Consider the following 230686-nt stretch of genomic DNA (forward strand, 5'->3'; position numbering starts at 1 on the left):
TTCTTTAGGTTACCTTTCACCAGTTCAATATGAAGAAAACTACTACAAAGAAGTTAGTTAATTCTCTTAATAGGTGTCTACTTTCTTGACAGAGGTCCACGTTTGTGCTTATTCAACGTCTTTCGATGCACTCCGGTAGTATAATTGGAGCAATAAGCACTCCTAGCATGCTTATACAAGCTAACCAGCTGTTTGCCAGATAGGTAAGTACTTTCTATTGTCATATTCACCAGTTAGAGGTCTCGCCATCAATAAGTACCAACCAACTAGGTTAATCAGTATTAGTACTTGTGTATGATCCTCGCAGCAATTTACAAATAGTGACTTGTCATGCTGACAAGCATTCATGTACAATACAGATGAATAGTTTCGATGGTCGTGAAGCACACAGACCGCCCTCTCCAACAGGAGATGGGCGGTTTTATTATTTTATGAACAGGGGGCATTACTATGTCATTTAACCAATTCTATGAGGAATTCATACAATTTCAACTACGGGAGAGATCTGGCGAAGCATTAAGACGTCTTCAGGAGGGGCATGGTCATGCGGAGAAAATGTTTCTTGAGGTGATTTGGTGGCCGGCAGTTGGTAAATTTGAGTTCCTACATGCCGAATACCCCATTTCAGACTTTAAAGATGGCGTTCGATATTTGGATTTTGCCTATATGCGTGGAACACATTTAGTCTGTATCGAAATTGATGGTTATAAAGCACATCATACGGATTTGAATCGTTGGCAGTTTGCAGACCAGTTAACGCGTCAAAACCATCTCGTACTTGATGGGTGGAAGATACTCCGATTCTCTTATGACGAAATCAAAGAAAAACCTCGTCGTTGTCAACAATTGATCCTCCAAATGATGGGTAGCTGGTTTGGAGAGGGAAATTCTGGCCCTGCCTTAACATTAGAAGAAAGAGAAATCCTCAGGATCGCTGCTCAATCCTACGCCCCCTTACTTCCCAAAACAGTCTCCGAACAGCTTCACATAAGTAGAAATCATGCAGGTAAACTCCTTCGCAGACTTGTTCAGTTAGAAAAATTAATGCCTTCTTCAGGTACCCACCGAATCCGTTCCTACAAACTTCCTCACAAAATTAATCATTCATAGGAAGGGCGGAAGATCATTTTGTATGGATGAGATACGTACTCTAGGCTTGCTTATTCTTGTTAATGCAGGTATTTTACACCCGTTAAGCCCTCCGTGTGTGCTTATTCCCTGACTTTCAAAGCATTTCGGATGGATACACGAGCGATAAGCACTCCGAGCTTGCTTGTGCAAGCAAATTAACTGTTCTACAGAAAGATAAGCACTTTCTATAGCCTTATCCACTGCGCAAAAAAAGCTAAGCACAACATGCGACTTAGCTTCTTCTAGCTATATTAACCATTTAACCCCCGTAAAAATTCGCCCGAGGGCCTTTCACATCCAGCTTTATTCGAAACAAACCACCTGCATGGGGTTGATTCACGCGATCCTCATCACTCACACCTACACTAGCCGTCGTGATATACAATTCATCCATTTGCTCTCCGCCAAACGTACATGAGCTTGTTCGCTCTACCGGTACAGGAATTGAGCCTATTTTCTCACCGGTCATGGGGTTATAACACCCTACCTGCCACCCCCCCCATTGCGCAATCCATAACATGCCATGGTTATCCACAGCCATCCCATCTGGAAAACCTTCATCCTCAGCTATGATAACAACAGTGCGCGGATTGGAGATTCGCCCTGACTCGCCATCATAGTTATAGGCTACCACTTTCTTCGTCGGCGAATCAATGTAATACATGGTCGTATTATCAGGACTCCAGCCAAGCCCATTGGATACCGCAATGCAGCCATCCTCAAGGGTACGAACGGTACCGTCGATATCCAGACAATAAAGTGAACCTGTTGCCACCGACTCATTTTGTGCCATCGTGCCGGCCCAGAACCTGCCTGCTTGATCACATTTGCCATCATTAAACCGATTGTTCGGCAAATGGCTCTCTGGATCCACAAGGAATGTTAACGCCTCGGTGTTCAAATCCAGCAGATGAAAGCCTCGCTCCAAAGCTAGAACCATGCCACCTTGCTGTCTTGGCACGGCGGCTCCAACCTTTTGATCCAATGCAATTGTCCGGTTACTTCCATCAGCGGGTTTATACAGATGTACGGCTTGTCCATTAATATCTACCCAGATTAATTGCCCTGTCGTGTGGTCCCAGACGGGACCTTCGCCAAGATTAGCTTGTATATCCCCAATGCGCTCAATTCCAGTATATTCGTGTGCCATTACCAAGCCTCCTTAGATATTCGTTCGTAATCGTCGTCATGCAATTATGACGCTGAAACGGGTCAAAAGTTGTGCCCTGATACGCTAACTTCAGTCTACCAGTTCCCTACTAGCGTGGTCATGAATATGATTGAAGTACCACATGTCTTGGGGAAGGGGAGCCTTTATGATTATCCGTAAAACTGTGCGCGTTACAAAGCCGAGAATCTCATCGACTAAGCCACGCCTGATTGCATCTATTCCCGTCAGCAGTCCGGCTGTACAGTTCGCCATCAATCCCTTAACGAATCGGTTATATGTTATTCAAGGTGACAACCACCTTAGTGTTCTGGATACCAAAACCAACAAAATCATAACCACAATTAAAATTGGTAAAATGCCTACTTACATGGCTATCAATACGCGTACGAATCGTATTTATGTATCCAATTTTTATGATGGTACCATTTCCGTTATCAACGGCCTTACGAACCGAGTTATTTCTACAATCAAGGTTGGAGAACGCAGCGATCATATCGCCCTCAACACACATACGAATCTGATATACGTCTCAACGATCTCCTTACGTTCACGGAACGCAAATCTCGTCGTTCTGGATGGAGCTACGAATAAAGTACACCGCAAAATTCCATTCAAGGGACGCCCTTCACAATTACTAGTCAATGCTTTGACAAATCGAATCTACGTAACCAATACAACTACAGATACATTAGCCGTAATCCGAGGAGATACCAATACCATCATAGCTACACGGAAAGTCGGAAGAAACCCTGTCATCACACCCGTTCTTGATAGGAAAACTAATCAGCTCTATGTCGCTAATAATTTAAGTCGATACAGCTCAGTCGTGAACTTGCGTACACTCAATGTTCGAAAGATTCAGCTCGGAAGAAGACAAAGAGAAATTACGTTGAACCCTCTTACGTGTCGGATTTATATCTCAAGTGCCCAAATTTCCGTGAATGGGCGGCTTTTTGTTGTAAATAGCAGAACGAACAAGGTCATCGGTTCGTTAACCGTACCAGCCTTTACGGATGTGCTTATTAATCCGCGAACAAACCACTTATTCGTTTCAGAATCAACAGAAACAGGTACAGTTCCACTAACCGTCTATCATGGCAGCAGCCTAAAGCCACTCGCAAAGCTCAAGGTTAGCGCAGGGTCTGGTTCCTTACTGCTTGATCCGCGAACGAATCGCATATATGTTGGCGGAGAAAAGACGATATCTGTCATTCAGGATTAGGGTTCGAAGAATCTGATTAAGCTGACTATCTAGCTACCTCAGGCGTGTGAACACAAAGACAACACCTCGTCAGGTTATATCCTGAGCGAGGTGTTGTTGTTCGATTTTATTCAAAGCAGCATCCAATTGCGCAATAAGTCCTGTTCCCATTTGTGACAAAACCCGGTAACCACTTCGCTGGAGCGCCTCTCCTGCTTTATTATTCTGTGCGACTCCATGCAGAAATCCATCTTCCGTTAGATACGACGTGAGTGCACTAAGCTCACTGCATCTGCACTCTTTTAAATGAGTACATAGATCTCGTTCCCCTCAATCTCAACCTCATATCCTCGCAATTGCACTCCGCCTTCGACCAAATGTTTGCCATCCGTTAGTCCAAACTCCCAACCATGCCATGGGCAGCGCAATATTTCCTGATCTCGTCCATACTCATACTCATAAACTAAGGAGGGCAGCCGCGTCCCGCACACGACACCCTCACAGACAGGAGCAGCCGCATGAGGACACATATTACGCCAGGCATAGTAACTCCCATTTACAAGGAATATACCAATTTCTATTCCTTTAACTTCGACAATCTTGCGTCCTTTTTCGGCAAGTTCTTGGACGCTGGCTGCTGCATATCTGGATTTCACTTTGCTCATTGTGAGGAATCCCCCTCACGAACAGGAACAGATGCAGCTATCGGTGTTGGAAAAGTCTCGTGTCCATATAACTCCAAGGCATTATCAACCAGAATCCGTTGTCTTAAGTCTTTGCGAATCGGTTGCAGCGCCATTTTGGGATTATCAAAATCCCAGTGCGGATAATCCGACGAGAACATAACCATATTATCCGCGCCTAGCATATCTAGTATTTGATTAATATGCTCTGGCTTGCTTGGCTCTTCAATGGGTTGCGTCGTTAGTCGAATATGCTCTTTAATGTATTCGGATGGTAGTCTTTTAAGCCAAGGCACTAAATCTCGAAGTCCTTTGAAATTCTTATCCATTCGCCACATGAGATGCGGAAGCCAAGCTAATCCACCTTCAATGGCAACAAATTTAAGCTTAGGAAACTTCTCGAATACTCCTTCACACACTAAGCTATTGACATGAGACATGTAATTGATTGGTAAAATATTGTGCCATTCCAAATAGGATGTGGGATAACCCGATGGCGTCGGAGCTCCTGCAATCCCTCTTCCCTCTGTACCTGGATGAACCGCAACAGGCAGTCCATTACGCTCAGCCGCTTCATAGATAGGGTGAAAAAAGCGCTGACCGAACAGCATGCGAGAGCCGCTGCACATAATAACCTGAATCATGTCCGGGTGCTTCGCCATACGATCAATTTCCTTCGCAGCCTCAATCGGATCCGCATGATTGATAAGGATGGAACCTTTATAGACTGGACTCGCCTTCAACCATGTTTCGACCAGCCAGTCATTGTAAGCACTTGCGAGAACATTGCCATAGTCTGGATTCGGATTCAATGAAATCCCGAGTATCCCAGACCCGGTCAATATCCCATAATCAATGCCATATTTATTAAAATGATGCTTCAACATATGTTGCGGATCACTGCCAGGGATTCCACCGCCATCAGGCACGGCATCCTTGCGCATCACACCTACGGGAGAATGCCAACCACCGCCATAGCCAGGTCCGGCTGAAAGCCAATAACTATGCCAAGCTTTGGGCAAATAGGGTAGCAGATCTCTCGAGTGAGCTATCGCATTATGGACATCTGTGTCAATGATATTCGGTTTATTCATCTTCAACATCTCCTCAGGTGTGAGCTTGTAATCGCTTATATATACAACTATAAGCCTCAGAACAGCTGACGTACATGAAGATATGTTGCGAAAAACTGGATTTTTGTTATGTCACGTTTCAAGGCGAAATGTACGGGTCATACTTGATATTATCTATGAAGTAAGGAGTGGGCCGTATTCTCATTAATATCCTAATCGGCTTTGTTATACCCTGGTTATTCGGGTTTGCCTGGTTTAAAAAAGCTCCGACCATTGCCATTCTCATCTTTCCTGTTTCTGCCATCATTTCATCGCTCATTAACGCAATTGGGTATCACGTAGATTTTTGGGATTTCACACCAAAAATTGAAGATGATGAAACGATTTCTGCGCTCCCCTTTGACATTGGACTCTATCCCTTCGCAGCCTGTGTAGGTATCTACTGGATTCATTTTAAGAAGAAGCACCCTCTAGTTGTCCTGATTTTACTTGCGATCATCTTGACTGGCCTTGAATCAATCGCATATGTAGTTGGTAAAGTTGAGTATAGACATGGTTGGACGATTGGATGGACTTTTGTCTCTTATCTCATCGCGGTTGCTGCTGTGTATGGATTCTATGCGCTCGCGAGAAATCACGGGGTAATCTTTTCAAGTACAAAGTAATGCTTCTTTACAATATGAAAGATCCAATCCCCAGCTCCGCTGAATGATATGCTTCTAAAATAATTGAAAGCGACTTTGTAACCTCCTCGCCAGAAACGCAAGGTTCTCGATCAATTTAGTGATGTTTTTCATCACTATGGCATGCTGGGGCCGGTGTTTGTATAAAAAGGAGCTAAACGCAACTTGCCGCTTAGCTCCTTTTTCATTCCCTATAACTTTTTTTTAGAATATCCGCTGTTTCCAACCCTGCAGCTTAGCTAGCGCTTCGACGTAATAATAATCGCCGTAGATGAGCGAAACGTTCACATTCGAATTAGCAGGTTTATTTCCTGTTCCTTCAAGTAGAATAGCTTGGTTTTCGGGCTTATCCCACGTACCGTAATTCACAGTAAGTGACAGCAGCATCCGTTCTGCTGCACGGAGATACATAGCACCTTCGATTGGCGGTAAGAAGGCTGCAAGATCAATTAACCCAGAAGCTGCGCAGGAAGCGGCCGATGTATCTCTCGGCTCGTTATCCAGCGATGCATCTGCACGGAAATCCCAGTGTGCCACGTAATCTTCAGGCAGACACGCCAAAAAGTAATTCGCCACGCGTTGAGCTGCTTTTAAGTACTGTGTGTCTTCTGTGAAACGATACACATTGACCAAACCGTGCAATGCCCACGCTGCGCCTCGGCTCCAAGCCGATTGCGGGCCGGCACCTTGACCGCCAAGCGATTCAATCAACTCGCCTGTCTTCGGATCAAAGCTCAAGATATGGTTCACAGAACCATCTTCCCGAATGAACTTCTGTACAACTGTATCGGCTTGTGCTCTTCCGATATGTTCAAAGCGCGGATCTCCTGTCATCTCTGCTGCCCAGAATAAAATGGACAGATTCATCGTGGAATCAACGATCGACCAACCTAACTTCTCTTGGTTCCACGCGCGGATGAAGTTTCCTGCGATGTTGAAGCGGCCTGCCAGGAAATTGGCTGCTTGCAGTCCACGACGCAAACCATCTTTATCACCTGTCAGCTTATGTTTGATAACCGCAGTCGGCAAATACTGGAAGCCAACGTCATGGTGGAAATTATTATCTATAATACTTTTTTGCTCAAACTTGCCGTCCCACTCCCAGGCTGCTTCCTTGTAGTGTTCTTTTCCTGTCATCTCATGCATAATCCAAAGAATGCCTGGCCAGAAGCCTGATGTCCACCAATCGACCCGCATATCATCATAAACGCCGTCTTCTTTGGCAACATGAGGCGATTTATCCCCAATTTGCTCGATCATCCGATCAACCTTCACTCGCAGTTCTTTCCATACTTCAGGTAGAATTTCCTCTAGCTTCTGCGCGTTTTGCCACTTTACTGCATTCATAAGCTCACCCATCGTATACGCCTCCTCGAAGTGGTTTTACTTCATAACATCTATGATTGCTGTTACCGTAGACATACCTTCACAGGCAGCGCTGACAACGGATGTATATTTCCGCTGAACATCTTTATTCTCCTGTGTTGAGGAAGCCAGTGATGATGCCGGGCCTCCTGCACTTACGAAATCCGTAACCGTCATGCCAGCAGGCAAGCCACCTGTAGGATCTACGTAAATTCCTGCACGACCACTTGCAAGCTGAACCTGTCTCGATCCACGAATCGTGCCGAGATTATCGAGCAGCTTCCCATCCCCAGTTAAACCAAACCGAACAAATCTAGCTGCATCGGGACAAAAGATTCCTTTTGCATCATACGCACCGACTTCTACGTAAACGCGTCCATCCGCTAATGCTTCCGTCGTGACTTGGATTTCTGTCGGCTCACCCCACACATCCGATTGATACGTGAATTGCAGCTCGTCGCTTACAACCTCACCATTACAGGTGGCTTCCGCACGCAGCTGATACTCACCCGCAGTCAACTCCGTTTCCCAGCGAAGACCCGCGCATGGGAAATCTTGCGAATCGCGCTGCTTCACGCCTAAGCTCACTCCATTCATAAAAAGCTCAACTTGTTCGGCGTTCGAGTACACTTTGATTAACTTCCGCTCTCCTTCGGCTCCCCAGCGAATTGGCATCGTATGACCATAAATACGAACCATCGGCTTGTCTGACCAGTAGGATTGGAACACATAGAAGGCTTCTTTCGGCGTGAGATCACGTTCGACGATCCCCTTCATATTCAAATACGGAATCGGTGAATCCGGCCGGACCGGTGTTGCAAAATCTTTGAAAGACCACTGCGCTGCACCCGTCAGCCAATCCATCTTCTCCTGGGATTTCAAGTACCAATCGATCATTTCGCAGAAATACGTTTCCGACCAATCGCCATCACGGGATACGCGAGGTTCACCACCCGTTAATAAGTAATCCCCATCTCGCTCATCCGTGACGCCATCAGTATTTTTCATAAAAGCAAAGCCCGTGAACGGTTTCTCCACATGCCGAGTTGGCAGATTGTCCGCTCCCCACTCCATATGGAAGAACGAGTCCACATTCTCAAATGCCGTCTGACAACTTGATTCATAGTCGGTATACACACCACGATACCAGCCTGCCCAAATGGAAGGCGAATACACATCGATAATATCCTTGCAAAATTCACATCGGCGAATCGCAGTTAATCGGCTTGGATCCAGCTCATGCGACAGATCATGCAACTTTTTCATGAAAGTGCGAATTTCTTGCTGATCGAAATGATCAAAATCGCACTCCCAATCGTTCTCATTGCCCAATCCCCATAAAATAACGGATGGATGATTGTAATGTTGAGTGATCATCGCTGTAAGCATATCGATGCATTGTTGACGATATTCGGGTCCACCAAGTCCACCGCGGCACCAAGGAATTTCCTCCCAGACGAGAATGCCCAGCTCATCACATAGATCCAGTACGATACGAGACTGCTGATAATGCCCAAGGCGAATGAAATTCGCGCCCATCTCCTTAATGAGAAGCATTTCTTCACGGATCATGTCTTCCGTCATCGCAGCCCCAACAGCGGCATGATCCTCATGTCGATGCGTACCGCGCAGCAAGAGACGCTCGCCGTTCAGCTTAAACGGACCTTGCTTCACAAATTCAAACGTTCGGAAGCCGAACTTTTCTTGACTTGTTGTTTCACCATCCGCACAGACGAGAACAACGGAGCAGTTGAATAAATATGGGTCTGCGACCGACCATAGATGTGGGTTCTGCACCTCAAAGTTCGCAATCTCCATCTCATCCTGCCAGACTGGTAAGGAAATCTCCGTTTGGCCAACAATTACTCCATCTTGCTGCTTCAACACAATCGCAAGCTTGATATTTTCCGAGAGCTGGTCAGGATTGTACAACTTAGCTCGTACTTTTACTTTCCCGCTTCGAGCTGATTGTGCAGACAAATCTTCCACAACAGTCTCCACATGCACCTGAGCCAAGGAAATCTGCGGCACATAAACAAGGTTCACATAGCGATACACACCGCCATACAGATTGAAATCACTCGCATCCGAAGGAATCGTCTCCAGTTCTCGGCTGTTATCACAAGCAATCGCGACGGGCACGTGCCCTGCATATCGTTCGATCTCCTTCGAACGCGCCATCGCTTCCGAAATATCCACCGTGAACTCGTCATATCCGCCAAGGTGGGAATCTACCTTTTCAGTATAGACGTACACATCCGTGCGTTGCCCTGCGCCTTCGAAATGCAGCAGCGTTCTCCCCTTCGGATAAGGGTTATGTACCTCCAATTTGTTCCGGTACCAGCCTTGTCCTTGATAATATTTATGATCAGGATCCATCACATCCGACCCGTTGTACGTGTGTGGAAGCGTGACCGATTCCCACGGGACATTATAATGATTTTGCAGCTTATCTGAACGCCACACCTCCCAAACACCGCCTAAGGAACCGCGATAATGCTCCCATTGCTCTGTTAAACGTTGTTTCAACATGTTACTTGTCTCCTCCTAGTTGCACTTTCACTTAACTCCATCCTATCAAAAAAAAGACCAAAAAAGTTTATGCCTCTTATGATAAAATGTTGTTAGAATACGATGAGGTGATCTCTTATGAAGCTGATGAATTACATGAACTTAAACGTGCACCCGGTGCAATTATCGTTTTTCAAAGATCGAACACACGCATTCGAAGAAGTATTTCATGCTCATCAGGGAATGGAGCTGCTTGTCGTGCATGAAGGCACTGGTATCGTCGTAATAGAACAACAAATTGTTGAGCTGATACCGGGCTCTATTTTTTGCTTTAGACCTTTTCAACTACATCGCATTCGGATTCACAATCTGCCAGAAGACAACTACATCCGCTCGCTATTCGTCCTTGAGCCCGCTGTCCTAGAGGCAGTGCTCTCTGCTTTTCCAACGCTACGCGAGTTCCTCATGAAGCTATGGAAGGATCCGCTTATGCCGCAGGCATTCCGAAGTGAAAGTCTTGCGGAGCTTGAAGTCTTGCTGCACAGCTACGTGCCTAGACTGGATGCTGCCAAAGAAAGAGGACCCGAACGACTGCTGGAAGAGCAGACACTCTTCCTCACGGCGTTCTTGCACCAGCTCCGTACGGATTCCGAGAAGCAATCAGATTCTGTACCTCATCTATCGGGTAGAAGCTCATCCACAGCCGAGCGAATGCTCGCGTGGATTGAAGCGCATTACATGGAGCCCTTTAAGCTTGATGAGCTCGCTGCGTCTGTTCACCTAACGCCCAATCATGTATCTGCTACCTTTCATCAATCCATTGGCAGCACCATTACCGAATATTTAACCGCACGTCGGATCCGGCAAGCCTGTTGGCTTCTGCGAACGACAGATTTGTCCGTGCAAGATATTGGTGAGGCAGTTGGATTGGGGAACTTCTCCTACTTCTGCCAACTGTTTAAGAAGCATGTAGGATTCACGCCCTATAAATTCAAAGGGATGAGTGCTTACACCAATTTCATTGAATGACATTCGTACAGTATCAAATTCTTGTTCAGATTCTTTCATTATATGCAGACTTTACCATGAACTCCGACTCTTGGCATGTGATAATGATAACAAGATATTCTTTTGATGGAGGTTATATCATGTCAAATTGGATCATTCGAAAATTACAGCAACCCGACGATTTTAAGGCTGTCGCACCGCTTCTTAATCTGATTTGGTCGGAACCCACAACAGCTGAATAGCTCAATAACGACGAGGACAAAATCCCTCCTGGTAAGCTGCATTACAATGAAGAAGGATTGTTGATGGGATGGGATCGTCCCAAATGGGTTGTTGAAGACGAGCTTGGACAAGTTGTCGGCTACGCAATCGCATGGCGAGCTCCATGGACGGAGCCTGGTGAACTAATCTATACACTGGTTGTTGACCCGAAAATACGTGGTAACGGCGTAGGAAATGCCTTGTATGATGCGGTTTATCAATGGGCTGTTCAGGTAAAAGCCTCGCGACTCGTTGGATATATGAAAGAGAGCGACGAGCGATCCTTAGCATTTGCTGAACGACGCAATCACGTGAAAGAGCGGCATTCCTTCGAATCCGTTCTGGAATTGGCAACGTTTGATGGCGGTACACTTGCTGCATCCATACAGGAAGCAGAACGGGCAGGCATCCAGTTCATTACACTAGCTGATGAGCCTGGGGAAGCAAGTGAGCGAAAACTGTACGAGTTATATAAGATTACACATCTGGATATTCCGGGCTATTCAGGTGATTTTCCTTGGTTTGAAGAATGGAAAAAATGGAGCATCGCGCAAAATGGTGTTCGTCCCGAATGGATCCATATCGCCAAAGATGGCGAGCGCTTTATTGGTGTTGTTACACTTCAGCAGAACGAACAAACACGTGCCATGTATCATGAATATACCGGCGTACTTCCCGAATATCGAGGTAGGCGGATTGCACTCGCCTTAAAGATGCTCGGTGTGCAAACCGCACAGGCTTGCGGTGTGCCATATTTGAAAACACATAATGATTCCATGAATGCTCCTATGCTGCGCATTAACCGCGATTTGATCGGCTTTCGCGCGGAGCCTGGAAGTTTTAGAATGGCATGCGAACTTCGTTGAGCGTTACACAACAGAATGAGAAAATACACTATTTTTTGTCTACTACCAAATTCAGTGACAAAAAGCCTCTTTTGTTCTATAGTAATCATTACATATGATTGCAGGTGAAGCACACCGCTCCCTCCCTACTCGGGGAAGGCGCGGTGTTTTTCGTCTTAGCTGAGGGGGAATGTTCTTGGACATATACAAGACATGGTTGGAAAAACAGAGGGAAAATCTTACCGGTGAGGCTCTCCGTCGATTACATGAAGGACATGCTCACAATGAGAAATTATTTGTACAAGATCTATGGTTACCTGCGGTCGGCAACTTAGATTTTTTGCATGCAGAGTACGAGGTCACAAATTTTCGGGACGGTTTCTTCTATTTAGATTTCGCTTATATCAGACCACCCTACTTGATTAATTGGGAAGTCGATGATTTCAGTTCGCATGCCAAACTTGTAACCCGTCGAAGCTTTGAGTATGAGCGGGAAAGACAAAACCAATTGATGCTAGACGGCTGGCACATATATCGTTTCCCTCTGGACGCTATCAAAGAGAAGCCTCGACGCTGTCAGCAACTTATCCTGCAAGTGTTAGGAAAACTATACGGTGGTGGTGTGATTACAGATCTGAAACTTTCCTTAAAGCAGCGGGAAACTCTTCGTTTCGCCAGACAGATACAGAGACCTTTCATGCCTCAGGAGATTTGTGATTTGCTTTTCATTAAAGGACAGCATGCTCGGACATTGCTTCACGAATTAGTCCAATCCGGTCTGCTAGTCCTGCATCAGGCTCCAGTCGCATTCGTACCTACTGTATAGACAACAAGGCCATACAGCGGCATCATATAACGTTATAGTATAGCGCTAATCGGCTCTAACAGGCTCCCCAATTAAAATTAACGTTACGCGATAACGCTAATAACTCCAGAATGTCTGATTTCCGCATAATACAACACTTTAGCGTTACACCAACACTTTATTTCCAACAAAAATAGAAAAAGCCCAAGATAAGGTGATACCATCACCTTATCTTAAGCCACAGGGCCGCCATTCGCGCGGCATGAAAAAAGCCTTGCGAGATTCGCAAAGCGGTTTATATTATTCAGGCTCCACACGATCTGGGAGTTGGGATACATAGCTATCGGATAATTGCAAAAGCCTTAATGCATGATTAAATTCATCTTCGGTTGCTGATTGATGTTCATTGGCATTGCCGGCAAGCGTAAAATAATTGCCATCCTCGAAACCTTTGCCTGACATGTAAAGTTCTTCATTATTTACAAATGAGCCTGTTGGCAAGTAATACCGTTGTGGCAATAAGTTATAGGCCGTTTGGTTAAGTAAATCTTGACCAAAGTGTATATAGTCTGTCAACGACACACCAAGAAGGTTGGCCACTGTAGGTAAAATATCAATTTGACCACCGAGCTGACTTTGCACTTTTGGTGTGGTGACGCCTTCCGATGCAATGATAAGAGGAATATTAATGAGTTCTTTTTCGCTGTATTCATGACCTAGTATTTCCGTCATCAAGTGTTTGTCATCCGCTTTTAAAGAAAATAAGGGAAGCCCGCGGTGATCACCGTAGATCACGACGACACTGTTCTCCCAAATCCCCCGTTTCTTCAAATCCTCAATAAACAACCCAAGTGCATAGTCCGCATAATTCTCTGCGCGAATATAGTCACCAACGAAGGTCCCTTCATACCGCTCAGGCAAGGTCATTTTATATTTCTCTTCCGGAATAGTAAAAGGGTTATGAGAGCTCATGGATATCACGTGCGCGTAAAAAGGTGTACCTTGATTTTGATATGATGCTAATTCTTCCGCTGTTTTCAGGTACAATACTTCATCGGAAGAGCCATAGAAGAAGGCATCCTCATCTTTGAAAAACTGTTTGTCATAATAGCGATCATAGCCAATGGCTTGATATAAATCATCCCGATTCCAGAAGCCAACTTCATTCGTATGGAAATTCATCGTCGTGTAGCCTTGTTTCTGGAGAAGCTTCGGAAGGCTCGGTAAATCTTTCTTCCCATAGACTTGTGTAGCCGCGCCATCCGGTGGTACGTAATACGAAGTGTTCACAATAAACTCGGCGTCCGATGTATTTCCTTGGCCAATTTGCTGATAAAATTTCGGGAAATAATAGCTGGATCCAGCCAACCGATTCATGTTGGGGGTAATTTCAGTCCCATCAATGTTCAAACCGATGAGGAAGTTCTGGAAGGACTCCATTTGAATGATAATCAAATTCTTACCACTCGCTGCGCCATGTAACGTTGGTTCTACGACAGTAACTTTATTCTTCAAATCGTCAATAGCTGACTGTGTAATTTGATCCGGACTAATGATTTCTTCTTTCTTAGGAGAAAGCAGGTTATACATCTCATAATTTAATATGCCCATTTTGGATGCTTTCACATTTTCATTGAAGGAACTACGGTTAGGAATCACACTAAGTGCACAAAGTAATACGGAGAAGCAAGCAACACTGGCTACGATTTTCATGCTAAGAGGCTTCCATTCTCTCGTTTTCGGCTTTAAAAATGCAAAGAAAGCAACAATCACGATGTCCAAGAAGAACAGCAGATACTGGGGCTCAATCACAGAGAATATACTTTTCTTGACTGCACCGACTTGCTTGGCTTGGGTTAAAACGTGATACGTAGCAATAACTCCAAAATGTTTATAATAAATAACAAGTGCAAAAAACAAAATGGTCATAATCAGGTCAATTGCGAGATACCAAGCGAGTTTATGCTTTTTAACAACATATTCAACCACGCAATAGGTAATTAAGATCGCGGGTATTTCTGTTAAAAGAATCCTTGCCGACGGACCTGTTTCAAATAATATCATCCAAGCTACATAAATTTTAATCACAATAAATAATGGAAATAAAAATAATCTATGCCTGAGCCGTTCCAACATACAGATAGCTCCTTTCATTTACATATCATAAAATAGAATGGAAGGAATGCCGAATCACATCTCCCCTGCTAATAATGCCTACTAACACGCCTCTTCTTAGAACGGGGAGTTTTTTTATTCGCTTTTTCCCCAAAATCGCTGCGATTTGCTCAATGTCTTCTTCTGCATCTACAGCAATCACCTTCTTCTGTGCTATTTTCATCACATTCAAAGGAAGCAAGTTGCGCACGCGATCTTGAAACTCATCATTATCGCCTTTGATCACAGCTGTGTAGAGATACGAACCAAATATATAATCATCATGCTTACCGATATATCGCATAATATCCCCATCACTGATGTAGGCCACAACTTCATTCCGATCATTAACAACAGGAAGTCCACTAATTCGGTGCATGAGGAACTTCTCAATAACCGCGCGAACGGTATCCCCTTCTTTTACTTTATACACCTGACTTACCATAATTTCTTTAGCCTTCAAATTGTGTCCTCTCCCGTCTACAGTTGCCTTCTATTCAAACAAGAAGTATGATGACACTATATACTTGCATTATACAACTATGTCGGATGAAGTCAATCCTTAAGAGACAGTCGATCACCCCTACTTTGGAAGATATTCAAATAATCCGGTGTATGTTACGATATAACCATAAATGAATGCAAACACCTAACAAAGAGGTCTATTATGATGACAAAAAATCCCGTTGAAACCATTGAAGTTGAATTAGGCATATTCATTCGCCGTTTTATCGCTGCAACTACAAATAAAAAAGTCGGCAATTTGGATCGTGCTGCTTATCTACTGCTACATCAAATTTCGACACATGGATCTGCTGGCGTGAAAGCTTTAGCAGAGGAATTCCAACTCGACATGTCGACAATCAGTAGACAAACAGCTGCTTTAGAACAAAAAGGCTACCTCTATCGCATCCCGGATCCGCAAGATGGCCGCGCCTACTCCATGCAACTCACGGATACCGGCACAGCGGAATTAGCTTTGAACAAGCAAGCACGCTTGGAGTATTTAACGAAGCATCTTCAAGATTGGACTGAAGAAGATCAACAAAGGTTCGGTGAGCTGCTGAATAAGTTTAATTGTACGTTTTAATCATCTCAGAGATACTATCCTCTTACGAGAATCCCATCACTTGGTTTCCATCTTTTTCTAACGATAAAAAACTTCCAGTTCAATTAACTGGAAGTTTTTTTCATTTAATTATCTCGTTACCAAAACATCATCAAAGATTGCCTTCGTATTCGCATACGTGCGAGCCCCGATTTTCCCGCTTGTAAAGGTTGTATCTACAGCACTAAATTGGAGTGCACCATCTTTGTACACCGAGATATTGCTGCCATTTAGGACAATTTTATACGTGTAGAACGTATCGGCAACAATACTTGGGCTTGTGTAGCCTAATGTCGTTTTGACCCCAGCAACTGATTTCACCAGTTCCATTTTCCTACTGCTGGCATGATCATTATTTTTCAAGTAGAGCATGTAGTAGTTATTGGCATCGGTATAGCGAACTAATAATCCCGCGTCTTTGTTCCCATTCGTATTGTTCGTTACGTTGACTTTCGCTTCCAATGTGTAGTCGGTCCAAGTAGACTCACCAGCAATGGAGTAGCTGTTTGAACCTCCGGCTTGCCCGCTGTATTGCGAGGATTGTACCGACCAGGTTCCGCTCGTAGGTGTCCAACCTGTCGCAAGACCATTATTGAAATCGCTGAGAAGCAACTGTTGCGTTACACTTGGACCCGACTGTACGGCGCTGCTTAACGCATTCGAGGTCGTATCTGTCGTGTGGAAATAATAGGAATGGTTCCCTACAGGCAATTTGGTTGTATATTTATAAGCTTTGCCATCGCTGTAGGTGACATCTGCAGGATCAACAGCTTCCATTTGGTGAACAATGCCATCTAGAATAAGTTCCATGGAGAATGGTTTCTCATTTTGCGCATCGGTGTACATTGTATTGAACGTGAAGTCTGTTGCTGCATCACCAGTAGCATGATCTACGCTGATTGCACTCAGTGTCGGAGCCGTTCCACTCGCTAGGTTCGTTGCTTTGATCTCATCCATAAACATTTCTCCATAACCAACACTCGTTTGGTTCAACCAGATGGATAATGTCGCTTTCTTTTTGTTCACGACAGGCGTTAAAGTATCTAGATTATAGACTAAGTCCGTCCATGTGGTCGGAACTGCAATATAGCCGCCAGTCAGGTTATAAGTGCGAGATCCATCATTTAATTCGATTTTCATCTTCAGGTTGGCATAACTCGGGTTCTTAACCTTGAAATTCAAATAACGATAACCAGACAAATCAACGATGTCGTGCCAAGGTTGGAATTTCGCATAGGAATTAACTGCCGTCGGTGTTTGTGAGAATTTACCAACTGTTAAACCATCCAATGTTGTCTTCACGAATGCCGCTGTTCCGCCATTTTGCGTATACCAGTTTACCCACTCGCCATTACCGCCCACAGACCCCCAAATGCCTCCGCCACCAAAATCATCATAGATCAGTGGTGTAGAAGGATCTGGCAAAGGTGCTGCCACCGTGTAATGCGTCGAGCTATAACTTTGTCTGCCTGTTGCATCTGTCCCACGAATGTCCACGCGTTTATTCGCATAGGCGACAGACGCACTTTCATCAACCGTAGCTGCATACACACTGCCCGAAACGGACATCGGCAGGAATGTACCTGAAGTACCTGTTGACGAATATTCAAGATTACTCAATCCTGTAGTAGGACCGCTAAATACGGTTACATTGCCTCGTACATAATCGCCGATTGTCGGTGATGTAATAGGGAGCGTCGCTGGTGTTGTACCGCCTGCAGAGCTTGCGGATGCATTCGCGCTTAATCCCATTATCGTGTACAAAAGACCAGCTTGAATACTGATACTGAATTCGTTATAACGCCATTGGTTCGTATCATCTTCATACAGTGAACGATCTTCGTACCATGGGCTGACGCTTGTTTTATCCTTCGTATCCTTCATATTCGGTCCACTGACCATGGCGCCTGGGAACACCACACCAGAACCTTGCTTGGAATTGGCGCCTTCATCGAATCGTGTATGTGGGTAGGTGACATAATCCGAACCGATCCCAGATACCCAGCTCATATTCCAAGGATTTTCCCCGAAAATCCAGTACATCCCCTTCTCGACCGCGCGAAGCGCCGCAGGATCTTGGAATAACTCGTAATAACGCATCATGTCGCCAAGATAAGAAGCATGCGGCTCATTCACACCGAAGTTCTTAAATTGGTTCAGCACGCTGTACGGTGTGTCATCCGTTGAAGATAGGAAATAATCAACTTGCTGTTTCAATAACGCCTGAATATGCGTTTTCGTTGTGGCATCAGCGACAGGATAGAACTCCGCGAGAGACATCGGTCTCATATCCCAATAGTTCGTAGAAGCTAAATCGGTAAAGACGAGTGTGTTGATATTCGCAGTTGCAGCATTTTTGTAGGCTACGTTGTTCGTCAACAGATACAGCTCTACATCCGCTAGAAGCTTGGAATTCGGAATGCCGCCACGAGTTGAGTAGGAACCAACTGGCCCGTTCGGATTTGCAACGACATAATTGTAAAATGTAACGGCAGCCGCTTCACAATTGTTGGCGAAGGTTGTGAGCGCTGTGACCTTCGCTGGCGCGATGTCACCTTTGGCGATTGCTGTGCGGATAGCCCTTGCTGTAGCCGCAAGTGTTCCCGCTGCTTTGGCGGAACCTCCAACGCCTAAGCCGGAGAGTTTGCGATCGTCGGCTGTGCCGTTTACGTTATCCGTCGTTTTACTCGGATGAACGAAGCTTGCGTTGTTCTTAAGATCATACATTTCTCCTCCAAGTTGATTCGCGAATTTGACCAAATACTCACTGCCAAATACCGCTTCATCAACAAGATCAGGAATACCATTGCTGTCATTATCGAACTTGGAGCTGGCTGCGTCAGCATGCCGTATATAGGCTAAAGCAATTTCGCTGCCTACCCATTGGTTGCCGCCATATTTGCCATAATCTCCTGCATCATACCAACTGCCCGTCAAATCATAGTGCGTCAATCCGTCAGCCGATTGCGCATCGTCCAAATGACCAGCTGCATGGTAAATATTAGCCGATGGTGCTACCGTGCTATATCCAGCAGGATAAGCATCGGAAGTTGCCACACTCGCGCGCAAGATGCGATAGAAAGCGGTCATTTCATCCTTGTAATTCGTCCAAATGTTCGGTTGAATGGCGAAAGGAAAAGATGAGATGTTATTGCTGACAACGGTATAATTCGTTCCACTAGTTGTGATGGATGAGAAATCGATTGAATATACGTGTTTATTCCAAAAGAAACCATCGTACGTCATATTGCCAGAAGCAACAACTGTTGCACCATTCTTCACGACATACGACGTATCCGTTAGAGCAAGCTGCGCTGTCACCTTGGCATTTTTAAACGCACCAGCGTTATATCCTGCTTGGCTGACCGTGACGTCGATAACTTGAGCCGTGTTCGTAACGACAGGTTGATTCTGGATCGTCGTTGATACTTGATTCGACGTCAAATCCGTCGTTCGGAAATAATACGTATGTGATCCCACGGGCAGCTTCGTGATGTAGTAATAATTTTTGCCATTGGAATAGGTGGTATCCGCATTATCCTCTTCCCTCATATCGTAGAGGGTGTCGTCGACAACAAGCTGCATAGCGAAAGGCTTCTCATTATCTGCATCCGTATATGTCGCTTTGAAAGTAAAGGATGTGTTCTGGTTATAACCACTCGTCGAGTTAGCCGTCATGCTGCCTGTTAACGTTGGTGCAGTGCCACTGTTGTCCGTAGATGCGAAAATATCATCAATCAGTGTCTCACCATATGTGCCTCCGGATTGACGGAGCCAAATTTCAAACCTAGCCGTTTTTTTGTTCAGCGCTGGTGTCAAAGCGTTCAAATCAAATTGACTCGTCGTCCATGTTGTCGGAATGGCAACCCATCCATTGGTCAAATTATAGTTGGTTGTTCCGTCTCCAACTACAACTCGAATGAGCGAATTCGCATACCCAGGATTTTTCATGGTAACGTTCAAATAGCGATAACCCGTCAAATCGACTGTCTCATTCATGGGCTGGAATTTCGCCCAGGAAGAGCTCGACGTTGGCGTTTGCGTGAATAACCCGACTTGACGCGAGTCTACGGTTGTTTTTGAAAATGTGCCTGTTCCACCAGCTTGGTTGAACCAATTCATCCAGTTCTGCTTGTAGAGACCACCGCCATTAAAATCGTCGTAAAGCAGCGGATTGTTTGGTCCTGGCAGCGGTGTTACAGCTGCTGAGGTTGTACTTGGTGAAATCAACAGGGTGTTTAACGCAAGGATCAAGCCTAAACACATGCACCAAAATCTCCTTGACCTTCCTTTCATTCGAGTGGTGCTTGACATTAACCATTCCTCCTATGCATGAATATTTTGGTAATCGCTTACATTTCAATTATACGAAAACTTGGATGATCGAACGATGATGTAATCTCTACATCTTGTGATCAATTCTGGGAGTTGGGCAAATTAAGCTACATCGACTATTTCTGTTACTTCTGCGGGTCCTGCTGCCCCAAAGAAAAAAGGAACCCCGCAAACGCGAGGCTCCTCCTTCTGACCTTCCATTACCTACATCTTTCTCCGGAACACTAGCCGTATCGTTCTTTTCTCTCCAGTCAGATTGAAGCGCAGAAAAGCTAATTCATCTTGAATCACTTTCATTTCCACATCGCTTGAGCAACTTTCGATTTCATAGTCGCTGAGCTCATCATCCCAATACGTTAGTCCGAACGGCATCGGCTTCCAATTCCCGATCTCGTAAACGAGCTCGATGCGTTCACTCGTCTTCTCGTACGTCGTTATGAATAACGGTGGAATCTTTTCCTCGAATTCGTCTTGCATATCCCACTGACCGACATAATTGCGGACAAGCCGCGGTTTACATTCCCCTTTGACGAATACCATCTGACACTGACTGTCATAGTAGAAGAACGTATCCGGCCAAGGCCCTGCAGCAACACCACCGAGCGTCATGGTGTAGTCGTTGACTTCTGGCCGAATCGGTTTATCTTTGGTTAACATATAGGACGGTGCAGTAATTGCGTTGCTTTCATGATAGCTAGCGAGCGCCTTCGGCAAGGTTGTGAGTGTTACGCCACACTGTGCCACGTAGGCAAAGAATCGGTCGAGCATCCCTTCGCATGCCTCAACATGGGAAGCCGGGAACACTTGAAAGCGATCACTGAACTCCATTTCATGTGCCTCTTGCTGTTGCAGAAAGAACACCTGCTCATTGTGATCCGTATTGGCCAAATATTCGTCAAACAGCATTTTCCAATACGTAATCTCTTCCCCCGTACATAAACCTGCACGCAACACATCATTAGGATCGGTCGAATAGATGACAGGACTTCCTGTATGGTAGGACAAATGCAGATCCCGTGCAGTCCATTCACAGGCAACGACTTTGCCTTTGCCAGGATGTGGAACCTTGTATCGATGGCTATCCACATACCAGGATCCCCAAGGGATCCCTTTATGTGTTATACCATCCCACCACACTTGCTCCCAGCAATAGCCCCACATGCCCTGAAAGTCCAGCTCCTCGAGCACTTCAATCACTTCATTGTAAATCTTTCCTCTGCCTGCAATCTTCGTTGTGGCCCAAGGAAAAGCTTCCTTCACAAGATTCCAATCGGCTTCCAGACGCCCTTTCAATGCATCCTTCGACATCCCCATATCTTCCATGAAGAAAGGACATTGCAGAATGATATCGTCGCCATAAGCCTCATGCCACTGCCGAATTTGCTCACCCAACACGGGTATTGAGCCTCGGTTGACGATCCATGTCACGGGTATCCCATGTGCATGGGCTAATCTTGCTGTTCGCTCCACACCTTCGACAGCAGTTCCATGTCCCCAAGGTGTATCATAGTGGGAGGCATAGCTAACGAAAGTGTAAATGAGGTTCTGGGGTTTCAACGGTAATCACCTCTTGCTCTTCCTATTTTTTGTTTTCTTTCCACCAAGCATCGATTTGCTTCTGAAGCTCTGCACTAACTTTCTCAAGTCCTGCTGTTTTCAACTTCGCATTACGTTCATCAAGCAATTTCGAAGGATTCGGCACTGCCCCCGTACTAGTCACTTTATATTCGTTCACGATTGTCGTTAACTGAGCAATCTCATTCTTCACATTCGTGTCATCGAAAACAAATCCAATTAACGGGAAGCGTTTTGCATCATTGTTGAATTTCTTCCAGCTGTCATACAGGTCGTCTGGTTGACCAGGTTTCATGTAGTTCAAGAATTGGTTACCAAGCACCCAGAATACTTGGCTATCATAACCGGAATCTTTAATCGGTTCGATACGGTTTGGACCTACTTTTTTGTAGTGTTTGCCTTCAATTCCATTGACAAGAAGGTTGATTACGTAAGGATCTGTATGAAGGTAGTTAAGAACCATCATCGCTCTCTCTGGGTTTTTCGAAGTTCTGGAAATGGAAAGCATGGAACCTGTTGCCAAATCCGTCGTTACAATTGGCTCCTCGATAACGCGGGAAACCCAGTCATACGCGCCGTTGTCGGCAATCTTCAACTCAATATCAGAACCTGGCTTCCACACTGTGGATTGCACCCAAATTTTACCTTGCTTACGAATTTCCCCAATATTTGTCGTTACCGTAGCTGCATCAGCATTGGTATACCCTTTTTCATAATATTTACGGTACGTTTCTGCATCGGATTTATTCAAATCAACAATATCTTGATCCAGCACAGTTTTAACCTTCATATCCGTTGACTTATAATCCAAGAAGAACATCGGCATTTTAGCAGGAGTTGGCCCGATCGGACGATAATTCGACTTGGATTCATACATCATGAAGCTCGCGCCGTTAGAAGTCCCGCCTGCAACATAGTTATTGATGATGTCCGGATTATCTTTTTTTATCTTTTCAAAATACGGCTCCAAGTCTTCTACCTTATTGATCTTGTCGATCGGAATTTGATACTTGTCAATGATATCCTTACGGAATGTCCAGGCTTTTCCCTGTGTGATTTCTTTATCCGTTGGAACCGCATACAACTTTCCTTTATAGCGTGGTGCTTCTAGATATAGCGGGTGAAGCATTTTTTTCGTTTCTGGCGCAAATTTATCGAGCAGTGTATCAAGCTCCAAGAAGGCACCCTTCGTCACATTCGCAGAGAAATCCAGCCATGAAGCTGTGAATACGAGATCCATTTTCTCACCCGTGTTCATCATCAACTCTGTTTTCTTCTTATAATCGGCTGAAGCAATTGGCTGGAGGGTAACTGTTGTGTTGATTTTTTCTTTCAAATATTTATTTAGTTCTTCCTGAACGAGCGCATCGTCCTTCATCGGTTTGGCTTGATAAAGGAGAGAAACATCATAAGGCTCCAATGTTGCTTTCGGACTAGCTGGAGCTGCTGAACTGGCGGCAGTCGATGCTGGACTTGCAGATGTACTTACTTTGCTATCACTGGAACACGCTGGCAGTACTGCGGTTAATCCTAGCGCTAGCGCCATAGGGGCTAGCATAACTGATTTTCTACGTTTCATTGTGGACCCTCCTGTAATGAATATTATAAGAAACGGCTGATGAAAGCGAGTAGCAATCCGCAGCCGGTATTACTGTGATTAACCCTTGACGGCACCGACGGTTAAACCTTTGACGAAATATTTTTGAAAGAACGGGTAGACAATCAGTATGGGTCCCATAGCAATAAAAGCTAAGGCCATTTGCAGTGACTCATTGGGCAAATTCTTAAGCAACTCTGGATTCTGAGCAGCTACCGTAAGATTCTCGCGGATATACTGAACATCTTTCAGCACGCGCAACATCAGGAATTGTATGGGATACATATGCTCCTTATTGATGAAGAGCAAAGCATTGAACCAATCGTTCCAATAATTAATCGTTGAGAATAAGGCCATCGTCGCCAGCACTGGCAACGATAAGGGAAGTACAATGCGTAAGAAGATACGCAGCTCACCTGCTCCATCAATTCGCGCAGATTCAATCAATGCGGGATGAATCGTTGACTGGAAAAATGTACGCATAATAATCACATTGAATGGAACGATTAATAGCGGTAGGATCAAGGCCATGTACGAATCTTTCAGATGAAGCGTCTGGGTATAGATCATATAACGACTCACAATTCCGCCGTTAAATAACATCGTGAAAAAAAGAAAGAAAGTAAACACGGTACGATAAGGATAATCCTTGCGAGATAAAGGATACGCGTATAATGCCATCAGTAAGACACTTAATAGGGTGCCTACAACGGTAATTCCAATAGAAACTTTGTAAGCATTTGCCATCGTCGTAAAATCCTTGAATACGGTCTGATAAGCGATCAACGAGTATTTCGAAGGGAAGAAGCTGTATCCTTCATTGATCAAAGAATCATTATGTGTGACGGATACAATGATGACGAGGATGACAGGTAGTACGCAGGCTAGCGATAATAAGATGAAAATGACATTAAGTATTGTCTCAGCCAGTGGGGAAATTCGGTTTTCCCTTCGATACGATTTGGAAAACATCAGGTTCACTTCCTATCCAATCAATTAGAATAAAGCTTGATCCGAATTTATTCGACGGACTGCTCCATTCGTCAGAAATACCATAATGAAGCCTAGAACCGACTGTACCATAGCTGCTGCTGAGGACATGCCGATATCATTCAGTTGCGTCAAAACACGGTACACATACGTATCTACTGTATCGGTGGCTGGATATAAGACGCCAGAGTCTAACGGCACTTGGTAAAATAGTCCAAAATCTGAATTGAACACATGTCCCATATTCAGAATTGTAATGATGATGATAATCGGCATAATCGAAGGTAGCGTGATATGCATCATCTGCTTCCACTTCGAGGCTCCGTCAATGACTGCTGCCTCATAATACTCAGTATCAATGCCGGCGATTGCTGCGATGTAGATGACGGCACCAATACCTACGCCTTTCCAAGCGCTAACCACGATGAGTATGAATGGCCAATATTCCTTCACCATGTACCAAGACACCGGTTCTTTACCCAGCCATTCCATCACAGTGGAATTAATGAAGCCATGTGTCGGGTGCAGGAACGCATAAACAAGATAACTAATGACGATCATGGATAAAAAATGGGGCATAATTAGGAAACTTTGATAGCTCTTGACCGCTATTCGGCTCCGGAGCTCATTGAGTGCCAAGGCAATAGCCACGGATAAAATCAAATTCACAATCATAAACGTCATGCTGTAACCTACCGTATTTCTTACAATCCTCCACAAAGATCCATTAATAAATAGAAATTTGAAATTATCGAAGCCAACCCAAGGACTCCCCCAAATACCATCGACATAGTTGATTTTCTTGAAGGCAATGAATAGCCCGAACATCGGTAAATAATTATTAAGCAATAGCACGAGGGCTGCAGGCAATAGCATCAATGTCAGCGTTCTGAATTGCCAGAAGCTCCGCCAAAACTTAACTCCCTTTGCGCGGTATCGTGTCTGCCCTGCCTCTCGTGCAGGTGCGGTTGTCTCTCTCACTGCGTCCACTCCTTTCTCTGTTAAATAAAGTATAGAATACGGAATACCTTATTTCGATGATGTATCCGCATAAGAACGTGATGAATACTCATCAAGTATTTGTATGGAAAAATCACTACTCTTTGTGAAAATACGACCGCGCCGCGACTCCTGACACACTCCCCAAAACCTTAGAATAGTCGGCATGCACCTATCCTTGCGCACAATATTTGTGCGCTAGCGAGCGACTGGTCACCGATTTGTTTTGCAATTTTTATTAAACAAAAAATCCGGCCCAGGGCCGGATCATTACTCACGTTATTCACTTGGATGAATCGGAATCACAATGGTGGCGATAAGCCCGCCGCCGTCCCGCAGACGGTAGCTTAACCCATAAGTATCGCCATAATGCAGCTGTATACGTTGGTGAACATTACGTATGCCATATCCCTTGTCGTCCATTTCCCCGCTGACAATCATGCGGAGCTTATCGAGATTCACTGGTATGAATCCATTGTCCTCAACTAGGATATGAATCTCATCTTCGACGCGTTTCAATCGAACCCACAGATGGCCTTCCCCATCCATACTCTGAATACCATGGAATATCGCGTTCTCCACTAGTGGTTGGATGATGACCTTGGGCATTTTGAACACTTCGAGGTCTTCATCAATGTCCCAGAACACTTCGAAGTTCCCTGGATAACGCTTCATTTGAAGGCGAATATAGGCACGAACATGCTCCAGTTCTTCGCTGATCGGAATCATGCTCTTCCCTTTGCTTAACCCGATGCGCAGCAGTTTCGATAAGTCTTTGACCATGCCGCCAACATCGTGATTGCCGCTTTCTAGCGCATACCAGTAGATCGAATCTAATGTATTGTAAAGCAGATGCGGCGTAATTTGAGAATGGAGTGTGTTCAACTCCTGTTCCTTCTGTTTGATTTTCATCCCATAGTTTTCTTCAATCGATTCATTCAGCCTGCCCGTCATACGAATAAACGCCGTGTACAAAACGCCGAACTCATCCGATCGTGAACGTGATGACGGATCTCCAAAGTCAAAAGGTCTGCCCAGCTCATACACGCGTGTGAATGTGACTAACCGAGCCAAAGGTTTAATGATATTTCGCAGCAAATACAAGACGAACAGCAAAACTAAAACTAAATAGATGGCCAGCATCACCATGATTAACTGTTGAAAGCTCGTTTGTTTTCCCATAATGGAATCCAACGGAATCTTATAGATTAATCGTGTATTGAAGTTAAATTCATAGGAAACGGCGTAGAGATATTTGGATTCCGAATAATAATAGCCATTTGATTTATTGCGAAGGTCATCTGGCAATTCCGACAGTTCCATGTCTGCCGAACCAGACTTCAACAGCAATTCGTCCCGGTCATCGAATAAGAAGACCCCTGCATGATCGGGCAGTTGGACCGAAACGAGATTTTTGGTCAATAAAACCTCAACTTTGGAAACAGCTAGAAAACCAATCAGTTCATCATATTTTTCCGGATTCAAAATACTTCGTGTAAACGTCACTGTTGGCTGCCCTGAACTCGACTTGGCTAGTCGAAGACTTCCAGCCCCTTTCTCTTCTTGGGTCTGTAAAGCCCATTCCGGGTAAGTACTGCTGCTATCCAGATAAATAAGCCCCTGCTTTTTATAAAGTGCATTGATTGGAAATGGTCGATTTCCTCTATTCGCCATATAGATGGCATATTCGGTGCCATCTGATGACCAGCGATCCAGAATCGTATCTGCTTCGCTTAAGGCATTTATTGTCTCAATATGAGTCCAGAAAGCAAATTGCTTGGGGTTGCTGAAAAAATGATTATCCAGAAATGTTACCGTCTTATCTCTGACTGAAGACAACGAATTCTCCACCGTGGCATGATTCTGCTTCACTAACTGAAGCATCGTCTTCCCGACCTCGTCCTTAATCGTAGCGGAGGTTCGAGAGAAGGAGATCCAACCGACTATCAGAAACGGCCCAATGATGAACAAACAGAATGCCACAATGACTTTATATTGGAGCTTCAGTTTAATTCCCCCTGATCTCTTTGCGATAATCTGCCGGAGAGATTCCGATGAAACGTTTGAACATTCGGCTGAAATGCTCCGGCGACTGATACCCCACTTGATACGAAATTTCATACCGCTTCAGATCGGTTACAGCAAGCAAACGCTTCGCTTCCTCAATCCGTACCTCGGAGACGAAGTCCCAGACATTTTTGTTTGTTTCCCTTTTGAACAAATAACTCACATAGGCTGCACTGAAATGCACTTCACCCGCTATATCCTGAATCTTCAGCTCATGATTGCCATAATGATTGTTAATGTAAGCCGTTATGCGCGATACGACCGTCTGATCCCTCTCGCTAATACAGGCACGGATCACATCAGAGAGCCCTTGAACATACTCATGTAGACAGGCTACTTTCCGGCTGATTTCCATACCTCTGAAGTATACATCCGGATCATACTGACGGAAGGAACTGCTTGATTCTTGTCCATTATCAAAAAGTAATCCATACAAACGATACACCAATAATCCGAAGCAACTATGAAACAAGCCATCTGAATGCGTCACGTTTGCTAGTATTTTCACCGCGGATTGCAGCTCCTGCGCAAGCCTTACTTCATCCACCGTTTTCATGTGGAGCACGATCTCTTCCACCATGGCTGCCCATTCCATCATCCTCATATTGCCTAGAGCCGACATATCTTCATAATAAAGCACGTTATTATCAGGGTGCAGCTTGCGCCATTCAATGGCCGCATTCGCCTCTTCCATCAGCTTCGGCAGCATCGACAAATCCGGGCTAAGTGTACTCATCCCGACGGTGACGTCTACGTTCAAATATTGCTTCAGATTAATAATGATCGTTTGACCGATCAGATTCAATTGCGAATTCATCGGCAACCGCGTGTCCACGTTATCGGATGCTTCCAATTGGATCACACAAACAAGCTGATTACCAAATCCATAAAAGGCTACGCCGCACCAATCCGATAGACTTTCTTCCAATATATTCACCGAGGCATATTTCAAAAGCTTTCGGTCCATTAATGTAATGTCTTGATTACTGAATCCACCCTTACTCAGGTTCAAATGAACGGCGGCGATACCATACCAATAGCCTTGCTCTTTGAGCGAGCTCCCGATTTCACGAAGAAGATCTTCATAATCTTTCTCCTGCAGATCGGTTTCCGTTACCAATTCGATGAGCGCTTCGTGCCTCTTTTTGAGCAAATGACCATCTTGGCTACGATCCGCCTCTGGACGTTGCAGTGTCAGTCTGCCCATTTCTTTCTTCTCTTGGAGGGCTTTGCCGACAACGCGCATGAGTTCATCCAACTCTACGGGCTTGATTAAATAATCCTTGGCACCTAATCGGAGCGCTCTCTTGGCAAAGTCAAACTTCTCATGGGCGGAAATAACAATGACTGGAAGATGAGGCTGTTCCAAAAGAATCGCTTCCATCAGTTCGATCCCATTCATCATCCCCATCTGTATATCCGTCAATACGAGATCATAAGTGTCCATGCGTAAGCAATCCAATGCCTCAAACCCATTCGAAGCGGTTTCCACATGATCGATTCCCAGCTCTGATCTCATCAAATAACTTTTAATCCCCGCACTAACTGTCGGTTCATCATCCACGACCAGAATTTTATACATCGCCGGTTCCCCCCTGTAAGACAACCTACTGCCAAATATCCTCTATGATACCATGTTAGCCTTCGGCTTTAGCCCTGTCTATGATAATTTCAGGGAAGAACGTGATCAATTCTAGGACGCTGACACTCGTATGAATCAGGAAATAAAAAGAGGAAGGGAATAGGTTCCCATCCTCTTAAGACTAATCCATTTAATTAATCGTCCACTGCTGATTATTGCCGCCATTCCACGTATATTGGATGTTCTGTCCACCATCCGCTGTGGAGCTGCCACTGATATCCATAAATTTACGGCTATTGCGATTCTCGATGGCATAATAACCATTTCCGAGATCGACCAGCAGCCATTCTTGATTCTTACCGCCATTGCTTGGATATTGAATGTTCGTTGCGCCATCCGCCGTGGATTGACCATTTATATCCATATATTTGCCGCTTTGTTTGTTTATAATACTGTAGTAACCATTCGCTTTCTTCACGAATTGCCATCTCTGGAACAGCGACGTCGTATCCGTAAACTGCTGAATCGGTGCTGCACTAAGTGTTTTATCCGTGCCGCTAACGGCCAATGACTTATTGCTATTCCGATTGAGTATCTTGTAATTCGTAGTTGAATTAATGCTGTAATTCGATCCCGAAATCGTGCCAGTCGCCGTATCAATTGTTAATTTGTCATAATACGTAAGGCTCATAGAAGTATTCGATGGGAAGGATATCGGCAGGAATACGTACCTCGAGTCATTCACAATGCCTCCCCATGCACCTGCCCATCTATCCCCAATATAGAGGTAGGATGTTGTAGAAGTGCCCTGAACAGGGACAATGTAAGCTGGCTGTGAATCAAATGACGTACCGTCTCCGACGTTGCTAAGCGCACTCCATGTCCCTGCGATGCTAGTTGCTGTCCCATATTTCATTTGATTCGGCGCCCAGCCGGTTGCTCCCGAGGTCACGAGGAAGTAGACGCCATTCCTTTTGAACATAGCTGCTGCTTCACGTTGAGAACCTACCCAAACCTTCTGAACTAAAGAGGCGATGGATCGGTAATCGGAAGAAAGCTTATAGATATGCGTATCTAAATTTTCCCTGGCAGATGAAATGAAATAGGCAGATCCATCATCATCCACGAACAAGGTATCGTCGCGAGACATGTACTGACCTTGTGGTTGGAAGCTGCCCTGCCAAGTGTAGTTGCCATCAATAGTAGAAGAGTACGCAACTGCCGCTCTTGCTTCGCTGTAATCTACGCCATTTTCTTTATGCATCCACATCACGAATTGACCAGTAGAGGCATTGTAAATGACTTTAGGCCGCTCAATATTCGCAGTCGCGAGTTCAGGTGCTGACGAATGTTTGAGCACATTATTGCGGAATTCCCAGGTTTTGAGATCTGTGGAGCGGTAACAAGCGACTAAGTTATCCCCGCTTCTATTTTCGCCGAACCAGTAGTAATACGATCCTACTTTAATAATACCTCCGCCATGCGCTTGCAAAAGATTTCCTGCACTATCCTTTATTTGAACGCCATTACTTGGAATGGTAACGCTTGCAGCTTCAGCCTTTTGTGTGGTCAAAAACAATGATAGGAAAAGTGCAACAATTAATCCTGCAATGAACAACTTACTTACGTATTTTTCATTTGAATGAACGTACACGGCTCTCATCCTTTCGTTCTAAACTGAGACAAGCGGTACTTCAATCCTACTGAGATATCCATCTTTCAGCTTTATGTTCACCCCCCATTCCTCATCCAACTGATGCTAATGGTAGAGGATTCATGGGCTATTTCATAGTGAATTATCACAAGTTCTATGAACAATTCGAACATTGGGATTCCCCACTTTCGCCACATTCCTGAACATTTTGTTTGTCCATCCCGTGAAAGTTACCTAGAACAAACAAAAGAGCCTCGCTGATTAGCGGGCTCTCCGAACATTTTAATGCGCACTCTCAACATCATCGACATGTTTCAAATGTTGGTGGTTCAGCCAAAGATAAATGACAGCCACAACAACACATGCGCCGCCGACGATAAACGGCATATGTGGGTTAAACCATTCAGCTAGCTTGCCTGCCAGGAATGGAGCGATGGCCCCTCCAATGAAACGCAAGAAACTGTAAGCCGCCGACGCTGTTGGACGTTCGACTGGTGCCGCGTTCATAACCGCGGTTGTGATTAAGGTATTATTATTTCCAAGGAAAGCGCCTGCGATGATGACAGCGACGATAATGACGGTTTTATCTGTCGTCCAGTTCGCCATGACAAACAAAGTAACAGCGAACAGAAGTAATTGAACACACATGGACGGTACTGTACCAAAGCGTTTCTGCAGCTTCGGCGCTGTAAAGACAGAAGTAAACGCAAGCATAAGTCCCCAACCTAAGAAAACGTAACCGAGTTGATGCTCATCCAATCCTAATTTCCCCAATACGAGTGCAGCGTATACAAGCAAGGTGAAGAATCCGAAGTTATATAGAAAAGCTGCGATTCCAAATGTACGAAGTGCTTTGAATTTTAAGGCGCGGAACGGATCGGCCAATGAAGCTTTCTTGGGACGAATTTGAGTTTGTGGTTTAGGCATAATAAAAAGAATCATAAAGAAGGCAATGACCATAAGTCCGGCTACGCCGATGAATGGACCTCTCCAAGAGATAGCACCAAGCTCTCCCCCTAACAGAGGGCCTACAGAGATCCCCAGACCAACGGCTACTTCGAACAAAATAATGGAACGTGCGACACCTGTTTTGGACAAAGATACGATCGCTGACAACGCCGTAGCAACGAATAGCGCGTTACCGAGTCCCCATCCCCCACGTAACCAAACAAGACTCCAAATACTATTTGACATACCACCTAAGGCAGAGAAAAGAGCAATGATGATGATGCCAGCGAGCAACGTTTTTTTGATGCCTAAACGGGACGAGACGACGCCTGTGATCAACATGGCTACAGCCATGACGGCATTATAACTTGTGAATAATAAGGTAACATCACTATGTGATGCATGTAGCTTCTTAGCAATAGCGGGTAAAATCGGGTCGACTAGACCGAGACCCATGAAAGCGATAATACTGGCGAAAACGACCGCCCATACCGCTTTCGGTTGACTAAACATACTGACTTTCTGCGCATTCTGATGCGGCTGTGCGGCCGTATTGGCCTTGCTCGTAGCTGTAGGTTGCATGTTTCAGAAGACTCCTTTTATGTTGACATTTTAGTGATACCATCGTTGATTCGTTTCTGAATGTGTTCAATTTCTTTGCGAAATTCAATCATTTTGTTGAGCTTCTGATCTACCATTTCTAGCTGTTGGTCGACCATGACCTTCATTTCTTTTAGTTGCTGCAGCTTTTGCTCAGCTTCACCAGTTTTCAAATAGACTTCTTTTTGCTCGCCCATTTTCTCTCGAATCGCAACGAAATCCAGAATCTCCATGAGTGAAAATCCAAGAACATCTCTGGCATTCACGATTTGACTCAACCTTTCGATATGCTTACGTGTGTATAAGCGCATGCCGCCTTCACTTCGTTCTGGCGGAAATAATAATCCGATTTCCTCGTAGTATCGAATCGTTCGCTTCGTCAATCCGCTCTCTTTGGCCACATCATCAATTTTGAATTTATCCATGTATACACTCCCATCCACATCGTTACCTATCGCGATGTGATTATCATAATCTTTTCAAACGTTAACGTCAACGTTAACTTTTAAAGATATATGCATCGCCTAATTATCAGGTTTAGTATGCACAACTAATCGCTTTCTATTCGATCAGGCATCAAGCTGCTGGAAATGGTTTCGAGGAGTTCACGACGAGCAAATGGATATCCGTTCAAAAAGAGTCTCGGGTACTCCCAATCTAATTGAACGTTTGGATTAGAACAAAAATAAGCATGTCTAATCAATGATATCTCATTGATCGAACATGCTTTTCTCCATGCCTATTTTCATGTTTGATACACTTCATTCACTGACATTGTAGATACATTACGATTTCCTACCTTATTCGCCATTCTTCCTTCTACGTTTTGAACGTCAGCCAACGCCTCTTCCGTTATCCTTTTGATGTCAACAAGTGAAGCCATCTCATCATTTACTATATCGGGGAGAATGTTAGTTAAGAAATATTCCACACAAAATAAATCAATGTTTTTGATTTTAATTAAAGCATTTCGATACATGGTAACGAATTCTTTTTCTGTATTTCCCTTTTGTATCTCAGCAAATGCCTCATACACTTGATCCATTTTATCTGCAACTTCCAAAATCAGTCCTTCTATTGAACCGTCTTTACCTTCTTGCAGTTGTTTATGGAAAGTCTCTTTAAACTCTGCGGGGATATGTTCCTCAATAAAGTTATAGACCATTCCTTCTTCTACTTGTTGTATCAAAAGTCGGAGTTCATGTGACGCATGTTTGACAGGCGTTTTAATATCTCCAATGAAGATTTCACCATAATCGTGGCTGCTGGTAATTTCATATAGCTTTTTCCAGTTAATTCTGGCGCCATTCTTCTCTTCGATGTCCGCAAGTGTTTTGGCATATTGAACAACTTTCCATGAATGAGCCGCTACACTATGTTCTTCAAATTTGAACTTCCCTGGACATCGTATGATTCTTTCTAGCTCATTTAAAGACCTAAAATAAGTATGAATGCCCATAGTTGTAATCTCCCTGTTTGTATAGTCGGTCCTTCTTTGTATTATACAAGCTACCTGTTAATTGGAGATTAAAACTACGTCGTACTATTGTTAACATATAAGCTGCCACCCGGTTATGAACACCGCAGAATCTCGAGCAACATACCCGACAATTGGCTAGGTGGATATGGCTTGACGAAATACATGTTTGCCCCAATTTCCTTCCCCTTCTCAGTTTCGTCCAGTGCGGAAGAAATGAAGATAGGCAAGTCATGCAAGGCTGGATCTTCCTTGATGAGATTGATAATCTGCCATCCGTCAATACTATTGTTTAGCATGATGTCAACGATAACCGCAACTGGCTTCTTCATTGGCATCTCTTTAACCGCTTGTTCGCCAGTCGTGTAGTTGATGACTCGAAAGCCTTTCTCAGTGAGTTCCTCAGTGAGAAGTTCCGTCAAGCTGACGTCATCCTCGATGAGTACGACGGTTTTACCTGTGAATTCATGTGCTGCAGCGGTTAGCAGCTCTTCCCCGTTGGTAATCTCAGGCATCGAAATCAAAGGAAAGCTAACGCGGAACGTACTTCCTTCTCCTAGTTTTGAGGTAACAGAAATTTCGCCGCCATGCGCCTCAACAATGCCCTTCACAATCGCAAGACCTAACCCCGTTCCACCAATGGCTCTACGATCTGAATTATCAATGCGATAAAACTTCGTAAACAGCTTTGGAATGGCTTCTTCCGGAATTCCCAATCCCTCATCGGTAATGTCAACAAGAGCTTGATTACCAACATGGTAAAGCTTCGCCGTAATCCGTCCGCCTTCTGGTGAATACTTGACTGCGTTGCTAACGAGGTTCATGAAAAGCTGCGTCAGATTATTCTGATCTCCTGAAATAACATACGGTATATTAGGGATATGAACGTTGAATTCATGCTTCGTGGAGCTTCCTTGCTGCAAAGTGAAGACGCCATTTAATACCTCAATGAGATCAACTGGATTCTTCTGGTGAGTCGATTTACCCGATTCCATCCGTTGGACATCCAGGAAATCATTAATTAATGCGGTCAGCCGAACAGTCTCTTGATGAATTGTTTTCAAATATTTCTGTTGCTTTTCTGGACTCATCTCTTTGGTCAGCAATCGTTCAGCAAAGCCCAATACACTGGAAAGCGGTGTACGCAGCTCATGACTTACTGTACTTACGAACTCCGACTTTAATTGGTCGACTTCAGCTTGTTTCGTCATATCACGATGGACAAAAACCGTTCCGATTCTCCCCGTTTCTCTATACAACGGCTCCGCATAAGCTTGAATGACCCTTCGCGTCGGAGAGGTGATCTCATACATGTAAGACCTTTCCTCCAGCGCTTCTTCGCTAATCTGTGAGATCATAAACGACTTTAAGTCACTGTTATCCTCAATTACATGCGAAGTTGAAGAGATAAACTGGGCTAACTGGATATTTGACATGGACTGCCCCACAGGAATACCAAATAATTCATTCATCGTTGAGTTAGCCTTTACGATGATCCCCTCGACATTGACGAACTGAACGCCTTCTTGAATGGTATCCATAATGTCTCTCGTAAGCGCTCTTTCGCTCATCAAGAGTTCTTCGTTTTCTTCCATTTTACGCAGTAATTCCTGAAGCTCTTCCTGCTGCATCTGTAGCTCTTCCTGCTGGGCAATTAACTCTTCATTCTGCGACAGGAGCTCTTCTTCCTTCACTTGAATCTTCTGCAGCATGGTGTGAAAGGACCGATTGAGAAGACCAATTTCATCGTTCCGCTTGGACATTTCCAGCTCAACCGACTGCCCTAATGACACTTTTTCTGCGTGATCTGCCAGTTTGCGCAGCGGTCTGCCCATGTTCCTGGCCGTGATCGATGTCAGGAAAGTAATGAATACCAAAATGCCAAATACATACGCAAAAAATACATAATTGAGATTGGATAAGGTCTTAAACAAGTTCCGCGCTTCTGTTTCCGATTGGGACGAGTTCAGCATCGAAATGTCATTAATTTTGCCTAACAAATCATAGATACTTGTCCCTACACTGCCGTTAGGTGTCGTTGCACCAGCTTTCACTATGGCCAATGGATCCTCGTTATGCGCTAGCTTTACGTATTTCGGAAATACATTTTCAAAATAATTTTTCTCAAATGACTTTAACGTTGTAAGTAGCTCTTTCTCCTGATCAGTTAAAGGAAGCTGCACAAATGTCTCTATTGCTTTCTCTAGATCCGGCTTTTCCTTCATAACGGCCTCATATTCAAACTCCTGGCGGAAGGCGTAAAAGGCCCTTGCATGCAAAAAGATTTGATTGTAGTGGAGATAGATAGAAGCCGTAGCCTTTTCTTTCTCTTTGAGCAGCGTGATGCGCTCTTGATAAGACTGTTGTACATGATGGCCAATGAATGAAACACCAATTGCCCCAACCATGACAAGCAATGCGAAAAACAATATCATTCTAACAAATCGACGGGATAGGCTCGACTTCACAAGATTAGGCATGGCAGATCTCCTTTACACGATCAATTCACCAAAATTCGACAAATTCCTACTTGACCAATTCGGTGACTGCCATGAAATTCCTCTAATTATAGTTCTACCTGATCCTTATATCGACTGGGCGGGATTCCCACAGCTTGGCAGAACACTCTGCTAAAGTACAAGGGATTGTCATAGCCGACAATGGAAGCGACTTCTTTCACATGTAAGGAAGTTTCTGAGAGCATCTTTTTAGCTTCATTGATACGAATATTGGTTACATATTTGCCTGGCGTCGTTCCCGTAACATCCTTGAATTTATGGATAAATCGATAAAGACTCAAGTTGCACGTCTTGGCAAGCTCCGAAACGACCAAGTTCTGACTATAATTTTCGTGCATGATTTCCATGATCCTATGGATGTCAGAATGGTGGTCATCTTTTCCTTGATTTTCAGTTCTTTGCAGCCTTCTACCTAGTAGCGCGAGCAAGGTGAGTAAATAGGCTGTCGTCACATGCTCATTGAAAGGCTTCTTCATATTCAGTTCGTGGATGATTTTTTTAAACAACTCCCCCACTTCATCTACAAGGCCAACGGTTTGAATAGAGGCGTCTAGTAGTCCATATTGTTGTAAATAGTCCTGCACACCATGCCCAGTAAAATGAATCCAGTACGCCTCTGTGCCATCTTTCGCGAAATACGTGTAATTTTGAGGCTCGTTGGGAGCATACACGACGATTTGGCCTTTATGCACTTCTTGTGACTGGTGATCCAAGCAAAAGGTTCCTTTCCCGCCCACCAAATAAATCAACTGATAATCAACACGACCTTGTTCGCGCTTCCGATTCAAATCAATGGTCATCAGCTTCTGATAACCGCAACAATTGACCGTCAGCAAGCAGTCATTCCGCTCAACGCCTTGTTCATACCAATCGTCTAGCGCATTGCCGGATATATTAATCATCACAATCACTCCAATAGCAATTTTGTGCATACTAATAGCAATATGTTTTATTCACTTACTCCATTTCTAATCTTATAATGAAAGCGCGACACCGTAAATCCTTGCAATTTTGTGAATGCTCAGATGAGAAGGGAGTAAGACGATGAATAGGAGCAGAATCATTGAAAATATCAATGTGAATTGGAAGTTTCTCAGAGGGGATGAATCCCAAGCCTGGTACAGAGGTTTTGAAGATTCAAGTTGGCGTGATGTGACGCTTCCTCATGATTGGTCCGTTGAAGAACCATTTTCACAAGAGCATTCCAGTGGTACAGGCTACTTGCCTGGCGGCATAGGTTGGTATCGTAAAAACTTAGTGCTTCCTCAGGAATTGGCAGGCAAACGCGTAAACATTACCTTCGAAGGGGTCTATAATAACGCCCAAGTATGGTGCAACAGCTATTATCTGGGGAAACGTCCCTACGGCTACAGCAGTTTTACCTATGACATCACTGATTTCATCTCCTTTGGGAAACAGGAAAATATCATTTCTGTCAAAGTGGACCACCAAGATATTGCTGACTCCAGATGGTTTACTGGGTCAGGCATTTATAGAGATGTTTATATCACGATCACAGATGCGATACATATCGATCACTATGGTGTATTTGTTACAACACCTGAAGTTTCGGAAGATCAAGCTACCGTTGCTGTTAACATACGATTATCCAACGAGTCACAAGCAGATGAGACCATTGAGCTTTCCAATACCTTAAGGGATGCGGGCGGAAGCCTGATCGAATCCGTAGGCGACGAGATTGTCGTTAAGACTGACTCCTGTATGGAAATAAATCAAACGCTCATCGTGACTTCCCCTCATCTATGGTCTCCTGACACCCCAGATTTGTACGTCTTATGTACGGAGATTAGGAAGAATGGTGAAGTCATCGACCACGTGAACACCACTGTGGGCATTCGGTGGTTTGAATTTGATGCCGATAAGGGCTTCTTCTTAAATGGCGTGAATATGAAAATAAAAGGTGTATGCGTTCATCATGATGCAGGAACACTCGGTGCTGCTGTTCCAGTCACCGTATGGGAGCGTAGATTGCAGGCTCTTCAAGAAATGGGCTGTAACGCCATTCGAATGAGTCATAATCCGCCTGCTCCTCTTTTGCTCGATTTATGCGACCGCATGGGATTTCTCGTCATTGATGAAGCGTTTGACGAATGGGAAGGCGTGAAGCACAAATGGTCCACAGGACACAACGTGTACCCGCCTAAGCATTTTGGCTACTATGAGGATTTCCCTCAGTGGGGAGAATTGGATATCAAAGAGATGGTTTTGCGGGATCGGAATCACCCCTCTATCATTTTATGGAGTATCGGAAATGAAGTAGATTATCCAAATGATCCCTATTGTCACCCGTATTTTCAAACCATGACCGGCAATAACGATGCCAACAAACCTGCCGCCGAGCGCGAATATGATCCGAATAAACCGCAAAGTGATAGACTGACTACGATCGCAAAAAAACTAGTGCGCTATGTGAAGGAATGCGATATGACTAGACCCGTTACTGCCGCTCTGGCCTTTCCCAAATTAGCGAATTTAATTGGCTATGCGGATACATTGGATGTGGTGGGCTACAATTACAAAGAGCATCTCTACGAGGAGGCGCGGCAGCAATATCCGAATCGGGTTACCTTTGGCAGTGAAAACAGCGCGAGCCTAGAGGCCTGGCTTGCCGTCAAAGACAACGACGCGATATGTGCGCAATTTATTTGGACAGGAATCGATTATATGGGCGAAGCCAAAGGCTGGCCTATTCGAGCTTCGCAAGCCGGATTCATGGATCTTGCCGGCTTTAAGAAAGCCAGCTATTACTTCCGTCAGAGCCTATGGAGCGCGGAACCGATGGCTTTTCTAGCCACGGCTAGTAAAGAAGATCCCGCTTATACAAGTATCAAAAGATGGCATGGCGGTGCGCCACACTGGAACTGGAAGCCTGGCGATCAGCTGGATGTCATCTGTTATACCAACTGCGAGGAGGCAGAGCTCTTCCTTAATGAACGGTCGCTAGGAACGAAGAAGCTGAATGATTCTTCGCTAGGCTACCTGACATGGGAAGTCGGCTTTGAGGAAGGGATTTTGAACGTCGTTGCCAGAAGCGCGGAGGGTATCGGATGTGCATGTACGTTGGAAACAGCCACACAACCGGACCAATTGATTTTACGGGTAGATATATCAGAATTGAGTGCTAATGGACAGGATATTGCTCATATTGAGATCGAGATCACAGACAGCCATGGTAAATATGTGTATCTCGCAGACGATCTCATACGACTATCCATCGATGGACCTGGTGAAATCATTGGCATAGAAAACGGCGATGTACAGGATTTAGAGCCGTATCGCTCAAAATTTAGGAAAGCCCATCACGGCAAGCTGCTTGCCTATGTTAGAGCTGGCATCACGTCCGGCCAGATCGTCGTGAAGGCTGAAGCACAAGGCTTGGTCTCTGGTACGGTCGTCATTGATGTGAAATAGTAGATGAAACCAACAAATTCACATAAGAATAACCCGTTAACATCCAATTGCGCGGATGTTAACGGGCTTTTACAGGTTGGGTCAACAAAATAGTTCAACCTTGGGTTTGACGCAGGCATTAACTGAAAAATATACAGCTATAGCCGACTCCACTTATGTACGCGTCCTTCTCCCACCTGGTCCCCACCAGTTCCATTTGCCAAGTATGACCATTAACGCAGGTACAAGCACCAACCTAATCACCGTCGCGTCAATAAAGATCGCAGCTGCAATGCCAATGCCAAGCTGCCTTACGCCAACAACATCTCCGAAAGCAAACGGTAACGTGACCGCAATCATGATCGCTGCCGCAGAGTTGATAATCTTACTTATGGACCCTAAGCCGGCTAGCACAGATCGCTGATTATCATGCGTCCGCTGGTACTCCTCATAGATGCGCGATACTAAGAAAACGCCGTAATCCATCGAAATCCCAAACGCCAGTCCAAAGATAAACACAGGAATCATAATGGCGATCCTACTCGGTTCTAAGCCGAAATGCCCCTCTTCAAATAGCCAAGCTAGAATCCCGAAAGACGCACCTAAGCTCAGGAGGTTCATGAGGATTGTTTTCAAGGGGATGAGAATGGAACGGAAAGCGATGAATAAGACCACATAGTTCGAAATGAGTATGAACAGGAGTACATAGATTAAATTGTTAAAAATATCATCGAAGATCTCCTGCTGATACTTCGCCTCACCACCTAGAAGGAATGGGAGCGTTCCTGATTCCCCCTTTATTCCCCAACGTCTCACCCAATCCATCACTTGCTGTGAGGAGGGTTCACCTTGTAATTGAACCTTTACGAACATCTCATTCTTATGAACAAAAGCTTCAAATACACGCTCGTAATGCACTCTCGTATTCGGATTTTGAGATAACACATAGAGCTGATCATGTGACATTCGTAATTTCGAATAAATCGAATCTACCCTTTCAACGAGTGGATCCCTCTCTAACTTTTGTACGAGTAAAGAAGCGTTCTTCCAATCACTTTGGGTTAATTGAGTTATTTTCCCAGTGGCAACTAGATAGACATCTGAACTTGTTTTCGTTCCAAAATGTGTTTGATATGCCTCGAATGCTGCGCGGGATTCATAGCCTTTCGGCAAAGAGGTCGCATCCGGTATGGATAATTTCATCTGTATCAGCGGCAGGAAACAACAAATGAGGATGCAAGCAGCAAGTAGGCTCATTTGGACAGGTCTACTCATCACAAATCGTGCCATGGCAAACCACAAATTGTTCGTACCTTTTGTCGTATAAAGCGGTCTACGTTCAGCTCGAATGGCTGGCCACCACAGGGTTAGAAGCGCCGGCACTAACGTTAGCGTCAGCATAACAGAGACAGCTAACACAGTCATTGCACCCAAGGCAATGGTCGAAAATATAGGTAGTGGAATGAACAATATTCCCATGAGGCCTAAAAAAACACTAAGTGCCGAGAATAAGACGGCTCTTCCAGCTGTTGTCATCGTAGTTAGGATGGCTTGTCCAACAGGGAGAACATGAATTTCCTCACGAAAACGACTCACCATCATCAAGGCAAAATCTATGCTCAGAGCCAGACCTACCATCGGAATAACATTCAGTACAAAGTTAGATAAATCAATTCTTGTTCCTATCCCATACATGATACCCATCGTGCTCGTAACGCCAAAAATGCCAACGATGATAGGAATCAGCGAGGAAGTCATCCCGCCAAATGCCAGCCAAAGAATCAAAAAAGCCGCCGGGATGCCTAAGCTTTCCGCTTTTCTCAAATCATGCTGACTCGCTCGGTTGACATCTTCTTGCACAACGGACTTCCCTGTCAACGAAACTTTCATCTCTCGATGCCCGGGTAATCGTGTCTGAATTTCACGCAATACAGGCTCCATATCATGTGGACTTTGCTCGAATCCAAGCAGCGCATAGGCGTAATTCCCTTGGATCATCCCTTCCTGTTCGAGCGGAGATATGATCTCTCTTAAGCCTTGCATGGTGTGCAAAGTTAACAAATCTTGCTGTAAATACCGCTCAAATAGCTGGGGCTCCAGTTTGTTATTTTTCTCAAATACAAGAATGACGGGATTCGCTGGAATGTGAAAATCAGTGGCGAGTGTTTGCTCGACCTTGGCAAAGGCGCCATCCGAAATCAACCCATGATCCTTCAGAACCGTAGGCAGCTTGAGGGCATACCATCCAAAATACAGGAAGAATAAGATCCAGAATAAGACAATGGTTTTGGGATATCGAAGGGATATCAGGGCTAGTTTATGCAAGATCATAACCCTCCCCTTAATTCTCAGTCTCTTTCAGTCTAGTCGCTTGCACGAATCGATCTGCCAATCCAGGTGTGAACTTTGCTGCAGCAAGCATCACGCTGGGCAAATATGGAACAGCTAACATCCCTTGCAACCGATGTCCCCACTTCAAGGGCCCTTTGAATTCCCGATGTATGGCCCCCGTATAGTCCCGTTCCCATTCAACTAAGCTGATCTGACCCTTCAGATATCGTGATGCGAATGGTGCACATAACATTACCGAGCGGAGCGCCATCGACATCCCGTCACCACAAAGCGGCGGCAGCATCATAGCAGCGTCTCCTAAACGTGGAAACATATCCCACGCAAGGGGCTTACGTGTTAACTGTACAGGTGCAACAGCCGCTTGTGTGCCAGCAACAGGTTGTGCAGAAGATAAGCGATCTGATAGCTTACTATGCCTAGCGCATGCCGCCTCGATCAACCCTAGAATGGATTTGTCCGTCTTCAGAAAAGCCTCTCGTTCCAATAGTGCTGCCACATTCACGAACCCATCTTCAATCGGGGATAGACCTAGGTAGCCGCCTTCAAAAAAATAGAGCTCGACAACCCCATCCATATTCAACCCTGTATAGTGGGATTTCACGCCTAAATGCGCCCCTTTGATGGATATGGCGTCGCGGGGTGTTTGGCTTTGCAGCCCAGAAACAGCCGTTGCGCCACAAGCAGCAATAACGGCACGTACCTGATATTCGTGAACCACACCGCGCTGCTTCGTAGTTATGAGGTATCCCTGCTCACCGGGTTTCACAGACATCACCGTTGTTTCCGTCTGCAGCTGAACTCCTGCGCGTAAAGCCGCTTGATGAAGCGTTGCGTCAAGCTGATAGCGGCTTATACCCCAAGCTATTCCTGGAAGAGCAATCTCCAATGGTTTTCCCCGACTTAGGATTAAGCTTGTCCGCTTGATCGCACTTGGCTTTAGGGCAGCTACTGCTTCACGTAGTCCAAGTTTTTTAAGCATCGCGAGAGATTCTGGGGATAGAAATTCCCCGCATACCTTATGCCTTGGGAATGTTTTACGATCGAACAGCACCGTATCCCAACCATGATCAGCTAGCGACTTGGCCATCACGCTGCCTGCGATTCCAGCACCGATAACGGCTGCATCATAGATGTGAGTCATCGTTCCCGCTCCCTTTTCACAATGACGACCGCATACCTGAACAAGGGTCTCCAAGAGACGATCATGTCGGAGAGGTCCAATGATTGGCGTAGCATCGTCCAATCCTTCGCACGAAAGCCTTTGGCTACCGATAAGGGACCATCATTCAGAATATAACGATTCTTAGAGATAACGCGAGCCGTAACCCACACAGCCCCCCAGGCAATCCAATGCCGATGAATATCATTAATGACAACACCTAATCGGGATGCATTCAGCATACAACCCACAACTTGCGGAAGCTCTGTATTCGTAAAATGATGCACAAATTGCGTGCCGGTTGTAATATCGACCCCATTTTCCGGTAGCTGAAATAAACTGCTCCGCATCACGCTTACACGTGGCTCTGTACGGAAGAACTCGCGCGCCTCTGCACACGCTTCCTCGGTAATATCGACTAGCGTAATACGCAGTTCTACGCCATTCTCATCGGCCCAGCGTAATAGATGGCGATTGACATCACCAGAACCAGATCCAACATCCAGAATCGTTAATGTCTTCGGTTTGCCAGCTTGCAGCCATAAGCGTTTAAAACCATACAATGTAGGCCCTGCAGCGCCAAAAATACGATTAAGCCGACGCAAATGTTGCAAAGCTTGCCGAAGCTCGGGGCCTCCCGACGAGAAGTCATCCATTAATTCATGCTGCATTGCCCGTTGTTTGAGCCCCTTAAACATACGTTTCATCTAACTTCGTTTCTTGTATGGCGGCTACACCTTGATAGGTGAATTGAATCATTTCACAGGTAAGTCCTGGCCCGAATGCAAGAGATAGCCCACTTGTCGGTCCCGCTCCGCGGTTCGCCAGTTCCTGCCTCATTTCATCTAGGACGAAAAGGATCGTAGCCGAGGACATATTGCCATAATTGCGCAATACTGTGCGGCTAGGTCGCGTTTCTTCAGCGGTTAATCCGTAAACCTCCTCCAACGCATCAATAATCCCTTTACCTCCTGGATGAATCGCCCAAAGCTCCGGTTTAGGTCCGCCATCAAGCAGATGCGCGACTTGTTCGGGAATCCAGGTCCCAATTAACTTAGGAATATTCGGAGACAAATACAGATCAAAACCGTGATTCCCTACTTCCCATTTCATTTCATCTGCGCAATCTTGCAGAAGAATCGAATGATCATTACCTAATTGAAAAATGGGATGCTGCTGCTCACTTGCGACACCGACTACACAGGACGAAGCCCCATCTCCGAAAAAGGAAGCGCCAAATAAAGCCTCACGATCACTTGAAGGCTGGATATGGAGGGTACACAATTCCACGCAGACGACTAGGATTTTGGCAAACGGGTTGCTGGAAGCGATTTGACGGGACAAACACACAGCCTTCAATCCGGCAGCGCAGCCCAGGAAATTGAAAGGGATCCGATTCACATTGGCAGCTAGTCCCAACTGCTGCGTCAATGCGGCATCTAGCCCTGGCAAGAACTGTCCTGTACAGCTTACAGTGATCAGATGCGTGATGTCAGACACGTCAACTTTGGCATCACTCAGGGCTTTCTCAGCCGCTTGTAAAGCTAAGGGAACTGACTCCCTTTTATAGGTAGCCATCCGATCGGAAGTCGATGGTGCTTCTTGATTCGATTGTGAAAAGTACCGACAATGCTCCGCTGTTTGAAGCAGATTCGGTTCGCAAGTATATCTCGTCTCTACGCCGCATTGTTTGAAAATTTTCTTTGCCCAACGGGCAGAGTTAGGGTTATATCGTAATGCTTCCGTTAATCGCCCAGAAGTATCTGCTTGGTCAAGACGGAATTCAGGCACAGCGGTGCCTATTCCCAGAATCGAAATTTCTTTCATGGTCTATGCTCATCCCCTTGGCTCATTCAATTCTTGGTTGGACATGCAGGTCACTTTACATATATGTATTCAAGAAATGTGGCTTATATGAGAGAAATTTCCATACAGAGGTAATGTGCATCAATAACAATGAGGTAGGCATGTGAGGTAGATCGAAATCAGTGAACTAACTCTAGTTCATTTGTCGCCGGCGCGCTCGAGTTAGTCTCTTTCGTAGACTATCAAGCCGCTCTTAATTTTCCCATGCAATAGTGCTGCCGCTTTTTCAGTAACCATGAATTTATGGTTTCTTGTTAAACCTTCCATATTTTTCAAAATTCGTCCAAAAGCCACTCTTTTAAGCTTCAGCCATCCGCACACATCAACCACTTGGAAAGGCTTATTACAAAGTAATCCAAACCTCAAAACTTCCCGTTTATAAACCGGTAGCTGAAGCAACCCAGAACCCTGTGCATTGCCGAATCGGCCAATCCATTCGTACAGGTTTCTTTGACAGAAACTCGTCTTTTTCTCAAGCTCATCTCGGCTATACGGGAAATATGTGTACCCAAGCATCGCGACACTTCGCGCCCGTGCCCTTTCGAATGAGAACCGGTCTCTTGTAATTTTCTCAGCGTGCATAACGAAGCTAACTTCCGCAGTTTGGGATGACATACGTCCCCATAAATCTTCACACCTGACAAACTTATCATTTCAAATTCAAGTTCCAAACCTTCAAACGTCCCCAATACAGGCAACAGTACCACCTCCAAAAGTTTCTTCGTTCCCGTCAAATCCCTGCCCAGCATGTCCAGTCTCTGACCTTGTGCTTGTCGTACTTGCTTATTCCAAAAGATCTCATATTCCTTCTCGAACACATCTGCCGCCTCCCTAGAAAAATAAAACGCCGCCAACTCCAACAAACAGGAGCTAGCGGCGTGTACTTCACGCTTAATATAATTGCTTCTTCACTACGGCAAACTCTATTGCACTTCGCAAAACAAACTTACTTGTACTCTTAATTATTAATATAACGCTCAAAGATAGCACCGAAATCCTTAACCTTCAACTCCGTATGCTTACCTTTCAACCAGTTGTAGGTGGACTCCGTAATCGCATCGAATTGAGTAACAGGAGAAGTCGTTTGTGTGGAGATACGACCAGTCGCTTCCTTCGCAACAGCTACGCTTTGCTTAGCGTATTCGAACAATTCGTCATTATGAGCTACTGTCTCGGAAATTTTAATCAAAGCTTTGTACAAATCTTTGATCTGTTCAATTTGCTTTTTATCCACATCAATGGAGAAGTTCGTGTTACCAATAATGAATTTGATCTCAACATCTAGATCGATCGTTCCTGCCGTTTCCATATACACTTGGGAAATCGCATGTGTATGGTAGCTGAAACGTTTCAGCACTCGCTTAGAGCTAATCGCACTATCTCCATCTAAATGGATGAGTGCAAGGTTCGTAAAGCAATATTCATCCTTCTTGGATTTAATAATGAAGTAAATTTTCTCGCCATCCTCATGCATCACATAATCATCAGAATCAACCTTATCAAAATCCGCTGGACTAATTACTTTACCAATATCACTTAAGCCTAATGCATCTGCTGCAAACTTCTTGAACACGGGAATCATCCTCTCACTGATTAAAATGTTTATAGACTAATCCCATTATACGTTATGGGTAGAATTTACATAAGTAGCAAATTGTTAGCCATTCTAACGTTTCTCTTTTTGACGGAAACGGCCAGGCGGAACCTTCTTCTCCAGTAAGAACGTACGAGTAAAATAATGAACGGAAGAAAACCCCGTCATTTCAGCAATTTCTTTAATCGGCAGGTCGCTGCTCAGCAGCAGATGGGCCGCTTGGCGAATACGTTCACTCCGAATGAAATTCGTGAAGCTCTCATGGATTCCCTCTGAAAATAGGCGCGACAGATGCCGCTCCGAAACGCTCAAATAGCTTGCAACATCTTTAAGCTGAAGTGCTTGCGAGAGATTATCACGGATATAAAGCTTGGCTCGGCGCATCAAAATATGTGTACTTTTATGCCGAATGACGGGCATCTTGGATTGCCTTCCGAATATAGCAGGGAACGACACCAGCAAAGCATAGGCAACCGAATGAATAGCCGTATACGGGAGACTCCCATGCCCCTCTCGGATGAGAAGTGATCGCCATAATTGCACAGTAGGTACATCATCTGCCTCATATAGAACAGCATCACCGTGGAGTGCAAGCCCATTGAATGCTTCACGCATTGCATCATCACATAAGGTCTCATCTAGCTCGAAAGCAATATATAAAATGTTTAACCCTTTTTCCGTACGAATTTGGTGGGTAATGCCGGGTTTTGAGCAAAAAAGCGTACCTGCTCGTAGTGGATAGACCATGTCTTCCTCTGAATACAGACCATCTCCATCCAAAATGTAACAAATCTCAAAAAAAGAATGCTTATGAGGCTGATTATCATACAAACAAGGATTAACACCCCAATAATGCACTTTAAAGACAGCTTGCGAACCTTGGATGACCGTTAAAGCTTCATTCAACATCGCATACGTTTCCTTATACTGATACAAGAGCCTCACCTTTTCGAGAAAAATGTCCTTATTGTGCAAAACTATGTCCTCTGTTGAAAAAGATTACTATGGCATAATCTCCTATAATTATAAATAGAAAGAGACTTAATGAGCAACCATAAAATGGAGGCATGGTACGATGATACAATCCAAAGATGTCGATTTTTACAAAGAAAATGGATACTTGCTTGTAAAAGGGGTATTTAATGAAGCGGAAGTTATGGAGATGCGAGAAGCTGTTGAGAACATTATTCTGCGTGCCGCACACGCGAAAGCCGATAGAAATGCTGCTTGGCAAGGGGACTATTTACCTGCTGAAGAGCTGAAAAAGCTTGTTCTAAAAGGCTTTCATGATGTGCATTATCACGATGCCTCCTTCATGCGAGCCGTCATTCACCCGAATATGGTAGCGGTTTTGAGACAAATTATTGGGCCCAACGTTCAGCTCCATCATTCCAAAATGCTTGTCAAGCCACCTGAGAATGGCGCTGCCTTCCCGATGCATCAAGATTATCCGTATTTCCCGCATGAGAAGCATACGATGTTAGCAGCAAGCGTTCACTTGGATCGTGCCGATGAAGAGAATGGCTGTCTGCGCGTTATTCCGGGCTCCCATCTTGCAGGAAGCTTGCAGCATATCGGCACGCATTATCTGAATCATAAAGAGTATCCGATCCATATGGGAACACCTTGTGAAGCGGAAGCTGGCGATGTCCTATTCTTCAATTACTTAACGATCCATGGTTCATCTTCGAATAAGAGCTCCAGAACACGGAGAAATGTGTTGTTCCAATATCGGGAGGCGAGTGATTTCCCGACCACGCAAGAGCACTTTGACTGGGGCATGGGGTTAATGGTCAGCGGGGAGAATCCAAATTTCACCAAAGTGAAGCCGAACTTCCACATTATTAAAGAAGCTTAGCGATGAAAGAACGGGCTGTCCCCTACTTACGGGACAGCCCCTTTGCATCTAGGTAAATACACGAACTTGCATAGTGAACTTTTTATGCTCAAAGGGAGCAATCGAGCCCGCTGAGCCGTTGCGAATAGCTTCATCGATGCCATACGTAGGGTAACCCGCAAATGGCTCAAGACCAATATTATAATGCCTTCCATACCACGGATAACTTGTGGTCGCGCCAAACTCTTGCCAGTACCATAGATAGGGAAGCGTCCTCGCGTCCCATTCAACTTTCATGCCCAATCCCTTCTGTTCGTTTACGACCGAATACCACCCTTTATTACCGAAGCCCGTCAAATATACGATCTCGGAAGGTGTCCTTTTAGGAGGTAGCTGTGATAAATCGACAAGCTCACCAAGCTCATTATACGCAAGCGGCCATTCATACTCATGCCCGCGCTTCACACGACCCGATGGATTTTTACTTGCATCTTCTGTTATTATGCGTACCCCAGGTGGCATATGTATGTGACAGTTTTCATCTAAAAAGGGTTTACCTAAAGCAATATGCTGTCCCCACATATATCGTTGTGAATACCCACTTAAATTTTCTACTTCTTCTTCGATGTACAGCGTCGCCTCCCCACTTACAAGGGACATCGTTTTTGATAATGTGAAAGGTACTTTCTTCGTCCGAACGCTGAATCTAACTGTAATTCTCTCCGCCCTATCCTCGACGACTTCATAATACCAAGGCATGTGTGCTACTTCGCCGTGTTGGCCGAACTGAGCTCCCCCATAGCTGCTTGAAGACCCTCCATTAGGAAATACTTCCTGCCATCCGCCAGGGTAATAATCAATGAATGCTGCGATCGGATCATCTGACGTTGATAAGTAACTATTCGGATTTTGCACGCCATTCTCGGTCAACCACATGAAGTCCATATCGATTGGTTTATATAAGAATTCGAAGATTTCAGTGCCTTTATCCACCAAGATGGAGATGCGCAAGAGTTCATTTTCAATGACAACCGTACGCATTCCGTAATAACTAAACCCATCTCGGATGCGACAGCCATAATTACGTTGGGGACGATATGGATTCAAAGTTGGTCACCTTCCTCTTCAAAATAAAGACCGCTGCATCAATTAAGCAACGGTCTTCTTCGTTCTAGATCTACTTACGTCAGTTGACCCCAACCTTATCTTCTCTCACATAAGACGTCTGGTACCATAATGTACGATATTCTAATTGATGACCGGAACGCCAAGCATCTAGATAGAATGGCACAGTGAAAAATTCGTAATGCCAGGTTGAACTAAACTGCTGCCTTGCTATCGTTCTCGAAGCGAGTACCGCCCCACCGTCACTGGCATCAACGACTTCTAAAGTGACAACGTCTAGATTATCTGCATTATTGTTGTCTACCATCAACTTCCAAACTGCTGTATTTTCACCAACATTCGTAACTGTGGTGTAGGGTCCGTATTGCATATAGTTTGGCGAATCCAAGCCTGTATCGGCCGACCAACCATCTGCATCCGACCTGCCAATAGCATGCTGTAGACTCTCGGCTTCCCATGAATTCGAGATCCCGCCATTTAATTCATTCGCTATACGAGCGCGCTGGGTATGATTGTCGGAAGAACCGCCACCTGGCACGACGCCACGGTAATAAATATAAGGTACCCCGCTAACTGTGATAAAGACTGGACCGTCATTGCCATAATAATTTTGAGTTTGGGGCAAAATTGGATTTTGCGAATATTTGCTCCAGCTGATCAAATTTGAGGAACGCGCCAAGCCGCTAGACCATTTGGCCGAGCCAAATGGCGCATCTGTACTGCCTTCATATACCATATAGTAGTACCCATTCTCATAGATGATGTCTCTTTTACCAACAGTGCCAGAATCCCAACCGCTGCCGGAGGTGTTAATGATCGGGTTAGCACCGTTCCTCGTCAAGCTAGTTAGTGAGGAACCTGTCGCGACACCGACACGGCAGTCCGTCCAGTCGTATCCGTGATAGAACAGATACCAGGTTGATCCTACTTTATATAGACTCGGCGTGCCAATATTCGCGGATTCCCAGCCAGAAGTGTTGTGCGTAAGTATGCGCCCCTGCCGCGTAAAACTGGTTCCGTTCGTGGAAGTGGCGAGCCCTATATCTCCCGCAGATCCATTCCCCGTCCCTTCATATACAAGATAGAAAGTACCACTGTCATACCAGATGCCAGGGAAACTCGCCATATTGTCGTCCCATTGTCCGGAAGTGCCTACATCTAGTACGAGACCATTATCCGTCCAGTTCGTGCCATTGGTTGATTTGGCTAAACCAATGGCTAATTTTCCCGACGCATTAAGTTTAATATAATAAGCCCAAATCGTTCCGCTGATCGTAACTGTAGAGATATAATGCATGTCAAAACTTGCGCCCATGTTGTTATTCGTCTTATCAAGCTTTGCGAACGCTTCATTTGAGTTGAACATCGTGCTAACAGAAGCGGTATAACTGCTGTTTGTGGCGAAGGATGCGGAACTAGTGCCGAATAGTAGTGCGATTATAAGTACCATCATCGTTACAGACCTCCCGAACCGAAACCGAACCTTCATGTAGTCACTCTCCTCAATCATAATGGGCTTACAGTCTTTATATAAAAGAAATCTGGATGCTGATAATTTGCTTTGCACTTGCTGTAATGTTTATAACATGCTCATTAAATGGCGCCTCGCTTTGTACTTCTTCATCCAAATTCACGTAATGCGCGCTAATTACTTTACGATCGAATTTGATTGATCCCTCCACGTAGTCGGCCGAGATGTTGAAGAGACGGATCACATAGCTATCGTTCAGATCCTCAGAAGCCTTGATGGCGCTGACGATAAGCTCAGCAGGCTCCACTTGAAGAAACGAATGCAAGAGTGATAAATCAGCTGCACGACGCTGCAGCGATTCATAAACAACTTTTCCAAGTTTTCTGTCCAATGACCGAATTCCCGCCACGAACTGCTGATGCTCATGCCAAAGGCGGCTAGTGTGCATCTCGTTAACAGCATAAGTGCTAATCGCATAATGAAATTCAAGCTCTGTGAGCAGCTGGCCGCCATCTCCGCCATCTGAGAGAACCTCTTTGCCTGTACTGCGAAATAAAGTCAGAGCGATAGTTCTCGATCCATCCCTGCGTACAGCCGCTTCATATAGCCCTTTGCTGTAAACGGCTAGCCCACAGCTGCCATCATCAATCGAGATGATCCCATTATGGGGCACCGTTCCTCTAGCCTTTTCCATGTACCCCGAATAGTCGGGTTGCTCGATGCTTCGTTGAACAAAATCAAACGGTGTACTTGTATGAAAATGTTCGGTTTGTAGGCCTGAAGGAATCAACAACTGCAGTCGGTGATCACGCGCACGATTGTTGACCAAGGTTCTACAGCGCAGTATTGGATCATTCTTTCTTACTTCCAAAATGGTCGTAATTTCGATCGCCACGAACTCATTGCTCCTTCTCGTTTCTTGTGGATGAATGGCATGTGGGATGCTTATGGAAGTGCGAATTCGAATACGTGTCTGTAGCGGACCATCGTAGACAACAGAAATTTGGGCGTTAGAGCCATAGGAAGTAAATACTTCGTTCGTAACCGGGCTCACATGGTTCCAGCCCTCACCGATGTCCGCTTCGTCTTCGAACAGCAATAAACCAGGATAACATCGACCTGTCTCCATATCCGTTACATCAATGGTCCCGTTCGGATGAACGGCTACGCGAATTCGCCCATTTTCCCAAGTGTTTGCGTTTACTGCCATGGATCCCAGTAAGCGTACAGGAGCCGTCAAGTTAGGGGCTCGGTATTCACCAGGGCCAGGAGCAGCTAACGGTGTATGTTTAGTTACGTAAGCAGCATATCCGTAGGATGGAACACGAGCATGGAAGGCTATGCGACACCGATCCACGGTGTCCGAATACGGAATATCCCGATAAGGCCTCCACATGCGGGTGCTGTTTTTGCGCAATTCCAGCAGTTGATAGGGGATCTCATTTCGTTCATGGTCGTATAGACGGAAAGAAGTGCCCCCCAAATGGTACATCGTTGAGGCTGCGTCCGACATTGCAGGCATGGCGAACTCAACTTCAATCACCCCGTCAATGTCGGTTTGGGAAGCGTTGAATACCGTAATGACTTGGTCTCCGTCTTGGTCAGATAATCCGTGATGGTTAGACACATAGAGCAGCTGCTCTCTTACCATGCCTTCGGCGATGAGTCTGCTCTGATCAAAGCGATACATCATATCGCGATGGACTTGATCGATCGAACAGCCGCATATGGAATCGTGAGGGTGATTCTGAATCAAGTACTCCCAAGCTTTCGCTAAGAAGGTTTTGGGATATGCTCGCCCTTGAAACGACGTGAATACGCCCCAGGGCTCCGCCCATTTCTCAATGAGCACTTCACAAGCCTGATTATTCATTTTCAAATGAATCCGAGAAGAAAGCACATTAGCGAGCACCCAATTATTTACACCATTATAGCCAGGAGATCTTTGCTCGCCTTTATACTTGGGTAGATCGCCGATTTTTTCACGCAAATCTTTCACATACTCTTCTAAGGAACAATGAACAAACTTGGCACCTATGTCTGCTTCATTCAGTGTTTTCAATATCCACGGCAGACGAGGTTCAATTTCGATATGATCAACTCCGTCAAACCCTGCGATGATGGAGGTTGTAGCCCTTTTTGACTTGTAGTCCAACATCCCTTTCGCCCGCTCGATTAATTCCTCGAGATCATATTGAAATTCCCGATCAGCGAATGGCCATCGGATAAAAAAGTAAAAATCTCCATATGAACGATCCTCATCCAATTTGAGCCCTAATATGCGGGTGCCATCAGCCCCCTCCCACCATATCTCAGAAGCATCTGCATCTCCGTAGAATCCACGAAACAAAACAGCGTGATCAATCCCGAAACCATGCAAGATTTGTGGAAACTGACTGTTATGGCCAAAAATATCCGTGATATACCCGGATTTCACTGGCTTGGCGCCGAAAGCGCGCGAACGGCGGTATCCGATGAGAAGATTCCGAATCAACGATTCTCCACTAACTAGGAATTCATCGGGCATGACATACCAAGGGCCTATGCTAATTCGGCCATCTTGGATCAGCTTCACAAGCCGCTCTCGGTTCTCTGGCCGTATGTCCAAATAATCCTCCAAGACAATGGTCTGACCGTCCATCATAAAATGACGATAGGCCGGATCCTGCTCCATCTTTTCAATGAGCTCGTCAAGCAAATAGACCAGCCTTATGCGGTAACCTTGAAAATCCTGATACCATTCACGATCCCAATGGGTATGTGAAATCACATAAACCTTTTCTATTGGTTGAGTCATTTTCACCTGATCTCCTTTTCAATAATACAGGCGGACAGTCTGTCGTCATCAGTTTCACAGATTGTCCGCCTGATTTCTTGTCGTTACATGCCTTACTTTTTACTAGCCATAAACGCATCCAGCTGCTTCTGAACTTCTGCAATCGCTTTATCGATGCCGGCCTGTTTCATTTTTTCTTTAAATTGCGGCAACACTTTATCTACATCGGCAGTACCACTTTTTAAGACCGTTCCATATTCAGCATTTACGCTATCCAAGGAAGCAACCTCCGTTTTAATCGTGCTCGTATCGAAGAGGAAGCCCATCGCAGGGAATCTCAAGGTCACATCTTTATCATAGTCTTTATAGGCTTCAAAGAATCCCTTCACATCTGTACCTTTAGATTTCATGAATTTCGGATTTTGCCAGATCCATTCAAACGGCAAGTAAGGTGGTTTAGCAGGATCAACGCCAGCTGGGAAGTTCACAGCACCGTCTTTGATGACATAATGTTTACCCTCAACCCCGAGTGTTAAGAGGTCGTAGTTTTGCTGATTCTTTTGGAACCAGTTTAGGAACGCAACCGCTCTCTCAATATTCTTGCTTCCTGCCGCTATACTTTGGTAGTTCCAGGTGGTTACCTCTTGAAAGACCTTAGGCGTGATCTGAATTCTGACGAATTCGACTTGAGCGCCTGGTATGGCGGATACAGTCCTTGCATTGATATTGTACTCCGGTAGATCTCCTATCACGGAAGCTGCTTTTCCTGCAGCAAAAGCCGCCCGGAAATCCTTGATCGATAAGACATCCTTCGAAATATACCCTTTGTTGAATAGTTCCCTGTGGAAATCCAGACCTTTTTTGTATGCTGGCGTATCCAGCATATTCTCTGCCTTCATCGTGTTCATATCGATCCCAACACCGCTTGGTAACCCGCGAACGAATTCTTCTTTGAAGTTTAAGTCAAAGGAGGTGTTGCTTTGGCTCAGCGGTATGATTTCAGGATTATTTTTCTTCACTGCTGCGTAGAAGGCTAACATATCATCCAATGTTTTGATTTCCGACAGCCCGTATTTTTCTCTTAGATCTTTTCTGACCGTGAATGTGGTATAGCCGGCAGCTGTGCCGATCTGTGCGGCAGGCACACCGTAGGTCTTACCTTTCACTTGAACAACAGGCCAGTAGTAATCTGGAATATTCGCTTTTAAATCTTTACCCACCTTAGCAATTGCATCGTCAAGCGCTGCGACGGAATTAGAGCTGATCAATTGGGCAAGCAGCTCCGGATGTGTCCAGAGAATATCTACGTTTCCACCTGTCGAAGTCATCACTTTGACTTTCGTTGCATAATCGTCCCATGGCACGTACGTATAATTGAGCTTCACATTTAACTCATCTTTGACTGCTTTCTCAATCGCTGCATTGACAGTGGCTTGATCAGGCTGCGGATCACCAGGGAACACAATGTTTAAGGTGACTTGATCAAGAGGCTTAACTGTTGCTACAGGCTGAGCTGTCGCCGTTGTAGCTGTGCTGGCGGCAGGAGTAGCTGGTGCAGGAGTGGATTCAGTCGTATTGGAAGTACAAGCTGCAAGTGTGGCCATCGTAGTAATCATCATCGTTGAAACCAATATCTTGGAACCTTTCGTCTGTAGTCCTGACATGGTTTGAACCTCCCATTATTTAATAGTTTCTGGGTAAAACTTTATATAAACGGTGGTTAACCGCATATATCGAAACCTCGTGCTAACCTTTGACGCCGCCAACCGTTAATCCCTTGATAAAATACTTTTGCACAAAGGGGTAAACAAAGATGATCGGTCCGATAGTGACAATCGTTATCGCCATTTTGATGGATTCTGCGGGTACTGCTGATGCTGCATACGTACTGCCAACACCGCCAGAAGAAATATACTGCATACTGGATAGGACCATTCGCAGCAAATACTGTACCGGATACAGCTTCTGATCATTAATCAACAGGAGTGGAAGCCACCAATCATTCCAATATTGCAGCGCATAGAACAATCCCACCGTCATAACGCCGGGTAGAGCTAATGGGAATACGATCCGAAACAAAATGTTGACTTCATTAGCACCGTCTATTCTTGCTGATTCCAACATCGCATCGTCAATCGTCGAGAAAAAGTTCCTCAGTAGAAACATGTTCCACGCGTTCACCGTATAGGGCAGAATGAGTCCCCAAACCGTATCGCCTAGATGCAAATACTTTGTCGTCACGATATACCAAGGTACCAAGCCGCCATTGAAAAGAATCGTAAAAAAGACGATGAATGACAGACTATTACGAAACTTCAATTCTTTTCTGGACAGAGAGTACGCAAGCAATCCAGTGATGACCATACTGAAAGCGGTACCAACTACAGTTACAAAAATGGTCACCCAATAAGCCTTACCTATCGATGAATGTCCGAAAAAAATGTAAGCGTATGCTTTTAAGGAAAAAACATGAGGAAGAATACTATATCCGTTCAACTGTAAATATTTCTCATCCGTTATGGAGCCAGAGAACATGATGAAAAAAGGAATGACGCAAACCAAGGCCAGCAAGGATAGAAATACATACGCTGTGTACGTCACGATTTTATCTTGCACATAGTTATTTTTCATGCACAATCTCCTAAACGTCGTTAGAATAATGAGCCTTCACTTTTGTACTTTTTGACAAGCGCATTGAATCCTAGTACCAAGATAAATCCAACCACCGACTGATATAATCCCGCCGCAGAAGACATACCTGCATCACCAATGGTTCGTAAGGAGCGATAGACGAACGTATCAATAACATCTGTTGTGGCATACAGACTCGCATTATCACCAACGAGCGCATAGATCATGCCGAAATCCCCGTAGAAAATCCGCCCGACTGACAACAGTATCATTATGGTTATGGTCGGTGAAATAACGGGCAGCGTAATATAACGAATTTGTTGCAATTTCGTTGCCCCATCCAATGCTGCCGATTCAAAATACTCCGTGTTCACGCCAGTAATTGCCGCAATGTAGATGACCGTAAGGAAACCTGCATACTTCCAAATTGAAAATAATACGAGAATGCCCGGCCACAAATCCGCTCGCTGTCCCCATGCTATCTCTGGGATGTGGAGGTACGCAAGAATGCTATTAAGCAGACCACCTTCAGAAGCAAACAAATTATAGGCAAAAACACTTACAACGATCCATGAAATGAAATAGGGCAAAAAGATAAAGGACTGCGTCAACTTCTTAAACAACTTGGAACTGACTTCATTCAGAAATAGCGCTGTGACAATGGCAATGGCTTGTTGAAAGAAGATAAACATCGCGTTCAAGAAGAGGGTGTTCCAAGTAACTCTAAGCACTTTATCGCTGCTGAAGAGGAATTTAAAGTTATCAAATCCCACCCATTTGCTGCCCAAGATGCCCAAATTTACTTTATAATCTTTGAATGCTACGATAATGCCGGCCATAGGCAGATAAGCAAATAGGATGAAATATAACAACCCAGGCAACATAAAAAGATATAAAGCTTTATTTTTTGAAATATCGAGCAGAAATTCAAAAACGATGAATTTTCTTTTTCTGATTTGGCTCTCCACCTTTCTCAGTCCTCTTGTTGCTTGGCTGTTTACACCGTTAGTCTAAGAGCTTTTGAGCAAATGTGAAAGTAAAAAGACTATACATGGTTTATATTTGCATACTTCTACGCTCATAAATTGCATACCCAGATTGCAAAAACATACTTGTGCTAAAGAAAAGGCCACTCCTCGATGAAAGGACGGCCTTCACTTAACTTGGATATCAGATTTTTAGTTTATTTCGATATTCGCTCGGAGACATGCCGGTATGTTTTTTAAATAACGTAACGAAATAAGACGAGTTGTTAAAGCCAACTTTAGTGCCTACTTCTTTGATGGCGATATGATCTTGTGCCAAATAGATCTTGGACTTACTTAATCTCAATTCCGTGATGTACTCCGAGAACGATTGGTTAAATAACTCCTTGAATAACCGACCGAAATACATCGGATTATAGTCAAATCGATTGGCAACCATCTCAACGGACAACTCCGTATTGGCGTAGCAGCCTTCAACGAATCCGCGAATTCGATCTAGGAGGTCAGAATTGAGGTGCTTTCTTTTCTCCTTAATTCGTTGCATGTCATGAAGAATGTATTGAGCGAACCAAAGCTTCATCTGCTCTAACGTCTCCAATTTCCTTAGTTTGCTAACCGCATTGTTAAAGTTCGTTAGTAGGTCATCTTTTACATCTTGTATCGAAAGCTCAGTCGTAATAAACACCGTAAGCAATAAATGATTGACCGATAGCTTAATCAATTCGTATTGGCAGTCTTTTAAAGCATTAAAAATATCATCCAGTGCTCCCCAAACAAGCTCCTCTTTACCTAGCTTGATTGCTTCCAAAAGCGCTTTTAAATGCTGCTGTGGATACTCAAACTCATGCTTCACATTAGCAAAGACGGTTTCATACGTTAGCATGCTGCCTAAGCCGTACACCATTCTATAATCTGCTGCTTCCAACGCTTCTTGAAAGGATGCGTGATAATTCGCTGCATCATTCACATAAGACCCCCATGCTACGGTAACAGAGGTACCCATCGTTTGCCTGAATTGTTCTTGCAGCCTATTTATCAGATTCACTAAATGCTTATGACTATTGAAAGCTTCGTCATGATTGATTAACAGAACCACATCTTTATTGATTACAAGGGATTCATAAGAAAAGTGCGGTTGTAAGAGATCGAATACCCTATTCAACAAGCTCAGCCTCATTTGATTATGAACTTCGTCTGCAACCTCTTCTACTTCTAATACAGTTGCATCAAAATGCTCATCAATTTTGAGAATCAGGATGCTCGTACCCTTAAACAAATCCACACGCAATGCAAATTCTAGTTCACTGGAAACCTGAGGCGCCTTCACTCCACCTAGGATATCTTTTAAATAATCAACCTTCAAATTGTTCTTTGATTTCTCTTTCATTACCTCCAACGTTTCTACAAGACCGCGTAATGGCGAAGAAAGCTTCCCACTCACAAACAATGAGGCGATCCCGCTGAACGTAAATAAAATCAAGCTGATCCAAATTACCGTGTTTCTAAGTCTGCTGATACTGACGACCGCTGCTTGATACGGTACAACATGAAGAAAATGCCACCCCAATTGATTAGAATAACTATGTGTTACCAACACTTTTTCGCCGCTTAAGCTTGTGTCAACGAAACTGTTCGAGCCCGATTCCGTAAGACTTTTTTTAATGAAGCCTAGCTCTGAATAATCCTTTAAAAATTCGCCGCCTGATGGATCTGAAATCACTTTGCCTGTGGCATCTACAATTAGAATATTACCTTGATCTACCCTGTCATCCGGATTAATGCCATTACGAATCGCTTCCTCTTTCACATTTACAATTAGCGCATTGAGAATCGCATTCGTTGATTTATCCCTATTGTAATAAAAAATTGAATACACATTTTCTTCTTGATTTTTACCTGAGCTCAGTTTTAATTTTCGGGGCAATAGTCGGATTTTCGTTTTAGGATCGGAATTATTCAACATTTCAATAGCTTCGTTATCGATATTCGGGTAATCACTGGTCAAAAACGAGGTGTTATTCCCATTGTAGATGCCGATCGAATAAATACTTTCATTAATGAAGATGATATCGTTTAGCTTTTTCAAAGAATTGTTTTCTACAATTGGATCACTTTCAGCGGTGTTCATCTGTTGTATGATCGGATAATCAAAAGATAACTGTGCGGAAACTTGCATAGCTTGGTTCATCAGATACTCGGTAGACTTTTGACCTTGCATCAGTGTCCGGTCTGAGAGCTCATTGATTTGACGAATGGAACTGTTCGAAAAAATGTGAAATAACCAAATCGAAATAACTGCAATTGCAAGCGTTAACATAAGAAGATACGCGAAAAAAAACTTGGCAAACATGGTTTTGACAGGAAACTTCGTTTGAAAGACCATGACACCCCGCCTTACATTTTTAATAAGCTATCTCTACTTTATTTTACCAACGCTATACTTATTCGTCCTCGACTAGTTGACCTCCTTGTAGTCGGTCTTAAACGGACATGAAGCCGTTAACTCTTGCAGCAGCAAAGTTGACGGCTTCCCTTATAAGATCTCACGATTCAGTTTGTTGCCATAATTTCCACTGCTTCTTCCTTGAAGGCGTCATATAATTCCTGCTTAGGGAATTGGTCCGTAATAACGCGGTCTGCGGCCATCAAGCTTGCGAAGGAGAACAAGTCCTGGCTGCCAAACTTGGAATGATCCATCACAATATTCACTTCGGATGACTGCTGGATCGCAAGACGTTTGATCTCCGTCTCGTGCATATTGGAGTTGCTGAAGCCATGCTTCATGCTCACGCCTGTTGTTCCAATAAATGCCCTGTTAAATGCCATTTTCTCCAAGGCCTCCGTTGCAATTGGACCTACGAGTGTTGAGGTTTGGCCCATCAGCATGCCGCCAATAACGATCGTAGAAATCTGCTTTCCTTGCAGCTCCGCAGCAATATTAAGTGCATTGGTGACAACCGTAATATGCTGGTTCACCTGGATAAACCTAGCCACCTGAAGCGTTGTTGATCCGCCATCAAGAAAGATAGAATCCCCAGGCTGAATCAGCTGCGCGGCTAGTTTGCCAATCCTTATTTTCTCTTCTATAAAGACGCCGGACCGCTCGTGAAGCGCAATATCATTACCGACTAATATCGCACCACCGAATGTTCGCTTAATATACCCCCCTTGCTCCAGCTTCTCCATATCTCGGCGCAGGGTCATCTCCGTGACCTCGAACATTTCTTTTAATTCAGCCATTTTGACTTCACCATCGACAGCCATCCGATCCAGAATTTGCTGCTGTCGTTGATTAATTGGGTTCTGCATGTTGAAAGCCTCCGTGTTAGTTCTGATCTTACTCATCTTCTTCAATTCGCGGCATCCGCTCAATGCGCGGGTCGGTGAATATATCAAACTCATCTCTGCTGGTACTGGAAAATTCAGAAACAACTGCGCCTTGATCCCCTGCTTGAAACCAGTGTTTAATACCTGGCTCAATGGTATACTGCTCACCTGGAAGTAATTCAATTTCGTGAAACACCGTAAAGTAAGCCTCACTTCCGACAGGAATTTCTGCTTTAATTACGCCAGGTGCTTCACCCTCCACATATAACCAAACGCTTCCTGAGCGGCAGCGAAACGTTTCCATTTTACCGGGATCATTTCCTACTGGAGGATGTAGATGCTCTGGGCAGGTCTGCCTTGGGAACAAGACTAATTCCTTCGCGCAATAACGGTCTGTATTCACATAGGTAACCAACTCAAGACCTTGAACATCCAATTGCTGGAGGCCGAAACCAGCTACTTCAATGTGCCGAATTTCATCCTCCGTCAACACAATTCCGCTTAAGTCCAAAATGTGCGCTGTACGCTCCTGAGCTTGACGAATTTGGCTTCTTTTCATTACCTATCGGCTCCTTTGGCTTTTTTTGTGATGCGGCCCGACCCATACCTGCTGCTCATCCAAGACCCAGTTAGGTAAATCTAACTTCATCTCATGTTTGGCCCAAGCATTATTTATTCGTTCCCAAACCTCTGAACCCGTTCGAATTCCGCTTATCGCATCTGCATGCTCCACATTGCAAGCACCTACACCTACTGCGGTTTGCAAGACATGCTCAAGCTTCATCCCTTTCATAAGACTATATAAAAAACCTGCAATCGTACAATCACCAGCTCCTGTTGTACCAGCAACATCGACTTGATAACAGGATGAAATGATTTCGTTATCCAACCAATTCTCACGCACTTCTTCCGAAGGGGAACATCTTCCCATTGCGGACAGACGAGCCTCGTCCCAAGTCGTACGAACATACAGTCCATGTTCGCCTAACTTTAGTCCGACGATGGCGACGCCCATTTCCAACAATTCCTCCGCTACCTTCGAAAGAAAGTCTCCTGCAGCAAAAGGAAGCAAATCTCCTGAGTCTGATTCACGCATCCAAGCTTCATACTGATCCCGATGAAGCATATAAACAATCTCTTCAAAGCTGGGCAGAAACACATCAACATAAGGGAGCGCTTTTGTTAATATTGCACGCCAATCCGCGCGCCCTGCATCGGACGCAGGGTCAGGCTTAGCCATATCAAGGGATACGGTCACCCCATTGCTCTTAACCTTTTCCAGCAAGAAAGCAAGCTCATCACCATTATTCTGATACATGCTGCGCATCAAAGGTGGATACCCAAAATGGAATAAACGAGCAGCTTCAAGCTGATCTTCGTGTAGGTCTGCCGCTGCATACGTATCGTTTGCTCCCGTCGAATGCAGAAAGATCCGGTCGGTCTGCGGCGGACTAATGACAATGGAGTAAGAGCTGCTTTCACCAGGAGCTATGATCATGCCCTTTGCCAATGATGGATTGTGCCCGCCAAGAATCGATAGTATGGCTTCACCAAATAAATCATTGCCCACTTTGCCCATTAGACTAACACTACTGCCGAGGCGATAGAGCGCTATCCCTGTATTGGAAACAGCACCTCCTGTCGAGATCACCGCTTTGCCAACATCAACAAGCTTTCCCGGTACAAATAACGCTTCCAAACCTATTTGCTGGCCACGAATCGTTGGGATAATATCCAAACAAATATGTCCGGCTACAATCACTTCCGCTTGGCTCTGTTTGGACAAGTTTAGTTCCTCCAGTCAATCGGTATCGTTTGACCTGTTCGATAAGATGCTAATGCCGCCGTAAAAATGATATGGCTATCCCCTGCTTCCTCTGGAGTAGCACAGTAAAACGGCTGTTGAATTGCCTCATTGTGAACCAACTCATCGCAGAACGCTGCCCACATTTGAAGAATAGAATCGGAGAAGCCAAATTCGAAAATGCCTCCTGTAATCGTAGCATAGGCTGATTTATAGGGTGCATCTGCCACGTGCCAAGCCTGAATCCCTCCTGGTGTATAGGGTAAGGATGCTACCTGCTTCGGATTTTTCGTTGTGAATTCGGCAGAAAATGCCGTTCCCGTAATACGAATAAACCAAGTATTGGCATGGCCTGGAGCAATTCTTTTCGTAGACAGCAACATTGGAAACTGCTGGCTTTCCGTCTGAACTTCACAGGCGAGAATGGCATTATCCCAAGTCTCACATGGCACCATAACCCCATTGCCGTCAGGTCGGTTAGGCACAATTTTGGACAAGAGTGCTCTGACCGATTGTGGCTTCCAACCAAAACGCAATGGCAGATGCAGGACATGCATGCCTAAATCCCCCATACATCCATATTCGCCATTCGTGGCGGTTCGCCTTTTCCAATTAATCAGTTTGGTAGGGTCCAAATCGCTGGAATGCCAGAAGCCTGCCTCCACTTCAATGATTTTCCCGAATTTATTTTCTTCTACCCACGTTGCAATTTGTTGCGCGCCTGGGAAAAATGGAAACTCTGAAGAGCATCTAACGATAACATGAGGACTCTCTAGAATGGCTTGTTGGATAAGGGAATTCGCCTCTTGATCTATACCGAATGGCTTCTCCCCTAACAAATGTTTGCCAGCCTTGATAATATCGATATAAATTTGAGCATGTAGATTATGCGGAACGGCACAGTAAATCGCATCTATATTCGGATTTGCCAGCAACTCTTTATAATCCGTATAAGCAGCTTCTACGCTGGGGACATTCTCTTGAAACCACTGTGTAGCGGAAGCGTTTGCATCACAAACGGCTACGATGCTTGGCGCAAAATCCACCTGTGTCAAATGACACCAACGAGCAGCCGCGCTTGCGAATTCCTTACCCATTAGTCCACAGCCAATTACACCAAAGCGAATGATCGTTTTTGACATGCGTGCATCCTCCTTATGGATAAGTTGATTAGACGGACAACAGGGCAAGTGCTTGCTCGGCAGTTGCGCCATGATGAACAATGGACATTAAGGCCTTGGTCATGCCTGCAGGATTCGGATGTTGAATCACATTACGCCCATAGACAATTCCCGAAGCACCTTGCCTCATCAATTCAACCGTTCGCGTCATGATTTCTTCATCACTTGCTCGACCACCCCCGCGCACTAATACAGGAATACCGGAAGCAATCTCAATGACACGGGCATACTCCTCAACGTGATCGCATGGATCTGCTTTAATGACATCTGCCCCCAGCTCAACCGCCTGCCTTACCAGAGGGAGGATTTTATTAATATCTCCATCTACCATATAACCACCCTTAGCTTCGTTCGCCAACATGACAAGGGGTTCTACCATCAAAGGCATGGCATACTTTTCACATTCCGTTTTGAGGAGGGAAACGTTCTGAACACATTGATAATGAAGCTCAGGCTGATTTGGCAATAAGAGCAAATTGACACACACCGATACCGCGTCCATACGAACGGCTTGCTCGATAGCCTGATGAATGAGTTCACTAAATACAAAACGAGGAAGTGTATTTCCATAGATGTTAGCCGCGTCAGTACGAAGAACTAGCCCTGGCTTATGACCGCCTGGAATCGATTGGAGATGTCTAGCTTGACCAATGCTGAGCTGAATACAATTCGGTCCTGCTTCTACAATCGTTTCAATCGCTTGTTTCACATTTTCAATGCCAGACAAGAAACTGATTTCGTTAAAAAAGCCATGATCAATCGCAACGTCAAAGCATTTGCCCTGCTTGCTGAACATCCGGTTAAGTCTAGGTTTTAATGACATCTTAACGTTTCACCTCATTCGTTTTAATGTTATTTTATAACAATATATGTTCGTTTTCAACATATATTCTATTACTTTGCAACAAATACTCTAAACCACCAGCATCATGAGTATCCGAGAATTAGATTTCGAGATCCCTAAAAAATGAAAAAGCCCTACATCTTTATGTAGGGCTTTCATGATTGATGTACTAAAGCGCTGGAGAGGAACGACCTACAAATAGAAAAGTTTTACTTTTCTATGATGAGGACTTGCTTGGCTGCTAGTGTGGCTTCCTGTTCAACGAAATCGCCGGAAATTAAATCCGTCCCTTTCAAGTCCCCAAGAGAAATCGTAGCAGCTTGATCATTATGATTCAAAATAAAGACGAATGACTCATTCTGCTCATTGGTTCTCGTAGAAACCTCAACGCCAGGCACAGGTGGGATTGGTGCAGTAATCCCTTTATCTTGGCACAAGTTGCCTAACAGACCTTGTAAAAATGCTGGTTCAGGACTGGAAGCTACGTACCATGCTTGACCTGCTCCATATTTATTTACAGTCAGCGCAGGCATCCCTTGATAGAAATCCTTGCCATACACAGCTTTTACTTCAGCTCCCTCAGCATGGATTAAATCACACAGGATACCGCATTGGTAGTTCCCATTAAGGCCGCCCCATTGCTCATTCAGCTGAATTCGGTTGCTCTGATCGGGGAATAACGCATCGATTTCTTCTGCCCAAATACCAAGAACAGTGCGCAGCTCACCTGGATATCCACCAAGGGTTACGCGATCATGCTCATTGACGATACCACTGAAGAATGTAGTCAGGAAGGTTCCTCCAGCATGAACGAATTGTTCCACGCGCTTCGCATATCCCTCTTTCACCATATAAAGTACAGGTGCAATGACAATATCATAGCCCGTGAGATCCGTATCCGTACCGATGAGATCAACTTGAATATTTTGCTGAAACAGAGCGTCATAATATTTATGGACTTCATCTACATACTTAAGGTCGATTGTCGGTCCACTTGAAAGTTCAATCGCCCAGCGGTTTTCCCAATCGAACACAATGGCAACACGTGCTTTCACTCTTGCGTCCAACACTTTATCTGATAAACGCTCCAGCTCATGCCCGAGCTCCGCGCACTCGCGGAATACCCGTGTATGCTCATGCCCAACATGCTCAATAACTGCGCCATGGAACTTCTCGCACGAACCTGCTGATCGGCGAAGCTGGAAGAAAAGAATGGTATCCGCGCCACGAGCAACCGCTTGATAGCTCCAGAGCTTCATAACACCAGGGCGTTTCAACGAGTTATACTTCTGCCAATTCTGTTGGCTTGGTGTTTGTTCCATCAGCATGAACGGTTGACCATCCTTTAATCCACGCATCAAGTCATGCGTCATGGATGTCAGACTGACCGGCGTATCCAAGGAAGGATAGTTGTCCCATGAAATCACATCCAAATAAGGCGCCCATTTGAAATAATCCAATGGCTTGTAAAGTCCCATTAAATTCGTTGTGATTGGCAGTTGTGGGGAATGGCGTCTGATCGCATTGTACTCCAACTTATAGCAATCTAGTAAACTATCCGACATGAATCGGCGATAATCTAAGGAAATAGATTGAAAGAACGAACGATCTCCAGGCTCTTCCTCGGAAAGGGCATTAGGCGGAACGATTTCTTCCCAATCGTAAAAAGTATGACCCCAGAACCCTGTATACCATGCTTTGTTTAACTGATCTAGCGTCGTATATCGTTCTTGCAGCCAGGTGCGGAATGCGTCGGCGCAATTATCACAATAGCAATACCCGCCATATTCATTCGATACGTGCCAGATCAGAACAGCTTCATGATTGTTATAGCGTTCAGCTAACTTCTCAGCAATTCGTTCTGAATAAGTACGGTAAGTTGGACTATTGGGACAAGAATTGTGTCTCTTCCCAAATTTATGTTTGCGTCCTTCAAAATCTACACGACAAACATCCGGATATTTCTTGGCCATCCAAGCAGGGTGAGCCCCTGTACTCGTAGCTAAGCATACATAAGTTCCATTCGCATGGAGACGATCAATGATGTCATCCAGCCAAGTGAAATCGTAGGTATCTTCATTGGGTTGTGATAGCGCCCACGAGAAAACATTGATCGTCGCCACATCAATTCCCGCAAGCTTAAACATGCGTAAATCCTCATCCATAACTTCTTTATCCCATTGTTCTGGATTGTAATCTCCACCGTACCAAATTTTTGGCAGCTTAGCATGTATCACGATTCGCACCTCTTCATGTATATTCATATAAGAATAAGTACATTATATTTGATTCATATTCATGTTAAAATATAATATAAATGCATTCCCATATAAGAAAATGGAACAGGATGATTCGTTGTGCATACCCGATTTCTACTAACCCCTAGTACAGCCCAGCCTTACCCTTTATTTATAGACAGCATTGGTCATCACGAAGATCAGGAGAAACTTAATCGTAAAGATGGCCTCCCTCACTATCATTGGCTGCAGACTTTTTCTGGTGAAGGCGAATATGAAATGGGCAATCGGAAAGTCCTTTTATCAAAAGGTTCCGGTGTCCTCATGCTGCCTGGTGAACCGCACGCTTATTATGCCGTTACGGATACCTGGTGCACACAGTACGTCACGTTCGGAGGCACTAGTGTGCATACGATCTTAAGCACATTAGATATGTTGGAATCCGCCGTCTTCCGTTGGGATGAGGAAGGTCCTTTAAACCTAGCTCTCACCCATATTTTGAACAAACTTCAGACGCAAGCTGATTATTCCGGCTATGATGCATCCGCGGATTTGTACCATTTCTTGATTCAGATTAAAAAGCACGCACAAATCAATAATCGCACCTCGATTACGAATCAGATGCTTCACCTTCAACCACTAACGGATTGGCTAGAAGATCACTATCCGAATCCGGATACCGGGATCGAACAGATGGCCGCAGTCCTAGCGATTACTCCACGACATTTGAATACGTTGTTTCAGCATGCTTTCGGGCTATCGCCTTATGCCTACCTCATCATGATGCGACTTCGCAAATCCAAGGAAATGCTGCTAACCGACAGACATCGAGCCATTAAAGAGATTGCTGTGCGTGTAGGGTTTCGGGATACGAGCCACTTTATTGCCAGCTTTCGCAAACAAATTGGCCTTACGCCGGAGCGATTTAGAGAGTTGAATTAAGCGGCTGGCCAGCAAAAAAACAGATCACAGGCAGATGATCCTCTGTCTATGATCTGTTTTTTTAGAGAGATGAAATCACAATACGCGGCGGGACTGGCAATCCGAACCTGACAAAAGTGTATCGGTCTACATACATCGAGACTCCCTGAGGTATCCCTTTGTCCGTCCAACCTGGTGTATGCGTGAAACTGGATGGGCCTACTTTGTAAATTTCACCATGGATATGATGATGTGGGCCAAGTAAGTTACGACAGCTATTCGTTAGCTCCATCTCGATGACATTCTCCCCAGTAACGAGGAATCGCCCAATGTCAGCCTCATACGGTTCCCATAAGAAGGTTCGAACTTCGTGTCCATTCAGCCACAGTTTGCTTACAGCAGCATGAGGCGGCTCTGGAAAGAACCATTTGGCAGCAGCGCCATCCTTCCAATTCACAACGATGTACTGGCGCAATCGAATCGTACCCGCGAAGAAAGGAAGTCCTTGCTGAACAAGTTCGCTCGCATGAACAACCTGAGGAATCTCCGTAAGGACAAAAGGCCCCTCCGTCTGAACCGCCCTTCGTTCGCCATACACATACCCAGAGCGGGATTCAACACCAAACTCACCCAGTAGATACATGCTCTCAATTTCGGTATCGAAAGTTAATTTATTGCCTTCTGATTCAAATTTCTTCGCATTCTCAATCGCTTGATACGTTTCCGGTGAATTATAGAAATGTCTGTTTAACCGAATGTGGTTTTCCCCGCTTTGCACATTGCCGCTGATAGCGACTTTGTGGAATGAACCGTCTCGCCATGTTCCGCAGCTCTCGGAGGAGACCTTACTACCGTTAACTTCTATGGCGAAAAGCTCAGGGCTTTCCATGACAATAAATAGCTCCCTGTTATATCCAGTTTCCCAGCCAACATCGAAAGGAAAGTCTAACTCGATATCAACAGATCGACCCAGTGCTAATAATTGTTCCTGAATAAGAATCACAGGCTGTAGTTCCGACCACTCGCCATCATCCACTCGTAATCGACACGTATCTAAGGTGAGGCTGTTCGGGGTGAGGGAGACCACGTCCCAATAGGAACTCAATATGGTTGTTTCTGTAGGTAGACTCTCACTCTTACTCTTATCCGACACTTGTTCAATAACCTTCGCAGGATGTCCATTTCGTGGCTCCAGCCGCAGCATATAGGATTGACCAGGATGCAGTGGCAGCTGAACCCGAGTGCCATCCGCCTTTGCGATCTGATCAAGGCATTCCTCATCGCCGCTTGTAAGATCAATTAAGGTCACATACCCTTTATGAAGCAACTCGATGTTAACCAGAGGATAATGCTCGTCCCCGGAATTGACGACATAATACAAACGAGATCCCTCAAGTTCCAAAGTTTGCACGTTAACTGTGTCTACTGCAATGGTAACTTCGCGCTCATCGGTCATCCGAATTGAAGGTGCACTGACCTTCGTAATGGCGTCCACCATGGCAGACGATGACCACTCCGGTTTGTTCGCATGCAGCAGTAACTCTGCAAGTTCACTGCCCGGCATACCTTCAACTAGCTGTGGATAGGGTGCGCAAGCAATTAACTGTCCGTCCTGCTGCACGAATTGTTTCAGCAACGTTAGTGTCGTTCGACTAATCGTCACACTTGGCGGCAGAACCACCACACGATAGGCTGCCTCGCCAATGATGAATTGGCCGTCCTTCACATGACCATGCCCCTCCATGATACTTTCACTGCCGTAATCATGCTCGATAAAGGCTTGGCACATCCAGCGGGACAGCTGGGCGAACGCCGCGTGGAACCGCGGAATGTCGGAGCGATCCTCTCCGCGCTGCAAGGTCCACGCACTGCGAATCGGGTGCAAGAGTAGCACTTCGACTTGTCTTGTCCCCTCTGACAGCAGCATCGACAATCTGGCAAAATAATCGTTGAAGCCCTTATATTTCTCCCACCACGGCTGTTGGACGAACAGGGATGGCGGATAATCCCGCTTCCGCAGTCCTTTCAGGCTATAGCTCTGCAAATGCTGGCAAATCATCGTAATGCCATGAACGAATTGCCACTCACCAATTCGCTTCAAATCCGCGAAGCTAATGTCCCAACCGGAACAGCCGAAGCTTTCGGTAATCGTTTGCTTTTTCCCAAGTTGATGAGCGACAGATCCGACCTGCTTCGGAACAATTGGCTCATCGCCAATAAAACGGCCGAGCCAATCACAACCTGGCATGTTCAAATGTTCATAGAACGCCATGGGATCTCCAACAGAGGTTACTTGAATCTGCAGCGCTTGTTCATCCACAACATGTCCCGTAAATGACCATCCTTTACTTTGACACCAATCACCGATTTGTTTCGCATACGCCTTCGTGAACATCGCTGTTACACATGCCCAGTAGTCGTATCTGGCTTTCGCAGTGCTTTCGACTTGTAGGAATAACGCTGGCAATACTTCCTTCAACTCATACCCATTTGCAGATCGAAATGCCGCTTCCAATTCAAAGGACCACGGTAATTGACCGCGAGCAAATTGAGGTTCGTCGGTAAAAAAACCTTGAATGACATCCCCGAACTCCTCTCCAAAGCGCTCCCAATACGCGTCATAGGCGGCTTCAATGAAGGCACCCACTGCTTGCTCACTTAAGGCATCTAAATAGTAGGGATTGACCTCATAATACAATCGAAGCTGTGCCTTTTCTGTATCCTCCTCCCCCAGTAGCTTATACCCGGTCTCTGTCTGCTCGTAGTACGCGATCGTATGTTGGGCAGGACTTTGAAAAGGCGCGTGTTCACAGAGCAGCTTCTTTTGCTGAAATGCCACGCCTTTGGCAGTCACCTTCCCATCAGCGAAGCCGCTAGGCCACCCATTTTCATCATACAGCCATGGCGACATGCCTAATTCTTTGCCTTTTACGATACAGGCGCGAATCGCATCCATCCACTCCTCCCCCATGTAGGGGGTTTGAAGTCCGCCTCTCGCATGCATGAAAAAGCCGCCAATCCCCGCTTTATGCATCTCTTCAATTTGCCGTTCCAATTCAGCAATCTCTAATTTATCATTCCATGACCAAAAAGGGATCGTCCGATACTCATTAGGCGGATGAAGCAATTGTTCCCATATATGTGACATAAAAACCTCCGAAAGTAGTTGTAGATAAAAGGCAACATCGCGTCACTTTTCACTCACTTTACCTACTTCGGAGGTTCTCTTCAATCTACAATTTTTTGCCCAGTTAACATGCAGGTCGATCTTATTGGTGAACCTTCCGATAATCCCCAGGCGTTGTGCCAATCATTTTCTTAAAAGCGCGAATGAAAGACATCTGATGTAAATATCCTACACGTTCTGAAATTTCTTGGATAGGCAGAGGTGTCGTTCTTAGCAATTCTTTGGCATGCTCCATCCGTATTTGGCAGAGATAGACGACGAACTTCTCACCGAAATCCTCTTTAAAAATGGTGCTTAGGCTAGACGAATTCATATTAAATTGTTCGCTTAGGCTCGATAAAGACAGATCGGGATCACTAAAATTGGCCTCGATGTAGTCCCTTACTTTTTGCACCACACCGTGATTGCCCTTGCTGACCCGAATTTCTTCCATTTGCTGTGCACAGGACGTAATGGTTACCAGATAAAAAGATTCCAGCTCATCCAACGTTTCAAGTGTCTCCATATTCTCATCCCACGGTGTGCGGAACTCCCGATTCCATAGTTCTTGATACTCTGGAGGCAGCTCCATCATTTCCCGATAGAAATAATAGTTCATGTAACTAAGAATGCCGCTGATCTCCTCTTTGGGGAGCAAAAGCCGACGTAAACCCTCAAATAGCAGCTTCAGCTGCTCCTGCCACCCATCGTTACCAACACGGAAAGCTTGAGCAATCGTCCGTACATACTGCAGATAAACGTATAGATCATCATGCGACAAGAGCTCGATTTCCCAATGGCCGATCACCCGATTGCTGCCAAGCGCAGACTTATAGTCCAGCGCCCTCGCCGATGATTCATAGGACCGATGTATCGCTTGAACTTCATGTACCGTACAGCCCAATCCGAATGTCACCGTCAGCTTCAAATTGTTCTGCATCCATTGACGTACTTGATCTGTCAGCGTCAGCATCATCGTCTCCAGTGGAATCTCTTGCTGCTCTTCAAGAAAAATGATACACAACCGATGATTCGTGACCCATTCCTGCCAAATGCGCAGACCACAGGCTTCTGCTGATTCGTCCACTACTTTTTTCAATATATACTTAAAAAGCCCCTGATCCTCACGGGAATGCCCACTAATAAACTCCGTATATTTATCAATTTCAGCGATGCTGACAGCGGCACTCCCCAATTGCTTCATGCCAAGTTCCATCAACTCATTGTTCCAATCTGCCTGCTCTAACGGGCGACTTCCATCAATAATCTCGTGGAATAATTGGATACGTCGATACTTCTGATTCACGAGACTCTGATTCTGATACTCCTGACTCACCTCAATGATGTTGCTTAACGTGTAATCAATATAACTTAGCTCATCGACCGTCGGTCCTTGTATCGGATGTTCTTTGTGCACCTGATTGTATTTCTCAATTCGTGACATAATCGTTTCAATTGGCTTATAGTTTTTACGGGTAATATACACAATCCAGCCTATCGCTAGCAGCAGACCTAAGAACCCTACAATAAACCAACCGCTCTTCATATAGTTAAAAATATTACCCAGCTCTTCCTTCTTAAGCGAGCTCGTATAGGTCCAACCTGTATAGTTGGATATGATCGTAATATCATCAACCTTCGGATCCTTGCCTTTTTGTTCAAAAATCATCTGCCCTTGACTATCTTTGAGCGCAATTTGATTCACTTCAGATATGCCATATTTACTTAGAAACTCTTGGATTGCGTTAACTTTCACATTAACAACCATGATAGCGATCCCTTTACTTTGCAGGGGAACACTTCTGGACAAGGAAATGACTGTGCCTTCCAGATTCCCATCTTTAAGCATCCGATAAGGACGGGGCAAACTCCAGCTAGCTAGTTCAGGATTATTTATATGACTTTCAATGAATGGTTTATCTGCAAATTGATCGACATTCAGCTTTGTTTTATCACTAATAACCGTTGCATCACCTGCCCGATACAAATAGACAGAATCAATCCATGGATTAGTAGATGTTAGGCTCTGAAGCAGCCGGGAAAGTTCGATGAAAAAGTTAGTATCACTTTGCATCCCAGCGAACGTCGTTATGTTAATATTACGAGTTATTGTTTCTAACATCATCAATTCAATGGAGTTCAACGACATGTCGATGCTGTTCTGGATATTTTGGACATACACGCCACTGGATTTCAGGGCTTCTTTGCGGGACAAATCATTGAGCTGTACGACTCCAATAAATACGAATAAACAAACGATCAGGATTACTACAGGAACATAGGAAAGTAGCAAGCGACGGAACCAATTTCTTCTCAAGTTGGGCTCTCTCCTTCATGATAAAAGGGTATTTATCCTACCATTCTATCCTTGAACGGATGGCGGAGCAATATACAACCTTTCGCGGAGTTAACATGTGGTTGTTTGGAGATCTCCCTAAGTCGATTTTTTCGACTTAGGGGGCCTCTAAACAAAGCAAAAAAGCCCCTGCAGCATAGAATCTACAAGAGGCACTCAATTAAACATCAGGATAACGCTGGAAATTCAAATTCATTCTGCCCTTCATGCAAGGAATAGCTCTCATTGCCCCAAACCAAACTACCAGGCAAACCATGAGGGAGTGTAACTTCGACGTGCCATTGGCTGCCCCGACACGCCACGTTCACTTCAATAAATCCATTCGGATGCGGGAGCTTACCGTGCAGACTCGTTAAAGATCCTAGCTGCGGACGAATCACGACCGAAGCAAAACCCATCGATGCCGGACGGATGCCAAGCAAGTTGGTGTAGAGAAGGTAGACCGGATGAGCCCCCCAAGCATGACAATCCGAACGCGTCGAATCCAAGAAAATTTCTGGCGTCGTCTTAAGACCAGTTGCCTTCATGCCGAACCAAGGCTCGAGTCTATCCAGCAGCGCTTCCATTTGATTGGCAGACGCTAACACATCGAACGTATAGTGATCAAAATATACGCTAGTGCGCATCAAATCATTGGCCGTCTTCATTATTCCAGGTACAAGGCGACGGTTTAATTCAGGCGAAATCGACTCGCATAATAAGGAAAGAACCTGTGCATGCTCGGAATAATACTGATGGCCAGTATCGTCCGCAAACAGCCCTCTCTCCTCATTCCAGAACAACTGCTCGACCACGCTACCCAGTTCTTTTGCCAGCCGTCTGGCTCGTGATTCCAGCTCTTTTTCACCTAAGAAGGCTTCAAGCTTGGCGACCAGCTCCAACGTATGAATCATTTGCAGATTGTAGGCTGCATTCAATCGATCTGCTCCATGCGGCGGGGTACCAGAACTCCATGCATCGGAAGGCGCAGTCTGCCAGTCCATGAAGTTCCATGAAATAGGCAGCTTTACCGCTCCATTCGATGAACGATTGAGCAATAACCGATCCATCTCATCGCGAACGCTGCTCATCATGAAACGAATCCATTCCCGATCCCCTCTCCACAAGGCATAATCGTAGACCATCGCTACCCACCACAAGGAGAAGGAGGAAATATGTTTACCGCTTTGGTCCGGATAAGCACAGTTCACAAGTCCAAGATGGTTGTTGCGTGAAGCTCGGAACATGTCCAGTGCTTTACGCGGTAATCGAGCGTCGAGCGTGCTCACGTAGGTAACAAGCGACTGAATGCGTGTATCCCCCACATACATCAGCTGCTCCCAATAGGGGCAATCCATGTATGTTTCGTGTGCACACATTTGCAAAGTCCTAAATGACGTACGAACGACTTGATTTAGACGTTCATCACTACACTGTATTGAGCCTTCCATCTCTAAGGGATATCTCGTTTCCAGCAATCTAAACGCATCAATGTCCAGCGCCTCACTACCCGTTTCCACGATCAACTCGCAATAACGTCCCGCATGCCACCACAACGTATCGAAACTTCGGCTGGGCCCGCCATCTGGACGAAACGTATCGCCGTGACCTCTAAACCATTTACCCGCAATTTCATTCCTATTCGTCTTGCGTCCGCCATCCGCTTCATCATAGAAGGACTCCTCCCAATGGAGTCGAATGACAGAACCTTTTCCTCCTGAAACGATAAGCGCAGGATAGAAACAATAATAATCACCTAGATCGATAATGACTCGTCTACAAGTATTCGCAGGAATGTGAATCTGTTGTCCGGTAAGTAAACTATTCCAACGCTCATGCTCCTCTATTAAATCGCGACTAGAAACGATGGGATATCCATCTGACTCCACAATTCCAGCTTGCTCAACAAAATGTACTGCCATCGTCGTCACGCGAACTTCTTGCATCGGTGGCAATGTAGCTGGGCGCATAAGTCGTTGTACCGACGAAAAGTGATAATTGTCCTTCGCATGATAGACATTATCTAAGGGTTGTACTGGAAGCCAATCGTCACCTACACCTAACAGGGCATCCCAATCCATGGATGCGCCGTCAATGTCCAGCTTGGCACCGGTACCGATGCTGGAAGGCAGCGGGATAAAACGATAGGCCAGCATCGGCTTTGCTTCCCACTGAGCAACGCCAGTCCCCATTAGAGGCGCGAGCGATTCATCATCTGGACTCAAAAGGAAACCTGGCTGTACGCTGACTTGTGCCCATGGCTTGTGTTCGCCAATTGCCCAACAGCGCGCAATCCATTGATGTTCTCCTGCGGCTAGTTCGACCTCATACGTCTCATAGAACCAATTGCTGCGGTCTCCACGTTCGCTGCCTCGGCCGATCCTTGCATGATCCAGAAACAGCTCATACCTTTCATCTCCAGAGACGTGTACCCTTAGACGAATAGCTTCACTTAAAGTAAACTTGCAGCGGTAAACAATCACATAGGGAGGTTTAGCCACCTCACTATATGTCACCCAACGACATGGCCAACCTGAAGCCTGTTCCCACGGTTTAAGGGATTGATTTCTCTTGATATCTTGATTATAAGGTAAGTCAGTGAGCACTACGCGCAATCAGAGCACCTTCTTCATGTATTATCGGATATTATTCACAACGTATAGTTCGGTATTGCGGATATTCATCTCTTCCAACGTAGCTGCAGGCTTCGTGCTGCCCATCATATAGATCTGCTCAAAGGTAACCCCTTCAATCAGGAAAGGATCTGTTCCACGCAGCATAGATGGGAGTCGGCCTTGATCGCGTACGTTTATATTTTTAAAAAGCACCTGGGTAACGGGTCCAATCCCTCTTCCACTGTCTTCGATTTCTACATGCAGCCAAAAAGGTCCATTTCTTGTATGGATGACTTGCTCAATATCAATGTTCTCGAAGGTGATATGCTCCGCGGTAGCCTTACCAAAGCGGTGATGAATCGCTAGAGCACGGCTGGCTTGATAGACGTAACTATTGGTAAAAGCGACATTCCGTTGCACTTGTTCTACCCCCATCCCTACTTTAAAAGCCGCACAGCAGGTCCATGCTATACAATCATCGAACGTCACATTCTCAAGCACTTGCGGCGAGCCCGGCCAATTTTGGGCGATATCCGTTGATTCATTCCAGGTCTTGGTGGAGAACGGGTCATCCTCCGAAATGGCGATTGTATGTGTGACAAGCACATTCTGTGACTCTACAATATCTATGGCATCATCCTCATAGTCAACCAACGATTGGAAGCCCTTGTAGTTCGTAATCTTCACATGATTGGAACGTGTAGGGATAAGAGCCCAAAGACCGGCATCTCGACCAATAATTCCATCAATCGTAAAATTTGAGGTCAGTATAGGCACAATTAAATTGCTAACAAAGCTTTGATTCGCTCTCAACCAGGAACCATTCCCATCAATCGTCCCTCTACCAGTAATCGTAATATTAGTGGAATTAGGTTCTGTTTGGATGAGCCAGGTTCCATCATAATTTAGACTATCTTTATGAAAATCGACCGTGTAATCCTCTTTATGATCGGTTGCCCTAAGTACAGCTCCACCTTGTAGATATAGGGTAACATGGCTTTTAAGAACTAGATTGCCGATCAGGAAGACACCTTCAGGAACATAAACAACGCCCCCACCAGTTGAGCTCGCATCATTGATTGCCTCTTGAATCGCTGAAGTTGCCACAGTTTCCCCCGTGAGATCAGCGCCATAATTAGTAACTACATGATAGATGCCATGGCCAGATGCAGGTGGAACGCTCACTTCAAGTGGATCTGCGATGAGGACGAGCTCCTTCAAATTGTTGATTTTCACAATGAGATATCGGGACTCTTGGAGGTCGAAGGTAAGCTGATTGCCCACTAGCGTTCCTTGGATCTTAAATGCTAACGGACTTATCGAATACGAATGGATCGGCTCGCTCACCGTGATGTTTATGGTCGTTGATCCTGAAAAAGAGAAATGAGCGTAATCATAATCACGATCCGTCAGAAAAGAGATCACCGGTATTTCGGTGTTATCAGCTTTTACCGAGAAATACGATGATTCCGCATAAATGGATGGTACGGTGTAGGTCTCTATCGTTGCAGGCATACTAATCCTCCTAAGCTTCTTAGCTAACAGGTTTAACATACCGATTTTGCTAAGTCCCATCAATCTACATTTCTTTGTTGAATTAACATACGAAAGAAAACAAAGAAACCTGAGACTTTGAGAACTCAGGCTTCTTTGCTTTCAGTTACGGATTATAACTCACCTTCGCATCATCTACGCTCATCGAGCTGGCGTTACCGCCGATTGCTGAGCCCAGCCTGTCAACCTTGGTCAATCCAGTATAACGATAGTTCCACTGTGAGCCTCGCAGCTCGCCATTCACATAGACATCAAACTTTTTCGTTGATGTGTTGATAATCACCTTTAGACGGTATGGTTCTCCGCTTGTAATTGAGGTTTGTACGTTCGTTTGGGTACCACCGTTGTAGCCCCAGATTCTGCCGTTCTGCATAATGAGATGGACAGCACTGTTGTTCGAAGTAAGACTGCTGTCAGCGATGACTAAGGCATTTTTCCAGTTATTGTCATCAGCGGTTACGGTCGCTTCTGCGATAACCGTGCTACCTGCCGGTGCAGTAAACGAATGATACGCCTCGGCTTTGCCGCTAGTGGACGTTGTTGTCAATTGGACGGATTTATTCGACCCGCTCACTGTCTGTACCATACCCGTGTTCCCCGTGACACCGCCGTTATCGAATACCCAACCACCTTGCCCATTCAGATTACCGAGCGTCATGCCGTTAAAGTTCTCATCAATTAAGCTAGTTAAAGTAAGCGGTGCATACGATACTTTCACATCGTCCACGCTCATCGAGCTGGCGTTACCAGCGATGGAGGCAGAGACCTTGTCGAGCGTGGTCAAACCCGTGAAGCGATAATTCCAGCCCGAGGCGAGCAGCGCATCATTGACGTAGACATCGTATTTTTTCGTTGACGCATTGATCACAACCTTCAGACGATACGGCTGACCATTCGTGATCCCTGTTAAAACATCCGTTTTGATGCTGCCGTTATAGCCCCAGATTTTGCCGCTTTGCATAACCAATTGAGCCGCTACGTTATTGGCAGTTAAGCTGTTGTCGGCTATGATTAAAGCATTTTTCCAATTGCTGTCATCAGCCGTTACCGTAGCTTCCGCTGTGATGTAGCCACCTTGAGGCGCATTAAATAGACGATAAGCTTCGGCACTTCCGCTTGTTGAAGCTGTCGTTACTTTCAACGATTTATCCTCAGTAGAACCGATCTCCTTCTGAACAACAACAGTATTCGCAGCCACGCCTGCGTTATTGAAAATCCAGCCATTTTGCCCGGTCAGCGTGCCAGGCAGCATGTCGTCAAAATCTTCATTCACCGTATAGCCGGCAATCGGGACACCAGTAGGCGTTGCAAAAAACGCCTTAATGCTCTTGCCGCCAGCACCGTTCACATTGACGGTAAGGGTAGTCGTACCACCGCTCGTGCTGGTTGTTATCCGTGAATCCTTATAAGCCACTGGCCCCAGAGGTTGCGTAAGCGTAATTTGAATAGTACCCGTATTGGACAATGTTGGATCAGACACGGAAACTTCGGTTCCATTCTCGGTCGTGCGGACCATGACGGACGCCTTTTTGTTGCTGGTGACTCCGCTAACGGTTTTAACCGAATCATTCCAGTAGTTAATACCTAGTATGCCAAGTGCATTTTCTTGCACAGCTTGTGCAGCGGTTGAATTCTCAATCACAGTAATGTCCGGATTTGCTGCATACGTATCCAACTGCCCGCTGGACATACCTGGTAACAGCACATAAGCGTACCCTGCATTCGTCGGATTCGAGCCGTGATCAAACCATAGATTCATGTAGTTGCGTGTATAGTTCGTAAAGTATTCCGCACCTGTATAGTACTGGTTAATGCTTGACCATTGTGCTGTACGTGCCTCGCGCAATCCCTTTAATGTCGTTGCTGTTGGGAAATAGTAACCGATGTCGGAATCTGCCACATTCCCGGCCAAATGAATTCGATTCACACTAGTCATCGTCTCATTCCACCCAAGCGCAGCAGATTTCGCAGCACCGTTTACAGTAAGCGCATTGTTACCGCTGCTGTTAAGCTTCCGGTTCTCAACAATGGTTTCAGCAACCTTGTTGTCTGTAGAGGTGATACCAGCCCCCAAACTCACAATCTCATCATCAAACATGAACCATGATTTCTTTGCTGTCAGCGTAGCGGCATTAGCCGTGTACTGCATCCCTGTGATCCCGTATTGTCCCGATATTTCTGTGCCTCCAACCCAGCTATTCGGATTTTTGGCATTGGCTGTTGCCGTCGTGTTCTGATTAACTGTTGTGCCCGGCAAACGATAGCTGTTTACGGTAGGCCAGTAAGAATCCTTATACTGGGTCAAATCAGAATTATAGAGATAGGTCATCCCGTCTCCGGTATGCCAGCCCTTTAAATTCTCATTATTAACAATTTCAAAATTTCCGATTTTATTCGATGACATACTGATGCCAAATGCGAATCCCGGTCTATGATGGATAGTTCTAGCCATGTTGGGGTATTGTTTGTTCATGATAAGCGCATCTCTCGTGGTAACGGATGGATCACTCATGATTTGTTTCGCTTGCACGATGGAGCTAATCATAACCAAATCTGCATATTTGGTAGGAGACGTAGCGTCTGTCATCCACTTTTTAACCATCGATTTATACGCTGCACGATCATCGGCGGATGGTGCTGACAAAGCCATCCTGGCCACAGAAGCACCAAGCGCTCCCATTGACGTTAACCCATTATCATCGCTGGCTAATCTTGCAATGTTTCTTCCTCTGACCATATCAGCCATGGAGGTGTTATAAAATAAAGGCTCAAAGGCATTATAAATCCATTGATAGATGTTATTCACATCCGGATCCGTTATATCCCAAGTAGACCCTGCAACTACGTACATCACCTTGGTTAAATTGTCGAGCAAACTTATGCCATATCCGCCATTGTAAGGAATAAGTGCAGTATGTTGAAGAAACGAACCGTCGCTATACATGCCTTCACCGGAAGTCACATAATCAAATACCGAACTAAGCTGGTCTCTTCCCTCAATGATTTTTGCACTGTTCTTAACAATAATCCCGCTTGTTATTTTAATGTTACAAGCCCATACACGATTGGCTCCAGTCAGACCAGCTCCCCAAGTAAGCGCTTGATAGTCGATAACAGCGTGCCAATTCGTAATCTGTGTTGAGGTTAAACTGGAATAAATCCAAGTTGTTATGTTGTTGATGCTGAGTGGTGAAGAGATTTGCCAATCAAACCAATTGTCATAGCCTCTAAACGGTACACTAGTGTTATATCTGTTCGTGTACATCCAATCCATGGCACTTTTAATATCTGCAAGCAAAGTTGCGTTGTTCTGAAGCGTTGAACCTCTAGTTACATAAGCTAGCGTCATCGCTTCTAAACGTTGGTAGCTTCCTGAAACATGCTCCGATTCCGTTGTTGTTGCCATATCACTCCAAAGGTAAGTTCTTCCTGCAGCCTTATTCATCGTATCCCAGTTCGTCTGAGCAAGCGTCGTAATATTGGTAATCTTGCCGCTAATGTCTGGATCAGCCGGATCGAATGTCGGACCTCCAGTGGTAAAATCAAAAATCTTTGCTCGTAACGTGTCATACTCATCTGCCGCATAGGCAGAGTTCATTGGCAGTGCATTTAAGGTAACCATCATAACTAGAACCAATAAAAGCGCTTTCAACAAACGAAATTTAATCATTAATAATCCCCTTTCTGTTATGGAAAAAAATGCTTCCTTCCCGAACAACTTTACTGCAGGAAGGAAGCGCATGATGAACTACTTAGTTGAATTACCTATTACTTATTTCGTCAACAATTTATAGTAATCTTTCGTGTAAATAACGTCTTTTTTGTTATCCGTATATGCCTTAGTTAAGAAGTCATCGACTTTCTTACCGCCACCTTTTTCCCAAGCATCTTGTGCATCTTTCATCGCTTGATCAACGGTATAACCTGTTCCACCAACAACTGCTTTTGTATAAATGTTGATCAGTGTGTTTTTCAATGTGTTCTTAACAACAGTCAAATCATCTGGCAATGTAACTGGCAATACGACCTCGGAAGTTGTTGGACGCTCTGGTGAGATGTATGCATCTCTACCTTGCTTGATCAAGTCGATATACGCTTTATCATTCGGCTTGGAAGGATCTAGTGTGTTTGTGTAATCCACACATTTGCCCATTGTGCCTGTTTGAGACATCATTTGGAAATCGCCGTTCCAATTTAGTTCTTTCTTGTTTTTCTCTGCATCAATTGGTTTCGGACAGCCATCTACCATTTTGTAGTGAACGCCTTCCATACCGAACATCAACGTCTTTTGAATATCTGGGTTCATTAACCAATCCACGTATTGAACAACAGCTTCTACGTTTTTCGCAGTTGCATTAATAGCGGACGTAAATTGCATAGGTACTGCACCTGCAGGTGAGAATTGACCGATTTCGGACTTAGGAAGCGGTAGAATGGTTACTTTCGCATCTGGATTATTTTTCATTAGTGTCGTGTAGACATCGAAGCCTTTAGCCCCTTCTAACACATCAGAACCGTAAATACCAAGCTTACCGTTTACCCAATCTTGCTGTGCTTTGGCACCATTCTTATCAGTGAACGTATCTTTATCTACAGTGCCAGCATCATAAAGCGCTTTTCTAAATGCTAAATCTGCTTTTGGACGATCCCATGTACGTACATATTGGTCATTAACTAGGTGATAGGACGTTACCATTGGCAATGTTTCATCACTTGCTTGACCTAATTGGTAGAAATAGTCTACATCATAAAATGTTGAACCGAGTGTATCCTTTTTACCATTACCGTCTGGATCTTGCTCTGTGAACGCTTTAGCAACTTTCAGATATTCTTCCGTTGTTTTTGGCATTGGAAGCTTCAATTTATCCAACCAATCTTGACGAATCATGATGTAGTGGTTGGCTGCAAATGGAAGCGTACGCCCCATAAAGTACGTTTTACCATTAAATCTCGTTAATTTTTGTAGGGACTCATTGCCAGCAATCATCTTTTTGTAGTTCGTGGAATACTTCGAAATCGCATCATCAATCGGGATGATTTGCCCTTTGGATGCCAAATCCTTCATATAAGGATTGGAGAATTCCATGATCAAGTCAGGAGCTTGACCTGAAGCGAACAATACGTTCCACTTCTCTGAAGAGTTTGTACGTGGAACTGGGATAAACTCAACTTGCACAGGGGCATTCTCGTTGATCCATTTCGTCCAACGGTTGTTCGTAATCGTGCCTTCACCTTCAGGAACATTGTTACGATCATAGATGGAAACTGTAATTTTCGGTTTCGGTCCAGCAGGTTTTGCACTTGCCGCAGCTGTGCTTGCAGCGCTCGGAGACGTTGTTGCACTATCTGTTTTCTTATCGGATGCACAAGCTGTAAGTATTGCTGTGCTTGAGAGTACTAGAGCTAAAGATACGGACGTTGCTTTCATTTTGCTGATTTTCTTCATATGAATACTTCACCCCTCATGATATGTACGTGCAATTTTTAGATAACCCCAATATTTTCATATCCATGTACAACTAAGCCTACCATGTTTAGTGCTCCACATCACCCCTTTCAAAGAATTACCATTAACCTTTCACAGCGCCAATCAAGACACCTTTCACGAAAAACCGTTGCAAGAAAGGATATACGATCAACATCGGTACTGTTATCACGATAACACCTGCTGCTTTCACACCTTCCGGTGTAATCAATGCAGCTGCCTCTGGCTGTGTATTCGTCAACTCCTGTACCAGGGTTTGATTCTGAATCATTTGTTGGACGAGTACCGCCAAATTCAACTTGCTGGAATCATTGATGAAGATCAAGACATTCAGAAAGGCGTTCCAGTGTGCAACCCCATAGAACAGAGTTAGCGCAGCTAGAACCGGCAATGACAAGGGCAATACGATCTGAACAATCAAGCGCCACTCGGAGCAGCCATCAATTCGTGAAGCCTCTTCCAACTCTTCCGGCAATCCTTCGAAAAATGTTCTCAAAACCAAGAGATTGTACACCGCGATCAAGCCTGGCAGCCATAAAGCGCCGTAACTATTAAGGAGTCCTAATTTTTGAACTAGAAGATATGTAGGAATTAGACCCGCTGAGAAGATCAATGTGAAAACAATCGCGAAAGAATAGAACTTGCGTCCGATAAAATAGCGTTTAGATAATGGGTAGGCTGCCAGGATGGTGAACACAATGTTCAAGCAAGTTCCTACCACCGTAATAATTACACTATTTTTAAAATCCGTGATGATCGGGCTTTCCTTAAACAACGCTTTATAGCCATCAAAGCTCAGATTGACAGGCCAGAAACTTACCGTTCCTGACATTAACGCATGCTTATCACTGAGCGACAAAGCTAATACATGCACGATCGGCAACAAACAGCTGAGACCAATGATAAATAGAAAAATATTATTGAGGGTATAAAACACCTTTTCTCCTCGAGTATGTTTCATAAGGTTCTCCTTCTTCAGGTATTCAGTGCGCTGTGAGTTCGCCTACCATAAGCCATTTCCGAAACGGCGTGCAATACGATTAGCTGCAAGTACCAAGATCAAACCGACCAAGGATTCAAACAATCCCATGGCTGTCGCAAGGCTGAAATTCGCTTGCTGAATACCGATTTTGTAATTGAAGGTACTAATGACTTCAGAAATGTCAAGGACGGCATTATTCTGCAGAACGTACACTTGATCGAAGCCTAATTCTAGCAAATGTCCGATTTTCAAAATCAACACGATAATGATCGTTGGCATAATTGCCGGGATCGTAATCCGGAACGTTTGCTGCCATTTATTAGCACCATCAATGCTTGATGCTTCATATAAGCTTTGGTCAATACCTGTTAGCGCTGCGAGAAAAATAATGGCATTCCAGCCAGCTTCTTTCCAAATTCCCGCTGCCAGAAAGATGGAAATCCATGAACCCTCTTTATATAAGAACGGGTACGATTCTCCGAAAATCTTTTCAATCACATGACTCAGTGTTCCTGTACTTTGTGAAAAGACCGTAACCACGATGCCGCCGACAATGACCCAGTTAAGAAAGTGAGGCAGATAGACCAGCGTCTGTACCAGTCGTTTAAAGGCCATCTTCCTTACCTCATTAAGCAAGAGCGCTAATATGATTGGAGCTGGGAAGCCAAGTATGATACTTAAACCACTCAGTTTAAACGTATTCCACACGATACTATACATTTGTTTCGTCTGAAAGATCATTTTAAAGTTGTCCAAACCTGCCCAAGGGCTGCCCCATATTCCTTTAATGAAGCTGTACTTTTTAAAGGCAATGACCAATCCTGTCATCGGGTAATATTTAAATATAAGGAAGAAAGCGATAATTGGCACAAACATGATGTACAACGGAATGTTCTGTTTTAGTATGCGTTTGCCATACTTCCTAACCAACCAATTACTTTTGGTTTTTACTGGGCTCGCCTTCTGATTAACCATTGCGGATGTTGAAGGCGGGTTCGATTGACTCATCGGTGTCACTTCCCTGCTCTGTAATTTGAACTCATCGTACCTGCTCTGCCGTCATCCGTACAATATACATGATTTCGATCAGTTAACAGGCTTATATAACGCGGATTTTTTCGGTCTGATATACACTTTTTCTAGTGATATACATGTGAAAAACCGTGATATATTAGGCTTTAGTTGCTCCTATTTCCCAGAAAGAGGGATGTCCTTGCAGCTTCGCCAATGCTTCCATATAGTAATAGTCACCGTAAATCAGCGGCTTATTGATATTCTGATTCATGGGCACATTGCCCGTACCAGAGAGTAGGATTGCTTCTTCGGAATCATCTGCGGAATAATGCTGAGATAAGGATTGCAAGATCGCACACGCTTGTTCCTTATAAAAGAGTGCCCGATCGCCTGCGCATACCGCAGCCAAATCCAGCAGTCCGCTTGCCGCAATCGCTGCGGCACTCGTATCACGCGATGCCCCCTCGAAGGCAGGCAATCGGAAATCCCAATACGGCACCTTATCCTCGGGTAAGTGTGCTAGAAAGAATGAGGCTGCATGCTCCGCTGCTGCCAGCAGGTCGGCACGGCCGGTATGACGGTAGCTGAGCACCGAGCCATAGATCGACCAGGCCGAACCCCGTGCCCATGCGGACTCTTCCGCATAGCCTTGGCCACCGAGCGCACCGGTGCGTTCGCCCGTCTCAGGGTCGAAGCAGACAATATGATACGCGGAGCCATCCTCCCGAATAAACTGCTTGGCAGCCATTCCCGCGTGCGCCTCTGCGACATGCTTGAAGCGAGGATCGTTCGTTTGTTGCGACGCCCAGTAGAGCAGCGGCAAATTCATCATGCAATCGATGATTGCCCATCCTACGCGCTCCGGGCTGTTCCATGCGCGGATGAAGCTTCCCTTGATATTGAATCGCCCCGTCAAGTGACTGGCAATCTTCAAAGCTCGACGTTTGGACTGCTCGTTCCCGGTGAGATGCCAATTCGCTATTGAAGTTAGCGTCCACATGAAGCCCATATCATGATCTAGAGGCTCATAAGCCTCGATTACAGCATCCATTTGTTTTTCACAGCTCTCTGCTAAGAGACGTAATTGAACATCTTGGCGATCTTGATAAATGAGCCATAAGATTCCAGGCCAGAAGCCTGCAGTCCAGTAATGCGGCGAGGTCAATTGAAATTGCCCCTCATTCGATCCGTGAGGAAATGCTGCACCTACTCGCAGGCTCGTGTTCTTTACTTTGCGGACGCCTTGTTCCCAAGCATCTCCTATCCATTGTTCTTGTATCATTATCTCTACACTCCCTCCGTTGAATGTCCCTAGCATATCCATAGGAGGCCACTTGCTCAATATACATGTTTTCGTTGGGTTAACAGGTTGGGCGTGTGGGCATCCTGGTACGTGAAAAAGGCGCCATCCAAGGGAATTAACCTTGTGTGGCGCCTCGTTTTCCAAATAACTGGATAATATATAGTTAAAGTTAAGGGTCTCTTCTATGATAGGGATCGCATCAAGATAAATTGCTTAGCCAGATAGACAGGCGTATACGGCATATCCTGACGAAGCCAAGCAACAATTGTACCAATTAAGGCGGAAGAACCGTACCATATGGCAATATCCTTTTGAATACCTGCTGTAGCTAAAACAGATTCATCCCCCATCCTCTCAATTCGCGAGGTTACCAATTCCGTCAGAAGCCTTAACATGCGATCTGTAAAAATCGGAGTTCGTCTTGATGCCAGTACGACTTTATAAAACTTCGCATGTTCGGCAAAGTGCTCCAGCAAGTTCACCAACATCGGCCAATCCTTTTCTTCTTTTGAATTCTGAATGGTCAAATCATTGGTCAAAATGCAATTTATATCTTCAATCATTTCATCCGCCATCTTCTCCAACATATCCGGAATATCTCGATAATGCAGATAGAACGTAACTCTATTAATGGTAGCGCGCTCTGCTATGCGATTGACCGAAATTTTCTCGATATCCATTTCCTGAAGCAATTCGACGAAGGCGTCTTTAAGCAATTGACGTGTTCGAAGAACCCGAGGATCTACGCGTGGTGTTCGATTATCCATGTATCCCAATTCCTTTTCTTTTCCATAATAAGCTTATAACCATGTATGTTGCATATTTTCTAACCTAATTCACACTTTGCAAAGTATACTACAAGTTGTAAATTTAGTCTAATGATCACTTTCGTAACACCAATTAGTAAGCTTACATGACATGTAAATTTTGATTGCCCAATTGGCTCGAATAATGTAAAACTATACTAATAAACTTTTTTATTATATTTAAATTGCGAAGGTGGATGACAGTGTGTTAGTTCAAGTGGACAATGATGTAGCTGCAAGAGAGTATGTACAAGGCATATACGAAACCGTAGTCAAGCGTAATCCGAACGAGACAGAGTTCCATCAAGCTGTGAAAGAAATTATTGAATCTTTAATTCCAGTTCTCACCAAGCAGCCAAAGTACATGAAACACGGCATTCTTGAGCGGATCGTGGAGCCAGAGCGTTTGATCACTTTCCGAGTACCCTGGGTAAATGACCAAGGGATTACGCAAGTAAATCGTGGTTTCCGTGTGCAATTTAACGGTGCAATTGGACCGTACAAGGGTGGTTTGCGTTTCCATCCTTCCGTTAATGCTAGCATTATCAAATTTCTTGGATTCGAGCAAACTCTCAAGAACTCCCTTACTGGTCAGCCGATCGGCGGCGGTAAAGGCGGCTCCGATTTCGATCCTAAAGGTAAATCAGATAATGAAATTATGCGTTTTACGCAAAGTTTCATGACTGAGCTTTATAAATATATTGGCCCGGACACTGACGTACCAGCTGGAGACATTGGTGTAGGCGCACGCGAGATTGGGTATATGTTTGGTCAGTATAAACGTATTAGCGGTGCTCACGAGTCTGGTGTACTGACTGGGAAGGGTATCATCTATGGCGGCAGCTTGGGCCGTACTGAGGCGACTGGATATGGCTGTGTTTACTTTGTCAATGAGATGCTGAACTCCAAGGGCCTTAGCTTCGAGGGAAGCACCGTCGTCGTTTCTGGATCCGGTAATGTGGCTACCTATTCTATTGAGAAAGCCATACAGTTAGGCGCTAAGGTCGTTGCTTGCAGCGATTCCAATGGGTATATCCATGATAAAAACGGCATATGCCTTGAGACAGTTCGACGTCTAAAAGAAGTTGAGCGCACGAGAATCAGTGAGTACGTTAAAGAGCACCCTAGTGCGACTTATCACGAAGGTTGTAACGGCATTTGGTCCATTCCATGCGACATAGCGCTGCCTAGTGCAACACAGAACGAAATCGATGAGGAATCAGCAAGGCTGCTTGTCAGCAATGGGGTAAAAGCCATAGGGGAAGGCGCGAATATGCCATCTACCTTAGAAGCGATTGATGTCTTCCTGCAAGCAGGCGTTTTGTTTGGGCCAGCCAAAGCAGCGAATGCAGGCGGCGTTGCCGTATCAGCGCTAGAAATGTCACAAAACAGCATGAGATACTCCTGGTCGTTCCATGAAGTTGACGATAAGCTCCACGCGATTATGAAAAACATTTACAGAAGCGCTGTGCAAGCAGCTGAGGAATATGGCCATCCTGGCAATCTTGTTGTCGGTGCCAATATTGCTGGATTTACCAAAGTAGCCGATGCTATGATCGCACAAGGTGTCGTTTAGAGTTTAGAAGCTTTTGTAAAGGGAACTCACATGAGCCATTATGGCTAATTCGAGAAATGAACATCGAGTGGGAACTTTAGTGCCTTAAAGGGATAGGGTGTCCCGAAGTAGATATATCTGCTTCGGGACACCCTATTTGTCGTTGTTTTTATGTGAGAAATACGCCAATTGTTGAAGTAGCACGCTCCAAACGCCACACTATACACCGCTAGCTCAAGCTCTAAACACTATTATGTCAGATCCAAACTCCACTAATTCAACTCAAAACTCCACTCCAAACTCCACTAGCTTAGCTCCAAACTCCCTTGGCGGGCTAAAGTAAGTCGAAATTATCGACTTATTCCCCAGTTAATGCCCCATTTCTCTCTAATTAGTCGATTTATTCGACTATCTCCTATCTCCCCTCCTTCAGCTCCACAAACAAAAAAGAGCTACCCCTCGGTAGCTCTCTTCATTCCTTATCTCTACATGCCAATTACCCTCAGTTTCCCTGCCATTTCTTCGATTTTCAGGAAAAGTGGTTGCTCATTCGGCGTCTGATTCGGCGTGTGGACAGCCAACATCAAGCTCCCATCGAATGCGTGGAACAGCATCCCATGCCCGCCGTCACTCCGAAAGAGGGCTTCCTCCTCCTGCACCCACGGGCCCAACACGGTCCCTGAGACCGATGTAGCAACACCTAAGGCATACGTGTTGTTGATAAAACTTGCCCACAACATTAGCAACACGCCTGTACCGGTTCGATACATCGATGGCCCATCGGTCACATAGTTGTCTTGCCCTGGATAACGAGTGTGCTGAAACGCTGTCGGCCACGAAGCCTGCGAAGCGGAAAAGAGCACGACGGGCTCACCGATTGTCCCCTTCAGTTCCTTAGTCAATCGGACTGCGCACACTTGGCCGTCCGCTACTTGCTGCCATTCACGGCAAAATACAATCCACGGCAATCCTTCTTCATCGATGAACAATGTCCCGTCTAGAGAGCACCAATCCTTCGGCGTGACAGGACCTTCACTGTGCGGCGTAAAAGGCCCTAGCAGACTGTCGCTTACCAGCACCGCTGTCCCCAGCAAATCATTGTCCTTCCGGCGGAAGGTCGCAAACATATAATAACGGTCCTCGTACTTATGCACTTCCGGTGCCCAGAAATTATTCTCGGCATAGAAGTCCGCTTCTGGCCTAAACACAGCATATGGGCCTTCCCACTCCAGGAGGTCTCGTCCTACATAGACATTAAATCCAGTCCCTTTGCCCCAAATATTCGTATCCGTGCTGCCAAACAGATAATACTGTCCCTCTTCAACAACAGGTACAACAAAGGGATCACGAATCTGTAACTGAGTATTTTTTATCATCGCCATACCTTCTAACCTCCCAATTACCGATATGTTGGATAAATTACGCCTATATCGCGCACACTAATAAATTGTCCATTCACTAATTCAACCTGCTCATTTCCCTTCACATGAAGAGGAATTTCTTGACCCTCATACTGAACTGTCCCCTCAATGGTGCGAACGCTCATCCCGATGATGGCTTTCAATTGCCCTTTACGATCCGTCACAGCCCTTGTTCCGAAGGGGATCTGCAAAGAAGCCTCTCCATTGCGATATACCGTTCCACCGTCTCTCGTTGTGACAAATTCGAATGAGACACCATCGACGATCCGACTGTAACCTGTTTCTGCAGCCATGACCTCACCATGATCCTGTGGATACGGCACCAGAGCCGTGAACCAAAGCTCTCCATCCGGTCTTGGCACAATGCCACACATCCGCTCAATGAAGTCTATCAGGCATAGAATAGCTGGCGAATAGGACTCCGTGTAGCCCTCTTTCCCTGTCCAAGGACTTACCGTTTGAGCAAAACGCGTCATCTGCGCCAATGCTGTAACAATCGGATTTAGCACCCAAGTCAGCTCCACATAGCGATGATGATGCTCAAAGGCATGAGGCGTACGGATCAAGCTCAAGAAATTCGACGTACCAGCCCATGTATTGTAGCTCGAGAAAGGATCGAAGCGCGGATCATCCATAGCAACGGATGTAAATGGATATTTCGCGAAAAACTTGCTTGTATTGAGCAAATACTTCCGCAGTGACGCTGCGAAGAACTCCCCATCGCCTACCTCACAGGCAAGCACACGCAACAAGACATCAGACTGCACGCGAACCCATTCGTCATTCCGATCCACATCATAGAAGAAGGCATCTTCTTTATCGAAACAATGAACGAACAAGCTGTCCAGGCTCTTCTCTGCTTTTACTTTCCATTCCTCTGCCGCCTGCTCATCCCCGAACTCCTGCGCCATGCGTGATAAATAAAGACGCTGACAGTACACATTCGCTGTCAAATCCGGCGCTAAGAAGGGCAACGTAGGTGAATCAGGGTTATACTGACGAGCATCGTCCAGATGGGCGGAATCCGGCACGTGCCAGAAACGCGGGGACAAGTCATGTCCCGTATCGAACGTGCAAAACGCCTCGACACAGCCCGTTTGTCGTGTATCGCGATACGTCGCAAGCCATTCGTCATGACGTACCATAGCCTCATACATTTTCCGCAAGAACGTTTGGTTGCGACCGTTTAACACATAATGGTTCCACACACTTCTCGCCAGCGGTGTCACCATTTGAATTTGCCGATAAGCGGGGCCATTCTCCGTCACTTTATAAGGTAGCTGACCATCTTCCTTCTGATAATCTGCGAATAGTTGAAAGGTATCCTCCGATACCGAAGGTAGGAAACGCGACAACAATTCATTGTTGATTGTCCCCGTACTTTCCATCCAGCAGCCTAGATAAATGCCACCCTCATGCAGCACAGGCGCATCCCCCATCGTAGGTACGATGCAATCAAACAGCTTGCTCAACCCGTTATAATACGTCTCCTCCAAACGCCCGCCAGTCGAGGCAAACTTCACACCGGCACCAAGCCACTCTTTTAGCACAGCATGATCTGTTGCTTTTCTCAGTTCACCTAACTGAGCCTCCACGGAAATACCACGAAGTCGATATATCATGTTCTCACTCATACGAATAGTCCCCCTTTAAAAGAAATGGACTGCCTTAGGCAGCCCACTCTGTTATCCTTTCACACTGCCCATAACTAGGCCTTTCATGAAATATTTCTGTAAGAATGGATAAAAGATCAAAATCGGCAAAGCCGCTAAGAATACTTGCGCCGCCTTAAAAGTACGATCGGATACTTCTGACATGTACAATTCAGTCGACGAAAGCGTACTTGAGTCAGGATTGACAATAATCGTTTGCAAATAGCTTTGCAGTGGATAATTCGAAGGTGAATTCATATAAATTAAACCGTCGAACCACGAATTCCAATGCATAACCACTGTAAATAAGGTGATCGTAGCCAAGGCAGGCTTAGACAATGGAATGTACATGCTCCACAGCACCTTCCAATGACCCGCTCCATCAATGTACGCAGCTTCTTCAATTTCCTTGGGTAAATTCCGGAAAAAGTTCAACAGTAAAATCATATTAAAGACGTGGACAGCTCCAGGAAGCACAAGTGCCCAAATGGTGTCCAGCAAGCCGAGTGCTTTCATTGTCATATAGCTAGGAATTAATCCGCCATGGAATAGCATCGTGATGATAAAAAACCATGCATATACATTTCTTGCCCGAAGCGTCGTTGTTTCTTTGGAAAGTGGATAGGCAATCAAGATCGTAATCACCATATTAATGCCATAACCGAGCACGACTCTTTGAATGGAGACGATTAAGCCTTCAAGAAATTCCTTTTTCGTTAAAGCATGTTTATATGAAGCAATCGTGAAATCCACGGGCCAGAGCTTGACGAAACCACCAGCCGCAGCACTGCTAGAGCTGAAAGAGACAGCAAGCACGTTTATAAGCGGTAATAGACATAGGAATGCGATCAAACCAAGCAATATATAGTTAACTAACAGAAATACTTTTCTGCTCGTTGTCACTTTCTGCATAACCTTTCCCCCTCACCTTAAAATATCCGATAACCCGTATACCGATTGGCAAGCTTATTCGAAATCACAATCAAGATGAAAGCAATAACGGATTTAAACAATCCAACTGCCGTCGCTACACCATATTGCGCATCTACTAAGCCGATCCGGTAAACCATCGTATCAATAATATCTCCTGTGCTGTAGACCATCGGACTGTACAGATTGAACACCTGGTCGAAACCAGCGTTCAGCACATTGCCTAAGCTCAGAACAGTCATCAGCGTGACAATAGGCAGCATGCCGGGGATTGTAACGTGAAGTGTTTGCTTCCAACGATTCGCGCCATCTACAACCGCAGCTTCGTACAAAGACTGATCTATGGCCGTGAGGGCTGCTAAATAAACGATCGTGCTATATCCGAATTCCTTCCAAGTGTCTGAAGCGACAAGTGTAAAAGGAAACCAGTTTTCGTTGCCAAGGAAAAAAATAGGCTTGATGCCAATAAGGCCAAGCATCTGATTCACAATGCCGCCTGAAGGCGAGAGAATATCAATTAAAATGCCTCCCAGAATGACCCAGGACAGAAAATATGGAAAATAAATAATTGTTTGAATCGTACGTTTGAAAGCCGTGCTTATGACCTCATTTAATAAAAGAGCAAAAATAACAGGCACAATTAAGTGTACGATGATCTTCATGACAGCAATGAAAACCGTATTCCATACTACACTCGAAAAATTAGGCATCTCCAGCATGTAGCGAAAATTATCGAGCCCGATCCATTTGGAATGAAAAATCCCTTTGGACGGTACAAATTTTTGAAAAGCAATAACGATCCCTGCAATCGGGACATAGCTAAAGATAATCGTAAGAATGACACCGGGTAATAGCATAAGATGCAAAGGAATTTCCTGCAGTTTTTTATTCATATCCGTTTGTACTCCTCTCCGTTTGCATACATGGACAAATAACGAAGGGGAAAGCAGTGTACGACCGCTTCCCCCTAAGCTCCAATCTCGTATTAAGCCGTCAACTTCTTATTTACTTTTTGCGTACCATTCGTTGACTTCCTTCGCAATCTGTTCACCGCCAAGCTTCTTCCAGTCTTCAACGAATTTATCAAACGTATCGATGGATTGGCCCATAATAATCTTCGTAAATACTTCCTCTTCCAACTTCAGAAGAGATGCATTCTTCTCAACCATCGTAGGTGTTGCTGCACCATAGAAAGCATCTAACATATAGTTATCGTCTTTCACGTATTTGCTGATCACGTCGAAGCTGCTCGGCGTACCGAATACGCGCTCTGTACCCCAATTCGCATTGTTACCTTTGCGGTAATCTACAATTTTGTCGTAATAGCCCTTCTCTTCCGTCGTAAGCTTGGACGTATCGTTCGAAGCAATCGCGCTGAGCGTATTGTTATGTGCGCTCAAGTTTTTATTCGCAGGCTCTGGATTCATAAGGCTATAGAGATAGACAGGGACATTCGTAGGGCTGAAGCTCATCTCTGGCTTAGGTTTCTTACTCTCGTCATAGCCATCCATCGCGAAGTTGAGAAGTTTGATAATCGCTTCTGGATTCTTGCTCTTCTTACTCACTGCATAATAACGTTGAATTGGCATTTTACCAATGGGTGTCGCCTTTTTATCGTCAACAGACACCAGTGGGATCGCTTTCCAATCTGCCTTCGGATCGTTATCAATGTTCTTCTGAATGATCGACAATGGTGCAGACATGCTGCCGTAGAAGATACCGACTTTGCCGCCGACAACGGATTCTGTAACTTTAGCACGGTCTTTAACACCGAATTCCTTATCGAGTAAACCTTGTGCGTACATATCTTGTAGTTGCTTCAATGCAGTCTTCACTTCTGGCTGAATACTTCCATACACAAGTTGCTTACCTGACGCGTCCTTCACCCATTTACCCGCATAAGCATGAAAACCGGAGAAGAAGCCCGTTGTTCCGAAATGTGTATCCGCTAAGAACGACTTCGTGAAGGCCATCCCGAAGGTATCATCTTTGCCGTTACCGTCTGGATCTTTCTTCGTGAATGCTTCAGCAACCGCCAGAACTTCCTTCATCGATTTCGGCTCCGAAAGTCCAAGCTTCGCTAACCAATCCGCCCGTACATACAAGAGCGGCAATCCGTCGATAGCCGACGATGTCTGTGGAATTGCCATCAGCTTACCGCCGATTTTAGCTGTATCGAACGCCTTCTGATCCTGCTGCAGAATACTCTTCGCCATCGGTGAGGCATACTTGTCATACAGCTCTGTCAAGTCATAGAGCATATCATTATCGGCCAAATCGGTGAGTTGCTTGTTTTTCAGCCACATAACATCCGGTAGATCTCCCGCCGCAATCGCCACATTCAACTTTTGATCGAATTGCTCAACAGGCACGGTCCATTGATATTTCAAATTGATATTCAGGTCATTTTGATAAGCTTTTGTATAAATATTATTCTCGATCGTGTCGCCATTTTCGTACTTATAAGTTGCTTCTGTGAAGCGCCACGCCGTAATATCCACCGGTTTCTCATACTTTGCCATCAAGTTCGCGTTAGGTGTTGCAGAAGCATTAGGTGTCGCTGTTGCACTATCTTTCGAACCCTCTGAGCTACACGCAGAGAGCACCAATAGTCCTGCTGCCGAGAGAATTACCGCTGTTTTCGCTTTATCTCTTTGTCTCATGTGAACCTCCCCGAATGATCTAAATATACTAGAGTTGCTACATCTCTAATGGTAATGCGTAATCAATCGGCATTCAATATTCATGTCTTTACATTTGAATCACTTGTTTACTTGTTACTTGTTGAATATCGAAGTCCGATACTCCAGTGGCGTCATATGCGTGATCTTGCGAAAATATCTCGTAAAGTTCGTCGCCGTTCCATAACCAACTTGCTCAGCGACCTCTTGAATTTTAATATTCGGATTCTCTAGAAGACTCTTGGCTCTTGTCATGCGGGTTGAAGAAATATAATCGGATAAATTGCTTCCTGTTACCTGTTTAAATAATCGTGACAAATAGGACGGATTGAAATACACTAATTCCGCTAATTTCACCAGCGAAACCTCATCTGGATTATGAAGGTTATCCTTAATATGCTTTTGAATCAAGGAAATAATCGCATTCGCCCTTCGCTCTTCCTCTTGATTCTGCAGATTGAACAGAATGTCTTCTACGCGGGCGAGATAATCAAATGCAACCTTCCATGACTCATGCTCGCCTGGCTGCATAAGCTTGTGCAGTCCAATCTGAGTTGCAACTGTCTCAACCAAATTCCAACGATTCATATAGGATAAGAAGACCAATCCAATGGAATAATAAAGTTCTTGCGCAGGGACATCATGCATGCTGTCGATCTCCTTCAGTGAATCGGCACAGGCAAGCAGCGTCTTGCTGAACTCCACCCGTTGCCCATGCTCTAATTGATCAGCGAGCTGCTCCAATTTGGCTTGGCGGATCTGTGATTTCTCACGGTGGCTACCATCCGACTGTTGGAGCTCTTGCTCCACCATTTGCTTATCCAGCAGGAGCATACCGCAGCCCTGACCAATGCGATAATTCATCAACATCGTTAATGTCGCGAACCGTTCTGCTGCATCAGCCCACGATACCGTGCTATCATCCAATACAAAGGACAATAACTCACCGACAGACTCCCGACAGGCCGCTTGCACCAACTCCAGATTCCCTTTTACGAATGTTAGCGTTCGCTCCCATCCCTCTTTATCCAAGTTATCCCCGAGTGGCTGAATCAGCCAAATCAGATCCATATGCTCATTCACCACATCGATAAACGACACATGCGAAGACAAATATTGCTCAGCGATCAGCTTAATCCTATAGAGCTGCCGGGACTTTTCCGAATAAGTCGTCCGATTGGATAAGCTGTTAATTCTTCCAAGCATGATGAGAATAGGCCGATCTGCTTGAAGGGGTATTGCTAGTTCATCAAATTGTTCTTGATGAATCTCTTTCACGTCTAGCTGTTCATTCAGAATCCGCTTCACATACTCGTTCTGAAGCATCCCGCGCATGTTATCCAATTGCTCTTGGGCTATTTTCAGCAAAGACTGCGCCCTTAGCTCTGTTTCAATCTCAGCCACCGCATGCTCCACCATCTGAATCACTTTCTCGTATCCTTCGGTCTTCAGTAAATAACTTACCTTCTCATACTGAATAGCCGAGTAAATATAGGAAAATTCATTGTATCCCGTGAGAAAAATGACTCGGCATTGCGGCCATCTCTCGCGAATTTTTTCTAAAAGCTGCAAGCCGTCCAGTCCTGGCATACGAATGTCAGTGAGCACGATATCGAAGCGCGTCCGATCGAATTGCCGAACGGCTTCCATGCCGGAATAGGCTTTATACACATCCAACTCCAACTGTGGAATGGTTTGAAGCACTTCAAATAACCCGTCTGCAATAATCATTTCATCGTCTACAACCAGTACTCTGTACATTTAAACGCCTCCGCTTCCGTTGGTGTGATCAATCACAATCGTCGCTTTCATACCACCCAATTCACTACGTTCCACAAATAAACCGCTTGTATGGCCAAATTTCAAACGAATTCGTTGGTGGATATTCAAAATACCCGTCATCTCCAACCCTTCTTGATTGGATAATGCATCCTTAAGCGACGCAATTCGCTCTCCATTCAACTCCTCGCCATTATCCTCTACGATCATCTGGATCTCGTTCCCCATCTTGAGGAGACGAACCCGCAAAATGCCTTTTTCAGGCTTCCGTTCTAGACCGTGTTCGAATGCATTCTCAATGATCGGCTGTAAAATTAACCTCGGTACCATAACGTGTCCGATATTGTCAGGCAAATCATCGAATTCGACTCGAAGCCGATTCGAAAATCGCATCGTTTGAATCTCCGCATATACTTTGGCGTGATTGACTTCTTTCCAGAGCGGCACCTCATCTGAGCTATTCCGTGTGACGAACTGAAAGTATTCACCCAACTGATTCGTAAATTGCTCGAGATTCTCGTAATCACCTAGGCGTGCCATCGTACTTAGAATAAACAGGTTATTGTAAAGGAAGTGCGGATTAATCTGCGATTGCAGCTGCTTCAATTCCGCTTTCTGCGTTAAAATCTGCTGTTTATACACCTGATCAATTAAGGATTTCAAATTCCCTAGCATCACATTAAATCGCTTATAAATGTACTGGAATTCATCATTAATCGCATGCTCGATGCGAACATCGAAATCGCCATGCTCGATTTTCCGAAAAGCTTTGACCAGCTTATCCAGCGGTTTGTGGATGTATTTATACACATATAAAGAATAAATAACAATGATAACGAGGGCTACGGCTGCTAATAATAGAAACCAACTTCTATACTTCTGGAGCGGTTGAAACACAGCGTTTTCGGGCACATATTTGCTCAACACCGCGCCAAAAAAGTTAGATGACGTATACACAGCCAAATAATGCTTGTCATGGATGACAAGTTTCTGTGCATTGCCAATATTCGCGTTATTGGACATATGGGCAGAGATTTCCTTATCGAATGCCGCATCGTGACTGGTTGTGATGACAAACTGTGAGCTATTGAAAATCAATCCCTCATCAGGGGAGTTAATCATTAACTTCAAATGTTCCTCTAGCTTTTCCTTCGACAGCTCGATGGCCACAATGAAGAGCGGGCCTCTTTTGCTGCTAGGCGTAGAGAAGGGATACACAGCGCTTAGATACATACTGCCATCCACATTCATAACCTGCGAATCCAGTGTCAATGGAATATTCCTCAACTTTTCAAATTCTTGCTGATTAAATGAGGATATCGTCAAGGCTGAAACGTTTTTTTGAATTGCAGGGATGTAAGCGTACACATCTTTAATATACGTCGAACTGTTACGAATGGCATTAAGTCGCTGCTGAAGCCGTAGAATGCTTTGCATTTTCTCAATATCATTCAATGAATCCGGAATAGCTCCTAAAGCATTTAAATTATCATCGCTTAACACATCGTACTGTAACGTTTGAATGCGTCTGAACTCTTCTTCCAACCCGCTGAAATACCCCGATACTTGCGAGATCATGGATTTCGATATTTCGTCCTGCAACGTTCGAATCCCCCAATTATAAATAATCATACTGAGGATATAGAGCGGCAACAGAATGCAAATAAATGAAAGAATCAATCTTCTGAGGGCATTTTTCTTCCAAGGATGCCTCGTTAGATTCAGATTCATAGTAGTCCCCCTTTGATGGAAAAATTATCCACTTCCATATTCATTCGGATCCTATGTAAGACTACCCGAAAGTTAGTTTAGTAGCAATACTAACATGATCCGTACCAACTTAGAAGTGAACAATTCATAACATTAAGCCTCTATGCAGTATAACCATTCCTATGTCTAAGCATGAAGACAAGAAAAAACACCTTCCCCTAAGAGAAGGTGCCTTCTTCATTTGGAATCCGCTGCTGGCTCGATCAATCGATGACGATACCATTGATCCCCCTTGAATCGCCAAAGGAAGATAAGCCCACGAACGCCCCATTCAATATTCATCGCTAACCATACACCGATAATGCCCATATGAAACACGATGCCAAGCACATAGCCCAGAACAACCCGGAACAACCACATGGACAGCATCGAAGTCGTGGATGTGAATTTGGAATCCCCTGCAGCTCGAAGCGCTGCTGGCAAGAGGAAGCTGATTGGCCAGAGTGGGACTTGCGCAATTGCATTGATCAACACGATGATGAAAAGCTCCCGAATGATATCATCCGGCGGGTGAAATAAGCTGACCAGCGGCTTGAACAACGGAAGGAGGATCAGTGCCATCAGAAAGAGTGTAAACGACGCAAGCCAGAGAAACGATTTGGCAAATTTGCGAGCGTCTTTCACGTTTTGCGCCCCCATACATTGTCCAATCACAGTTACCGTTGTCAGAGATAACGCGGCAGCCGGAATCTGTAACACACCTGCTAGCGTTCCGCCAATTGCATTGGTCGCCATGGCATGCGTGCCAAGACTCACGATAAACACTTGCGTGACAATTTTACCGCCATTAAAGAACATCTGCTCGGCCGCAAATGGCAGCCCGATAAATAATATTTTCTTCATCATCGCTATATTCACATGTAGTAAGTCATACAATCGCATACGGAAATTCGTATCTAATTTCACCACATACAGGACAGCTACGAATGCCGCCAGAAATCTGGACACATTCACCGCGATGATCAACCCATGTACCCCCATATGTAAGAAATGGATACATATCACATTCAGAAGGACATACGATAAATTCATGATTAAAGAGAGTTTCAAGGAAGTTCGGGACTTTCCGATTCCTCTCAATGCACCGCAAACGGCCTCTACGATGGCAATTCCCACATAAGATACGCTGCTCCCTATCAGATAGGTCTTAGCATAAGCGAACACTTCCGCGGAGGCTGTCCCAAACAGCAGTGTCAAGACGGGGGTATGAAACACAATCATTAACAAGCTAATGCCAAGTGCAAAAGATGACACCAAGGAAATGGAGCTAGCTGCAGCTTTGGCTACCATCCCTTCGTTACCGCTACCTTTATACTGGGCGACCACAACCGTTCCACCTGTCGAGACGGCCACGAATACGCTGATCAGAAATATGTTAAGCGAATCAATCATACTTACAGCGCTAACTGCGGCAACACCTGACGAACTAATCATGGCAATATTCACCAAGTTAAGCCCAACAAGGAATGACTGATCAATGAGAATCGGTATATATAAGCCAATAATCTGCTGATAATCCATCACTTTACCGGAGAAATACTTATGCATAAAAGCTTTTCGTCTCAAGCTAAATGCGGGTTCCATCACATCATCTTCTTTTTCGTTATATTTATCATGCTGATTACTTCCGTGAGTGTTATCCTGACTGCTCCTCTATCGGTGATTCACACATGCCCAGTGGGAGACGGAGCGTAATCCGCGTCCCCATCTGATGACCGCTCTCAAATAAAAATTGTGATTCATTCCCGTAATACATCTTCATTCGCGCGACGACATTTCGCAACCCGAATAGATCCTTTTCTTTTTTCGTATCCGTAGAGATCCCTTCTGCCGCTAGCCTCGCTGCCTCTTCTAATTTACCGCAAATATAGATCAGCCTATCCTCGCTGACACCGACACCATTATCGCGTACTTCGAGGACGAGATGACCGCCATCCAAATAGGAGGAAATCGCGAGCTCCCCACCGCTGCTCTGTTTCTCTAAGCCATGCAGCACGGCATTTTCTACCAATGGCTGCAGGAGTAATTTAAGAACATGATAATGAGCGCTTTCCTCCGCAATGTCGAAGCGTACCGTGAAATGATCCAGAAATCGCAGCTGCTGCACTTTAATATAATACTTCAAATGCTCGATCGTTTCCTTAACCGTAAAGGTCTCATTTCCTTTATTCAAGCTTAAACGGAAAAATTTCGATAGATTCAACACCATTTCACTGATTTCATCGGCTTCATAGTTTTTGGCTGTCCAATAAATCGAATCCAATGTGTTGTAGAGGAAATGCGGATTAATTTGAGACTGCAAAAATTTCAGTTCCATTTTGGACAATAAAAGCTGCTTCTCGTAGTGATCCCGGATCAGTGTTTTCTGATTCTCCGCCATCCGATTAAAAGATTCTATCACATATCCTAATTCATCAACGCGTGTATCCTCTAATTGGATGGTGAAATTCCCCGTGCGGAGCTGCTTCATCCCATAAGCTAATTTACGCAGTGGCGCAGAGATGCCTCGATAAATGATCCAAGAAGTCCAAATGGCCAAGACTAAGCTGACGACTAAAATGCCATAAGAAAATATTTTCAACGAGTCGGTATGACTCCGGATTTCCCATAAAGGCTGTTCCATCATAAGTGACCACCCAGATAACTTCGATTTCACGCTGATCGTGACCATCTCCGTCCCTGTTTGAGGTGATTTACGAATCGTTCTTACCTGGTCTACTTTCTCCCACGTTTGAGCATTTACACTTCCACCTGTCCCTGTGATCGATTTCCCGTCATTATCGAAGAGATAAATATTTGCGTTTTTGGAAGGCAGCAGAGGTTTCGCAAGCTCGATAAGTGCACTCTTTTTGACAGATAAAATAAGTAAATTCGGATTCATCAGCGTGCGATTATACGGATCCATCGTCCGAATCAGATGCACGCTGTCTGCATCGAAGTAGGATTCACCCGCCTGCGGTGTAAAAAAAATCGTTCCCCCATTAGCCTCCATCAAATGCTGATACCATTCTTGGTTCTCAGCCCCGGATGGCAGCTTGCCTCCACCGAATTTGGTGGAAATAACCGTACGTGAAGGCATGTGGATAATCGTGATTTGGTCAACAATCAGATTGACCGTCGTCATACTTGTGAGCTGATCCATCACTTGGGCAAAGTGAACGAACGACTGCTTTTCCGGCTCTTGACCTACAGACTGCAGCGTAGCGTTGACATTCGTATCGAACGCGATTAAGGAGGACAGTTGTTCAATATTTTGCAAGGTCAGATCCAGATAATCCGTCATTGTATGCAGGGCTCCCTGCGTTCTTTCCCCGGTCTGCACTTCCAGAATCACTTGCGATTTGGCTATAGCAAACAGGCTAAATCCTGCTAACGGGAGTAGAATTAGCAAAAAATACCAGGTTAGCCGAACTTGGATATAACCGGTTAGTAATTTACGAATTTTGGATAGGAACTCTTTGATCATTTGTTGGTTTCTCGCCACCATTCATTCACTTCCCCAGTAATTTCATCACCGCCAGCTTCCTTCCACTTTTTCACAAAAGCGTCGAACTCCTCTATGGGGCTTAAGCCTGCAATAATTCGCGTAAACGTATCCTCTTGCAGCTTAGACAGCTTAATTTGATGCTTACCCATAGCTGGTGTTGGGGGCCCATTGAATCGGTCAACCATCAAATTTTGCTCGATCCGTTGGATGTTATCATACAGACGGAACTGTGAACCAAGGGCATCCAGTCGATCTCGTGTCACATTCGGATCAGCCATATCCGCCAATGCACCATAGATACCACGATAGCCATGCTTCGAATGTTCATCAAAACGAATGGATAATTTTCCGTCGACCCGCGTCCAAATTTCGTTCTCAAAACCGAGCTTTAAGCTTGTTTGTCCTGGACCTGCGACGAAATCCAAGAACTTAACGACTGCCTCAGCTTTATCGCTCTTGTTAGGAATCACGTTGTAGGAACGGACGTTGGACGTGCTGTAGACACCATGCTTTCCATTAGGGCCTACCGGGAAATCCAGTGGAATCCATTCCGCTTTCGGATCGATTTTCCGATTTGCGGCAATATGTGCGCGAGTGTCCGACCAGGCTGCTGAGAATAGACCGACTCGACCGCTAACGATCTTTTCACCTAGCACATCAATTTTATTCAAAGGGAATTCGGGGTCTAGTATGTCAGCATCATATAAGCCTCGCAGATACAGAAGCGCCTCCTTCATTTCCGGTAGTACGCCCGAGTAAACCAATTTCCCGTCGCGTTCATACCAGGCTTTCATTTGTACCCCAAATGCGCCTAGAAATGGCGAAGTTCTGCGAAGCCGCTCCAGAATCGATAGGCCATACGTATCTTTTTTCCCATTACCATCTGGATCTCTCTCGGCAAATGCCTTCATCACCGCCGTGTACTCCTCAATTGTCTTAGGAGGCTGCAGCCCTAGCTTATCCAGCCAATCCTTCCTGGCATAGATGATTTCGGTTCCTTTCACCTCGTTCAAACTCGGTATTGCATAGATCTTGCCATCCACAGTGACATTATCCCAAGCTTCCTTGGGGATTTTGGCTTTCAGATTTGCCCCGTATTTCTCAATATAATCATTCAAAGGCGTCAGCGCCTTTTGATTTACGAAATGGATAAACCACGACGGATCACTGGTATTCAGCAAATCCGGGGGCTCGCCAGACGCCATAATGACGTTAAGCTTTTCATCATAACCATTGAGCGGAGGGAGCGTCACGTTGACCTGAACACCAATGTTTTTCTCAATATAGCTAAGATAAGGATTATGATTCTCATCCATTCCCTCCGGGAAATTCATACCTAGGCTGTTCGCGACGATTCGAATAGCAGGTTCGCTTGCTGTACCCGCCTTATTCTCTTCCTTTAAGGTCAAATTCGGAATGCCGCAGCCAGCAGTTGAACAACAAGCGAGCGTGACTAGAATAGCTGCCCTTATTCTTTTCATCATTCCAATCCCCTTCCATCGTCGGCAAGCAACTAAGCGAGTATTTTCTTAAGAATAGGAGTGAGCCCGTCCGCCATACGCATGAAACCGAGATCAGTGGGATGTATGCCATCGACAGTGCATTCATGCGCATTTTCGCCTAGTAATGTTGAGCCATCGTAAAAATAGATGTTAGCATCCCCATTTTCTCGCAGCCGCTCGACCGTCCCGAGCTGGACTCCTTTACGTTCTTCCTTTTCTAACTTCAACTGCTTGCTATACCTTTCTTTCGCATAAGGAATACCTGAAAGGACGAGAATCGGCGTATGTGGATGTTGATTTCGATAGATTCGAATGAATTCGGGCAAAGTCTTTTGCAAGCTCTCCGTGGATACGCAGTTTGCTTCATAATCCAAGACGAGACAAGCAGGATCCGGTATTTCTGCTAGAATGTGCGCAAGCTCAGGCTCTCCTTTTCCATTACCTGAAAAGCCTAAGTTCAGAAATTCCCTATTTACTCGTCTGGATAGGATATTGGGATAGGCCATGCCAGGACGGGTGGCACAACCTCCCTGTGTAATGGAAGTACCGTACAAGAGTATCTTTTCACTGTTATCGTAAGCTGGTGGAGGAGAGATTCGTGCAGATGGGTCCAAACCGATCCACACTTCTTGAACACCTTGGTAGAGTGGAAAATTCAAAGTAACACTTCGATCTGCTCGTTCCATATCCGTAAACAGTACGCTTTCATATTCGGTCTGCTTCATATCATAGCGAGCCGTACTGTAATAGAACTGTTCACCTGGCTCTCCGATGTAGCAATCGAATCCGCATTGACCTGTTGCTGGCATATGATACATATTCGCAGCGCTGGAGAGCTTCACCTTAATGGAAAGGGAGACCGCATTCGTTGTAAACCGAATTTGCCCGCCAGCCGTACAGTTCGCCAAGTTATCCACTGCTTCGGGCAGTATCCACGCGGGCTTTTCTGGCAGTCTGCGGTATCGTTGTTTCTCCCTCAGCCAACCAAAACCTGCCAAGTAAAAGGGTTGTTCCAATGGTGAGTACCATTCCAATCGTTGATCATCGAGCTCCGGAATCGTCATATTCGCATCCAATTTCAAGACGTCACCTGATTGATGTTGATTATTCATTAAGAATCACTCCCTAAAATATGATTTCGCATCCACACACTATTATCTTGTTAGGTAATCAATCTTCGCTCTCGCTTGTACAATCCCTTTTTTTTCACGGCTAATGGGTTATTAAAGTACCAAAAGAAGTCATGGTCCTCCGCTGTGGCTATTTTCCAGCTGTAATACAATAGGGATAACCTGTGAATGCCTGCAGGCGAATTGGTTAAAGGAGGGACAATCATCGTTGTTGAACAGGAAAAGCAATCCCCATACGCACAACCACCAAGCTGATATCGTCGTGATCGGCGGTGGAACCGGCGGATACGCAGCCGCTCTCGCCGCTGCCAAATCCGGAAAAAGAGTCATCATGACCGAAGAAACAGATTGGATCGGCGGACAATTAACGAGCCAAGCCGTTCCGCCAGATGAGCACCCATGGATCGAACAATTTGGCTGTACACGCAGTTATCGACAGTTCCGAGAAGGTGTGCGTGACTATTACCGAAGTCATTTCCCACTTACCTCAGAGGCACGTTCACGTACGCTTCTTAATCCTGGTAATGGCGGCGTATCACGATTATGCCATGAGCCGCGGGTTGCGTTAGCCGTCCTGCAAGATATGCTCGCTCCCTATGTCAACAGCGGCCGGTTGCAGATTCTAACTCGCCACCGACTAGAATCCGTATCCGTGGACGGCGATGATGTCCGTTCCGTTACAGTTCGCAACTTGACGAGCGGCGATAGCGTGACGCTGCATGCTGCTTATTTCCTTGACGCCACCGAGTGTGGCGATGCGCTGCCACTTGCGGGTGCGGAATATGTGACAGGTGCTGAGTCTAAAAGTCAGACTGGTGAGCCGAATGCCGTTGAGGGTGATGCACTACCGCAAGACATGCAGGGATTCACCTACTGTTTCGCCATGGATTACATCGAAGGCGAGGATCACACCATTGCGCGCCCCGAGCGCTATGACTTCTGGAAGGCATACAAAGCAGACTTCTGGCCTGATCGGCTGCTCAGCTGGTCCGGTGTTCGCCCGAGCACGCTGGAACATGTCTCCTACGAACTGTTTGAAGGCACGGACAAGTACTCCTTATTCTTCTATCGGCGCATTATCGATAGCCGTAACTTCGAGGAAGGCTTTTACCCTGGAGACATTACATTGGTCAATTGGCCGCAGAACGACTACTGGCTAGGCTCTGTTATTGATGTCAGCGCAGAGGATAGAGAGCAACATCTGTGGGATGCGAAACAGCTCAGCTTATCCCTGCTCTATTGGCTGCAAACAGAAGCTCCTCGGCCTGATGGCGGGCAAGGTTACCCTGGTCTTCGCCTGCGTCCAGATATCGTCGGTACAGATGACGGGCTGGCTATGTATCCGTACATACGAGAGTCGCGCAGGATCAAGGCGGAGTTTACCGTTCTGGAACAACATGTGAGCACAGCGTGCCGTCCTGACGGGAAAGCCGAACAGTTCCATGATTCCGTTGGTATCGGTTGTTACCGCATCGACCTCCATCCGAGTACTGGTAACCGTCATTATATAGATGTCTCTTCTCTACCTTTCCAGATTCCACTCGGCAGCTTGATTCCGATCCGAATGAACAATTTGCTGCCAGCTTGCAAAAATCTGGGTGTCACCCACATCACCAACGGATGTTACCGACTCCATCCCGTCGAGTGGAACATTGGCGAAGCGGTCGGTTTTCTCGCTAGCCGCTGTATCGATCGCGGCATCTTGCCTCGGGAAGTACGCAATGAGGCTTCTGAGCTTCGCACTTTCCAGAATATGCTTGAAAGCTACGGCATCGAGTTGGCTTGGCCTACGATTCGTCCTGTCTAACATTATTCATTCATAAGAAGAGGAGCATGTACATGAGTAAAATACGTATTGGTGTTATTGGCGCAGGTTCCATATCCGAAATGCATTTGAAATCGTATCATACGAATCCGGATGCTGAACTATATGCCATCTGTGACCTGAACGAGGAACGTGCGAAAGCAAAAGCTGAAAAATACGGCATCACACATATCTACACAAACTATGAGGATTTACTTGCAAATGACGCTATAGATGCAATTAGTATCTGTACATGGAACAATAGCCATGCCCAAATATCCATTGCCGCCCTAGAGGCTGGTAAAAACGTACTCACCGAAAAGCCGCTATGCACATCGGTGAAAGAGGCGTTAGAAGTCGAGGATGCCGTTCGTCGTACTGGCAAAACGCTACAAGTCGGTTTCGTCCGCCGCTACGCTTCGAATACCCGCATCATCAAATCGTTCCTCGATAACAACGAGCTCGGTGACATTTACTACGCGAAGGCATCGTGCATTCGTCGTTTGGGCAACCCCGGCGGCTGGTTCTCCGATGTGGATCGTTCGGGCGGCGGCCCTCTGATTGACGTAGGGGTTCATGTCATAGACCTTTGCTGGTACTTGATGGGGCGTCCTAAGGTAAAATCTATTTCTGGTAATACATATAAAAAATTAGGCAATCGCGCCAATGTGAAGAATCTGGCTTTTTACAAAGCTGCCGATTATGACCCTACTCATAATACGGTCGAGGATTTGGCCAATGCTTTGATTCGATTTGAGAACGGCGCTTCGATTCTAGTTGACGTTAGCTTTACGCTGCATGCTAAGGAAGACGAATTGACGGTGAAGCTATACGGGGAAAAAGGTGGAGCAGAATTAGAGCCTCAACTATCCATCATAACAGAGAAGTACGATACCATCTTGAACCTCACACCGCAGATTAATAACCTTTCGTTTGATTTTGTTGCCGGTTTTCAGGATGAAATCAATTACTTTATTGAAGTCTGCCAAGGTAAAAAGGAGACCCTATCACCTGTACAGGACGGGGTTGAGATGATGAAAATACTTTGTGGTGTCTATGAATCTAGCGAAAAAGGTGAAGAAATCCGCTTCTAGGGAAGGAATGTGAAACCAATTGAAAAAATCGAAATGGCTAATCATGACCTTATTGATTACATTACTCGCTTCTTCTTGGTCCATAACCGCATCTGCGGCAACCAGCCCCACTGATTTTATTGAAGTCGAAGCAGCTCCCGTCGATATCACCATCGATATTGAAGGTCCGCGCAAGCAAATCAATGCTATTGATACGGATATGAGTAGAATTACCGATTATGTCGCTTTATTCACCACAGAATTTGCAACATCCGTTACCGTTGGCACCACCTCCGTCGGCGTTGTCGTCGATGCGACAAATCATGTGACTCGGGTTGTCAATCCATCTGTTAACGGCGGTGTCCCCGTATGGACTGGGCCTACTACGCTGAACATCCCACAAGGGGGCTTCATCCTTGTCGCGAACGATGACAGTTGGGCGAATAAAACGTTCAAGCAGTATCTGGCGAAAAATTTCAAGGTAGGCGACCTCATTAAGCTTCGTAAAAATGGTGAAGTGGTCCCCGTCTCCGCACTCATGACGGGTCAAGGACTTCAAGCGCGTCTTAAACTAGACAATGACGATTGGTTTACGGTAACCGCACCGAAAACGATAGTTTCCGGCAAGCTGGAAAACCTGGAATCTGGCGTCACGTATGCGATTCGCATTAACCAAACTTCGGTTGCTTTGCAAGCTAATGGCTCTTTCCAGAGTGAGATCGGCCTCGCTGAAGGTGTGAATTACCTAGATGTCGTCGCGTCGAAGAACGGCGTTGAGAATGATCGAAAGACGCTTGTTGTATTTTATAAAAAACAAACCAGTGCTGCCAAGGAGGTCGTCCTCTGGGTCGACCAAGGCACCAATATTTTCAAACTGCAAACGCCTGAAAATATCCGTGATATGCTGACCAAAGCCAAAGATGCTGGTGTGACAGCCATTGCGCTTGATGTCAAAGGCGTCGAAGGCTTCGCCAACTATAAGAAGAACGATTTGACGAATCGTCCGCACATCTCACAAATGACAGCACCGACACGTGCGGGTGCCAATCCGAATCTGGATATGTTGGAAGAGTTTATCAAGTACGGGCATCAGCTTGGTATCAAAATCCACGCAGCCTTTAACGTTTTTGCTGAAGGCTCCCCTGCACATAACGAATATGGACTCCTCAACCAGCATCTGGATTGGGAAGAGCAAGTATATCGTCCGGAGGATAATGGTCAAATTTTGCGCCTGCGTGAGAGCAAATACTATACATCGGGCAAGTCCCTCGTTGCATTTGTGAATCCAGCCAACGATGATGTAAGAGCTTTTGAGCTAAAAAACATGGAAGAAGTGATTAAGAACTACGATGTAGATGGCGTTGTTCTGGATCGTACCCGCTATGACAACGAAACAGCCGACTTCAGCCCACTGACGCGTACGAAGTTTGAGGCTTTTCTCGCCACACGGGGTAAGCAGCTGACGAATTGGCCAGCGGATGTGTTCAGCTATGTGAACAACGTTCGCCAAGCTGGGCCTCTCATCAATGACTGGTGGGAGTTCCGTTCGCAAACGATCAAAACATTTACAGATGAGGTTCGTTTACTAACCGATCGTTACTCCACTCTGAAAGGTCATAAGGTCTACTCATCCGCTTATGTGGGGTCTTGGTTTGAGTCCTATTATTTGAATGGCGTCCATTGGGGCAGCCCGAATTTCAAGTACGACAGCCGCTTGCAACTACCGGATGACAGCCTTTATACCGACTCTTATGCGCAGACCGGTTATTCGGGCAACATCGATTTCCTCATGATTGGTACGTATCAAACGACACAAAAGGAAATTGAACATCATATAACTCTGGGCAATATCGTAACCAACGGTGAAGTTCCGATGTATGCGAGTATCGCTTTAGCGAACATCCAAGACCCACCACTGCAGCGTTCGGTGTTCCAAGCTGGCTTGTCGCAATCGAATGGCCTCATGCTCTTCGATCTTTCACAAGTCAACTGGTCTGTGGTGAAGGCATCGCTCCATAATGTGGAATACGTCAAGGATTATCAAATCGGATCGAGCATGCCAGGTAGTCCTGAGTCGTTCCTTGAAGCTGATCTCTTCAATGTGAGCCGAAACGAGAATAATCTCAACATTTATTCCAATGACTTCGGCCAAACAACAGCCACCAGCACGTTCGGTGTAGAAGCTATCGTGGACAGTTCCGGCAAAGTTACGAAGGTCGTGAACCAACAGCAGGCGCTTACCTGGAACTGGACCAACATGTCGCCGAATAACAGTGTGATCCCACAAGGCGGCTTCGTCATCTCTGCGCTGGATGCTTCAGGCGTGCGGACGAGAAGGCAGTTGGTCGCTAGAACCTACAAAGTCGGTGATGCCGTACGTTCGGCTGTGCTGCGAGGGTATTTGGATTATGCGAATACGAGTACAGCACTGCGTAATCTAGAGATCAAAGGCGAAGTCGAAGTGATTGGACCAGGGACGGCACGTGTTCTTCTAAACGGCGTACCGGCTGAGGTGTCCAGTAATGGGAACTTTATTGGAAATGTCCCGCTCGCAATCGGCGTTAATAATGTGCAGATTTCCGTCTATGTGGACGATCGCAAGACAAATGAGAAAACCATTAACATCACACGTACAGCCCCAACGTTAACAGGCATCGAACTGGATGCTGCAGCTTATCGTTTAGTTGCAGGCGATCAGCATGCTTCCGTTACGACCGCTGTGTACTCGGATCAAACGAGAGTCGTTGTCGCTGGAGCTTCATACAACTCCAGTAATCCATCGGTAGCAACTGTAGCCGCAGATGGTAACGTTACCGCATTGAAAGCAGGTACGACAGAAATTACGGCTACCTACGAGGGCATAACCGCTAAATCCATCGTAACTGTCGTGGACGTAGCGAGTCTTAACTTCGAAGAAAACAAGCACAGTCTTGTTAAAGGCGAAACCTACCAAGCACCGCTTAAAGTAATTTACTCTGATGGCGAAGTTGGCTACATCAACCAAGGCGTGACCTACAGCTCTTCACTCGATAAAGTGGCGTCCATTACAGCTGACGGCATCATTACAGCTGTGAAGCCCGGAACGGCAACAATAATAGCTTCCTATCGTAGCATGCAGGCTGACATTAAGATTAAAGTGTTCAACAGCCATAAGGACAAAAATGACGATGCCATGATGGAGGAATCCATCGACTGAGATTACTCCATACAAGACTCCGCTTCTGCACACGAGTTCGTCGATTTATCGATTAACTCGTGTGCTTTGCTCTGTCGGCACCATTAATCCGATAATACCGATTTAATCTCAGTTTTCCCAACATAATTTCCCGATTAGTCCTAAATCACTTAACTAAATCGTCACAAACACCTCCATTCCATGGAATAAGGGTAAAAAGTTCGGCAGAATCGGAATAAATAAAATAAGGCTATCGGAAAGAGTCTACTTAGCCCCTTTCTGACAGCCTAATCTTTGTTTCACTACAGCTGCAGCCACTGATAAGGTGTCTTCGCAGCTTTCATGCCAACCTCTAGAATCGTTGCAATCACTATCGTTTCTTCTTGGGAAACCGGCGGTTGGCCCGACTCGAAAAAACCAACCAAATTCTCGATAAACGCCCCAAAGAAATCGGACTCAATCTTTAGAAATTTCGACTGCCCTCCATCATAATAAAGGGCCATACTAAATGGACATTCCCAGCCGTATTGATGAAATATGGCTTGCCGGCCATCCCCGTATCCAATTAACAACGCTGGCGTTTGGTCCGTACCCACCCACATCACACGTCTCACATCCGTCCCCATCAAGGAGACGATTGGCTCCACCTGATGAATAGCATAGTTGGTAAACATCCCTGGCCCTAGGCTAATGATGGACTCGATACCTTGCTTCTCGATACCCGCATACTCCGCTGCAAACCGCAACGCCGAGGTCGAATACATGGGCGTTCGGTGCTTCTCCGCGAGCTCAAACATCCGCAAGGCAGCTGCTCGATCAGGTGCAAACGTTTTATCAATATAAGTTGGCTTACCCGACTGCAGGGCCAGCGTTGCAAGCTCCTCGTGATACTCGGGGTGATCCGGTGAAAGAACGACCAAATAATCGCTCTGCTCAACAACCTCCTCGATGGAATCAAGCAGCTGAATCCCCTTCTTCTGGCTCCATTCCGCATTGCTAAGCTTCCCATCCATATTCGTTTTCCCATAAGCATAAGCAACCTGCATACGTCCACTAGACGCCTTATCGATCCAGCCGGGGTATTTCTCCGCATGCCACTCATCTAGAAAATAATCAATAAACCCGATCTTTCTCATCTCAAACTCCACTCCCTCTGGGAAAATTACCGGCTTCACCGTCCAAATTGGACAGGTAGGTGCGTTTATCTAGAAGTAAAACCCCCACGGCATCACCGCAGGGGATTTCGCTGCTACTTTTTGTTTGCTGCGTACCATTCATTGGCCGCTTTGGTCATTTCTTCTCCGCCATCCGCTTTCCATTGCGCTACGAACTTATCATAGTTTTCAAGTGGTTCTGCACCTGTGATGTACTTCAAGAACGTATCTTCCATCAGCTTTTGCAGCTTCAAGTTGTATTTACCAATCGCTTCCAGTGGCGGTGCAAAAGCAAGTGGATCTAGAACAATATTGCCTTTGGCTGCTTCTTGAATTTTATTGAAGGAATCCGTTAAGATCGGATCTTTGCGAACACGCGCTTGCCAGTAGATCGGATAATTTTTCTCATCCACACCCGTTAAGAATGTAGAAGCATTGTTATATTCATCATTGAATTTCGGCAGTATAGGGAAGTAATTGCCATTTTCAAACTTATAGTGAACGCCTTCTTTACCAATCGCCGCTTCTTTGAAAATATCTTTATCCAGCTTAAGATCCAGATATTTAATAATATCTTCTTTGTTCTCTGCCCATTTCGGAATACCTACATAGAAGCTGATCCCTGCACTTCCCATGACTTGGACTTTGCCATCATCCCCTTTGAAGTAAGGGAAACTTCCGATTTTAGCATTTGGCGAGTTTTTCAATAGCGCATTTTGCACAGTTGGCGCGTTAAAATAAGCATTTGAAATGATCGCCGCTTTACCGCTTGTGAAGTTCTCGATGACTTTATTGGCTTGGTTCAGCGACCATTCCTGATCGATCAATTTCTCCGAGTAGAGCTTTTTCATGAATTCCAAATATTTCTTCATATTCGGATTCTCAACCGCATTCACCAATTTACCATTGACTTCCTGCCAGCCGGTCGTTGCTGTCGCCGAAACCATCGGTATGCCAAACGTAGGAAGTACTTCAGGTAAAAGAGGACTTTTCCCACCGGTTAATCCAATTACATTTTTCTTTTCTTTCAACGTTTTCAGGACCGTATACAATTCATCACGTGTCGTAGGTGCTTTTAAACCAAGCTCATCCATCCAATCCTGACGGACGATTAGCTGTGTATTCACAATTGTCCCTGATCCCGTTTGCGGTATGCCGAAAATTTTACCATTCAGCTTCGCGCCGTTCCAAGAGGTTTGTGAAATCACATTCTTCATATTCGTACCATATTTGTTGACCAGCTCATCAATCGGCTCAAGCGCACCAGAGGCAGCAAGCTTCGAATATTGAGGTCCACTGAGCAGCATGTAAGCATATTTCTCTTTGTTCGCCATCAGTAGATTGAGCTTGTCATCTGGATTTTCAACAGGCAGCATGTCGTAGGTCACTTTGTAACCCGTTTTTTCATTCAGGAACTTGGCAACGACTTCGGTATTCGGATCAAATCGCGCATATTGCAGCAGTGCTTTGAACTCCGGCTTTGGTTTATTGGCTTCTACGGTTGCAACAGGTGCGGTAGATGCAGCTGGCGTTGTAGAACTGCTCGGGGTTTGACTGGATCCACCACAAGCCGTAATCGCCGCTGTCATCGCTGTGATGGACATGAGAACTAACATTTTTTTTACCATGTAAGAGCCTCCCTATTTTTCCCTTTGAGTATGGATACTGCCATATACCAACTATTATGGAACCCTTGTAGAGCTGGCCCACCACCACCCTTCATAATTTGCCTGTGACTTCATCCCTTTACAGAGCCTACCAGCACGCCTTTAACAAAATATTTTTGTAAAAATGGATACACACATATGATCGGAAGAGTAGCTAGAATGATCGAAGCAGCCTGAATCGACTGCGGTGATACGTTCAACGAAGCATCGACATTCGTCCGCATGAATGTGTCTGTCGAGGAAACGAACAATTCCTTCAAGTACAGCTGTAAAGGCTTCAAATCAGCGGAGTTAATATAGATAAGTGAAGTAAAATAATCGTTCCAGAACGTAACCGCATAGAACAAGGCAATCGTCGCAAGTACAGGCATGGAAAGCGGTAGAATAATTTGCGCAAATATCCGCATATTGCTAGCCCCATCCATTTTGGCCGATTCCTCAAGGCTATCTGGCAGCCCTTCGAAGTAGCTTTTGACAATGAGCATATTGTAGACGTTAATCATGTAGGGCAGGAAGAGAACTGGCAGCTTATCAATGAGATGCAGCTTGTGCATGAGCAGATATGTCGGGATCAGACCACCGCTGAACAGCATTGTAAATAAATACATGAGGATGAACAACTTACGTCCCCTTAGTCTAGGTTTGGAGAGCGGATAGGCGGCAAGTGTCGTCATGAACAACGCGATGAGTGATCCAACAAGCGTTACCGTGATGGAGATCGTGAATGCGCTCAGAAACATGGCATTGCTTGCCACATACGTATAGGTCCCTATTTGAAAATCAATCGGATATAGATTCACCATCCCCGCAACAACAGCCGCCTCACTACTTAGTGATTTGGCAATCAGGTTAATAAACGGAAAGATGGTCGATAAGCCCAAAAGAATAAAGAATAGGTGATTAGCCACAGTGAAAATTTTCTCGCCGAGCGATAACGGGATGGCTGAGGATTTCCTGCTGGACCTAGGTTGTAAACTGCTTTTCATATTCATCTCAGATCCTCCTTATGCTTGATACACCGTTTACCAGATACCTCGTCCAAAAAACTTTCGGGCCAGCCCGTTACCCGTTAGGATCAAAATAAACGCAACGACGGATTCGAATACGCCTACAGCTGTTGAAAAGCTATAATCCTGTTCTCCAAGGCCGATCCGGTACACATAGGTACCAATAACGTCTGCGACATTGTAAACACTTGGATTATACATGACAAGGATTTGTTCAGTTCCAGCCTCCAGCACATAACCAAGACGAAGAATGAACATAAGTAAAATAATCGGGATCAAGCCAGGCAGTGTGATATGTACAATTTGCTTCCATTTATTGGCGCCATCGATCTTAGCTGCTTCATACAAACCAGGATCGATACTAGCCAACGCAGCTAGATAGATGATCGTATTCCAACCGGTCTCTTTCCAGCCTGACGTCCCTATGAGAACAGAACGAAAAATCTGACTGTCTAAGAAGAATCGAATGGGTTCGCCGCCCATGGAGACGATGATTTTATTCACGATACCACCATTTGTGGAAAGTAGATCGATAAATAATCCGCTGACGATGACCCATGATAAAAAGTGAGGTAAGTAGACGACGGTTTGAACGCTTCGCTTGAACGCCATGTTTTTCAATTCATTGAGTAGTATGGCAATGATGATCGGAAGAGGGAAGAGGAACAAGATTTTATAAACGGAAATGAGCAACGTGTTTTGGAATACCTGCAAAAAACTTGCTGATGAAATCAATTTATCGAAATGCTTCATCCCAACCCATGGACTTGCTGCCATCCCATCGAAAATATTGAAATCCTTGAACGCAATGATAATCCCGTACATCGGGGTGTACTTGAACAGCAGGAGAAATGCGATGCCAGGCAGGAGTGCGAGATACAAATCCCAATCTTTCCTGACATCGATCCACAATTGACGCATATATCTTTTTTTAACATTTTTATTGATGGGTAGGACCGTTTCTTTCGTCGTGTTCGTTTCGCTCAAGGTGCCTCCTCCTTCGTACTTTCTTTCTAAACTTAGTGTACCATCCCCGGTTTTAATGCGAATTAGAGGAATATTACTTGTTTTGGTACTTTCATAACTTCTCGAATAGGAAAAGAAAAAAACCATTTCCTCTTCCACACAGGTCGAGTTAGTCGGTTTCATCGACTAATTCCTCTCCAGTTGCCTCTGGTTCCCTCGAGTCGATGAAAAAAACCTTCCCGAGAAATCCGAGAAGGCTGCCGAATCGCTTATGTGGCTATTAATTCCGTATTTCCCCAGGTGTGACACCCCAGTATTTACGGAATACTCTTGTAAAATAACTAACATCTCTGTACCCAACGGCAGATGCGGCATCGTACACGCGTGAGCCCTCTTGAAGGATCGCTTTGGCCCGCTCCATTTTCCGTTCCATCACATAGGTGGAGAATGCTTTACCGGTTTCCTGCTTGAACAAACGGCTTAAATAAGAGGAATTTACATACATCCGATCTGCAACTGCATGAAGGGTCATTTCCTGATCAATTTCATTTTCCACGAGACTTAGAATCGTCTTGATCATGCCATGACTGGTCGATTTGCGCCTATGGCCGGCATAAGTTAGATATGCCTTAATCATGCGCTCCAGCCAAAACAAGATCTGTTCCTTGGTTGCCAGTTCTGAATGGTTATGAAAATAGACATAATCCTCGCCAGCCACTTCCCGTACGGGCCATCCCTGCTTTTGAATCATCCCGACGAATAAATAAGTAAAATACAGAATATGCTCATTAATCTCATCTACCGTCTCCGCCTTCGCCATCCCGCTGTCCCAAAGTGCCGTTAACATGTCTAATGCCTTTTCCCCATCTCCGGTTTCAAGGGCAATTTCCAGCGTTTTCTCATGGTTTGGTTGAAACGTCAGTTCCGGCTCTCTCCCTTGCTCCGCCCGGTAAGGGATCGCCAGATCATGGCCCAGTACAATTCGATCTTGAAGTGCCCGTACAGCTTGCACATAGAGCTTATTCATATCCTCTAGGCCGCCGGTCATCCCACTGATCCCGGCACTCGCACTAAGTTTGAGACAGCTTTTTACCGTAAATAACAGTTTTTCGGTTAAAGCATTGATTTTTTGCAATGCCAATTTGGGTTCTTCTTCACGATCCATTTGAAAAATGATGACCGTACATCCCGCATAGTTGGTAGATACCCAGCAGAGCGTAGACGCTAGAGCTTCCTTCACGATACTGCTGAGCGAGAATTGAAGCAGTGACATGTCCTTTCTGCTAAACCGGTTGTCCGTCTCTGAGATCGGGTCCATATCCACGATGGTAACGGCATAAGCGGCATCATTTGGCAAATCCAATTGCAGATCCTTACATTTCTGACCAATCTCCCAGTTTTCGTACTTCCCATTCAACAATCCTTGGAAAAATTCATTGACCAAGTAAGGAAGATGGAGCTTCCATTTCATTTTCAACTCATCTTCGTTATGACGCTGCTCCAGTTCGCTTTTCAACTTCTCTGCAGCTTCGAGCACGGTCCCCAAGATTTCTTCATCACCTGCTGGCTTTAACAAATACTTCATAATACCAAGCCCCAGCGCCTCCTGTGCATAAGTGAAATCATCATGTCCGCTAAGTACGATAATTTTCAACAAAGGATCCACTTGGCGAAGATGTCTTGCCAGCGTTAATCCATCCATTTCTGGCATCTGCACATCCAGCAAAATAATGTCCGGCTTTTTACGGTCAATGATTCGAAGGGCTTCCGCACCATTGCCAGCTTGGCCCACGACCTCGATGCCATGCTTATCCCATGGAATATTATTAGCCAGCGCATTTCTGAGACGGATTTCATCTTCCACAATTAATAAATTCAATATGAGACCCCCGCTCGGATTTATTTCACTTGCTTCATTTGTGCGTAATGTAGAAGCTCTTGTACGTCGGTTAATGTGTTTGTCAATTGTTCCACGAGAACAGGATGAATCATCCCATCCACTTGATGTTGAAGCAGAAATGACTTGAACTCTGCGATCTTCTGATCGAAAACAATAGATAGCTCTTCTCCCTGATGCCTTTGCAAAGCATCAAGAAACACATCCAACCTCTCTATGTTGGCAAGCGCCGTTTGTTCATGAACCGCAAGCCGAGGAAGGTAAAGGTGTTTCATATCTGTTTTTACTGCTTCCAACAAGGCTTGAATCGCGCGTAGTGGATACATCCCTGTGGAAATCGCAGCGTTTCGCCACGGCCCTAATCGCAGAGCACGAATCGTTTCGTCTGTCGCTTGGCCAAATGCAAAGATGACCGTACCCATGTCTATATCCTGCGCTGCAAGCACCTGTTCAATCGTTTCCTGCGCGCCTAATTGTGCGTACATCGGGTAAATGCCGCTGTATACAAGATTACCAGGTATAAGCTCTTTTTTGTGCAAAAGGACAGAGGGGCGAACCTCAGAGGCTTTAGCATAATACGCCTGTGGGATAACAACATCAACGTGCTGTGACCAGTTGCCAATTTTAGTAGACTCCGCCCCTGGTTCAGGTGCAGCCGATACAATTAGATTCGGGCTGATCCGCTTCATCTCCTTGTACAAGTGCGATACAAATTCGTCTTCCTGCTGCTCCAACCATTTCGTCCATATCGTCCAAAGCTCCCTCTGCTCACTAGAAATCTCAAGCGGATCCCAACTATGTTCACGCTGGAAAGCCTCACGGGCATACAAGCTGAAGCAATAGGTATCCTGCCAGTCGCCATCCGTATGGGGGAACCTCATAAAATCCAAATTAATACCAGCAACTCTGTATGTAGAAACAATCTCTATAACAATATTCAAGAGATACTTGCGCACAGAAGGATTAGTCAGATCAAGCCAAAAGTAACCCGTCCCTTGTTGAGGTAACGGCTTCTGTGAATGAGCTTGTCTCTGCGATAGCGCAGACCATTCTGGATAGGCTCGCAGCACAGGTCCTCCTGTCGTGTCAACACCAACCATGAACCCATCCAACCAAGCATGAACAGCGATTCCCCGCAACTCTCCCTCCATAACGAAAGCTTCCAACGGGTCATACCCTCGAAAAGCTGGATGCTGCGCCTCGATCCCTTTCACCATAGCCGTATGACTCGGGTAGATTGTATATCCCCAAAGCCATGTCTCTAGATACAGCTCATTGAAGCCAGCCGCTTGCATACGATCCAACGTGCGCCCAACTTCTTCACGGTTTTTCTCCACGGGTCGATACCAGACACCTCGTGCTTCCGCTACACGACTGGGCAGAGATAATAAGTACCCTTCCCATGCCTCCGTTGACGCAGTAGTCGCTTTGGATCGACATCCCTCCATATCGGTAGACGCTAACTGTCGCGCCTCTTCAAGCAGCTGATCAGCTCTCGCTAGATGAAGTCTAGCCAAGTCATAAGGAGCGTTGATATAACGATCCCAGTTGTTCTCAATCATCCTTTTCGCACTAGCAATACGCGTTGTAACCTGGTCTAAGCATCGGGCGGTTTCCTGATCAGCCATGGCTTAAGCTCCTCTTTTGAGTGTTTGGTATAGAAAATAACATATTCATCCTGATCTTCCTAGAGGGCTTTGATGACTTCCTTTGGTAATTTGATGTGGGTAAACTGGAAAAAAAGCAAGTCTCAACCATCAGAGATGGAAGAGCTTGCTTATCTTTGCGGAGTATCTTTGCGGGGCCTTCAATTAAACGGATGTTGTGCTGCCATACCGACGCACTCGCAGGTCGGCTTGTTCCTTATGGCCCATGAAATTCTCGATTTCACAGAGTCGTGATACATACTCGCCAACCAACGAACTAGCTTCCTTCGTACATCGTTGATACGTACAGGTTTTCAAGAATTTCCCCGCCCAGAGTCCGCCCGTGTATCTTGCTGCACCTTTGGTCGGTAGGGTGTGATTCGTACCAATGGCTTTGTCCCCGTACGCTACATTGGTTTCAGGACCGAGAAATAAGGCACCGTAGTTCGACATGTTCGCCAGGAAGTAATTCGGATCCTCCGTCAATACTTCCACATGTTCATATGCGAGTTTATCTGCTTCCACGACCGCTTCTTCCAAGCTATCCACCACCATGACGGCGCCATAATCACGCCAAGCGATACCAGCTATGTCAGCAGTTGGAAGAACCTTCAACTGTTTCTCTATTTCAAGAAGGGTCTCCCTCCCCAATGCTTCGGAAGTTGTCAGCAAGACCGCTGGAGACGTAGGGCCATGCTCAGCCTGACCTAACAAGTCCACAGCCACCATCTCAGCATCTGCCGTATGATCGGCAATCACCAACACTTCCGTTGGGCCTGCTATCAGATCGATACCGACCTTTCCAAAAAGCTGTCGCTTGGCTTCTGCAACGTAGGCGTTACCTGGCCCTACTAGCATATCGACGGATTCGATCGTCTCTGTCCCAATCGCCATAGCTGCCATGGCCTGAATACCGCCTAGCACATAAATTTCATCAGCGCCTGCAAACACCATCGCACAAATCGTCGCTGCTGGGATTTCTCCCTTGATTGGTGGTGTACAAGCAATAACTCTTTTAACCCCCGCCACTTTGGCCGTCAAGATACTCATATGTGCCGACGCGACCATAGGATAACGTCCACCAGGAATATAACAGCCTACACTACTCACAGGAATATGTTTATGTCCTAGAAATACACCTGGTAACGTTTCAACCTCGAGGTCACGAACCGTTTCCAACTGTTTCTCCGCAAAATTGCGAACTTGCCGCTGCGCGAATCGAATGTCTTCCTTCACTCGCTCTGGCACACTGGCGACAATTTCTTGAAGGTGAGATTCACGCAATCGGAAGCTTTCAGGCGACCAGTTATCGAATTTCTGGGAAAGCTGACGAACAGCTTCATCACCACGGATTTCAACTTCTTGAATGACATCCTTCACGGTTTGATAAATGGACTCTTCACTTGCAGCAGATGACGATCGGGCATTACCTTTTTTAAGATATGTGACCATGATGATCTCCTCATTTATCCCTATATTTGGACTGCTCTACCCTTATTTCACTTCCCACATGGCAGGTGTAATGACTTGTTCAGGCACCTTTGCGAAAGCTGTCGCCAATTCCTGCAAGGTCTCATCACTTATAGCGGGCGTTCCTAAAAGCGCAATGTTTTCTTTCACTTGCTCTGGCGTTTCAGCACCAAAAACGATGCTAGAGATGCCAGGGAGATGATGAATATATGAAAAAGCTAGTTCAGGTACAGACATCCCTTCTTGCTCCGCATACGCGTGTAACAGCGTAAGCCAAGGCTTAGCTGCTTCCAAGTTCCCTCTTAATTCTGTTGGCTGAAGGAAGAATAATCCTTGCAGATAGATGCTTCTTGCGAACAGCTTCTTATTCGCATTTCTAAGCTTATCAAAGGTCCCGTTCGCAAACATCCGACGATCCATGATATTGATAGGCAACTGTACGATCTCGTAAAAGTCATCCTGGAGTTCTTTCCAATTTGCCGCAAATTCCTGCGTTTCGTAGGAAAGGAGTGAAGCCCCCATCGTGCCGATATTCCCCCGCTTCACTTGCTTGCGCAGCAACTCGGTCACTTTCTCACCAAATATCCCTAATACATTCGGTCTATGTAGCAATACGGCGGGAATACAAGAGGTCTGCAATCGTTCCATTGATCTACTTATACTTGCTTCAATCTGCTCTTCCAAATTGGCAAGGGTAGTATCATGATCCACAGTCAGATGGAGTTTCGTTATGATATGGGCTGATCGTGTTTGTTGCTTAAAATAAGTACCTAATACCTGCTCTGAGCTTCCGTAAGCGCTTGCCGTATCGAGACAGGTAATGCCTCCCTCTAAGGCAGCATCCAAGATGTGCCCTGCCACTCTCTGATCAGGCTGACCCTGTTGATTCGCAATCCCATAGGGCATTCCCAGCTGCACAGTCCCTAGCGTTAAAGATGAGATCGTCGATGTCCACTGCTTGTCGTAGCTTAAAATAAAGATTCATCTCCCTTTCTTTGGCAGATGCCATTATTCCCTTTTACGAATACGCTTCGTATACGGAGGACGCCCAAAAGGCTCTACGGGCAATTCCCCTTGTGGATGGTAGCCATAGTCGTCTTTTCCTCTCATCATGTAGAGTTGGAAATTGGGGTATACTTGCGGATCCCATCTCACCATCGTTTTGGAATACCGGATAACAAATCCGATGCGCCAACGGTCTGAGGTATTGGGGCCTGAGCCGTGAATAAGAGAATCTACGTGCATGGAAATGCCTCCTGCGGGAATGACCATGGAAACCGCATCCTTCTCGCTGAAGGTTCCCTGCTCCAATTCAAAGGACAGAATGGCGTCATCTCCCGCAATTTTATGCTGAATAATGCCCGCTTTATGTGTACCTGGAATCACCTTCATCGCCCCATTCGCTTCGTCCACATCCGAAATAGCCAGCCAAACCGTGACGGTGTTGTTGAGCGCAGTAGACCAATAATAGGAGTCTTGATGCCAAGGCACCGTTTTATCGGAATGAGGCGATTTGGTAATAAACTCGCTTGCCGCTAAGTAAAAATCCTTGCCCAACACACCCTCAACGTAATTGAGAATTTGCGGATTCGTACAGATGTCATACAGCCATCGGCTCGTCTTATGCCAGCCCATAATGTCTGAAGGATTCTCATCATCCTGCAAGAAAGAAATGAGCTGTTCATAGCCCTTTTGTAATTGTTTCGCTTCTTCTCCAGGAAATATGACAGGCAAACCTAATAAGTAGCCATGATCCTCATAAAATTGTTGCTGCTCCGTCGTTAGTTTATTCAACGCCATCATCAATCTCCTTCTCCCAAGATCGAATTGACTGTCCGACTTTCATATCAAATTCACGTGCTCGGAGGTACCACCTCTTGCATAGGACTGGTTCAACGCTTCCGCCACATAAAGCGGGTAAATGCCATCAGCCAATGAGCATAGAGGCTCCACACCTGCTTCCAGCATGTGAACAAGGTGAGCGATTGCATTCCCCATGTTGCTGGATTTACCGAGCACATCTTGCTCATCTCGTTCGAGGACCAAGTTTCGCATGCCAGCTTGCAGAGGATGCGGTTCGGTCCCATAATAGCGGATCACGTCCCCGCCTTGCAGCATTTCGATCACACCGCCATCGAAGTACAGTACAAGCTCAAAAAGGTTATAATGGCGATCATCAAAAGCCTCCGCGTAACCGGTTACACTGTTATTTGCCGCTGTAAACAAGAAGGAATACGTCCAGTCCTCGATAGCATCTAAGTTGGTGGGAATCCGTTCTACAACTGTCACTTGCTCAATCGATCCTGCCACATAACGCACCAAATCGAATAAATGGGAGCCCGTGTTGTAAATGCCACGACTATAACGCAAGTGAATTTTCTTCAACTTTCCATATGTCTCATTCCGGACGGCCGCACGGATCTGCATCGCGCCCTCACTCCATCTGCGCGATAAGTTGACGACGACCGTTCGTTCGCTATGCTGCTTGCATAGCGCGACGATACGCTCTGCTTCCTCTATACCGCTGGCAACAGGCTTTTCTAGAAAGATAAGCCTTGCAGTCGATTGCTCCAGCACCATTTGCATCAGCTCATATCGAATCGTTGGCGGTGTGCAAATACTGATGATATCGAGCTGGTGACTCTTCAGCATGGATGACAACGCCTGATCCCCATAGTATGCTGCCTCCGGCGCGATCATTGCCAGCTGATCTGCCTGCTCTTGCCGTCTACCCACCGCTGCAACCAAGGCCACTTCAGGATGCAAGTGGTAGGCCATCGCGTGGCTATTAACTCTTCCTTTATAGGGGATATCAAAGGTTAAGCCGATCTTGCCAAGTCCGATAATGGCTGCGTGATACATGCAAGTCCCTCTCTTTCCCCTCCATCCTTTCCAAGCCCCATCAACCTTTCAATGCACCTACCGTAATGCCTTCGGTAAAGTATTTCTGGAAGTATAGAAAAATGATCAGCACGGGAAGTGTCGCGAGCATGGCACCCGCCATGGCGACGCCATAGTTCGTTTCCAATTCAGATATTTTCTGGGCAACTTTAATGCCCACCGGTAACGTGAACATCTTTTCCCCATTCAACACAATCACTTGCCACACGTAATCATTCCACGTATTGACGAATGTAAAGATGGCCAATACACCGATGCCAGGTTTGGCCAGCGGCAGGATAATGCGTCGAAATATTTGCCATTCCCCACATCCGTCGATTTTGGCAGCTTCCACTAATTCACTTGGCAGTGACGCCATAAATTGTTTTAACAGGAACACACCGAAAGGCCAGCCCACAACGGGAAGCAGCACACCCCATTTGGTATTAATAAGGCTTAGATCATTCAGCAGCTGAAAAAGCGGAATAAATAGGACTGTATGCGGGATTGTCATGGCAGCAATCATCACAGTGAACAACAGTTTGGATCCCATGAATGGAATTTTGGCTAGCGCATAGGCTGACAACGAGCTGGCCGCGATGACAAGTACGGTGGCAACCAACGAGATGAACATACTGTTATAAAACCAAGTGAACACCGGATTGTTCGTGACCAAAGACGTATAGTTATGAAATGTCGGGTGGACTGGCACCCATTCTGGTGGTATTTGCAAAGCAACCTTGAGGTTCTTGAGTGATCCGCTAACCATCCAATAGAAGGGCCAGAGGAAAAACAAGGTTAGTACCCAAAGAATGATATGTCCTCCAAAGATCGGTGACTTTTTATTCGGCATCCTCGTTCCCTCCACCCTTAATATTCAATATCCGATTTAAGAAACTTGAATTGCACATAGGCGATCAGACTGATAATGACACATAAGGCAATCCCCATGGCATTTGCTACGCCAAAATTCATATTCACGAACGCCTGCTGATAAATTAACATCATAATCGTCGTTGTCCGGTAAGCAGGACCGCCACCTGTCATAATGAGAATAATGGCAAACACTTGAAAAGCACCGATTGTGCCCGTAACGACGACATACAGCATCGTTGGCTTTAACATGGGAAGCGTAATTCGGTGAAACATTTTCCAAGGCTTAGCGCCATCTAAGGAGGCAGATTCATAGAAATCCTTAGGGATTCCCCCGAGCGCTGCTGAAAATACAACAACTGCTGAACCTACGGAAATTGTAAGGACAATTAAGGATAACGCGATTGTTGCCGAATTGACGCCTAGCCAATTGACCGAATCCAACCCAAATCGTCCGAGTATGTAATTCCCTAAACCGAATTGCCCGTTATAGATGTATTGCCACACTAACGTTAACGAGACAATCGACGTCACGCCAGGAATATAAAATGCTGCTTTAAAAAAGGATTGCATTTTTTTCGGATACGTATGAAGAGTAACCGCTATCATCAAGGCAATAATGGTGATCGACGGCACCAAATATAAGACAAACTCCAACGTATTGCGAATCGACTTCCAGAACAATTCATCGCTCAAAATGGTGCGATAATTGTCCAATCCCGCCCAATAATATTTCGTATAATCGAAGCCATAGAAACTGCTTTTAATTGCTTTGAGAATGGGATACACGACAAACAATAGGAAAAGCAACAGCATGGGAAGTACGAAAAGCCAACCACTGATTTCTCTGCGCAAGCGAATGCTGCTGATTCTACTCTGTTTCATGGTTCACCTTCCCTTCTTCACTAGGCTGGATAGGCAATTGCGGCAGGAGACCACAGTCATCCTGCCGCATTGTGATGATTACTTATTGTATTTCGCTATGGTGGCGTTAAATTTCTGGGAAATGGTATCGATTGTTTGCTTAGGCGTAGACATGCCGATAAACAATTTTTGGATTTCAGGGAACATAGCAGCTCTCATCTCTGGATAACCCTTGATACCCCAGCCTGGATCAATGACCGGCCATTCCTTTGTTTTCGTCGATAATTTGGCCAAGAACTGAAGCTCTGGATCGGTTTCCGTCCAAGCGGGTGCTTTGCCTAGCGGATCGAACGATTTCATGGCTGTTTGAAAAATGACGTTATCTTTCACAGACCAATAGAGGAACTTCTTCGCCCATTCTTCTTTGACAGCATCTGTGTTCTTGAAAACAACACCAAAGCCGATTTCCGATTTCAACGCAGCTTGACCAGTCGTCGTAGACGGGAAGTTGACGTACATGTATTCATTAGGCCCACTGACACTGCCGTCCTTCAAGCCGTTCTTAATAATATCGGAGTGTACCGCAGACGCCACAGCCATGCCATTCTTGCGCTGCTTCCAATAATCAAGCGCATTCGTGGACGTTAATGTTTCTGGATGTGGGGTAACTAAGCCTTCATCCACAAGGGATTTGAAGAACGCCAACGCCTTTTCCGTTTCTGGACTGTCTCCTGCCGTATATTTCGTATAATCGGCGTTGAACAATTTGGACCCATATCCAGAAATAATATTGTTATATATTTGATCCCCTTGTTCGTTCAATGCGAATAGCGTTAGTCCATAAACGCCCTTATCTTTATTAGCCACAGCCTTCAGCGCTGCTTTGAATTGGTCTGGTGTCCACGTGCGGAATTCATCCTGCGGAAGCAATTTTTCAGCTCCTGCTTCTTTCCACAGGGACTTGTTGAGAATCAAGCCAAGCTGTGTCGAATAATACGGCAGCGTCACGACCGTGCCGCCAACAGATACCATTTTCATCATATCCGCACTCTTCTTCACTTGAGCAAGGTCAGTTGGTGGAATAATACTCTCAAGGGAAGCAAGTGCTCCCATTTGCCCATAAGCCAATGTCCGACCTGGGTAATCCAAAAAGACGTTAGGTGCCGACTTGGAGGCAATAGCTGTCGTAACCTTCTCATTAATTCCGTCGAAAGGAATGAGTTCGATGTTGACTTTGACATTCGGGTGGAGCTTATTCCATTCAGGCAGCAAATCTTCTTTGAACCAGTCGCCAGCCTTTTGACCAGGTTTATACGTGCCATTCGGAGCCGCCCACACCGTAAGCTCGATCTTCGGATCTTCTTTCGGTGCTGTTGTAGCCGTTGCGCCCGTGCTGGCCGCTGGAGCAACGCTAGCAGATGGCTTCGTGGAAGCGCTGGATCCTTCATTTGTACTGCATCCTATTGTAGAACCCATCAGCAGTGATACGCTTGCTGCGACAAATAGTGATCTAAATTTCATGTTACGGATCATATTCGATGTCCTCCCTTATCCTATTTCATAATGAATTAGATTTGCAGTGAATCTGTGCCTGGTTGGAATCTCAACAAACATGAACATTGTGAAATTAGCTTACTACTGGAGAAGGGTAGGTAAATAAGTAAAGTAATGTGAAACTAAACCTGTTTGTTTGGGGAGACTTTCGCAGCTGCCATCAGCGGCAGATATTGGTGCGTTACGTTGTATACGTTTTAAAATCCGAACCCTCCTTCTTCTATCGATTGTTTACAACCCATCATTTCTTCTTTGTGAACCCACTTGAGACTGTTGTGAACAAATTGTTAACGTAACCTACCACCAAATTAGCATGCCTTACCACCCTCTGAGTAGGTGAAAATAGTTAGAAAGACGTGGAATTCGTTAGTCTTCTGCATAAACATAAAGAATTTAACCTATTTCTATAAAAAACCAAGTTCTACTTTCATCCAATCTGCCCTAAAAGCTGCTTGCGAAATTGCGACGGAGACAGTCCCGTGTTCTCCTTGAACCAAATACTGAAATAATGCGGATCCGTAAAGCCGACCTGTCCAGCCACATTCTTGATTTTGTTTCCCGGCTCCATCAACAGTCGCTTCGCATGTTCCATTCGCACTTGGCACACATAATCTGTAAAACCAACACCAACCTCTTTCTTAAACAATTGGCTAAAATAATTCGCATTCAATCCAACCTGCTCGACGACCGAGTCGATGCCAAGTCCGACATCACTATATTGTTCGTGAATGATCTGCAAGGATTTGATAATGTTCCTGCTTTGTTTCTTCTCTTGTTGTTCATTCAGTCCTAAATGGTCTCTGAGAAGCGCGATAAATTGCCGTCCATTCTTTTCTAAAGGTTGAGATAACAGCTTCTCTTGCACATCGCCGAACCAATTTTTGTCCAACACTGCGGAATGCCCTGACTTGATCAATAACTTATACAAGTGATTGTATAGGGCTGCCATTAAAGCATAAAGAACATGTGGAACGAGTTGGCTTGCTCTAGCGTAAACAATCAATTCCTCCATCACAGCGGCACAGTTGTCGATATCCCGTTCTTCCATATAGTAGAGGAGCTTATTTTCAAAAGCTTCCGGATATTGCAATTTCCAAGAATCGCCTACGAAATAAATGCTCGTCTGTTCGTCCATTCGCTCCCCAACCAAGTAATTTAACAATGTCTTGGCTTCTTCAAACGAGGTTTTAATTAGGTTCAATTGCTCGTATTCGTTGCCTACGAAAGCATACATTTGCAGATCAAGCCGTTCTTTCAGCACGGCCATCAGCTTATTGATTTTATGCAAAGATTCATTCACAACACCATTGAAGATCAAGCAATACTGCTCATCGGATAAATAGATACTGATCATCTCATGACTCTCTTCGAATTCATGAATAATCGATTCCAGCTTATCTAATTCTTCCTTCTCATACCGGCGATGCAAATGCAGAAGCACCACCCGGAACGAGGCGCTGCCCAGTCGGAAACCGAGACGTTCTTCGAAACGCAGGGCTTCGGATTCCGTCAAACTTCCTTCAAGCAAAGAACGGACCAACTTCTCCCGCATGATCGGCTCGCCCTCCCTGACCTTGTCGATCATGTGATTGAAAGCCCTCCCCATATCACCAAGCTCATCTTTATATAAAGGATGAAATTTCAAATTCAGATTGCCTTGCTCGACATTTCGCAGCATTCGAATCATTTTGCGCAGCGGCATCGAAATCGTCCTTGAAATAAAAACCGATACAACTACCATCAACGCGAGTGATCCTCCGAGAAAAGCTATCCACAAATTGTTAATATTCTTAAGATCCTTGAGCAATAAGTTCTGCGGAATCGAATGTACAAATGTCCAATTGGTCAAAGCGTGCTTCGAATAAGCAACGACAATGTTGCTAGGTACTTGGGTGTAATGCCCTTTGGTTCCAGTTAGATTGGAAACGTCAATGGGAGGGATGCTTTCTCCGGTCCCTGCGGAAAAAATATAACCGTTTAAATCGATGATGCTGTTCGTACCTTCGTCCAAATTCGATGAAGCCAAGTAATTGTCGAGAATCGTTGGGGAAATTGAAATAATAAGATAACCGAGGATTTGTAAATTGTTTTTATCGTAAATGGTTTTGAACATCACAATGGACGTTTGCTTATCACGCCACTTGATGAAGGACCAGAGGGAATTGCTGCTCTTATTGTTTGCCATTCTGTCATACCAGCCTTGGCCTACGAACTCATCGCTGACCAAATAACTAGGGGTAAAATTCATCCCAACGCCGCTGTCATAAACATTCTGATACTTATCCACGAGATATATGGCTTCAATGCCATAAAACCGGTCGGACAACTGCCTTAACTGGTCATAGATATAATTGTAAGCCTGAATACGAGGAATTCCGTTCAAATTCGCTGCATTGCCGCTCAGGGGGTCTTGAATATTTTCATTGTAGACTAACAGCTGTGACGATTTCTCAATACTCTGGAAGTAACTGTTCATGCTGCCTGTAAAATACTCGATTTTTTGCAGCATTGCATTGCCTTCCCTGTCTGTCATGAATCGTTTGATATACGTTGAAGACAACATTGCAAAGATGCTGAGCGCGATAAGTGTCACAAGGGAAAACGATAACCATAGTTTCTTCACCAGTTTTAAATCATGAAATATCTTAAAACCATTCGAAAAACTTCTCATATCCAGCATCCCCCCATCTATCACTTCTTTCTATTATACAAAATAAATAAGAGGCCATAACATCCAATATCTTTTGAGATGAGGTAGAAAACTTAACTACGAAAACATGAAAACGGCACCTCATATCGATGCCGTTCGTTTCCTTCCGTTTACTTCGCTGTGTAGCCTCCGTCCACCGGAATGTTCGTACCAGTCACGTATAGGGAAGCATCCGAAGCAAGGAATACAATAGGTCCCCAGATATCATCCGACTTAGCCATTCGTCCCAGCATCGTTCTGTCATTATATCGTTCAACAAATTCAGGGAGATTCTTCTCCGTTTGAAAGCCTCCTGGTGAAATGCAATTGCACCTGACTTGGCGTGGCCCATAATAACTGGCGATAAATTTAGTGAAATTGACCATACCGCCTTTGTGGAAGAAGTAGTCGGGGATAAACCCGTTTAATGGCAGTCCTTCATACAGGGTATGGTCAGGTCCAACCATGCCTTGTATTGAACCAATGTTCAGAATCGAGCCTCTTTCTTTCTCGGCCATCCAATCGCCAATGACACGGGTAATTTCAAATAAGCCTGTTGCGTTTACGGCCATACTTTTGGCAAATCTTTCAAATGGATCGTTATAGTGTGACATGGTACGGGCGACAGCATTGTTGATAAGCACATCGCATTTGCCTTCTCGATCTTCCAACTTAGCTCGGATGGAAGCGATAGCGTTCAAATCTTCCTGATCAAATTGTAAAGCATGCACCGTGTAGCCGTCTCTCTTGAAACTCTCCTCAATATCATGGAGTCGAGATTCGTCACGAGAAGTTACATAAACGTTTCCTCCTGCTTGTGCGCAGGCAATCGCAATTTGCGTGCCGTACAGTCCTGCTCCTCCGGTAATTAGCACCGTCTTGCCAGTAAGTGAGAAACTAGTCATCACATTCGTATTCACTTGAATTTCCTCCCATCAGTTCACGCTTCTATGAACGTTACCAAGCCGTCCATCCGCCATCTACCATGAGATTCGTGCCGGTCATATAGCTGGAAGCGTCAGAAGCGAGCAAGACGACCGCACCTACCATTTCCTCTGGTTTCCCCACGCGGCCGAGCATGGTCCTGGCATTCAAATTTGCAAGGAATTGGTCGTTCTGACCAACGATCGTGTTTGGAAAAGGACCCGGCGAGACGCTGTTGCAGCGAATGCCGTACTTAGCTAAATGAGCGGCACAGTACCGGGTAAGTTGAACGACGCCAGCCTTCCCCGCACCATAATTCGGCGGGTTGTTCGCACCGCTATCGCCATATATAGAAGGATCTGGGGATACTACACCGTACATCGAGGCAAAGTTGATGATGGATCCGCCGCCGCTTTCTCGCATACACGGGATTGCTTCCCGTATACAACGAAACGTCGTACCCGACGCCCCATCCACCCCCTTCTGCCACACTTCGTCCGTCATGAATTCAAGCTCAGCCTCTTTGCCATATCCCGCTCCATAATTGGCACAGTTGACCAATACATCGAGACGACCGCTGGCTTCTTTATGGGACTGAATCATCGTCTTAATGGATTCGGTCTCGGCGACATCGCACACGACGTTCCGCAATCGACCATCTTGCCGTGCAGCGTCCAGTACCGGGTTCGTGCGGAAGGTTAAATCCGCCAACGTAACGTCAGCGCCAAATGCTAACAGCGCTTCCGTCAACGCGGATCCGAGATAACCAGAGCCGCCAGTTATAATGACACTTTTATGCTGTAAAGAGAACAACTCCGTATACATGTGGCGGCCTCCCTCAATTTGTGGTCGAGCCGTACACGGAGTCCGTACCAGCTCCAGTGCTGCGATTAAGACTTGAAGCAATTCCACTTAAATATTGACCCATGCCTACGACATCGGCTCCCACGCTAACAAAGTTATAGCCCATCGCCGTCAAATCTGCCAGATTGCTTGTGGTGCCAACGGTGCCTGCAAATTTCCCGTGCTTCTGTGCCAGTCGTGCCACGGATTTACGTGTCTCCACAAGCAGTGGATGATCCCATTTGCCAGGAGCACCAATCCCTTGGCTGAAATCCCCCGGACCGAAGAAGATCATATCCAGGCCAGGCAAAGCAATAATTTCCTCCAGCTCGGCAAGCGGCTCGGGATCTTCGATTTGCAGCACATTGAAGCGTTGATCATTCGCCTGAGCTATGTAGGCATCCAGCTCCAAATTGCAAAAGGCGCCATCTGCATTTCCGCCATCCAGCGGACGACGGCCGATCGGGTAAAACTTCGTTTGATGAATAATCTGCTTGGCATCCGCCAAATTCATCACATGAGGAATCATGATCCCCGCTGCATCCATCTCAAGCGGACGAATCAGATCACTATAACTACCTCTAGCTACGCGTACAAGAACATCCACATCATACGCTTTTGCCGCCCAGATTTGCCTTTCAATGACAGAGAAATCATTCGGAACATGCTCCATGTCCGTCCATAGGCAGTCCACCCCAGAGATTCTAGCAGCCATTTCCGTAATGCGCGGATCGGCAAGATTCAGTTTCAGTGCGATTGCTGTTTCCCCAGCGCGGAGCTTGCGCAAGACACGACTCGGGCGCATAGTAAAGTTGGTAGCCATTCCTTTTGTCCTCCTTAACGTTATGGTCCGCCGCATCAATCTGCAGCAATCTCCTCTAGCAAGACAACTCTTCCATTCTCTTCTCGGCTTCGAATGCCGGCAATCACCATACGCATTAACTCTTCGGTCTCACTAAAAGGAAACGGTCTCTCACCCGTGCGAAGATAGGAGACAAAAGCTTCAAGCTGTGACTTGAAGGCATGGTAAGTATCCTGCATCGTAACTGTTGCGCTTCCACTTGTACCGTACAGCTGCAGTATGCCATGCGATCCGTACATGTCATCAATCGCAATCGCAGCCACATCACCATGGGTGCGATGTTTGAAAAGCACAATGTTTCGCTCCTTCGTACCTGTGTTCTGAGCGGAGATAAAGCCTGGTCCAAGTATGGGATATATGGACTCCACGGCATGTATCCCATACCGCTCCCAACTTTTGCAAGTAGTGATACTAGAAAAGCGGAGCTGTCCTAACGAATGAATGGACGTGCGATATGGCATGAACTCCTTGCAGTAGCGCATGCAACTGGAAGACATGATTCTGGCGCCATCACGTACCCATCGCTGGAATTGCTTCAAATCAGTCTCATTATCTACCAGCGGTTTATCGACAAATATAGGCAGTCCTGCCTCGACGAAGGGGCGGCAGCGCTCCACATGCTCATACCCTTTATCTGTCGTGATCAACACAGCATCCACATGCCCGATGACATCCTCAGGGCGACTTACGACGTTGGGAATTCGTGCTGCTTTCGCCACATGAATGGCATCTGCAGGATTATCTGTCCATATATGAGTGACATTCGCTCCGGGAATTTGAATCTTATCTTCGGGTTCTTTTGCTAAATAGCCCGGGATAGCAGGATACGGGCACTCGGCCATGGTTTCCTTGTCATAGTTGTTAAACATGGCGCTCCAGGAGTAAGGATGCCCGTTCCCATCCACCATACCGAGCACAGCGATGCGCAATGGTTGCATGTGAATTCTCCTCTCAACTCACAGATGGATATCCTAGCTTTTGAGAAATTCGATTCGCTGCTGCCTTCATACTTTCGGCCATTTCAGGAATGACCTCATCTGCAAACCGGTGCATTGCACCTGACATGCTAACCGCTCCCTCTACGTTTCCGTACATGTTGAATATCGGTGCGGCTAAGCAACGTGCGCCTTCCACAATTTCTTGATCATCCAATGCAAAACCTTGCTCACGAACCTGCTGCAGCTTCAGTTGAAATTGCGCTTCTGAAACAATCGTATTTTTGGTTAGCGCAGGCAATCCTTGAAGTGCAATCAGTTCTTTCACCTTCTCCTCTGGTAAATAAGCAGCCATCGCTTTTCCCATCGCTGTCGCGTGGAAAGGTGATTTGGATCCCACCGTATCGGTCATCCGAAGTGGCTGTGTACTTTCCAGAATTTCGACGTATAGCACTTCGCCCTCCAAGAGCACCCCCAAATTAATCGTGTCGCCATACCTCTCAGAAAGCTTCTTCATTTCGTGAAGCGCTGCCGATCGCAGTGTATTTCTTTCTAACATGCCTCGCGTCAACATCAATTGTTTATAACCAAGACAGTATTTACCGTTCTCGTCATCTCTGCTGATGAATCCTCGATTCTCAAGCGTTAACACGATCCGGTAGGTTGAAGATTTGGGCTGATCCAGCAAATCCGTTAATTCCAATAAATTTAGGGAACCGTGTTCGGCCAACAACTCCAGTAAATCCAACGCTTTGTCAATCGATTGAATCGTATAGCGTTCCTGTTTCTCTCCTGTATCCTTGCTCATAATTTCGTTTGATCTCCTTTGTCAAGATAGCTTAATGAGTTGACCCCCATCAACGACGAGGCAGTGGCCTGTCATGTACCGCGAATCATTCGTCGCCATAAATAAGGCAACATCTGCGATTTCCTCCGGTACTCCGGCACGACCCATGGGTATCGTTCGTAAATAAGGCGCAAAAGCAGTTGGATTGTCGATCAATGGCTTCGTGAGCCGTGTCTCGATAAATCCTGGGCACAGAGCGTTGACGCGAATACCAAGCGGTGCTAGCTCAAGCGCCATCGACATCGTGAGCAAGTTAATGCCGCCTTTCGTTGCGTTATAATGGGCTTGATCACCTTCCGCAGCTAAGCCGTTCACACTGGACATATTAATAATGGAACCGCCTTTTCCCTGTGCAACCAGCACTTTAGCAACCGCTTGCCCAACAAGAAAGGTTCCCTTCAAATTAATTGCCATGTGTCTATCCCACTCCGATTCCTCGATGTCAAGGAAAGCAGCCGGGCTGCAAATACCAGCATTGTTAACCAGTACATCGATGGTGCCCCATTGACTCAGTACGGTATCGAGCATGCGATTGACGTCCGATTTCAGCTGCACGTCTCCGTCGATCCAAATGACCTCGCCGTTCTGGGCTGCAATTCCCTCAGCTGTTGCTTGCAGCGCTGCTTTATCTCGGCCTGTAATAGCGACCTTGGCGCCTTCTGCAGCGAACCTGACAGCCGTCGCTTTGCCGATGCCTGTTGAACCGCCAGTAATGAGAGCAATCGAGTCTTTCAGCCTCATGTGATGTCCCCCTTATAGATGAGCTAGCGCTCGATCGACCGCTGCCAGCGTTTCTTCAATCTCTTGCTCCCCATGCACAGCGGATAGATACCACAGTCCGTTCGACCTGACGAGCACGCCTTCCTCCAACATTTTACTCGAAAATTCGGAGTACTTCGCAGCATCCCGCTGCGTGAAAGCAGCAAAATCTTCCACTTTAGGCTCCTGCGTAAACATCATATGAAATACCGGACCAATCTGGTTGACGATACCAGGAAGGCTGTGCTTGGCGAGCAAGCGGCGAATACCTTCAACCAGCAGATCAGCGTTCTTTATCATTTTCGCATAAACCGCACCCTCATCTTTGGAAAGCTCCGCAATGGTTGCCAAGGCAGCCGCGGTCGCAACACCATTTCCGTTCAATGTACCGAGGTGGCTCACCGTTCCATTCTCAATTAGCGCCATGATGTCTTGCGAGCCAGCGACCGCGCTTACGGCAATCCCTCCTCCTAATGCTTTCCCGATCGTTACCAGATCAGGCTTCAAGCCGAACTTGCCATGAGCACCACTCAGGCCAAGCCTAAATCCAGTAATCACTTCATCGAGAATCATGACGATGCTCAATTCATTCGTTAGGTTGCGCATCTGCTCCAGATAGCCCGGTTTCGGGAGAACGCAGCCAGAATTACACATCACTGGCTCTGAAATAACGGCAGCGATGTCATCGTGATGTTCACGTAAAGCTGTCTCCAGCGCAGCAGAGTCGTTCCACGGTAACAGGATAATATCTTTCAGCGCAATCTCGCTCTGTCCACTCGTTCCTGGTAATATGGTTTGATCCACAGGAGAGACTAGGGCAGTTGTATCGGACTGACGCATATCCGAGCTTGGGAATGACGTGAAAATAGTATCCGACCACCCGTGATAATGACCATGAAAACGTACAATTTTGCGTTTACCCGTATAAGCACGTGCTAAGCGAAGCGCCAACATGACCGCTTCCGTGCCTGAACCGCTTAAGGCCACTTTATCTGCACAGGGTAAAATTTCTGTTAACGTACGTGCTAGTTCGATTTCTCCCTCGTGCTGAAGACCGTATGTAATCCCTCGTTTCATCGCTGCATAGACGCTCTCCGTGGTTGCTTCATGCGCATGACCCAAGATTAATGGACCGTAGCCAAGCAAATAATCAATATAGACATTGCCGTCTACATCCCAGATGCGCGGCCCCGATCCTTTGGATGCAAACAAGGGGGTGGGCTTCATAGCGCTTCTAAGGGAGCTCGCGACCCCACCAGCCAAATAGGCTTGCGATTCGGTGTATTTATGCCTCGACTTCTCAACATTTTTCATAGGGGAACGCCTCCTCATTCTGATGTCCTCGGAGAGTAGTTTCGTCAACAAAAGTCTAAGGTGTCAGGCATACAATCCGAATCTCGGTTGTGGCTCCGCATCCAATGGATACACGGGCCGATGTACATGGTTATATGAAAAATGCCTAAGATTAGCGTTGCAGCAGCCCGGTGAATCCACGTTGATAACATGTTTCGCGAATGTTCCAAACGCCGTCTGCCATGCAAGCGCCGATTTGGCTACGATAATATGATAATCCCCCGGCCATAAGCCGACTGAGCGCACATGACCCACATCCCAAGGAGCGACCCGCTTCTCGGTCAAAATGATGGTCAACTGTCCGCATTCGAGGACGGCTGTCTTCCCCATTTCGGCCTGCTGGCCCGTCATATACGGTCCGGCATGTCGGTAATGACCATCAAACAACAACCGAATCCGTCCTTTTACCGCGACAGGCTTGCCGTGCAAGGTGTCGCTTTTGCCTCCGATTTCACCTGCAAATACACCTCCAACACCCATTCGCCATGCGGTTTCCACCGCTTCCTGATCGCGAATCACGATCAACGCTTTGCGTGGTACCGTCGTCAGTTCCGCAAGGAGATGCGTAGCATCTGCTGGGGCACCACCGCCAACATTATCCGAACCTTCCGATAAGATAACCGGTCCATCTGGCTGTGCCAATGCCTCATCTACCGCCTCACGCGGTGTGACATAGGAAACATTGAATGTTGCCTTGTCGTAAGTGGCCATCTGCACAAGTTCCGCTGCACAACGCTCAGCTAGCTCCGCATTATCATTTGTCGTCACCACAAATGACATCCCTGCATCCGGCACATCACTGTATGGGAAGCCTCCAGCCACGGTCACGTTCAGCACACCAGGCAGAAGCTCCATGCCAAACGCACGCTCCATCAGTGCTTTCATACTGCCTTCCTCGGTCATCATGCCCTGCGGAACTACAAGCATTCCCGTATGAGCGAGTGCCCTTACCGGGCGAATGTCCCCACGGATTGTTCGGACAAGTAAACCGAAGGCTTCGATTGCCCGCTCATACATATCTACATGCGGGTACGTATCGTATCCAACAATCAGGTCTGCCTGTTGAACCATCTCTTGGCTTATATTGCCATGTAGATCGAGGGTCATTGCGATTGGAAAATCCTCTCCCACCTTAGCACGTAAACGTCGGAGGCATTCACCCTCATAGTCAAGGTACTGCTCCGACACCATGGCGCCGTGCATGATTAACACGAGCCCATCCGTTTGACTGTCGAGTGATTCGACAAGTGCTTCGATTAACGCGTCGCCCGTTGCCGAATCGACCATGCCGCTTGGGGTTGCCGCGACATACAGGCCAGGAACCAACGCGATGCCTTGCATCTCGGCTGCCGCGATAACACCACCCATCGACGTTCGAGTTCCAGCGTACCTTGCGGTAAATGCCTCGCCTCCAACTGTCCACTGCTCTCGGAAATGTCCAATGTCGGTAAATCCGGGAGCAAATGTATTCGTTTCATGTAAAATGCCAGCCACCGCAATCCGAAGTTGATGGCTGCTCATATTAGTTGCTTTCTCCGCGAATAGAACCCGCGTATGCAATGGCATCAATTTCTACCAAATAGCTTCCAATGTTACAACCAATTGAGGTTCTTGTAGGAAAAGGCCGCTTCATGATACTTTCATAAGCTTTATTGTAGTTTGGAAAATCTTCTTGTCTGGACACGAAGGCATTCATTTTGACAATATGATCGAGGGAAAGTCCGGCTGCTGCGAGGATCGTTTCAATATTACGTAAACATTGTATGGTTTGTTCTTCGATCGTTTCTCCGACCACTTCACGCGTTGTGGGATCTACGCCGACTTGACCCGAAACATAAACGAAATCGCCCGCGCGGAGCGCTTGAGAGAAGGGAAGAGGAAATTCTGGTGCCAAGTTCGTATGAATTTGCTGTGACATTCGTATCAATCTCCTTTATAGGTAAGGTGTAGATAGGCCAGCTAGGTAACTTTCCCTCTTGCATCGACGGTAATGATTCGTTCAATCTGCCCCTTCCGCATGCCGAGCAGCCGATCATGCAGATTCGTTACGGCGCAGCAATGATTGGGGATAATGGCTACCGTGTCACCAATTTGCAGTGTAACTTCTTCTGGGACCGATAAAACACCATGCTCTTCACTAAGCCGCTCGACATAAATGTCAGGCAGCTCCGGGATGATACCGAAGCCTCTTCGATGAGCACTGCTGTCGTTCGATAACGTCTTCGAGCCAGAATCGATGATCGCCGTTCCCGGTCTCGGTGTACTGACGACTGTGGCATAGATGCTCATCGCACATTCCTCTTCTTCAATAAGGCCCGTGTATAACTGCGAACCATCGCCGAAAACATACGCGCCAGGTCGCATCTCCGTTACGCCTAAGCCAGCGAGGGCGCCGATAAACTTTGAAGTCGGTGTGGAACCGACGCTAATGTCCGGCACATCTACGCCCAAGCGCCGCAGCACGCGTTGCGATTCCAACAGCGCTTCCGCTTCAGCTAGCGCTACTTCCAAGCAATCGTCGGCACGACTCTTGCTGTATGCTTGACCCGCATGGGTCATTAGTGCAGCCAGTCGAATGCCCGGCAGCTTCGCAATCGCCAGCGCCAGCTCCGCTGTCTCTTCACCAGGTTCCTTCCCACAGCGGTTTAAACCGCTATTCACATCTACGTAAAGTGGCACACGCAGCTTCAGATGTTCACCGAGATCCGACAATCCCTTGGCCACCTCGTAGCTATCCACGCTGACCGACACTTGGATTCGCTGCAGCAGCCGTGCCAAGCGTTCGAGCTTCAATCGCCCGACGATCGGGTAAGCGATTAAAATATCATCCATGCCGCCTTCCGCCATGACCTCTGCTTCGCCAAGCTTCGCAACCGTAATGCCAGAAGCCCCATGTCGCAGCTGCTCTTGCGCGATCCAAACGCTCTTATGCGTTTTCGTATGTGGTCTTAATCGGACGCCCGCTGTGGCAGCTAATTCAGCCGTTCGCTTCAAATTAGCATCCAATCGATCAAGATCAATGACAATCGATGGGGTATCCAGCGTTTCCTGCCCTGAATGTAATCTCACAACTGCACCGCCTTTAGGTTTCATTAAATAAAACCTTGGTTTCATTTATTTGCATTATATCAAATCACTCAAGGATATGACTACCATTTTTTCTCAACTATTTCTAAGAAATAGCGGCATGCCGACTTTTTTTATAAGCGCAAGAGTTGGCCTTGCAAAATCACCTGTTGTATGTTTATTTCTCCATCTACAAGGATCAGGTTCGCCAGTTTGCCTCGCTCAATACTCCCCATCTGATCATCCATATGAATGACTTGAGCTGGATTTAGCGAGGCCATGCGGAACGCATCCACGAGATCTACTTCTGCATGTCTCATCATATTGCGAACGGCCATATCCATCGTTAGGCGGCTACCCGCCAAATGTCCGAGATGGTTCCAATTCAAATCCGAACCATTTCCATTGTCCACGCCAGCTTCAGGCATGGCGTCCGTAATGATGATCACACGGTCTGTTCCTTTGGTTTTGTGAATCAGTTTCAACATCAAGGGACGCACATGAACGCCTTCTGAATCCGGAATGACTTCCGCATAGATGTCGTCATGCACGAGGACAGCTTCATCGACGCCCACTTCGCGTGTTCCACCATATCTAGACGGAGAAGGTGTCGTACCCGATGCGTTCGTACAGTGACAGCCAATACGCAGACCTTGAGGGACAAACCGGAAAATCTCTTCCGCAGTTGCCTCGGAATGACCGACAGATAACGAAATCTGATATTTCGCTGCCTCGTTCACGAAGGCTTCCTGTCCTTCCAGCTCCGGTGCGAGTGTCCATACCTTGATGCGGTCGCCAGCTACTCGCAGAATTTCCTCGTATTCAACCGGATCAACAGGTCGGATTGGCGAGGTGATGGCGCCGTATTTTTTATTAATATATGGCCCTTCCATATGGATACCGACTATTGCGTTGGCGAACGGCTCCTTTGAATCCATGGCCTCTAGAATCGTCTGGAGCCCATCTCGTACCTGTTCCCGACTTTCATTGTAAGTAAATGTAGGTAGGATGGCTGTTGTCCCATGTTTCAAATGCGCCAGCGCAAACGCATTGGGATGTTCCCACGACCATACCCCACCGCCGCCATGACAGTGAATATCGACGAAGCCTGGGGCAATATAGGCGCCTTTCGCATCCACGGCAGGTAGGTCAGCTGGCACCACTACCTCTCCCGCTTCCCCGAAATCGGTAATGAAGCCCCTTTCAATTAGAACGACCCCATTTGGGATTAACCTGTTAGCTGTAATTAGCGTACCGTTCTGGACAACTAAACTACCATTCACTTGCATCCATTCACCTTCTCCCTTAAAATAAAACCGTGGTTTCATTTTAGTATATCACCTCAATAACTACGCTTGAAGAAATTTTTTCCAAACCCACTTCCTATCCTGAACGGGTATACCAAAGACCCTTCTTAACATGAATCCTACTCCCCTTTATTATCCTTGTAGCATCTCACGTGAATTTCGTCTACCAAATACAAGGAAATCACACTACTATCCGAAAATTTCGACCTTTTTTTGAACCTGTTTTTACGCCTATTATTGAAATTACATTGGATAGGTGGGAGGTGAATAAAACAATAACGGAATGAAAGCGTCACCTAGATCCGACATCAAGCGGTGCATGAGCAGCGATTCATAGCGCTGCGAATCGATGGAGGGAACCAAGGATGAATGGAATCATTATGCCTCGTAAGCCAGCAGCCCTACTGCGCCTCATAGCTGCCCTTTCCCTGTTAATCGGGTTATTACCTCTCCTAGCTGCACCGAAAGCTGAAGCTGCAACGGTTAGCGTAGCCAACGCGGGCTTCGAGACGTTGTCGGGATCTCTCCCGGCTAACTGGACACTGCCTTATACCAGCGGTTATGAAAGCAGCTCAATCAATCAGACTGTAACTTGGGGTGGCAGCAGCAGCTTATCCAGCCTCGCTGGTCAGACGATCTCTGTGAAGTACTATATGAAAAACACGAAGCTCTATGCGATGCAATTCAAGAATTAATAAGGGTTAAATGAAAGAAGGCCCCTAGCTACGTATGTGGCAGAGGGCCTTCTTTTCAATTAATTATACACCTTAAACTCATAGGCCGAAGCACTTCCGCCACTGTAACTTGAACCCGTTACGGTAACTTTGACGTATCTGTAAGTGCCGCTAAAGGTATCTGTAGTCAAGCCTTGCGTTGTATTACTTGTTCGATCAAGAATGGTTGTATAGGTCACATCGTCATTGCTGCCTTCAATTTTATACGCGTACGACCTTGGATAGGTTGTGCTGTTGTACCAATAACTTTCAAGCTTGGTAAGTGCCATACTGCTGCCTAAATCGACCTTCCACCACTGCGGATACGTGTTGGTGATGGCCGCCCACCGGGCAGAGGTGGTATTCCCGTCATTCGCATTACTAACGTCATTGCCAGCTTGGACAGAGCTTGCCGTCGTTGTCTTGCTCTGTGAAACAACTTGCCCTGTTGGGTTTGTGCCTTCAAATACTCTGAATTCATAAGCAGAAGCACTTCCACCGCTGTAACTGGAGCCTGTTACAGTGACCCTGACATATCTGTAAGTGACATTGAATGTATCTGTCGTTAAACCTTGTATGGTATTACTACTCCGGTCAAGGATCGTTGTATACGTCACATCATCATGACTTCCTTCTATTTTATACTGGTAGGATCTAGGATAGGACGAGCTGTTGTACCAGTGACTTTCTAGTTTGGAGATCGGCATGGAGCTGCCTAGATCAACCTTCCACCATTGCGGATTCGTATTCGTAACGGCTGCCCATCGGGTAGATGTTGTATTTCCGTCATTGGCATTGCTTACCTCATTGCCTGTTTGAAAGGAGCTTGCCGTCGTTGTCTTGCCTTGTGAGACAATACCTGTACCTGTAGTCGCGCTGACAGATGAACTCCACATACTTGAACCCTGGCTATTCTTGGCCCTTACGGTATACGTGTGTGTGGAACCAGCCGAAAGTCCTGTATGTGTGTATGGGCTGCTTACGTTACTTACCAATGCGCCATCAACGACCAGGTCATACCCCGTAGCTCCTGCAACATTATTCCAGCTAACGTTGATCTGAGACATATTGGCTGCCGTTGCGCTTAACCCTGTTGGCATCGATGGCAAATTTGGATTTGATGCAACTGGGGTGATGCTCATCGCTTGCGGGTTACTTCCACCAAATTTGATACTCTGAATGCTTGCTTGACCTGAAGAAAACTCGACACCAAGCGCACTTGCTCGGTTCACCAGTCGATAGGTCGTAATGCCATTTAGACTAGTATTAGTTGCTGCTGTGATCGTGGAGGTAGAGGAAGATGGCGTGAGATAGGCTGGTGTTGCATTTCCGATAGGCAAAAGATACCATTGATCACTGCCGCTTGCTGCGCCATTGCCACCATTTCCGCTCGGATTGGCATTGGCATCGGCTGCACCAGTAATCACTGTCGCACCCATCGCCCGCGTTGCTGGCGCCGTTGACCCAGCCACCTTCAAATACTTACCTGTGGAGATGTTCTGTAAGCGATAAAACCCGCTGTTCTTGGTAGCATCAAATTCATCAGGAACAGGAACGAATTGCCACTGCTGCCCAGCAGTTCCATCCTGGAGCGTATTTCCACCTATCGCGATGGTATAAGCTGCAGAGGTCGAAATCGCCGTGCCATTCTGATCCTTTGGCGGATTATTTGCTGAGTAGTACGTCTGTCCTGCACTTGGTACCGCTGTTGTATAATTTTTCTGGGAACCCGATAAATCGGAAATTGTTCGGAAAGAATACCCGCTAACTTGTTGATTAGTCAGACTGCCTGTGTCGATTTGAGACAAATAGCTACCTACCGTTGAAGGAAGTTTACCTACCACTTTGAATGTGTCTGGTTTACCTAAATCATCCGTCTCGTAAACGTACCCGTCATAGCCGACGGAGCGGTATTTGCCACTATAGGCATTATAGGAGAAGGCATTTTGGTATTGTGTATTGACTGGAAGGAACAATCGCTGAGTCGCCGTATTTTTGAATACGGCATTGCCGCTTGATCCGGCTTGAATGGAAGTCAGGTATCCTGTGGAGTTATTTTCTTGGTCAATCCAAACTTGGCTGTTTTTAATATAAACGGTTATTGTAGCATCCAGCGCCGGATCTGAGTAGGAGACAGAAGGAATGCTGGTACCGCTCGCATTTTTAATTGTTCCATTGGTCTTATTGGCCGTATAAGTGTTGCCTGCGAGATCTTGGAAGGTGAAATCTCCACTGCTTGTTAGCTTCGTATAGGTGATATTTAAGGCGGAACCGTCCATACCCGTACCTGTTAAAGTCAGACTGTCTGTAGCTGGTGTATAGTTGACGGTCAGATTATGATCACTACCAGCACCCATTGGACTACCAATCCAACCTGCATAACCTTTCAGTGCGGATCGGGTCCATGTCCCGTTATACCATACATCCCAAGAGCCTTCCGCCATTTTGGCAGAGATTGGAGATCGAGCAAGACTGAAGTAGGTGAGGATGTTGCTATACCCTGGTTTCCAATTTATGTGATTGTTGTAGAGAGCATAGAAGTAACCATTGACATTATCGACAAAAAAACGAGTGCCTGCCACACCATATGACCAAGTCGTGCCAGGAAAGTTCGTACTGGTTGCGGCTTCGTTGCTATCGTTCCATGGTGAAGTGGCAACCTGCCCAATTAACTGCCAGGTAGCTCCCTTGTCTGTCGAGTAGGTGGATAGAACCCGATTGTTATGAATACCCGTGGCAATCCGCTCATTGTTCGTCGGATTGTTCGTAGCAAATGGCGAGAATTGATACTCATCATTGATTAATGCATACCAATACCCTGTATCTGGATCAATCCAGACGCCGATACCATCATTATGATCATCCTGGTAAGGCGTTGGAATGCCATAAGCTTCATCAATCTTATAATTGAAGGTTCCCGGTCGATTCCAATACGAATTATAGATGGTTGTCGTGCCCCAATTGGTGTTCAGGGTTCCCATGTCCGTATTCGTATTGTATTTAATCCACGACCCTCCGCTGTCCGATGCTGAGTAATCGGCCAGTGAATACATCCAGTGAAAATCCCCATCTTTGTCGACGAACGCAGAACCGGCAATATCCGCTCGGCCCGATGTGAGACTTGGAACGGTTGTATTCTGTACATACGTTGGGAATTTCTCTGTTGCAGCAGACGCTGTCTGTAATCCCCCCAATGTTTGAACCGCTAGGAATGACAGAATAGCAAGTGATCTTGTCAATGTCACTTTCTTATTAACACGCATACCGTAACCTCCATGTTATTCATATTTGCCCCGCAACAACCACTTGACCTTCATCAGAAATAACTCACCCCCTCTCAGCAGATTCTTCTATAAGTACGTGTAATTTTTATTGATGATCAACACGTTTACTCGCCACGCCATACCGTTGCAGCTGTTGAATTTGATTCTCACATATCCATCCTTTCTCTGGGTGATAGGCAGTATCTCTGTGGCATATTGTCCGGCTTTCAATGCCAATTCGGGCTTCCATCTGCTGTGCTGGACGATCTCAATCTCCGTATAGGATGGTTCTCTCTGATCCCCAGTTACGAATAGCACATCATAACGTCCCTTTGGAAGCTCCACGATAAACGTGGCTTCACACGTTCCGCCGATAAAGTCCCTCCGCAGCTCGTCAGGCTCACCACGATCCAACGCGTGGAGATGATCTCTACTTTCCCATCCGATCCCGGTATAAGACTGGAACATAGCATCTGGCGTTATTTTACGAAACGTTTGACCAAGAACGCCCTCCATATGGACCTGTCTTGGCAGCACTTTCGTGTAATCTTTCTCCAATACATGTGTGGTTACACCAAAATCCAGCCGATAGGCAGCTAGTCTGGATTCACGATAATTACCCGAATAATAATCGAAAGTAAAATGATCAAGCATTCGATAGTGCTGCGTGTCTCGGTTTTTACCAAGGAATACTCGTCGATGGGTATGGGCTACATGAACCAAGGGATCTTTCTTCTTCACCGTTAGGCTAGTAGACTCCACTGCATAGAGCTCAGGTTGGAAAGCTGCCAACACCGGATATATGGCATACTCCCCTCCCTGCTCTGTCTCAAAAGAAATGCGCTCATTTTCCTGAACGGCATCCATGGCACGCCACGATGAACCGACTTTGCATGAAACTACGAATTGTTTATTCGCATCAAATGGGTTGCGCATAACAACCTTGTTCCCTGCCTTACTTCGAATCGTGACCCAAGTCGTGCGACTGTCCTTCATTTCAGCACTCACTTCAAAAGCGCCAACGGCCAATAATCCCCGAAAAGAGCAGTTGCGCCATTTCGCATATTGCTTTACGTTCGTCTCTACCGCATGGTCATATAAGCCAATCGTCCGTTCTGGTTCAGGCTTGCCAGAAGGCAATGCCGGGAACACCTCGATCACCCCTTGATAGCTTTGCAGCAGCATTTCATTCACCGCAGCTACCATTTCTCCTGATGCCTCCATCATGTGTGGATGGTACAAGGGTTCATTCGTGATGTTGCAGTAGTTCATCCAACGTTCGGTTTCCTCCGCAAACAGACCGTTGCATCGGAGTGATAAGTCAATGCCTTGCTCATACAGCAGTCTAAGTGCTGTATTGCCCTTGCCCAGTCTTGAGGCGGCACAGGAAAGCCACCCGAACTGAAACATCCCATATTCCGTCTGATGTTGCGCATAATGAAGCGTATTCTCAGCTCTTTTCTTCAACGTAAACTCACTGTCTTTATTGATTTCTCCAATCGGATAAATCGGCATTAGCAGCGATGGATGCCGCAAATGCAAATCAACTGGTGCCCACTCAGAATCCCGCAGGACATCCCCATAACGCTTGGAATCAGCCGTTGGATATGGCGCCAAATTGTCTATCAAATGTTTCCATTTCAGCTGATCTGCCTCATTTTCACCTAGCAACGCATTCGCTTCAACAGCTATGTTCAACACATATTTGACCGTCGATAGACTGCAGGTTGAGTTTCGGGTCAAAGGCCCCTGTTCCGGCGAAATATCCGGAAATATCTCATAAAGTCCTGACTTCGGATTCACCTGCAAGTAGCCTTCGAAAAAACGTGCAATCTGCTTAAACAGCGGGTACGCTTTAACCTTAAGGAACTCATGGTCCATACTGTATCGATAGTAGTCCCACAGGAACTGCGCACACCAAGGCCAAATGCTGACATACAGCGCATGCGGGTAATCTCCGGCAATACCTTCCAGACCATGAAACTGCTTCGACATCTGTGTCGCTAGATCAACGTAGGATAGCAGCCCTTCATTGAAAGCTTCCGCAACTTCGAGGTGATTTGCCGTATAAAGCGGCCAAAACGCCGCTTGAATATTCACATCCCAATACCACATGCTGCCCCACTTGGTCGGCTGTTTAATATCCCATAATCCGTTCAAGCCGCAAGCTTGCTCGCGCATCCTACCGCCTTTTCCGCTGGAGCAAGCAATCGCGTATAAATTGATGTACCAGAGTTCTTCCACCATTTTATCCGGCAAGGAGATGGAGGAACGCGACCAGAAGCTGCGCCAATGTGCTTGATGATGGGCTATCCGCTCCTGTACTTGAGATGATGCTTCATTTAGTCTCCTCTGAGCAGTAAGAAGCAGATCCTTCGTTTCCTCCTCCGTCACCACGGTTGCCAGTAAGGTTATGTTTTCCTTCGCATCCTCAAGTACAATTCGGAGGGAACCGGCGGAACAATCGACACGTCCCTTGGCCCCGATCATCTTCATCATCACCATGAATCTAAACGGTTCATATTGCTCCATGTCCTCACCATCAGGATAAAAGCTGCCTTGGTAGTAGAATGTCGTATCATCAAGCCCATGATAGGTCACCTTCATATCGACATATCGCCCTTGGGGAACTGCCATCGCAACAGATTGTAACAAGGATGCAGCTGATTGCTTAATCTCGGTAATGACCAAGTCGCCATCCTGAGCGATTCTCGTCTCCACGTCAAGCTGATCGAGCCCCTTCTCCATTCGCAAATGGATAACTGCCTTTTCCACATCAAGTTCTAGAGAATAATGATCAGGTTCTGCCAGATTCTCTGAAGGAAAGAGCCCTATCTCACCCGTCGGGTAGTGCGATGTTCCACCAGAGGATTTGCCATATTTTCTATACATACTATTGTCAGATAATGCATCCCCATATAGAAATACGGGGTTCTGCTCAGGATCACGATACCTTTCTGTAGCCAATGTGCTCAGTTCATCAGAAGTCCGTCCATATTGTCGTGTAAAATCAGGTCCTTCCCCATTTCGATACTTCTGACTGTATCGATGGAGCTTCTGATAATAAACCTCATAATGATTCAGCGCTAGTGTCAGCTTGTTGTCCTCAAAATACGCCATCCCACCAAAATGTCCGTTGCCTATCGGTAAAGCCTCATTCCAGCTGCTCGGAGCATTCTCGAATGTAACGCCTCTCACACGTATCTCTCCTTCTGTCTATCTATCGTGGTGATACTACGCGTATCTATTCCTTAATGGCTCCAATCATCACACCTTGAACAAAATACTTCTGAAGAAACGGATACAAACAGATGATTGGCAGCGTCGAGACCATGATTGCAGCATATTTGATGGTTTCTCCAATGGCATATTTGTCGTCGCCTCCCCCTGACATCATCGAATCCGTATTGTTGGAGATCAAAATTTCACGGAGCACTAACTGGAGGGGATAGGCTTCCCTATTGCGCAGATAGATCAGCGCGTTAAAGTAGGAATTCCAATGCCCTACTGCATACCACAAGATCATGACGGCAATGACGGGCATCGAAAGCGGGATGACAATTCGGAATAGAATCTTCCAATCTCCTGCGCCATCCATTCTAGCTGATTCCTCCAAACTGACAGGGATGCCTTGAAACGAAGTACGCATAATAATCATATTAAACGTGTTGATCGCACCTGGAATGAGAATAGCCCACATGGTATTCATCATGCCGAGATCGTTCACGAGCAGGTAACTCGGAATAAGTCCCCCATGGAACACCATTGTCACGACAATAAAGAACATGATGATATTTTTAAAATAGAGATTTGGCCTGGACAATACGTAAGCGCCAATTGCTGTCATAAGTAGGTTTATCGCCGTACCGAGAAACACGTATACAAGCGTGTTCTGATACCCTTTCACGATCATCGGGTTCTCGAAAACGGCTTTATAGGCGCCTAAATCAAAGCCTGCTGGCCCCAGCATAATACCGCGTTGCTGCAGCAGGGATGTCGCATCACTAAGCGAAGCAAGTGCCACATACAAGAATGGATATAAGGTGACCGCGCAAAGTATGAGCATGAATAATATGTTGAAGTAGCCGAATGTACGCTCTCCACGGGTTAGTTTCATATGCAAATCTCCTTACCACAGTTTGTTCTCACTAATCCGCTTAACAAAGCTATTGGCCGTTACAATCAGAATAAAGCTGATCACCGAGTTGAACAGACCCACAGCTGCTGTAAAGCTATAACTTGCTTCTAGTACCCCTTTGCGGTACACATAGGTCGAAATCACGTCTGCTGTTCCGTAGGTCAGTGGATTGTACAACAGGAGCACCTTTTCACTGCCAACCGTCAGCATATTCCCCATTTGCAAAATAAATAAAATAACGATCGTTGGCATGATGCCTGGAATCGTAATATGCAGCGTCTGCTTCCAGCGGTTTGCGCCATCCATTCTAGCCGCTTCATACAGTGTTGGATCGATGGTAGACATAGCCGCCAAATACACGATGGAGCCCCAGCCAATACCTTGCCAGATGCCAGAGGAAACGAAAAGAAAGCGGAACCAGCCTTCTTTTTGCAAGAAATCAATCGATTCCATGCCAAAGCTGCCTAGGATTTGATTTATGAGTCCATTGCGGCTTAGAAAATCTATCATCATCCCCGCCACTACAACAATCGAGATGAAATGCGGCAAATAGGAGATAGACTGCACGACTCTTTTGAACACGCTATGGCGGATTTCGTTGAGCAATAACGCGAGAACGATTGCTGCCGGGAAGCCGAACAGCAAATCATAGAGGTTAATTAAGATGGTATTCTTGATTAAGCGCCAGAAGTAAATTCCGTTAAAAAAGCTCTCGAAATGTTTAAAGCCCACCCATGGACTTCCCAAAATCCCTTTCGCTGGGGAGAAGTCTTTAAATGCAATTTGCAATCCGTACATCGGTCCATAATGAAAAATCAAATAATACGCAATAACGGGAATGGCCATGACATAAATGGACCAATGCCGTTTCAAATCCCTACGTATGGTTTCCAGAACAGTCGGATTGCGATAGGTTTTCGTTGTCTTTATGGCCTCTACGGCCTCTATAGGTGCATGGCTTTGCCTCATCGTTTCCCCTACCCTTTCATTCAGTGTCTCTAATTAGAAAAAGGGGATAAACCCTAACCGCCCGTTCATCCCCAGTTACACCATGCCTTAGCGTTTATTGAAACGCTCCAAAGCTCCTTGCTGGATTTTGATCGCATCGTCAATACCCATGCTCTTAATCTTTTTGACATAGGAATCAAAGTTATCAATCGGTTCCACGCCCATGATGAATTTCAACAGCATTTCGTCTTGATACGTCTGAATGTCCGTCACGATGGAAGCAAATTTGCTGCTTTCATCCTGGGTTGGAGAGACGAGCGGGATCTTACGCTCAGCTGTTGGTTTCGACCAAACTTCCAAGGCTTTCTTTTGCTGTGGCAACGCGAGATATTGCAATTGGAAATTATCGCTGAGGACAAAAGGCGCACTCCACGTGGCACGGTTATATTTGGCAATCGATTGCTGAATGCTCGTTCCCGCTGGCGGGTTCAAAATTTCCGGTAGAAACGTGGCTTTGCCGTTTTCCATCTTATAACTCGTGCCTTCTACACCGTAGTTGAACAGCAGATCGCCTTTCTCCCCATAAGCATAATCCAGCCATTTCACCGTTTCGATTGGGTTCTTGTTGACTGCCGAAATCGCTGCACCAACACCGTTATAGGCAAAATCCTTTTGGCCCCAAATCGCTTTGTCGCCAGCTTTCAACACCGGATATGGAGCCGCTTCCAAATCGAACTTAGGATCTTTATCCTTCATAAGGCCGGCATATTTCCCAATGCCTCCGCCATTGAAGGATGCCGTTGCACCCAAGAGGTTGGTCGTCATTTTGTTATCAAATAATTTATCGTTCGGAGCTGCGAAATCCTTATCCAGTAAGCCTTCCTTGTACCATTTGTTCATGGTTGCGAGGAATTCCTTATATTCTGGCTGAATCGGACCGTATTTAACCGTGCCGCCATCTTGATAGAAGCTGTAGTTAATGCCCCATGCGCCAAGGAAAGGAGCATCGGTTGAGAATAAATTTTTATCCAGATAGATTGGAATCTCATCCGCTTTACCATTGCCATTGGGATCTTTTTCTTTAAAAGCTTTCAGCACGGTATACCACTCGTCGATGGTCGTAGGCATCTTGAGGCCCAGTTTATCCAGCCAATCTTGGCGGATCGAAGGTCCAAAAAATACTCTGACTTTATCATCACCACGTAAGAACGGGAACGCATAGATGCTTCCTTCATCTGTTGATATCTGCTTTTTCCAATCCGGATGAGCGGCAAGCAGCTTCTTCAGGTTCGGGGCATATTTATCGATGAGATCGTTCAGCTTAATAATTTTCTTATCTAAAATCGCTTTCTCCGGTCCGCCTGGATAACGGATAACGGCACCGCTTGTTGCTCCCCAACTCGCTTCAATGACGTCCGGAAGTTCGTTTGTCGCAATCATGAGATTGAATTGCTCTTGTGCTTGCGGTACCTCGAGCGGTGGATGCTGGAAGTCAACCTTGACCCCAGTCGCTTTTTCGAGCTCCTTATACATGCCCATTTCTGCGTACGTTTTCATTTGACCGGAGGCTGCGGAGTGATTAGCTACCCAATACGTCAATTTCGTCAATTTGGGCGGTTGGGATTCCGCACTTGACTGCGGCGTTGCCGATGAGCTAGTACTGCTCGTATCATCGCCGCATGCGGTTACTGAAATGACTAAGGCAGAAAGCAATACAACAGATCCTACTTGTGTTAATCTTTTCTTCATTTTTCTAGCCTCCCTTTAATATGAGCAACGCTTAACTTGATTGGCACCGATATTCTTGTCGTCGTCAGCACCTGTTCCCAAGTATGCTTCTCTAGTCCCAATATGAATACTGCCTAGTTCTCATTTCCATTGTATTTTCCTAAGAAATACAGGCATTCTGAGAAATCATCAGTCCGTATTAGAAATCGGCAGTAGCTATTTTGATACAAATAAGCAGCCCCTAAAGGCTGCTCTTTATGTGTCTGAGCCGGTATTCTCCGCTAAGCTCGTTTCACGATATTTTCCTGGCGTCACACCTTCAAGCTTCTTGAACGCTCGGATGAAGACGACATCATTGTTATATCCGACCTTCTGTGCGATTTGGACAATTGTCAGTTCTTTGTTCTGCATGAGCTGCTTCGCATGTTGAATCCGTTTCGTTGTGATGTAATCCAGCAGATTCTGACCTTGCTGTTTTTTGAAGAAGGTGGACAAATATTGTGGTGTCATCTGGATACGTTCAGCAATCTGTGCAACCCCCAAATTCGAGTCATCTAGATTGTCATGCACAATACTGACGATTTCCTGAAGTCTACTCAAACTGTGATCCGAACGATCGAGATTAAACGAACGGGTAAGCGTTTCGTATAGCTCCTTCGTTTTCGTATACATCCCCTGTGCCGTTGGATAACTGAATACTTCTCTGATCGGATCAAAGTCTGCACCAAGCACTTCTTCTTGATTCGTATTCGTCGCGTTCATAATTTTCAAGAGCGTACTCGTCACATTGAAAAATAAAGCTTTGCCTAGCTCTGGTGTGATCTGATTGGCATCGAAATTCATCGCATACATTTTATCAAGCAATTTCCCTACATTTTCGGTATCGCCGCTGCGTACAAAATTAATCAACTGAATTTCGATTTCCAATGGATAATAATAATGCTGCTTCACATCGACAATATCCTGATAATAAATAATGGCATGTTTACCCTGAATAAGTCGATATTCAAGCGCTGCCAGTGCTTCTGGATATGAATCGCGAATGGCTTTGGGGCCTTCATGGATGCCACCAACGGCGATGGTGATACCGATTTGGAAGCGTTGTGACGTGATGGTGAAGAGCGAATGAGCAATCTCCCGAATATCCGCTTCAGCGAATTTCTCCCGATTTTCCGATAGATTCATGAGTAGAGCAATACGATCACGGTCGAGCTCTAGCGAAAATCCGCGATGATGAGCCGCGATGAGATCCGCACCAATATTCGAGGCGATAAATCTGGCATGTGCCCATTGCTGCTCATTTTCACCTAGTAAATCAATATCCTCGATCTTCACGATAAGAACGGCAAAACGGTCACTGACAAATTTCAAATCCATGAACTGCAGCGAATCTCCATTAGCTGCCGAAATATCTACATCCATGTGACCATTCAGAAGGCGAGACAAGTAATTCGCTCGAATGAAAGGCGTTTGCTGTGCCAAGGTACTTCGCAGATGTTTCTCTTCATGGATAGAGCCTTCAACAGTTAACCGTATAAACTCATATTCATTCGAGAAAGGACGCTTGATCAATTCTTTTCCAGACATAATGGCATTCACAGTTTTTTGCAGCGGTTTATACGTACGATATACCCCGATACTGACAGCGATGAGTCCGGAAAACAAACAAAGGATGAATAGACCGACTGACCAACTCTTGATTTGATTCACCTGCTGCATGAAAACATCATTTGGCATAATGGACACGTATTTCCATCCTGCCTTTTGCGAAGAGGAGACCGATACCACTTGATCTACACTCGCCAGTCGATAATCAAATGGTTCTGTACTGCCATGTATACGAGCTAGTAAATCAGACGGAAACGGGGTCTCACTGTTGCTCATAATCGTTTTTCCTGCATCATCAATGATGTAGACTAAACTATGGCTTGCCGATTCCATCTGCGCAAACAATTGCTTAACCTGATCGACATCGATCAAAACGATAAAGCTTCCCAGATTTTGAGATTGTGAATGAACGGGGAGTGACTGTATATAGGTAATAACATCCTTCGGCGTTTGATCCGATCCATTGGATACCGAACTGAGCGGCAAGTACGACATATTATGCTCCTGATCCAAAAGCTTAAGCCAGCCATCGTACGACACGTTCTTATAAGAGTAATAGAGGGAATAAAAGATACGCGAGTTCGTCACCAAATCGGATTTGACAATTGAATCACTGCTTGCGAAGTACACATAGTAATCTAAAATGAAGCTGCTGGTCATACTGTGATACTTGCTCATCTTGTCCCGCATGAATTGGATAAACTCGTATTTATCCGCATCCGTCGAGTTTGCAGGAATTCTAAGCATATAATCCAGCTTCGGATCAAACACAACTTGGCGCATCAACGTATCCACTTCCGATAATTTGTTATCGAGTGACAGTTTCAGCTGCTCCAGCATGGCCACATTGGATCTTGTCGAGCTCTTCTCCAGGCTTTGTTCTACCTTTGCGTACAGAAAAAGCCCCATTGCAAGCGGTATCAATAAGATAAATAAATTGGAGGCGATGATCGTTGAAAGTGCACTTTTGCGACTATTGAAAAGACGTATAATGAAAGGCATTTTCAAACCAAGCTCACCATCCAGTCCGAGTACGAATTTACTAAAAATTGTAGCCTCTCTTCATCAAAGTTGCAATATCACATTTTACGTTGTGACTAGTGATAGGCTCTTATAAACGGACATTAGGACATAAACAACATCCTTATGAACATTGTCTTATCAATTAATTATCTCTAGAATGAAATTTATTCACACCATTAGGAGGTTCAAAGATGAGTTATTCAGCTAATACGTCCAGATATGATTCCATGACTTATAACCGGAGTGGTCGCAGCGGCCTGTTGCTGCCAGCCATTTCGTTAGGACTTTGGCATAATTTCGGTGGGATTGATACGTTTGAGAATGGGAGAACGATGCTCAAGAGAGCGTTTGATTTGGGGATTACGCATTTCGATTTAGCGAATAATTACGGGCCGCCGCCTGGTTCAGCTGAAGAAATGTTCGGGAAGATGCTCAAAGGTGATCTCGCTGCCTATCGGGATGAGCTTATCATTTCGACGAAAGCGGGATACTACATGTGGCCGGGGCCTTACGGGGAATGGGGTTCCAAGAAGAACTTGATTGCCAGCTTGGACCAAAGCTTGAAGCGGATGCAAGTAGACTATGTCGACATCTTTTATCATCACCGTCCAGATCCGAATACACCGCTTGAAGAAACGATGGCTGCCTTGCATCAAATCGTTCAACAAGGCAAAGCGTTATATGTTGGTATTTCTAACTATAAACCTGAAGAAGCGAAAGAAGCATCCCGTATCTTGAAGCGACTGGGGACGCCTTGTGTGATTCATCAACCGAGTTATTCCATGATGAACCGTTGGATTGAGGATGGTCTTCAGGATGTGTTGGAAGAGGAAGGAATCGGTTCGATTGCCTTTTCACCCTTGTTCAAAGGGATTCTTACAGACCGTTATTTGAACGGTATCGCTCCTGATTCACGAGCTGCAAGCTCAAGCGTATTCCTTAAAGAATCCGATATCAATGAAGAAAGAATTTCGAAGGTTAGACAATTAAACACACTTGCTGCTGAACGTGGCCAGAAAATGTCTCAGATGGCACTAGCGTGGGTGTTGCGCGGTGGTCGTGTCACATCAGCTCTTATCGGTGCAAGTAAAGTCAGCCAAATTGAAGATGCGGTTGATGCCTTGAAGGTTCCTACATTTACCCAAGAGGAATTAGACCTGATCGATGGGATTTTGAATTCATAAGCACACGCAAACTTCGGCAAATATCAGGCGTTCTTATATGTCTGATTCCGAAATTGTTTCGGGGAGACGCCTTTTACTCGCTTAAACATTTTGGAGAAGATCAATTGATCCTGATACCCGACCGAGTTCGCAATTTCCCCTATGGCATAGTTGCTCTTCTCCAGTAATTCACTTGCTTTATTCATCCGATATTGCAGGAGATATTGCTGGGGAGGCAGCCCTGTCGCCTCTTTGAAAATAGCTGAAAAATATTTACGATCCAGCTTCAGAAGTGCAGCAAGCCCCTCAATCGAAATAGACTCATTATAATGAGCATGAATAAACTCCATAGCTTGGATCATATAGCTATCCCATTTATTGGGAAATACATCCCCCATCGAAGAGGCGGGAGCCGCTTCAAGCAGTGCCGTCATAAATTCATATAAGATGACTTTAAGCTGTAAGTCAGCGCTATGGGCATGCGCATTCGCTTCCGTTAATTGTTCATACATGCTCGGCATGACTCTCCGATCCATCGGAAAAACGGGCTGCTCCGGCGATAATCTTGTTCGTGATAAGATCGATTCCACTTGTACTCCTTGGAAGCCAATCCATGAATACGTCCAAGGTTCAGCCTCATCCGCTTCATAATAACTAATCACATGCGGATAAATAAGAAATCCCTGCCCCGGATTCAGCTGATGTGTCTCATTTCCAATTCGGACAAATCCCGTACCTTTATGAATAAAATGAATCTTGTACAAATCACGAACCCCTGGCCCTACGGTATGACCAGGTTTGCAATCCTCTTTGCCCCAATACAACAAATGTAGATCCGGATCCTTCCGATATAAACGTTCCTGATTGTACTGAAAAATCGCCATTCGTCATCCCACCTCCTCTTGTGCACAGACATTATACCATAAAGGGATTATCCATTAATCTTGGCTCCATGAGAAATCGTGAATAAGACAGCTTGCTCTCGATCCATTCGCATGCCCGAAATGGTTAATGATTTGAAATCTACGCCAGCCATTTGGGCTCCTCTGACATCAGCGCCTTGTAAATTGGCTTTGGCGAGGATAGCCATAGTCAGATCACTGTCTCTTAAATCAGCTTTTTCCAAATTGGATCCGGAGAAATCTGCTTCATGAAATTTCACCCCGCGCAAATCCTGTCTGATCAATCGGCTATGCCTCAAATTCGTGTAGGACCAATCTCCTCGGTAAATCGTAATTCCATCCAAATTCGCGTTCGAGAAATCCGATCCCATCATTTTACAGTTATCGAATTTGGTAACAAACAGATTGGCACCACTAAAGCTGCAATTTTCAAAAGCGGATTCTTTATGTAGCGAGCCATTTAACGAAGCTCCGCGAAAGTCACATGCAATGAAGCGGCAATGACTGGTATTAATTTCCTCCAAAGAACCGTTTGCAAACGAGCATCCATCAAATGTGCAACTGATCAGCTCGCCGTATCTTAAATCTTGTGTACCAAAGTTAACTCCTGAATAAGTCTGATTCATTTGCTGAAACATGAGATGCCTCCTAAGTGTGGTTATTTTAATATAGCACATGGCAGTCAAGTACCTGCATACCATCCCATGAAAGTCAATCCTATTATTTTTCATAAGAAAAGCGACATCCTCGCTTCAACTAGAAGCTCCCGATGTCGCTTTATTCATGATGTAACAGCTGATCTATGCGTTTCTGTAGTCCCGAGGATTCATTCCTGTATCTCTGGAGAAGATACGCGAGAAATAAAAGGAGTCCGTAAACCCACAGTCCTCCGCGATTTGTTTAACTGGCAGCTTCGTACTTTTCAGCATAAATTTCGCCCGATCCAACCTGATTTTGGTCACATATTCGATTAAACTTAACCCTGTATGCTTCTTAAAAGTAATGGATAAATAACCTGGGGACATTGCGACATAGTCCGCAATTATTTCCCGGGTGATATTTTCTTGATAGTTGGTTCGAATATAAGCTGAAGCCTTCTCAATCATACTTGCTGTTGAACTCTGTTCTAGTTCCCTACTTGCCAGCTCATTCACGGCCTGTACATTATTCAGAAACTCTAGCTTAACCAGCCATTCATAGTTCCTGCTTTTGGACTGCCACAGATGGAACGCTTTGCGAAAAGATTCTTCGATATTTATTTGTCCTATTGGAAAAACATCCCCACAAATCGGCAACTTCGCCGTATTGTCCACGGATAACATTTCGCCATTTTCCCATCGCACCAATCGATACAGAAAATGAAACGAAATAAAACAAACGGGAGACTGGGGATTCATTGTGATTCGCATGTTTACGCCAGGTCGTACTTGAAACAAATGTCCTGCTTGAAGTGGATACTTCTCCCCGTCAATCTCAAGTGTTCCTGCACCTTGATACACGTAAGACAGGGTATGCAATTTGGTTTTATCGCGCAGTAATACATAGTTAAAATCCTCCCAAAATGCCGGATCCCGCTCCACAACATCGATAATTCTTGGTGTGAAGCTCGTCAAAAATTCATCACTCATAACTGATCCGCCTTCTCACGGTATTGACCTGGCGTAATACCTTCATACTTCTTGAATAACCGGTTGAAATAAGGCGGCTGATACCCCACTTGCATCGCAATATCATTAATTTTTTCATCTGTTTCTACTAGCAGCTTCTTAGCTTGATTGAGCCTGAATTGTGTTAAATAGTCAATGAACGTCTGCCCTGTTACTTGTTTAAATCCAAGACTTAGTTTCTTCGAATAGGTGCCATGAAGATCAGCACATCCCTCGAGCGAAATATCTTTGGCATAATTCGTATGAATCGTTTGCAGCACATTCTCAATGAGTTGTTTCAGCTGCATATCTTGTGTGCTGTGCAATCGCGACACATAAGGCTCAATAATATGCTGCTTCATCCAAGCAAGCACCGCTTCTGGCTCCCGTACTTCGGCAAGTTGTTCCCACATATCCAGCCCTTCATTCAAAGCAAGCGGATTGTAGCCCGAAATCATAATCGTATTCAGCATATTGCTGCACAATTGAAGCAGCCCTTGCCGAACACCAAGTTCAATAACCGATTGATTCTTCAATAGACGAAGAAACTCGTCCAATCGCTGCGTTAACTCTTCTTCATTACCTGATCGCAAAGCCTTTAGAAGTAAACTCTCTTCTTCGAAAGGGTACATGATGGCATCATGTCCACCTGGAATTAGTTCATTCACATCAAGAATCTGCTGCTCTTCGCCGAGCTTCCGATAATTCAACGCACTGCGCGCATCATCGAACAGAACAGGAAGTCTTCGCAACTCGGATGTACGTGTACCAACACTTACAGTTACTTCCAATTTAAGTAAACTGTTCAAGGTATGTGCGAGCTCTTCTGCCAAATGAAAAAGACTTGATTGTATGCTTTCTACGGACATATTCGCAGGTTGACGGATGAGTATCCCGAGCGTCATATCCTGAAAATTAACCGTATTCGCCTCCAAGCCCTTCCCCTTCGTTAACTCTTGGGTAATGTTCACGGCGGCAAAGGTAACGAGTTGTTCGTCTCCTTGCGAGAACTTGCCCTCAGATCGATATATGCCATGCATCTGGACGGCTAGCACGGCAAATACACGATCTGAGATCTCCCACCCATACTGTGCCATGCGATCTGCTAATTCATTTTCGCTCAGAAAGGAAAGATGCCCTTGTAACAGTTGGAGGAGGAAATTTTCCCGCAGGGAAGGCAGCTGTTGATCTACCCGCTCCTGCAAAATCTGACTCTCTCGCGATAGATGCTTCCACTCATCCGCGATAGTTGCAAACTCATCTGTTGTCACGGCGGCTCGACCTGGTAAAAGTTGCTGCATCAGTCGTTGGACAGGTTGGTACATGTGGCGGTACGAGTACCACGAAAGGAATAAGGCCAACAGGATTCCGAAGCAGCCGGTCAGTATCATGACACGTGACACCGTCTGGACGGGTTTGGTCATTTGTTCTAGCGGCGTGGCGGCGGCTATGATCCACATATTCTCAATCCGCTTCATCTGACCGTAGGAGACTGAATAAGCTTCGCCATCCCAAGACTCAACAGAGGAAGCATGCTCTGTCTTTTGTCCTTTAACCGATTTCATCAATGTCTGATCAAGCGCGGTTGGCTGATGAATATCCGTTGCACCTAACGAAACGATCCCCCCATCCTGCTGCATGAGAAGGGTCGCTCCAGTCCCTTCCGAATCTAATTCGGCGATTAGCGCATTTAATTGTTTGGCGCTTACATCTATAATCAACGCTGCTTCTGTTTCTACTAGCCCTCCCGGAATACGAACAACTAACGTATAGGGTACGTTCTCTTTACGCGGCGCCAGCCGATTCGTCCAATAGACATCACGCTGATAGGAAGCCAATGCGCGGTACAACTGCTTCTCTTCTATAGACTCGATCCCCGTAATACCCGTACTTTCTTTGATCAGCACTTGCTGCTTGTCCAGATAGAGAGTTACTTCCTGAATGAGTGGGTCTGACGATTTGATCCAAGATAGCGCTTGATAAATCGAACGTGTACTTCGGTAATCTTTGTACAGATCCAAATCCTTATAACTGCTGCTTAAATTTAAATTAAATGACCACTGCGCCATAATAGATTCCAAATGGTTTAAATTCTCATTAATACGCTCCGTTGCGTAGGCGACTTGATTGCGGTGCGTTTTCTGTCCCTCGGCCTCAATCTGCTGTGTGCCCACCACATAGAGAATCATTCCGATAATCGCTGCCGGTAGACAAGCACTTATTATGGCGATGAGAAATCCCTTCCGTTGATAATGCTGTCTCCGCATGCTTTACGCCTCCCTATCAACATTCGATGATTGTCTGACACCCACGCTTTGTCCATCCATCATATAAGAAAAAAAAGCCATCTGCAAAGGGAAAATCATCAAAAACAGGCCAAGAATGAATGTACAATGGCAGGAAATGAGCTTTGCTGAAAAGTGGAAGGCTAGGAAATATCCTAGAATAACTGTCTAATTGTCGGAAATTAGCTCCTTCCCTATAGTAAAGCCAAGAGACCGAAACAACTTCCTCTGGGAAAGGTGAAAATGATGAAAACCGAAACAACACACACAATTCTTTCTCGTGAAAGACAACCCGCATCTCCCCCATCTCTCTCGCAAAGCAGGCGTGTATGGCAGGGGTTGAAACGAGATCGCATGCTGTACCTTATCGCTTCTCCCATGTTGGCCTACTTCCTTATCTTTAAGTATCTTCCAATGTGGGGCGTTCTGATCGCCTTCAAAGATTACTCGCCTTATCTGGGTTTCTGGAACAGTCCATGGGTTGGGTTCCAGCATTTCGAACGTTTTTTCGCGAATGACAGCTTCTTCCTCTTATTGCGTAACACGCTCGCTATCAATTTACTGAACTTGATCTTCTTCTTCCCCTTGCCGATCATACTCGCACTCATGCTGAATGAGGTGCGCAAAGAATGGGTGAAACGCATCATTCAATCCATTATCTATTTGCCGCATTTCTTATCGTGGGTGGTCATTGTCGGGATAACTTACTTGATGCTATCGACTTCGAGCGGTTTCGTGAATAAATTTCTGGAGTCTCTTGGTTATGACAAAATCAATTTCTTAACAAGTCAGGGCTTGTTCTGGGCATTACTTACGCTGCAATCTATCTGGAAAGAAGTAGGCTGGGGGACCGTTATCTTCTTGGCTGCCATTGCATCTGTAGATACCCAACTCTTCGAAGCAGCTCGCATGGATGGAGCAGGGCGACTTCGCCAAATATGGCACGTAACGCTACCTGCAATCCGCAATGTCATTATCATTCTGCTCATTCTCCGCATCGGACATATGATGGATGTCGGGTTTGAGCAAGTCTATCTCATGATGAACGGCGCTGTTTCGGATGTCGCAGATGTGTTCGATACGTATGTCTACCGCAGCGGTATTCAACAAGCACAGTTCAGCTTTAGTACAGCTGTAGGTTTGTTTAAATCTATTGTTGGTGTCATTTTGGTAGTTTTAACGAACCGGCTTGCCAAGAAATTCGGCGATGACGGCATCTATTAGGAGGGCTCATCCATGAATCAACGTACAACAGCCGACAAGTGGTTTGAGGGAAGTATTTTAACTGCATTGATACTGGTGGCTCTAGTCATGTTATTTCCCTTCTACTATATAACTGCTGTCTCTTTCACATCACCGATTGAATACTTACAGAAAACCATCGTTATCTTTCCGGAAAAATGGACACTGGACTCCTATCGCTATCTGTTTTCCAATAATGTTTTTATCCAGGCTGCTGGTGTCAGCACCTTCCTAGCCACGGTTGGTACCGCCTTAAGCTTGATCATTACATCTGCCGGCGCATATGCCTTGTCTAGAAAACGTCTTCAAGGCCGAAGAGTGCTGCTTATCTTAATCTTGATGACAACCCTATTTAATCCGGGGATCATCCCACCTTATCTCGTTGTTAGAGATTTACATCTGATCAACACCATCTGGGCACTTATTTTACCCGTGCTGACAAGTGGTTGGTATGTCATCTTAATGAAAGGCTTCTTTGACAGTATCCCCGATGAGCTTGAAGAAGCGGCCAAGATTGATGGCGCAACGGATATGGGCGTTTGGTTCCGAATTATTTTACCCTTATCCTTACCCTCGCTTGCCGCATTTGGACTCTTCTATGCCGTCGCTTACTGGAACACATTCTTCTCTGCAGTACTGTATATCACCAAGCCCGATCTGCGGCCCTTGCAAATTGTGCTTCAACAGCTCCTTATTGATTCCTCATCCTCTTCATCTGGAGAGATTGCAAATAGTATGGCTGGGGAAATTGCCATTCCGACAGATACGCTGAAGATGGCCGCTGTCGTCATCGCGACAGTTCCTATTCTACTCGTGTACCCGCTGCTTCAGAAACATTTTGCTAAAGGAGTGATGGTCGGTTCTATTAAGGGGTAACGATATGAGGAATGTATCTCGATTTCAGGCAGGTTTATAAGTTCAATGAGAAATTGTATGATAACCATGGGAGGTTGATTCATTTGAACACGAACAAACATCTATTTACAAAAAGCACCGTGATCGGCTTGATCGCAGCCTTAACTCTCACAGCTTGCAGCTCCGGACAAGAAGCAACAACGGATAAGAAAGCCGAAGCTACGAGTAACGAGCCTATCAAGATTTCCATGTTTACGAATCAACAGGGGGCTCAGGCCGTTGACCCATCGAATCCTATTTTGCAAGAAATAGAGAAGAAAACCAATGCGAAGCTGAGTATCACTTGGGTACCCGTAAACACCTACTCGGAGAAAACGAAGGTCATGCTTGCTTCCGGCGATTTATCCGATCTTACTTTAGTGATGAATGTCTTTGATTCACAGGTTGTCCAAATGGCGACTTCCGGCGCTTTCTGGGACATTACGCCATACATTAAAGATTATAAGACCTTAAGTGCGATGCCCGCTGTGGTTTGGGACAATGCCAAAATTAAAGGAAAAAATTACGGTATCCCCCGTCCTCGTCCGTTAGAAGGAGCTTGGGGCGTACACGTCCGTAAAGATTGGTTAGATAAGCTGGGTATGAAGGTCCCCGAAACAATGGATGAGATGTATGCCGTGTTGAAAGCTTTCACTGAAAAAGATCCAGATGGTAACGGTAAAGCGGATACCATTGGGATCACAGGTCAAGTTGATGCGGATGGCATGGGCTTGTACGGATGGATAGAGGACGTATTTAACAACAATAATGGCTATTGGAAGCTTTCCAATAATCAAATTACGATTGCTTCCTTAGAACCATCGGAACGTAAGGCATTGGAATGGCTCAAGAAAGCGTATGACGAGAAAGTACTTACGCAAGACTTCGCCGTGATTAAGAATTCCCAAGCGCGTGAGCAATACATGGGTGGCAAAGCTGGTGTACTCGGTTCTGCCCTTAATCCACAATGGCTCTACACAGATGCGATGCGCAAAATTGATCCGAAAGCAGATTCATTGCCACTCACTTATTTGATGACACCAGACGGTAATAAATTTGCCGCACAAGATCCGGGGAACTTCGGTATGTACGTCATTCCGAAAACGGTGCCTGAAGCTAAAATGAAACAACTCTTGGGCTTTATGGATAAAATATTATCCGATGATGTTGCAGATATCGCCGCTTATGGCATTCTTGACAAGCATTATACGATTAAGGATGGATTTAAACAGGCGACTGAACAAGCCAAAGTGGACAATATTCCTGACGTTTCTAATAATTTGCTACAGATTGCTCAGAAGTACGATAAATACACACGTGCTTACTACAACGGTATTCCCAAAGAGTTCTATGATCGCAGCAAGAAGATTATTGATGACCGTGGCGCTTTCAGCAAACCGAATGTTGCTTACGGCCTCATTTCACAAACCAACTTAACGAGCGGTCCTGAATTGAACAAGAAAATTTTGGATATGAAAATCAAGGTGATTATGGGCAAGGAATCCTTAGCCGCTTGGGATGAATTCGTTGTCAAAACGAAGACCGATCCAACGTTTCAGAAAATTGTGCAAGAAATGACGGAAGCTTATAAAAATAAATAACAGCTGGACATCTAAACAGACCTAACCAGGTACAATCGTACCTGGTTAGGTCTGTTTTATGGTTTCATGGATGCAGCTGTGAATGGGGCAGGCAAAAGTGCAAAAGAGCATCCTTTTTTACCCAAATGACTTCTCTGGGTAAATGCGTGCGAAAATGCAACACTTTCTGCTATCAGAGCTCATTTCCGGTGTTTATCGGTGCAAAAGGTTGCACTTTTGCACGCATTCATCTACATTCAGCTGTTTTACTCGAAAATCAGTGTACTTTAGCATCTTTGACCATTTACGCATACACTCGCCGCGTAACCTTCACAACCGCGGGAGGCTGGTGTGTCTGGCTTAAAAGGACCCTGACTCAGAATCCATTCTCCTCAGCGTATCTTCCCCAGTGTGGACTACGCCCATCGATATCGATGAAGCCGTAATCGTCGGACAAAGACCAAGAACTAAGCAGTTGCCCGGATTTCTCCGCTACATTCGGATCTGCAGCGAGTGCTACTATCCCCTGAGCAACGAAGTATGGGGTCTCGGACTGTAGGAAATGGATGTCCTGCTCCGCAGCATCCCGCCAATTCTCCTCCTGCACGCCGAAATACGCCAACATCGCTTCCGAACGAAGGAAACCCGGCGTTACTGCAAGAGCTGTCACACCGTGTGGTTTCAGATCTGCCGCCATCCCCTGCGCCAAGTGGGAAACTCCGATTTTGGCCAAGCTATAATATAAGTTACCGCGATAGTGATAACCGACGCCATCTGTAATTTCTACAATTAGCCCAGCTTTGCGTTCAACCATCAAAGGAGCAGCATAGTAGGCAGTCATGATATGAGAATGGACAGCTTGTTTCTGAATCAACAACCCGTTTGTGAGAGAGGACTCCCAGAAGCCTTTGCCCCACTCGGTAAGCGGGTCACCTCCCCAGAGATCATTCACGAGAATATCCAGTCTCCCAGGTTGCTCACTCTTAATTCGATTGAACAATGCAACAACTTCCTCTTCCTTCGTATGATCCACGCAGACTGCGATGCCTTCGCCCCCTGCCTTGGTAACAAGTTCTGCGGTTTCCTCAATCGTTTCCGGTCGGTTCATCGGCGATCGCTTCGCCCTCGTCGAACGTCCTGTCACATAAACTGTTGCTCCAGCGCGGCCGAGTTCGACCGCAATCGCGCGTCCCGCTCCTCGAGTCGCTCCTGCGACTAAGGCAATTTGATTACGTAATGGTTGATTTTTCGTTGTCATGAAAACAACTCCTTCAATTTATAGATAGTAGACTGTAATATCATAGCTTTAGTCTTATTGTAGCCAATGAATCATGTCACCTGTTGTCATATATGTGTGTTAGAATCAAATTACAAAGGGGGATGCAGATGAGAGCGGATCGGTTATTGCAAATAATGATGCTTTTGCAAGCTCGCGGCGGCATGACAACTCGAGCGTTAGCCGCAAGACTCGAAGTCTCGGAACGGACCATTCATCGGGATATGGAAGCGCTAAGCACAGCGGGAGTTCCCGTCTATGCGGAACGCGGATCTGCAGGTGGATGGCGGCTAATGGAAGGATATCGAGCGGATTGGGCAGGGTTGCACAAAGAAGAGTTGCTGGCATTACTAGCCGCTGAGCCCCATCGACATTTAACCGATCTAGGTTTCGGAGATGCTTATGAAGCGGCGGTTTTGAAAGTGCTCGCTTCACTTTCTCCTTCGTTGCGCCGCGATGCCGATTATATGCGCCAACGGGTTTATGTGGATGCAGCCGGCTGGCATCAAAATGTCGAAGAACTACCATGGTTATCCCTCCTGCAAGAGGCTGTATGGGAAGACCGAAAACTGCGACTGCTTTACGCCTCAGGTGGAGACTCAGCAGCAAGCGAACGCGTTGTGAGCCCTCTCGGGCTTGTCCTCAAGGGTTCTCTCTGGTATCTCGTCGCAGGTAGTGACGAGCAAGAATCCCGCACCTATCGTGTTTCACGCATCCAGGATGCTTCCTTACTGGATGAGCCGGTGGTGCGCCCGGATCATTTCAACCTCGCTGCTTATTGGCAGCGTTCGGTCGACCTGTTCCGCAGTGGACTTCCACACTATGCGGCTCAAGCACTTGTCCATCCGAGCGTCTCCACTCGGCTTGAGATGGCCCGCTTCGTTCGCGTAGTCGCATGGCACGAGAGACATGAAGACGAAGCCAGCTCGGCAAGCGCCACCGCGGTCTGGCGCAAAGCAGAGCTGCAGTTCAATACGCTGAGCTCCGCATGCGAAATTCTGCTTGGCTTTGGGACGATGGTCCGTGTCTTGGAACCATTGGAGCTCCGCGAAGCACTGCTAGAGGCAGCGAACAACATTGCTTCTATGTATAGCGGCAAGTGAAACTCACAATGAGTTTATTTGCCGCCTTGTGTGAAAGACTCATTCCAACCTTTTCCTTCCCTCTTCTCCCCATCGCAGAGCTTTCTCAACCAAGTGATTGATGCGATTTTCTTTCACTTGTTGGTATTGATCATTCGGATACGACGCTAATATATCCAGCTTGAGTTGACCGTATTTTTCAGCTTCAGTCGGGTGATGCATCAAATAGGCCTTAAAATCCAAATAGGTCAGTATCCTTGAATCCCCCTTCTGGTAAATATGAACGTGATGTGTTCGCTGTAACTCCCCTTTAGTGAAGTACCTTCTATTAGGAATGCCGTTCTCTCCTCTTACTCGGTATCCGGCTTGGATCATTTGCTCGTTATATACATTCACTTGTTCAATATCTTTCACAATGATCAAAATGTCGATAATCGATTTAGCATAACCAATTGATGGCACTGAGGTACTTCCAACATGATGGATATCAACAAGTTCTGTTTGAAAAATTTCCCGTAAAACTTCGGATTCTATCTCAAATTGTAGGTGCCATTCTTTTGTCCAAGGTGAAATCGACCATTGCCTCTTCAATTCATTTACTCCCCCTTACTTTTACATAACAAAAAGGAGCGAATGCCGTAGGCAAGCTCCTCCACTACCGTATCTTGATAGCGATCCTATTTGACTTCCTTTTGATAAGTAACCGTTCCGAAATCACCACATATATCAAGAAATACGCCATTCATATCAAATATCTCTTTATCTTCTTCTAAATAAGCAAGGACCTTTCTCCTTAACGATGTATCCGGTTTCGCATCCTTTACTTCGGTCAATTCATTGAATACAAAATTCCATAAAAAGCGCACCGAACCCGCCGTCGGATAGAGATAGAACTGCTCTTGGAATCGGACGATATTGCTAGTAGGCGGTAACATTTCCCTAAGTTGTGGCGTAAAAAGCCATGTATGGCATGCCATACCTTTATATTGGACTTCTGGAAAATACGTAGCATAAAATTCCTTGGCTTGTATGTAGGTGTCTTTGATTTGTTCCATATCAAAAGCCGTATCTCTCGGGATATGAATCTCAAGCATCGTATCTTCCTTGTCTAATACTTTTTCCCATTCATCCCGCTTAAGCTTCACGGGTTCGTTTAAGCCTTTGCCATCAGGCGTAATTGGATTTCCAATGAAATAATCTTCGGTTTCCTCATATTCCGTCACAAATCCATCCATAGTCTTCTCTTTATTGCAAACACCTTGCTTATCACCATTTGCTCTTAGTTCCATGCCTGCACCGCATAGAAGCAATAAACGATCTTCTTTCGCATTGTAAAAGCCTTTAACGATCCCAGAAAAATTCGTTGCAATAAATTGCATACCACCAATCCGAAACATTCTGGCCTCCAGATGCCTCCAGATCCAACTGAAATTTCTAATGGCATAATATCCGACTAAATTGTAGGCATTTTGAACCCATACACCGATATCCCTTAAGGTTTCTACAAATAACTCTTCACTCAGTCCTCTTTCGGCATACTTCTGCTCGGCAAGAGGCAGTCTTTGTAGTGCTGCATGCAAATAAAATAGGGAAGCCGAATTTCCGAGTACTTCTTCTACATAAGAATCTATAGCCAGCGGTTCCCAAACGGTCGTCCAATAGCCACTCTCAATATTATTCTTATAAAATTCCTTATAAATATCCAAAAGTTTTGGATCATTATTTATTTGATCTACGATATTCATCAAGATTTCGGTTGCGCCTTCGGGCATCAGAATTTTCCGGCAGTACTGCTGTGTGATTTCTTTTGATAACAATAAAAATTCCATTCCTAGACTCCTTTCAAATTAAACAAAGCCTCAAGCCCATCGCCAATACTGTCTCCAATTATAACCTATTGTCTTGAAAGAAAGTAATATCAACTATTGCCTACACCGCGGGCTTTTATTTCGTAACCATTCGTCCAAGCTTTTATTAGACTTTGCAACTCATTTACTGTGTCGTTAATAAACAATGTAACCATGGCATCCGTGATATAGATCGGTATAATACCAGGCTCATTTCCTTCATTTCTAAGATTCTGAATGATGTGTACCCGATACTGAGTTATTTCTTCGGAAGTAAGTAAATTAGGAACTGAATATTCCCTAGCTTTTAGCAAAGAATCGAAAATCTTTTTTGAACAAGCTTCATTCCTATACAAATTATAATCAATTTGACAAACCTCTATATTGTATCGACTTTTAATTGATTCGTTCAGTCCGTCTATCACAGGTTTAATTTTATCGACATAATCATTCCAAACCGTCTCTGTCCATCTTAAATCAGCATACAGATGTGAGACATATCCAAGTATAAATTGATTAGTATCGTGGTCATCGTGCGTTATGTGTCGTTTACAAAAATCAGAGAAAGTTTGAAGATTGGGCATCGTGCCGTCATCCTCACACAAATGAGTTCTACCTTTATCTTGCCTAGTCGTATTCGCCCTCATATGAATAGCATCAGGGGCGATACTTCCCAACAAAAATTCTGGTGATGGATCATGATCAAAACATTTTTCCGCAATACTAAAATGTACCATTGGCCAAGGCAAGATTGATCACTCCAAGTATCAGTTTCACAACATTCAAGCATCATAAAGACGCCAGAAAGTGGAAATTAGTACAGATGTGCTTGTATTATCGCTTTGTACGTGGGAACTGACTATATTACCGCTAGTATTTGATTTTTATGATGATTGTCGTGATCGTTAAATTCATGAATGATGTACAGCAGTGAATAGGGTGTGCTCGTGTGAGGGCAATTTTCTATTCCATTAACGGTAACATGTTTAGCAACAACATCGGTCTCTGCTAACAAAATGTCAACGAGCTTATGACGCGTTTGCTTGAATTTATCGAGCAAGTGATCTTTTGAAATCCCCGATCTGGCATATTCATAAGCTGATCTGTTGAACGAATCGAAATCCGGAAACGTCATACCTTCACCATTTGTAATTGCCGGGATAATCGTCGAGATTAAGTAAGAATCCCAGTTTTGAAGATGCGAAACGATTTCTCCTATAGATGCTTTTCCTTCAGGAATAGGCTGTAACCACATACTCTCGGGGACTTCGTGTAACGTATCTGTCCAGTTTGTAAATTGTTTATACCGAAAAATCGTATTTGTACCCAAGTTAATCATATTGGAATCTCCATTTCATTGTGGACTGCTAACCCATTTCAATAATACCGAATATATGTTCGTTAGTGAAGAGTTTTCCAAATTTTTCGGCTCACATGCTGTGATTTTTATTTATCCAGGAAGTCCACATAAAATGGATGATTTTCTTCATTTAAACAAAGCTCTATTCTCTGCCTGAAATTTAGAAAAGTCACCATCTCCAATGCTTTTTCAATTGGGAAAAAGCCTACTTCGAGAGACTCAGGGCTTGTTGCTAACTCTCCTCCGATCGGCTTACCTAAAAACAACGTGTTACAAATAGACTGACTTAGATTTTGAAATACACCACAAAATTTGGTTACCTCGATATCAATACCGCTCTCTTCCTTCGTTTCCCTTATTGCTGCTTGTTTCAAGGATTCCCCTAATTCAACCACGCCACCTGGCATTTCCCAACCTCGCTCAGGGCCTTTGATTAATAAAATTTCGTTATGCTCATTCCGTACAATTGCTGCTGCAGAGAGAAAATGTTTTGGTGCCATCTCAGAGACCTCCTCATTTATCTTTGTTGAGACCTACGTTTCCTAATCATCAGAATTCCCGAAATCAAGTACATAAATGAAGTAAGACCAAACATTTTAAACATACTCGGGGTCATTGCAGTATATAGACTTATAGGAAGTGACCACAAAAATGCTATAAACATTAGGGAAGGCCTTTTAATAACAGACCCTAGCAGTGCTACACAAGCTGGAATAAAAAGCGTAATTAATGTAATAAACAAAACGTCATTTTCGACACGTTCATGGGTGTAAGGATTGAACAAAGCGAATATTATCCAAAGGATCATAGAACCCGTTGAAGCGAGTAAACCAATGAGTATCGTTAGTTTCATTTCACATTTTCCTCCACGATAAAATCTTATTGCAAGTCTTCAATAAAAATATTGGTCAACCTTTTGGTTATCCTTAATAATCAAAGACTTGAATTTATCCTGACGGAACATATTTAATATCTTCGGCTTGCTCTTCTTTTCGAATCCATTATTCCATTCAAACATCTTCATGAAAATTTTAAAAGTTGGTGTATAATTCGCTTTTTCGACCCCAAACTTTTGCAAAATAAATCTTTTTATTATCCTAATGATTCTTACTAGATACGGAGTGTCTAGGAAAATGATTAATTCGGCATTCTGGAAGCATCTCGAAACCCAATCATGATTATGAGCACCTTCTACGATCCATCGGTCGGAAGAGATTATTTCGGCTAAAAGATCATCTCTTTCTTCGTCAGATCTTCTTATATCTTTATCTTCATGCCTTTTCCAAACCACGTTATCTAATTCATAGTAGGGTATGCTGTATTTTCGCGACAAATTTCTAGCAAGGGTGGTTTTGCCGCTTCCGACTGAACCTATGATATGTATTTTCTTCGGAATATTCATGTTCAAATGGATCCCTCCACTTTTTGCAAAAGTTGATTTCCCTTAATTCTGCTCCATATATTTCAAATAAAATAGTACTCCTGCTCTATCAATACTCGAGAATTGTAGGGGATCATCTTTCATTAATTGTCTTAATTCATCTACGGAAATCCACCTAGGATTATTCGTTTCATCACCTGATTGTAGTAACTCACCTTGTACTTTACAACGGAAGTAAACACCGACCGAATCAAAGGGTCCTTTAATGGTCTGATAAGCCCCAAATGGTTGTATACATTCCACTTCAAAACTGGGATCGATACCAACAGTATCAATCCTAGTATTCTCACCCTCAATTTCGACTACATCAAGTCCCGTCTCTTCCTTAACTTCCCTAATAAGTGCTATTACCAATGATTCGTATTGATCAATTCTCCCTCCAGGAAGTTCAATCCGTTGAGATTCACAAGGTTTATTTCGTGTCTGAACAACGATCTCGATTGATCCATTAATGGTTCTTTCAATAATTGCGCGAGAATTAACTAAAAACATACGTCATCACAGCACCTTTCTTTTTCTACTATTAAAATTTCTAGATTATCCCAATAATCCCTCCCCCTACATGAAGTTAATCCCACTACCGTTTCTCGCAAACAAAATATTGGAGTCAATTTAAGCATTCATTTGCCCAAATTTCGCAATGAAAACGATTTCGTTAACCCTCAAAATAAAGATGAGATCCATATCGAGGACTATCGAAGGAGTTCCATCCCCATGACGAATCCTAAAAAGTTAAATTTATTTGCTATTACATGGCCTTTATTTATTGAATCGTCACTTCTCGTGTTTATGCGAACCTCTGATACGTTCATCGTCAGTCATGTGTCGGATGAAGCCGTCGCCGCGGTAGGCGTCAGCAACCAGCTTATTATCTTTTTATTCTTGCTGCTCCAGGTGGTTTCAACCGGTTCAGCCATCGTCATTTCTCAATATTTGGGTGCAAATAAACTTAGAGATGTCAAGAAGTTTGCCGCTGGGGCCATCTCGCTTAATTGTATATTCGGCTTCTTCATAAGTGTATGTATCGTTTGCTTCAGCAAACAGCTGCTGCAGCCCTTTGGCTTGCAACCAGCGACACTGGAGCAGGCGCGCATCTTCCTATCGATCGTTGGTTGTTCCTTATTTATTCAAGCCATCAATCTGACCATTTCGGCCATTACTCAGGTGCATGGTTATACGAGATACACAATGACGGTCAGCTTGGGAATCAATCTCGTCAATTTGACCGGCAGTATTTTATTTATTTTCGGTCCTCTCGGCTTTCCAAAGCTCGGCATACCAGGTGTCGCCATATCAGCCGTATTCAGCCAATTACTCGGACTAGTTATTTATAGCATAATTTTAACCAAAATCGTTCGATTGAACTTATCCTTCCGTGACTTTTACAAAGCGAGATTCGCAGAAATAAAAAAGATATTAACCATCGGTATTCCCACTGCCGGGAGCCAGCTCATATACTCCATCAGTCAACTGATGACGACCTATTTTATCACTCAACTAGGTGCTGAGATGCTTTCCACTCGGATTTACACCCAAAATATCATGACGTTCATCATGGTACTGGCCATTTCCTTGGGACGCGGGACGCAAATCATCATTGGTCGATTGGTGGGTGCAGGAGAAAAGGAAGAGGCCTACAAGCAATTGTTTCGTAGTTTGATACTTAGTTTATTTCTATCACTTGCCGCGGTTACGTTGACCGTTTTGTTCAGAAAACAATTGATCGGTATGTTTACGGACAACGTCGATATTATCACATTAGGTGCGTTTTTATTGACCTACGGTTTCCTTCTAGAGCCTGTACGCTGTTTAAATATTGTTATTGGAGAAGCTCTTCGAGCCACTGGTGACGCGAGATTTCTTCTCTTTGTCGGTTCAAGTGTCATATTGGGACTGTGCGTCCCGCTAACTTATTGGATAGGTGTCCATTTGGGGTACGGGTTGGTAGGGATGTGGTGCGTTTTCATCATGGATGAAGGGGTGAGAGGACTTCTGTTATTATTACGCTGGAGAAGCAGAGCATGGGAGAAGAAAGTATTGGTGAGTAGAGAGGAAATGGCTTAGTTTGCAGAAAATCTACATTAGTCTGCTTAAGAAAAGGCAACCAATCCGCCTGGACTGGCTGCCTTTCATATTTTTATTGAATTCTCGTTTCTCGTTACCAAAGCTTGAATCTGAGCAAATGATCGGTCAAATGTTCTTTCTTTAAAATTTCAACCTGCTTGTTCCCTATTAGATCGAAATGTGGAAATTCTTCACGAAAATGTATGTAAGCTGGATTTAAACCATTCGCCAAGCACCATTCCTTCAATCTTTCTAGATCACAGCAGCCCACCTTCGTGATCGTCTTCACTCCTGGAAAACGAGGCTCTACCCAATAATGCGTCAAAAAGGCAATTTTCCCCTGTGAGCATTTGCTTTTCCATTCATTCAGTTCATGTCTGGATATTCCGAAAGCCATGTCATCTATCTCCTATTCGGTGCAGATGTCCGATGTAAAACCGCTTATATACTGATTTTCTCTCAGATACAACTCAAGAGAATCTTAAAGTGGCTAAACGCTCTTCCAAAATTACACGCAGTTCATCAGGAATCCGCTCGAACTCAACCCCTTGCCCCAAAAACAATAGCCAATCCGCATAATACACCAGTGCCTCAACATCGGTCACATCCAACTGAACATTGAAAATCCCGCTCGACTGAAACATCCCAGTTAAAGACAAAATTATCCCAGGCGGGTGCATACGCTTAAAGCGTTGAATCCCAATCGTATCAAGTTTCACAACAAGATTGGATTCACGTGCACGAAGCAGTTTCTTGTTTAAAATCTCTTGTTCAGTCCACTTCATCTCCTGCTCAGAAATTGCTGAATCCCGCAGCATCTCAACAGGTAGATAAGTAAACTCATCCGTATCAAAATTATACACCTCGACCAGCCACTGAGCGTTGGAGTTAAATATATGAAGCAAATAAACGTCCAGTAACTGTGGCCAGCCAAGACTCAGCTCATAAGTCACACGTAAATGTTTATCCCGCACAGCAAGCGAAATCAGCTGGTTTAGCTCTGCAGGCGCCGCGTCATCGAGCTCCAAAAGATGCGGATTGGCGGGATTCGTATTTTCGAAAAGCAAGATATTATTCAGCTCGATCAGCTCATCTTGCTGGGTTTGCGATGCGATGCCGATAAGTTTCTCAGTGATTGAACGGCGATTTTGCAGATAAGGAAGCTGTGAATTCTTCGAAGCGATAAAGCTGATAAAAATCGCCTTCAGCTCATCTGGCGTGAAGCGGGCGGCTGGCAAATATTGATTTTGCATGACAAAGTATCCACCACCGCGCCCAAGCTCGGACGTCAGCGGAAAACCCATCGCCTGAATCTCGTTTATGTCGCGGATCGCCGTCGCGCGGGAAATCTTGAACTCTCGTTGAATCTCGGCAATCGTAAAATGTGCGCGGTTATTAATGTAACGCATAATCAGGTTCACTCGTTCTGTTTTCTTCATGATTTTATTATATCAAAAATGTAGCATAAAATGTCAGCACTGACGGTTTTACATTTTTGCTTTCCAATAATAAGTATCAATTTTTGATACATTTGACGAATAGAATCAGTCTTGTAAAGATTAAATACCACAAAGGAGAGAACAATATGTCTAACTACTCAATCAACACAATCTCAGAAAACTACAAAATGACTGCTTTCGGTGTTTCATTTGACGACTACAACGACTGGGCAGGTAATGCAGCAAAAACGGCAGCGAAAAAAGCTGAAATCACTGAAAACGGCAAGCTTGCTGAACTTCTCGCACTCGCTGACGGGCAAGAATATCAAATCAACTACAACCTCGACCGCAAGCCTTGGCGCGGCTTCGGCGTCATGGGTGAGTTCAACGTGGAAGGCGCGGTTGTCCTTGATTTCCTCGCTGGCGATTATCTCGTCGTGCCTGGTACAGGCGCTGACAAAGACCGCCTTGCTGACGAAATCACAGGCAAAGTTTTCGGCGGCCTGATCCAAGAAATCACAGAATACAAATACGTTGGACCTGGTAACTCAACGTTCGTTAAAGCAAATGAAACAGGTGAATTCTACGGCGAAATGTGGCTTCGTGTAAATAAAGTCGAAAAAAACTAATCCTTGTCAAATCCACCAGAAGTTATATCGATTAAAGGAGCATGCACATGGCAGAATACACACTTGAACACAAAAAATCATTCACATTGACCGCTTATGGTTTTTCAATCCAGTCGAATTTTCAAGACATGCCAGCTTTGCAAAAAGAGAAAACCGAATTTTGGGACAGACTCAAGGCAGACGGTCGTTTTAATAAGCTCAAAGGCGCGGCAAAAGATGATCGCGAATGGTCAGTCAATGAGGTTTATCAAGGAAAACCGTGGAATTATTTCGCTGTAGAAGCTGGCAAATCAGTGGCTGACGCAACGCGCATCATCGAGTTTCCAGAGAGCGAGTACATCGTGGTCGCAGGGAATGGCGACAAGGAAACTTTGTTTGATAAGCTGACTTACCGTGCTTTTGGCGAAGTCCTGGCCAAAATCACAGATTATGCTTACATTGGTGGTCCAAATGCGACTTATCGCAAAGATAACGGCGACGGCACTTTCTACGGCGAATTTTGGGTGCCTGTAGTTAAAAAATAAGGGAATTTATGAAAAATACGACAAAATTATCTCCACAAATGGAAAAGAACCTTGTTAAATCAAGGTTCTTTTTGTGATCTTTATGTCGTTGTACTTTTTTAAATGCCAACCCACCCGCATTATTCTAACGGCTGACTCACCAGCATGCCTATTTATTATTTAGTTGTTCCGCCAAACCGATTAGAAGTCCTTCATTTCCACGAATGTAGCAGAGTCGATACGAGTTCTCGTACTGAACCATTTCTCCAACGAGCTGTGCACCATGCTTAGTGATGAGTCTGGATACCAATTCGTCAATGTCTTCAACAGTGAACATAACGCGTAAATAACCGAGGGCATTTACAGGAGCAGTTCGGTGATCTGAAATAGTAGGTGGGGTGAGAAATCGCGAAAGTTCAATACGACTGTGGCCATCTGGGGTAACCATCATAGCGATTTCTACACACTGTGTACCCAGCCCGGTTACGCGACCAGCCCATTCACCTTCGACAGTAGCTCGCCCTTCGAGCTTCAAGCCAATTTCCTCGAAGAAAGAGATTGCGTCTTCAAGGGATTCTACAACGATGCCAACATTGTCCATTCTTAGTAATTTGTTTTTTGCCATAGTTTTATCTCCTTATGTGTACCAATTTATTACCTGATCAACTTCATATTTATTCTATCAAGAATTACCGATTCCTTCCAAACGATTAACATCTTGTCACAGTACCGTAATAAGATCGTTTGTTAAAAAACTTATATTTCAACAAGGAATGGAAATCCTGACTAGAGAACAGATAATGAAGTCCAAATCTAGGAGGAAACCATGGGAAGAATTGTTCATTTCGAAATTCACGTTAATGATATAGAACGTGCCAAAACATTTTACGGAGAGATCTTCGGTTGGGTATTTGAGGATTGGAGCCAGTATGCCGGCATGCCTTATTTCGGTGCCGTCACTGGCGATGCGGGGGAAATGGGCATCAATGGTGCGCTCATGCAGCGGCGTGGCCCTGCTCCAGATCCCGGCCAGCCATTGAACGGTTTCGCGTGCACCATCGGCGTCGGAGACTACGACGCTGCGGAAGTGGCAATTCTCCGTCTCGGCGGCACCATCGCTATACCGAAATACGCGCTTCCCGGCATGGCATGGCAGGGATATTATATCGATACAGAAGGAAACATTTTCGGCATTCATCAACCGGATAAGAATGCCGGTTAAGAATGAAAAAAAGCTGCCAGCCGATTTTTCGGAGCAGCCTTTTTCTCTTCAATCTATGAATTTCATCTTCTCATATCGATCAATGATTTCTGCTATCGCATTAATGTTGATCGGCTTGCTGATGTAGGCATCCATACCTTCAGACAAATATTTCTCACTGTCGCCTTTAATGGCGTGAGCTGTCACTGCCACAATATACGGGCGCTTCTTACCGTTTAACATGTCATTAATTAATTTCGTCGCCGTTAATCCATCCATCCAAGGCATTTGAATATCCATAAAGATGATATCATAAGGATAACGCTTAACAGCTTCCACGGCTTCTTTTCCGTTATGTACTAAGGTCGTTTTGTGCCCCAGTTTCTCTAACATTTTCTTTATCACAACTTGATTCACTTCATTGTCTTCAGCAATTAAAATTTTCAATGATTGTTCCGTTGAATTTTCGACAATGTCATTATTCTGGGACCACCTATCATACTGCGATGAGTCAAAATGATTGGATTGGACCCGCAAGTTGGCCGTGAACAGGAATGTTGATCCTTTTTGATCTTTGGAAGCTTCATGCCAGATTTCACCGTCCATGAGCTCAACAAGCTTTTTACAGATAGCTAATCCTAATCCGGTCCCCTCTGTTCTCCGAGTCATAAAATGATCAACTTGATAAAAAGGGTCAAATAAATGACCTGCCTGTTCCTTCGGTACACCGATACCTGTATCCTTGATTGCAAATTGAAGACGTACGGAATTCAGGTCATGTGACACCGTATCAACACTGATCGAAATCGAACCGTTAGGAGTGAATTTGATGGCATTGCTGAGTAAGTTCATCAATACTTGTCTCAACTTCGTAATATCTCCGTAAACCAAGCTAGGAACCTTAGGACAGACCGATGTCGTGATCTCCAGATTTTTTTCAAGAGCTTTAGACATGACCAAATTAAGCGTTTCTGATAAAATATCTGTCACATTCAAAGGTTCTTCCATTAATTCGGTCTTGCCGGATTCGATTTTGGAGAAATCCAGAATATCGTTGATAATCATGAGCAGCGTAGCGCCACTCTTTTTAATAATTTGTACATATTCGATCTGCTCTTCATCTAATTCCGTCTCTAAAAGTACATCCGTCATACCGATAACCCCGTTCATAGGCGTACGGATTTCATGACTCATCATGGCTAAAAACTCGCTTTTAGCTTTATTCGTCTTTTCAGCGGCTTCTTTCTCAATGATCAACTTCTTCTGTTCCGTCATGTCTTTCGCTATGATGTAAAAGCCCATAGTCTGAGACTGGATGATAATTGGAGCTAGCGTCACCAACACTTCAACGGAATAACCATCCTTGTGTTGAATGAAAGTAATGTCTTTTTCAACTTTTTCAATTTCCAAATGATCGTTTAAAGCCAAAAGCAAATGCGTTGAACTTTTTTCGCCAATTAATTTGGACAATCCACTACCAATTAGCTCTTCAATGAGATATCCGGTCGTCTGTTGCACCATATTATTGCCATTGATTATAATGCCGTCCAAACCAAAAGAAATAATAGCATCATGGTTGTATTTCTTTAACGACGTATACCGTTCGATACTTTCTTGCAGCTTTAGTTCCGCTAGCTTGTTCTTGGTTACATCGATAAATTGGGTAATAAAATACAAAGGCTTCCCATCGATCTCATCACGAACTAATGAAACATATACGGAGGTCCAAACAACATTACCATTTTTATTAAAATACCGATTTTCTAATTGAAATGAAGGGATGGCGCCACTCAATAATTCGGTTAGTAAACCCTTAGACTTGTTACAATCGTCAGGATGTCGAATATCTTCAAGTGAATGGTTCATGAATTCTTCTTCTGTATAGCCGAAAATGCTGCAAACCGCCGGGTTAACATTCATCCATTTGCGATCCAGAGAGATTAAAGCGATCCCAATCGGAGCATTTTTATATAAGTGTCCAAATAAGGCTTCGGGGTCAAATAACTTTAGATCCTGCATTCATGCATTCCTCCTTTAGACTTAACGCAACAGCTCCCTCTTGTTTTTCCCTTGGCAGCTACTCCTATATTACCATAAAATGAGTACCTATCCGTTAGCTTAATCTACGTAGATCTATCTAGTACCTCAAATCCCCACACCCTATGAGCATAAGGAGGAGCAATAATAACCCAAGTAGGATCATGTTTTTCATTCTAATAGCCTCCTCCAGCTGCTGGACGCACTCGACCCAAAATAACGCAATATTAATGGACGGTTCCTAAAAATGATACAAACAGCTCTTTCTTCTTGTGGTATTCAGGGGAATCAGAGGGTAATAATCCACATGCATACTCTATAACTACTTTTCGACCCAACAGCGTTTTTTCTGAGGTTTTAACACCACAATCTTTGCAGTTAAACCCACATCCGTCCTGTACGTTTTTCCACTGGTCATTAAAAGCATTTATAGCCCTCTGTTTTGCAAAACTTTCAGTTACCCACGGTGAAAATAAAAGCCCTGAGACGATAAGAATAACTCCCGCCACGATAAATTTTATTTTTTTCACTGATTCACCCCTTACGTTATCTGACGTATTCGCTATGGATTTGTTTCGCTCATAATTAACATTCCTGCACGTTAACTTAAACAGCAGCAGCCATGGACGAGAAAATAATGTCCTAGACTGCTGCTGTTTTATTCCAATGCCTCTATACTCAACCGACCCTCTATCTCACCAGGCAGTCTTATTTCTAACGTACCGTCGGATAGACTAGTCACCTTTATTTCTTGACCATTCCATAAAACCCTATATTGGTGCCCGAAATTCATACAAGCAATTATTGTATGCTCATGGGTTGAATCCCCAAAATAACGGATCTCCGCATACAAGGAGGTATTGCCTTTGGAAAATTCGGAAGTACTCACCCAAACGTCATATCCACAGGTCAATGTGCCTGGACGATAGTAGGCAGCAAACCAGTTCAGCACGGGTGTGGACAAGCCTCCGAAATGATGCCATCCAGCGCCTCTACCCGATTGGACAATAAAATGCTCGTAACAATTGTAGGTTTGCTCAGCTTCTTTCTTCCATAGACCTAAAGCAGTATATGCTATTCGATGTGCTCCTTCTGACCTGCCATGACTGAGCATCGCCTTCCACATAAACCATTGATGCGGCATCCATACCGCACCGTTCCAATAACCGTCAGCCCGGTAATATGGTGCGCTTTGGTCAACTGTTGATAAGCCAATTGGACTCCATAGTCGGGAGGGATCTTGCAGATAATCTAGGAGCCGGTCTTCCTGCTCCTTGGAGGTAATTCCCGCTACCAGTGGATATGCCCCGTCAAGTCCCATATTATAATTGTGACCACTCTCGTGACGCAAAAGTCCTGTAGGGTTACCCTGCTGATCGTGAACCACATAACCAAAATACCCAGCTTCTTCATCCCAGCTATTTTGCTGAATGGAGCTACTGAAGGAGGCAATATCATTATCGTATTCCTTCACATGATCCTGCAAACGACCAATAGCAGTTGCTGCCATCTTTAGAATCTTGGCAATACGGATCCCATGGCAAGAATTAGATATCGGTGCAACCTCTGCCCTTAACTTTTGCTTATGGACATGTACTTGTGGCGGGTAGTCATCCCAACCTCCTGAGTTGTAGAAATAATCCCAGGTTTTGAGCAACCCAGATTGAAGCGTACGTGTAGCGGAGCCTTCACTTTTACCCGCATAGAACAAATAATATTGGCGAAGCCTTGGATAAAAATGCTCTAGCAGTTCCTTTGATTGTGTTTTGTTCCAAAGCTCAAGAAATAAATAGTGCTGTACTGGAACCATGCTGCCATGGTGTATGAAAGCTGCCTGGGTATCCCCAGGGTCCGTCATATAAGCGTTCAAGCATTCAATCGCGCGCTGTGTATCGAGCTGGGCCAAACCAAGCCCTACGAACCCGGAGTCCCATGTGTACAGGCAATCCCACCAACGACCAGGCGTATAGTGCCGAATATAACTACGCTTTGTGTATACGGGATACACGATATTCGTTAAGAGAGTTGCTGACAACAGTTGCTGGCTAAATGCAAATTGCTTACCTTCAGGTTGAACTTCATGCTCAAAGGCAGCAATCTTAGATTCACCCTCTACAAATGCATTCAGATATTGAGGACTCTCCACATTCCAGTCCACAATCACTCGATTGACCTCATCCAATGATCCAGAGGTTACCATTCCATATAGCGTTTTCTCACTTTGCGCGCTGAGCGGAATTGGCCGTAGATACACATTAGTGAAATGACCCTCACCTTCACCTTTGAGTATGGGATGAACATGATGATGGACATTATGCCTCATGAAACGATCCAGCTCATCAGTATGATATTGCTTGATCTCATAATCCTCAAACTGCCATAACATGCCGTAAACATGATCTATGCCCTCATATTGTAGAATTAAGCTGTTGGGTACTGGGCCTTGTATGAGTTCTGGGTGAACGTTAGTAGAAACAAGGTTAAACTTAACTAGGTCCTTTTGTGCTCGCTCCACCAAGAAAATACCATCCAATTCCAAGTGCCTAGAGCCCTCGCTTTGAGCAATGAGATCGAGCCTGAGCGTCCCTGGTAAACATCTGCCAATATTGACTTCGACTACCTCGGCCTTACCTGTACCCAGGAGCTCTACGCTGCCAGCCCAATGACCTGCGATTGAGAACCTGACGGACTCTCCCTTTGGTAATCTAAACCTCAATCCTAGCTCTGCATCGCTTAGCGTTTGAGATAGGTTTATCTGATACGAAACTTGATCGCCTTTTTCCTGTGCAAAGCCCATGCCAATTCCTGATCCTTTAACAAATTGCTCTGCTCGCACTTCTGCACGATACAAACCATCGTACACAAGACGATCCGTTATCCTTGGCGTCGCAAATACGAGATCCTCATAATCCAATGCATCGAGCCATACCGCTCCTTCTGGATGCTCAACCTCAACGATTTGTAGAACCTTGCCGTGGGAATGCACCTGAGGCAAGTGAAGTGATGCCATCCAGTGGAGAACTAAATTCTGCTCCGCTTCGGTTCGATTAACCAGCTTACAACGGATAAGTCGAATATCAGCCCCTGCCGATGCATAAGCGATATCTGCATAAACTTGATCCTTCCATTCCAGCTCATGGCGATGAGAATAGTAGCTAAGATCTGGAGATGCCTCCCAAGGGTGATAGCCCGACTCCCACATGACACTTGGAATATCTACTTTGCGCCTATAAAATCCTGGAAACACGCTAAGATCAAACCGGATACCTTGTTCACTATTTGCAATATGGGAAATCCCCATATATTTCTTAGTAAAGGGCCCCCATGACGGGAGCCCCTTTTGATCATGTGTGCCAACCAAATTTTGCATGATAGATTATCTCCTCATTATTTATGAGTGCTCTTATACCAATCTGTTGCTTCCTTGATCGCTTGGTCTCCACCCCTCTTCTTCCAATCCTCAACGAATTTATCAAAAGAGTCTACAGGTTCTTTACCCGTGATAATCTTGGCAGCAGTTTCTAGCCACAAGCCATCTCTTGCGAGCTCAGGACGCGTTTGCATAGTTGGTAGCGAAGGCATGCCCAGCGCATCATTTTTACGACCTTCTTTGGAAGCAACATCCATTCCTTTAAGCACCATGTCTCCAGCTGGACGATTTTTCATAAACTCGGCATCCGTCAAATGAAGTGGACCTACCATCCGCAACCAAGTTAAATGCATTTCTTCACGGTAAATGTCTTCCTGCTTCTCCGGATACTTATATTTCATTTTGCCGTTTTCTAGCGTATAGTCCTTGCCTTCAAGTCCGTAAGTAAGGAACTTCTGTGCTTCGTCACTATAGAACCAATCCAAGAACTTGATCACGTTTTCCGGATTTTTGGTCGTCTTAGGAACAACCCATACGTTCCCGCCTACCGTCGATCCAATACTATGGCCACCTTTCCCATCTGGACCTACTGGGGATTGGATGACTTCAAGTTGAGCACTTGACGTTCCTGTCTTAACCTCTGCTGACCATTTGTCAGCAAGGCGCGGAGCATGTGTCCATAAACCTACAATGCCTTGTGCTTTAATTTTCGCATCCCATACTGGCGCTTTTTGTACGAACACCTCATTATCTAAAAGCTTCTCTTCATACATCTTCCGGTAAGTTGCTAGTGCCTGCTTCATCTGTGGACGTATAAGGTTAGGGATCAATTGTCCATTCTCAAACTTCCAATCGAGAGGAAGTGCGTCATAGGCTCCAAAGAACGCTTCTGTAAACGCTAACTTTTCACGACCAGAATACGGAATTTCATCATTTTTGCCATTACCGTTAGGATCCTTATCACGGAATGCCCGCAGCATATCTAGATATTCGTCTACCGTTTTCGGTGCCTTTAATCCCAGCTTATCTAGCCAATCCTTGCGGACCATCATGACACTGCCGTTTGGAGTCGCGTTTACAGAAGGGATCCCGTAGATTTTTCCGTCTTTACTAACACTTGCGAATTCCCAAGCTTCTTTTGAAATATTTTTTTTCAGGTTCGGACCATATTTGTCGATCAGGTCGTTTAGAGGAATAATTACTCCTGTATCCACAGCAGGTGCTACTTCCGGTTTATTAATACCATGTGTTTGCAATAGATCCGGCAGATCTCCGCCAGCAAAAAGCAGTGTTAATTTCTGATCAAATTCACGGTGTGGTATGAGCTCAAGCGTCACATCAGATTTGGAAATCTCACGAAGCTTCTTCGTGTACTCATCTTCATTAATGTTTGGAGATCCTTCGATGTACTGCAGGCCTTCCGTACCAATGCCTACTTTGAACTTAGCCGGCTTACTGATGCTCTGTGTTGAACCGGGTGTCGGTGCTGCATTGTCGTTAGAAGAGCAGCCTACCATTGTCCCTACTACCGTTACTGCTAAAGCAACCTTTGTCCATTTTCTGTTCATCTGACCTTCTCCTTTTTTTTTGAACTTTTGTCATCGTTTTTATCTTTAACCCTTCACAGAACCAAGCATCGCACCTTTAATAAAATGCTTTTGGACAAGAGGGTAGACAAACAAAATAGGAAGTGTCGCTACCATGATGGTTGCCATTTTAATACCCTCCGCTGACTGCAAAGTTAGGCTGACACTTTGAGCGACCCCTTGTGTATCGCCATCAACTAATAACTGCCTTAACTTCACTTGCAAAGGGTAAAGCGCGGGGTTACGGATGAACATAATAGCACTAAAGTAACCATTCCAGTGTCCGACTGCGTAAAATAACCCAACTGTGCTAAGGGACGGCAGTGATAAAGGCAGCACCACGCTCCACCAAGTGCGATATTCGCCGGCACCATCGATTTTGGCGGCATCCACCAACCCCTCAGGGATTTGCCGAAAGAACGATACCATGATGATCAAGTTAAACGCACTGATCGTCCCCGGGATAATGAGTGCCCATAGCGAATTGAGCATGCCTAATGATTTGACAAGTAGATATCCCGGTATAATTGGCACTTGAAAAATCATAGTAAAAACAACTAAAAGTAATATGAAAGAGCGGCCCTTAAGTTCGTTTTTGGCTAAGGCGTATGCCATTAACGATGTGAAGAATAGATTAATGGCCGTGCCCCCCACTGTCAGCAGCACCGTGACGCCGAAGGATTTCCAAATCGCCATATTTTTGAGGACGCCCACATAATTAATCAATGTAAACTCAACGGGAAAAATGGTAACTTTTCCTTGAGAAAGTGCTGATCCTGAGCTTAAGGAGCCTGCTACGATATGTAGAAATGGAAGAAGCATGGCGGCACTTGTAAGGATGAGTAACGTATAGTTAAGGAAAGCAAAAGCTTCTCGTGAGAAAGTTGGTTTTTTCGTCATTTGAGAGCCTCCCTCCTTTTAATAAATTGAATTGCCGGTTGTTTTTTTACTTAGCTGATTCGCTCCTACGACTAAAATGAGACCTATTACGGATTTGAACAGCCCGATTGCCGTTGTATAGCTATATTGACCACCTAGCAAGCCTACACGGTAAATATAAGTGTCAATGATCTCACCTGTCGACGTGACGAGTGGATTCATCAGCATGTACACTTGTTCAAAGCCGAGATCGAGAATGTGCCCGATCCTTAATAGCAGGAGCACCATAATCGTAGGCAGTAAGGACGGTAGAGTAATACTGAACACTTGCCTTAATTTGCTTGCTCCATCCACCTCGGCAGATTCATATAACTCTGGGTTAATCCCTGCAAGTGCGGCGAGATAAATGATCGTGCCCCAGCCAACTTCTTTCCATATTCCCGAAGTCACGACAATTGTGCGAAAATAATTAGGCTCTTGCATGAAGAAGATCTTCTCTCTGCCCAGCATGTGAAGAACATCATTGAGCATGCCCGAGGACGGGGATAGAAAGTTAATGACAAGCCCGCCGACAATGACCCAAGATAGGAAGTGAGGCAGGTACAGCACGGTTTGCACAACTTTTTTGAAAGCCATCTTTCTGACTTCATTCATTAGAAGTGCCAAAATGATCGGAGCCGGAAATCCGAAGAAAAGCTGATATATACTTATTAAGAACGTATTCTTGGTCACCGTCAGAAACTCCGGATACGTAAATAAGTTGATAAAATGCTTCATACCAACGAATTTGCTGCTCAAAATCCCTGTAAACACACTATAGTCCTGAAAAGCTATAATGATGCCAGCTAAAGGAACGTATTTGAATAAGATAAAGAAAAGAAGTCCAGGAAGTACCATCGAATAGATCTGCCAATATTTAACGACATACAGCTTGGGCTTTACTGTTGGCCGTCCCGTTAATCCAGCTGATCCTGTCACAATTCTCTCTTTACTGACATTCATTGCTTCATTTCTCCTCTCCATGCGCATGTGCTAGGCTTGCTGTGATGTAACTTTATTGTATACGGTTACAAATGCATTAACCATGTGATCTCTTGCGAAAGTTGTGTTTTTATATTCTAATTGGTTACGCTTTCAAATCAAAAAGACCATTCTGGCAAGAACGGTCTCCTTTTGTCCAGTTAGTTACATAATAACTAGGAACCTGTCACCCTTTTTTTGTATTCATTAGGTGACAAGCCATAATATTTCTTGAATGTTTTCGTAAAATGCGGATAATCCTCATAACCAACCGCCAGAGCAGCCTCGGAGGCTCTGACTCCAGGAGCCTTCAGCAATTCCTTAACCTTCTCCATACGCAGTTTGATAACGTAATCGGTGAAACTTAGCCCTAGCTCATCTTTAAAACAGCGGCTGAAATAAGACAAGGACATCCCTGACTTCTCTGCCGCTTTCTGCAAGGAGATATCCTCTTGGAAATAATTCAAAACAATATAATCGATAGCCTTCGCAATCGATTGTCGCTGCCCCCAATTTCTGGAAGCTCTAACCTTCTCCGCCAAATCTTTCAGGCTGCCTCTTGCTTGCACGAGCCATCCCTCCAGCGGCATTTCATTGCCCTCTGTCAGAAAGGGCTTGCTCGACTCGGACATTCCGCCGCCTGAGCGATGCAGGAGTTCAGCCTCGACCATGGTCAGCAGATCTTCCGTACAACTTCGAGCGACCTCATCAGAAACACCTTCTTCCCTAAGCTTCTGAACCATTTCTTTCATAAGCTGTAGTGCCTCTTCTTCGTTTAACAACCACAGTTGCTCTGATACAGCTTCACTTCGAGCTTTGGATTGCTTCACCCATTGGCTTCGGCCAGTTGCTACCTTATGTCTTTCTTTGAATCTGCCGTCAATGTCAGAGAGCAGTTCATACAGCTGCTCCTCCTTAAGTGGCTTGAGCAAGTAATCGGTAACGTCTTGCCGCAGCGCCTGTTGCGCATAAGCAAAGTCACCATACCCGGAAATGATAATGATTTCCATGTCCCGTTTCCTTCTACGCACCTCTCGAATCAACTCCAAGCCATCCATGACTGGCATAGAGATATCGGTAATCAGTAGGTCAGGACGCAGCTTCTCACAAAGTGCCAGCGCCTCCATGCCATCATCAGCTTCACCGATTACTTCAAAGCCATAGGGGCTTTCGGCGATGAGCTTACACAAACTGCGTTTAATCATAATCTCGTCGTCTACAATGAGCACCTTATACATGGTCAGCCTCCTTACTTGTGAGTTGCATATTTAAGCATCAGCTCTACAACGGTTCCCGTCTCATCCGATTTGGCAATGTAAAGACCAAAGGGAGATCCAAAAGAGAGGCGAATTCGCTGATGAACATTCCATAGTCCTATCGACTCCGAGGAGCCATCTGTTATTACTGCTGAATCTCTTCGAAAATTAACATCATTGTTATTGAATGCTTGATTATACTCATTTCTTAGCATATTATCCATACCCTTGCCCTGATCTATAATCCGAAGCAAATAGCCATCTTCTGAACGTTCACCTGTTAGGCCAATATACGTAGGCTTAATTCTATGTCGTTCATAACCGTGCTTAAAGGCATTTTCCACAAGAGGTTGAATCATAAGGCGGAGCGCTAATACATTAAGGTGATCCTCATCGTGAAACTTTAGTTCTACTCGAAGCGTTTTAAATCTCTCCTGCTGAATTTCAAGGTAGGTGCTAATATAACGAAGCTCATCCTTAAGTGTCACCGTCTGCTGAGGATGACCAATACTATATCGAAAAATATCAGCTAAGGAGGTTGCCATTCGACTAATAGGTTTGACTCCCTCAATAATCGCATACGAATTCATAATTTCTAGTGTGTTGTATAAAAAATGCGGATTAATCTGAGACTGCATGACCAGAAGTGCCGACTCTCGTTGGCGGAGTTCCATCTCGATCTCTTTCTGCCTAGAATGCTGGATCTCATCAATCAGTCTTCGAATTTCTCCAACCATTCGGTTAAAACTTCGATTTAAGCCTCCAATTTCGTCGTTGCGTTTCTCTGGCGCTCGGACATTTAAGTCCCCCTCTTCCGCCCGGCGCATCAACCGCCGCAAATGCGACAGCGATTGAGTAAGATACACAGAGAAGCCTCCCACCAAGAATAAGGCCAAACTTACAAGCAACAACCCGACCCAAACCGTTACATTACGCCAGCGAACAAGATCGCCATTAAGTTCATTCAGCGGCACCTCAGAAATAAGTGTCCACTTGGTCAACGAAGAACGTTCGGTGAGGATCAGCTTTTTGGTGCCGTTAATCGTTACAACCGAGTTCCCACTTGGCTCTTCTTGTGTTAAACGTATGTTTTGCTCGTTGACGGCCTTTCCCCACTTTTCCTTGTCTGGATGGTAAACGACCTTACCGTCTTGGTCCATAATCCATACAAACCCGCTCTGTCCGAGTTTAATTTTTTCGCATATTTTAATAATTTCGTTCATTTTCAAATGCAAAACAAGCAGTCCTGCTGACTGATACGACAAGGTATCTACAAATCTTCGGGTAATCGTCAGCACAGTTGTAGTATCTATCACGGACAACCCCGTAATCTTGTAATTCTGCTCTCCCGTCAGCGCATCCTTATACAGATCATAGCTAGCCTGTGCAGCAATGGCATTATAGCTCGAGGCCACTGTACCGCCCTTGGTTACGATTGATACCCCATATATATCCGGGCGTCCAAATAGAATCGTGGGAAACAACTCATCGGATATTTTTTTACTTATAGCAAATCGTTCATATTGATCGTTCGGATCCAGTTTCATAAACGTTTGAATTTGGGGATGCAGCAGTAATGGATAGGTAACACGCTGCAAATCCTCAAAATAAGAATCAAGCTGCTCATTGATTTGCCGTACCAACTGCTCACTATAGCCTATTGCATTCTTCTCAATACTTTCGGTGGAGCTTGTATACCACAAAGTACCGAAGGCAAGTAAGGGAACGCATAGGAAAAATAAAATAATACATACAAGTTTAGCATTAATGGTCAGCACTTTCTGTTTAATCATGGGCAGTCTCATCTCCAAACCGTGATTCCTTATTCATAGTTGTAAACGATTTATTTGGTAATTACAATCATAAATGTTTTAATTTCGTAGGGTTTAATTTCAAAACGAAGCGCTTCCCCATAGTTAGGCTCCTCTAAAGGCCGCTCCATCAGGTCGCATTCTTGCCAAGAAATGATCTTCATTGCGCTTTCCAGAACAATCTCATTGCGCGCACCTGTATATTCATGAAGACGCAGGATCAATACATCTTGATCCTCTGCCTTCTTCACAGCATCCACAATCACATGTCCACCCGTAGCTTTGAACAGGGACAAAGCCTCCCAGGTATGAGCCGCTCCTGGTGTAATGCGAAGCGGATTATTTAAATCCCAAGCAGCCTCGACGGTACCGCCTTCAAGCCAATCTCCTCGATGCGGAAATAATGCATAGGTGAAAATATGCTCACCTAAATCTGCTGTCGGGTCTGGAACCATCGCCGACTTAATAAGCGTTAAGCGCATAACATTGTCTTTAATGTCATAGCCATATTTACAATCGTTAAGCAAACTAACTCCATAACCGCGTTCTGACAAATCAGCCCACTGTTGGCCAACTGTCTCGTAACGCGCATAATCCCAGCTCGTATTCCAATGCGTTGGCCGCTTCACGTTACCAAATTGAATGTCAAAGGTGGCTTCCGTACTGCGCACCTTTACCGGGAAGGCCACTTTAAGCAGTTGTCGACGCTCCTGCCAATCAACCTTCGTATCGAAGTCGATTCTTCGGCTGTCGGCATATACGATCAACTGTTGCGAAATGGTCGATCTCCCATAAAGCCACTCAAAACAAAGGATTGCACGAAACGGGCCGCTTTCAACTAGACGAACCGATTGGAGATCTCCGATCAATCGCATTTTTTGCTGATAAAACAAATCAATTTCCCAGGCTTCATGACGTCCCTTCGGCTTATCCTCGAACACTTGAAACACATTGCCGGATTCGCCTTCAGCGAGCACTTCACGGTTCTCACTCTTGTCATAAATCCGTGTAAGGTGACCGGCGGAATCCCACTCAAGCTTGTAAAAAGGGGTAGACAGCCAGTCGTCACCATGTTCGAAGACATCCTTATGATCATCTTGAAGAGCAGAAGGGCTAGTCGTATAGTAAATGGTGCAGTAACCCATAGACGGAATTTGTCTAACAGGGATCAACCACTGATCACCCGAAAGAGTGGCGTCGAGCTTGTTGCCTTCATGGTCAGTCCAAAATCCCATTGTGGGCAGTGAATCGCTTGACAGCGCTACAACCCCATCACGATCCCAAAGAGCGCTATTGAATACCAAGTAGCTCTTGTTACCGTCAAGCTCTCTCTTTGGATCAGCCATAGCGTCTGCAGCACGATTCCAGACGCGATGACCAAGCTCGAATGCTTCCGCATATTCCAACCTACAATCTTCATACACCTCACGAATGGAAGAGCCTGGGATAATATCATGAAACTGATTACGCAAAATAATTTTCCAACCATCTGCCAGTTCCGATTGTCCATATTCCGTCCAATCGGAACGAAGCACGCTGTTCAAAGCACTTAACCATTCTGTCTCCCGGTATAAAAGCTCTAGCTTGCGATTCGCCCGCTTATTGTATGCTTGACTCGTGTAAGTACCGCGATGCAGTTCCAGGTAAAGCTCTCCATCCCATGTATGCACATATTGATCTGTTTGATCGACCGTTTTCTTTAGTTGTTCAAAATAAGTATCCGCCCGACCTGTCGTCACCTTCGGCACTCCTGGCATGTTCTCAAGTCTGCGTCGCATTTCGAGCATTTCGCGGTTCACACCACCTCCACCATCCCCATAACCATAGGAAAGCAGTAACGATTGATTAAGCTCCTTATTGCGATAAGCTTCCCAAATCCCTTGTATAGAATGAGGCGTCACCTTTCCGTTGTATGTATAGAAGAAGGCCCCCTCATTACCACCTGGGTCAGGTGTTGTAATGAAATGAGTGAGTACCTCACTACCATCAATTCCTCTCCATTGGAAGGTGTCATGGGGCATCCGATTGTATTGGTTCCAGCTGATTTTGGTCGTCATGAACATATCGATTCCAAATTTCCGCAAAATTTGAGGAAGCGCCCAGCTATAACCGAACACATCCGGAAGCCACAAATATTTGCAATCAACACCGAATTCTTCTTTGAAGAATCGCATCCCGTACATCATCTGTCTAACGAGTGATTCACCCGACGTTAGGTTGCAATCGGCCTCAAGCCACATTGCGCCCCCGGCCTCCCAGCGTCCCTCTTTCACCCTCATTCGGATTCGTTCGTAAATTTCCGGATAGTCCGATTTTATATATTCATAAAGCTGAGGCTGGGTTTGCAAAAAAACATATTCCGGATATTGCTCCATCAGACGGAGTACAGTCGAGAACGATCTAGCTGCCTTTTCACGTGTATGCTTTAAGCGCCATAGCCAAGCTACGTCAATATGCGTGTGACCAATGCAATGCACCGTTACGGGGTGCCGATTCGTTAAAAGCGCAAGTTCACTTTGCAGTATATCTCTTGCCTCTGAAATTGAGGTGTAGAAATCCTCAGAGCCAGGATAAGACCAATCAATCTGCAGAAAGGCACGATCTAGCGCCTTCGATAAATCGTGATAGTCTGGTGTATTCTCGTTTAGTCCTCTTACCGTATCTAAAGCTGCGCGAGCAGTAAAGAAAAGATCATCAGCTGCTTCATCCAACCAACCTAAACGCGCTAGGCGCAGTGTATTTTCTATAGGAGCTTCAGGAGCATACCCATTCAAGCCGGACCAAAGCCGGAATTGAAGGCTCACACTCGTTCCGATCAACTCGGGAGTGAAGAACACCTCCTCGTGATTGGAATCCACACCTTGATAGGGCTTGCCGTTCACAAATAGCAAGGACTCAAAACCACTGTTGTGGCCTCCTCCAGTCTGACCGAAATCAAATCGTCCGAGCACTTTACGTCCTTCCCATGCTGAAGGAATCTCTACATCTATCCTTAGCCAAACGTAATAATCACGTCCGGTCCAACGATCTCCTAGGCTCACTTCTTCCCACTGTCCATCGCATGAAGGGTAGGATCCCACTATTCCCTCATGATCCACCTGTTTGCGAATATCTGTCAGCGTTTTTTCCTCACGATACCTGTAACCGCTTAACTCCTTTAGTCTTGCCTCCAGCTTCTCCATGATCCAAAACATGCCTATTCCCCCTATAACACGTGTTATGTAAGATAATAAAAAAGGGTAGGTCTACCTGCTCCTACCTGTCATTACACTATCCCTCATCGATAGCTTGGCTGGTACCCATTCCTTTTCCTTGCTTTCAATCCATTTCTTTCCCTCAATGTACTCGATAATACGGCTTGCAGCTGCTCTGCCCATGTCTGGGTAGGGAACCTCTACAGCGCTTAATGCGGGAACCAAGAATGCATTAACGCTTTCTGTGTTATCTGCTGCCATAATATGCACATCTTCACCGATGCGTAGACCCAGCTTATTGGCGGCACGGTATATATATATGGCCCCTCTCGACCAATTGGAAATGATAGCAACAGGCTTAGGCAGCATCTCCAGCCATTTCTCCCAAACCTTAGGTGCATATAGCCAAGACTCTTCCTGGAGCAATTCTATAGAAACCTCGCACCTGTGTTGGCTCATCCACTCCCGATAACCTTGCAGTCGTTCACGGTCTCCCCAATTCGGCCTATACTCAGACCCTTTGTATACTCCCAGATAAACTGGAGGCAACTTAGTTAGCGCCCACATGGCGTTCAGGGCGTCATGCACACTTTGCTTATAATCCATGAGGATCGAAGTCGTTCTCGAGCTCTCTGGGTATCCTTCAACCGAAATGAAGGGAACTTGCTGATCGTTCAGCTCCTTCTCCCAACTCTCGTCAGCGTAGCCTGTCGTGTCTTTGGTCACGATGCCGTCAATTCGCTTTTGCATGAAGAGCTCGATCAGCTCAGTTCGGTTTTCCACACCGCATAAAAGGACGTGGTACCCTCTCTCTTTGCAGGCTTCCTGAAGCCCTTGCAGCATTTGTGTAAACATCGGGTTACTTAAATCCCCATGCACTCCGATACAGTAACTTCGACCGGTTCTCATCCCCTTTGCCTGTGCATCAACCCGATAGTTCAGCTCCTCAATTGCGTCCAGAACCGCTTTTCGCTTCTCTTCGCCAACTCCGATACCGGGCGTGTTGTTAAGAACCGCTGACACAATACTTCTGGACACTCCTGCACGTCTAGCGACGTCAAAACTCGTTACGCGCTTTGCCATTCAATCACCTTCTCCAGAACAAAATAACACGTGTTATAACGCGTGTCAATATTCATTTATGGGATTGCAATGGTTGAGAAATTCATATTAAATCAGGTAATTCTCAATTAGTTTCTTTATTAAAGAACAATGTTTGTTCAACCATTCATTCCTTGACTGAAATTGACTTAGGATGTAATTGAAGTTCTGCTCGATATTTTTACCAGAATAATGTTGGCCTATGTAAATATGAAGTACTGCAATATGATAAATTCGAGTCAAAATTTCCAGTTGATTTATCTCTTGATATGTACATTTTCGAAATTTAGAGTAGCCTTTTATAAATGCTTCCGCCATATCCCATGATCCGTTTGTCAGTTGTATGACGTGATTAAGAGAGATGGTAAATTCCATAAAACTAATATCATGTGATGTAAAATCAAAATCTAAAACACCATGGATTTTATTCTCTTTTGAGAGTAAGTTGTAGATTAACACATCATGATGAACTAGTTGCTTAGGCAAATCCATCCATACAAGTTTCTTCTGTTCTACGAAAGAGATCATTTCTTCATAAAAATTAAGGGCTGCTTGAGAAATTTCAAAGGGTGGGACCTTCATAAAAGTTGATACAGCAGAATAATTGGCTAAAGGATGCAGACTATAAAATTCAGTAAAGGGAACCCCACGATAATTACAATCTATCGTGCATTGACTTAGTGCAGAACTAACTTCACCGACAATTGAGCCAAACTCAGTAGCTTGTTGAATACTGATTATCTCTGGAACAGCACCTTCAACAAATGAAACGATTGCACCTAATGTTCCATCGGACAAGCGTACAAACTGTTCTCTTGCATTCGTATATAAAAAAATGGGCACAACAAATGAAAGATTCTGTTTACTCAGACACGTTGTTACTTGTGCTTCAAATTTAATACTCTCTACATTTTTTGTATGACGATTGTAGTTTCGAATCACATATTTTTCGTCATTCAGTATCATAATTTTCGTTATGTTCGTAAGACCGAATGGTACCGACTCGATCTCGTACAATGTATTCTCAAAGTAATTACGTACGATTTCATCAATAATGTCTTGCATGATAATCCTCCATTCGTTAACTCAATGAGCACAAGCTTATGTTAAAATGTTCTTAACTCAACAGACTACCAAACACAGGATGGTGATCAATATGAAGATTGATGATCTAAACAAATTGATTGAACGGCGCGAAGAAGGACGAGCTAAACAAGATCAAGCGATCTTAGGCGAGGTTCGTGCGCATTTATTAGAGCTATTGTCAAATTATCCAGATAATGCGGAGCTCAACTACCAAACTGGAATCGCACATGACAATTCTGGTTTAGGTCGACAGGCTATACCCTATTATGTACGAGCAATTGAATTAGGCTTGTCTGGACCTGATCTAGAAAGATGCCTAATGGGACTAGGTAGTACATATCGCTACTGGGGGAACTATGAAGAAGCGGTGAATACGTTGCGCAGAGGCGCGAGGGAATTTCCGGAGAACAGGGCAATTCAGGTGTTCCTCGCCATGGCGCTGTACAATAGCCAGAACTACAAAGAAAGTGTCCAACTTTTGGTAAACACTCTAATGGAAACTACCTCCGACGAAAAGCTGCATTATTTTAAACGCGGGATATTGGCTTATAATGAAGACCTTGATGAAACTGCTGAATGAATTATCGGTTAATTAAGAAAACGGCAGCTAACTCGCAAACTGCCGTTTCGTATGTTTAAAAAACTTTGTTGCTAGACTTCAATCCAGAAATTTGGCAAAGCGTTCCGTGATTTGGATGCCTCTATGCCAATCCGTTCCTCCGTCTTCAATCGTCCAGCACGCCTCCAACACACCTCGTGCCACACCCCACATCGCGATGCGACGAGGGTCAAGACCAAGACGATCGGCCATTTTTTCTACTCGGTTATGTAGCACTTGCTCGCAGTCACCACCCCGATCCTCGTAGTTAAGTAGATACTGGATGGTATCAAAATGGATATCACCGATGATTCCTTTGGGGTCAATGACAGCCCATTTCTCTTCGCCTTGGCGAAGAATGTTATCATGATGCAGATCGCCATGCAGCAAGAAATTCTCACTCGTGGTCGCGATGAGATACTCCAGACATTCTTCGGCATTCTCCACCCAGCTCGGAGGCAATGGTCCGTCAACTTCCATGTCTTTGATTCGCTCTCGGTATCGCTCAATTGCCGCAAAATGCTGCTTCATTGAAGGGTACTCACTACCCTTTGGTGGCGGAAGGTGAAGGCTGCGAAATACTTCACAAAAGATATCTGTTGCAAGTGCATCATTCTCAATTGTCGATAAAGGTATGCCTGGCTCGGCACTCTCCAGTAGTGCAACTCCCCTTTCCTCATCTGCATCAAGCACTTGAATCGCCCCTCGGCCTTCAAACGCGCGAAGAACACTAACTTCTCTAGCTAGCTCACTTTTCTTGTAAGATAATTTAAGGACGACTCGCTTACCATCTTTGCGCGTTGCGCGGAGCACGAAGTTATAAGATAAATTAGAAAAAGGAACTTCAGGGCTAAAGTCGAAGCGGCTTGCACAGTCGGCGATTAGCCTGAGCAGCGCCTCTGACCAGGCGACACCTTGTTCACCGTGAAGTTCGTGCATTCTTTTCATAAATGTATGTGGGATCGCAATCATGCCGGAAAGGCTCCTTTCAAGTTAATGATGTGTACTAGTTTTCAGCCTACAAAACAAAATCGTTATAAATACCCAACAGATGGCACCCATCATATACGGTAAAAGTCTAAAATTATAATTTATCACATCATCCATTCCTAGAAGAACTTTAATGGGAAATTGAATGTTTGAAAGTAAGTTAGCGTATACTTGGTAATTTCCTTCTGTTACTCCCTTTTTCCATCCTATTTCGTCAATGAACCAAGCCATAAGTGTGAATAGTGTATACAATGATAATGAAGCAATGCACCATTTTAAATATCTCATTAAAATGAACTCCTTACTTATAGCTCGTTAATTATGCCTTTCCTTAATTCTATTAAATCATTAACAGCAATTGATTACATCAACAAATCTCTCAATTGCAACAGCAACACCTCAAATAATCCTAACACTTCCAAATATAACCTAATTTTAGGAGAGATAATGACTCCATTTATAATTAATTGGCCAGTTCAACGAGTAGTCGTAGGGTTCGTATGATTCACAATATTTTTAATGACTTTGTATAGAATAAAATAACTTTATAAACTGAATATATACACGCCCTTTTCCCCCAATTCACATAGAAAAGCTGCGTAGAATTAAATTCTACGCAGTATCTCATCGCCTCTCAATATTCATATTGTATGAATGATATCCAGATTGCTGTGGCTTATTAGGACTCCGCCATTTGCAAGAGCTCACTAACCGTTACAAGTTGATAACCTTGTGCGGTTAATTCCTTTGCCAAAATTCGAACAGCCTCTATCGTTTGAGAACGATCTCCAAAGCCATCATGAAAGAGTAAGATGCTCCCGCATCCGACTTGTTCTCGGGTTACCTCAAGAATGTGGTCTACGCCCGGCATCTCCCAATCCCTTGTGCCTCCGTTATTGGATCCAATGACAGGATAGCCCATTTTGTCAGTAATCGACTGAATCTCCTCGTTGAAATCCAAGTAAGGTGGACGCATGACAACTGGCTTAGTTCCTGTTACCTGTGTAATCAAACTGTCTGTAACAAGTAGTTCTCGCTCACATTCCTCCAAGCTAATTTTGGTCATAAAAGGATGAGAGTACGTATGATTCCCAATTTCATGTTGCCTGATATGCACATCGAGCGCAGTCTCGGGATAAAGTTCGATTTGTTTTCCCATCATAAAAAAAGTAGCACGACCGGAAACCTCATCGAAAATATCTAGCAATTGAGGCGTATACTCAGGGTTAGGGCCATCATCAAATGTAAAAGCAACAGCTTTCTGTGTTGTTGAAACTTGTTGAATGATATTCATGCGTTTAGCCCCCTATTAATTTGATCTCTGAATTTCGTTCGATACAGTTGCTCGATTCATGCAGTTGCAGTTATGGCAATACCAGCTTCAACTCTCCGAATGCAGAAGTGCTCGACCAGTTATTGGATGTTCCTGCCCATACGGTCTGGCTAACTCGACCGTTACCATCATCCTCGTCATTGTTCGCTACGTCGAAGCCAATCATCATCCCCGCTGATGGCGTAATGCCAAGTGAACTCCACGGAATTGCCATCTCCACACTGTATCCAGTTGATATCGTGGCCCATGCATGCTGCACGCCGTTCATGAGGCTTCGAGCCTCATACAGAGCGGAGTCGTTCCAACCTTTGATAAATTGCCGGTCATAGCTGTCATAGGTTGCGCCTTGGTTATGATTACCGTCCATATAAATCTCGACGGAATCGTCGGAGTAAGGCTCCGCCGAATTGTTATACAGATTTCCGTCGGTGACGATAACCCCGACGTACAAGTACGTATCATCCCATAATACCCCAAATTGCGTCGTATTGTTAGAGGTGCCGATTACGTTCTTATTCGCTAGTTTCGTAATGGACCAAGCTGCTTCGTTCAGTGAGCCATCGACTTGGATGGTGGCAGTCGTTTTGGTAACAGGGATCAGCGTGTAGGACGCATCCATCGTGACACTGACAGCGGTACTCGCCGCTGACACATTGTTTTCCGCGTCTTTTGCTTTTACCGTAAAGCTATAGCTGGTTCCCGGCGTTAGCCCAGTAACCGTATAAGTCGTTGAAGTCACCGTTGCAACTAGATTTCCGGCGCTATAAATCTCGTATCCGGTAACGCCAACGTTGTCAGTTGAAGCCGTCCAAGACAATACTGCAGTTCGGTCCGTGTGTGAAGGCGATGCCAAATTCAATGGAACTGTAGGCGGCTGCGTATCCCCAATGGAGACCGTGGAAAGCTGCAGGCTTCCGAATGCGGACGTATTCGTCCAGTTGTTGTTCGTTCCGGCCCATATCAGCTGGCTTTCCCTACCGGATCCGGTGTCGGTGTCATTGTTCGCGACGTCAAAGCCAATAGTCATTCCGGCTGATGGTGTAAGGCCGAGCGTACTCCAAGGAATCGCCAGTTCGACGCTGTATCCGCCTGAAATCGGAGCCCATCCATGCAGCACTCCGTTTGGCATCACTCTCTGCAGCCAGAGCGTGCTGTCGTTCCAACCCTTGACATACTGCTGGTCATAGCTGTCATAAGTTGCTCCTTTATTGTTGTTGCTATCGATATAGATTTCGATGGAGTCATCATAATAAGGCTGCACAGATGTATTATACAGATTACCATCAATGACTTTGACGCCTACATACAAATAAGTATTGTCCCAGAGCGAGCTGAATTCCGCCGTATTGTTCGGAGTGCCAATAATCGGTTTCTTTAATTGCTTGAACGTGGACCACACTTGTTCGTCCAGAGATCCGTTAACGGTAATGGCGGTAATGGATTTTTTTGCTTGAAACAGGTACGGGTCTGTCGTAACGCTCAGCGAGGCGCTCGCTCCGGATACATTTCCTGCCGCATCCCTTGCCTTTACGCTGAAAATGTAACTGGTATTCGCCGCTAAGTTGGTTGCGGAATACGTGCTGGACGTAACGGTTCCTATCAAAGCTGAACCTTGATACACCTCGTATTGGGTTACACCGGTATTGTCCGAGGATGTATCCCAAGTCAAATCTGCCGTGGTCTCGTTTTTGGACAATAAGCGCAAATTTCCAGGAGCCATCGGCGGTGTGAAATCATGATCATGAACGACTTTCACATTATCAAACTCAACACTCGTTTTGAAGGCATATAGACCTATTTTTCCCGAGGCATGACTTATATCCGTAACGGTTAATTCCTTAAACCCATTCACATATAATTCGAGTGTGCTGTTGTTTAATACCGCAGTGAACGAGTAAACTTCATTCGTCGTCATCGTATAACTTTTCTGAGTCAGGATCGTGACGGTTCCGTTCACCGATTTGCCAATCTGCAGCTTGCCTGCTTTGATTCGGAAATAGTAAAAATTGTTCAGATCTTGATAGCGAGCCGTTATACCAGCTGCTAGGTCGATATCATTCTGGGTAAGTTTGATATTCGTTTCCACGCTATAGTTGGAATATGAGCTGGTATCCACAGTGCTGAACGCATTCGTCGAAAGCCAAGAAGCTTGCTTGTAAACCTTGGACCCGCCTGATGTTACGACAGACCATGTACCGTTCGCAGGCGTCCAACCATTCGCCACTCCATCCTGAAAATCGTCGCTGAAGGCAAGCGTGCCTGGGCCTGTCGCAGTCGTCGCAGCCAGTGAGTTGCTAGATATTGAGGTACTGCCTGCACCGTCTACGGAACGAACGGTAACCGTGTACGTTCGGTCGGGCAGCAGTCCCGTGAGTGTATACGTCGTGCCTGAGGTAGTAGCTACCTGCTTGGAACCTACGTAAAGGTTATATCCGACTACGCCAGAGAGATTGGATGGCGGACTCCAACTCATGCTGAGGCTCGTGAGCGTCGCCGATGTTGTTGTCAGATTCGTCGGCGGCGCCGGCGGAGGTGCCGTCGTCACACTCAGTGCATTGCTCACAGCCGAGAGGTTGCCCGCTCCATCTTTGGCTTTCACTGTAAACGAATAGGTTGTGCTAGGGGTTAAGCCGTTTACGGTATAGTTTGTACTCGAAAGCGTTGTCGTGGCACCGACATAGACGCCTCCGTTGTAAATGTTGTACCCAGCTACACCAGTGTTATCGGTTGAAGCTGTCCATGAGAGGTTAACGCTTGTAGATGTATGTGATAGAGATGACAGGTTCGAAGGAGCTGTCGGCGGCTCCGTATCGGTTCCTTCGCTCATCAAAGTGTCGCCGTAAAAAACACCGGTTCCGTTTGTTCCGATATAAACGCGCCCCCATGTTTGACGGTCGCCCTCCATCGTATTGGCTTCAGCGCCAATCGCCGGATCGATGACGTCAATCTTCACCCAGGTTGTGCCAAAATCATCGGATCGGAAAATACCCACGGAATTGTCAACCTTACCATATACGAAGACTGTAGGATTTGAAGAGCCAAGCTTATTTTTACCAAATGCGAACAATGTTGCTTGCTGCACATTCGGCAGCTGCGTCCAAGAATCGCCGGAGTTGCTGGAACGCCAGAGTCCTCCCCCATCTAGGCTGACCCACACTTCGCCCGCCTTACCTGGAGCTGCCTTGACACTGAAATACGCGGGCGTTTTCGCCGGTATTATCGGCATCGTAGATGCAACCGTCCAAGACGCCCCTCCGTCTGTACTGCGGAATAATTTCCACGTGTTACGTTCCAACAGATAGAACGTATTGCTATTGACGCGGTCGGACGCCAGCGGCTGGTACCAGACCCAGAAATCGTGAACGGTTCCGGATGGCGCTCCTGTTCCCGGTGTCCATGATTGTCCACGATCAGTTGAATATAACGGACTTCCGTGCTGCGGGACCCAGACCATCGTTTCGCTGCCGGCCGATACGGCGATGCGGCCCGCGATTCCAGGCGGATTGGGAAATGCCGTCCAGGTTGCCCCGTTGTTGGTGCTGTAGCCGCCGCCCCCTGAGCCGGCATAACGGGTGGAACCGACCCGAGCGATGAAGTTCGGATTACTCTCTTGAAAATCGATGGAAACCGTATCGCCCAGTGACGGACTACCTAATTTGCTGCTTGGATACGTCGTGAGCGAGGTATGACGCATACCATCAACATCCGCATGCCCGCTAAGCAGCGGTGCACCGATCGGCGTACTGCGTAAGGCGAACGTCACCACTTCCTCGTGGCCCTCTTCGTACGTATACCAGTGAGACGGACTTGCCGTTATATCATCTGTGCGCCATGTGCCGTAAAAGTCGGTTAACCATACCCGATTTGGAAAATGAGGATCGATGGTCAAGGTCGAAGTATTAGCAGCAAACCAGTTACTCGTCCACCAGGGAACATTCTGATGTTTGACGAAGGTGATTTGCGACCAATTCACGCCTCCATTGGTCGACCGGTAGATCGGCGCCGGCGTGTTCGAACCATCTTCTATGGCTGTCATCACGATGTTCGGGTTTGTAGGGTCTACCGTAATGCCGTTGTATCTCCCTACCGCCGGAGGCGAAATGTCGGTCCATACGCCGTTTGCAAACTTAGTGACGCCAGTTTCATAAGTGACATATAGGGTGCCGCCATCCGCCAGAACAGCCCGACGTGGAGTAAGCGGGCTTCCATTCATCAGCGTCCATGTTGTTCCCCCATTCACACTCTGGTAGATACCGGTGCCTTTGACCCCGACATAGATGGTTTGTGTCGAAATGCCGGGAGATCCTGTACTCTTATCAAATAATACGAAATTGAGTCCAGTCGGAGCGGCACCGATGCTCGGGAAGTTAGTAACTTGCTCCCATGAGCCTACGCTGGCCCCCGATGTGCTTTTCCACATCCCGTCATAACGAGTTCCCATATAAATGATTTGACTATTATTGGGGTCTACCGCAAGCCGTTCACCCAAATCTCGTCCTGACCCGTTGCCATAATGCCTGGGAGCAAACCCGGTTGACGTCCAAGTGGCTCCCCGGTCTGTTGATTTCAGAATATCTGAAGGAGCTCCTACATAGTCGAACTTGCCCGCTGCAACGTAAACCACATTCGGGTCCGCCGGATCAAGGGCGATGCTGTCAATGCCGTACAGATTGTATTTTTCTCTTGGAAGCGCATTCAATAGTGGAATCCACTTCTGATTAACCGAGTCCCACCGTAAGGCCCCGCCAACGTCGGTACGAATATAGACGAGATTCGGCTCAGTTGGATGAATGGCGATCCCGGTTACAAATCCGCCGCCGCCGATTCGCACATTCTGCCAATTGTAAGGCTCTTGTTGAGCGGCATTGACGGAAGAAGCGGATACTAGAAGCATACCGATCAGAAAGAAGAACATCATGAAACCGAGCAATTTCCACCTTTTCGAAAATTCCAAAGCAATCATCCCTTTTCCCTCCCATAATGGTGTTCATCTTGCTTTTCTTGCAGCATTCACCCCCTCTCATCTTACTTGTACTCGCCTGAAAAGGCACAGCAGATGCGGCAGTCTGCACCGCCTAAGCGAATTCGTCAGCCTGCCGCACTGTTTTATTTACGAGTTGTTGCGTACCATGTGTTGATTTCGTCGTAGCTCGTTTGGCCGCCGGCTTTTTTGAATTTTTCCGTGAATGCGTCGAATCCGGTAAGCTGCTCGCCGCCAACAATAATCTTGACCGCATAATCGTTGACCATTTGGTTAAGCTGTGCATTTTCCTTGGAGTAATTCGGGAAGTAAGGCGCTAATCCCAGCGGATTCTGCTTGAACACTTCTGGCTTCTGCAACTTGTTTAGAAACTCCCAGCCCTTGTAGAGACGATCATCTTTGCGGACGCGAGCCTGCCAGTAGATCGGATATTTGGTTTCGTCGATACCGGTCAAATAGTTGCTGGCAGATCCTCGCTCGTCATTGAAAATAGGCAAAACCGGGTAATAATTCCCGTCTTTCACTGTATGGTGCGTGCCTTCTACACCAATTGCCATGTTTTTGAACGTATCCGGTTCCAACTTGGCGTCCATCCATTTGATCGCATCTTCCGGATGTTTAGAAGCTTTCGGAATAAACGTCAACCTATCGAATCCCGATGATTGTGCCAGACCTGCCTTGCCGTCTTTGCCCGTCAGCGCAGGTATGTACGCATAGGTGGCGCCTGGGAAATTTTTCTTCAGCGCATCGTCAATCGCCGGAATGTCGGCCCAATGCAACACAATGGCGCCCGCCTTACCATTCGTAAACTTCTCCTTCACGGTTGCGTCCTTGTTAATGGCAAACTCTTGATCAAGTAGCCCTTGTTTGTAAAGATCCGACATATAGGTCAGATATTCCTTAAACGCAGGATTCATCGCGCGGGGAACCAGCTTACCGCTTACATCGTTCCAATCATTGACCATACCGAAGGCGCCGACGAGGTTGTCGACCAATGGATTGTCGCCCTTAATAGACATCGGAATATTTTTAGCTCCGTTACCACCAGGATCCTTCTCCTTGAACGCCTTGAGTACAACCGACAGTTCATCAAGCGTTGTCGGGACTTTCAGACCCAGCTTATCCAACCAATCCTTGCGGATCATTAGACTCGTGCCGACTGATTCAAGGGTTCGCGTCGGAATGGCATAGATTTTACCATCGACTTTGGCCATTTCAAGTGTATCTTTGGACAACGATGCTTTGATGTTCTTACCGTACTTCTCAATAAGCGGAGTTAGATCAACCAGTGCTCCTTTTTTCGCATAGTCGGCATAAATCGCTTTAGAGCTGCTGTCCCCTGCTGTTGAGACGATGTCGTAAGGTTCGGAGGAAGCAATCAGCAGATTGAGTTTATCCTCCGGTTTATCGACCGGAAGTGCTTCGTAATTGACTTTGTACCCAGTCTTCTCTTCCAGCATCGTGGCGATTGGGTCTTTAGCGAAGTTAGGGCCCAATCGCATAAGCGCTTTCAGTTCAGGCTTGGGGCCGGCAGTCGCTGGCTGTGTGGACGGGGACGAGGTTGGGGAGCTGCTTTTCTCACCTTCGTTACTTGCGCCACAAGCGGTAAGCAGCATTAGGCTGACTGCGACAGGGAGCGCAGCCCATTTCATCGTTTTCTTCATTTTTTAAACCCTCCTATATATGTTGTGAAATTTATCATTAAGCAGCGGTGTATTCCGCCGGCGTTAATGCAGCATTAGCCTTTGACGGAACCAATCAATACACCCTTAATAAAATACTTCTGAAGGAACGGATATACGAGAAGGATCGGCACGGTAGATGCGACAACGGTAGCGGCACGGATACTTTCCGGTGACATATTCATCAGATCGTCTGCCGACTTGTTGAGCGCGTTCGCCGTATCGTTCTCCATCACGATATCGCGCAGATACAGTTGAAGCGTTTTCAATAATGGATCGCTAATGTAAAGCATCGGACTGAAGTAATCGTTCCAAAAGCCGACAGCATAGAACAAGGCGATCGCAGCGAGTACAGGCATACTGAGCGGTAAAATGATGCGGAACAAAATCATATACGTTTTTGCTCCATCCATCCGCGCCGATTCTTCAAGTGCTTCGGGAAGACCTTCATAATAGCTCTTGATGACCAGCATATTGAAAACACTGATCATGGCAGGCAAAATGAGCGACCATAAATTGTTTAGCAAATGCAGCTCACGAATTAACAGGTAATTCGGAATAAGTCCTCCGTTAAATAGCATGGTGAAAACGAACAATACCATGATTCCCGAGATACCGGGCAAATGCCGCTTAGATAGCGGATAAGCTGTAATGGCGGTCACCAATATACTCAATAGTGTCCCAACTACAGTCACGATAACCGAAATGACGAATGCCCGGCCAAATGCGTAGGAGGTGGCGACTTTTACGAGCGTATCTAGTTGAAAGCCTACCGGAAGCAGATTCACCCGTCCCGATACAAGCGCCCAGTCCGAGCTGACGGATTTGGAGAACACGTGGATCATCGGCAATAAGGTAATCAGGCCTAACACGATCATGAAGCCATAGACGAAACTATCTAATACCCAGTCGTTGAATGTTCTTTTCCGGATTTGCATGCCAGGCCTCCTTACCATATTCCGCGGTTCAGCGTTTTTTTGCTGAGCCAGTTGCCGGAGATGATGAGAATAAAGCCGACGACCGAATTGAAAAGGCCGACCGCGGTGCTGAAGCTGTAATCCATCTTGCCAAGACCCATCCGATAGACGAAGGTACCGATGACGTCGCCGGAGGCATATACGGTAGGGTTATACATCGTCAGGATCTGTTCTGTGCCAGCATCCAGCACCATACCAAGGCGGAGAATGAGCATCAGGATAATCGTCGGCACAATGCCGGGAAGCGAAATATGCCACATCTGCTGCAGGCGATTCGCTCCGTCGATAGAAGCCGCCTCGTACTGCTCCTGCTCGACACTCGCTAAGGCAGCGATGAAGATGATCGCATTCCAGCCGATCTCCTTCCAGCCTGCCGTGAACACGACGACACTTCTAAATACGTGGTTGTCCATAAAAAATCGTATGGATTCGCCGCCGAACCATTGGATGACGGTATTGACTAGTCCGTCAGAAGGGGACAAGATCGTCATGAACAAGCCAGAGATAATGACCCAGGACAAGAAGTGAGGCATGTAGATAATCGTCTGGATGGTCCGTTTGAACGCTGGGAACCGAATTTCGTTCAGCAGAAGAGCGATCAGGATGGGTATCGGGAACAGCAACACAATCTTGTAAATACTGATGAGCAATGTATTCGTGAACACTTGTATAAATTCTGCCGATTGCATGAGCTTTCGGAACTGCTCAAATCCAACCCATTGGCTTCCTCTGATCCCGTCAAAAATGTTGAAGTCCTGAAAAGCGATTAAGACTCCGTACATCGGCGTGTATTTGAACAATAGCAGTAGAAGCAGCCCAGGCACCAGCAGTACATAAGTATCGAGGTTCCGCCATACCCTTCGCCATCTGCCTTCACGCTTGCGAGAAAATTTGGTCTCCCCTGCCTTTCCATTCAAATGTGTGATGATTTCGCTCATATTGTGGTTGCACCTCCTGCACTTATGGCTTTATTGTACCTACAGGAGAGTGCGTCATGTAGAGGGCAATCCGACACTTTCTAGGTGTATCCTACTTAATTTCCTCCTCTTTCATTGCCTTGAGACGAACGATCACAACAGTGCCTTCGCCTAGACGGGAACTGACCGTTAGTCCATATTCGGAACCAGCCATAAGCTTGATTCGCTCGTTCACATTGTATAGACCATACGAGCTTCCGTTTCCTTCAGCATGCAGCAAATGGCGCGAAGTAGACAACAGACTGGAAGCTAGCTGCTCCTCCATGCCAATCCCATTATCTTTGATGGTAATCTCAAGCACTTCTCCACTCCGCTTCGCGTGAATGTTAATGATTCCGATTTTGCCTTTATTTTTGCGTATGCCGTGCAGCAGCGCATTCTCAACGATGGGTTGCAGCGTCAGCTTCGGAATGACGCACCGGCTCGCCTCGGGATCCGCTTTAATGAAGAACTCGAATGTGGAAGGGAACCGGTTCTGCTGAATCTCTAAGTAGACTCTCGCGAGCTCCAATTCATCCGTTACGCAGACATGATCCTTCCCTTTGTTCAGGCTGAGCCGGAAATAATCAGACAGACTTTCGATCATATGGCTGATATCGTCGGCATCACGGGAAATCGCTAGCCAATTAATCGTATCCAGCGTATTGTAGAGAAAGTGCGGATTGATCTGTGCCTGCAGCGCGCGAAGTTCAGCCTCTCGCTCCAGCATTTTCGAACGGTAAGCCTCCTCCATCAAATCCTTCACGCGATGCACCAAATGATCGACAACTCGTTCAAGCAGCCGAAAGTCGCCCCCCGGCTCCTCCAGCCCTTCAACACCTTCCGTGCGGATCGTCTTGACGACCGATTTGATTCGCCGGTTCATCCCGTTAATAACGAACGCCAATAACATGAACACGAGAATCAAAAACATGATCGTCATGCCAACGACCGTTGCGATGCCAGACCACTGACTTAACGTGGTTGTGCGATGCGTCAGGCCAGTCTTGGGCACCTCTAGCACGAGACGCCAATCCGCAGCTCGGATGGGTGCACGTACTTCAAACACCTCTACACCGTTTTCAGACCGTTTGATGATTCCTTCATCAGATTCACTCTCTAGGGCAGTCTTTGTGCCGATTACCGATTGCTCCGCGCTGTAAATGATGGTTCCACTGCGATCCAGGATATATACACGACTTTGGGCTGGAAAATTAAGCTCGGAGATAATTTCAGTTAGCATCTTCTCGGGAACGTCAAGCATAAGCACACCAAGACTCTGATCAAAATTTCGCGGATGTCTCAGCAATCGAGCACAGGAAAGAATCCGTGCAGGTCCCGAGTCCAGATAGTTTTCTTCGTAGATGCCCGTCCACACGATACTGCCGCCAGCGTTCATGACCTCATTGTTCCATGGGCGATCTTTCAAGCTATCTAGCGGAAAAAGATTCAATAAATCGAATCCGTATAAATTCCCCGGATCAGTAAAAACACGCGCCCTGACAATGTCTGGTGCCGTTTGAACCGATTCGAGCAAATTGCGCAGCTCCTTTGACTGAGCGATGCGCTCGATAATTGGAAAAGCGGGATCCAAATTTTCATACAGTTTATTATTCATAAATATAGAATTGGATGAATTCTGCACATAGTTGAGCCGCGAGCTTAAATTAATACCTGCCTGTTTCAATGTCTGCTGCATGGTCTGGGTCACCTCCTCCTGCAAAATCCTGGAGGACTGTTCATAATACACGAACAACATCATACATACCGGCAGGAAAATCATCAGACCGTAGGCGAGCATCCACCTCCTGGCCGCTACAACGCCTTCCCACAAATTAGAGGGACGGATCCTTCTTTTTTGCAAAACCCCTCTCACGGGATCAACTCCTTTTGAATGCTAAACACTTCTTCTCCTATTGTTGGTCCCGATAAGCGCTTGGCGTAAGTCCGGTCATCTTCTTGAACAGCTTGCTGAAATAGCTTGGATCCGTATAGCCGACTAGCTCGCACACTTCGTAGAACTTGATGCGAGGATCTACCAGCAATTCCTTCGCTTTCGCAATACGGACTTTCATCAAATATTCGTAAATCGTCTCGCCAGTCTCCTGCTTGAACAATAAGCTGACGTAAGTTTGACTGAGATAAACGTAAGCGGCGATCTCCGCGATGGCCAAGTTTTTGGCGTAATTATCGGCAATAAACTTCTGAATCTGTTCGATTACATTACTCGATCGTCCGCTCCGCTTCTCCTGAATCCAGCAGCATATGCTGTATAGGTAATCGCTTACAAAGGTTTTTAACTCGGCCATCGTTTCCAGCTTCAGGAGTCGATCAAGCGCCCAAGCTTCCTCCTCTTCTTTCTCACGGGTTAGCAAATTAAGGTCAAGCAGCAACCTGCCGGCGAGCGCGATCATTTGCAGTCCTACCTGCCGGCCGTACTTAAAGCCGTCCTTGCGAATTTGCGCCAGCGGCTCGAGAATGCTTTCCATTTCCAACTCCAATTGTTGCTTTTCCCCCGATTTCAGCACGGATACCAGTCGCTCACTCTGACTACTATCGAACCGAATCGGACTGGCAGCTCCAACTTCTAAACTGTCCATCGTGATCACTTGATTCTTACCCATGTACCACTTTTGATCCGCCGCATCGCGTGCATGCCGAAAAGACGCTGGAAGCATCCGGATAGTATCGGCACGTTCGCCTACTCCAATCGTAACGCTGATATTCAGCCAGCGCTTCAGATTGTCGCGAATCTCCTCTGCCAGCAAAAGCAGCGTTGCTTCCGGGTCCTTCATCGGATCATCAAGGACTAATAGTCCAACGAATTCAGCAGCTCTGTTCTCAAATGCATACCCATGCAGGTACTGATCAATCAGTTCTTGAACGACGTTCAAGAGTGAGTACGACAACAACTGCTTGTCCCTCTCCGAACGACTACCTAGAACCTCCCTTGCATCGTCAATGGTTATAACGAGTACGAGATATGGCGTTTCAAGCGGCAGTTCCAGATTGAGAAATGCCGCTCTTTCCCGCAGCACCTCTGGCTTTGCGTCCCCGTCTTGGATCAATGCCATCAAAAATTTCTCCCTAAGCAGTGGCATACTCTGGGTCAATTTGACCTCCATGTCTTTAAGGCGTTGCCGCTCCTTCTCTTCCGAACGCAAGTCTCTCACGACACCTTCAATAACCTTTTGGAGCTCAGTTCGTTTGACTGGTTTGAAAATATAATCGGCAGCATGAACCTGCAAAGCCGAACGCAAAAGGTTGGCTTCATTGTGGCCACTGATAAATACGATTTTCGTCTCAGGGAGCCGTTCTCGAATCTCCCTAGACATTTGGATCCCGTCCATTACCGGCATCATCACATCTGTCAGTACGATATCGGGCTTTACTCGCTCGATCAGCTCCAGCCCCGTATCTCCATCGTCCGCTGTTCCGGCGAGAACAATCCCATAGTCGCTCCACTGGACGAATTTACTGAGCCCTCCCCGGACGGCAGGTTCATCGTCGACAATGACCAGTTTATACATAATTTCAGTCTCCTTATTAGAAATTCGCAGAACGATATCGAATAAAAATTAACTTCTATTATAAGAGTTTTTCGGTAAATACTGCAGGGGGAATCCTACTATTTCTAGTCTGATATGACTGAATATACGATCTTTTTTGCAGGTCAGCTCGTTTACATGGAAAAGGCAGCTGATCGTCAACGACCAGCTACCTCCGTGTCTATATTTAACAATCGTTCATCGTATGAGGATCTATCATCTAAGTAGCACTTTCCCCTGTCGGCTTGTATCAATCGCAGCATGAACACCTTTGCCCCTTCGTTATTCCTTTATCTATTTCAGTAGTTTAAATATCTCATTATGTGCTGCACACTACATTCATACATAATAAAGGAGCACTGCTGTATAACAGGCTCCTCATTCTCATTATTTCTCCCAAAGCTCGATTAATCGACCATCAGGATCTTCTATCCAAACAAACTTTCCATAATCACTACTTTCTTTTTTCTTGGCAAGAGGCACACCAATTTCCTCAAGATGTTTAATAGTCTCGTCTAGATTATCTACTTGGAAGTTTAACATCACTTGTTGATCTGTTGGAAAATAACTGTCATTCTCGGCAAAGAAAGAAAAGATCGTCTCATTTCCTAATTGAGGTTTTATTATAGTCCCATTCCAATTTTCTATTTCAAGCTTCAACACTTCACAGTACCATTTTCTTATTACTTCAAGATTCTTAGTTCTCCAAAATATGCCTCCGAAACCTTTTATCATCGTATCTAACTCCTATCTGTCATTAAATTTTTTAACTAATAAGATTACATTAGATATTCGAGCTATACATTTAAGTTCCTTTTTTGACTATTCTGGAATTCAATGTAATCTTCATTATTCCAATTTGATATGAAGAACTTCATTTCATTACCGCATGAACTCTCGCTCCACAAATCTCACTTCCGAGCGCTGCCTTTGCTCGAGCTCCCCGTAGGCCTGAATCACTGTATTTTTGCTACAGCTGAACGCTTCCGCCCCTTCTCGAATGGATGGCAGCTTGTCCCCCGCCCTCCGCTTTCCGTTTTTCATCTCCTGCAGAAGCTGTTCTACAACCCTTTCATACAGCGCCACTAACGTGGATAGCAGCGGGACAACTGCCAAGAGGTCACGCTGGAAGCCTTGAAGTACCTCCGCATTTTGTAATAAGTGATATCCGCAAGTTCATCTGGGGATTGCGGTTAATAATCAATAAAAAGGATGCCGTATCTTTCCCAGCATCCTTTTTACCATAGAGACTATCTCCTTAAATCAAACTCTTCATGCCTCGCAGCCACTCATAAAAACCATCATCAAAGAACAGATCAGGGATATATGTCTGCGTATAATTGCAATTAGGGCAAAGAAGAACCAACCCTTGTTCAAGTACCTTAGGGTATAATTTCTCGTGCTTACTGTTATTACCACAAGTGAGTGGGCGAACTCCATCTGCCTGCTGGTAATCCTTAATACGTTGCTTGATATCCTCTTGGTCCATTATTATCCCCTTTATTAGTTGAGCCGATCGTTACGGTTATAATTATACACGATCTACTCATTCACAACACCAGAATAATCTAAGCGTTGTCATCTCTGATAATCTCTTAAAACTATTAAAAAAATCCACTTATTCACTAGTATCTATGTACAATCAATTGTTAATATTTTCCTTATACTATATAGATTTAATATCTTTTTTTAGGAGGTGTTCATTTTGTCAAAGCGTTCACTAGTCGAAAGTGTATTGTCCCTACTTGATATCGAAGATATTGAGAAGCTCAAAGCGGAGTATTTTAATGGTAAAGAAGAAAAATTATCATTTAATGATGCTCAGAATGAAGAAGAAAGAGAAGAAATGCTAGAAGAGTGGTTAGACAGCATCAAATGGAAATTTGTAGAGGAGTTAAAGATTGAACTGTACGACGGAACTAAATATTCAATCAAATTTGTTGACTAAAAGGTACCTATATGAAACAAATTCACGTTATTGATTACAGAGATGGCATAATTGGTCATCTCTTTTTGTTTTTTAAAAAAATATCTGACAGCACCTTCCGCACTTTAAATTATTTACCTTGTCACCAGACAAGCTTCGTTACACATCCAGCAAGTCGTTAAAAATGCCTCGGAACTGATCAGCCACTGATACAGCGCCTTCCTCCAGCTCTTCGTTACTGAAATAATAACGGTGATGAGACTCATCCCTATCCAGCATTTCTGCTAAAAGTCCGCTAAAACCACGCGCTCTGCGGTCAAATTCCAGGAGGACCTCAACTCCGTTTTCATCCGGGTAGAATACCAGCTCCAGCTCTTCAACGGAGCGGCGATATTCGCCATTTTGATAGGGTACAAATTCAAAATTCTGAATAAATGGCAGGTAATAATTAGGTTGTGGAAAGTATTCGTTTTCTGCTTTATGTAAATGAAAGCCCAATTCCTCCAACGCTTCAAAAATGACAGATGTATGCGGATGAGCCAATACTTCAATATTATCACGATCTGATGGATCAACCGCGTTGTCAATATCCATGCCTGTACGAATCCAGATCTTGCTTACGCCAATAGAAATCGGTGTCTCATGCGGCAGCACGAATTGAAAAGGAATTTCGATCGATTCTCCCGGTTCAAAAACAAAACTCTCCCCCAACAGGATGTTGGCTATCACGACAGTTTCACTCACAATATGATTCGGATCGCTATCAGAGGGCGAGGGCTTGCGGTATTCTGTCATAATTTGAAAATAGATTTTGTCTTCTTAAAAAAAGACATAATTATTCCTCTCCTTTATTATTTTTATTTCCCGAACCGAAACCGATTACATATCCATCTAAATCTTGAACCGAAAAATCTTTCCAAGTACCCCAATCGTACGTTGTCTCTTTAGGTTCTGAAACAATAATTGCCCCATTGGTTTTAAGCTCTATGAATAAAGCGTCCAACTCATCATGATTTTTTATATAAGCATATGTATTCCAAGTCCCTTTGTTAGGTCTAACATCTTCTATATTGGTTGCTTGAATTAACTTAAATCCTAATCCAAAATTATCTCGAATAGCCCAAAACTCGTTTACTTCGCATCCAAGGGCATCTTCATAGTACTTCTTAGACTTTTCATAATTGGATACCAACAAGACTGTAAGCGAACTCTCAATCTTCGTTTTGATAATTCCCATATGTATCACTCCCTTGGATATTGGAAAATCCACCCATATAAACAATAACGAATGTACGTTCGTTTGTAAAGAGCCTTTTCTCTTAAAAATAGTTCATTTGCCAGTTTCCATACCGTCTTGTCCTGCATTATATGAAAGGATGCATAATACGGGAGGAAAACTACTATGGCGGTTATTTTCAAACAAGTAGGAGGTACGGCAATATTCTCCGCGGATGCCGAAGTCAGAACGAAAGATGGTATCTTGGAGGTAAGCTTCGTTGAAACCCAGCGCACACCCAAGGGTGACATGAATGGGGTTTTGCAAATCAACGAGAATAGCGAAGGTCTGGCTCTAGTTTTTGGCAAGCTGAAGAAAGAACTAGATGCATTCAAATATAAAAAAACGGCTACGCTAAGACTACCTTGCTTTCTTCGGCTCCCTCTATGTCGCATTACAGAAACCCAATATATAATTGCCTGCAGGTTGAGGGGTAGACCCGCAATAGAATGCTTGCGTGAAGGCGAAGCCATCTATAGAAATTGCAAGGGCAACTGCTGATTTCAATAAATCTTGCCCGTTAGAAGTCAACAAGCTGCCAATGATATTGGCAGCTTGTTGTTGTGCTCTCGTTTAAGAATGAGGCACCATCATAAATGATTATAAGTTCAGGACTGAATACCTTATGGTTGCTTCAATGGGACAAGCATGATTACTATATCGATAATATAAATAATAATTCGTTTATATAATGACACGTAGACTTCACTTTGCTGAATCTTTTCCATAGTTCCCCCTATTAGCCTTCCACCTTAAAATCAAGGATTCACAGACATCTCTAGAAAATAGGCGACTACGACTTCACGAAATTCCTGTGCAGCCCGGGAAATGTATCTACTTTTGTGCCATAATAAAGCAATTTCCCGCACCAATTCATGATCTTCAATGTGTAGATAGGCGATCTGTTCCCGTGAGTTTCTTGCAGAACTTGGTAAGAAGGCAATGCCGATCTCAGCTTCCACAAGCGCGCTTAATCTGGCAGGTTCATTCCCCTCATACACATACTTGGGTTCAAATCCAACCGAATTACATATAGAGTCAACTAAATCGCGGGTACCATAGCCTTTCTTTACACCGACAAATGATTCATTTCTAAGCTCGCTTAAGGACACGCTGGTTCTGCCTGCCAATCGGTGCCCCAAAGGAACAGCTAATAGGATTGGGTCCTTGCACACGATTTGACATTCGATGTCATCCCCTTGAACCGGCGGTGAGGACAAGCAAAAATCGACCTCCCCACGATGAAGCAGCGTCACCATTTCCTGCGTGGACAGCATTTGTACATGAAATTGGAGATGGGGCCGCTTTTTCCTGAACGCTCGCAGGATATTGGGCAAGGTACTTGCGGCAGTAACTGCCAATTCGAGGGCGCCATGTTCCGGACTGGATAAATCGCTTAACTCCTGCTTCCCCTGTTCCAATTCAAATAAAGCTCTTTCAGCACGCTGTAGGAATCTGCTTCCGAACTCATTCAATCGCAGATTCCTTCCGATTCGGTCGAAGAGCGGAACACCTAAATCCTCTTCCAAGCGTTGAATCGTTTTACTCAGAGACGATTGCGTAACATGTAAACTCTGCGCGGCCTCCGTCATATGTTCCAATCGAGCCACCGTGATGAAATATTGCAATTGAAGTAGTTCCATTTTGCAACGCCGCCTCCGACTCATTCCTTCTAATCAATGAAATCATAACATAAAAGTCATTGGAATAAATAATGAAATTCAAGTACGATGACATCAGTAAACAGGGGGTGTCAGACATGAATAGTCGCAGCAAATGGTTGTTGATTTCAGTTGGATTGGGGGTGCTGCTGAACCCGTTAAATTCTTCGATGATTGCTGTTGCAATAGCAAGGCTGCAAAATGTGTACCAACTTGCATTCACAGAGGTGTCCTGGATCATATTTGTATTCTACTTAGCGAGTGCTGTCGCGCAGCCTGTGATGGGAAAGGCAAGTGATTTATTCGGTCGCAAGAAAATATTTCTTGCTGGGCTGATGATCGCCTTCATTGCTTCCTTATTAGCTCCGCTATCGCCCTACTTCGGATTGCTCCTCGTGTTACGCATCATACAAGCGATAGGAACAAGCATGATGGTTGCGGTTGGCATGGCCATTGTGCGGATTCATATAACGGAGAAACAAGCGGTTGCTCTATCCGTCATGTCCATTTTCCTATCCGGAGCTGCAGCACTTGGCCCTTTCATAGGAGGGATCCTGATTCACTGGTGGGACTGGCAGGCAATCTTCCTCATCAATATTCCGTTCGTGGTGGCGAGCTTTCTACTCGCGTGGAGGTTCATCCCCAATGACCAACAGGCAACATCTCTTACACACGAACTATCTTTTCGAAAATGGATAGCATTGATCGATGCGTCTGGGATTCTGCTGTTCACAGTTGGGCTAGTTGGGCTGCTCGTTGGCGTACTGTCAGCCAAATCAGTCGGACACATCTCCATGATGCATGTCATCGTCGGGCTGATTGGCCTCGTTTCACTGGGGGCTTTCGTACGCCATGAGTTAAGAACGACAACTCCCTTTATACCTCTGCGCACATTCGCCAAATATCCGGCAATGACAAGGGTCAATATCGAATTCATGCTCGTTAACGTACTATTTTACTCCCTCTTTTTCGGGCTTCCGTCCTATTTGCAGATGGTACGCCATGTCAGTGAATTCCACACTGGGCTTCTCATGTTAAGCCTAGGCTTATGTTCACTCATCGTATCTCCCTTAGCAGGCCGATGGATTGATAAATCAGGACCACGGCCAGCCTTGCTGCTATCCGCGATCCTGATGGCACTTGGGTCCATATGGATCGTGACATGGCAACCAACTTCTCCGATGGTCAGTGTATGTCTAGCTTTAGCCGCGTTCGGAGTTAGCAATGGCTTGAACAATGTCGGAATGCAAGCCGCTTTGTTCCAAAGCTCACCGAAAGAAATGATCGGGGTAGCCTCCGGATTGTTTAATACATCCCGATATTTGGGCACCATTCTCTCTTCTTTATTGATCAGCATCGTAATGGGAGATACGTTCAGCGCGGGTGGTTTGCGAATACTCGGGATTATTCTCACAGTGATTGCCATGTGTCTACTATTAATGAATCGGAGACGCTTGGCCTCCAAACCATTGGAAGCATCTATGAATTCGTAAACGTTGTTTGTGAAGGCTGAAAAGGCTTGCCCGCTATGTCCTAGAACATAACAGGCAAACCTTTTCCCTATTCAAGAAGCTGTAGTTTCAATTCTTTCACATTGCCTGTATAGCCTTCTGGCATCCGAACATGAACAGTCACACTTGCCGGATAACTGACGGTAATTTCCATCGTTTTACTGGCTTCGTTCACCGTCCAGGACACATCGATTCGTCCCCCTGCTGGATGTGGAACGCTCCCTTTCGCCCATGTCAATCCACTCAGTGCTGGCGCAACTTCGATCTCTGACCATCCGGGTGCAAGACTTCTCACACCTAGCACTTCCCTGCCCAAGAAATATGCGGGGGCCGAAGACCAGGCATGACAATGACTACGGGTAAGCATGTTCGGATTCGCACGATTTTCAAGGAAATTCGGATATTGTTCCCAACATGTTGTCGCTCCATTGCGAATCATCATCCCATAGTTATGGCGAATATCCGCTAGCACGAGATCAACTTCTCCCAACTTCGCTAGTGCTTCATAATAGAAGAACGACATAAAGGGACTACCAATTTGTACAAAATGAGACGGCGGAGACACGAGGTAGCTGTCGATCTTCTGCTTTCGGTTACCGAACGCTACGCCAGTTAATGAGGCGACTACCTGTGTCTGCATACTCACAACTTGCGAGCGTCTTCCATCCGCATGTATGCAATCGATATACGCCAATGCATCCTCATTCCACAAATGGTTATTGATGGCTGTTTCCAGTCGCAGTGCCGCATTTTCCAATAAAGCAACTCCCTGCTGATCGCCTGAAATGCGTGCCATTCGTGCGCCAACTCTTAACGTATGGACTAGAAACATATTTTGGTGGGTGACAATGCCGTCATTCGGCTGATCAATCGGTGACCAGTCGAGTAAATTCCAGCCTTTGATCGCAAAAAGTCCTTGATCATTGATGTTCGTCAAATAATGCTCGAGTGTAAATCGGATATGTCCATACATCTCCGAAGCAAATGCTTCATCCGCAGTCTGCTCATAGTATTCTGCACAAGCAATCGCCCAGAAGAACGTCCAATTAGGAATCACACTGCTCCACCCGCTAGGCACTTGGTCCGCGAACAACGGGGTTTGATGCTTAGAACCTGGGACAAGCCTTAAACAGCGTTTGATAATATCTTGTACGCCATATAAATAGTTACTTACCAACGCTTCATTCCGGCTGTCTCCAACCCAGAATACCTGCTCAAAAGCGGGACAATCTACGAAAGTATCCTCCATACACACCTTCGTTGTGTGACGGGATATTTCCCAAATATCATTCAAGAGTTCGTCCGAACACGTGAATTGCCCAACTTCCGCAACGGGATAATTACTCTGAATCATCGTGACGTTGTAGAGTTTGATTGGCTGCTTAGCTCCTCTTACAGTCATAGACACATAACGAAAACCTCTCCGAATCGGTGTTTCATAGCGCTGACGGCCCGCCTTGCACACATAGCGAAGCGTATGGTCAAGTCCAAACATGTCCTGTCTGTACTCACCAGCCATATACTCGAAGCCATACCAATCTAAGATATCACCCTCATTGGCTTCCACCTCGAAGGCCAAATAACCAGAATATTCTTTCCCTAAATCAAACAACACTTCCGTATCGTATCCTTCGAAAACAGGTACGCTAGCTGCTTCCGCGTTTGGAATAATCGCATTTTGCAGCTGGGGAGGAACTGCGTAGCGAATGTTTTCTTTTCTCCATACACTTAATGCAAATACATCTACCTCAGACACGTACTTAGGGTTTAGAGGTTGAATCCAATCCTTGTACACGCTTAAATCTTCCACAGTTCTTACGTTGTCGTGCAGCTCTAGGTAGATCGGATGTTCCGACTCCAATTCACGAACACGTTGATGATCGATTAACTCAACAGCATCGAAAGGTCCGATTCTGAGCCAAGAAGATTCCTGATGTTCTCGGTAGCTTGCTGGCGCCTGGAAGGAGACAACTTGCTCTTCCTCCGCGTATAAGCCAATCTGTAGCTTGCCTGTATGAATATGACTGGACACATCAATGAGGAGCAGATTATCTCCTGCTTGAAGATCAACATCCACATATCGTTCTGGTGCTGAACCATAAATTTGATTACCCTCGATCCACTCTCCGTTTAGCGATAGGGCTTTGAAACATTCTCCGCTTTGAAGAAAACCAATCGTTACCTTGCCAGCCTTACTGGACACAAGGGATGTCGCTGTGTAACCGAGGAAATGAATGCGATTCGCGTGAACCTCGCTTCCGTCAATCCAACCGTTTCGGATATCTAGTGTCGCTGTCACCTGAAACGTCTTGATCTTCGCGAGGGATTCGACTCGAACCGGCGTTATGATTTCTTCCGTCAAAAGAGGAATATCACGCGGCTTTACCACCGTCCACGGTTCCATGCCAACAGGCCCAAGCACGACCGATTGCATCCAGTTTACAGGGTCATATTCCTTTTCCATCCATGATGAATCCCAGAGACTTGCATCTATATATTCGGCAAAAGCATGCTGACAAGATGCTCTCGATGCACGTGGATGATGTCCCACATGCTCAGATGTCTGCCATGTCGCATCTGTCGCTGCGATCACATTCCCCTCGGAATCGTTCAATTCCGCTAGTAAGCCGCCGCGCCCCCTTACGTAGTAGAAGGTTGAAACACCGAAATGCATGACGAGAACAGCTACAGTGTTCATTTCGCCTGGTTTTAATAAATGACCGATTTCATACGTATCGTAGGCTAATTCAAAAGGCCAAGAGCGAACCGGCCCTCTCCCCACCTGGGTGCCATTTACCGTGAGCACATATCTTGAATCCGCAGTAATTCTCAGCGAAGCTGTAGGATTACTTAGCCCCTCGCTGTGCGGAACTTCGAACGATTTGCGAAAACATCTCCATTCATTCCGCGGACTTTCTTCCCCATCTCCCCAAATCCACTGGGCTTGCCAATTCGTCATTGTCATCGCGTTAGCGTCCTCCTTACGTTCCTATCTCTTCTTTAATTATAAAAAAAGGGAGGAGCAATGTTATCGGTTGATTACGACATACACTAGGTATATGATGACATTATCCTAAACGAAGTAAAGGAGTTCCTATGCGCAGACCTGATATGCACGTTGAGAAAGGCGAAGAGTTTTTTGAGAATGGATTTGCTATATTTGTCAATAAAGTTTACGAACATTTCGATCTCCCTGAACATCTGCATGATTTCTATGAAATCAGCTATGTATGGGAAGGGAGCGGCTTTCACTATATAGGAGATCAGACGATCCGCGTCAGCAAAGGCGATTTATTTTTCATTCCAATTGGCATCTCTCATATCTTCCGCCCCTCCTCTCCTCATCCGAATAAGCCGCTGCGAATAGGCAACTGCATCTTCGACGCATCGCTATTTCATTTTCTTACGTCCATTCTGCCAGAGCAGTACCACATGTACAGGTTCAATGATCTGGCCCAGCATGGCGGTCAATGGCTGCAAATGAGAGAACAATCGGGAGAATTCGAACAAGTGATGTCATCTCTATTAAGTGAATTCCAACAGAAGCGGACTGGCTACGAAACCATGATGTGCGGATTACTCCTCCAGCTGCTCATCGTCATGGGACGCACCATAGAACACGAAGAAGCTTCATCCTCTCCCAATCAAGACAGAATGGAAGCTGTCCTGAGGTCGATTCGAAGCCGATTAGCTGACAAGATTACCTTAGCTAGCTTAGCTAAAGAGGTGGGAATTGGTACAAGACAAATACAACGCATTATTACCGAACATACAGGTGCGTCCTTTTCGGAGCTGATCTCTCATGAGCGAATCAACCAAAGCTGCCGTCTATTGGCTGATCCTTCCAATCGCGTCCTATCCATTGCAGATATCGCCGCAGCCGTTGGGATTCAGGATCCAAAGAGGTTCTATCGACTATTTAAAGAGAAAACAGGTGTAACACCGGCTACGTATCGCAGGAGGAATTGAAGGTTATAACCTATATGTTACATCCTCTTATGTCATCCCCTAGTCTGCTTTACTTTCACCCATTGCCCCTTCGCATAACTATCCAATATGGCTTCAGTAATCAACATAGAGCAGTGCCCATCCTCAAAGGTCGCAAAGTTAGCCTGCTCTGTTAACGGGTCTTTCCCTTCCCTAAGGAAAGAATAGAAGTGCAACATCATATGCTTGACCGAGTCTGGCCAGCCTTCGTTATGCCCCCCAGGATGATGGATGGTTGAACGTGCTTCTTGTAAAAAGAGGGCTGGGTCAGCCAATAGCACTTCATTAGCTTGGTCTCGATGGCCGATCCACAACTTTTCGGCTTCTTCTTGGTTCCAAAATGCAGACTTTTTGCTGCCGTTTAGTTCAAAGCTAAGCTTATTCTTCCTTCCCGCACTCACTTGTGAAACGGAAAAGGCGCCTTTGGCCCCATCATCAAAGCGAAGTAGAACAGATGCATAGTCTTCCGTTACAATGGCGGCATCCTCATAGTCAACCGCTGTGCCCCCTTGAGAAGCATATGTCGTTACTTGGTGAATAGGTTTTTTCCTGATCGGAATGACCGTTGCCAAATCGGCAAATACTTCAACCACTTTTTTACCTGTGACATATTGAATGGTATCGCACCAGTGAGAGCCAATATCTGCAACAGCTCTAGATGTACCGCCAATTTCCGGAGCAAGTCGCCAATTATAGTCGGTTTCATAGAGCAACCAGTCCTGCAGATAACTGCCATGAATAAGATGAATAGGCCCCAGATCATCCCGTTGAATCATAGAGGCAAGCTGCCGTAGAATTGGGAATTGTCTATAATTGAAATTGACGCCATGTACAATACCCTTGGATTTCGCTAGAGCCACTAGCTCCGCAGACTCTACACTTGAGATCGCCAGGGGCTTCTCTGACAAAATATGCTTGCCAGCTAAGATAGCCTCCTTATTAATTTGAAAATGAAGATAATTAGGTGTGCAGTTGTGTACAACCTCGATGTCCGGATTCTGTAGCAGTTCTCGATAATCTCCGTAAGCTTTGGGAATGCCTAACTGCTGAGCTTTCTTCTCGGCTGAAGCGAGATTAGATTCCGCGATAGCCACAACTTCGACGAATCCCAGCCTTCTTATCGCTTCGATATGAGCAGGTCCGATAAATCCTGTTCCAATAATGCCTACAGTAATTTTACGCATAAGTTCCTCCTCTCAGCAGTTAACATTTCAATATTTAAACGTTTAGATTTTATTGCGCGAAAGCGCATCCATGATCATTTTGAAAATAACAAGATCTTGCTTATAATCCTCTGGGGTCGTCTTCGGTGTTAAATCCTGCGTAATGATGTCGTACAGGTATTGCAGCTCTAAGGTGTACGAGTCTGTCCAAGTAGGACGAATCACAGATTCAGTATAGGCTTCGCCGACCGTTTCATGCACATGGAGCTTCGTAGGAAGATGGCGAATATAGGGTGTATCGTATTGAACACGGACAGATTTATGCGTCGCATATACTTCCAAATGAGCATCGAAGCGTCCCTGACCGTCTGTGCCCGTTTCGAACGTAACTGCAAACTGATCGTAATCGAAGATCGCCGTCAAAAATAAACTGCCATTGTTCGTTACTTTAGCACCAACGATCCCTTTGGGCATACCAAGCGCTTCGCGCATAGCGGAAAGATCATGGCTAGATAGGCCGCAAAGTAGGCGATATAACTGACCATTTGGCGAATCCGCGTCTACACCCGTGGCGTCCTTCACTAATTTCTCACTTCTATGACGTTTATCCGCCTTTAACGCTTCCGGAATATCATCAAAGGAAACGACATGACTCGTTGGCTTAACGAATAAGCGGTTGGGTCCAATGATATCCCTTACTCTCGCATATTGGATATTCTCAAAGCCACCAATTTGCTTTACCGCTTCCACGAAGGATGCCGCGTATCTGCGCATATAGCCAACCATGATTTTCACCCCATTGCGGTGTTGAGCTTCGATAATGGCGTCAGCTTCGCTCTCCGTCAAACACATCGGCTTCTCGATTAACACATGCTTCTTATGATTAGCTGCTGCAATCGCACATTCTGCATGGTATTCATCACTATTCAACACGAAAACGATATCCAGATCCGGTTGCTTGACTAGCTCCGCAGCGTCTGTGTATAGGTTTTCTACGTTATATCTGTCACCTAAATGAGCTACTAGCTTTGGCGAAATATCGCATAAAGCTGCGATGCGGAACTGTTTAGGAAGCGTTTCTAGTACAGGTAAATGAATCACTTGCGCGACTTCTCCAAGACCGATAATGCCGACGTTTAACGTTTTCGCTGTCATACGTATATCTCTCCTTAGAATAATGGGATTTCCGATGATATAATCTAAACGTTTAGATTTCATGATAAAAGCGATACAGTTAGTTCTTATCCGCCTTTTGGGGAGATGGAGCTTTCGCGAACGACCACTGTCATCGGGAATGTAATTTTTCGTGTGATGGATAGCCCATCGGGTTGTTCAATTTGTTCAATGAGTGCCGCAACCACTGAGCCTGCCATCTCACCAATCGGTTGCTTAACTGTCGTTATGGCTGGACTATAGAGCGCAGCCATAGCAATATCATCAAACCCTGCGACAGCCACGTCATGAGGAACGCGAAGTCCCGATTCCTGCAACGCTTTGATCGCACCTATGGCAATCAGATCATTCGCGCCAAATAATGCCGTGAATTCACACTTGTTCGCGACTAGCTGCTTCATTGTTTGATAGCCGTACTGACTGAAATTGTGTACTTCCTCGGATTTCCCGTTTCTTACAAGCGCTTCATCGACTGGTATTTCTGCGATAGCTAACGCATTCCGATAGCCCAACTCGCGTCCAATACCGGTTGACATCGATCCGATGTAGGCAATTTTCGTGTGACCTTGTTGAATGAGATGTTCCACGACTTCTCTGGAGCTGTTCAAATTATCTCCCCAAACGGAAGTGACATCCTTATGGATCGGTGCAATCGAAACGAGTGGAATCCTACGATCCATAAACATCTGAATGTAGTGGTCATCAGGATCACTCACGATTCGCCCACCTAGAATAACCCCATCCACGTTTCTTTCCAGCAGCGAGTTGATCGTAAGCTCAGCCGACTTCATCCCTGCGGTGCAAATCATCAGCGTATAACCCCGAAGAATAAGTTCTTCTTGAATTTGTTCAGCAAGCTCCGCCCAGTACTCGTTCGTCAGAAGCGGTACGATTAAGCCAACCGTCCTTGTCTTCTTTTTAATCATCGTTCGTGCAGCTTGGTCTGGGACATAATTCAATTTCTGAATCGCTAGCAGAACGCGTTCTTTCGTATTCTTCTTCACCTTATCGATCCCATTGACGACGAAAGAAACCGTGGCAGTAGATACCTTCGCCTCTCTGGCTACATCCTTGATGGTAGCTTTCATTCACTCACACCTCAACAAATTCTAAACGTTTAGATTATGGTCGCACATTCTTCATTTGAAGTCAATGATGAGTTTGAAAGTAAGCGCCAAATATCTCCCAGCTTTTGCACTAGTTACAACTTAAAACAACCCTCAACTTGCAGACAAGGTGGGGCTGTTTGATGCATAAATTTGACTGAGAAGTCGATTTTCGACGGCTCGGAGGGGAATAGATGCAAAGGTGCTACTGAGCCTGCGATTTCGGACGTCTCGCGCGAGCATTTCGTTAATTCAGCTAATTTGTTTGACTGAGAAGTCGATTTTCGACGGCTCGGAGGGGAATAAGTGCGAAGGAGGCTACGGAGCCTGCGATTTCGGACGTCTCGCGCGAGCATTTCGACAATTCAGCTAATTTGTTTGACTGTGAAGTCGATTTTCGACGTCTCGGAGGGGAATTGGTGCAAAGGTGCTACTGAGCCTGCGATTTCGGACGTCTCGCGCGAGCATTTCGTCAATTTAGCTAATTTGTTTGACTGAGAAGTCGATTTTCGACGTCTCGGAGGGGAATAGATGCAAAGGTGCTACTGAGCCTGCGATTTCGGACGTCTCGTGCGAGCATTTCGTCAATTCGTAATCGCCAAACTGCCTTCAACTTGGTAACAAGGTGGGGGCTGTTTGACGCTTAGGGTTGTACTTTTGCACTTTTTCACGCTTCACAGCTGTATGCACGACATCAGCAAGGTGATTTTGAAGTTATAATCCTTCGCCAAATCCATGTCCCGTCTTCGAATAGGCAATCTCTGGTCCCACGTCGAACGTCGAACTAACTTCCATGGAAACGCCGAACGTATCCGCAACAACTCATTTAATGGAAGTTACGATACGTTTTAGATCCCCATACGTCATGCGAACAGGATCTTCAATATAGGGATGCGCGATGCGTGGATCGTTCTGATCCTGCTCGTGGCTGAAGCAATCCTCAGACAATTTCCAACCCTGCATGCCCAAAACATTCTTGAATGAATAGATGAACCCTCCGATGATGTTCTTCCCCTGTTTCATGACCAGAGAAAGGATAATCGTAGATGCGTTTCGGACAAGTCAGGCGATTATATGCCGCATAGACCGTGTCTGGCATGCAGATCATATCCTTCCACCCTACGGACATTAACACGGGAACTTGGATGCGGTGAGCCAGATTTACAATGTCAAAATAGGATAACGTCGCTAACACCCCTTCCAGTTTGTCAGGGTGCCGTTTGACCAAATTAGCGATCTCTGATAAGGAACCCGTCGAGTTCAACACCCCATACTCCAAGTGGCACATATTCGGAATACTGGCGGCCACCGCGGTAACCTTCGAACTTAGCGCACCAGCTAATAAGGCCATCCCGCCTCCTTGACTCGTGCCAACTGCAGCGATCCGACTCGTATCAATTTCAGGTTGAAGATAGGCAACCTCTACCGCTCGTACGACATCCGTTGCTAGCCCCATGTAATAGCTATTTTCTTTATCCAACACGTTTCTTGACACCCATCCATGAGCAGAACCGCATTGATCTTGCATATGATTGCCCGTCTCTCCGGTCTGACCTCTGGCATCAATCGCCAGCACGACGTAACCAAGCAGAAGCCATGTGGCATGCCGCTCTGGCAATCCCTTATCTCCCCCATAGCCGGGAAAAACAATAACACATGGCGGCTTCTCTGAAACTGGAGCACCCTCACGCATACGTTCAGGAACGAGGAACCAGGCATGGATTGGCGTCCCATCATGACCGAGATACGTCAGTTTATCGATCTTCACTGCTGGAAATAACGAGGGGTACTGCTCTCTTCGAATATCGAGCGGGAGCTTTCCAAGCTGTTCCAACTTATTGTCCCAGTAGGCATCGATGGCTACCGAATCCAACGTGATCTCTGCCTGATAGTTGGCTAACTCTTTTTTTCGCTTCGCGATGACCGTCATTTGTCAAATGATCCTCCCTCTATTGCGGCTTATAGGTGATCAGCATTTGATCGACCATCATTTTGAATATCGTCAAATCCTGCTTATAGTCTTCCGGTGTCGTCTTCAGGCTCTTATCCTGCGTGATGGATTCATGAAAAATTTCCATTTCGATGGTGTAAGGATCTTTAAACGTCGGCCGATGGACCCGCTCCTCGTAAGCTTCTCCAACCGTTTCACCTACATGTAAGGTCGTTGGCAAATGCCGGATATAAGGTGTGTTGTACTGTATTTTCAACTGTTTCGTGGATCCGAACACCTCGATATGGGCATCGAAACGTCGGTTCTGATCTAGACCCGTTTCATACGTCGCGTAGAAGCCATCGTATTCGAAAGTAGCTGCCATACACGAACCCCCTTGCCATTGCACAGCGGAAACGACGCGATTCGGGACACCAATAAGCTCGCGCATTGCTGAAATATCATGTGAACCTAAGCCAAGCAGCAACGAATAGGCATTATAGATCTCCTGCGGAACCTCACCAATCGCTTGCTTCATTAATCGTTGAGAGATGGTTTTGCGTTCGATAGCCGCTTCAGACGGAATGTCTGTAAAGCGATGAACAGTGCTTGTTTGATTCGTAAAAAAATGATTCATCCCAATAATGCCACGAATTACCGCATATTGAATGCGCCCCATATCTCTGACATCCTGGGCCGCCTGTGTAAATGCCGGTGCATACCGGCGCATATAGCCAACCATGACCTTCACACCATGTTCATCTCGTGCTTTTATGATGGCGTCTGCCTCTTGTTGGGTCATCGTCATCGGTTTTTCAATAAACACATGTTTCTTCTGGCCGATTGCAGCAATCGCACATGTCGTATGATACTCGTTGCTATTTAAGATAAAAATAGCGTCAAGATCCGACTGCTTAACGAGCTCCAATGCATCTGTGTACTGCTGGTGGACACCATATCGAGAACCTGCCCACTGCACTAAACCGGGAGATATATCACAGATCGCAGCTATTTCATAACATTCGCTTAGTGATTCTAGGATCGGCAAATGAATTATTTGAGCAACCTCACCAAGCCCAATGACCCCAACTTTGAGTTTCTTCATGTCAATAACCTACCTCCGATTAACTTCGTAAATTGAACGCTACTTCCACTACAACTAGTAATCGATTGTGGAAGAGCGGCATCTACCTGAACAGTACGATAGTTGAGCGTCGGTGTATATTTCAATTTGCGTCGATTACTTCGAATCGATGTGCAATCCCCTTACAAGAACACTGCAAAATAAGCCGAAATCTTCAAAATCAGTTTTAATAGCCTTCTATTTCACTATCCTCATCAAACCCTGAGTCAGGACGGACCACCCCGTCTTCGGCGTGGTCCATGCTATCATTTATGCTTTGACACTATCATTTGACACTTACTGTACGCTTCGTACATTCACATCATCTAAATAGAAAGAATCGGTTGCCGCTGGATTATCGGTGTAAACCAATAGGACGACATCGGTCACTGTCCCTGTTTCACTAATGGTGTAATTCCCTTGCACCTGCGTCCAAGCTGAGGTACTCAGGCCAGCACTTGTCAGCATGGTCACTTGCTTCTGTACCCCATTCAACTTATACTGGATGCCCAATCGCAAGAATTCTCCAGCTGTTGACCCCGTGGCCAATTTGGCCCAAGCGGAATAGATATACGCCGCGCCTTTGACCACAGGCAGTGGGAATTGAAGGCTGCCATAGCCATTCGACTTCGTGATTTTGACTGATTGTGCACCGGTATGATGCTCGGCAGTCGAAAGCAACTGGCTAATTTGCCAACCTGTGTAATGGGTCGCTGCGTCTTCGAAACCAGGATCCGTAATGAAATCCGGCCTTACTTCCACATCATCCAGATAAAACGCTTCTGACAAAGCAGGATTATCCGTGTAAATAAGCAACCTCACATCGCTGACTAATCCAGTTTCATTAATCGTATACGTACTGGACGCTTGTGCCCAAGCAGTCGTCGTCAATGCAGCACTAGATGTCAGGATGACCTGTTTCTGCACCCCGTCCAAATTGTATTGAAGTCCCAGCTTTAACACTTGCCCCGCCGTAGATCCCGTTGCCAGTTTACCCCAAGCGGAATAATAAAATGGTTTGCCATTCACCACATCAAGTGGCATGTTTAGACTGCCGTAAGCGTTCGTCTTCGTAAGCTTCAAGGAATGTGTGCCTGTATGCATCTGGGCATTGCTTAACTGCGGCGTGACTTCCCAGCCTGAATAATGCATGTAGGTGTCTTCAAAGCTTGGATCAACAACTTGATTCGCGCCAACCGCAATGCCTGAGCTATCGACAGCTCGAATGCTGTCAATGCTAAATGTTCCCGTGGTGGTCATCAAATCGAAACGAATTTGACGGATCGTCCCTGTCCACGCCGCATTTTCAAACATGGGGATATGATAAAGTGTCTGATTACCGCCATTTGACCCAATGTAGAATTGCACAGATTTCGCTTCATCCCAAGTCGTATCACTATTCGTGATAAAATAAATGACGCCTGACCCTTCCGCGCTGCTAATCATTCGGATATCCAAATAAGATGCATCACTTGCAGCAAGCCCCAGCATATCACCCGAAACGATGCCTGGATCGGTCCCGGTTGACGTTCCACTATACGAGCCGCCAGCAACTGTTAGACCGCTAATCTGCTTCACATCTGTCCAGCCCTCACTGTTTCCTGCTGTGTTAAATTCCCATGACTTCGAATAGGTTCCGGTCAGAGCTGGTTTCTGCCAAACCTCACTGACGACCCGATCCGTTGGATAAAGGACATTGATCCGATTCTTCTGCGTGAGTGTTGGCACCGTGTCGGTATGTGCTCCCCCTGTGGTAAAGGTGCTTCGAATCGTGTCCATATAGTCAAAACCGTGCAATCCCGTTGGCATGAGGAAATGACCTTCACCAAATTCATTCCAATTGTCAAGCATAATCATGCTCTTACCGAGAGAGCCAGCTGGCAAAGATGGAATGAACGTGTTCTTCGCCCAGTTCGCTAACGTGTTAAACTCGGTCACCGACGTCCAATACCCGCTCTTACCGAGCCATGGGAAGTCGTCACGCCCCATGCTGAGTGTCGGAATCACATCGAGAATACCTGTGTTCTTCTGGTCATTCATGACCTTCTCTTGCAGATTAATATGCGAATTCACACCGCCGAAGTTATACGCATAGACAGAATCAAACCCTGCTGTATTCAAATTATTTAACGAGGTAGAATCCGTGGAACTAGTCGGTGTAATCAGAATTAAATCCGTAAACCCAGCAGCTTGCACCGCTGTACGTAAGTAAGTGATCTCATTCGTAGCAGCCGTCAGACTGCCGAAATCGCGAATCAAACCGTCCAGCTTATAGATGGAGAGGACCGGTTTATTGCCAATTTTCAAATACCTAGGATCCTTGAAATAATATTCAATCCAATACGGCACGATATTGTTCTCAAAATCAGCCGCTCCTGACGAGAATGAACTCGTATTCTCCCACATAATCGTAAAATTCATTTGATTGCTGTACTTGGCATTGAAGAATCCGTCGTGAAGTGCACTCCCTAAGTAAGGGTCTTTAATTGGCAAGCCTTCGTTGCCCCGTGGACGGAACCAGCAATAATTCTCAAAATTGACGCCATGCTCCACCTTCCACTTGATCTCCCAATCGGCAGTCTCAGGACTTCCTTCGTCATAGAAACCGAGCAGCGGCGTGCGCTCCGGATAAGGGTTTATCGCGTCCCAACCTAGATGCGTGCCTTCTCGCCACATGGAGCAAGATTGCACCCCAATTTGATACGTAGGGGATGAAACTTTCACTGGAGTAGGCACATAGTCTCCTGGGAGTGGATAGTCCTTGTATAGCCCAATATCGTCCACCCACATCAATTTGTTCGTACCATTAGGCGCAAAGAAACGAATCGTATCGATGCTCGTAATGGCTGTCGTGAATGCGGCATTCGTAACTAGCAGCTTTCCATTAAGATAGATGTCGGCTTTATCCGTTGACGGATGCACCTTGACCATGAAGGCATACCAGACATTGGCTTTGTAATTGTAAAAGGGGACTGAAGTGCCTGAGCCGTTGACATAATTGAACTGTCCACTGGCGGTTGTCAACTTGACAGCGCTTGAACTGCCGCTTTTTAATTCGAAGACCATGCCGTCCGCTTTCGTTGGAATCAAGACTTTGAATTGGAAAATCTCATCATCACTAAGCGCGGAGACGGTTTTGGATAAGGCCACACCACTTGTGGATGCAGATCCATCCAATTTCAGACTGTATACGTCTGGGCTCGTGGCACTCTTGTTCTGCTCGACAGCGATAACACCACCCGAATTAGTCGCCGTCCAATCCGCAGGCACATTCGTCATCGTGGAAATGAATTTCTCATTCACTGAATAGCCTTTGTAAATCTGAATTGGCGTGATGTAGACGTCACCCGTAGATGCTCCACCTGTTTGCATATACATGCCGTTCAGTTGACTAACGCTTTGAGTGAAATTCGCAGCGCTGGCCTTTAGTACGCCGTTCACATAGACATCCGTCTTGTCGGTATCGATGTTCGCGACAACCTTAAAGCCATATTCCGTATTAGCGGTGTAGGTCAGTAAGTTTTGCGCGCCTGAGGACGTATTCAGTACGAACTGATTAGAGCTCGTGGAGATACTTACGGCTGCAGTTGTATCGCTGCGCAACTGCCACCCAAGCCCATCAATGATCGCGCCAGGCTTGAAACGAAATTCCCAGACGACAATGCCGGATGTTTGCGTAACGAATGTATGATACATCGTCACCGGAAGCGTGGAGCTGGTATCGCTGAGCTTCATGTAGTTGTTGTAGGAGTACGTCATACTGCCGCCGCTTTGGTTCACATCCCAACCGGTCGCCGTGTATGTCGCATCTGGCTTGGCTTGTAGGAAGGAGAAGTTCTCATCCAACAAGTAACCGACCTGAACTGGCCCCCCTTCTGCTTTCACCGCTGTTGAGAATAAAGAAGAAAGAAGGAATATACTCATGACAACCGCACAGATGAGAACCACTCTTGTCAAGATTGATCTTATCAACATCATAATCTCCTCTCGTAATGAAAATAACTCCTTTGCTTACGTTGTTCCGAGCGAGTCGATGCCATCGTAGGTGAAGGAGTGTTAGGTAGGTTTTATCTCGGCCATCTATGTGTAGATGGGGGTAATGCAGGAAAAGACACATGAGGCTCAAGTTGATACCAATAAGCCACTGATGAAATATCATCTGATCGTTCAAACAGCCCCTTACTATCGTGACCGATCACTTGGATCGTGACCTTGAGATCACTTTGGAAACGAATGGGATCAGGCAAATGCCAACGATACAACCCATGCATGGGAACTTTACTCCCATATTCACGATCTATTTTGGCGGAATCCTTGTAGTATTTGTACCCGAGAAAAGGCGTTGAATACGACTCAGGTTCTGTCTCGCCCGCAAAACACCAGGCACCTCCAACGTAATCCTCGGTTCCCGTTCCACAAATGGTTGGCCAATCCGTGTCTCCATCTAGGAAGAACTTGATCTCGCCTTCCCCCCACCAATTCCGCTCCAACGTAGCCCAAGCCAGATAGGTGCCAATATAATGCCCGGCGCCTTCCACACCATCCAGAATCGTAAAGTCCTGCCCCAGTTCCGTCTGGCGCATCCTTCGCCATTGTGCATGAAAATACGCTGCATTCGCAGGCAATTCATCGACCAATGTGTAATTGAATGTATAGAAAAAACCATGAATATCTTCCGTATGTTGGTTCTCGATGGTGATTCTCGCGGATTTGTGGAACGGCATCGAGAAATAACTATTCATGCCGCCAGTTGGATTCACGGAGATTGGCATTGAATTGACATTCGTCCTAATCCCAAAGCCA

General features: G+C 45.4%; 170 protein-coding genes and 1 pseudogene (1 of these 171 cut by a window edge). 30 read left to right on the forward strand and 141 right to left on the reverse strand.

Annotation, left to right across the window (positions count from 1 at the left end):
• The first annotated feature begins 450 nt into the window (after nucleotides 1-450).
• Entirely contained in the window at nucleotides 451-1110 is a 660-nt protein-coding gene (locus tag L6I86_RS00005) for a DUF559 domain-containing protein (protein ID WP_236283866.1), read from the forward strand.
• A 280-nt stretch (nucleotides 1111-1390) separates the two neighbouring features.
• Here the strand turns inward: L6I86_RS00005 and L6I86_RS00010 are convergent, their stop codons facing one another.
• The gene (locus L6I86_RS00010; RefSeq protein ID WP_236283867.1) at nucleotides 1391-2281 is read right to left on the reverse strand and encodes an SMP-30/gluconolactonase/LRE family protein; all 891 of its coding nucleotides are present in this window, start codon (nucleotides 2279-2281) and stop codon (nucleotides 1391-1393) included.
• Between the two features lie 166 nt (nucleotides 2282-2447).
• On the opposite strand from L6I86_RS00010, the gene L6I86_RS00015 reads away from it, so the two are divergent.
• Complete coding sequence (locus L6I86_RS00015) at nucleotides 2448-3524, forward strand: YncE family protein (protein WP_236283868.1); 1077 nt, start codon at nucleotides 2448-2450, stop codon at nucleotides 3522-3524.
• A gap of 281 nt (nucleotides 3525-3805) precedes the next feature.
• On the opposite strand, the gene L6I86_RS00020 is transcribed toward L6I86_RS00015, so the two are convergent.
• Nucleotides 3806-4168, reverse strand: coding sequence for a Rieske (2Fe-2S) protein (locus L6I86_RS00020; RefSeq protein WP_236283869.1), 363 nt, complete (start codon nucleotides 4166-4168; stop codon nucleotides 3806-3808).
• Entirely contained in the window at nucleotides 4165-5280 is a 1116-nt protein-coding gene (locus tag L6I86_RS00025; protein WP_236283870.1) for an amidohydrolase family protein, read from the reverse strand. The genes L6I86_RS00020 and L6I86_RS00025 overlap by 4 nt, the downstream gene beginning before the upstream one ends.
• 167 nt (nucleotides 5281-5447) lie before the next feature.
• Between L6I86_RS00025 and L6I86_RS00030 the strand changes: the two genes are divergently transcribed.
• Complete coding sequence (locus L6I86_RS00030) at nucleotides 5448-5924, forward strand: CBO0543 family protein (RefSeq protein WP_236283871.1); 477 nt, start codon at nucleotides 5448-5450, stop codon at nucleotides 5922-5924.
• A 222-nt stretch (nucleotides 5925-6146) separates the two neighbouring features.
• Here L6I86_RS00030 and L6I86_RS00035 read toward each other — a convergent pair whose 3' ends face one another.
• On the reverse strand, nucleotides 6147-7289 hold the full coding sequence (locus L6I86_RS00035; protein ID WP_420851830.1) for a glycoside hydrolase family 88 protein: 1143 nt from the start codon (nucleotides 7287-7289) through the stop codon (nucleotides 6147-6149).
• A 36-nt stretch (nucleotides 7290-7325) separates the two neighbouring features.
• Complete coding sequence (locus tag L6I86_RS00040) at nucleotides 7326-9839, reverse strand: glycoside hydrolase family 2 TIM barrel-domain containing protein (RefSeq protein ID WP_236283873.1); 2514 nt, start codon at nucleotides 9837-9839, stop codon at nucleotides 7326-7328.
• A 117-nt stretch (nucleotides 9840-9956) separates the two neighbouring features.
• Here L6I86_RS00040 and L6I86_RS00045 point away from each other — a divergent pair, with 117 nt between their 5' ends.
• From L6I86_RS00045 to L6I86_RS00055, 3 genes are all read left to right on the forward strand, one after another.
• Nucleotides 9957-10847 carry an AraC family transcriptional regulator gene (locus L6I86_RS00045; protein ID WP_236283874.1) on the forward strand — a complete coding sequence of 297 codons (891 nt, stop codon included), beginning with the start codon at nucleotides 9957-9959 and terminating at the stop codon, nucleotides 10845-10847.
• Nucleotides 10848-11131: 284 nt separating this feature from the next.
• Complete coding sequence (locus L6I86_RS00050) at nucleotides 11132-11953, forward strand: GNAT family N-acetyltransferase (protein ID WP_236283875.1); 822 nt, start codon at nucleotides 11132-11134, stop codon at nucleotides 11951-11953.
• A gap of 175 nt (nucleotides 11954-12128) precedes the next feature.
• The gene (locus tag L6I86_RS00055) at nucleotides 12129-12758 is read left to right on the forward strand and encodes a DNA-binding response regulator (RefSeq protein WP_236283876.1); all 630 of its coding nucleotides are present in this window, start codon (nucleotides 12129-12131) and stop codon (nucleotides 12756-12758) included.
• A 279-nt stretch (nucleotides 12759-13037) separates the two neighbouring features.
• Here the strand turns inward: L6I86_RS00055 and L6I86_RS00060 are convergent, their stop codons facing one another.
• Nucleotides 13038-14873 (reverse strand): LTA synthase family protein, encoded by a 1836-nt coding sequence (locus tag L6I86_RS00060; RefSeq protein ID WP_236283877.1) that lies wholly within the window; start codon nucleotides 14871-14873, stop codon nucleotides 13038-13040.
• Nucleotides 14874-14898: 25 nt separating this feature from the next.
• Complete coding sequence (locus L6I86_RS00065) at nucleotides 14899-15354, reverse strand: CBS domain-containing protein (RefSeq protein ID WP_236283878.1); 456 nt, start codon at nucleotides 15352-15354, stop codon at nucleotides 14899-14901.
• Between the two features lie 207 nt (nucleotides 15355-15561).
• Here L6I86_RS00065 and L6I86_RS00070 point away from each other — a divergent pair, with 207 nt between their 5' ends.
• Nucleotides 15562-15981 carry a MarR family winged helix-turn-helix transcriptional regulator gene (locus L6I86_RS00070; protein WP_236283879.1) on the forward strand — a complete coding sequence of 140 codons (420 nt, stop codon included), beginning with the start codon at nucleotides 15562-15564 and terminating at the stop codon, nucleotides 15979-15981.
• Nucleotides 15982-16089: 108 nt separating this feature from the next.
• On the opposite strand, the gene L6I86_RS00075 is transcribed toward L6I86_RS00070, so the two are convergent.
• From L6I86_RS00075 to L6I86_RS00135, 13 genes and pseudogenes are all read right to left on the reverse strand, one after another.
• Nucleotides 16090-20265, reverse strand: coding sequence for a glycoside hydrolase family 9 protein (locus L6I86_RS00075; protein WP_236283880.1), 4176 nt, complete (start codon nucleotides 20263-20265; stop codon nucleotides 16090-16092).
• Nucleotides 20266-20538: 273 nt separating this feature from the next.
• Nucleotides 20539-21891, reverse strand: a complete 1353-nt coding sequence (locus L6I86_RS00080; protein ID WP_236283881.1) for a hypothetical protein — start codon at nucleotides 21889-21891, stop codon at nucleotides 20539-20541.
• Between the two features lie 22 nt (nucleotides 21892-21913).
• Nucleotides 21914-23488: an ABC transporter substrate-binding protein gene (locus L6I86_RS00085; RefSeq protein WP_236283882.1), complete on the reverse strand. Its 1575-nt coding sequence runs from the start codon at nucleotides 23486-23488 to the stop codon at nucleotides 21914-21916.
• Between the two features lie 78 nt (nucleotides 23489-23566).
• Nucleotides 23567-24478, reverse strand: a complete 912-nt coding sequence (locus L6I86_RS00090) for a carbohydrate ABC transporter permease (protein ID WP_236283883.1) — start codon at nucleotides 24476-24478, stop codon at nucleotides 23567-23569.
• A gap of 24 nt (nucleotides 24479-24502) precedes the next feature.
• Nucleotides 24503-25477 (reverse strand): ABC transporter permease, encoded by a 975-nt coding sequence (locus L6I86_RS00095; protein ID WP_236283884.1) that lies wholly within the window; start codon nucleotides 25475-25477, stop codon nucleotides 24503-24505.
• A 297-nt stretch (nucleotides 25478-25774) separates the two neighbouring features.
• Nucleotides 25775-27616 (reverse strand): sensor histidine kinase, encoded by a 1842-nt coding sequence (locus tag L6I86_RS00100; protein ID WP_236283885.1) that lies wholly within the window; start codon nucleotides 27614-27616, stop codon nucleotides 25775-25777.
• Nucleotides 27504-29144, reverse strand: a complete 1641-nt coding sequence (locus L6I86_RS00105) for a response regulator transcription factor (protein WP_236283886.1) — start codon at nucleotides 29142-29144, stop codon at nucleotides 27504-27506. Before L6I86_RS00105 ends, L6I86_RS00100 begins: the two co-directional genes overlap by 113 nt.
• A 190-nt stretch (nucleotides 29145-29334) precedes the next feature.
• Nucleotides 29335-30717 carry an RICIN domain-containing protein gene (locus tag L6I86_RS00110; RefSeq protein ID WP_236283887.1) on the reverse strand — a complete coding sequence of 461 codons (1383 nt, stop codon included), beginning with the start codon at nucleotides 30715-30717 and terminating at the stop codon, nucleotides 29335-29337.
• Nucleotides 30718-31080: 363 nt separating this feature from the next.
• Nucleotides 31081-32328, reverse strand: a complete 1248-nt coding sequence (locus L6I86_RS00115) for an MFS transporter (RefSeq protein ID WP_236283888.1) — start codon at nucleotides 32326-32328, stop codon at nucleotides 31081-31083.
• Between the two features lie 17 nt (nucleotides 32329-32345).
• On the reverse strand, nucleotides 32346-32771 hold the full coding sequence (locus tag L6I86_RS00120) for a MerR family transcriptional regulator (protein WP_236283889.1): 426 nt from the start codon (nucleotides 32769-32771) through the stop codon (nucleotides 32346-32348).
• Nucleotides 32772-33181: 410 nt separating this feature from the next.
• A pseudogene (locus L6I86_RS00125) lies at nucleotides 33182-33805 on the reverse strand (YfbR-like 5'-deoxynucleotidase); the annotation flags it as partial.
• Between the two features lie 113 nt (nucleotides 33806-33918).
• A complete protein-coding gene (locus L6I86_RS00130; protein WP_236283891.1) occupies nucleotides 33919-36303 on the reverse strand; it encodes an ATP-binding protein in 2385 nt (794 codons plus the stop codon).
• 86 nt (nucleotides 36304-36389) lie between these two features.
• Nucleotides 36390-37274, reverse strand: coding sequence for a helix-turn-helix domain-containing protein (locus tag L6I86_RS00135; RefSeq protein ID WP_236283892.1), 885 nt, complete (start codon nucleotides 37272-37274; stop codon nucleotides 36390-36392).
• Nucleotides 37275-37386: 112 nt separating this feature from the next.
• Between L6I86_RS00135 and L6I86_RS00140 the strand changes: the two genes are divergently transcribed.
• Nucleotides 37387-39774, forward strand: coding sequence for a glycoside hydrolase family 2 TIM barrel-domain containing protein (locus L6I86_RS00140; protein ID WP_236283893.1), 2388 nt, complete (start codon nucleotides 37387-37389; stop codon nucleotides 39772-39774).
• A gap of 153 nt (nucleotides 39775-39927) precedes the next feature.
• On the opposite strand, the gene L6I86_RS00145 is transcribed toward L6I86_RS00140, so the two are convergent.
• The 7 genes from L6I86_RS00145 to L6I86_RS00175 all read right to left on the reverse strand — a co-directional run bounded on the left by L6I86_RS00145 (nucleotide 39928) and on the right by L6I86_RS00175 (nucleotide 47660).
• Complete coding sequence (locus L6I86_RS00145; protein WP_236283894.1) at nucleotides 39928-42084, reverse strand: MMPL family transporter; 2157 nt, start codon at nucleotides 42082-42084, stop codon at nucleotides 39928-39930.
• Between the two features lie 10 nt (nucleotides 42085-42094).
• Nucleotides 42095-43246 (reverse strand): NAD(P)/FAD-dependent oxidoreductase, encoded by a 1152-nt coding sequence (locus L6I86_RS00150; RefSeq protein WP_236283895.1) that lies wholly within the window; start codon nucleotides 43244-43246, stop codon nucleotides 42095-42097.
• The gene (locus tag L6I86_RS00155) at nucleotides 43243-43962 is read right to left on the reverse strand and encodes a methyltransferase domain-containing protein (protein ID WP_236284349.1); all 720 of its coding nucleotides are present in this window, start codon (nucleotides 43960-43962) and stop codon (nucleotides 43243-43245) included. The genes L6I86_RS00150 and L6I86_RS00155 overlap by 4 nt, the downstream gene beginning before the upstream one ends.
• Nucleotides 43955-45091 (reverse strand): type III polyketide synthase, encoded by a 1137-nt coding sequence (locus L6I86_RS00160; RefSeq protein ID WP_236283896.1) that lies wholly within the window; start codon nucleotides 45089-45091, stop codon nucleotides 43955-43957. The genes L6I86_RS00155 and L6I86_RS00160 overlap by 8 nt, the downstream gene beginning before the upstream one ends.
• 401 nt (nucleotides 45092-45492) lie before the next feature.
• A complete protein-coding gene (locus L6I86_RS00165) occupies nucleotides 45493-45948 on the reverse strand; it encodes a hypothetical protein (protein WP_236283897.1) in 456 nt (151 codons plus the stop codon).
• Between the two features lie 140 nt (nucleotides 45949-46088).
• Complete coding sequence (locus tag L6I86_RS00170; RefSeq protein WP_056620153.1) at nucleotides 46089-46703, reverse strand: PH domain-containing protein; 615 nt, start codon at nucleotides 46701-46703, stop codon at nucleotides 46089-46091.
• A gap of 93 nt (nucleotides 46704-46796) precedes the next feature.
• Nucleotides 46797-47660, reverse strand: a complete 864-nt coding sequence (locus L6I86_RS00175; protein ID WP_236283898.1) for an AraC family transcriptional regulator — start codon at nucleotides 47658-47660, stop codon at nucleotides 46797-46799.
• Nucleotides 47661-47799: 139 nt separating this feature from the next.
• On the opposite strand from L6I86_RS00175, the gene L6I86_RS00180 reads away from it, so the two are divergent.
• On the forward strand, nucleotides 47800-48582 hold the full coding sequence (locus L6I86_RS00180) for a phytanoyl-CoA dioxygenase family protein (RefSeq protein WP_236283899.1): 783 nt from the start codon (nucleotides 47800-47802) through the stop codon (nucleotides 48580-48582).
• Nucleotides 48583-48630: 48 nt separating this feature from the next.
• Here the strand turns inward: L6I86_RS00180 and L6I86_RS00185 are convergent, their stop codons facing one another.
• From L6I86_RS00185 to L6I86_RS00245, 13 genes are all read right to left on the reverse strand, one after another.
• Nucleotides 48631-49668 carry a DUF4432 family protein gene (locus L6I86_RS00185; RefSeq protein ID WP_236283900.1) on the reverse strand — a complete coding sequence of 346 codons (1038 nt, stop codon included), beginning with the start codon at nucleotides 49666-49668 and terminating at the stop codon, nucleotides 48631-48633.
• Between the two features lie 79 nt (nucleotides 49669-49747).
• Complete coding sequence (locus tag L6I86_RS00190) at nucleotides 49748-51139, reverse strand: glycoside hydrolase family protein (RefSeq protein ID WP_236283901.1); 1392 nt, start codon at nucleotides 51137-51139, stop codon at nucleotides 49748-49750.
• A gap of 73 nt (nucleotides 51140-51212) precedes the next feature.
• On the reverse strand, nucleotides 51213-53954 hold the full coding sequence (locus tag L6I86_RS00195; protein WP_236283902.1) for an alpha-mannosidase: 2742 nt from the start codon (nucleotides 53952-53954) through the stop codon (nucleotides 51213-51215).
• 92 nt (nucleotides 53955-54046) lie between these two features.
• Nucleotides 54047-55597, reverse strand: a complete 1551-nt coding sequence (locus L6I86_RS00200; protein ID WP_236283903.1) for an ABC transporter substrate-binding protein — start codon at nucleotides 55595-55597, stop codon at nucleotides 54047-54049.
• A gap of 82 nt (nucleotides 55598-55679) precedes the next feature.
• A complete protein-coding gene (locus tag L6I86_RS00205; protein ID WP_236283904.1) occupies nucleotides 55680-56564 on the reverse strand; it encodes a carbohydrate ABC transporter permease in 885 nt (294 codons plus the stop codon).
• A 20-nt stretch (nucleotides 56565-56584) separates the two neighbouring features.
• Nucleotides 56585-57532 (reverse strand): ABC transporter permease, encoded by a 948-nt coding sequence (locus tag L6I86_RS00210; protein WP_236283905.1) that lies wholly within the window; start codon nucleotides 57530-57532, stop codon nucleotides 56585-56587.
• 202 nt (nucleotides 57533-57734) lie between these two features.
• Entirely contained in the window at nucleotides 57735-59933 is a 2199-nt protein-coding gene (locus tag L6I86_RS00215; protein WP_236283906.1) for a helix-turn-helix domain-containing protein, read from the reverse strand.
• A 167-nt stretch (nucleotides 59934-60100) separates the two neighbouring features.
• Complete coding sequence (locus tag L6I86_RS00220; RefSeq protein WP_236283907.1) at nucleotides 60101-60859, reverse strand: DeoR/GlpR family DNA-binding transcription regulator; 759 nt, start codon at nucleotides 60857-60859, stop codon at nucleotides 60101-60103.
• A gap of 28 nt (nucleotides 60860-60887) precedes the next feature.
• Nucleotides 60888-61436 carry a D-lyxose/D-mannose family sugar isomerase gene (locus L6I86_RS00225; protein ID WP_236283908.1) on the reverse strand — a complete coding sequence of 183 codons (549 nt, stop codon included), beginning with the start codon at nucleotides 61434-61436 and terminating at the stop codon, nucleotides 60888-60890.
• Between the two features lie 3 nt (nucleotides 61437-61439).
• A complete protein-coding gene (locus L6I86_RS00230) occupies nucleotides 61440-62663 on the reverse strand; it encodes a carbohydrate kinase family protein (RefSeq protein ID WP_236283909.1) in 1224 nt (407 codons plus the stop codon).
• Nucleotides 62664-62665: 2 nt separating this feature from the next.
• Nucleotides 62666-63823, reverse strand: a complete 1158-nt coding sequence (locus L6I86_RS00235; RefSeq protein WP_236283910.1) for a Gfo/Idh/MocA family protein — start codon at nucleotides 63821-63823, stop codon at nucleotides 62666-62668.
• A gap of 28 nt (nucleotides 63824-63851) precedes the next feature.
• The gene (locus L6I86_RS00240; protein WP_236283911.1) at nucleotides 63852-64685 is read right to left on the reverse strand and encodes a class I fructose-bisphosphate aldolase; all 834 of its coding nucleotides are present in this window, start codon (nucleotides 64683-64685) and stop codon (nucleotides 63852-63854) included.
• A 230-nt stretch (nucleotides 64686-64915) separates the two neighbouring features.
• Entirely contained in the window at nucleotides 64916-66943 is a 2028-nt protein-coding gene (locus tag L6I86_RS00245) for a beta-galactosidase (RefSeq protein WP_236284350.1), read from the reverse strand.
• Between the two features lie 120 nt (nucleotides 66944-67063).
• On the opposite strand from L6I86_RS00245, the gene L6I86_RS00250 reads away from it, so the two are divergent.
• Nucleotides 67064-67885, forward strand: a complete 822-nt coding sequence (locus L6I86_RS00250) for an AraC family transcriptional regulator (protein ID WP_236283912.1) — start codon at nucleotides 67064-67066, stop codon at nucleotides 67883-67885.
• 61 nt (nucleotides 67886-67946) lie between these two features.
• On the opposite strand, the gene L6I86_RS00255 is transcribed toward L6I86_RS00250, so the two are convergent.
• The 10 genes from L6I86_RS00255 to L6I86_RS00300 all read right to left on the reverse strand — a co-directional run bounded on the left by L6I86_RS00255 (nucleotide 67947) and on the right by L6I86_RS00300 (nucleotide 87085).
• Nucleotides 67947-71012 (reverse strand): glycosyl hydrolase, encoded by a 3066-nt coding sequence (locus L6I86_RS00255; RefSeq protein ID WP_236283913.1) that lies wholly within the window; start codon nucleotides 71010-71012, stop codon nucleotides 67947-67949.
• 121 nt (nucleotides 71013-71133) lie between these two features.
• Nucleotides 71134-73347 (reverse strand): AraC family transcriptional regulator, encoded by a 2214-nt coding sequence (locus tag L6I86_RS00260; protein ID WP_236283914.1) that lies wholly within the window; start codon nucleotides 73345-73347, stop codon nucleotides 71134-71136.
• 206 nt (nucleotides 73348-73553) lie between these two features.
• The gene (locus L6I86_RS00265; protein ID WP_236284351.1) at nucleotides 73554-75971 is read right to left on the reverse strand and encodes an alpha-L-rhamnosidase-related protein; all 2418 of its coding nucleotides are present in this window, start codon (nucleotides 75969-75971) and stop codon (nucleotides 73554-73556) included.
• A gap of 30 nt (nucleotides 75972-76001) precedes the next feature.
• The gene (locus L6I86_RS00270; RefSeq protein WP_236283915.1) at nucleotides 76002-77495 is read right to left on the reverse strand and encodes a glycoside hydrolase family 28 protein; all 1494 of its coding nucleotides are present in this window, start codon (nucleotides 77493-77495) and stop codon (nucleotides 76002-76004) included.
• 145 nt (nucleotides 77496-77640) lie between these two features.
• On the reverse strand, nucleotides 77641-81204 hold the full coding sequence (locus tag L6I86_RS00275) for a polysaccharide lyase 8 family protein (protein WP_236283916.1): 3564 nt from the start codon (nucleotides 81202-81204) through the stop codon (nucleotides 77641-77643).
• Between the two features lie 102 nt (nucleotides 81205-81306).
• Nucleotides 81307-82980, reverse strand: coding sequence for an extracellular solute-binding protein (locus L6I86_RS00280; protein WP_236283917.1), 1674 nt, complete (start codon nucleotides 82978-82980; stop codon nucleotides 81307-81309).
• Between the two features lie 124 nt (nucleotides 82981-83104).
• Nucleotides 83105-83980 (reverse strand): carbohydrate ABC transporter permease, encoded by an 876-nt coding sequence (locus tag L6I86_RS00285; RefSeq protein WP_236283918.1) that lies wholly within the window; start codon nucleotides 83978-83980, stop codon nucleotides 83105-83107.
• 42 nt (nucleotides 83981-84022) lie between these two features.
• A complete protein-coding gene (locus L6I86_RS00290) occupies nucleotides 84023-85009 on the reverse strand; it encodes an ABC transporter permease (protein ID WP_236283919.1) in 987 nt (328 codons plus the stop codon).
• A gap of 163 nt (nucleotides 85010-85172) precedes the next feature.
• The gene (locus tag L6I86_RS00295) at nucleotides 85173-86297 is read right to left on the reverse strand and encodes a glycoside hydrolase family 88 protein (RefSeq protein ID WP_236283920.1); all 1125 of its coding nucleotides are present in this window, start codon (nucleotides 86295-86297) and stop codon (nucleotides 85173-85175) included.
• Nucleotides 86298-86500: 203 nt separating this feature from the next.
• Nucleotides 86501-87085, reverse strand: a complete 585-nt coding sequence (locus tag L6I86_RS00300; RefSeq protein ID WP_236283921.1) for a TetR/AcrR family transcriptional regulator — start codon at nucleotides 87083-87085, stop codon at nucleotides 86501-86503.
• Nucleotides 87086-87329: 244 nt separating this feature from the next.
• On the opposite strand from L6I86_RS00300, the gene gdhA reads away from it, so the two are divergent.
• Nucleotides 87330-88700, forward strand: coding sequence for an NADP-specific glutamate dehydrogenase (gene gdhA, locus L6I86_RS00305; RefSeq protein ID WP_236283922.1), 1371 nt, complete (start codon nucleotides 87330-87332; stop codon nucleotides 88698-88700).
• A gap of 464 nt (nucleotides 88701-89164) precedes the next feature.
• Here the strand turns inward: gdhA and L6I86_RS00310 are convergent, their stop codons facing one another.
• From L6I86_RS00310 to L6I86_RS00360, 11 genes are all read right to left on the reverse strand, one after another.
• A complete protein-coding gene (locus L6I86_RS00310) occupies nucleotides 89165-90055 on the reverse strand; it encodes a glycoside hydrolase family 43 protein (protein ID WP_236284352.1) in 891 nt (296 codons plus the stop codon).
• 23 nt (nucleotides 90056-90078) lie between these two features.
• Nucleotides 90079-91734, reverse strand: a complete 1656-nt coding sequence (locus L6I86_RS00315; protein WP_236283923.1) for an MGH1-like glycoside hydrolase domain-containing protein — start codon at nucleotides 91732-91734, stop codon at nucleotides 90079-90081.
• Nucleotides 91735-91785: 51 nt separating this feature from the next.
• Complete coding sequence (locus L6I86_RS00320; protein WP_236283924.1) at nucleotides 91786-92664, reverse strand: carbohydrate ABC transporter permease; 879 nt, start codon at nucleotides 92662-92664, stop codon at nucleotides 91786-91788.
• A 17-nt stretch (nucleotides 92665-92681) separates the two neighbouring features.
• Nucleotides 92682-93575: an ABC transporter permease gene (locus L6I86_RS00325; protein ID WP_056620062.1), complete on the reverse strand. Its 894-nt coding sequence runs from the start codon at nucleotides 93573-93575 to the stop codon at nucleotides 92682-92684.
• A gap of 108 nt (nucleotides 93576-93683) precedes the next feature.
• Nucleotides 93684-95345, reverse strand: a complete 1662-nt coding sequence (locus tag L6I86_RS00330; protein ID WP_236283925.1) for an extracellular solute-binding protein — start codon at nucleotides 95343-95345, stop codon at nucleotides 93684-93686.
• A gap of 114 nt (nucleotides 95346-95459) precedes the next feature.
• Nucleotides 95460-97124 carry a response regulator transcription factor gene (locus tag L6I86_RS00335; RefSeq protein WP_236283926.1) on the reverse strand — a complete coding sequence of 555 codons (1665 nt, stop codon included), beginning with the start codon at nucleotides 97122-97124 and terminating at the stop codon, nucleotides 95460-95462.
• A complete protein-coding gene (locus L6I86_RS00340) occupies nucleotides 97125-98873 on the reverse strand; it encodes a sensor histidine kinase (RefSeq protein WP_236283927.1) in 1749 nt (582 codons plus the stop codon). It lies immediately after the preceding gene.
• A gap of 216 nt (nucleotides 98874-99089) precedes the next feature.
• Nucleotides 99090-100499, reverse strand: a complete 1410-nt coding sequence (locus L6I86_RS00345) for an MATE family efflux transporter (protein WP_420851819.1) — start codon at nucleotides 100497-100499, stop codon at nucleotides 99090-99092.
• A gap of 49 nt (nucleotides 100500-100548) precedes the next feature.
• Nucleotides 100549-102396: a cache domain-containing sensor histidine kinase gene (locus tag L6I86_RS00350; RefSeq protein ID WP_236283929.1), complete on the reverse strand. Its 1848-nt coding sequence runs from the start codon at nucleotides 102394-102396 to the stop codon at nucleotides 100549-100551.
• Nucleotides 102375-103880 (reverse strand): extracellular solute-binding protein, encoded by a 1506-nt coding sequence (locus L6I86_RS00355; RefSeq protein ID WP_236283930.1) that lies wholly within the window; start codon nucleotides 103878-103880, stop codon nucleotides 102375-102377. The genes L6I86_RS00350 and L6I86_RS00355 overlap by 22 nt, the downstream gene beginning before the upstream one ends.
• A 32-nt stretch (nucleotides 103881-103912) precedes the next feature.
• Entirely contained in the window at nucleotides 103913-105013 is a 1101-nt protein-coding gene (locus L6I86_RS00360) for an SGNH/GDSL hydrolase family protein (RefSeq protein WP_236283931.1), read from the reverse strand.
• Between the two features lie 226 nt (nucleotides 105014-105239).
• Between L6I86_RS00360 and L6I86_RS00365 the strand changes: the two genes are divergently transcribed.
• The 3 genes from L6I86_RS00365 to L6I86_RS00375 are packed head-to-tail and all read left to right on the forward strand — an operon-like array spanning nucleotide 105240 to nucleotide 111104.
• Complete coding sequence (locus L6I86_RS00365) at nucleotides 105240-106838, forward strand: FAD-dependent oxidoreductase (RefSeq protein ID WP_236283932.1); 1599 nt, start codon at nucleotides 105240-105242, stop codon at nucleotides 106836-106838.
• 32 nt (nucleotides 106839-106870) lie between these two features.
• Complete coding sequence (locus L6I86_RS00370; protein WP_236283933.1) at nucleotides 106871-107929, forward strand: Gfo/Idh/MocA family protein; 1059 nt, start codon at nucleotides 106871-106873, stop codon at nucleotides 107927-107929.
• Nucleotides 107930-107972: 43 nt separating this feature from the next.
• The gene (locus L6I86_RS00375) at nucleotides 107973-111104 is read left to right on the forward strand and encodes an Ig-like domain-containing protein (protein ID WP_236283934.1); all 3132 of its coding nucleotides are present in this window, start codon (nucleotides 107973-107975) and stop codon (nucleotides 111102-111104) included.
• A gap of 281 nt (nucleotides 111105-111385) precedes the next feature.
• Here the strand turns inward: L6I86_RS00375 and L6I86_RS00380 are convergent, their stop codons facing one another.
• The 25 genes from L6I86_RS00380 to L6I86_RS00500 all read right to left on the reverse strand — a co-directional run bounded on the left by L6I86_RS00380 (nucleotide 111386) and on the right by L6I86_RS00500 (nucleotide 140667).
• A complete protein-coding gene (locus tag L6I86_RS00380; protein ID WP_236283935.1) occupies nucleotides 111386-112219 on the reverse strand; it encodes a Gfo/Idh/MocA family protein in 834 nt (277 codons plus the stop codon).
• Between the two features lie 113 nt (nucleotides 112220-112332).
• Nucleotides 112333-113865: a type 2 periplasmic-binding domain-containing protein gene (locus L6I86_RS00385; RefSeq protein ID WP_236283936.1), complete on the reverse strand. Its 1533-nt coding sequence runs from the start codon at nucleotides 113863-113865 to the stop codon at nucleotides 112333-112335.
• Nucleotides 113866-113975: 110 nt separating this feature from the next.
• Nucleotides 113976-114896, reverse strand: a complete 921-nt coding sequence (locus L6I86_RS00390; protein WP_236283937.1) for a carbohydrate ABC transporter permease — start codon at nucleotides 114894-114896, stop codon at nucleotides 113976-113978.
• Nucleotides 114897-114926: 30 nt separating this feature from the next.
• Nucleotides 114927-115832, reverse strand: coding sequence for an ABC transporter permease (locus L6I86_RS00395; RefSeq protein ID WP_236284353.1), 906 nt, complete (start codon nucleotides 115830-115832; stop codon nucleotides 114927-114929).
• A gap of 325 nt (nucleotides 115833-116157) precedes the next feature.
• Nucleotides 116158-117756 (reverse strand): response regulator, encoded by a 1599-nt coding sequence (locus L6I86_RS00400; protein WP_236283938.1) that lies wholly within the window; start codon nucleotides 117754-117756, stop codon nucleotides 116158-116160.
• A gap of 20 nt (nucleotides 117757-117776) precedes the next feature.
• On the reverse strand, nucleotides 117777-119402 hold the full coding sequence (locus tag L6I86_RS00405) for a glycoside hydrolase family 10-like protein (protein ID WP_236283939.1): 1626 nt from the start codon (nucleotides 119400-119402) through the stop codon (nucleotides 117777-117779).
• Nucleotides 119403-119585: 183 nt separating this feature from the next.
• Complete coding sequence (hisD, locus tag L6I86_RS00410; RefSeq protein WP_236283940.1) at nucleotides 119586-120872, reverse strand: histidinol dehydrogenase; 1287 nt, start codon at nucleotides 120870-120872, stop codon at nucleotides 119586-119588.
• A 42-nt stretch (nucleotides 120873-120914) separates the two neighbouring features.
• Nucleotides 120915-121871, reverse strand: a complete 957-nt coding sequence (locus L6I86_RS00415; protein WP_338113346.1) for an aldo/keto reductase — start codon at nucleotides 121869-121871, stop codon at nucleotides 120915-120917.
• Between the two features lie 27 nt (nucleotides 121872-121898).
• Entirely contained in the window at nucleotides 121899-122690 is a 792-nt protein-coding gene (locus L6I86_RS00420; protein WP_236283942.1) for a phytanoyl-CoA dioxygenase family protein, read from the reverse strand.
• Between the two features lie 42 nt (nucleotides 122691-122732).
• The gene (locus L6I86_RS00425; protein WP_236283943.1) at nucleotides 122733-123752 is read right to left on the reverse strand and encodes a Gfo/Idh/MocA family protein; all 1020 of its coding nucleotides are present in this window, start codon (nucleotides 123750-123752) and stop codon (nucleotides 122733-122735) included.
• A gap of 40 nt (nucleotides 123753-123792) precedes the next feature.
• Nucleotides 123793-124623 carry a carbohydrate ABC transporter permease gene (locus tag L6I86_RS00430; RefSeq protein WP_236283944.1) on the reverse strand — a complete coding sequence of 277 codons (831 nt, stop codon included), beginning with the start codon at nucleotides 124621-124623 and terminating at the stop codon, nucleotides 123793-123795.
• 17 nt (nucleotides 124624-124640) lie between these two features.
• On the reverse strand, nucleotides 124641-125528 hold the full coding sequence (locus L6I86_RS00435; RefSeq protein ID WP_236283945.1) for a carbohydrate ABC transporter permease: 888 nt from the start codon (nucleotides 125526-125528) through the stop codon (nucleotides 124641-124643).
• 78 nt (nucleotides 125529-125606) lie between these two features.
• Nucleotides 125607-127028: an extracellular solute-binding protein gene (locus L6I86_RS00440; RefSeq protein ID WP_236283946.1), complete on the reverse strand. Its 1422-nt coding sequence runs from the start codon at nucleotides 127026-127028 to the stop codon at nucleotides 125607-125609.
• A gap of 460 nt (nucleotides 127029-127488) precedes the next feature.
• Nucleotides 127489-129732 carry a helix-turn-helix domain-containing protein gene (locus tag L6I86_RS00445; RefSeq protein ID WP_236283947.1) on the reverse strand — a complete coding sequence of 748 codons (2244 nt, stop codon included), beginning with the start codon at nucleotides 129730-129732 and terminating at the stop codon, nucleotides 127489-127491.
• 149 nt (nucleotides 129733-129881) lie between these two features.
• The gene (locus L6I86_RS00450) at nucleotides 129882-130670 is read right to left on the reverse strand and encodes an SDR family NAD(P)-dependent oxidoreductase (protein WP_236283948.1); all 789 of its coding nucleotides are present in this window, start codon (nucleotides 130668-130670) and stop codon (nucleotides 129882-129884) included.
• Nucleotides 130671-130707: 37 nt separating this feature from the next.
• Nucleotides 130708-131499, reverse strand: coding sequence for an SDR family oxidoreductase (locus L6I86_RS00455; protein ID WP_236283949.1), 792 nt, complete (start codon nucleotides 131497-131499; stop codon nucleotides 130708-130710).
• Nucleotides 131500-131512: 13 nt separating this feature from the next.
• Nucleotides 131513-132340: an HpcH/HpaI aldolase family protein gene (locus L6I86_RS00460; protein ID WP_236283950.1), complete on the reverse strand. Its 828-nt coding sequence runs from the start codon at nucleotides 132338-132340 to the stop codon at nucleotides 131513-131515.
• A 35-nt stretch (nucleotides 132341-132375) separates the two neighbouring features.
• A complete protein-coding gene (locus L6I86_RS00465) occupies nucleotides 132376-133317 on the reverse strand; it encodes a Gfo/Idh/MocA family oxidoreductase (protein ID WP_236283951.1) in 942 nt (313 codons plus the stop codon).
• A gap of 13 nt (nucleotides 133318-133330) precedes the next feature.
• Nucleotides 133331-134122 carry an IclR family transcriptional regulator gene (locus L6I86_RS00470; RefSeq protein WP_236283952.1) on the reverse strand — a complete coding sequence of 264 codons (792 nt, stop codon included), beginning with the start codon at nucleotides 134120-134122 and terminating at the stop codon, nucleotides 133331-133333.
• Between the two features lie 21 nt (nucleotides 134123-134143).
• Nucleotides 134144-134902, reverse strand: coding sequence for an SDR family NAD(P)-dependent oxidoreductase (locus tag L6I86_RS00475; RefSeq protein WP_236283953.1), 759 nt, complete (start codon nucleotides 134900-134902; stop codon nucleotides 134144-134146).
• 12 nt (nucleotides 134903-134914) lie between these two features.
• Complete coding sequence (locus L6I86_RS00480; protein ID WP_236283954.1) at nucleotides 134915-136234, reverse strand: aspartate aminotransferase family protein; 1320 nt, start codon at nucleotides 136232-136234, stop codon at nucleotides 134915-134917.
• A gap of 63 nt (nucleotides 136235-136297) precedes the next feature.
• Nucleotides 136298-137794, reverse strand: coding sequence for a M81 family metallopeptidase (locus L6I86_RS00485; RefSeq protein ID WP_236283955.1), 1497 nt, complete (start codon nucleotides 137792-137794; stop codon nucleotides 136298-136300).
• A 1-nt stretch (nucleotide 137795) separates the two neighbouring features.
• Nucleotides 137796-138191 carry a RidA family protein gene (locus L6I86_RS00490; RefSeq protein ID WP_236283956.1) on the reverse strand — a complete coding sequence of 132 codons (396 nt, stop codon included), beginning with the start codon at nucleotides 138189-138191 and terminating at the stop codon, nucleotides 137796-137798.
• Nucleotides 138192-138232: 41 nt separating this feature from the next.
• Nucleotides 138233-139342 (reverse strand): alanine racemase, encoded by a 1110-nt coding sequence (locus L6I86_RS00495; protein WP_236283957.1) that lies wholly within the window; start codon nucleotides 139340-139342, stop codon nucleotides 138233-138235.
• Nucleotides 139343-139473: 131 nt separating this feature from the next.
• The gene (locus L6I86_RS00500; RefSeq protein WP_236283958.1) at nucleotides 139474-140667 is read right to left on the reverse strand and encodes an N-acetylglucosamine-6-phosphate deacetylase; all 1194 of its coding nucleotides are present in this window, start codon (nucleotides 140665-140667) and stop codon (nucleotides 139474-139476) included.
• A 344-nt stretch (nucleotides 140668-141011) separates the two neighbouring features.
• Here L6I86_RS00500 and L6I86_RS00505 point away from each other — a divergent pair, with 344 nt between their 5' ends.
• A complete protein-coding gene (locus L6I86_RS00505; protein WP_236283959.1) occupies nucleotides 141012-141341 on the forward strand; it encodes a hypothetical protein in 330 nt (109 codons plus the stop codon).
• 59 nt (nucleotides 141342-141400) lie between these two features.
• Here the strand turns inward: L6I86_RS00505 and L6I86_RS00510 are convergent, their stop codons facing one another.
• The 6 genes from L6I86_RS00510 to L6I86_RS00535 form a co-directional block, all read right to left on the reverse strand.
• Nucleotides 141401-144622 (reverse strand): discoidin domain-containing protein, encoded by a 3222-nt coding sequence (locus L6I86_RS00510; protein ID WP_236283960.1) that lies wholly within the window; start codon nucleotides 144620-144622, stop codon nucleotides 141401-141403.
• An 87-nt stretch (nucleotides 144623-144709) separates the two neighbouring features.
• Entirely contained in the window at nucleotides 144710-147820 is a 3111-nt protein-coding gene (locus L6I86_RS00515; RefSeq protein WP_236283961.1) for a glycosyl hydrolase family 95 catalytic domain-containing protein, read from the reverse strand.
• Nucleotides 147821-147866: 46 nt separating this feature from the next.
• Nucleotides 147867-148739 carry a carbohydrate ABC transporter permease gene (locus L6I86_RS00520; protein WP_056619957.1) on the reverse strand — a complete coding sequence of 291 codons (873 nt, stop codon included), beginning with the start codon at nucleotides 148737-148739 and terminating at the stop codon, nucleotides 147867-147869.
• A 12-nt stretch (nucleotides 148740-148751) separates the two neighbouring features.
• Nucleotides 148752-149729 carry an ABC transporter permease gene (locus tag L6I86_RS00525; RefSeq protein WP_236283962.1) on the reverse strand — a complete coding sequence of 326 codons (978 nt, stop codon included), beginning with the start codon at nucleotides 149727-149729 and terminating at the stop codon, nucleotides 148752-148754.
• A gap of 87 nt (nucleotides 149730-149816) precedes the next feature.
• Nucleotides 149817-151457: a type 2 periplasmic-binding domain-containing protein gene (locus tag L6I86_RS00530; RefSeq protein ID WP_236283963.1), complete on the reverse strand. Its 1641-nt coding sequence runs from the start codon at nucleotides 151455-151457 to the stop codon at nucleotides 149817-149819.
• A gap of 234 nt (nucleotides 151458-151691) precedes the next feature.
• Nucleotides 151692-154046 carry a helix-turn-helix domain-containing protein gene (locus L6I86_RS00535; protein WP_236283964.1) on the reverse strand — a complete coding sequence of 785 codons (2355 nt, stop codon included), beginning with the start codon at nucleotides 154044-154046 and terminating at the stop codon, nucleotides 151692-151694.
• A 212-nt stretch (nucleotides 154047-154258) separates the two neighbouring features.
• Between L6I86_RS00535 and L6I86_RS00540 the strand changes: the two genes are divergently transcribed.
• Nucleotides 154259-155251, forward strand: a complete 993-nt coding sequence (locus L6I86_RS00540) for an aldo/keto reductase (RefSeq protein WP_236283965.1) — start codon at nucleotides 154259-154261, stop codon at nucleotides 155249-155251.
• A gap of 23 nt (nucleotides 155252-155274) precedes the next feature.
• On the opposite strand, the gene L6I86_RS00545 is transcribed toward L6I86_RS00540, so the two are convergent.
• From L6I86_RS00545 to L6I86_RS00560, 4 genes are all read right to left on the reverse strand, one after another.
• Entirely contained in the window at nucleotides 155275-156114 is an 840-nt protein-coding gene (locus L6I86_RS00545) for an AraC family transcriptional regulator (RefSeq protein ID WP_236283966.1), read from the reverse strand.
• Between the two features lie 47 nt (nucleotides 156115-156161).
• Nucleotides 156162-156770, reverse strand: a complete 609-nt coding sequence (locus tag L6I86_RS00550) for a pentapeptide repeat-containing protein (RefSeq protein ID WP_236283967.1) — start codon at nucleotides 156768-156770, stop codon at nucleotides 156162-156164.
• Between the two features lie 162 nt (nucleotides 156771-156932).
• On the reverse strand, nucleotides 156933-157760 hold the full coding sequence (locus L6I86_RS00555; protein ID WP_236283968.1) for an AraC family transcriptional regulator: 828 nt from the start codon (nucleotides 157758-157760) through the stop codon (nucleotides 156933-156935).
• Nucleotides 157757-160045, reverse strand: coding sequence for an AraC family transcriptional regulator (locus tag L6I86_RS00560; RefSeq protein WP_236283969.1), 2289 nt, complete (start codon nucleotides 160043-160045; stop codon nucleotides 157757-157759). Before L6I86_RS00560 ends, L6I86_RS00555 begins: the two co-directional genes overlap by 4 nt.
• A 261-nt stretch (nucleotides 160046-160306) precedes the next feature.
• On the opposite strand from L6I86_RS00560, the gene L6I86_RS00565 reads away from it, so the two are divergent.
• From L6I86_RS00565 to L6I86_RS00575, 3 genes are all read left to right on the forward strand, one after another.
• On the forward strand, nucleotides 160307-161287 hold the full coding sequence (locus L6I86_RS00565) for an ABC transporter permease (protein ID WP_420851831.1): 981 nt from the start codon (nucleotides 160307-160309) through the stop codon (nucleotides 161285-161287).
• 12 nt (nucleotides 161288-161299) lie between these two features.
• Nucleotides 161300-162181 (forward strand): carbohydrate ABC transporter permease, encoded by an 882-nt coding sequence (locus L6I86_RS00570; protein WP_236283971.1) that lies wholly within the window; start codon nucleotides 161300-161302, stop codon nucleotides 162179-162181.
• Between the two features lie 83 nt (nucleotides 162182-162264).
• On the forward strand, nucleotides 162265-163800 hold the full coding sequence (locus L6I86_RS00575; protein ID WP_236283972.1) for an extracellular solute-binding protein: 1536 nt from the start codon (nucleotides 162265-162267) through the stop codon (nucleotides 163798-163800).
• 355 nt (nucleotides 163801-164155) lie between these two features.
• Here L6I86_RS00575 and L6I86_RS00580 read toward each other — a convergent pair whose 3' ends face one another.
• Nucleotides 164156-165037, reverse strand: a complete 882-nt coding sequence (locus L6I86_RS00580) for an SDR family oxidoreductase (RefSeq protein WP_236283973.1) — start codon at nucleotides 165035-165037, stop codon at nucleotides 164156-164158.
• 128 nt (nucleotides 165038-165165) lie between these two features.
• Here L6I86_RS00580 and L6I86_RS00585 point away from each other — a divergent pair, with 128 nt between their 5' ends.
• Nucleotides 165166-166158, forward strand: coding sequence for a helix-turn-helix transcriptional regulator (locus tag L6I86_RS00585; RefSeq protein ID WP_236283974.1), 993 nt, complete (start codon nucleotides 165166-165168; stop codon nucleotides 166156-166158).
• Between the two features lie 39 nt (nucleotides 166159-166197).
• Here the strand turns inward: L6I86_RS00585 and L6I86_RS00590 are convergent, their stop codons facing one another.
• The 7 genes from L6I86_RS00590 to L6I86_RS00620 all read right to left on the reverse strand — a co-directional run bounded on the left by L6I86_RS00590 (nucleotide 166198) and on the right by L6I86_RS00620 (nucleotide 171277).
• Entirely contained in the window at nucleotides 166198-166728 is a 531-nt protein-coding gene (locus L6I86_RS00590; RefSeq protein WP_236283975.1) for a GrpB family protein, read from the reverse strand.
• An 86-nt stretch (nucleotides 166729-166814) separates the two neighbouring features.
• Nucleotides 166815-167966 (reverse strand): acyltransferase domain-containing protein, encoded by a 1152-nt coding sequence (locus L6I86_RS00595; RefSeq protein ID WP_236283976.1) that lies wholly within the window; start codon nucleotides 167964-167966, stop codon nucleotides 166815-166817.
• A gap of 89 nt (nucleotides 167967-168055) precedes the next feature.
• Nucleotides 168056-168733, reverse strand: coding sequence for a zinc dependent phospholipase C family protein (locus L6I86_RS00600; protein WP_236283977.1), 678 nt, complete (start codon nucleotides 168731-168733; stop codon nucleotides 168056-168058).
• Between the two features lie 110 nt (nucleotides 168734-168843).
• Entirely contained in the window at nucleotides 168844-169323 is a 480-nt protein-coding gene (locus L6I86_RS00605; RefSeq protein WP_236283978.1) for a DinB family protein, read from the reverse strand.
• A gap of 107 nt (nucleotides 169324-169430) precedes the next feature.
• Nucleotides 169431-169844, reverse strand: coding sequence for an NUDIX hydrolase (locus tag L6I86_RS00610; protein WP_236283979.1), 414 nt, complete (start codon nucleotides 169842-169844; stop codon nucleotides 169431-169433).
• A 392-nt stretch (nucleotides 169845-170236) separates the two neighbouring features.
• Nucleotides 170237-170752, reverse strand: coding sequence for an AAA family ATPase (locus L6I86_RS00615; protein WP_236283980.1), 516 nt, complete (start codon nucleotides 170750-170752; stop codon nucleotides 170237-170239).
• 36 nt (nucleotides 170753-170788) lie between these two features.
• A complete protein-coding gene (locus L6I86_RS00620; protein ID WP_236283981.1) occupies nucleotides 170789-171277 on the reverse strand; it encodes an NUDIX hydrolase in 489 nt (162 codons plus the stop codon).
• Nucleotides 171278-171499: 222 nt separating this feature from the next.
• On the opposite strand from L6I86_RS00620, the gene L6I86_RS00625 reads away from it, so the two are divergent.
• Nucleotides 171500-172849: an MATE family efflux transporter gene (locus L6I86_RS00625; protein WP_236283982.1), complete on the forward strand. Its 1350-nt coding sequence runs from the start codon at nucleotides 171500-171502 to the stop codon at nucleotides 172847-172849.
• 94 nt (nucleotides 172850-172943) lie between these two features.
• Here the strand turns inward: L6I86_RS00625 and L6I86_RS00630 are convergent, their stop codons facing one another.
• Nucleotides 172944-173246, reverse strand: coding sequence for a hypothetical protein (locus tag L6I86_RS00630; RefSeq protein ID WP_236283983.1), 303 nt, complete (start codon nucleotides 173244-173246; stop codon nucleotides 172944-172946).
• Between the two features lie 73 nt (nucleotides 173247-173319).
• Nucleotides 173320-174288 (reverse strand): helix-turn-helix transcriptional regulator, encoded by a 969-nt coding sequence (locus L6I86_RS00635; protein ID WP_276574781.1) that lies wholly within the window; start codon nucleotides 174286-174288, stop codon nucleotides 173320-173322.
• 146 nt (nucleotides 174289-174434) lie between these two features.
• Between L6I86_RS00635 and L6I86_RS00640 the strand changes: the two genes are divergently transcribed.
• Together L6I86_RS00640 and L6I86_RS00645 are read left to right on the forward strand one after the other, a co-directional pair.
• Complete coding sequence (locus L6I86_RS00640; protein ID WP_056619877.1) at nucleotides 174435-174917, forward strand: hypothetical protein; 483 nt, start codon at nucleotides 174435-174437, stop codon at nucleotides 174915-174917.
• Nucleotides 174918-174964: 47 nt separating this feature from the next.
• On the forward strand, nucleotides 174965-175441 hold the full coding sequence (locus L6I86_RS00645) for a GyrI-like domain-containing protein (RefSeq protein ID WP_236283985.1): 477 nt from the start codon (nucleotides 174965-174967) through the stop codon (nucleotides 175439-175441).
• 148 nt (nucleotides 175442-175589) lie between these two features.
• Here the strand turns inward: L6I86_RS00645 and L6I86_RS00650 are convergent, their stop codons facing one another.
• The gene (locus tag L6I86_RS00650; RefSeq protein WP_236283986.1) at nucleotides 175590-176045 is read right to left on the reverse strand and encodes a VOC family protein; all 456 of its coding nucleotides are present in this window, start codon (nucleotides 176043-176045) and stop codon (nucleotides 175590-175592) included.
• A gap of 201 nt (nucleotides 176046-176246) precedes the next feature.
• On the opposite strand from L6I86_RS00650, the gene L6I86_RS00655 reads away from it, so the two are divergent.
• Nucleotides 176247-176642 carry a VOC family protein gene (locus tag L6I86_RS00655; RefSeq protein ID WP_236283987.1) on the forward strand — a complete coding sequence of 132 codons (396 nt, stop codon included), beginning with the start codon at nucleotides 176247-176249 and terminating at the stop codon, nucleotides 176640-176642.
• Nucleotides 176643-176690: 48 nt separating this feature from the next.
• On the opposite strand, the gene L6I86_RS00660 is transcribed toward L6I86_RS00655, so the two are convergent.
• The 11 genes from L6I86_RS00660 to L6I86_RS00710 form a co-directional block, all read right to left on the reverse strand.
• The gene (locus tag L6I86_RS00660; protein WP_236283988.1) at nucleotides 176691-178640 is read right to left on the reverse strand and encodes a PAS domain S-box protein; all 1950 of its coding nucleotides are present in this window, start codon (nucleotides 178638-178640) and stop codon (nucleotides 176691-176693) included.
• A 245-nt stretch (nucleotides 178641-178885) separates the two neighbouring features.
• Nucleotides 178886-179188, reverse strand: coding sequence for a hypothetical protein (locus tag L6I86_RS00665; RefSeq protein ID WP_236283989.1), 303 nt, complete (start codon nucleotides 179186-179188; stop codon nucleotides 178886-178888).
• Between the two features lie 128 nt (nucleotides 179189-179316).
• Nucleotides 179317-182028: an MGH1-like glycoside hydrolase domain-containing protein gene (locus L6I86_RS00670; protein WP_236283990.1), complete on the reverse strand. Its 2712-nt coding sequence runs from the start codon at nucleotides 182026-182028 to the stop codon at nucleotides 179317-179319.
• Between the two features lie 17 nt (nucleotides 182029-182045).
• Complete coding sequence (locus tag L6I86_RS00675) at nucleotides 182046-183596, reverse strand: extracellular solute-binding protein (protein ID WP_236283991.1); 1551 nt, start codon at nucleotides 183594-183596, stop codon at nucleotides 182046-182048.
• 45 nt (nucleotides 183597-183641) lie between these two features.
• Nucleotides 183642-184514 (reverse strand): carbohydrate ABC transporter permease, encoded by an 873-nt coding sequence (locus L6I86_RS00680; RefSeq protein WP_236283992.1) that lies wholly within the window; start codon nucleotides 184512-184514, stop codon nucleotides 183642-183644.
• An 18-nt stretch (nucleotides 184515-184532) separates the two neighbouring features.
• Nucleotides 184533-185495, reverse strand: a complete 963-nt coding sequence (locus L6I86_RS00685; RefSeq protein WP_236283993.1) for an ABC transporter permease — start codon at nucleotides 185493-185495, stop codon at nucleotides 184533-184535.
• Nucleotides 185496-185689: 194 nt separating this feature from the next.
• A complete protein-coding gene (locus tag L6I86_RS00690; RefSeq protein ID WP_236283994.1) occupies nucleotides 185690-186751 on the reverse strand; it encodes a response regulator transcription factor in 1062 nt (353 codons plus the stop codon).
• 11 nt (nucleotides 186752-186762) lie between these two features.
• Nucleotides 186763-188562 carry a sensor histidine kinase gene (locus tag L6I86_RS00695; RefSeq protein WP_236283995.1) on the reverse strand — a complete coding sequence of 600 codons (1800 nt, stop codon included), beginning with the start codon at nucleotides 188560-188562 and terminating at the stop codon, nucleotides 186763-186765.
• A gap of 50 nt (nucleotides 188563-188612) precedes the next feature.
• Nucleotides 188613-191774, reverse strand: coding sequence for an alpha-mannosidase (locus tag L6I86_RS00700; protein ID WP_236283996.1), 3162 nt, complete (start codon nucleotides 191772-191774; stop codon nucleotides 188613-188615).
• A 51-nt stretch (nucleotides 191775-191825) separates the two neighbouring features.
• Complete coding sequence (locus tag L6I86_RS00705) at nucleotides 191826-192857, reverse strand: LacI family DNA-binding transcriptional regulator (protein ID WP_236283997.1); 1032 nt, start codon at nucleotides 192855-192857, stop codon at nucleotides 191826-191828.
• A gap of 87 nt (nucleotides 192858-192944) precedes the next feature.
• On the reverse strand, nucleotides 192945-193940 hold the full coding sequence (locus tag L6I86_RS00710; protein WP_236283998.1) for a phosphotransferase: 996 nt from the start codon (nucleotides 193938-193940) through the stop codon (nucleotides 192945-192947).
• Nucleotides 193941-194031: 91 nt separating this feature from the next.
• Between L6I86_RS00710 and L6I86_RS00715 the strand changes: the two genes are divergently transcribed.
• Nucleotides 194032-194541: a tetratricopeptide repeat protein gene (locus L6I86_RS00715; protein WP_236283999.1), complete on the forward strand. Its 510-nt coding sequence runs from the start codon at nucleotides 194032-194034 to the stop codon at nucleotides 194539-194541.
• Nucleotides 194542-194619: 78 nt separating this feature from the next.
• On the opposite strand, the gene L6I86_RS00720 is transcribed toward L6I86_RS00715, so the two are convergent.
• The 8 genes from L6I86_RS00720 to L6I86_RS00755 form a co-directional block, all read right to left on the reverse strand.
• On the reverse strand, nucleotides 194620-195531 hold the full coding sequence (locus L6I86_RS00720; RefSeq protein ID WP_236284000.1) for an aminoglycoside phosphotransferase family protein: 912 nt from the start codon (nucleotides 195529-195531) through the stop codon (nucleotides 194620-194622).
• A gap of 697 nt (nucleotides 195532-196228) precedes the next feature.
• Nucleotides 196229-196843, reverse strand: a complete 615-nt coding sequence (locus L6I86_RS00725; protein WP_236284001.1) for a polysaccharide deacetylase family protein — start codon at nucleotides 196841-196843, stop codon at nucleotides 196229-196231.
• Nucleotides 196844-196913: 70 nt separating this feature from the next.
• Entirely contained in the window at nucleotides 196914-201845 is a 4932-nt protein-coding gene (locus tag L6I86_RS00730) for a sugar-binding protein (protein ID WP_236284002.1), read from the reverse strand.
• A gap of 143 nt (nucleotides 201846-201988) precedes the next feature.
• Nucleotides 201989-203527: an extracellular solute-binding protein gene (locus L6I86_RS00735; protein WP_236284003.1), complete on the reverse strand. Its 1539-nt coding sequence runs from the start codon at nucleotides 203525-203527 to the stop codon at nucleotides 201989-201991.
• Between the two features lie 74 nt (nucleotides 203528-203601).
• Nucleotides 203602-204483 carry a carbohydrate ABC transporter permease gene (locus L6I86_RS00740; RefSeq protein ID WP_236284004.1) on the reverse strand — a complete coding sequence of 294 codons (882 nt, stop codon included), beginning with the start codon at nucleotides 204481-204483 and terminating at the stop codon, nucleotides 203602-203604.
• 11 nt (nucleotides 204484-204494) lie between these two features.
• Nucleotides 204495-205460, reverse strand: a complete 966-nt coding sequence (locus L6I86_RS00745) for an ABC transporter permease (RefSeq protein WP_236284005.1) — start codon at nucleotides 205458-205460, stop codon at nucleotides 204495-204497.
• A gap of 91 nt (nucleotides 205461-205551) precedes the next feature.
• A complete protein-coding gene (locus L6I86_RS00750; protein WP_338113347.1) occupies nucleotides 205552-207279 on the reverse strand; it encodes a sensor histidine kinase in 1728 nt (575 codons plus the stop codon).
• Between the two features lie 112 nt (nucleotides 207280-207391).
• Complete coding sequence (locus L6I86_RS00755; RefSeq protein ID WP_236284007.1) at nucleotides 207392-209008, reverse strand: response regulator; 1617 nt, start codon at nucleotides 209006-209008, stop codon at nucleotides 207392-207394.
• A 114-nt stretch (nucleotides 209009-209122) separates the two neighbouring features.
• On the opposite strand from L6I86_RS00755, the gene L6I86_RS35605 reads away from it, so the two are divergent.
• Nucleotides 209123-209254, forward strand: a complete 132-nt coding sequence (locus L6I86_RS35605; RefSeq protein ID WP_276574782.1) for a hypothetical protein — start codon at nucleotides 209123-209125, stop codon at nucleotides 209252-209254.
• 159 nt (nucleotides 209255-209413) lie between these two features.
• On the opposite strand, the gene L6I86_RS00760 is transcribed toward L6I86_RS35605, so the two are convergent.
• The 3 genes from L6I86_RS00760 to L6I86_RS00770 form a co-directional block, all read right to left on the reverse strand.
• Entirely contained in the window at nucleotides 209414-209761 is a 348-nt protein-coding gene (locus L6I86_RS00760; protein ID WP_236284008.1) for a VOC family protein, read from the reverse strand.
• A gap of 147 nt (nucleotides 209762-209908) precedes the next feature.
• Nucleotides 209909-210142 carry a GntR family transcriptional regulator gene (locus tag L6I86_RS00765; RefSeq protein WP_236284009.1) on the reverse strand — a complete coding sequence of 78 codons (234 nt, stop codon included), beginning with the start codon at nucleotides 210140-210142 and terminating at the stop codon, nucleotides 209909-209911.
• 142 nt (nucleotides 210143-210284) lie between these two features.
• Nucleotides 210285-210515 (reverse strand): hypothetical protein, encoded by a 231-nt coding sequence (locus L6I86_RS00770; RefSeq protein WP_236284010.1) that lies wholly within the window; start codon nucleotides 210513-210515, stop codon nucleotides 210285-210287.
• 216 nt (nucleotides 210516-210731) lie between these two features.
• On the opposite strand from L6I86_RS00770, the gene L6I86_RS00775 reads away from it, so the two are divergent.
• Complete coding sequence (locus tag L6I86_RS00775) at nucleotides 210732-210974, forward strand: hypothetical protein (RefSeq protein ID WP_236284011.1); 243 nt, start codon at nucleotides 210732-210734, stop codon at nucleotides 210972-210974.
• A gap of 138 nt (nucleotides 210975-211112) precedes the next feature.
• On the opposite strand, the gene L6I86_RS00780 is transcribed toward L6I86_RS00775, so the two are convergent.
• A complete protein-coding gene (locus tag L6I86_RS00780) occupies nucleotides 211113-211763 on the reverse strand; it encodes a sporulation protein (RefSeq protein ID WP_276574791.1) in 651 nt (216 codons plus the stop codon).
• A gap of 25 nt (nucleotides 211764-211788) precedes the next feature.
• Complete coding sequence (locus L6I86_RS00785; protein ID WP_236284013.1) at nucleotides 211789-212190, reverse strand: VOC family protein; 402 nt, start codon at nucleotides 212188-212190, stop codon at nucleotides 211789-211791.
• A gap of 165 nt (nucleotides 212191-212355) precedes the next feature.
• Here L6I86_RS00785 and L6I86_RS00790 point away from each other — a divergent pair, with 165 nt between their 5' ends.
• Nucleotides 212356-212730: a hypothetical protein gene (locus tag L6I86_RS00790; RefSeq protein WP_236284014.1), complete on the forward strand. Its 375-nt coding sequence runs from the start codon at nucleotides 212356-212358 to the stop codon at nucleotides 212728-212730.
• Nucleotides 212731-212987: 257 nt separating this feature from the next.
• Here L6I86_RS00790 and L6I86_RS00795 read toward each other — a convergent pair whose 3' ends face one another.
• Nucleotides 212988-213872 carry a LysR family transcriptional regulator gene (locus tag L6I86_RS00795; protein ID WP_236284015.1) on the reverse strand — a complete coding sequence of 295 codons (885 nt, stop codon included), beginning with the start codon at nucleotides 213870-213872 and terminating at the stop codon, nucleotides 212988-212990.
• A 116-nt stretch (nucleotides 213873-213988) separates the two neighbouring features.
• On the opposite strand from L6I86_RS00795, the gene L6I86_RS00800 reads away from it, so the two are divergent.
• Nucleotides 213989-215383, forward strand: a complete 1395-nt coding sequence (locus L6I86_RS00800) for an MFS transporter (RefSeq protein ID WP_236284016.1) — start codon at nucleotides 213989-213991, stop codon at nucleotides 215381-215383.
• A 67-nt stretch (nucleotides 215384-215450) separates the two neighbouring features.
• Here L6I86_RS00800 and L6I86_RS00805 read toward each other — a convergent pair whose 3' ends face one another.
• Nucleotides 215451-218366, reverse strand: a complete 2916-nt coding sequence (locus L6I86_RS00805; protein ID WP_236284017.1) for a family 78 glycoside hydrolase catalytic domain — start codon at nucleotides 218364-218366, stop codon at nucleotides 215451-215453.
• A gap of 131 nt (nucleotides 218367-218497) precedes the next feature.
• On the opposite strand from L6I86_RS00805, the gene L6I86_RS00810 reads away from it, so the two are divergent.
• Entirely contained in the window at nucleotides 218498-219370 is an 873-nt protein-coding gene (locus L6I86_RS00810) for an AraC family transcriptional regulator (RefSeq protein WP_236284018.1), read from the forward strand.
• A 32-nt stretch (nucleotides 219371-219402) separates the two neighbouring features.
• Here L6I86_RS00810 and L6I86_RS00815 read toward each other — a convergent pair whose 3' ends face one another.
• The 8 genes from L6I86_RS00815 to L6I86_RS00850 form a co-directional block, all read right to left on the reverse strand.
• Entirely contained in the window at nucleotides 219403-220572 is a 1170-nt protein-coding gene (locus tag L6I86_RS00815) for a Gfo/Idh/MocA family protein (protein WP_236284019.1), read from the reverse strand.
• Nucleotides 220573-220614: 42 nt separating this feature from the next.
• Nucleotides 220615-221706 (reverse strand): Gfo/Idh/MocA family protein, encoded by a 1092-nt coding sequence (locus tag L6I86_RS00820; RefSeq protein WP_236284020.1) that lies wholly within the window; start codon nucleotides 221704-221706, stop codon nucleotides 220615-220617.
• A gap of 86 nt (nucleotides 221707-221792) precedes the next feature.
• Nucleotides 221793-222812, reverse strand: coding sequence for a LacI family DNA-binding transcriptional regulator (locus L6I86_RS00825; protein WP_236284021.1), 1020 nt, complete (start codon nucleotides 222810-222812; stop codon nucleotides 221793-221795).
• An 840-nt stretch (nucleotides 222813-223652) separates the two neighbouring features.
• Nucleotides 223653-223793, reverse strand: coding sequence for a hypothetical protein (locus tag L6I86_RS00830; RefSeq protein ID WP_236284022.1), 141 nt, complete (start codon nucleotides 223791-223793; stop codon nucleotides 223653-223655).
• Nucleotides 223771-224760 (reverse strand): acetylxylan esterase, encoded by a 990-nt coding sequence (locus L6I86_RS00835; RefSeq protein WP_236284023.1) that lies wholly within the window; start codon nucleotides 224758-224760, stop codon nucleotides 223771-223773. The genes L6I86_RS00830 and L6I86_RS00835 overlap by 23 nt, the downstream gene beginning before the upstream one ends.
• 19 nt (nucleotides 224761-224779) lie before the next feature.
• A complete protein-coding gene (locus L6I86_RS00840; protein WP_236284024.1) occupies nucleotides 224780-225865 on the reverse strand; it encodes a Gfo/Idh/MocA family protein in 1086 nt (361 codons plus the stop codon).
• A gap of 315 nt (nucleotides 225866-226180) precedes the next feature.
• Complete coding sequence (locus tag L6I86_RS00845; RefSeq protein ID WP_236284354.1) at nucleotides 226181-229831, reverse strand: carbohydrate binding domain-containing protein; 3651 nt, start codon at nucleotides 229829-229831, stop codon at nucleotides 226181-226183.
• 119 nt (nucleotides 229832-229950) lie between these two features.
• On the reverse strand, nucleotides 229951-230686 hold the 3' portion of the coding sequence (locus L6I86_RS00850) for a glycoside hydrolase family 172 protein (RefSeq protein WP_236284025.1). Its footprint extends 365 nt past the window's final position; the window shows 736 of its 1101 coding nt (coding positions 366-1101); the start codon falls outside the window, past its right edge; the stop codon is at nucleotides 229951-229953.

It is taken from the genome of Paenibacillus allorhizoplanae (assembly GCF_927798215.1).
Lineage (GTDB): Bacteria > Bacillota > Bacilli > Paenibacillales > NBRC-103111 > Paenibacillus_E > Paenibacillus_E allorhizoplanae.

What these genes read in the sequence shown, in the direction of transcription:
- L6I86_RS00005 (WP_236283866.1), top strand. Translation starts at nt 451, where the DNA reads ATGTCATTTAACCAATTCTATGAGGAATTCATACAATTTCAACTACGG.
- L6I86_RS00010 (WP_236283867.1), bottom strand. Translation starts at nt 2,281, where the DNA reads ATGGCACACGAATATACTGGAATTGAGCGCATTGGGGATATACAAGCT.
- L6I86_RS00015 (WP_236283868.1), top strand. Translation starts at nt 2,448, where the DNA reads ATGATTATCCGTAAAACTGTGCGCGTTACAAAGCCGAGAATCTCATCG.
- L6I86_RS00020 (WP_236283869.1), bottom strand. Translation starts at nt 4,168, where the DNA reads ATGAGCAAAGTGAAATCCAGATATGCAGCAGCCAGCGTCCAAGAACTT.
- L6I86_RS00025 (WP_236283870.1), bottom strand. Translation starts at nt 5,280, where the DNA reads ATGAATAAACCGAATATCATTGACACAGATGTCCATAATGCGATAGCT.
- L6I86_RS00035 (WP_420851830.1), bottom strand. Translation starts at nt 7,289, where the DNA reads ATGAATGCAGTAAAGTGGCAAAACGCGCAGAAGCTAGAGGAAATTCTA.
- L6I86_RS00040 (WP_236283873.1), bottom strand. Translation starts at nt 9,839, where the DNA reads ATGTTGAAACAACGTTTAACAGAGCAATGGGAGCATTATCGCGGTTCC.
- L6I86_RS00045 (WP_236283874.1), top strand. Translation starts at nt 9,957, where the DNA reads ATGAAGCTGATGAATTACATGAACTTAAACGTGCACCCGGTGCAATTA.
- L6I86_RS00050 (WP_236283875.1), top strand. Translation starts at nt 11,132, where the DNA reads ATGGGATGGGATCGTCCCAAATGGGTTGTTGAAGACGAGCTTGGACAA.
- L6I86_RS00060 (WP_236283877.1), bottom strand. Translation starts at nt 14,873, where the DNA reads ATGTTGGAACGGCTCAGGCATAGATTATTTTTATTTCCATTATTTATT.
- L6I86_RS00070 (WP_236283879.1), top strand. Translation starts at nt 15,562, where the DNA reads ATGACAAAAAATCCCGTTGAAACCATTGAAGTTGAATTAGGCATATTC.
- L6I86_RS00075 (WP_236283880.1), bottom strand. Translation starts at nt 20,265, where the DNA reads ATGTGTTTAGGCTTGATCCTTGCGTTAAACACCCTGTTGATTTCACCA.
- L6I86_RS00085 (WP_236283882.1), bottom strand. Translation starts at nt 23,488, where the DNA reads ATGAAACGTAGAAAATCAGTTATGCTAGCCCCTATGGCGCTAGCGCTA.
- L6I86_RS00090 (WP_236283883.1), bottom strand. Translation starts at nt 24,478, where the DNA reads ATGTTTTCCAAATCGTATCGAAGGGAAAACCGAATTTCCCCACTGGCT.
- L6I86_RS00100 (WP_236283885.1), bottom strand. Translation starts at nt 27,616, where the DNA reads ATGAAATTTCGTATCAAGTGGGGTATCAGTCGCCGGAGCATTTCAGCC.
- L6I86_RS00105 (WP_236283886.1), bottom strand. Translation starts at nt 29,144, where the DNA reads ATGTATAAAATTCTGGTCGTGGATGATGAACCGACAGTTAGTGCGGGG.
- L6I86_RS00115 (WP_236283888.1), bottom strand. Translation starts at nt 32,328, where the DNA reads ATGCAACCTACAGCTACGAGCAAGGCCAATACGGCCGCACAGCCGCAT.
- L6I86_RS00120 (WP_236283889.1), bottom strand. Translation starts at nt 32,771, where the DNA reads ATGGATAAATTCAAAATTGATGATGTGGCCAAAGAGAGCGGATTGACG.
- L6I86_RS00130 (WP_236283891.1), bottom strand. Translation starts at nt 36,303, where the DNA reads ATGCCTAATCTTGTGAAGTCGAGCCTATCCCGTCGATTTGTTAGAATG.
- L6I86_RS00135 (WP_236283892.1), bottom strand. Translation starts at nt 37,274, where the DNA reads ATGCACAAAATTGCTATTGGAGTGATTGTGATGATTAATATATCCGGC.
- L6I86_RS00140 (WP_236283893.1), top strand. Translation starts at nt 37,387, where the DNA reads ATGAATAGGAGCAGAATCATTGAAAATATCAATGTGAATTGGAAGTTT.
- L6I86_RS00145 (WP_236283894.1), bottom strand. Translation starts at nt 42,084, where the DNA reads ATGATCTTGCATAAACTAGCCCTGATATCCCTTCGATATCCCAAAACC.
- L6I86_RS00150 (WP_236283895.1), bottom strand. Translation starts at nt 43,246, where the DNA reads ATGACTCACATCTATGATGCAGCCGTTATCGGTGCTGGAATCGCAGGC.
- L6I86_RS00155 (WP_236284349.1), bottom strand. Translation starts at nt 43,962, where the DNA reads ATGTTTAAGGGGCTCAAACAACGGGCAATGCAGCATGAATTAATGGAT.
- L6I86_RS00160 (WP_236283896.1), bottom strand. Translation starts at nt 45,091, where the DNA reads ATGAAAGAAATTTCGATTCTGGGAATAGGCACCGCTGTGCCTGAATTC.
- L6I86_RS00180 (WP_236283899.1), top strand. Translation starts at nt 47,800, where the DNA reads ATGATACAATCCAAAGATGTCGATTTTTACAAAGAAAATGGATACTTG.
- L6I86_RS00190 (WP_236283901.1), bottom strand. Translation starts at nt 51,139, where the DNA reads ATGATGGTACTTATAATCGCACTACTATTCGGCACTAGTTCCGCATCC.
- L6I86_RS00195 (WP_236283902.1), bottom strand. Translation starts at nt 53,954, where the DNA reads ATGACTCAACCAATAGAAAAGGTTTATGTGATTTCACATACCCATTGG.
- L6I86_RS00200 (WP_236283903.1), bottom strand. Translation starts at nt 55,597, where the DNA reads ATGTCAGGACTACAGACGAAAGGTTCCAAGATATTGGTTTCAACGATG.
- L6I86_RS00205 (WP_236283904.1), bottom strand. Translation starts at nt 56,564, where the DNA reads ATGAAAAATAACTATGTGCAAGATAAAATCGTGACGTACACAGCGTAT.
- L6I86_RS00215 (WP_236283906.1), bottom strand. Translation starts at nt 59,933, where the DNA reads ATGGTCTTTCAAACGAAGTTTCCTGTCAAAACCATGTTTGCCAAGTTT.
- L6I86_RS00220 (WP_236283907.1), bottom strand. Translation starts at nt 60,859, where the DNA reads ATGCAGAACCCAATTAATCAACGACAGCAGCAAATTCTGGATCGGATG.
- L6I86_RS00225 (WP_236283908.1), bottom strand. Translation starts at nt 61,436, where the DNA reads ATGAAAAGAAGCCAAATTCGTCAAGCTCAGGAGCGTACAGCGCACATT.
- L6I86_RS00235 (WP_236283910.1), bottom strand. Translation starts at nt 63,823, where the DNA reads ATGTCAAAAACGATCATTCGCTTTGGTGTAATTGGCTGTGGACTAATG.
- L6I86_RS00240 (WP_236283911.1), bottom strand. Translation starts at nt 64,685, where the DNA reads ATGTCATTAAAACCTAGACTTAACCGGATGTTCAGCAAGCAGGGCAAA.
- L6I86_RS00255 (WP_236283913.1), bottom strand. Translation starts at nt 71,012, where the DNA reads ATGTCACATATATGGGAACAATTGCTTCATCCGCCTAATGAGTATCGG.
- L6I86_RS00270 (WP_236283915.1), bottom strand. Translation starts at nt 77,495, where the DNA reads ATGCCTGCAACGATAGAGACCTACACCGTACCATCCATTTATGCGGAA.
- L6I86_RS00275 (WP_236283916.1), bottom strand. Translation starts at nt 81,204, where the DNA reads ATGATTAAATTTCGTTTGTTGAAAGCGCTTTTATTGGTTCTAGTTATG.
- L6I86_RS00280 (WP_236283917.1), bottom strand. Translation starts at nt 82,980, where the DNA reads ATGAAGAAAATCAGCAAAATGAAAGCAACGTCCGTATCTTTAGCTCTA.
- L6I86_RS00285 (WP_236283918.1), bottom strand. Translation starts at nt 83,980, where the DNA reads ATGAAACATACTCGAGGAGAAAAGGTGTTTTATACCCTCAATAATATT.
- L6I86_RS00290 (WP_236283919.1), bottom strand. Translation starts at nt 85,009, where the DNA reads ATGAGTCAATCGAACCCGCCTTCAACATCCGCAATGGTTAATCAGAAG.
- L6I86_RS00295 (WP_236283920.1), bottom strand. Translation starts at nt 86,297, where the DNA reads ATGATACAAGAACAATGGATAGGAGATGCTTGGGAACAAGGCGTCCGC.
- L6I86_RS00300 (WP_236283921.1), bottom strand. Translation starts at nt 87,085, where the DNA reads ATGGATAATCGAACACCACGCGTAGATCCTCGGGTTCTTCGAACACGT.
- L6I86_RS00310 (WP_236284352.1), bottom strand. Translation starts at nt 90,055, where the DNA reads ATGATAAAAAATACTCAGTTACAGATTCGTGATCCCTTTGTTGTACCT.
- L6I86_RS00315 (WP_236283923.1), bottom strand. Translation starts at nt 91,734, where the DNA reads ATGAGTGAGAACATGATATATCGACTTCGTGGTATTTCCGTGGAGGCT.
- L6I86_RS00320 (WP_236283924.1), bottom strand. Translation starts at nt 92,664, where the DNA reads ATGCAGAAAGTGACAACGAGCAGAAAAGTATTTCTGTTAGTTAACTAT.
- L6I86_RS00325 (WP_056620062.1), bottom strand. Translation starts at nt 93,575, where the DNA reads ATGAATAAAAAACTGCAGGAAATTCCTTTGCATCTTATGCTATTACCC.
- L6I86_RS00330 (WP_236283925.1), bottom strand. Translation starts at nt 95,345, where the DNA reads ATGAGACAAAGAGATAAAGCGAAAACAGCGGTAATTCTCTCGGCAGCA.
- L6I86_RS00335 (WP_236283926.1), bottom strand. Translation starts at nt 97,124, where the DNA reads ATGTACAGAGTACTGGTTGTAGACGATGAAATGATTATTGCAGACGGG.
- L6I86_RS00340 (WP_236283927.1), bottom strand. Translation starts at nt 98,873, where the DNA reads ATGAATCTGAATCTAACGAGGCATCCTTGGAAGAAAAATGCCCTCAGA.
- L6I86_RS00355 (WP_236283930.1), bottom strand. Translation starts at nt 103,880, where the DNA reads ATGAAAAGAATAAGGGCAGCTATTCTAGTCACGCTCGCTTGTTGTTCA.
- L6I86_RS00360 (WP_236283931.1), bottom strand. Translation starts at nt 105,013, where the DNA reads ATGAATAATCAACATCAATCAGGTGACGTCTTGAAATTGGATGCGAAT.
- L6I86_RS00370 (WP_236283933.1), top strand. Translation starts at nt 106,871, where the DNA reads ATGAGTAAAATACGTATTGGTGTTATTGGCGCAGGTTCCATATCCGAA.
- L6I86_RS00375 (WP_236283934.1), top strand. Translation starts at nt 107,973, where the DNA reads ATGACCTTATTGATTACATTACTCGCTTCTTCTTGGTCCATAACCGCA.
- L6I86_RS00380 (WP_236283935.1), bottom strand. Translation starts at nt 112,219, where the DNA reads ATGAGAAAGATCGGGTTTATTGATTATTTTCTAGATGAGTGGCATGCG.
- L6I86_RS00385 (WP_236283936.1), bottom strand. Translation starts at nt 113,865, where the DNA reads ATGGTAAAAAAAATGTTAGTTCTCATGTCCATCACAGCGATGACAGCG.
- L6I86_RS00390 (WP_236283937.1), bottom strand. Translation starts at nt 114,896, where the DNA reads ATGAATATGAAAAGCAGTTTACAACCTAGGTCCAGCAGGAAATCCTCA.
- L6I86_RS00395 (WP_236284353.1), bottom strand. Translation starts at nt 115,832, where the DNA reads ATGCGTCAATTGTGGATCGATGTCAGGAAAGATTGGGATTTGTATCTC.
- L6I86_RS00405 (WP_236283939.1), bottom strand. Translation starts at nt 119,402, where the DNA reads ATGGCTGATCAGGAAACCGCCCGATGCTTAGACCAGGTTACAACGCGT.
- hisD (WP_236283940.1), bottom strand. Translation starts at nt 120,872, where the DNA reads ATGGTCACATATCTTAAAAAAGGTAATGCCCGATCGTCATCTGCTGCA.
- L6I86_RS00420 (WP_236283942.1), bottom strand. Translation starts at nt 122,690, where the DNA reads ATGGCGTTGAATAAACTAACGACGGAGCAGCAACAATTTTATGAGGAT.
- L6I86_RS00425 (WP_236283943.1), bottom strand. Translation starts at nt 123,752, where the DNA reads ATGTATCACGCAGCCATTATCGGACTTGGCAAGATCGGCTTAACCTTT.
- L6I86_RS00430 (WP_236283944.1), bottom strand. Translation starts at nt 124,623, where the DNA reads ATGCCGAATAAAAAGTCACCGATCTTTGGAGGACATATCATTCTTTGG.
- L6I86_RS00435 (WP_236283945.1), bottom strand. Translation starts at nt 125,528, where the DNA reads ATGAAACAGAGTAGAATCAGCAGCATTCGCTTGCGCAGAGAAATCAGT.
- L6I86_RS00440 (WP_236283946.1), bottom strand. Translation starts at nt 127,028, where the DNA reads ATGAAATTTAGATCACTATTTGTCGCAGCAAGCGTATCACTGCTGATG.
- L6I86_RS00445 (WP_236283947.1), bottom strand. Translation starts at nt 129,732, where the DNA reads ATGAGAAGTTTTTCGAATGGTTTTAAGATATTTCATGATTTAAAACTG.
- L6I86_RS00455 (WP_236283949.1), bottom strand. Translation starts at nt 131,499, where the DNA reads ATGTATACGGAGTTGTTCTCTTTACAGCATAAAAGTGTCATTATAACT.
- L6I86_RS00460 (WP_236283950.1), bottom strand. Translation starts at nt 132,340, where the DNA reads ATGGCTACCAACTTTACTATGCGCCCGAGTCGTGTCTTGCGCAAGCTC.
- L6I86_RS00465 (WP_236283951.1), bottom strand. Translation starts at nt 133,317, where the DNA reads ATGCAACCATTGCGCATCGCTGTGCTCGGTATGGTGGATGGGAACGGG.
- L6I86_RS00470 (WP_236283952.1), bottom strand. Translation starts at nt 134,122, where the DNA reads ATGAGCAAGGATACAGGAGAGAAACAGGAACGCTATACGATTCAATCG.
- L6I86_RS00475 (WP_236283953.1), bottom strand. Translation starts at nt 134,902, where the DNA reads ATGAGGCTGAAAGACTCGATTGCTCTCATTACTGGCGGTTCAACAGGC.
- L6I86_RS00480 (WP_236283954.1), bottom strand. Translation starts at nt 136,234, where the DNA reads ATGAAAAATGTTGAGAAGTCGAGGCATAAATACACCGAATCGCAAGCC.
- L6I86_RS00485 (WP_236283955.1), bottom strand. Translation starts at nt 137,794, where the DNA reads ATGAGCAGCCATCAACTTCGGATTGCGGTGGCTGGCATTTTACATGAA.
- L6I86_RS00490 (WP_236283956.1), bottom strand. Translation starts at nt 138,191, where the DNA reads ATGTCACAGCAAATTCATACGAACTTGGCACCAGAATTTCCTCTTCCC.
- L6I86_RS00500 (WP_236283958.1), bottom strand. Translation starts at nt 140,667, where the DNA reads ATGAAACCACGGTTTTATTTTAAGGGAGAAGGTGAATGGATGCAAGTG.
- L6I86_RS00505 (WP_236283959.1), top strand. Translation starts at nt 141,012, where the DNA reads ATGAATGGAATCATTATGCCTCGTAAGCCAGCAGCCCTACTGCGCCTC.
- L6I86_RS00510 (WP_236283960.1), bottom strand. Translation starts at nt 144,622, where the DNA reads ATGCGTGTTAATAAGAAAGTGACATTGACAAGATCACTTGCTATTCTG.
- L6I86_RS00520 (WP_056619957.1), bottom strand. Translation starts at nt 148,739, where the DNA reads ATGAAACTAACCCGTGGAGAGCGTACATTCGGCTACTTCAACATATTA.
- L6I86_RS00525 (WP_236283962.1), bottom strand. Translation starts at nt 149,729, where the DNA reads ATGAGGCAAAGCCATGCACCTATAGAGGCCGTAGAGGCCATAAAGACA.
- L6I86_RS00530 (WP_236283963.1), bottom strand. Translation starts at nt 151,457, where the DNA reads ATGAAGAAAAGATTAACACAAGTAGGATCTGTTGTATTGCTTTCTGCC.
- L6I86_RS00535 (WP_236283964.1), bottom strand. Translation starts at nt 154,046, where the DNA reads ATGCCTTTCATTATACGTCTTTTCAATAGTCGCAAAAGTGCACTTTCA.
- L6I86_RS00540 (WP_236283965.1), top strand. Translation starts at nt 154,259, where the DNA reads ATGAGTTATTCAGCTAATACGTCCAGATATGATTCCATGACTTATAAC.
- L6I86_RS00545 (WP_236283966.1), bottom strand. Translation starts at nt 156,114, where the DNA reads ATGGCGATTTTTCAGTACAATCAGGAACGTTTATATCGGAAGGATCCG.
- L6I86_RS00550 (WP_236283967.1), bottom strand. Translation starts at nt 156,770, where the DNA reads ATGTTTCAGCAAATGAATCAGACTTATTCAGGAGTTAACTTTGGTACA.
- L6I86_RS00555 (WP_236283968.1), bottom strand. Translation starts at nt 157,760, where the DNA reads ATGAGTGATGAATTTTTGACGAGCTTCACACCAAGAATTATCGATGTT.
- L6I86_RS00560 (WP_236283969.1), bottom strand. Translation starts at nt 160,045, where the DNA reads ATGCGGAGACAGCATTATCAACGGAAGGGATTTCTCATCGCCATAATA.
- L6I86_RS00565 (WP_420851831.1), top strand. Translation starts at nt 160,307, where the DNA reads ATGATGAAAACCGAAACAACACACACAATTCTTTCTCGTGAAAGACAA.
- L6I86_RS00570 (WP_236283971.1), top strand. Translation starts at nt 161,300, where the DNA reads ATGAATCAACGTACAACAGCCGACAAGTGGTTTGAGGGAAGTATTTTA.
- L6I86_RS00580 (WP_236283973.1), bottom strand. Translation starts at nt 165,037, where the DNA reads ATGACAACGAAAAATCAACCATTACGTAATCAAATTGCCTTAGTCGCA.
- L6I86_RS00585 (WP_236283974.1), top strand. Translation starts at nt 165,166, where the DNA reads ATGAGAGCGGATCGGTTATTGCAAATAATGATGCTTTTGCAAGCTCGC.
- L6I86_RS00595 (WP_236283976.1), bottom strand. Translation starts at nt 167,966, where the DNA reads ATGGAATTTTTATTGTTATCAAAAGAAATCACACAGCAGTACTGCCGG.
- L6I86_RS00605 (WP_236283978.1), bottom strand. Translation starts at nt 169,323, where the DNA reads ATGATTAACTTGGGTACAAATACGATTTTTCGGTATAAACAATTTACA.
- L6I86_RS00610 (WP_236283979.1), bottom strand. Translation starts at nt 169,844, where the DNA reads ATGGCACCAAAACATTTTCTCTCTGCAGCAGCAATTGTACGGAATGAG.
- L6I86_RS00620 (WP_236283981.1), bottom strand. Translation starts at nt 171,277, where the DNA reads ATGTTTTTAGTTAATTCTCGCGCAATTATTGAAAGAACCATTAATGGA.
- L6I86_RS00625 (WP_236283982.1), top strand. Translation starts at nt 171,500, where the DNA reads ATGACGAATCCTAAAAAGTTAAATTTATTTGCTATTACATGGCCTTTA.
- L6I86_RS00630 (WP_236283983.1), bottom strand. Translation starts at nt 173,246, where the DNA reads ATGGCTTTCGGAATATCCAGACATGAACTGAATGAATGGAAAAGCAAA.
- L6I86_RS00635 (WP_276574781.1), bottom strand. Translation starts at nt 174,288, where the DNA reads ATGAAGAAAACAGAACGAGTGAACCTGATTATGCGTTACATTAATAAC.
- L6I86_RS00640 (WP_056619877.1), top strand. Translation starts at nt 174,435, where the DNA reads ATGTCTAACTACTCAATCAACACAATCTCAGAAAACTACAAAATGACT.
- L6I86_RS00645 (WP_236283985.1), top strand. Translation starts at nt 174,965, where the DNA reads ATGGCAGAATACACACTTGAACACAAAAAATCATTCACATTGACCGCT.
- L6I86_RS00650 (WP_236283986.1), bottom strand. Translation starts at nt 176,045, where the DNA reads ATGGCAAAAAACAAATTACTAAGAATGGACAATGTTGGCATCGTTGTA.
- L6I86_RS00655 (WP_236283987.1), top strand. Translation starts at nt 176,247, where the DNA reads ATGGGAAGAATTGTTCATTTCGAAATTCACGTTAATGATATAGAACGT.
- L6I86_RS00660 (WP_236283988.1), bottom strand. Translation starts at nt 178,640, where the DNA reads ATGCAGGATCTAAAGTTATTTGACCCCGAAGCCTTATTTGGACACTTA.
- L6I86_RS00670 (WP_236283990.1), bottom strand. Translation starts at nt 182,028, where the DNA reads ATGCAAAATTTGGTTGGCACACATGATCAAAAGGGGCTCCCGTCATGG.
- L6I86_RS00675 (WP_236283991.1), bottom strand. Translation starts at nt 183,596, where the DNA reads ATGAACAGAAAATGGACAAAGGTTGCTTTAGCAGTAACGGTAGTAGGG.
- L6I86_RS00680 (WP_236283992.1), bottom strand. Translation starts at nt 184,514, where the DNA reads ATGACGAAAAAACCAACTTTCTCACGAGAAGCTTTTGCTTTCCTTAAC.
- L6I86_RS00685 (WP_236283993.1), bottom strand. Translation starts at nt 185,495, where the DNA reads ATGAATGTCAGTAAAGAGAGAATTGTGACAGGATCAGCTGGATTAACG.
- L6I86_RS00690 (WP_236283994.1), bottom strand. Translation starts at nt 186,751, where the DNA reads ATGTATAAGGTGCTCATTGTAGACGACGAGATTATGATTAAACGCAGT.
- L6I86_RS00695 (WP_236283995.1), bottom strand. Translation starts at nt 188,562, where the DNA reads ATGATTAAACAGAAAGTGCTGACCATTAATGCTAAACTTGTATGTATT.
- L6I86_RS00700 (WP_236283996.1), bottom strand. Translation starts at nt 191,774, where the DNA reads ATGTTTTGGATCATGGAGAAGCTGGAGGCAAGACTAAAGGAGTTAAGC.
- L6I86_RS00705 (WP_236283997.1), bottom strand. Translation starts at nt 192,857, where the DNA reads ATGGCAAAGCGCGTAACGAGTTTTGACGTCGCTAGACGTGCAGGAGTG.
- L6I86_RS00710 (WP_236283998.1), bottom strand. Translation starts at nt 193,940, where the DNA reads ATGCAAGACATTATTGATGAAATCGTACGTAATTACTTTGAGAATACA.
- L6I86_RS00715 (WP_236283999.1), top strand. Translation starts at nt 194,032, where the DNA reads ATGAAGATTGATGATCTAAACAAATTGATTGAACGGCGCGAAGAAGGA.
- L6I86_RS00720 (WP_236284000.1), bottom strand. Translation starts at nt 195,531, where the DNA reads ATGATTGCGATCCCACATACATTTATGAAAAGAATGCACGAACTTCAC.
- L6I86_RS00725 (WP_236284001.1), bottom strand. Translation starts at nt 196,843, where the DNA reads ATGAATATCATTCAACAAGTTTCAACAACACAGAAAGCTGTTGCTTTT.
- L6I86_RS00730 (WP_236284002.1), bottom strand. Translation starts at nt 201,845, where the DNA reads ATGATTGCTTTGGAATTTTCGAAAAGGTGGAAATTGCTCGGTTTCATG.
- L6I86_RS00735 (WP_236284003.1), bottom strand. Translation starts at nt 203,527, where the DNA reads ATGAAGAAAACGATGAAATGGGCTGCGCTCCCTGTCGCAGTCAGCCTA.
- L6I86_RS00740 (WP_236284004.1), bottom strand. Translation starts at nt 204,483, where the DNA reads ATGCAAATCCGGAAAAGAACATTCAACGACTGGGTATTAGATAGTTTC.
- L6I86_RS00745 (WP_236284005.1), bottom strand. Translation starts at nt 205,460, where the DNA reads ATGAGCGAAATCATCACACATTTGAATGGAAAGGCAGGGGAGACCAAA.
- L6I86_RS00750 (WP_338113347.1), bottom strand. Translation starts at nt 207,279, where the DNA reads ATGCTCGCCTACGGTCTGATGATTTTCCTGCCGGTATGTATGATGTTG.
- L6I86_RS00755 (WP_236284007.1), bottom strand. Translation starts at nt 209,008, where the DNA reads ATGTATAAACTGGTCATTGTCGACGATGAACCTGCCGTCCGGGGAGGG.
- L6I86_RS35605 (WP_276574782.1), top strand. Translation starts at nt 209,123, where the DNA reads ATGACTGAATATACGATCTTTTTTGCAGGTCAGCTCGTTTACATGGAA.
- L6I86_RS00760 (WP_236284008.1), bottom strand. Translation starts at nt 209,761, where the DNA reads ATGATAAAAGGTTTCGGAGGCATATTTTGGAGAACTAAGAATCTTGAA.
- L6I86_RS00770 (WP_236284010.1), bottom strand. Translation starts at nt 210,515, where the DNA reads ATGGACCAAGAGGATATCAAGCAACGTATTAAGGATTACCAGCAGGCA.
- L6I86_RS00785 (WP_236284013.1), bottom strand. Translation starts at nt 212,190, where the DNA reads ATGGGAATTATCAAAACGAAGATTGAGAGTTCGCTTACAGTCTTGTTG.
- L6I86_RS00790 (WP_236284014.1), top strand. Translation starts at nt 212,356, where the DNA reads ATGGCGGTTATTTTCAAACAAGTAGGAGGTACGGCAATATTCTCCGCG.
- L6I86_RS00795 (WP_236284015.1), bottom strand. Translation starts at nt 213,872, where the DNA reads ATGGAACTACTTCAATTGCAATATTTCATCACGGTGGCTCGATTGGAA.
- L6I86_RS00800 (WP_236284016.1), top strand. Translation starts at nt 213,989, where the DNA reads ATGAATAGTCGCAGCAAATGGTTGTTGATTTCAGTTGGATTGGGGGTG.
- L6I86_RS00805 (WP_236284017.1), bottom strand. Translation starts at nt 218,366, where the DNA reads ATGACAATGACGAATTGGCAAGCCCAGTGGATTTGGGGAGATGGGGAA.
- L6I86_RS00810 (WP_236284018.1), top strand. Translation starts at nt 218,498, where the DNA reads ATGCGCAGACCTGATATGCACGTTGAGAAAGGCGAAGAGTTTTTTGAG.
- L6I86_RS00815 (WP_236284019.1), bottom strand. Translation starts at nt 220,572, where the DNA reads ATGCGTAAAATTACTGTAGGCATTATTGGAACAGGATTTATCGGACCT.
- L6I86_RS00820 (WP_236284020.1), bottom strand. Translation starts at nt 221,706, where the DNA reads ATGACAGCGAAAACGTTAAACGTCGGCATTATCGGTCTTGGAGAAGTC.
- L6I86_RS00825 (WP_236284021.1), bottom strand. Translation starts at nt 222,812, where the DNA reads ATGAAAGCTACCATCAAGGATGTAGCCAGAGAGGCGAAGGTATCTACT.
- L6I86_RS00830 (WP_236284022.1), bottom strand. Translation starts at nt 223,793, where the DNA reads ATGCAGGGTTGGAAATTGTCTGAGGATTGCTTCAGCCACGAGCAGGAT.
- L6I86_RS00835 (WP_236284023.1), bottom strand. Translation starts at nt 224,760, where the DNA reads ATGACGGTCATCGCGAAGCGAAAAAAAGAGTTAGCCAACTATCAGGCA.
- L6I86_RS00840 (WP_236284024.1), bottom strand. Translation starts at nt 225,865, where the DNA reads ATGAAGAAACTCAAAGTTGGGGTCATTGGGCTTGGTGAGGTTGCTCAA.